This is a genomic window from Pseudomonas nitroreducens (assembly GCF_010994165.1).
GTDB classification, from domain to species: Bacteria; Pseudomonadota; Gammaproteobacteria; order Pseudomonadales; family Pseudomonadaceae; genus Pseudomonas; species Pseudomonas nitroreducens.
In genome coordinates this window covers 168300-398985 of sequence record NZ_WMBX01000007.1, presented here as the reverse complement: position 1 = coordinate 398985, position 230686 = coordinate 168300, and the positions used below count along the sequence as shown (strand labels likewise).

Sequence of the window (230686 nt, the reverse complement as noted above, 5' to 3'; positions counted from 1 at the left end):
AGGTGCCGCGCACCGTGGTCTTCACCGACCTGCCCAAGACCTCGACCGGGAAGATCCAGAAGTTCGTCCTGCGCGACTGGGCCAACGCCCTCTGACCCGACCTTTCGCCTGCCATCGTGCGCTCCCCGCTGCGGGGAGCGCTGGAGTCCGCCATGCCTGAGTACAACGCTCCCCTGCGCGATATGCGCTTCCTGCTCAATGACGTGTTCGATGCCCCAGCTCTCTGGGCACGCCTGCCGGCACTGGCTGAACGTATCGACGCCGACACCGCCGACGCCATCCTCGAGGAGGCGGCGAAGATCACCAGCGGCCTGCTCGCTCCGCTCAACCGCAGTGGTGACGAAGAAGGGGCGCAGTTCGCCGACGGCAACGTGCGCACACCCACCGGCTTCCGCGAGGCCTACGCGACCTACGCCGAAGGCGGCTGGGTCGGGCTGGCGGGCAACCCCGAATACGGCGGCATGGGCATGCCGAAAATGCTCTCGGTGCAGTTCGAGGAAATGATGTACGGTGCCAACGCCAGCTTCAGCCTCTACTCCACCCTCTCCGCCGGCGCCTGCCTGGCGCTGGATGCCCACGCCAACGAAGCCCTCAAGAATACCTACCTGCCGAATATGTACGCTGGCGAATGGGCCGGCTCCATGTGCCTGACCGAACCCCATGCCGGCACCGACCTGGGGCTGATCCGCACCCGCGCCAAACCACAGGCCGACGGCAGCTATCTTGTCAGCGGCACCAAGATCTTCATCACCGGCGGCGAGCAGGACCTCACCGACAACATCATCCACCTGGTGCTGGCCAAGCTGCCCGATGCCCCGGCGGGCTCGCGGGGCATCTCGCTGTTTCTGGTGCCCAAGTTCCTGGTGCAGGCCGATGGCTCGCTGGGCGCGCGCAACGCGGTCTCCTGCGGTTCGATCGAGCACAAGATGGGCATCAAGGCCTCGGCGACCTGCGTGATGAACTTCGATGGCGCCACCGGTTGGCTGGTCGGCGAGCTGAACAAGGGGCTGGCAGCGATGTTCACCATGATGAACTACGAGCGCCTGTCCATCGGCATCCAGGGTATCGGCTGCGCCGAGATGTCCTACCAGAGCGCCGTCGCCTACGCCCGCGAACGTCTGCAAAGCCGCGCCGCCACCGGCCCGGTGGCGAAAGACAAGGCCGCCGACCCGATCATCGTGCACCCCGATGTGCGCCGCATGCTGCTGACCATGAAGGCCCTGACCGAAGGTGGCCGCGCCTTCTCCACCTATGTCGGCCAGCAGCTGGACGTCGCCAAGTATGCCGAAGAGGCTGCCGAACGCGAGTCGGCCCAGTCACTGGTGGCGCTGCTGACTCCTGTCGCCAAGGCCTTCTTCACCGACACCGGACTGGAAAGCTGCATCCATGGCCAGCAGGTGTTCGGCGGCCACGGCTTCATCCGCGAGTGGGGCCAAGAGCAACTGGTGCGCGATGTGCGCATCGCGCAGATCTACGAAGGCACCAACGGCATCCAGGCACTCGACCTGCTGGGCCGCAAGGTGCTTGCCGATGGCGGCCAGGCACTGGCGCTGTTCGCCGGAGAGATCCGCGCTTTCGCCGATGCCGCCGACGGCGCCGCCATGGGCTCCTTCACCGCCCCGCTACTGGATGCCCTGGACCTGCTGGAGTCCGTCACTCGCCAGTTGCGCGAGCGCGCCGCCAGCCGGCCGCAGGAGATCGGCGCGGCCTCGGTGGAATACCTGCACCTGTTCGGCTACACCGCCTACGCCTACCTCTGGGCGCGCATGGCGCAGGCCAGCCTGGGCCAGGGCGACGGATTCCACAGCGGCAAGCTGGCCACCGCGCGTTTCTACTTCGCCCGCTTGCTACCGCGCATCGAGTCTCTCGCCGGATCCATACGCGCGGGCAGCGATAGCCTGTTCGAACTGCGCGCCGAGCACTTCTGAATTTCAGTTGAGCGTGATTGCGTGGCCAGTCGCCAATGTTGGCCACGCTTTTTTGATGGCAGGCTTATCGGGCGATACAGACAGGCTTCACGCGCCGTATCGGTTCAGTATCTGTGGGTCAGCAATGCTGGCGTCCGGAATGGGGCGGTGGCCATCTCATGGTGCGCAAGCTCAACTTGGTCCCATGATTGGAAAGCCCCCGAATACCCTTCACGAGCAAATTCAGCGACGCCTCGGAGCACAGGTAGCGATTTTCGTCCTCGCTCAGACACACCGCACCTTGCTGTAATGAGCGTATCGATGCCGGGTAAGGGCCCGATTTCGGTCACGATCGATCTTGGCCTTGAAGGGCTCAAGGAATCGACTGGTGACTTCGTTCGTATAGGCGTGGTCAGGCGGCTCAATGGACAGAGGCAGACCGAAGCTGAATCCCCAATGTCGATCAGGGATTCTGGTTGCTCGTCGCTCCGACAGAAAATCAAGTATTCGCGCAAATGCTCTCGTTGAATCGGCTACGCAACAACGGCAGCAATCAGCCAGAGATAAATATCAAGCCGGCCTTTGCGAATCACAGCTCCAGGCGAGTTTCCAATCTGCGTCTGGAGCAGTCAGAGTCACCGATTCTGTATACGGCGGTGCGGCCGGCGCGGGAGATGCGCAATATTCGCCAAGCCCGTGGCATTGGACTGGCGAGGCGGCTCTATGAGTGTCCTGGAGAGGCCTGCAAGCCTAGGCGCCGCATCCGCCCGAGGAGCGTCGTTCGGGGAATTCCCAAGCGCTCGGCAGCCAGGGAAAGATTGCCGCACACCTCGCGCAAAGCCTTAGCAATCAGGTTGCGCTCCTGCTCCGCCAGCCGTTCGCGCAAGCTTCCGCTGCCGGACGGGCAAGGCTCGCAAGCGGGCACAGCAGGATGATCGACCTCATCGTCGGCAAAGATGATCTCGTCGAGCTCAGCACCATCCTGGTCGTGCAGCAGCAGGCTGCGGCGAATGACATTCTCCAGCTGACGTACATTGCCCGGCCAGGCGCAGGCCTGCAAGCATGCCAAAGCGGTGGCGCCCAGGCTGGTGACCTTCGGATTGAGGTTTGGTGCATCACGCCGCACGAAGAGTCGGGCCAGAAGTTCGACATCTCCGGGGCGATCACGCAAAGGCGGAATGCTCAGGCAGGCAACGTTCAACCGGTAGTAGAGATCCTCACGCAGGCGCCCCTCGGCAATCGCCTGCCGCGGTGCCTGGTTGCTTGCGGCGATCAGGCGAACATCCGCCCGTTGCGCGGTGAGACCGCCCAAGGGAAGGAAGCTGCCGTCCTGCAAGACCCGGAGCAACTTGCTCTGCATGCCCAGCGGCATCGAGTTGATCTCATCGAGAAACAGCGTGCCGCCCTCCGCCAGGGCGAACATACCCTTGCGGTTCTCGGCCCCCGTGAAGGCGCCACGGGTGGTGCCGAACAATGTGCTCTCCAGCAGGGTTTCCGGGATGGCGGCACAGTTCAGGCTGATCAACGGGCCATTGCGGCGAGGACTGAGGGCATGGGCGCGACGCGCAAAGAGTTCCTTGCCGGTACCGGTCTCGCCATGTACCAGCAACGGTAGGTCGGTCACGGCGAACACTTCCAGGCGTCGCAATTGCTGCAGCATTCCTGGCGCAACGCTGAGGATGGCCGGACCGTCCTCTGCGCCGGCGACCAACGCATCGGCGACCACCTCGCCCACCTCCATCGCGCCGACCAACTCGCCCTGGCGGCCATGCAGCGGAATGGCCCGGTGACGGTACTGCAACATTTCTCCACCTGCGCCGACATAGGCCTGCACGGTATCGATGGAGGGCTGTCCCTCCGCCAGGCAACGCAGCAGCGTGCTCTGCTCCGGCTTCAGCCAGGGCACGCTCTGCAGCACATGCATGCCCAGAACCTGCTGCGGGTCTAACCCGTCCAGCGCACCACTCGCCCGGTTGTAATAGACGTAGTGCCCCGACTGATCGACGACCGTGACCGGTTGTCGCAGTCCATCGAAAATCGGCGCCAGGCAGCGCACGAGCCAGTTCAACTCCTCATTTCGATTGGAAATCGACGACTTTTCGACACTTCCCATGGCCACTCCCTGATTTCCAGCAAGTCGATTATTCGACATCTGTCTCAATCTCGCCGCAAGACGATTCGTCTGTCCTGCTCCCAGTCAACGGAACGCCAGGAAACACGTTGCCCGATCACCCATTTCGCCGCCCACGGCGCCTTCCAGACTGGCGCATGACTTGCACCGTCCTCGGCGTACACCCGCAAGAGGATTCACCATGTTCAAGCACATCATTGCCCGCACGCCTGCACGCTCCCTGGTCGACGGGCTGACCTCCGCCCACCTCGGCAAACCGGACTACGCTGCCGCCCTGGAGCAGCACAATGCCTACATCCGCGCACTGCAGACCTGCGAGGTGGATATCACCCTGCTGCCGCCGGACGAGAGTTTTCCCGACTCGGTATTCGTCGAGGATCCGGTGCTGTGCACCTCACGCTGCGCCATCATCACTCGCCCAGGCGCCGAATCCCGGCGCGGCGAGACGCGGATCATCGAAGAGACCATCCAGCGTTTCTATCCCGGCCGCGTCGAACGCATCGAGGCCCCTGGTACCGTGGAAGCGGGCGACATCATGATGGTCGGCGAGCACTTCTACATTGGCGAGTCGGCGCGGACCAATGCCGAAGGTGCGCGGCAGATGATCGCCATTCTCGAAAAGCATGGCCTCAGCGGCTCGGTGGTCCGCCTGGAGAAGGTCCTGCACCTGAAGACCGGCCTGGCCTATCTGGAGCACGGCAACCTGCTGGCCGCCGGCGAATTCATCAGCAAGCCGGACTTCCAGCACCTCAATATCATCGCGATCCCCGAGGAAGAGGCCTACGCGGCCAACTGCATCTGGGTCAACGAGCGGGTGATCATGCCCGCCGGCTATCCACAGACCCGGCAGAAGATCGCCGACCTCGGCTACCAGGTCATCGAAGTCGATACCTCCGAGTACCGCAAGATCGACGGCGGCGTCAGCTGCATGTCACTGCGCTTCTGAACCGCGCCGTATCGACGGGCCAAACGGCCCGTCGATATCTGCGAGGGCCCCTCCCTTCGCGGCCGTGAGCGTGTCGGCAAGAGTCGCCACGCGACATCGACAGCTGTTTCGGAGGCGCAAGATGTCCAACTCGAATCAAACCAGACTGGGCCTGCCGGCCCTCACCGCCCTGGTGGTGGGCGGCATCATCGGCAGCGGCATCTTCAGCCTGCCGCAGAACATGGCCGAGGGCGCCGGTGCCGGCGCCATCCTCATCGCCTGGGCAATCACCTTCGTCGGGATGCTGACGCTGACCCGCATCTTCCAGTGGCTGTCCAGCACCCGCCCGGATCTGGACGACGGCGTCTATGGCTACGCTCGCGAAGGGTTCGGCGAGTACCTGGGCTTCAATGCCGCCTGGGGCTACTGGATCTCCGCCTGGGTTGGCAACGCCGGATACCTGGTGGTGCTGTTCAGTGCGCTGGGATCGTTCAGCCTGTTTGCCTTCTTCGGTGATGGCACCACCTGGCAGGCGCTGGTCGGCGAACTGGCGGTGCTCTGGCTGGTACACGCCTTCGTGTTGCACGGGGTGCACAATGCTGCCCTCACCAACACCATCGTCACCCTGGCGAAGATCGTGCCCATCGGCCTGTTCATCCTCTGTGCCGCCCTGGCCTTCCGCGTTGACGTATTCCGTATCGACTTCTGGGGCAATCCGGCACTGGGCAGCATCGTCCGCCAGGTCGAGACCACCATGCTGTACACCGTGTGGGTGTTCCTCGGCATCGAGAGCGCAACCGTCTATGCCAGCCATGCCAAACGCATGGCCGACGTCAGCCGCGCCACCCTGATCGGGTTCGTCATTACCCTGCTGTTGCTGGTCTGCGTCTCGGTCCTCTCGCTCGGAGTGGTGCCGCAGCACGAACTGGCGCAGATGAAAAACCCATCGATGGCGCAAGTAATGGCCGCAGCGGTCGGCCCCTGGGGCGCCACCCTGATCAACCTCGGGCTGATCGTCTCGGTGGCCGGCGCACTGCTGGCCTGGACCCTGCTGGCGGTGGAAATGCTCTACCTGGCCAGCCGCGGCACGGGAAACACTGCACCGGCGCTGTTCGGCCGGACCAACGCGGCGGACACCCCGGCACCGGCGCTCTGGCTGACCAATTCGCTGATATCGCTGCTGTTGCTGGTGGCATTCTTCAACGCCTCCGGCTACAACGCACTGATCCAGTTGGCCACCTCGATGGCGCTCATCCCGTATCTGTTATGCGCCGGGTTCTGCCTCAAGCTGGTCTTGCGACAACCTCGGCCGCTGCTGCTGGTAATGGCAGCGCTGGGCACCTTCTACGGTGTATGGCTGATCTATGCCGCCGGCCTGAAGTACCTACTGCTGTCGATGATTCTCTATGCTCCAGGGCTCGGCTTCTTCATCCGCGCCCGCCGCCAGCGTGGGTTGACGCGGTTCGGCAATGCAGGGGAGCGAATCGCCAGCGTGCTGGTTCTGGGCTTGGCAGCCATCGCCCTGTGGATGGTCAGCAGCGGCCGACTTGGTCTCTAGCTTAATGGATGGTCGTATACGGCAGCATCTTTGAAGCGCGCACTACGACCGCTCGACTCGTGCCACTGAATGCCCCGGCGAGATTGATTGGTCGCTCGTGCCAATTGGCGAGGCTGGAGCTCCGCCTCCCGGCGCCAGGCTGACTGACTACCAGACCGGCATCGTCCAGGGCGAGCGTCTCAATCTGTCCATTGGCCAGCGTCAGCCCGCACCCCGTTGGGAATTCGCCCGGTTCTCTGAGTCGGCAGCTACCTGATTGGCAGCAGGTCGGACGCATCCAGGGCCGGCTCCGTCAATGATTGCAGTGCGGCCTCACCTATCTGCAGGGTTTCGCCAGCCTGGCGGTACGCTGTTTCTGAGCGAGTCGGCTTTCGGCCAATGGCTGCACCTCAGAGTACTGAAAAGAATACCCTCACCGTCTGCAATCACCTCAGAGGCCTGTCCTTTACGTGCCTGAGCAACACAGATAATGTAGAGCTATAGACATTTTATGTTGCGAACTCTACATATGAACTGGCTGCTACTGGTACTCGGATTGCCTACAGCGAACGCCACCGAACGCATGCGTGCCTGGCGGGCGTTGAAAGCCTGCGGAGCCGCTGTGCTGCGCGATGGTGTCTACCTGCTGCCTGATCAGAAAGCAGGACGCGCCGCGCTGGAAGCTATCGAACACAACGTGCTGGCCATCAACGGCACTGCGCTTCTGTTTCCTGTCCAGCAGCCAGTTGAGCGCTTTGCAGCACTATTTGATCGTGCCGAGGAGTACGGCAAGCTTCGAGAGGAAATCTCCACCTGCCATGCCGAGCTTTCCCCCGACAATGCTCTGCAAACGGCACGTCAGGTGAGGAAGCTGCGAAAAAGCTTCGGGCAGGTCGCTGCTATCGACTTCTTCCCTGGTGACGCCAGGGAAAAGGTCGACCTGGCGTTGAGAGACCTGGAAACGGCCATCAGCCGTGCCTTGTCACCTGACGAACCGAGCGGCCACGAGATACCCATCGAGCGGTTGGTTCGCGCGGACTTCCAGGGCCGACGCTGGGCAACCCGCCGCCGCCCATGGGTGGATCGTCTGGCCAGCGCCTGGTTGATTCGCCGCTTCATCGATTCGGATGCACGAATCCTCTGGCTGGAATCGCCGGGTGATTGTCCGGAAGATACCCTGGGCTTCGATTTTGATGGCGCCACCTTCAGCCACAACGGGCAACGCGTCACCTTCGAGACGCTGCAGGCGAGCTTCCAGCTCGAGGCCCCCGGTCTCCGACGCCTGGCCGAACTCGTGCACTACCTGGACGTGGGAGGTGCCCAGCCCGCTGAAGCTTCCGGCATCGAGCGTGTACTGGCGGGGTTGCGCGAGAGCATCACCGACGATGACCAGCTCTTCCAGACGGCTGCCGGTGTGTTTGACGGCCTGCTAACCGCGTTCGCCAGCGAGGAGAAGAATCATGGATGAGTTCCATCCAGGCGCCTCTGATTCCGCCGCGAATCACGCCAGGCCGGTTGGACTGTTCTCCGCCTTTCTTTTCTGGCTCAAGCTCGGATTCATCAGCTTCGGCGGACCCGCCGGGCAGATCTCGATCATGCACCAGGAACTCGTCGAACGTCGGCGCTGGATCAGCGAGCGACGCTTCCTGCATGCACTCAACTACTGCATGTTGTTGCCCGGCCCCGAGGCACAGCAGCTGGCCACCTACATCGGCTGGCTGATGCACCGCACCTGGGGCGGAGTGATAGCCGGCGCCCTCTTCGTAGTGCCATCGCTGTTCATCCTGATCGGCCTCTCGTGGTTGTACATCGCCTTCGGCGAAGTACCGGTCGTGGCCGGTCTCTTCTACGGCATCAAGCCAGCGGTGACCGCCATCGTCGTGCACGCCGCGCATCGCATCGGCACGCGCGCACTGAAGAACGGCTGGTTGTGGGCGATCGCTGCGGCCTCCTTCGTCGCGATCTTCGCGCTGAGCCTCCCTTTCCCACTGATCGTTCTGGGAGCTGCCATCATCGGTTACATAGGTGGTCGGCTAGTGCCTGCCAAGTTCGTCATCGGCGGGAGTCATCAGGCAGGCAAAGTCGGCTACGGGCCCGCCCTGATCGATGACGATACCCCCACTCCCGAGCACGCGCGGTTCCGTTGGGCACGCCTGCTACAGCTGCTGCTGGTCGGAGCGGTTCTCTGGCTGCTGCCGATGGGGCTGCTGGCGAGCGCTTTCGGCTGGCAAGGGACACTCACGCAGATGGGCTGGTTCTTCACCAAGGCGGCATTGCTCACCTTTGGTGGCGCCTACGCTGTGTTGCCTTATGTCTATCAGGGTGCAGTCGGTCACTACGGCTGGCTGACTCCAGCCCAGATGATCGATGGCCTGGCCCTGGGCGAAACCACGCCAGGGCCTCTGATCATGGTGGTTGCATTCGTGGGCTTCGTGGGGGGTTACGTCCAGCCGATGTTTGGCGCCGATCATCCCTTCCTCGCAGGTGCTGTCGCGGCAAGCCTCGTCACCTGGTTCACCTTCCTGCCCTCTTTCCTGTTCATCCTCGCCGGCGGCCCGCTGGTGGAGTCGACGCATAACGAACTGAAGTTCACGGCACCGCTCACCGGCATCACCGCTGCGGTGGTGGGCGTGATCCTGAACCTGGCGCTGTTCTTCGGCTACCACGTTCTCTGGCCCGCCGGATTCGAGGGGCACTTCGACTGGCCTTCGGCGCTGATCGCCCTGGCAGCCGCAATCGCCCTGTTCCGCTACAAGGCTGGTGTGATTCAAGCGCTGATAGCCTGCGCCCTGACGGGCCTGGCCGTGCATATGCTCCGGGCCGGGATGTGATTTACTCCTGGGTTCGCTCTCGGTCACTGGCTACCGACAACGATTTTCTCTCCGCTTATTTCAGCGACAGATCCGCGCCATCCTTTCCTGCGTTTGCTGCAGCAGCCTGGCGTGATCGGAATTAATCATGGCGCCGTAGGCTAGTGCCCCAGTACCAGCTGATCCTTACCATCTCCTCATTCTTGGTTTGATCGAAAGACAGGAGATGTCATGGGTAACCGCACTGCATTGATCACCGGAGCGTCCGGCGGCATTGGACTGGAACTGGCTCGCATCCATGCCAGCAAGGGCGGCGATGTCGTCCTGGTTGCCCGTTCGCGCGACAAGCTGGAGGCTCTGAAACGTGAAATTCAGGCGCAGTACGCTGTAAAAGCTTACGTTTTGGCTGACGATCTGGCCGACCCGAACGCCGCGGATCGCATCTTCCATGCCACGCAATCCCTGGGGTTGACCATCGATGTGCTGATCAACAACGCCGGCTTCGGCGGACATGGCAAGTTCGTGGAGCGCGATCTCAGCGCCGACCAGGCCATGATGCAGGTGAACATGGCGGCGCTCACCTCCCTGACCCACTTCTACCTCCGGGGTATGGTGTCCCGCCGGCGGGGGCGCATCCTGAATGTCTCGTCCACCGCAGCGTTCATGCCAGGCCCCCTGCAGGCGGTGTACTACGCCACCAAGGCCTACGTCACATCCTTCACCCAGGCGGTTGCCGAAGAGGTTAGCGAGTACGGGGTAACTGCCACCGCACTATGTCCAGGTGCGGTCGCGACCGGTTTCGTCGCCGCGGGCGATCTGCAGGGCGTGGAAGTCTGGAAGAATGCCAGGACGGCAGAGTCCGTTGCACAATGCGGCTACAAGGCGATGGAGCGGGGCCAACTGGTCGCCTTCAACGAATGCAAGTTGCGGATCATGCTCGACTGGATCGTCCCCCTGCTCCCTCGCAGAATGGTGCTCAAGCTATCGCGCCGGGCGATGGAGAAGGCATCCTGAGCAAGCGCAGCGCGATGCCCTGAAAGGCGGCGTGCCGCCTGATGATCCGCGAGCCTGCAAGCTGATTCAAAGAGACACCGCGCCCATGAAACAAGCCAGGCATTTTGTTGTGCACCCCGGTTGGAAGCTGATCATCGCCGATCTGGGCATCTCTGCCGGAGACCTGCTGGCCCTCGCCGAACTGCCCGCCGACCTGTTCAGCCGCAAGGATGCAACCTTGTCTCCGCCAGAGTATTTCCGGCTCTTTCTGGGCCTGGAGCAATTGGTTGGCGAATCCCACTTGCCGCTACGGCTGGGTGGCGCCATTTCGGTGGAAGCTTTCGATCCGCCGCTATTTGCCTGCCTGTGCAGCCCTGACCTCAACAGCGCCCTTACTCGTCTTGCCGAGTACAAGCGCCTTTGTGGCCCGTTGGCGCTGGAGGTCTTCGTCCACCCAATGCACACGGACGTCTTCATCGACTGCTACGGTTACGACCAGCCATTGCCGCGCAGCCTCTGCGCCCTGGAACTGGTGTTCCTCACCCACCTGGCACGGCTCGCCACCCGACAGACCATCAAACCGCTGGAGGCGGAGCTGGCCGCTCTGCCAAGCCAGACCGCCCCGTGCGAAGGGTTCCTCGGATGTCGCCTGCAAGAAGGCCGGCGCAACCGGATCCGGTTCTCGGCGGAAGATGCCGCGCGCCCCTTCCTGACCGAGAACGTCGCCATGTGGCAGTTCTTCGAACCGGAGCTGCAGCAGCGGCTTTCGATGCTGGAGACCGGCGCCAGCACCCGTGCACGCGTGCGCAGCGCATTGCTCGACATGTTGCCGAGCGGGCGCAGCAGCATTCAGGATGTCTCCGAGCGTCTGGCGATGAGCAAACGCTCCCTGCAACGCCACCTGGCGGACGAGGCACTGAGCTATCAGGAGGTACTCGACGACACCCGAGCGAACCTCGCTCGTCACTACCTCTCTCGCTCCACCTTCTCCGCGGGAGAAATCTCCTTTCTGATCGGCTTCCAGGATGCCAACTCGTTCCTGCGCGCCTTCAAGGCCTGGACGGGCATGACCCCGGGCGAGTACCGCAGCCAGCAGGCTTATTGAAGCCAGCTGCCGAGGTCAGCTACCGGCCACGCGCCCGATCGATAGCGGACGACCATCCGCGCTCGGAATGGCTAGCAGGCAGACGTTCCAGCACTCCTCAGCTGTCGCGCGACCTGTTGGAGCGAACCCGCCACATGCTCTGCCAGACACCGTCGCGATACAGCAGGGCATGAACCAGCGCGGCGCCGGCATGCGCAAGGATCAAGCCGAAGAGACCGTAGGCGATCCAGCCATGGGCGCAGCGCAGCAGACCATAGAGGCCCGCATCGGCATCGACCAGCGGCGGCACGTGCCAGCCGGCCAGGCGCAGCGGATAATCCGCGGCCCCTTGCATGGCCCAGCCGACCAGGGGTTGCAATACCAGCAGAACATACAGCGCAAAGTGCAGCAGTCCCGCCAGGTGACGCTGCCAGGCCTTCACGGGTGCCGGCAGGGCCGGACGCGCCGTGACGCTGCGCACGAGCAGGCGAACGAGCAGAAGCACCAGCAAGGCCAGCCCGAGCTGCTTGTGCCACGCCACCAGTTGAGGCTGGCTGCCGCCGACGCTGGCAACCATCGCAACGCCGATGAACAGCAGGGCAATCACCAACAACGCCATCAGGCCGTGCAGCAGGCGAAGCAGCGGATTGAAGGAATCGACAGGCGCTTTCACGGTTGAGCTCCCGGCTGCTGGCTGGAGGGCTGACCTTCGAAGGTCCGGCGCCGATAGGACTGCGCGTAGGCCGATGAGCGTGCGCGCAGGATGGCATCATCGCTGGGCTCCACGCCATAGGGCAGGATCAGCGGGTCGAAATTGAAGCCGTAGCAGTCGCCTTCCAGCTGCGCGCGCGCCTGCTCAACCACCAGGTTTCCGGCGTCCAACTGCGTGCGCTCGGCAGGCCACGCATGGGTCGGATCGTTCACCGCATCACCGCTGTCCGCCAGGGTGAATCGCCACGTCCAGCGCAGCGGGCCGGTTTTCAGGCGCTGCAGCAGGTCCTGCTGCAAGGCATCGTCAGCCACTCCCTGAGAGCCCAGTGGCGTAGCGGCCAGTTGCGGCACCATCGACCATCGCACCGCATGGCGCTGACCTTGTGCATCGACGAGGACGAAGGCGTTGATGCTGTTGTACGCCGTGCTGGCGAAGCTGTCGCTCGGCCGGTAGGCCGCCGCCCAGGCACGAAACTCGGCGCTTTCGGGGTGTGCATCGAAGAATTGCTTGACCCGCACGGGGTCGTTTTTGCCTGTCCCCGGGTCCGGCCGCATGGCCCCCAGTTGCTCGTAGAAATCCTCCGGCGTGCGTACCGCGAGCACCGGCGGATTGTTCATCGCCATGCGCCACTGCTGGCCATCGGGCTGGCGCAGCAGGAGCGCCATGCTGCGCACAGGTACGCTGGTGTCCGCGGCATGGGGATTGCCCGCGCCTACCGAGAGCCGCCCCAGCACCGGTACCCGCCCTGCTCGCAGCAGCGCTGCCCGCGACAGCGGCGCCACGTCGCCGCTCACTTCGAGATAGCCGCTGAAGCAGATGCCGCGCGGATGGGCGCGGCGGTATCCGGGATGGACCCCGGCATTGGCCTCCATGCGATCGATCAATTGGGCGCTGGTGAGCCGGTCGGCTCCCAGCCAGCCGGCGCTCCAGGCGAACAGGCCGATGGCGGCGCACAGAGCTCCGGCAATGCACGCGCTGCGCAACAGGCGTTGGTTTCGGGTCAGGGAAAGGTCGTAGGGCATGGTGTGGTTATCAGCAGGCTGGGGAGTCATTGCGCGCGGCTGGCGAACTGAACGCGCCGGGCCATTATCTATACAACAACAAGACTATGCACACAATTTCATTCAAACACTGTATGCAAATTGCCTCCCACCCCCCGCACCAACGTGTTGAACATGGCTTTAAAGCGGCCGATACCGGCCATGGATCAGGGACTTCCACTGCGACAGTGATCCTAGAGCAGGCTACAGGCCGCTCATTCATTATCTGTACATTTAATAATTTCTGTACAACTATTGAGGTATGCATTCACAGGCCCACGTCATGCGCGTACCGACCCGTTCCCTGTCTCTCTGTCTGGGGCTCGCTCTGTTCTGCAGTCTGTGGGCCTCGCCGGGCAGCGCCGACTGGCGCAGCGAAATCCCGGGAGCCACGCAGGTTGGTCAGGGCCAGTTCACCTGGCTCGGCTTCGTGGTGTACGAGGCGCATCTCTGGAGCGCCGGCGCACCCTCAGGCTGGGCGCATGCCTTCGCGCTGGAGTTGGTGTATCGGCGCGCGCTGTCGCAGGACACCCTGGTGCAGGCCAGCCTCGACGAAATGCGCCGACTGGGCACCGAGGACGAAGCCTTGCTGGCGGGTTGGGCCCGAGAGATGCGCCAGGGCTTCGTCGATGTGCAGCCCGGGCAACGGATCACCGGGGTCTATCTGCCCGGCGTGGGCTGCCGCTTCTATGTCGACGGCAGGCTTCGCCATGCGGTGAGCGACGCCCGATTCGCCCGGGCGTTCTTTTCCATCTGGCTGGACCCGCGTACGCGCAATCCGGAACTGCGCCGCGACCTGCTTGGCCTGAGCGGAGAGCAACCATGAACCACACAATGCGCCTGTTCCTGATCATCGCCAGCCTGCTGCTGGGCAGCTGCGGCAATGTCGGCGTCGAACACTACGCCAAGGAGCGCCCGAGCCTGGACCTGCCGGTATTCTTCGCCGGCCCGGTGAAAGCCTGGGGCATCTTCCAGAAACCCTCGGGCGAAGTGGTCAAGCGCTTCGCGGTGGACATCACCAGCCGCCGCGAAGGCGAGCGACTGATCCTCGATGAGCGTTTCCTCTACAGCGACGGTACGCGCCAGCAGCGCGTCTGGACCCTGACCCCCGACGGCACCGGACGCTGGCGGGGACGCGCCGCCGACGTGGTGGGCGAAGCCACCGGAGAAGTCGCCGGCAACGCACTGCGCTGGCGCTACCGCCTGAACCTCGAAGTTGACGGCACCACCTGGGAAGTGAGCTTCGACGACTGGATGTACCTCATGGACGACGACACGCTGATCAACCGCTCCAGCATGCGCAAGTTCGGCGTCGAACTCGGGCAGGTGACCTTGTTCTTCCGCCGAGAGGACGCCGCGGATCCCAGCAGAAGCTGAGGCAGGCGCACACCTTTATTCCGACGGCCGTGCCGGCCAGGAGTACTCCATGACGTTGCAGGAATTCGCACAGGCCGCCACGGCCGGGCATATCCAGGCTATCGAAGTGATTTCGCTGGAGGGCGGATTCTATGTGCTGCAGGCGCGCCTGGCCGAGGGTTTGCGGCCGATTCGCGGCGAACGCGAGCAGGTGCTGCAGTTGCGCTCGACCAACGAGGTACGTGCAGTGCTGGCCGAATGGGCGTCACTACCCTGCGAGCTGGTGCAGCATTGCGTCCACGACGAGATCTGCGCTTCACATCCGACAGCCGTTGCGCCGCTTCGTGTGCCACTTTCGCTGGAGCGCCGCGAATGATGGAGAAGCCACGCCGGCTCGGCCTGCTGCTGGGCGATCAGTTGAGCTTCGAGCTGTCGCTGTTCGAGGTGCTGGACCCCGCCCAGGACGCGATCCTGATGGCCGAGGTGAATCAGGAGGCACGCTATGTGCCCCATCATCCGCAGAAGATCGTGCTCATCTTCAGCGCCATGCGCCACTTCGCCCAGGCGCTGCGCGAGCGCGGCTGGCGGGTAATCTACGTGGCGCTGGACGATCCCGAAAACCGCGGCAGCATCGCCGGTGAAGTCGAACGCTGGCATGCCGCTCTGGGTGAACCGCAGGTGCATTTCACCGAATGCGGCGAGTGGCGGCTGGAGCAGGCGCTGCGAGACAGCGCGGTGCCGCTGAGCTGGCACGAAGACCGCCGCTTCCTGTGCAGCCGCGAGGAATTCGCGCGCTGGGCCGGGGCGCGTCGACAATTGCGCATGGAGCACTTCTACCGGGAGATGCGCCGGCGCACCGGCCTGCTGATGGAGCCCGACGGCCACCCCGTGGGCGGCACCTGGAACCTCGACGCAGACAACCGCAAACCCCTGCCGCGAGGGCGGCGCGGCCCCTTTGCGGCACGCTTCGGCCAGGACGCCATCACCCGCGAGGTGATGGCGCTGGTCGGTGCGCGCTTCAGCGACCACTACGGCCGTCTGCAGGGCTTCGACTACCCGGTAACCCACTCCCAGGCACAGGAGCTCTGGCAGCACTTCCTGGAGTTCTCCCTGCCGGCTTTCGGTGACTACCAGGACGCCATGGCCGAAGGCGAGCCCTACCTGTTCCACGCCCGCATCAGCGCCGCGCTGAACATCGGGTTGCTGGAGGTGCGTCAGCTTGGCGAGGATGTGGAGCAGGCCTATCGCCAGGGACGGGTCCCGCTGAACGCGGCCGAGGGCTTCATTCGCCAACTGATCGGCTGGCGCGAGTATGTGCATGGCATCTACTGGCTGCGCATGCCCGAGTACGCCCAGCTCAACGTGCTGGGTAACAGCCGCCCGCTGCCGGAGTTCTACTGGACCGGCAGGACGGACATGCGCTGCATGGCCCAGGCGATCGGTCAGACCCTTGAGCTGGGCTACGCGCACCACATCCAGCGGCTCATGGTCACCGGCAATTTCGCCTTGCTGGCGGGTATCGCGCCCCCGGCCGTCTGTGACTGGTACCTGGCCGTGTACCTGGATGCCTTCGACTGGGTCGAACTGCCCAACACGCTGGGTATGGTGATGCACGCCGACGGCGGCTACCTGGGCTCCAAGCCCTATTGCGCGAGCGGGCGGTACATCCAGCGGATGTCCAACCACTGCGGCTCGTGCCGCTACAGGGTCGACAAGGCGACAGAGGAAGATGCCTGCCCCTTCAATGCCCTGTACTGGCACTTCCTCATGCGCCACCGCGAGCGGCTCGGCAACAATCCGCGGTTGTCGATGCCCTATCGCAACCTGCAACGCATGGACGACGAACGCAGCCTGGCCCTGTGGCTACGCGGCGAGGCCCTGCTCGCGCGCCTGGATGCGGGGCAGGCGCTATGAGGAAGTCGGTGCTGCCGCAAAAGATCTGCGCCGTCTGCAGCCGCCCTTTCACCTGGCGGCGGCGCTGGGCACGTTGTTGGGATGAGGTGCTTTATTGCTCCGAGCGCTGCCGACGCTCACCGGCCAAGCGCGAAGCGCAGCATCAGCGGTAGCGCGGCCGCCCACACCAGCGCCAGCAGCAACGCCGACCACGCGATGCCCAGGGGTAGGCCCACTCCTGCCAGCGGTGCGCCCGCACAATACGCCAACGGCCCGCCCAGAGCGCCCAGGCAGGCGCCGCGCCAGACCGGTCGCGCGGCCCAGGCCAGGCTGTGGCGCAACCCGCTGGCGAACACCAGCCAGAGCAGGACCAGCCAGCCCGGCAGCAAGGCCCCGTGAAAATCGAAAAACCCCAGCCAACCCAGCGTCGCATCCAGCACGCAACCGGCCAGGGCTACGCCGAGAGCAGCTATGCCCTCTTCCACTTTTCGCCGACACAACGCCAGGTGCGCCAGCAGCCCGAGCGCTACCACACCCAACAGCACGGGCCGCTGCGCCCCGAGCACACAACCCCACCAGCCAAGCTGCAGCCAGATCGCGTTGGCCAGCAGAGGCAGGCGCCGGTGCATCAGGCGTCCAGGTGATCCGCCAGGCTCGCCTTGCGCGCCGCAGGCCCGGCCCACAGCAGATGCGCCACGCCGATGGCGCGCTCCTCGAAGCCGCCCTGGCAATAGCACAGGTAGAACTCCCACAGGCGCTGGAAGCTTTCGTCATAGCCCAGTTCCAGCAGTTCGGTGCGCGCTTGCCGGAGGTTATCGCGCCAATGCCGCAGGGTCAGCGCATAGTCCCCGGCAAAATCTTCCAAATGGATGAGGTTGAGCCCCGTGTGCTGCGTCGCGGTCTGCAGCAGCGTGGTGATCGAAGGCAGCGCGCCGCCGGGGAAGATGTAGCGCTGGATGAAGTCCACCGACCGCCGCGCCTGCTCGTAGCGCTGGTCGCGGATGGTGATGGACTGCAGCAGCATCAGCCCGTCGTCCTTGAGCAAGGCAGCGCAGCGACGGAAGTAGTCGGGCAGGTAGCGATGGCCGACCGCTTCGATCATCTCGATGGACACCAGCTTGTCGTAGCTGCCGCGCAACTCGCGGTAATCCTGCATCAGCAGGGTCACGCGATCCTCCAGGCCGCATTCGCGGATGCGGTATTGGGCGCAGGCGTATTGCTGCTCCGACAGCGTCGTGGTCGTCACACGACAGCCATAATGGGCGGCAGCATACAGCGCGAGGCTGCCCCAGCCGGTGCCGATCTCCAGCAGATGATCCTGCGGTTGCAGATCGAGCTTCCGGCAGATGACCTCCAGCTTGTTCAACTGCGCCTGTTCCAGGCTCTGCGTAGGGCTTTGGAACACCGCCGAGGAATACATCAGCGTCGGGTCCAGCAGGCGCTCGAACAGGTCGTTGCCCAGGTCGTAGTGTGCACGGATATTGCGCTGCGAGCCGCGGCGGCTGTTACGGTTGAGCCAGTGCAGCAGACGCAGCGCAGGCTTGGCAAACAGCGCCAGGCCGCCCTCCATCGCATCGAGCACGTCCAGGTTGGCGACGAACAGCCGAGTGACCAGCGCCAGGTCCGGGCTGCTCCAGTATCCCTGGATGTAGGCCTCCCCTGCGCCGATCGAGCCGTTGCACGCCACCATCCCCCATACGGCGTCGTCATGCACGTCGATCACCGCGCGCAAGGGACTGCGCCGATCGCCGAAGTCCAGCAGGCTATCGGCGCGACGCACCTGCAGCCAGCCATGCCGCAGTCGCCGCAGGCGAGCGAGCACCGCCTGACGGAACAGGTTGCCGGCCAAAGGTGCGGCGCCACCGGCTTTATCGGCGCTCAGGGTGGGTTCTGTCATGGTCAGGCTCCTCGACGGCACAGTGGCCGACACTCAGGCGATGGTCGCTCGCCTGGTGGTCGTGCAAAGGGATGCGCTTGAACAGCAGGCGTAACGCCTGCCAGTAGATGGCTGCAACGGTGCGCAGGCTCATCCAGGGAAATGCCAGCAGGTGCCGCCGCAGCGCCGCGCCGTTCAGTTCCTGGCGGTACAGATCGAGATGGGCCTGGAACACCCGGTGGCCAGCGCGCCAGTTCTCCATCTGTACATGCACACGGGACTGATCGATGTGAAAGCGCATCCGGTACTCCATCTCCCTGGGCAGGAACGGCGAGACATGGAAGGCCTTGGCCACCGCGAATTCCTGGGGTGCGCCGGGCTTCACCGGCAGCACGTAGTGGTAGCGCTCACGCCAGGGGGTATTGCGTACCTCGCAGAGGATCGCAGCCAGGCGGCCTTCGCGGTCGTGGCAGAAGTAGAAGCTCACCGGGTTGAACCACAGGCCCCAGCTGCGCAGTTGGGTGAGCAGCTGGATCGGCCCGGCGGGCGACTCGCCCAGTGCCTCGCGCAGAAGGCAGCGTACGCCCTCCTCCAGCGACATCCCGGTCCCCGTCCAAGCGGGCAGGTAGTCACTTTCCCGCCAGCTCAGTGGAGCAAAACGCGAGGCACGCAACAGCGGCGAGAGCCGCATCACAGACGCTGGCTCGGCCAGGTCCAGCAGAATCATGCCCACCGGATAACGGAAAGCATGCACGCGGGGCAGCAGGCGCCGGTGCACCACCCAGCCACGGCAGAGGCTGCTGTTCACAGCCGCTCCCCGAAATGACCGGCGACTTCGAGGGCGCTGACCACACCGTCCTCGTGGAAACCGTTGCCCCAATAGGCACCGCAGAAATAACTGTGCTGCCGACCCTGCAGCAGGCCACGCCGGGCCTGCGCATCGATGCCCGGCAGGCTGAATTGCGGATGGGCGTAGTCGAAGCGCGCCAGCACCTTGGCGGGGTCGATGCGCTCGGTCTGGTTGAGGCTGACGCAGAACGTCACCGGCGCCTCGATTCCTTGAAGCAGGTTCATGTCGTAAGTCAGCGCCGCGGGCGCATCTTCCGGGCCGCCGAGGCGGTAGTTCCAGCTCGCCCAGGCGCGACGACGCCGCGGCAAAAGGCGGGTGTCGGTATGCAGGACGACTTCGTTGCTGGCATAGCCGAGAGCACAGAGCACCGTCTGCTCAGCCGCGCTAGGCGCCTCCAGCAGGGCCAGGGCCTGGTCGCTGTGACAGGCGAACACTACCTTGTCGAATCGTTCGATTCCCGCAGCGCTGTGAATCTCCACGCCCTGCGCATCACGCCGGACGCGGTGCACCGGGCAGCTCAGACGGATCCGCTCGCGATACCCCGCCGTCAAGGGCGCCACGTAACTGCGCGAGCCCCCTTCCACCACACGCCATTGCGGTCGGTTGTTCACCGACAGCAGGCCATGGTTGGCGAAGAAGCGGATGAAGAACTGCAACGGAAAATCCAGCATGCGGGCGCGCGACATCGACCAGATGGCCGAGCCCATCGGCACGATGTAATGCTCGATGAAGCGATCGCCATAGTCGCCAGCGCGCAGATAGTCGCCGAGCGTCAACGTCAGGGGAATGCGCTGCTCGGCGTGGTCTTCGAGCGCTTCGCGGTTGAAGCGCAGGATGTCGTGCAGCATGCCCCAGAAGCCGGGCGAGACCAGATTGCGCCGCTGGGCGAACAGGGTGTTGAGGTCATGGCCGTTGTACTCCAGGCCGGTGGCCGGATCGTGCACGGAAAAGCTCATCTGGGTCGGCCGCGAGGCAACGCCCAGACGATCCAGCAACTGGATGAAGCGCGGGTAGGTCCAGTCGTTGAAGACGATGAAGCCGGTGTCCACGGCGTAGCGCTGGCCCTGCCAGTCCACATCCACGGTGTGGGTGTGGCCACCGATCCAGTCGGAGGCTTCGAAGACGCAGACCTCGTGACTGCGCGCCAGCAGATGGGCGCAGGTGAGGCCGGAGATGCCGCTGCCGATAATCGCGATGCGCATGCTCAGGCCTCCGCCGGACGGCGGACGAGCCGTCGACCGAGCCCCAGGCGCCAGCGCGAGGGCAACGCGCCCAGCAGCCGCAGGATCAGGACGAAGGCACGCGGGAAGGCGATCTCCAACGGACGGGACTCCAGGCGCTGGACGATATGCTCGGCAGCGCGCTCCACCGGCCAGATCATGGGCATGGGGAAATCGTTTTGCCGGGTCAGCGGCGTCTCCACGAAGCCGGGGCTCACCAGGGTCGTATCGATGCCCTCACCCGCCAGGTCGATGCGCAGCGATTCCAGCAGGTAACGCAGCGCGGCCTTGGAGGCCCCATAGGCACCGGCGCGGGGCAAGGCCAGCCAGGTCACCGCGCTGCCGATAACCACCAGGTGCGGTCGCACGCCCTGGCGCAGCAGCGGCAGGCACGCCTGGATGCATTGCGCGGCGCCCAGCACATTGGTCCTCACCACGCGCTCCACCAACGCCGCGTCGAAACGGCCGGGCTCGAGGTATTCGCAGGTCCCGGCATTGAGCACCACGCGATCCAGCGCCCCCCAGGCCTGCTCGATGCGGCGGACGATTTCCCGGACCTGGCCGGCGTCCGTGATGTCGCCGGGCACTACCAGTACGCGCGCTCCGTGACGCTGGGCCAGCGCTTGCAACGGTGCGGCCTGGCGTGCCGTCACGGCCAGGCTGTGGCCCTCAGCGAGCAGCCGTTCGGCCAGCGCCGCGCCGATGCCGCTGCTGGCTCCGGTCAACCACAGGCGGCTCATGCCAGCCTCCGCTTCAGCCAGGCGATGACGCCGCCCATGACGGGCAGGTGCTCATAAAGCAGCGCTCCGGCATCGAAATAGTCCCGATGAAATTCCACGCGCTCGCCCCAGCACAGATGGCTGCAGCCTTCCACGACGATCAACTTGCCGCCCCCCAGCCGCGGATGGCGGAAATGCAGGGTCCAGCGCAGGTAGCCGCGCCCCTCGCCCACTTCATCGAAGCCGTGGAAGTCGTAGCGCAGCTCCTGGACATCGGCGTAGAGCGACTCGAAGTAGCGGCGCAACTCGGCGAGACCATCCACGCGGTGCAGCGGGTCCTGAAAGCTCACGTCCTGGCTGTAGAGGTCGCCGAGCCGGTACAGACTGGATGCGTCCAGCGAGGCAAAGCACTTGGCGAAGGATTCCAGAAACGAGGACATGGTGGGCTCCGGCAAATCCTGTACAACTATTATTTTCTGTACAGGTACAAGCGAAGCCTACGGCATTAATTGTACAAATCAAGTCTACTTGTACAATTTTTACTACAGATCATTGGCGGGGCTTCAGCGCGGCGAGTTGCTCCTTGAGCGCCTCGACCTCGGCCTCCAACTGGCGCACGCGGTCCTGAGCCGCGACTTCGCGGCTGACGTCGCGCTGGATGCCGATGAAGTACGTGAGCTGGTCCGCTTCGTTGCGCACCGGGGTGATCGACAGCTCGTTCCAGAACGGCGTGCCGTCCTTGCGGAAATTGTGCAGCACCTGGCGACAGGGTTGCCCGGCGCGGATCGCCTCGCGCACGGCCTCCAGCCCGGCCTGCTGCCGCTCGCTGCCCTGCAGGAAGCGGCAGTCCTGATAGAGGATGTCGTCGACGGCAAACCCGGTCAGGCGTTCGAAGGCCGCGTTGGCATAGATCAGGATGCTGTCCTCTCCCTCCTGCTCGGCCACCACGATGCCGTCGTTGGAGGCTTCGACCATCAGTTGCAGGAGTTTGGCATTGATCATGGGTTTTCCATCCGGTTCGCTGCGATCCGCCTAGGGTAGTCGGGCGACCGGGTACTGCCTAGCTCGGCCACAAGCCTTGCCGCTGGTTTACAATCCAGGCTCCTTCGCCGCCTGGCCGCGCCATGAACGACCTATCCGATATCGATCCCAGCGATCTGCTGCCCATGCGCGAGGTGGTTCGCCTCACCGGCATCAACCCGGTGACCCTGCGGGCGTGGGAGCGCCGCTACGGCCTGGTCAGCCCGCTGCGCACCGATGGCGGGCATCGCCTGTACACCCCGCAGGATCTGCAGACCATCCAGGACATTCTGCTGTGGACCGGCCGGGGCATGGCGGTAGGCAAGATTGGCGAGTTGCTCGCCCAGCGCCAGCGGCAGGAATCGGCCCAGCCCGGCGACGAGCGCCAGCAGTGGCGCGACGCATTTTCCCGCGCCACGGCGGCGTTCGACCAGAGCGAACTCGACAGGCTCTACGGCCAGGCCTACAGCATCTTTCCCCTCTCGACGCTGCTGGAGGACATACTCCTGCCGCTGTGGCGCTCCCTGCTGACGCTCAACGGCTTCGGCTCCCGCAGCCAGTGGGCGTTCCTCGACGCCTTCTTGCGCGCCCGCGTCCTCCTTCGCCTGCAGATGAGCCGCGCGCCCGGCGCCGGCGTGCTGCTGGCCGATGCCACCGGGACGACACAGGAATTCGAATTGCTGGCCACGGGCTTGCTGCTGGGGGGCGAGGATCTACGCGTCCAGCCCCTGGCGCCGGGTGCGCCGCCGGAAGAACTGCCACTGGTCTGCGCGGCGATGCAGCCGGCCGCGCTGGTGTTGCTCGCCCACGTGGTCTTGTCGGCGGATGCGATCAAACGCCTGGAGCGATTACAGATGGCGATCGATTGCCCGCTGGCCTTGATCGGCGAGGCCGCGCAGGACATTGCCAACGCCGCTACGGGGGTGCCCATAGCGGCCCTGGGTAGTGGTCCGGCACTCGGCGCGCAGCGGCTGCGATTGGTGCTGCGCGGCGCCCTGCAGCTGTAAACGCACGCGATCGACGCCCCGGCAAGCTGTACAACACGCCAAGTTCGTACAGGATGCGGGACGCACGGCTCAACCCCAGCGCCGGAAGAGGACGCTCGCGTTCACCCCGCCGAATCCAAAGCCATTGGACAGTGCGTACTCCAATGGCATGGGCCGGGCGCTGCCGCTGACCAGATTCAGGCCATCGGCCGCGGGATCAGGTACCTCCAGGTTCAGCGTGGCGGGTACCACCTGATCGCGCAGCGCCAGGATCGTGAAGATCGCCTCTATGCCGCCAGCGGCGCCCAACAGATGGCCCGTCGCCGACTTGGTCGAGCTGATGGCGACATTGCTGCCGCTGCCGAACACGGTCCTGATGGCAGCCAGCTCGCCCTTGTCGCCGACCGGAGTCGAGGTGGCGTGGGCATTGAGATGCTGGACCTGGGATGCCTCGACACCCGCCTGCCGCAGCGCTTGCTGCATGGCTCGGCGAGCGCCATCCCCGTCCTCGGGACCCGCGGTCATGTGATAGGCATCGGCACTGGTACCGTAGCCCACCAGCTCCGCCAGCGGCGTTGCGCCACGCGCCAGCGCGTGCTGCAACTCTTCGATGACCAGCAGGCCTGCGCCTTCGCCCATGACGAACCCATCGCGCCCCGTATCGAAGGGCCGGGAGGCGCGCTCCGGGGTGTCGTTGTACTGGCTGGAAAGCGCCCGTGCGGCGGCAAAACCGGCGAGGCTCACCCGGTGAATGGTCGCTTCTGCGCCACCGCAGACGGCGATATCCACCTCGCCCGCGCGGATCATCCGCGCGGCATCCCCGATAGCCTGCACGCCGGCGGCGCAGGCGGTCACCGGCGTACCCAGGGGGCCCTTGAAACCATGGAAAATGGATACATGCCCGGCCGCCATGTTGCTCAGGAACGAGGGAATGGTGAAGGGCGATAAGCGGCGCGGCCCCTTGTTGTCGGTGGTCCGTACCGCCTCGGCAATCGAATGGAACCCACCTACACCCGTCGCAATGATGGTCGCCGTGCGTTCCTGCTCCAGGGACGTGCTGGGAGACCAGCCGGCCTGTGCCAGCGCCTCCTTGGCTGCGGCCAGGGCGAACAGGATGAAACGGTCCATCTTGCGCTGCTCTTTGGCCGCCAGCAGTTGATCCGGATCGAAGCCGGCCTCCGGGTCCTGGGACCGATCCGGCACCTGGCCGCCAATGCTGACCGACAGATCACCGACCAGCTCAGGCGCCAGCCGGCGAATTCCCGACTGGCCGGCCAGAAGGCGTTTCCATATCGGTTCGACTCCGCAGCCGAGCGGGCTGACCGCCCCCATCCCGGTAACGACGATACGCTTGTTCATTTGGGCCCCACTCCTGTTGCAGATTGAGAGATCACACTGCATGGACGTTACTATCATCATGAAAGTAACATGCCGGGCTACTATTTATCCTTTTCAAAAGAAGGCCGACCATGCAGCGCAAGACTTTTGCCGAAGCCGAATGCCCCATCGCACTGAGCCTGGAGCGGGTTGGTGAATGGTGGAGCATGCTGATCATGCGTGACGCGCTGCAGGGCTTGCGGCGCTTCGATGAGTTTTCCCGCAGCCTGGAAATCGCTCCGAACATGCTGACCCGGCGCCTGAAATCACTCGTCGAGGCGGGGTTGCTCGAGCGCCAGGCGTACAGTCAGCGCCCGTTGCGCTACGAATACGTACCCACGCCCCGAGGCGAAGACTTCCGAGTCGTCCTCATGGCACTTGTGGCCTGGGGGAATCGCCATTACGTGCAGGGCGAGGAAAGCGTGCAGTTGGTCGAGCGGGAGAGCGGAAGGCCCGTACACCGGATCATGGCCGAAACCTCCGAGGGCCGCTGCGTGCCGCTGGATCGCTGCACGGTGCAGGCAGGACCGGCGGCCAGCGACTCGATGCGGCGGCGCCTTGGAACCAGCCGGCCCCCGCAGGACGCTTGATCGGCAGGCCCTTCGCGACTCCCCGCTGAGCGCGTCGAGCCGAGCCCCTCACAGCAGGCTCGGCCCCTCACCGCTCACCCCAGATATCTGGCTGCAGGCAAGCTGCGCGACAAGTTGGGCATCAATTTCTGGCGCGCCGATTCATAGTCATCGAGGTCGGCGATTTCCGGTAGCGCCGGAATGGTGACGAACTCGCCCTGGTCGAGCCCGGCGAGTGCCGCATCCACCATGTCATCCGCCTTCATCACGATGGCGTCCGGTAGATGCTCCAGCGGCGTGCCGGCCAGGCCCCAGAAATCGGTGGCGGTCGCACCGGGCAGCACCACCTGTACGCGGACGTTCGTGTCCGCCAGTTCATGGCGCAGGGACTGGCTGAAGGCGAGGACGAACGCCTTTGAGCCGCCGTACACACCGTTCAGCACCTCCGGCGCGATGGCAACGATGGAGGCGATGTTGATCAGCGTGCCGCCACCGCGAGCGACAAAGCCGGGTACGGCGGCGTAGGTCAGGCGCGTCAGCACGTTCACGTTCAGCGTGAGCAGATCCTCCAGCCTGTCGATGTTGGATTCCAGCAAGGGACGGGTGGCGCCGATGCCGGCGTTGTTCACCAGCAAGGAGATGCTCGCGTCCGACCGCAGCAGCTCCTCGACCTGCGCCAGATCGGTTCTGTCGGCCAGATCGGCGACCACCACCTCGATGGCGCGACCGGTTTCATCGCTCAGGCGCTTGGCCAGCGCATTCAGACGACCACGATTGCGGGCGACCAGGATCAGGTCGTAGCCACGGCGGGCCAGGCGTTCTGCATAGATGGCGCCGATGCCGGACGAGGCGCCAGTGATCAGAGCAGTACCAGGATGAGTGTGGGTCATGTCGATGCTCCAGCGAGGGTTGGGGAGGGCTGGAGGTCAGGATGCGACGACTTGGCCGCATCTCAAATGACGTATAAGGTAGTATTTCAGGAAATTCAGGATATCATCATGCATCGCATTGGCTATCTGCTCACCGATGGCTTCCAGGTGCTCTCCCTGGCCACCCAGACGGTCTTCGAGTTCGCCAACCTGGCCGTCGGTAAACCGGTCTACAGCATCGAGCACTTCTCGCCAGCTGGTGGCCTGGTGCGATCCTCGCTGGGCCTGACCATGGAGACCCGTCCTCTGCAAGCGCCACGGCTGGCCGATACCTGGATGGTGGTCGGGGTCAACGACCCGCTGAAGAGCGAGCCAACCCCCGAAGTTCTCGACTTCGTGCGCAAGGCCGGCAGCCAGGCGCGCCGTGCGGTCGGTATCTGCACCGGCGCTTTCATCCTCGCCGAAGCAGGACTGCTCGCCGGGCGGCGAGCGACGACCCATTGGGCCTATGCCCAGGCCCTGCAGAAACGTCATCCGCAAATCATGGTCGAGGAAGACCGTATCTACATCGTCGATGGCCCTTTTTGGACATCGGCAGGCATGACCGCCGGCCTCGACCTGGCCGTCGGCATGGTGGAGAAGGACCTGGGCGCAGAAGTCGCGCGCTCGGTGGCGCACAAGCTGGTAATGCACCAGCACCGCTCCGGCGGCCAATCCCAGCATTCGGAAATGCTCGACCTTGCCCCCAAGTCCGACCGCATCCAGAGCGTCTTGAACTATGCACGCCAGCATCTGAGGCAACCACTGGGCGTCGAGGAGCTGGCCGATATCGCCCACCTCAGCCCCCGCCAGTTCACCCGCGTGTTCACCGCCGAGACAGGGCAATCCCCGGCCAAGGCGATCGAGGCACTGCGCCTGGAAGCCGCGAGGCTGATGATCGAGCAAAGCCGCCACTCGCTCGATGTGGTGGCCCGGGAAACGGGTTTCCGCGATCGCCGGCACATGCGCGAAGTCTTCATGCGCGGGTTCGGGGTGCCCCCACAGGCCGTGCGCCGCGATGCCCGCCGGGTAATGCCGGTATAGCCAGCAGCGACCGACAGCAAGGCGCGCTGATTGCCGAGGCAATCCCGTCCGGAAGGAACTCACGGACACTGGTGTATCCGCAACGAAGGCTTGCGACTGGCGCTCCGGTTTATCCGCGTTGCCCAGCTAACGCCTCGCAGTCCGCCATTGGCGCCTTCCCCGGCGCGACCGAAAGTGCTATTGATGCCGCCTCATTATCAATCCATCGCCGGCCCCATGAGCATCAACTTCGATCTGGACGATCTTCAGGCATTCCGCGCCATTGTTGAGAAGGGCAGCTTCCGCAAGGCCGCCGAGACGGTAAAGATCTCCCAGCCGGCGCTGAGCCGTCGTATCGAGAAGCTGGAATCGGCCTTGAATGTTCGGCTGTTCGACAGGACGACCCGCAAGGTAAGCCTGACGGCGGTGGGTCGTGCATTCGTGCCGGAAGTCGAGCGGGTGCTCGATCAACTGGACAATGCGTTGATGAGCATTGCGGATGTCGCCTCCAGTCGGATGGAGCGCGTCACCATCGCCTGCGTGCCGTCGGCCGCCTACTACTTCATGCCTAACGTCATCAGTGAGTTCCACCGGCTGTATCCGCGTATCAAGATCATGGTGGTGGACGCCAGCGCGCATGAGGTCAACCTCGCCGTCGCGAGCGGGGAAGCCGATTTCGGCGTTACCTTCAGCGGCAATCTCAGCCCGGAAATCACCTTCGAACTGCTGCTCGAAGAACGATACGTAATGGCCTGCCGACGTGATCACCCCCTGGCGGATCGTCCGTCGGTGACCTGGTCCGAGCTCTACGAGCACGACTACATCGCGCTGGACAAGAGCTCCGGCAACCGCCTCATCCTGAGCCAGGCCTTGAAACGTGTGGTCCCGCCCCGCCACAGCATTTGCGAAACGAGACATGTCACCACCGCCATAGGGCTGGTGGAAGCCGGCGTGGGCGTGGCCGCCGTACCATCGATCGCGATGCCACGGACCAGCCACCCCATCCTCAAGGCCGTTCCGCTGGAGGAACCTGCGGTGGTGCGGAACGTGGGGTTGATCAAGCACAGCGGACGCACGCTGACGCCCGCTGCGCTCGAGCTGGAGCGGCTGGTCAAAAGCACGCCGGTGAAATCACCGGGGGACTGAGTCCAGGCCCGAGGCCTGCACGACGGGCTGCGCGGCAGGCGAGGCGAGATACGACAGCAACTCCCTGGCCTTCTCCGGGTGTTTCGCATTGCGTGGGATACCGGCGGAGTAGCGGGTCACCGATTGCAGGCTTTCCGGAATCTTGCCGACGAAGGATACCCCGGCAATGGGCAGCAACTCGGCGACCTGCTGGAAACCGACCTCGTACTGGCCCGAGGCGACGACCGAGGCAACCGGGATCCGTTCGATCATCTTCGCCTTCGGTTCCACCTGCTGCTCCACCCCGAGCTTCCTGAACAGTTTGTTCTGGATGTAGACACCGCTGGCGCTGTCCGAATAAGCGATGGAGCCGGCGTCCAGCAGGCTGTTCCTGAACGCCTCCTCGCTATCGATCCGCGGCTTGGCAGCACCCTTTCGGACCACCATGCCAATACGAGAGTCCGCCAGCTCGACTTTGGAAGCCGGATCCACTACGCCCTGCTTGATGAGCTCATCCAGGGCGTAGCCGACCATGATCACCACATCGGCATTCTCCCCTCTCGCCAGTCGATTGGGGATCGCTTCGCGGGCCTTGCCCATGGACGGGCCGAGGATGGTCTGGATCGTGTCGCCGCTGTTTTGCGCATACTTAGGGCTCAGCCGTTGAAATGCCGCGGTGAAACCACCCGACGTCATGACGTTCAGTTCTTCGGCCTGTGCAGCGCTGTTGAGCGCGCAAAGGCCAAGCGCCAGGGCGGCTAGATGTTGGGTCAGTGCTTTCATTGAGCAAGCTCTCGATCAGGCAGGAAGGGAGTACGCGAGGAGCTTGCGCGGTAAAGCACCAGCGTCGAGCACAGCGCACAGACGGCGGCGAAGGTCATCCAGTAGCCGGGGGCGCCCTTGTCGCCGCTCAAATGAATGAGCCAGGTAGAAATTGCGGGGGTGAAGCCGCCAAACACGGCGGTTGCCAGGCTGTAAGCCAGGGAGAAGCCCGCCACCCGGACTTGCACCGGCATGATTTCGGTGAGAGCGGGAATCATCGCCCCGTTGTAGAGGCCGTAGATGAACGACAGCCAGAGCAGGACCTGCAGCATGTGCGCGAAGCTCGGTGCCTGGGCCAGGAAGGACAGCGCCGGATAGGCCGTGAAAATGGCCAGCACGGTCATCGCGACGAGTATCGGCTTGCGCCCGAATCTATCGCTCAGATGCCCGCCGATGGGCAGCCAGATGAAGTTCGAGATCCCGACTAGCAGAGTCACCAGCAAGGCATCGGTCGTGCTCAGGTTCAGCACCGTCTTGCCGAAGGTGGGGGCGTATACCGTGATCAGATAGAACGCCGTGGTCGTCATCGCCACCATCAGCAGGCCGGCCAGGACCACACGCCAGTTCTCGCCCAGCGTGGCGAATACCTGTTTCATGGTGGGGCGCTCGGAGCGACGGGCAAACTCCTCGGTTTCCTCCAGGCTGCGACGAAGCACGAAGATGAACGGCACGATCAGGCAGCCAATGGCAAAGGGAATTCTCCAGCCCCAATCCGCGATCATTGCCGGTGACATCAGTTGATTGAGCCCGTACCCCAGGGCGGCCGCCACGACGATCGCCACCTGCTGGCTCGCGGATTGCCAACTGGTATAGAACCCCTTACGCCCGGCCGTCGCCATTTCCGCCAGGTAGACCGAAACCCCGCCCAGCTCGGCGCCGGCCGAAAAGCCCTGGAGCAAGCGCCCCACCAGCACCAGCAAGGGGGCCCACAGACCGATGCTGGAATAGCCCGGCACCAGGACGATCAGCAGGGTGCCACTGGCCATGATCGACAAGGTGAGGATCAACCCCTTCCGGCGGCCGACATCATCGATGTAGGCCCCAAGAATCACCGCTCCCAATGGACGCATCAGAAAGCCTGCGCCAAACACGGCGAAGGTCATCATGAGCGAAGCGAACTCGCTGGATGCGGGAAAGAAGACGGCGGCTATCTGCGTGGCGTAAAAGCCGAAGAGGAAGAAATCGAACTGTTCGAGAAAGTTGCCCGAAGTGACGCGAAACACGGCACCCGCCTTGGAGCGGGCGGACGTCGGGCCCTGGGTGGTGGAGGCATGCATAGGGAGTTCTCCAGCGATCTTATTTAGGCTTGTTGGCGCTTTTGGTCGCTGGATTCTGCTTGACACACTTTGAAACGATAAGTGCTATGTTTGCATTCAATGATGCATGAAACCTATCAATAAAGCCTTTCACCCTTTACCGACACCCCTGTGCTGATGCCTCGCGGGGGGCTTGAATCAGAGACTATTTTTGGTAAATTTTCCCTGCCGTGTGGTTTGGAGAGCAGCAACTTCACGGCAAAAGGCCGTATCGATGGGTACGGCCTTTCTTGCTTCCGAGTGGATCTGAAGTCTCTCTGCGGAGGTCATCATGAACACTTTCCCCCTCCCCTCGCTCGTTTGCCGTCTCAACCAGAACATCAATGCCACAAGCGCCGCCATTCGGGAACTCGCCACCTGGGCGGAGGCAAGCGGCTCGTCGGACACCGCCGAAGCCGTCCGACGTCATCTGAAGGTTCTGGAGGCCAACACCACGCCTCTCAGCGAAGCCTTGGCGGCACTGATCGCCTGGCAAGCCGAACGATAAGGATCGGCGCCTGCAGCAGCGGCTGCGCGCCGAGTGGCCGCTGACCATCCGCTCGCCCGTCAGAACACCGACCAGCCAATCCGAGAACTCAACAGTTCCAGCGCCGCCATCCCGGCAAGGGAATTGCCCGCTGCATTCAACTCCGGCGACCACACGCACACGGTGAATTGCCCCGGCACGATGGCCACGATCCCGCCGCCCACGCCGCTCTTGCCCGGCAGCCCCACGCGGTAGGCAAAATTCCCAGCCTCGTCATACAGCCCGCTGGTGGCCATGATCGAGTTCACCTGCTGAGTCTGGCGCCGGGTCAGAATCTGCTCGCCACTGTGCTTGCAGAACCCATCGTTGGCCAGGAAACAGAAGGCTCGTGCCAGATCCAGGCAATTCATGCGCAACGCGCAGTAGCTGAAATAGCTGCGCAGCACAGTCTCCACCTCGTTATGGAAATTGCCGAATGACTGCATCAGGTAAGCCATGGCCGCATTGCGCGCGCGGAACTGATACTCCGAATCGGCCACACGTGCATCCATCGCTATCTGAGGATTGCCCGACAGGCGCCGCACGAAATCGCGCATCGACTGAATGGGTGCGGCGAAGCGCGATTGGTTGATATCGCAGATAACCAACGCACCGGCATTGATGAAGGGATTACGCGGGCGCCCGCGCTCGAACTCCAACTGAACCAGCGAGTTGAACGGCTGGCCCGAAGGCTCGTGACCAAGCCGTTCCCAGATAGCCTCTCCGGAGTGACCAATCGCCTGAACCAGGCTGAAAACCTTGGAAATGCTCTGCACCGAAAACGGCACCAAGGCGTCGCCCGCACAGTGATAGCTGCCATCGTTGCCATAGACCGCTATCCCCAGCTGACTCGCCGGCACGTCGGCCAGTGCGGGAATGTAGTCGGCTACGTTGCCCTTGCCGATCAAGGGACGCACGGCTTCGAGAATGTCGTTCAACAGAGTTTGCATGGAAGTCCCCGTTATCAGACCCCAGACGACTGCACGGGGCAGCACTCTTGACGTAGATCGAGCAGGAGAGATCACACTCACGGGATCAGAGTGGCGGCGATCGGGATTCATGGCGGCACCCGATAGGTGTGCGGGAGCGGCTGCTACCAACGCACGCTACAGGCGAGCGAGAGGTCCTAGCGCCCCTCAGTGGCTGCCGAGCATCTCGCTGGCCAGTTCTGCCAGCGCACGCAGGCGATCCAGGCGCCGCATGTCCTGGTGGTAGCCCATCCAGATATCACGCGGGGGCGGCTCTTCGCTGAGTTCAATACGGGTCAGCGCCGGCAGCTGGTCGCCCAGCGGGCGCGGCAGTACCGCCACCCCCAAGCCTCGAGCGCACATCTGCGCCTGCACGGTGCGGCTGCTGCTGGTGAACACCGTGGGCGCGGCGGGCAGCATGCGCTGGACCCACAGCACGTCGGGGTAATAGGCCTGCGCGGTGTTCATCAGGATCAACTTGCAGTCCGCGCCATCCGGACCGGGCTCGAAGGGCACGGCGGCGCTGGCGTACAGGCCGTAGGGCATGCTCATCAGCCGGCGCTGCACGATGTCCGGCTGGTCAAACGGCACGATACGAAAGGCGATGTCCGCTTCGCGGCGGGTGAGGTCCGATAGACGCTGCCCGGCAATCACCTCGGGTACCACCGCAGGGTGGCGGCGCACCAGTTCGCCAAGCACCGGCGCCAGCACGTACCCGGCAAACCAGTCGGCTGAGGATATGCGCAGGATGCCCTCGGGCTGTTCACTGCCATCGATGCGCCGGGCAATGGCCAGGGCGCTGCTTTCCATATCCTCTGCCAGGCTCAGGATGCCCTCGCCCATCGCGGTCGGTACCAGACCTTCGCTGGTGCGCCGGAAAAAAGCCTGGCCGCAGGCTTGCTCCAGCGCCTGCAAACGCCTGCCCACGGTGGGGTGGCTGACGCCCAGATGCTTGGCAGCGGCGCCCAGGGAGCGGGCACGGGCTATCGCCAGGAAAAAACGCAAGTCGTCCCATTCCACCCCGTCACCCCTTACGAAAATGAACGCGCAATGTGCAGCGATGGCAGTCCCGCCAACGCACCCAGCCTTTCAAACTGCGGCCACATCCAGCCTGGCAGCGTCGCCAGGCCGATCCCACTCCGCTCGCTAGTGTACGTAGCGATGCGCGGGCCCGGCCAGAAGCTGCCGGCCAAATCGTTTCCTGGAGGCGTTGCCATGACCCTTTCCACTCCAGCCACCGCCACGGCATCTCGGCGCTGGCTGGCCTTTGCGGTACTGCTGGCCGGCGCGTTCCTGCCACCACTGGATTTCTTCATCGTCAATGTGGCCCTGCCGTCCATTGCTCAGGGGCTGAGGGCGACGCCGGCGCAGATCGAATGGGTGATCTCGGCCTATGCGGCAACCTATGCAGTTTTTCTCATTACCGGTGGACGCCTGGGCGACCTGTTTGGCCGGCGTCGGGTGTTTCTGGCGGGCATGGCAGGCTTTGGATTGGCATCGCTGATCTGTGGACTGGCGGCCTCGCCGCCGATGCTGATCGTGGGTCGAGTCTTGCAAGGGTTGAGCGCCGCCGCCATGGCTCCCCAGGGCCTGGCGTCCATCCATGCCCTGTTTCCCGAGCAGGAGCGCTCGCGGGCGTTGGCGGTGTATGGAGCGGCGCTTGGATTAGCCGCCGTGGTCGCACAAGTCCTGGGCGGCGTGCTGATCGCGGCCGACGTGCTCGGGCTGCAGTGGCGGATCATCTTTCTGATCAATCTTCCCATCGTGGCCGCCGTTTTCTTCGTCGGCATGCCTTTTCTGCCGGACACCCGCAGCGCCACACCGGCGTCTCTGGATCGCCTCGGCGCGCTGCTCTGCGCCCTGACGCTGGGCCTGCTGGTGGTACCGCTGGTGCAGGGTCCGGAGTTGGACTGGCCGTGGTGGATGTGCCTGATGTTGCTGGGCGCGCCCGTGGTTGCCATGATCTTCTGGCGCCATGAAGCGGCCCTCCTAAGGCGCGGCGGCACTCCGCTGCTCAGCCCCCAACTGGCGCGATCGCCGCGCTTGCTGGCGGGCCTGGTCAGCGCGCTGTTTTTCTACGTCGTATCAGCGTTCTTTCTGACCTTTTCGGTGTACCTGCAAGGCGCGCTCGGCACCACACCGGCGGTCACCGGCCTGATGTTCACACCCTTCGGCGTCGGCTTTCTGGTCGGCCCGCTGACCACCCCCATTGCCATCCGCTGCTTCGGCCGCTGGGTACCGGCCCTGGGAATGCTGCTGGAGACGCTGGGCTGCGTGGTCCTGAGCGCAGCGGTAGGTAACGCTGCCGCGGGTGAACGTCCGGCGCTGGTGCCGCTGATCGTGGGCGTCGGGCTGCTGGGATTTGGCCAGGGCTGGGCATTGCCCACCCTGATCCGAAGCGTGATCGACCGCGCCCCGGCCGCTGGCTCCGGGATGGTTTCCGGCCTGGTCAACTCGGCCTTGCAAATCAGTGCCTCCCTCGGTGTGGCGGTGCTCGGCGGCCTGTTCTATGCCGTCGCCGCGCCGGCCCTCAGCCCGGCCTCGGTAGCCCGAGGCTTTATCGCCGCGCTGCTGGGCATCGCCCTGAGCCTGAGCTTGTCCGCGCTACTGGTGCTTTACGCTTCGGCGCCGCGAACGGGCAGTGGCAAATCCCCGTAAGCAATCCAGGACGCCGGTAAGCATCGACCTTCCGTCGAGGACTGGCCTGCCGCACCTGTCTGTCACCGACCTCGTTCATGGCATCGGCCGAGCCAGTGTGCTCGGCACCGACTGACTAGTCAGGGGTGGTTTCCGCTGCCGATCCCGCTAGAAAATCGATCAACACACGGCACGCCGTCGATAACTGGCGATGGGGGGGATAGATGAGGGAAAAAGGTCGCCGGGCGCCCTCGAGGTCCTCCAGCAGGCGAACCAGGCGCCCTTGGCGCAAGCGTTCGGCAACGATGAATTCGTAGGTCTGGCAGATCCCCACGCCGTGCTCGGCCAGCGAGATGCAGCCCAGCACATCGTCCGCCACCACCGGGTTGCCCTGTGGAACGAACCTCAGCTCTTCCTCGCCCTGGCGGAATTGCCAGATGCCCGGCCGCCCATTGCTGGGCATGACGAACGGCAGACAGTTATGCATGGTGAGATCGGCGACGGATTTCGGCGTGCCGACGCGGGCCAGATAGGCCGGTGCCGCCACCAGGCAAAGCCGTGCCTCCTCCAGCTGGCGCGCCACCAGGCTGCTGTCGGGCAAAGTTCCGAGGCGAATCGCCAGGTCATAACCTTCGGCCACCAGATCGACATTGCGGTTGGCGATGCCGAGCTCCACCTGCACCTTCGGATAGCGCAGGGCAAAGGCCGCCAGCATGGCGGGCAGACGGTAGTGCCCGTAGGTGGTCGGCGCACTCAATCGCACTCGGCCCTGCACCTCCCCTCGCCCGCTCAGTGCCCGCTCCGCACTGACGATCTGCTCGAAGGCGGCACGCGCCTGCTGGACATATTCACGCCCGCTGTCGGTGAGGCTCAGCCGGCGCGTGGTACGGCGCAGCAACTGCACGCCCAGGCGTGCCTCCAGCCGGGAGATGGCCCGGCTGATCACCGAGGGCGTGGTAGCCAAGGCAACCGCCGCCGCACTGATCGAGCCACGCTCCACCACTTCGAGCAGGGCCTCGACATCCCCCAGGTGATCGAACCGTCGCGCCATTTTGTCCTCCAGAGCAAAAATTCTTTCCTAGAGATCCAATTTATCGCCGATGCAAGCATCAATAAAGTTCCACCAACGCGCGCCATCCGGCTCGCGCCCACAGGGGAACCCGCGATGAAAACTTACCAACGACTCGCCCTCGCCGCCGCCATCGGTGGCGCCAGCCTGGGCGCCCACGCAGCAAACGTACTGGTGGTGCTGTCCGACGAGAACCACCTGGATCTGCGCGACGGCAAGGTCTTCGATACCGGCTTTTACCTCAACGAGTTGCTGGAACCGACCAAGGCACTGCTCGACGCCGGCCATCGTGTGACCTTCGCGACGCCCCATGGGCGCGCCCCGACACTGGACCGCAGTTCAGCAGCCATCCAGTACTTCGGCGGCGACCCGAAGCGCCTGGAGCAATACCAGACGCTGCTGGAGAAACTGCAGCTCACCTCGCCGACCCACTCGCCGGTGATCAGCCTAGCGCGCGTGGAGCAGATCGGTTACAGGCAGTTCGACGCAGTCTATGTACCAGGCGGCCATGCGCCGATGCAGGACCTGCTCGCCGCCCCGGCACTGGGGCGCCTGCTGCGTGCGTTCCACGCCGACGGCAAGACCACCGCCCTGGTTTGCCACGGCCCCATCGCCCTGCTCTCGACACTGGACCAACCGCAGAAACTGATCCATGCGCTGGAGTCCGGAGACAAGACTGCAGCCCCCACAGGCTGGATCTACGCCGGCTATCGCATGACGGTCATCAGCAACCAGGAAGAAGAACAAGCCAAGGCGCTGCTGGGAGGTGGGCAAATGAAGTTCTACCCCCAGACTGCCCTGGAGCGAGCCGGCGGACAGTACCAGAGCAACCAGTCACCTTGGACGCCCAACGTGATAATCGATCGCGAGCTGATCACCGGGCAGAACCCGGCATCGGCGGCGCAGGTCGGCCAGGCCCTGCTGCAACGTCTGCAGAAGCATTGATTACGAGGAGCATGTCATGCCGCAACGTACCTTCCTGATCACCGGTGCCAGCAAGGGCATTGGCCGGGCTATCTCCGAGCAACTGGCGGCCGAGGGTCACCAGGTCGTCGGCATAGCCCGCCAGGCTGGCGACGCCAGCTTCCCCGGCGAACTGGTCGCCACGGACCTGACAGACGCTGGCCGCTTCCCGACCCTGCTGACGGAGCTGATGAAATATCACGCCTTCGACGGCCTGGTGAACAATGTCGGCCTGGTTCGTCCACAGGCACTGAGCGAAGTGGACCTGGCAAGTTTCGACGAAGTCATGCAGGTGAATCTGCACCCAGCGCTGCAAGCCACCCAGGCACTGCTACCGGGCATGCGCAAGCGCGGTTGGGGACGGATAGTGAACATCGCCAGCCTCACTGTCCTCGGCACTCGCCAGCGCACCTCCTACGCCGCCGCCAAGGCTGCCCTGGTCAGTTTCACCCGCAGCTGGGCACTGGAACTGGCTCAGACGGGGATCACAGTCAACGCAGTCGCGCCGGGACCGATCGAAACCGAGCTGTTCCGTCGTGGAAATCCGCCAGGCAGCGCGGGCGAAGCCGCCTACATCGCGGCAGTGCCGATGGGCCGGCTCGGGCAACCGCAGGACATCGCGCCGGCGGTGGCCTTCCTGCTCAATGAGCGCAGCGACTTCATCACCGGGCAGACGCTCTACGTTGACGGAGGGGCCTCGATCGGCAGGAGCCCGTTCTAGAGCCCGCCATAACGAGGTTGCCTCAAGCAGGCGATGCTAGCGGCCAGAGGTGGACGCTACCAAGGCTCGACCTTGAGGTCTGGAGCCATCTATGACAACAAGGACGAAACACTCCGCGTTGCGTCGTTGCTACCCACCGCCGAACGATTCAACGCGATTGCGCCCACCTTTCTTGGCCTGATACAGGCATCGATCCGCCCGCTTGAGTGTTGCCTCCGCCAACTCGCCTTCACTGTCACGACTAGCCACACCGATGGAAACCGTGATGAGGCCGATTTGCGGAATCTCGCGAGCCGCGAGGGCGACTCGAATACGCTCTGCGATAGCTAGGGCGGTCGCCAACGATGTGTCCGGTAAGATCAGGGTGAACTCCTCCCCGCCAGCCCGGCATGCCATATCTCCTGCACGGGTATATTCCTGGAGTACTGCCGCTACCTGTTGCAGCGCCACATCTCCCACATCATGGCCGTAGGTGTCATTGACTCGCTTGAAGTGGTCGATATCCAGCGCAAGAACCGAGTACTCCTGGCCCGTTTGTTCCAGCAACTGGAGAAGTGCGTCCATGGCACGACGATTCGCGAGGCCTGTAAGGGAGTCACTTTGTGCCTCATGTCTGAGCCGTCCGAGTTTCTGCTGCAGCAACTGCACGCCGGCCAGCATGGCCTGTCGGATCGCCGAGGCATCGGGATACCAGGCATTTACCGCCTTCAGCCGCTCCGTGGTCTGCGGCGCTGATAATTGCTCGGCGATCGATGCGAGCTCATGAAGCGGGCGGGCAATCAGCGCGGTGCCGTACCAGACCAGGATTAGCCCAACCAGTCCAGCCGGAACCATCTCCAGGATCATGTCGCGCATCAGCCGTCCGAGCGGCGCCAGTGCTATCTCACGGGGCTGCTGAGCGACTACTGCCCAGTTGGCGCTTTCCACATGGGCGTACCCGGCGAGCATCGGGATGCCCAGGTAGTTGGGTACTTCCATGGCTCCGCTTTCGCCTCGCAACGCAGCGTCAACTGTCTTGCTCCAGTCGAGTTTTTCGCCGATGCGATTCTGCTCTGGGTGGAATAACAGACGACGGTTTCCATCGGCGACGAAAGCAAATGTTCCCTCATGATGGAAATGGCTGCTGATCACGGTATGCAGTGCGCTCTGCTTGCGCAGATAGACGGATCCGCCAACGGTTCCGAGGAAGTGTCCCGAGGCATCGAAGATCGGCTGCGAGATGAACACCACCAGGTTACCAGCCACGGAAACATAGGCTGGGCTGATTTGCGGGCGACGCGTCTGCAACGCTTGCTGGATACTTTCCGAGCGCAGAGTTGTGCCAATGATCTGCAATGCATCCGGATAGGCCTGCAACACCTTGCCATTAGAATCGACGATGGCGATGGAGTTGAAGTCGATGTCCTGCGTCTGCATTCGCACCGCCTCCTCTCGCAAGCTTGAGGCGTCGCCCCAATGCTTGCCCAGTTCGCTAGCGCTGAAGCGCAGGTGACTCTGTGTCGAACGCAGGAACTCACTGAGACTCGACGCGACTTTAGATGCATAAGCGCTGTTGGACGCCAGTGCGTGCTCGATCAGCGCGTCGCGCTGGACTCTATAAGCCATGGTCAGGCTGTTGGCCAGCGTGGCCAACACGGACAGTAGGACGAGCCCGAGAATCAGCCAACGTATATCCAGTGGCCAGGCGGTTTGCTGCTTCATCCGAATCACCCTGCTCCAACGCATCGGCAAGACAGCCCGACGTCGCCATACGCATCACACACGTGCCGGACCGGTACGGCCCCGAAGCCAGGAGGACACCTGCTCAGTAATGCCTCCGCCGCGCGATAGGATGCTATCGATGCGGGCATTCTCTTCGCATGTCACAAAGCAAGGGATATGAAAAGCAGTCAGGTTTCGTAGGAAATGGATTACACAAAGATCGGTGTGGCGACACCGGCGCAAACTCCCCGTCTATCGGCCCGAGGCAAGCGTGGGCATGTCCGCTATCGGTCGGCAGCTGCCTCTCGAAGAGAGCCGGGGCCGGGAGCGAACCCGCCCCTATAGCTCGCGCAGAAATGAATGATCCACTTGTTTCATCCAAATCCATTACAGTTCCCATCCAAGGCAAAGCCACCTGGACACTGAATGGACAAGCAACAGATCGAAAAGCTGATCGAAACGGAGTTCGACACTCTGCCTCGAGTGCTGCAGCAAGCAGCAAAATTCGTCATCAGCAACCCCACGGAAGTGGCTCTCGACTCTATGCGGGGTGTGGCACGCAAAGCCGGCGTACAACCTGCTGCGATGTTGCGGCTGGCACGACACCTACGATTCGACAACTACGAAGTCTTTCGCGAGCATTTCCGCAGCTGGCTGGCTGATCGTGATTCGCCACTGACTGATCGAGCCAAGGCGCTTCGCCAAGGGCCGCACGGTGACGCCAATGCAGAGCTGGTGAGCCTGTGGCTCGACGCGGAGTCGCACAACCTCGTCCAGACCCTGGGAGCCGAACGACACCCGTCCATTGCCGAAGCGCTTCTTCTCCTTCAGCAGGCCGGGCGCATCTATGTAATGGGCCTGCGCAGCCTTTTCTCAGCCGCCTTCTACTTCAACTACACCTGCAGCATGTTCATGGATAACGTCACCATGGTGACGAGTATCGGCGGCACCTTTGCCGATGAGCTTCGACGCATAGGAGAGCAGGACGTACTCCTGGTGTTCAGTTATCACCCCTATACCCAGGACTCGCTGAAGGCGATCGCCTTCGCTACGGGGCGTGGTGCAAAGATCATCACCGTCACAGACAGCCCTCTGGCACCCACAGCTCCGGCGGCGAGCTGTGTTCTGCTAGCTCCCAACACCACCCCTTCCCTGCTTCCGTCCGTGTTACCGGCCCTGGCGGTTTCGCAGACTCTGGCCGCGCTGCTGATCGCCAACAGTGCCGACACGAGCATGCAGGAGGTCGCTAACAGCGAGGCCCAGCTCCGCCATTTCAATGTCTACGTGAAAGAGCGCTGAGGCCTCTCGGCGCGCCCCAAAAAGTACTCCGCCGACCGTTTGTAACATTCGTTTCAAAACTCAGTTGACGCTCTGCCGAACGGGCCTTATGCTCGCTCCGAAATGAAACATATGTTTCATTGAAAATAACAAATGAAACACTTGATCTGCCAACAATAACTCCAACGAGGCCCCGGAAATGAGTGATTCCACCCCCTCTGTAGCCCATAAGGGCGAGGCCAAGCTGAGTCGCGCGCTCAAGCAACGCCACGTAACCATGATCTCGCTTGGCGGGATCATCGGCGCAGGCCTGTTCGTAGGCAGCAGCGCCGTCATCACCACCATTGGCCCAGCCGCTGTACTCAGCTACGCGCTGGCCGGCCTGGTCGTCCTGCTGGTCATGCGCATGCTCGGCGAGATGGCTATTGCGATTCCCGGTATCGGTGCATTCACCGAATACAACCGCGTCGGCCTGGGCGACTGGGCAGGCTTCACCTCCGGCTGGCTGTACTGGTACTTCTGGGTGATCGTGGTTGCCGTAGAAGTAGTCGTAGGCGCCGGCATGCTCCATCGCTGGATACCCATGCCCGAATGGATCATCGGCATAGTGCTGCTAAGCACCATGACCGTAGTGAACCTGCTTTCGGTGCGTTCCTATGGTGAATTCGAATACTGGTTCGCCTCGCTCAAGGTCGCCGCGATCATCATCTTCATCGTCGTCGCTGCCTCCTACGCGCTGGGCATCACTTCCCCTGCCCCAACCTTCGGCAACATCGTCGACCACGGTGGCTTCATGCCCTTCGGGTTCCAGGCGGTGATCGCCGGCGTGCCCATGGTGATCTTCGCCATCTGCGGCGCCGAGATCGCCACGATCGCAGCAGCAGAGTCGGACGAGCCGGCCCGAGGTGTGGCCAGCATGACTCGCTCGGTCATCGTGCGCGTACTGACCTTCTATGTCGGTTCGATCCTGCTGATTGTCTGTGTCGTGCCTTGGGACACCTTGAAAGCGGGCCACTCCCCATTCGTGGCGGCCATGGATCTGATGAACATTCCGTACGCAGGCGACATGATGAATGCCGTGGTGCTGATTGCTGTCCTCAGCTGCCTGAACTCGGGGCTGTATGTCGCCTCCCGCGTGCTGTTCAGTCTCGGGCAGCGAGGTGAAGCTCCCGCAGGCATGATCAAACTGTCGGCGAATCGCGTACCGCAACGCGCCATTCTGTTCAGTAGCGTTATCGGCTTCGTGGCAGTGCTCAGCTCCATTGTCTCCTCCGAGGGAGTGTTCCTCTGGCTGGTTAACGCCTCTGGCGCGATCATGCTGTTCATCTACCTGCTCATCGCCGCTGCACAACTGCGTATCCGCTCGCGCTTCGAGCGGGAAGCCCCCCAGGCGCTCAGCTTGCGTATGTGGCTGTTCCCCTGGCTTACCTACGCCGTGATCGCAGCAATCTCCGCAATGCTCATTGCGATGGCGCTACGTCCTGAATTCCAGACCCAGTTCGTCGCCTCCGTCGTTCTGCTTGCCGTCGTGCTGGCCATCTACAAGCTGCGCAAGACCGCGAGCTACGGCTCGGCAGCGCACCTTGACCAGATCCTTCGCGCCCATCGCGCCAACTGACGTCACCGTCATTCTGCGAGCCGCCGGGCGGCGGCTCGCTCACGCTGGAGATACGCATGAACTACCCCGATGACGCCCCCGCCTCTCAACAGATCTATGCGCGTGCCCGTCATGTGCTTCCCGGGGGTAACACCCGTACGACGGTCTACATGAAACCGTTCCCGCTCTATGCAGTTCGTGGTGAAGGTTGCAGGGTCTGGGATGCCGATGGCGCCGAGCGGATCGATTGCATCAACAACTTCACTGCGATGATCCATGGCTACTGCCACCCGAAAGTGGACGAGGCTGTACGCGAGCAACTTGCTCTGGGCACCTGCTTCGGCATGCCCACAGAGAGTGAGATCGAGCTGGCCGAAATCCTCTGTGAGCGCCTCGCTGGCGTAGACCAGGTACGCTTCACCAACTCCGGTACCGAAGCCGTGATGATGGCGCTCAAGGCCGCACGAGCCTTCACCGGCAGAGAGAAGATCGCCAAGGTCGAAGGTGCCTATCACGGCTCTTACGACTACGCCGAGGTGAGCCTGGATTCCGCACCCGCGAATTGGGGCGACTCGGCACCGACCTCAACGCCCTATGCCAAAGGCACTCCCACCGGCGTGCTCGATGACGTGGTGGTGCTACCGTTCAACAATATCGAACTCACCGAGCGTCTTCTCCGCGAGCAAGCCGGCCAACTGGCCGCCGTGCTCGTTGACCCGATGCCCAACCGTGCGGGCCTCGTACCGGCTACTGCCGAGTACATGGCATGCCTGGCTCGCGTAGCTAAGGAAACGGGCACTCTGCTGATCTTCGACGAGGTGATCAGCCTGCGTCTGGGCTACCACGGCGCCCAGGGTATCTGGGGCGTGAAACCCGACCTCACCACTATGGGCAAGATCATCGGTGGCGGTTACCCCATCGGGGCCGTGGGTGGTCGTGAAGAAGTAATGGCCGTGTTCGATCCCTCCTCGGGCAAGCCGGCGCTCCCACACGGCGGCACCTTTTCCGCCAACCCCATCAGCATGCGAGCGGGCATCGCCAGCCTGCGTCTGCTCGACAAGCCTGCCTTCGAGCGCCTTGAAGCTATCGGCAATCGAGTTCGCCAGGGTATCGATGCCGCTTTCGAGCGCCTGGGCATTCCAGGACGCACCACCGGTCGCGGTTCATTGTTGAAGGTTCACTTCACTAACAACGCGGTGGTGGATTACCGCAGCGCCTACCAAAACGCAGATACCGCCAAGCTGCTGGCCACCTTCAATCTTGGCTTGCTCAACCGAGGCGTCCTGGCAGCCAGCTATGGTCTGATGGCCCTCTCGACCAGCATGTCGGACGCTGACATCGATCAGGTGATTGCAGCGGCCGAAGGTGCCTTGCACGACGTCGCACAGAGCCTGGAAACGGCCCAAGCAGTTTGAGAGGTACTTCCAAGATGAATCAACCCATCAACAGCAGCCCGTACTGGTGGGAGGCAGCGCCACTCGCCAGGGACGCTGGAGAGCAGTTGCCGAATTACAGCGACGTGGTGATCGTGGGCGCCGGCATCACGGCCATGTGCGCAGCCATCCCTCTCCTCCGAGCAGGACGCAGCGTGACCATCATCGACGCCGGAGAGATCGGCAGCGGTGCCAGCACTCGTAATGCCGGATACGTATCGCGCTCCTTCAAGCACAGCTTCGGCGACCTTGAACGCAAGCACGGCCAGGACTATGCCATCCAGTTGCACCGGGAGCTGCAGCAGTCCGTGGACTCCGTACGTCACATGGTGCAGAGCGAATCGATCGACTGTGATCTGCAGATGATCGGACGCTTCATGCCAGCCCCAACTGCAGCAGCCTATGAGGCCCTGGCGAATGACCTGGATACCCAGCGTCGGCACCTGGGCTTCGAGTTCGAGATGATTCCCCGTGAGCGAGTCCGTGACGAGCTCGCCACGGACATCTACAAAGGTGGAGCCCTGCTCCCCGACCTGGGTGGACTGCACCCGGGCAAATACCATGCGGGGCTTCTGGCCAGTGCACTGAAATCAGGCGCGACGGTGATCCCCAATACCCACGTCAGCAACCTTCAACCGCAAGGCGATGGGCAGGTACGAGTGGAGACATCGCGTGGCGAAGTCATGGCCAGGGATGTGGTCTTGGCCACCAATGGCTACACAGACAATCTGCTCCCCTGGCTGCGTCGTCGCATCATTCCATTCGACGCATACATGATCTCCACCGAGGCCCTGTCCCCGCAGTTGGTGAAGCGAATCATCCCCAATGGTCGGGTATGCATCGACACCAACCACAACCCGTTCTTCGTGCGCCAATCACCGGATGGCACCCGCCTGCTGTTCGGCGCCCTCACGGGCGAGCAGCCCGATACCCCTGAGCAGAAGGGCGAGCGCTTGCGCGCGTTGCTGTGCCGCCTGCTACCCGACCTGGGCCAGGTAGCCATCGAGCATTCCTGGACTGGCCGCTGCAGCGGAACCTTTGACCTGTACCCGCACCTCGGCACTCATCAGGGCATCCACTACTCGCTGGGCTACTGCTTCGTAGGTGTACCGATGGGCACCTACCTGGGCGGCAAGATCGCCGCCGGCATTCTCGGTCGCGCGGACGCATTCACGGTCTTCCGTGATCGCAGCTTCCCCAGACTTCCCCTCTACAGCGAGAAGCCGTGGTTCCTGCCGGCAGTGTTCGGCTACTACCGCTTCCTCGATCGACGCACACCTGCTGGCGCTCTGGCGTGAGCCCTCTTTTGACCAACGGAGTATTCCAATGACAACCCAATTCCCGCGTGTCACTTACGCCACTCAGGGCGAAGACCTCTCAGCACTGCATGATTTTCTGGACAAGGAAATCCCGGCGTTTCGCGCCAAGTGGCTGGGCCGTCACTGGCCCAATCTGATCGATGGCCAAGCAAGCGAACAAGGCACCAAGTACTCGGCCTTCAGCCCGATCGACAACGAGACACTGCTGGGTACCTTTGTGTCCGCCGACACCATTGCCGTTGACCGCGCTGTCCAGGCCGCTCGCAAGCAGTTCAAGACCTGGGGCCATACACCCTGGCAGGAGCGAGTAAAAGCCCTCCAAGGCTGGGTAGAAGTGCTGCGTCGTCGCAAATACGACATCGCCATCGCCTGCCTGCTGGAGATCGGTAAGTCGCGTATCGAAGCACTGGGCGAAGCCGATGAAGTCCTCGACATGGTCGAGTATTACTGTGGCGAGTACGAGCGTAACAACGGCTACCTGCAGCCCCTGCGCCGCGAATTCCCCACCGAGGAAACCAGCACCCGCCTGCGCCCGATCGGTGTGTTCGGGGTCATCGCGCCGTTCAACTTCCCGTTGGTGCTGTCTGTGAACCTGGTCACCGGCGCCCTGCTAGGCGGCAACACCGTGGTGTTCAAGCCCTCGCCCAACTGCGGTATCACCGCCAACCTGCTGGTCGACACTCTGCGTGAAGCGGGCCTGGGGCATCTGATCCATCTGCTCGCCGGCCACGACGAATGCGGCAAGGCACTGGTCGCCCATCCCGACATCGATGGCATTGCCTTCACCGGCTCCTACGCCACCGGCATGGCGATTCATCGTGAGCTGGCCAAAGCGCCCTACTCCAAGCCGCTGATCGCCGAAATGGGTGGCAAGAATCCCGCCTACGTCTGTGCCAGCGCCAACCTGCAGCACGCGGCCCGAGGCGTCGCACGCTCGGCGTTCGGCCTGCAGGGCCAGAAATGCAGCGCCTGCTCAGTGGTCTACGTCGACAGCAAGGTGAAGGATGAATTCGTCCAGGCGCTGATCGCTGAAGCTGGTCAGGTTTCCATCGGTGATCCGCAGACCCGCGACGCCTGGATGGGCCCGCTCTATGATTCGGCAGCCATCGAGCGCTTCCTCGACGCCGTTCAAACTGCGCGACGCGACGGCGCCGTGCTGTACGGCGGTACCCGTGTCGAGAACGCACCTTACGCCCAAGGCCATTACGTGCTTCCGGCAGTAGTTGAGTTGCCTAAAGACCACCCATTGGTTCGTGTCGAGCTCTTCGCCCCGTTCGTAGCGATCCGTTCGGTGGATGGCCTAGAAGCGGCGCTAGTTGAAGGCAATGCGGTTAACTATGGTCTCGCGGCTGGCGTTTACACCACCGACGAAGCTGAGCTGCAGTACTTCCTAGAACATGCAGAAGCCGGCGCCCTCTACGCCAACCGTCCCAGCGGTGCGACCACGGGCGCCTGGCCTGGCGTACAGAGCTTTTGTGGCTGGAAGGGGTCGGGCATGAGCCACAAAGGCGGCTTGGGCCCGAACTACTTGCCGCAGTACATGCGCGAGCAGAGCCACACGATTCTTCGCTAAGCCCTCCCTTCGCACCCAGGACCGCCCCGGTATATGCCGGGGCGTTTTCATTTCTGGACTGTTTTAGACTTTCGAGCACTGCGCACCACTGCGGCATCGGTATCCGTAGCTGATTCGATACTGCCTCTGACCAACGGCAGCAATCGGCTGTGGATTCAACCGATCGACGCAACAGCCTGGTTAAAACACTCGGCAGGGGTCGAGTACCCCAGGGTCTTTCTGGGTCGTTCGTTCAACCGCCGAGCGACCTTGTCCAGCGCGTCCTGCGAGTACAGCGAGAGATCAGTTCCCTTCGGAAAGTACTGCCGTAGCAGGCCGTTGGTATTCTCATTCGTCCCGCGTTACCAAGGATTCTGTGGATCACAAAAGTAGACTTGGATATCCGTCGCCAGAGTGAAACGCTTGTGAGCAGCCATCTCCTTGCCTCGATCCCAGGTCAGGGATTGGTAGAGCTCCTGAGGCAATCGCCGGGCATTCTCGATCAGTGCATTCACCACTGTCTCGGTGTCCTTTCCATCCACTTTCACCAGCATCACATAGCGGCTGTGGCGCTCAACCAGCGTGACGATCTGACTGTTTTTGCTGCCGCACAACAAATCGCCTTCCCAGTGTCCTGGTACTGCACGATCTTCAACGATGGCCGGCCGCTCGCTGATGGAAGTCGTATCGCTGATACGGCCATGGTTACCGGTTTTCTGGGTGTGATGACGTGACCGGCGCATAGCACGACTACGGCGCAGATACTCCAGTAATTCTTTCCTCAATGCGCCACGGGCCTGGATGAAGAGGCTGCGGTAGATGGTCTCGTGCGACACCTGGTAGGCCACGTCCGGGTAAGTACGCTTCAACCACCCAGCGATCTGCTCGGGCGACCACTGGTTCTGAAGCTTCTCCGCAACAAGCTGCGCCAACTTTGGGGACTGGACAAGCTTGCAAAGCTTTGGGCGACGAGCCCTGTCCCATGCCGCCTGATCAGCCTGGTTGGCGCGGTAGCTTCGGCAACCACCGTTACGATTGATCTCGCGGCTGATGGTGGATGGGGCTCGCTCCAGACACATCGCGATATGCCGAATCGACTGGCCAACGGCAAGTGCTCTCGAAATCTCCTCGCGCTCAACCAGTGTTAGCGCCAATCTGGAACGTCGTCGGGCGATTGGGCGGATGCCCCCTGTCTCCGCAAGAATCCCTTAGATCGAGGAGTGGTTCCGATCGAACAGCTGCGCAATCTGCTGGAGCGAGTCACCTGCCTTCCAGCGATCCCACATCAAGGCCTTCTGGCTTTCGGTGTAGTAGATCCGAGGTCTTTGCTTCATCTGCAACACTCCTCCTTTACACAGGGTTCAGTGTGTTGCGTTCACCGGTTGAATCCACAGTCGGTAGCGGCCGTTATGCGGCCGCCTGCATGCTCAGAAGTGACGCGTCGATCCAGGCTACTCCCGCCTTGATCAACTGCCGAGCATCTCGCTCCGACATCCCATGCTCTCGTCCGATGCGGTTCGCCGGCCACTTTGCTCCGAAGTAGAACCAGACGAAGTCACCCATTTGCGCGTCCCGACTGGTCAACTTTGCGAGGGCTCGGTCGACCAAGCCTGCAGCCTCATCGGTGATGCGGTATTCCTTCACCTTGCCCATGGGGTTGGCCAAGCTCATCACCGCCGCCATCGGCGAGACGTAGCCAGGCACTCCCATTCCATCCATGCGCCACCAGCCCACTGCTCCAGCAGGTACTCGGTATCGCCCAGCGCCTTGCCGACATAAGTTCGCGTCCGCGCCATCTTCAATCCCCTCTGTAGTGCGAGCCTCCCGGCCCTTTCTCGTTGTTCCACTCCGCATCCCGGGTTCTCCGTGTTACTGCTGCAATCTGTGCTTTCTCCGCGAGCTGCCGCTCTGCCTTCGCCATCCGTGCACCGAGAGCTCTGGCTATGTACTCGATCGGCACCTCCATTCCGCCTCGTGCCACCCAGCCCACACCACTGCATGCAATGCAGGGACGGTCATAGAACACCGGTCTGGTTACCCCCTTACCCCTACAGATCTTGCAGCTCTCGACCTGGACCAGCTCTCTTGTGAAGTCAGGCCCGTGCTTCTTGCGCATCTGCCCTCCTCCGGATTTCGGACCGCACCATCTCGGAGTCTCGCCCCAGCGAACGGCCCTCTTCCCGTAGCTGCCGTTGACGATCCTGATTGGGCGTCATCCACCCCGCGGCACACGGTGGCGTAGTAGCCCTGCTGCTCCATGCGGAGCAGGAAAGCGTTCTGCTCTGGAGAGACTCGAGAGTCGTTCGGCGGAGCTGCCTTGAACTCGATAAAGAGGCCGAACCACCCGCCCCGCGCCATAGGCAGGATGATGTCGCTGACGCCCGCCTTCGCGCCTTGGCGCTTCATCTCGGCAGCCACCTTGATATGGCGGTGTCCTCCATTGGGAACGTGGAAGACGAGTCGAAAGGCCTCGGGATGCTTCAACGCCAAGATGGAGAACAGAGCTGCTTGCTCCTTCCCTTCCCAATCGAATTTCCGCTTGCGAAGCGTGCGAGGACTGCGCGGAATTGGTCGGAGTGACTTCACGCCATCACCTCCGGACCATCCAGCCAGGCGAGGAAGCCGGCGGGGACGTCATGCCCCTCTTCCGCTACCAGCTTCGCGCAGCGCGCCAGCAGATCGGCCTGGGGCCCATAGCGTTCTTCGAAGCGAACCTTGAACGGGTGGACGGCGACGCCAGGGAAACCGACAGGCCCGGTGCCCTCCTGATGATGTCCGGCGCATAGCGGCAGGACGTACCAGTGCGCATGTCGCTTCGTGCGTCCGTCGACGTGATGAATGCTGCAGTGGTCGTTGAACTCGCGGTGACCGAAGCGGCAGGCCGCGCAGCCAACCACGCGGACAAGCAGGTCATGCCAGAGCTTCCGCTCGGCAGTTGGGATTCGCCCCTTCACGCCGGCCCCCGCTCGCTTCGATGTCCGCACTGATCGCCGCCAGCACCTGGTCGCGAGTCTGTACGTAGGCAAATGGGATCTTCCCGCCGGGCCGAGTGACAGCGAAGCGCATCAGCACGCGCTCAACCTCGGCGACCGTATAACCGTTCTCGGTCTGCCAGCACTTCGGGATCACCTTGCCGGAGGCGTCACGCTTGGCACGCCACTTCAGGGGTTCCTGGATCATGGTCATTGGGTACCTCGGGATGCGCCTTGCTGCGCGGATGGCTGGCCGGCTTTCGCGGCGCGTTGCTGCTGGAACAAGAGGGCGGCCTGCTGCCGGGAGTACTCCGCCTGGGCGTCTTCGAAGGAAAGTTTGCTGGCTTTCGGCGGAGCCGGCGGCGCCTGGATGGCCCACTGGGTGCGGTATGCCTCGGCCTTGGCGAGCAGCGAGCCCAGGTCGTGGCAGTTCCGGAGTAGATACGTGTCTTCGACGCTGACGAAGTAGGCGGCCACGGCCGGAGCCTCATCGGCGCCGAGTCGCTTCAGCAGGTCGCGGACCTGGGCGTTGACCTTGCCGTTGCGAACAGGGTCGATGCCGTAGCGATTCCGATACGCCGCGGCGTATGCCACCCAGATGGCCCGGCAGCCCTCCTGACGAATCAATTCTTCATCGGGCTGGCCGGAACCGGCCGGCGAAAGGTTCTTTGATGGTTCTACTGAAGGTTCTATTACGGTTCTGGGTGCAGCATCTGCGGGGGTGGGTGCAGCTCCTGCGGGGGGGCATTTCTTTCGGGGGTGCAAATGCTGCGGGGGTTACGGTGAACATCGTAGACCGCCCCTGGCGCGCTTCAATGATCAATGCCTTGCGCTCTTTCAGGACCTTGATGGCCTGCTGCACGGCACGCTCGAACAGGCAGGTGCGCTCGGCAATCTTCGCCACCGAAGGCCAGCACACGCCCTCGTCGTTTGCATTGTCCGCCAAGCTGATCAGCACAGCCTTCTGCGCCGGCGTCAGCCCCTGCAGCGGCCAGCAGGCCGACATGATGATGGTGCTCATTGGCAGAGCCCCCAGGAGGGCGCGCCACGATTCGCCATCGTGGGATTTCGTGGCGCGCTGTTGTTCAATCCAGTCTTCGTGGGCATGCGTCCCGCACTCCCCCCGCAATTGCCGTAGCTTGTTCTCATCGCACGCCGACCTTCGCGCGGGCTGTCTCGATGACGACTTCGATCTTGTTCTGGGCCTCACGCCCCTCCCGCTCGATTCGCTTGAACTCCATCCGGGTGACCTTGCCGTCGGCCAGCGCTTCAATGGCAGCCTTCGTCACGTCCGCCGCTTCGCTCGCCATCGCCAGGGTTGCGTTCGCCAGGCAGTCGGCCGGCTGAACATCGCGGCGCACCAGATGGAAGCCAAAGCCGTGCGCCAGCTCCTGGAGCGGACGGAGGTCGCCGGTGTGCAGCAGGATCTGGTAGAGCTGGTTGATGGTCAGCTTGTGCGAGTCGTTGTCCGGGTTCGCGCGCTGCAGCAGGCTCACATGGGGCAAGCCCATCTTGGCTGCCAGCTCCTTGGCCCCGGCGTCTTCTACTGCGTCGTGGCACGCCCTCAGGAACTCTTGCATTCGTAAATCCTCTGGATTCTTTCCGTGGAGCCCGGACAGGGCTGCTGGCAATCTGTAGCTACAGGTCAGGCGGCGGAGGGAACGCGCTCGTTGTAGAGCCGCTCGATTTCCTTCCCGGTCTCGTACCGGCCCCCCGCGCCCTTGGATGCCCTGTGGATGGTGGGCTGGGTAGTGCCCGCGAGGTCGGCAATGGCTTTCTGAGAAAGCCCCTGCTCGACTAGCGCGGCGATCATTTCCTTGACGGTCATGGAGACCTCCAATTCGCTTTCGTATTGGCGATAATACGCACGCGTATCGATCCGAGCAATACACTCGGGCAATACGTTTTTCTATTGGCGAAACCATGAATATTGGCGAACGGATTGAAGCCGAGATGCAGAAGCTTGAGTGGAGCGAGGGAGAGCTCGCCCGCCGCGCCGGCATCAATCAGCCCACCGTGCACCGCATCATCAAGGGCGAATCGAAGAGCCCCAGGCGCGACAACATCGAGGCCATTGCCAAGGCATTCGGCTGCTCTGTCGAATGGCTATGGACTGGGATCGGGACCGCGCCACTTGGTAGCCGCGCAAACACAACAGCGACGAGCTCTGCCGCCAAGGTTATGGAGATGCTGGAGAAGCACGGCAAGGGCCTCGGCGCCGCTGCTCGCCAGCAGATACTGCAGGCAGCCGCCGAGGATGTGCAGGCAGCCGCCAGCTCGAATGTGATCGTCGCCGACTTCTCCCGGCCAGGCCCGGTGGGCGACGAAATCAGCATTGCGCACTACGACATCCGCGGCGCCATGGGCAACGGCCAAGTGCCGGCCGACTACCCCGAGATGCTGCGCGATGTGAAGGTCAGCCAGGAACAGCTGCGCAAGCTCGGCGTCACCTACGACGATCCGAACCACCTGAAGATGGTGTACGGCTGGGGCCACTCGATGGCGCCCACCATCAAGCACGCCGATCCGATGATCGTGAACATCAACATCCGTGAGTTCGACGGCGACGGGATATTCATCTTCACCTGGCAGGGCCACCTCTACATCAAGCGCCTGCAGGTCCAGGATGCCGAGCACTTCGAGATGATCTCGGACAACAAGCAACACAAGGACAGGGTCATCCGGATGGATGAGACCTATATCCATGCCAGGGTGCTGCTCGTTTGGAATGCGCACTTAGTCTAGAGCTGCCACTGGCAGAGCATGGGGCAGTAGCCGCCCCACGCCCAGATGGGTACAAAAATGGGAATGAACAAATCAACTCAGTTGCTCAAGCACGATCTCAAGGCCATCACCGCGGATCTCAAGTGGGCATCTGTCGATCTGGTGAAGATATCCGAGCGACTGAGCCAGGCAGGTAATGAAACTGACGCCTGGGCCGTGCTCCGAATCGTCGGCATGCTCATCAACGGCGAGGATCGCCTTGGCTCATACGCTAGCGAGGTCAAAAGCGGGCGCATAACGCGAGCTAAGGGTTAAAGGTCAAGGTTGCAGGGGGAAGTCTGCATCCATGCGCGGGTGCTGCTGGTGTGGAACGCGCACCTGGTGTAAGCAAATCGGCTGATGCCTCAGGACGAGGCGAAGGGGCCCTTAATGAATCTGCTTGAAGTCCTCGGCGACCTCTGCTCTGCGCTTAACCTCTGGCCTACCCAGGGCCGCAAGTCAAATCGGGTGTTCAGTCCAGGGTTCGTGGCCATATGCATCATCTTTGCGACTCTTGAACTGGTGTTGCTGCACAGTATATTTGGCGGGGACACGCATGGATGAGAAGTGCACCCAAGCCTGCATGCTGTTGGCTTGAAATACTCATTTCTTGCAGCGTAATGAAGTCACAGCTTTTTCCAAAAAACAAGGATGAAGTATGAAGAAGCCTGATAAGGAAAGAAAAATACATATCCTTCATGCGGCCCACAAAAGGTTTCTGCGAAGCATCAGAACGGATAGCGGCCGCAAAAAAAAAATCGAACAAAAGAAGGTCATGCGACCGCAGCATCCGCCCTGACATAGAGGCGCCTGCGAAGCTGGATCTTTACAGCACAAAAAACCACTTAAACTTTGTTTCATTCCTAGAAAGATTTAGGACCCACGTAAAAAATAATTCAAGCACCACGATAACTTTTAGAAACACAACAAGAATAACAGCCGCAGCGGGCTTGATTCTTGTAGCCGAAACGGATCGCCTGGCCAAAGCCTATCCGGAGAAGAAAATAAGATGCTTCCTTCCTCCTAGCATTTCAGAGGGGCAATATAGAAACTCTAGCAATGCTGTTGAAAGCGCTCTTAATCAAACTGGGTTCTTCAAGGCAATTGGCCAAATAAACCATCGGCATGCAAATCTGAAAAGCATCTCCAGATGGAAACAGCTATCTGGGAACACCGCAGACGGCAGCCTTGCGCGATCTTTGCTCGACTCACTGGGTGACAGAGTTACAGAAATTTCGAAGAAGAAAATATACCGCGGCGCTATTGAAGCCATTGCCAACTGCGTTGAGCATGCTTATCCAGCGAACCGACCAGATGGCTTAGACATTGACGACCGGCGCTGGTGGATGCTTGTTGGACTTGACGATGAAAATCTTTCCGTAATCGTGTGCGACTTAGGGGTAGGCATACCATCTACACTTCCGGCGAAGCATCCTGAAACTCTGCTAGAAACAATCAAACAAAAATTCAGCATATTCGGCACAAATGACAGTGACATGATTATGCTTTCCTCTCACATCAAGCAAACCCGCACGAAATTAAAAAACCGAGGAAAGGGCGGGAAGGACTTCCGAAGCATTATTCGGAACTTCCCTACAGCACTCTTTTCTATAAGAAGCAACAAGGGGGTCTTTTGCATTTCAGGGAAAGATTGCCGACCCATGAAAGCCATATCCGCAAGACGTTTTATTGAGGGGACCAACAAGACTGAGTCTGTTCTCGAGCACACTAAGTCAATCCGTGGTACACTTCTAGAATGGGTTGTCCCTTTAAAGGATCTCGCTCAATGATCACTATATACGTAAAAGATTTCTCAGAGTTCCCAGGGCCGCGCAAAGAAAGTGTCGGCCCAAATTCTGGGGAAAAGTTTCGAGATACTGTACTCCTCAAGGCCCTTCGAGAGCATCCGGACGAAGAAATATCGGTAAATCTAGATGGCACCGCCGGTTACGGATCTTCTTTTCTTGAGGAATCCTTCGGCGGCCTGATAAGAGCTGGAGTTCCTTACCAAAGAGTAATCGGGCTTTGTGAGAACCTCGTTTCAGAGGAAGATGAATCCTTAATCGAGGAAATAAGAGAGTACATCACAGAGGCCCATCAGGAACAAGGCTAACCAATAATGGACAAGGACTCGTTTCAAATAGCATTCTGGATAATAAGCTTGTTATTTGTAGTGTGCGGCATGGCCATTACAATCATTGGCTGGCGAGTTAACAGCAATAACGCCAGAGCACTGGCAATAAAAAAAGACATTCATGACACCATCGAAAAGTCTTTAAATGCACTGAAAGATCTAGAGGACTCCTCATATGACTTCTGGCTTACAGAAGCCTCGGAGACCTTGCCATATCAATTGATTGTATTACACAAACGATTGATCTCTAATCTTGTTCAGATATCCGAGCTGACCGGAAAGCCAATTCCTATCAATGATGTTGCCGCCTTGCGGCGTCATGCAACGCTTGATGCGGAAACATCTCCACGGCCCCTCACCTTCTCGAATGAGCGCGTAAGGCGTCTTTCGAGAGCCGCAACAAACATAATCGAATCAGACCTCCTCAAAAAGACTTGGCAAAGCTGATGTTCCTCCAGCCTTTGGAATCGTTCCTCAAGGCGGGCAGTTTTAAAGCACTGATGTAGTAAGCAGGCCGCCTGAAAAGGCGGCCGGGCCCCCTCGATAAAGCAGAGTCAGAACGCCGCAGGCTGATCGTGCATTCTGCACCTCGAAGTCAGCACATTCCTCTTGCTCCAAAGGTGCATAGCATTCAGCCATCACTGCATGGAGCATCCTCATGGCACGACGCCGACCGCAAACCTTCCTGTACTACGCGCGGGTGGCAGCGATCGAGTACATGGCCGAGCGCCAGATCGAGCGCGCTCAAGCAGCCATGGCGAAGCTCCAGGAGCAGGCAGCTCGCCAGCAACAGCAGCTCCGCCCTACTCCACCAGCTCCTCGCCAAGTAGATCAGTACGACGCGCAGGTCATGAAGGCGGCAGCTGAGTCACAGCGCCAGCACGACGCAGCATGGGGCAAGTTCTACCAAGCACCCCGCGGCTGCGATAACTGGAAGACCGACCAGCAGATGGTCGAGTGCCAGAACCACAAGCTCAGAGCCAAACGTGAGTTCGAGCAGAAATGGTCCTCTGGCCTCCTCCATGAGGATGCTTGATCAGTCCGACTGGGCCGCGCAGAGGTTTTCGCTTCTGCCAGGCTAAACCAGAACCTGTCGGGTGCTGGCGATCAGTTGATTGACCTGGTGCACCACCGAGTCATCAGTAGGGACTTCCGGCCCCCTTCCCTCCGGGCAAGGCATTTTGGGCGTTGTTCCGAATAGTCTGCAGATGAGAGGCCGCTGCTCGTAGGCCTCGCATCCATTTGGACCAAGGTGAACACAGTTCCACTCGGCCAAGGCCGCATCATGTTCGGCCTCGCTCTTGGCTGGCAGTCGGGCCAACTCTACCGAAGACGCAGTGACCGGCCCACAGCAGTCGTGGCAGCCAGGCTTACACTCAAAGCCGGGGATTCTCCGACGCAATTGATCAATCCTGCGGCTCACACTGTTCATCGGCGCATCCTGGTTTGGGGGCGCGGATTATACATACGCGGCCCCCTCACCTTCGGCCAGGAGGTTGTCACCTCAGCGCCAGAGTGCCGGCAGCTCCAACACCCCGTAACTTGAGATAGGTTAAGGCAATCAGCCGCCGGTGCAGCCGATGTAAGCCTCGTTGCCGAACTCCTTGGCAGTTTTCATTTTGACTTCATAGCCCTCGACCATCGGGCGTTTGTATGCCTTCGCGGCGATACCCATGATCACCTTCTTCTGCGCGGCAGGAACGCCCGATTCGTCTAAGGAACGCGCCATTTCAACCATCGTCATCCCCATCTGACGCGCTTGCATGGACACTTCAGCAGCGTCAGCTATTTCTGCACAGGTGTCTCTTTCTGCATGGGCCAGCAGAGCGACCGAGGACAGCACAACAACAGTCAAAATCCGTTTCATAGAAACTCCATTCGAAAGCGGCATTGTGCCACCCTGCTCATACTGTCAGTCAATCAAAATGGCGCTGGCTGATCGTGCAGGTACTGCACCCTGAAGTCGGCCGGTAGCTCCTCCTCTTCTCCCTGGGCGCCCTCGCCCTCCTCCTCGCTCGGCTGCCACTACAGGACGGCTGTCCCGTCCTCGAGCTTGGTCACCGTCAGGCCGTCACTCTCGGCTAACTCGTCCATCACCTGGCTCCACGCTTCATCCGTATCGCCGTCCAGGCGCCAGACCACTGCGCGCCGATCCGCCTGAGCCTTCGGGCTTCCCACCATTGCCGAGATTCGCAGGCGCAGGCGATCCAGCGCGTGGATGCCGCTTCCCTTGGATGCCGAGACCACTTGCTTCGTCATTTCCATAGCTCCTTGCCACAACTGTATGTAAATACAGTATTCAGAAACGAATCGTCCTTCAACGGGTTTCCGACTATCTGATGCTTGGGAATTCCGATACGGAAGCGTAGTGACACAGGCAATACGTGTTCGTATTGTTTATCCAACGCCAACGTATTACGGCGCCAGGCCACCGAGCCGACCGCTCTTTAACAACGCACCCAATGACGAATACAGCACCTGCCGCTACCGGCGACCGGCGCACCCATCCAGAGGCCAACTGAGGGGCTGAAGGATGGAGCGCGGCGAAACGCCAAACCGTGTGAATGACCCGGTAAGCAGGTGTGAAGGTCGGCGCCGCCCTAGTGGCGCCGGCGGAAAGCATCACTGAAGCGCCTTCCCCAGAGGGCGCTTTGGGATGACTACCAGGAGATGACCATGCAAGGAGCCAGCGCCCAGGCCTGGACACAGCCCTTCCCTCACGTCAGCCGGCTCGGCACTCCAGGTGCCCAGCGCTGGGCGACGGTCAGCAGCTACGCCAAGTCGCTGCATGTGATGAGCCGCTGGCAGCCAGGCTGCGGCCTTACCCCTGACACCGACAACTTCGAAAGCCTCGATGCCGCCCAGCGCGCTGGCGAGGAATGGACCAACGGTGCCCGCGCCGTTCCCACGGGTGGATAGCAGGAGGATGCAGCCATGTAACCGACAGCCCTGGTAGTTCGGCAACAAGCCGGGCGAGCCGCGAAACGCTCACCGACATAAGGCGGACGTGAGCACGGAAAGCCCAGGCCCTAACTGGGCTTTCCACTCACCAAGGAGGAATAGCCGGCTTCATCAGCACCTTGCGAGACGACACGGGAAAGACCTCCCCTCCAGAGAAGCTGCCACTTTCAGCGCAGACATTCATTCGGCAGTGGTCGCCCACATCAACAACTCTGATCACTTCGTCCCCACTCCGTACGGCCTGCTCAAGTCTCACCACACACGAGCTCTCAGGGTATCGATGCACGTAGGCGTCTGCTCCGTCCGCAACGGCCTCCCCAAAGGAACGGCACGTATGACCGTTCACGTAAACGCTCTCGAAGTAATAGCGAACTCGGCCAGGCTGAAGGTTCTCGATTACTAGGGTGTTTTGGGCCTGCACTCGGTCGGTTGAACCGTAGCCGCCCATAGGCACTTCCTGGGGCACGGAATACTCTCCCTGAAAATCAAAGGCAGATGCCGCTTGCTGATAGCAGCTAAGCCCGAACGCCACTGTCGCCCAGGCGGACACGCTCACTTTTCTCATGGTGCTCCTTCACCAGATAGGTCACCGCATTCAAGCAGATCCGCGGACATCTCGCGTACTTAAGGTCGCGCGGTGTCGCCTACTACTTCACGTCCCGCATTGATCCCTTTCGAGAGCACTCCTCCGCGGCGCCCACCGGCGCATAGCCGCGCGCTGGAGTGCTGCCCAAAGGAAGCCACCACCCAGACGAGGTGATCGCCATGCAACAGCTGAACACTCACCAGCAGCTCGCCCAGTTGCTGCTTCAGTCCGCCGCCGCCCGCGCAGCCTTCGAGGCACGCCGCACCATCGTGGTGGAGAAGCCGGCCTACCAGATCCGCCCGAGCGGTTGTGGCTTCTTCCACATCGTCGACACCGCCACCGACAAGGTAGCCGGGTTCCGCCGTGATTACCGGGAGGCAATTGCTCGCGCTGAGGAGCTGACCATCCGCAAGCGGGATGACATAGGAGCGGAAGGCTGATGGCCAAGTCTCAGCAAGAACGCTCAGCGGCAGCCGCGGCGAAGCGCCAGCGCTTGGACGAGACAGAGCTGCGCCACCGAGTGCGCCGCGGTACCCGCGCAATGCTGGAGAACCTGATGCGCTGGCATGGCATCGAGGAGCAGGCCGAGGCGATCCAGTTGCTGATTATGCATGCCCATGACCTTGGTCCGGAGGGTTCCGCTTCCCTCCTCGCTATTCCGCGCCACGATTTCACTCCCTCAGATTTCGTGGCGCGCCAGCTCGACAGGCTCGGACGGCAAGAAGCAGCGCGCATCGATCAGCAGGACCAGTAACCCATCACCACGCCATCCGCTGCACTCGCGGCGAGTATTCAGGCCTTCTTCTGACTGAAGCGGAGGTAAAGCATCGTCGCGGCAAGTAGGAGGAGGAACGAAAAGATGGCCTGCCAGATGTAAATGGTGGTGTACATCATCGATAGCTTCGCGCGGAAGTCCCCGCTCAAGCGCTTCGCCTCTTCCAGTGCCTCGCCGCCTGAGTTCCAAGCAGCACTCAGCTTGGCCTGAAATTTGGCGGCCTCAGCTTTGCTGCCGAACACGATGGCCGGAGCCTCCCTCCTGACCTCCTCGGCAACGCCAGAGATCAGGACCACACCGAAGCCGAACAAGCCAAGCAATAGAAACACTTTCAAAAATCGCATCTCCACCATCCCTAAGCAGCGCAAAATATGGCCGAGTCTAGGACAGCGGTGCGGCGGAGCTCTACCAGTTGCAGGATCGGTTATCGATCAGGTCGATCGGCAGCAGGACAGTGTCGAGCGCTGCAGAGAATGGCAGGTCAACGATCATCAACGGGCCTACCACGTCCCATGACTTGAGATCGAGCTGCACGCCGGTGTAAGGGCATGGATCGAACAGGTGCCCCAATGAACTCGCACAGCCATTCGTGCTTAGCACCACAAGGGCAACTGATATCGCCCTGAACCACACCCTCATATGAATCCGCTCCTTCGTTGGAGCGAGAACCCTGACGACCAGCCCCCACCGTCGCAATAGGACGTTTCCTAAGTGCACGCGGCGGCGCTCTACCTGGAGAAACCATGAAGCTCACTTCGATTCCCCGCATCAAGCGGGTGTCGCTGGATCGCCCGCGCCTGCGTCGTCCGCGACCCTCGGCTCGCAAGATCAACTTCCTGCTCCGGGGCGGGCCGCTGAGCATGGCCTGGCTCTGCTGCCCTGGAACCCTCTGCTTCAGCTACCGCGACTGGCGCGGCTACTACGACCAATACAACAAGTGGGTGTCGCTATGAGTACCTTTGCAGTGTTCGGCATGACCCGCGACATGGCGCTGAACGACGCGCGCAACACCATCAAGACCAGCCGCCGCACCCCGCTCGGTGAGCAGCCCATCCCGATGACCGAGTGGCTTGCTCTGTGCGAGAAGGCTGCTGACCAGGTGATGGCTGGGACCAAGACCAAGCAGCTCGGGCCGTTGTTCGATACCCCGCAGTTCGCCGAGCAGTTCATCCAGGTGGCCCGCAAGACGCTGGCGTGCCGAGACCTGCACATCAAGGCGAAGGTCACGCTCACCGATGACAGATCACGGCTTGCTTAGCGCAAGGATCGCCACCCACACACTGCCAATTGAAATAACCATGCTGAAGACGGCAATCAACGTGTTAAGTCCTGGGTTCGAGTTCCAGTAGTCGACGAAGTGCTGCCAGGACGACTTGTCAGCCTCGTCATACCCTTTGACCGTCAAGAAGTACGTCAGGCCATCTCCAGAATTCCGGAGATATCCCCTCGCCTCGAGTTCAAGAATTAAGTCTAAGAGGCGCGGCCGCATCAAGGATTGCTTTTGATCGACCTCTGCAATCTCAGGCATGTACTTCCTGTAGTACTCATGAGCAGTGGTCAGCACCTCAAAGCTCCCCAGGTGCCGAACCCCCTCCCCAAAGTCTTCTATGTATCGGTCGTAGACAACACCCAAGAACTTCTTTGGCATTTTTCTCGAGATTTTCTTCGTAATCATCTGCCGACTCCATTCGGATCAAAGTCGGCAGAACCTACCCCACTCCATGCCATTGCGCCACTACGGCCGCCCGGTCAGGCGCCGCGCAGCCTGAGTAACAACGAGGTGAGCCAGGAGACTGGCGGCTTGTGATTTTTCACTCGCTCACCGGCCGCATACATTTCCTCCTGCAACAGACTGGCTCGATGCTCGAAGTCGGGCTCGGAACCGCTGTGGCTCTCTAGGAATTGCTCGAGCGCTTCGGCCTTCGCCTTGAAGTCCTCAAGCAGGCGTCGGTCATCCTCAAGAAACTGCTGCTGTGCTTTGATCATCACCACTCCTTGGCTCGGCTGATTGCCGGTCTCTTCCGAAGCTAGATCAATCAATCCTAAGGCGCCACTAGGGCGCGAGGACTCGCCATGCCCCGAATTTACCTCGCCGGCCCCATGACCGGCCTGCCGGAGTTCAACTACCCGGCCTTCAACACCGAGGCCGCCCGCCTGCGCCAACTCGGCTACCACGTCGAGAACCCGGCGGAGAACAATGCGCCAGCCGACACCACTTGGTCCGGCTACGTGCGCTTGGCCCTGGCCCAGCTGATCACCTGCGACTCGATCGCCCTGCTGCCCGGCTGGCACAACTCCGAAGGGGCCTGCCTGGAGTACCACGTCGCCAGCAAGCTGGGCATGCAGGTGTTCACCGCCAGCCAGATCACTGAACCAGCAAGGAGCGCAGCATGAATCCACGCATCCTGAAGAAGCTGTGCAAGCGCATAGCGCCGATCCTCCCGAGCATCGGAATTGATACCGAGCAGTTCCCCGCAGTGCGCTGGGACAACTACCACGGGTTCTATGGCGCGTGGGAGCGTAAGGCCCTTCAGCGCCGCAGCGCCCTCTACCCGTTTGAGAAGGACCGCAAGTACATGCCTCGGCACGGGAAGCGCTGGGTAGTGCTCGACTATCCGTGCCACCCACTGAAAGGGACGCCGATGGTTGGCTCCATGCAGGGCTACTACGAGCCGGAGTGGGAAGAGGAATGCACCTGGGCCTCCTTCACCGCCATGGTTTGGAGCACCTTTACCGATTGGGATGGCGGGCCACGGGACGAACACGGGATTCCTGACCCGGTCCCGCCTCGCAAGCGCTTCCGCACCACGAGGGATTACCTGGCGGCAGTGCCGGAGATGATCGCTCGGCAGCGGGAGTGGGAGTGGGAAGCGAAGTATCGCCGGAAGGTTGCAGCATGACCCGCCCCACCTTCTGCCGCGGCACCGGCCAACCCTCCGAGAAATGCGACTGCCTGCGCTGTAGGCCTGCCCTCCAGGAGCGAGCCATACGAACAATTCAGTGGGAAGCCAAATGCCTCCTCGAAACAGGCAGGCCTCTGCGACAGGCTCCATACTCAATCCAAGCGCGCAATCGCAGGCGGAGTGAGGGCAAATGAAGAATCTCACCGCGTTATTCCTGCTCATGGCTCTTTCCATCCAGGCCCAGGCGTCTGACTTCTGTACTGGCGTGGGCCTATTTGCTTACGCGGGGGCCACATACCGCGATCAGGGAGGCACCGAACAGCAAGCAATCGCAGCTGCCGACAGACGCAGCGCTCAGCTCGACCCAGACACTCAGACGATCGTCAGGTACTTCGTACGCTTCGGTTACCGAGGGAATCAAACGCCCGAACAAGCAGACGCCAGTGCCGAGCTGAAATGCCGACAATTCGAAGAGTACGGCCAGCACCGAGACGCAATGAAGTAGATCTGCCCCAGCGCTCTACCCCTCCTCCCCGCACTGAATCTTCCTGCCCTTTTCAACATCGCCGGCCATCGCCGGCGCGACGAGGTATTGCCCATGGAACCCATCGTCTTCCTCACCCATGAGGAGATTTGCCAGCTCACCGGCGCCCGGACGAAGGCCGGCCAGGTGCGCGTCTTGAAGCAGAACGGGATCAAGCACACCATCAAGATGAACGGATGGCCCTGCGTGATCTCTGCCAACCTCCTGCCGACGAAAGGTCGTCAGGCCGAAGAACCTCAGAAATGGACGCCGCGGAAGGCTAGCTGATGGGAAGACGACCGAAGAAGCCCGGCGCGGTAACGCGCCTGCGCGAGCGCACCAAGCCCAGCGGCAAGACCTATTACCACTACGACGCCGGCGGCAAGCCTCGGAAAGAGGTGCCGCTCGGCTCCGACTACGGCCTGGCGATCATGAAGTACGCCGAGCTGGAGCGGGACCGCAACGCCGACAACCTGGCCGAGAAGATCGTCACCCTGCGCTACGTATCGGCCCAGTACTTCCTGGACGTAGTGCCGAAGAAGGCGCCCAGCACCCAGAAAAAGGACGCCCAGTACCTGGTCAAACTGCTGGAATTCTTCGACGCCCCGCCCGGCCCGCTGGACTCGATCGAGCCGCAGCACGTCTACCAGTACATGCGCGCGCCGGTGAGCGCAAACCGCGAGAAGGCCCTGCTAAGCCATATGTGGAACTACGCGCGGAAGATGGGCTACACGAAGCTGGCCAACCCCTGCTCTGGGATCAGCGGCAATCCGGAGACCGGCCGCGACGTCTACATCGAGGACGACCTGTACCGGCTCGTCTACCAGCATGCCGAGATTGGCCTGCAGGAGGCGATGGACCTCGCTTACCTCACTGGCCAGCGGCCTAGGGACGTGCTGGCCATGGATGAACGGGATATCCGGGACGGGATGCTGCACGTCCGCCAGGGCAAGACGAAGGCGAAGCGCCGGATCGTGATTGAAGGTGAGCTCGCCGCCCTACTCGACCGGATCAAGGCCAGGAAGGCCGGAATGAAGGTCAGGCCCACTCGTCTGATTGTTTCCGAGGCCGGATTGGTGATGACCAATACATGCTGCGCGACCGGTTCGACCTGGCGCGGGAAGCCGCCGGCATCGAAAAAGCCGCTTTCCAGCTCCGCGACCTGCGCGCGAAGGCCGGGAGCGACAAGTCGGAATCGACCGGCGACATCCTGAAAGTTCGGGACCAACTTGGGCACACGACCGTCACCATGACCGAGCGCTATATCCGTGATCGGAAAGGCAAAAAGGTCACGCCGACGAAGTAATTGCGGACCGAATCCGGAATTGCGGACCAAAACGATAGGAGGGAGGTGGAGCGCAACGGCCCGGAGACCGTTGATTTAGAAATGGTGCCCGGAGCCGGACTCGAACCGGCACGCCCAAAGGGCGAGAGATTTTAAGTCTCCTGCGTCTACCGATTTCGCCATCCGGGCGGCAGCGCGTTGTAGCGTATCCAGGCATGCGCCCGGAAAGGGCTGGACTATATACAGCCCCAACTCATCTGCGCAAGTTGCCGAACCTGGCAACTCCCGCAGCGGGCAGTTAAAGAAAAAGCCCTGTAAATCTTCGATTTACAGGGCTTTTCTATTGGAGGCTGAGGTCGGAATCGAACCGGCGTTCACGGATTTGCAATCCGGTGCATAACCACTCTGCTACTCAGCCGTAACACGGATGACTCAAGGTGAATCATCTAAAATCTGGAGCGGGAAACGAGACTCGAACTCGCGACCCCGACCTTGGCAAGGTCGTGCTCTACCAACTGAGCTATTCCCGCGTTGTCGTGTTGACGGGCGCCATTCTAACGATTTGGAAATGCCTGTCAACTCCTTGATTCAAAAATACTTATTTCTCTTTTGGGGTAGTGTTCAGGTGCGGCCATGCAGCCAGAAGATAGTGCAGCATCGACCACAGGGTAAGGATGGCGGCAACAATGAGCAGCGCGTAACCCACCAGGACCCAGAAAGTCATCAACGGTGAATTGGCCAGGAGAATGACCAGCGCCAGCATCTGCGCCGCCGTTTTCCATTTGCCCAGGCTGGATACCGCCACGTGCGCCCTAGCCCCGATCTCTGCCATCCATTCGCGCAGCGCGGAAACGACGATCTCGCGACCGATGATGATAACGGCCGGCAGGGTCAGCCACAGATTCGCGTGCTCCTCCACCAACAGCACTAGCGCGGTAGCGACCATCAGCTTGTCTGCCACCGGATCGAGGAAGGCACCGAAGGGCGTGCTCTGCCCCAGCCGTCGCGCCAGGTAGCCGTCCAGCCAGTCGGTGGCGGCAGCAAGGGCAAAGACGGCACTGGCGGCCAGATGGCTGGCCGGGAACGGAAGATAGAACAGCAGGATGAAGATCGGGATGAGCAGAACGCGAAGCAGTGTGAGCAGGTTCGGGATATTCATCGGGTCGGAAGGTCTGCGAGTTGAGCCGGCATTCTACTCGCTGTGCAGTGCTGCATAAATCTGCTCTGCCAGCTTTTTGCTGATGCCGGGGGCTTTGGCAATTTCATCGATACTGGCTCTGCCCAATTCCTGCAACCCGCCGAAATGCTTGAGCAGATCGCGCCGGCGCTTGGGCCCGACGCCAGCGACGTCTTCTAATGTGGAGGTGCGTCGCGCCTTGCCCCGCCGTGCACGGTGACCGGTGATGGCAAAGCGGTGCGCTTCGTCGCGGATCTGCTGGATCAGGTGCAACGCCGGTGAGTCAGCGGGCAAGGTGAATTCGTGCTCGGCATCATTGAGGTAAAGGGTTTCCAGACCAGGCTTGCGAGTGACGCCCTTGGCGACCCCTAGCAGCGTCAGGCCGACTACCGCCAGTTCCTGAAGCACCTCCTGAGCCATCGCCAGCTGCCCCTTGCCGCCGTCCACCAGAAGGATATCGGGCATCTTGCCCTCGCCTTCCTTCAATCGGCTGAAGCGGCGGGTCAGCGCCTGGTGCATGGCGGCGTAATCATCGCCGCCAGTGATGCCCTCGATATTGAAGCGGCGATAGTCCGACTTCAGTGCGCCTTCGGGGCCAAAGACCACACAGGACGCCACCGTCGCCTCGCCACTGGAATGGCTGATATCGAAACACTCGAGCCGCTGCGGTGGCTCGGGGAGGTCTAGCGCCTCTCCCAGCGCATCGAAGCGCGCAGCCATGTGCTGTCGATTGGCGAGGCGTGCCGCCAGCGCCTGCTCGGCGTTGGTCACGGCAAGCTGCTGCCAGCGGGCGCGGGTAGCACGCACGCGGTGACTGATTTCCAGCAGCCGCCCACGTGATGCCTCGATGGCGGAAGCCAGGATGGGGAAGTCTTCGTGCACAGCATTGACGATCAGCTCGTTCGGCAGATCGCGCTCGTGATGACTGAGGTAGTACTGCCCAAGGAAGGCCAGCAGGACATCGCCCACCTCCTCCTCGATCGCCACCTGCGGGAAGAAGTTCTTGCTTCCCAGCACTCGACCGCCCCGCACGCTGATCAGGTGTACGCATGCGCCACCCGGCGTAACGATGGCCGCCACCACATCGACATTACCGGTGCCGAACTCCATGCTCTGCTGGTCCTGCACGCGGCGCAGGATCTGCACCTGATCGCGCAGCTCCGCCGCCTTTTCAAAGTCCAGGCGCATCGCCGCCTCTTCCATGTTGGTGGAGAGCTCCTCGGCCAGCACATTGCTGCGCCCTTCGAGAAACATGATCGAGTGGCGTACGTCTTCGGCGTACTCCTCCTCGCTCACCAGTCCGACACAGGGCGCCTTGCAGCGCTTGATCTGATACTGCAGACACGGGCGCGTGCGGTTGCGGTAGTAGCTGTCCTCACATTGGCGCACGAAGAAGGCCTTCTGCAGCAACGCCAGGCTTTCGCGAATGGCACCAGCGCTCGGATAAGGCCCGAAGTACCGTCCTTTGGCCTTCTTCGCGCCGCGGTGGATGGTCAGACGCGGATACTGATCCTCGCTCGACAGGAAGACGTACGGGTACGATTTATCGTCGCGCAGCAGAATATTGTAGGGCGGCCGCCATTCCTTGATCAGCGTCTGCTCAAGCAGCAGCGCCTCGGTTTCGTTGGCGGTGATGGTGGTCTCGACCTGGGCGATCTTCGCCACCAGAGCGGCCGTCTTTGGCGCCAGGCCAGTCTTGCGGAAGTAGCTGGAGAGACGCTTCTTGAGGTCCTTCGCCTTGCCGACGTAGAGCAACTTTGCGTCGACGTCGAACATGCGATAAACGCCCGGCCGCCCGCTGCAGGTGGCAAGGAAAGCCGCCGAATCGAACGGTTGCACCATGATCAGTTACTGGCGTCTACCATGCCGTGCCGGACAGCCAGCAACGCCAGTTCGACGTCACTGGTGATCGAGAGCTTCTCGAAGATGCGGTAGCGGTAGGTATTCACAGTCTTGGGCGAGAGGCACAGCTTGTCCGAGATGCTCTGCACCTTGTGACAGTTGGCGATCATCAGCGCGATCTGGATTTCACGCTCGGACAGGGTATCGAATGGCGATGCGTTCCTTTCCGGCTCGAAGGACTTCAGCGCGAGGTTCTGGGCGATCTGCGGGCTGATGTAGCGCTGACCGGCAAAAACCTGGCGTATCGCCTGGACCATCTCATCCAGCGCTGCACCCTTGGTGAGATATCCCGCAGCACCAGCCTGCATCAGACGGGTCGGGAACGGGTCTTCCTCGCATACCGTCACCACCACGACGCGTACGTCGGGCTGGCTGCGCAACAGCTTACGGGTGGCTTCGAGACCGCCGATGCCGGGCATCTTCACATCCATCAGGACGACGTCTGGCTTGAGTTCGCGAGCGAGCTGCAGCCCACGCTCACCCGAGTCGGCCTGCCCAACGACCTGCAGGCCATCGATATCAGCCAGCATGCGGGTAATTCCGGTGCGCACCAGATCGTGATCATCGACCACCAGCACCTTAATCACGCAGCACCCCTTGAGCAGAATGGAATGGTGAGACCCGAAAAGGGACTTCGAACAATTGCCGAACCTTAACAGAAAGCAGCCTTACGACCTAGCTTGGAAGTGGTTCGCCAAAATGCAAGCGCCAGAGATACGTGGCGCAGGAGGGGTAAATGCTGACAGATGCTTGGCGAAGCGTCTAGGACGGCCGTACCGGTAACCTATTGAGCTGTAAGAAGCTGGAGCCATCGCCGGAGTTTTCCATCTGATAGACGCTATCGGCTCGACATCCATCGCACGGGATTGCCACGCCATATCGGCAACCGACGGATGCCCCATGGCGTCACCGCGCTCATGCGGCTCAGGCCTCGACGGCATCCAGCAGGGCCCAGGGCTTGTAGCCTGCGGCGCGCGCGGCTTTCTCCGCCTCCAGGATGGCCTCGGTACGGCTCAGCGAACGTGAGCGGTGCTCGAAGCGAAATGCGGGCCCGCTTGCGCCTCGCACACTGAGAACAATCAGGTAACCCTTCATGGGGTTGCTGACTTCCCGAGTGGTTTTCACTTTCTTCGGAGCTACGCCCAGCGCTTCGCGCATCTGCCGCTCGAGATCTTCGACTTGGTTCATTCAGGATTTTCCGAGGAGAGGAACTTTAAGTTTAACTGAGACAATCATCGCCCTACAGAAACATCTACCGGGATGACTGACTTTTCCGACGCTGTCTAACTTGTGCGATGCGTAATCGGAAGGCGAGCCTTTAAAGCAACCCACCGCAGAAACGCGAAAGCCCCGCATTGCGGGGCTTTCAACGTTGTAATAGTGGCGGAAGCGTAGAGATTCGAACTCTAGGACAGTTGCCCGTCGACGGTTTTCAAGACCGTTGCCTTAAACCACTCGGCCACGCTTCCACATGAGCGGGCCGCAATATTACCGGATCGCAACACACTGTCAAACTCTGATGATTCAGCGCGCTTTTCCCTCTGTTATGATAGGCATAACTACGGTCATGGATCCGTATCCCGCTTAACAGGAGTGTCACGACATGCAAGAACGGCAATATCTCGACTCCACAGCCGTGGAGCAGAAAGAGGTCAGCGGCGTCCTGCGCAATACCTACGGCCTGCTGGCCCTGACCCTGGCCTTCAGTGGCCTGGTAGCCTTCGCCTCGCAACAGATGCGCCTGCCGTACCCGAGCTTCTTCGTGGTACTGCTCGGCTTCTATGGCCTGTTCTTCCTCACCGTGAAGCTGCGCAACAGCGCCTGGGGCCTGGTCAGCACCTTTGCCCTGACCGGCTTCATGGGCTACACCCTCGGCCCGATCCTGAACATGTACCTGGGCATGGCCAATGGCGCGAGCATCATTTCCTCCGCCTTCTTCATGACCGCCCTGGTGTTCTTCGGCCTGTCCGCCTACGTGCTGACCACCCGCAAGGACATGAGCTTCCTGTCCGGCTTCATCACCGCAGGCTTCTTCGTCCTGCTGGGCGCCGTGCTGGTCTCGCTGTTCTTCCAGATCAGCGGCCTGCAACTGGCCATCAGCGCCGGCTTCGTGCTGTTCTCCTCGGCGATGATCCTGTTCCAGACCAGCGCGATCATCCACGGTGGCGAGCGCAACTACATCATGGCGACCATCAGCCTGTATGTGTCGATCTACAACCTGTTCATCAGCCTGCTGCAGATCTTCGGCATCATGGGCAGCGACGACTGATCAACACAGCGCCACGGAAAAAGCCCGTTTCGACGGGCTTTTTTCATGTCAGGCGCGGCAAAAAAAGGCGCAGCGCCGTATCATCCTGCGAAAATTCGCCGCCAAGGCCAGCTCCATGAAGTTCGTCATCGCCCTCTTCTCCCCGCCGCACTCGCCAGCCGCCCGGCGCGCCCTGCGCTTCGCCGAAGCTGCGCTGGCCGGCGGCCACGAAATCTCCCGACTGTTCTTCTATCAGGACGGAGTGCACAGTGCCGCGGCCAACACCGTGGCCAGCCAGGATGAACTGGATGTTGCGGCGGCCTGGACGCGCTTCGTTGCCGACAACCAGCTTGACGGCGTTGTCTGCATCGCCGCAGCGCTGCGCCGCGGCGTGCTGAATAGCGAGGAAGCCAGCCGCTACTCCCGTCCCGCCGCCAACTTGCAGGCACCCTGGGATCTTTCCGGCCTCGGCCAGTTGCATGAAGCGGCGCAACAGGCGGACCGCCTGATCTGCTTTGGAGGCAACTGATGGCCAAGTCCCTGCTGATCATCAGCCGCCAGGCTCCCTGGGCCGGCCCCGCTGCCCGCGAGGCGCTGGATATCGCTCTGGCCGGCGGCGCGTTCGACCTGCCGATCTCAATGCTCTTCCTTGATGACGGCGTGTTCCAGCTGGCACCCGACCAGCGCCCTGCCGGTATTGAGCAAAAAGACCTGCAAGCCAATCTGCAGGCCTTGCCGCTTTTTGGCGTCGAGGATCTCTATGCCAGCGCGCACAGCCTCACCGAGCGCGGCCTGGACGCCAGCAGCCTCACGCTGGCCACACAGGTGCTGGATGACAACGCCCTTCGCGGCCTGCTGCAAACCCACGACCAGGTGATCACGATCTGATGGCTACCCTCCACCTGCTCTCGCACTCCCCCTTCAATGACAGTCGGCTCGACAGCTGCCTGCGCCTGCTGGGCGCCGATGACGGCATCATGCTGACCGGTGACGCGGTATACGCGCTCCGCACGGGCACGCAGCCGGCACAGGCGCTGGAGCAACTGCCGGCAAGCAACACCCTGTTTGCCCTGCAGGAAGACCTGCAAGCGCGCGGGCTCGACGCCGTCGCCTCCCGAGTCGACAGCGTGGACTACCCCGGCTTCGTCGAACTCTGCACCCGCTTCGACAAGGTAAACGCCTGGCTATGAGTACCTTATTGGTCAATGGCCAAGCCCTGCCGCTGGACAAGGACGGCTACCTCGCCGACCTGAACGACTGGAGCGACGCCGCCGCCGAAGCCCTGGCGCACAACGAAGGCATCCACCTGACGCCCGAGCATTGGGAAATCCTCCTGCTGCTGCGCGAGTTCTACGGCGAGTTTCAGCTCTCCCCGGCCAACCGCCCGCTGATCAAATACGTAGCCCAGAAGCTGGGCGCGGAAAAGGGCAACAGCCTGCACCTCAACCTCCTGTTCAAGGGCACCCCGGCCAAGCTTGCCGCCAAGCTCGCCGGCCTGCCGAAGCCGACCAATTGCCTATGACCGCCGCCCCGCTCGTCCTGCAGACACCCGCCGAACACCCCTTCGCCCAGTTCGTCCGCATCCTCGGCAAAGGCAAGCGCGGCGCGCGCGGACTGACCCGCGAGGAAGCCCGCGAAGCGCTGGGCCTGATCCTCGACGACAAGGTCGAGGAGGCGCAACTGGGTGCCTTCCTGATGCTGTTGCGGCACAAGGAGGAAAGCGCAGAAGAGCTGGCCGGCTTCACTGAGGCCGTCCGCGAGCGCCTGCAAGCGCCGAAGATCGCCGTGGACCTGGACTGGCCGAGCTACGCCGGCAAGAAGCGTCACCTGCCCTGGTACCTGCTGGCGGTGAAATGCCTGGGCGGCAGCGGCACCCGCATACTTTTGCATGGCGCGGGCGCCCACACCGCGGGCCGCCTCTACACCGAACAACTGCTGGAGCCGTTGGGCCTGCCGCTGTGCCGCGATTGGGCCTCGGTCAGTCAGGCGCTGGATGCCCAGGGTGTCGCCTTCGCCCCGCTGGTGGACTGGATGCCGCGACTGCAGCGAATGATCGACTTGCGCAATACCCTCGGCCTGCGCTCACCCATTCATTCCTCGGTGCGCCTGATCAACCCGCTGGGCGCTACCTGCGTGCTGCAAAGCATCTTCCATCCCGGCTACCAGGCCGTACACCGCGAAGGCAGCCGGCTGCTGGGCGACCACGCCATCGTCATCAAAGGCGAAGGCGGCGAGATCGAAGTGAACCCGGACGCCTCTTCGCACCTGTACGGCTGCCGTGATGGCAATGACTGGGACGAAGAATGGCCCGCGCTATCACCGCTGCGTCACGTCAAGCCGGAAAGCCTCGACCCGCAGCATCTGGCCGCGGTCTGGCGCGGCGACGCAGAGGACGTCTACGGCGATCTGGCCGTCCGCGCAACAATGGCCCTGGCCTTGCGCGCGCTCGGGCTGCAGCGAGACGAAGCCTTCGCAGAGGCCGATAAACGCTGGACTGAGCGCAACAGATCGATTTAGTCGATAGCTGGAATCCTTTTTTTGCGCTAAACAATCGAGCCAGAGTCGATAGACTGGTCCCATCTTCCCGCTTTCTGGAGCACTCAAGATGGGACAGTTGATTGATGGCCGCTGGCAAGATCAGTGGTATGACACCAGCAAGGACGGCCGCTTCCAGCGCGAAAATGCGCAGCGCCGCAATTGGGTCACCGCCGACGGTCAGCCCGGCCCCACCGGCGAAGGCGGCTTCCGCGCCGAGGCCGGCCGCTATCACCTCTACGTATCCCTGGCCTGCCCGTGGGCTCACCGCACGCTGATCTACCGCCAGCTCAAGGGCCTCGAATCGTTGATCGACGTGTCGGTTGTCAGTTGGCTGATGCTGGAAAACGGCTGGACCTTCGACAAGGCGCTCGGCTCCACCGGCGACAAACTCGAAGGCCTAGACTTCCTCCATCAACGCTATACCCGGGACGACCCGCACTACACTGGCCGTGTCACCGTACCAGTGCTGTGGGACAAGCATGAGCAGCGCATCGTCAGCAACGAATCGGCGGAGATCATCCGCATGTTCAACACCGCTTTCGACGGCATCACCGGCAACAAACTGGACCTCTACCCGGAGCCGCTGCGCGCGCAGATCGATGAGCTGAACGAGCGTATCTACCCGGCCGTGAACAACGGTGTTTACCGTGCGGGCTTCGCGACGACGCAGGACGCCTACGAAGAAGCCTTCAAGACATTGTTCAATGAACTGGACTGGCTGGAAGAGCGCCTGGGCGAGCAGCGCTACCTGGCGGGCGAATACCTGACCGAAGCCGATGTGCGCCTGTTCACTACGCTGATCCGCTTCGACGCTGTCTACCACGGCCACTTCAAGTGCAACCTGCGGCGCCTGGCGGACTATCCGAACCTGTCCGGCTGGCTGCGCGAGTTGTATCAACTGGACGGCGTTGCCGGTACGGTGGATTTCCAGCACATCAAGCACCACTACTACGGCAGCCATCGCACCATCAACCCGACCGGCATCGTGCCTCTGGGGCCGCAGCAGGACTTCACCAGTCCGCACGGGCGCGAGCATCTGGCGGGCAAGGGTATTTTCCATAGGGGCTGAGTCAGCCGCGGGAGCGGAATTCGCCATCAGACCTGTGGGAGCGAGCTTGATCACGGACCCAGCGCAAGCCATCAGCGTCAAGCGGCTCGCGAGCAAGCCCGCTCCTACAAGGTCAAGAGCGGATCAGATCGGTTTTTCGATACCGTCGTAGACCTTCTGCAGCGCGCCCAGGCGCTCCTGGTAACGCTGCTTCAGGCAGGCCTTGTTGGCGCCGCAGGCGCGGCGCTGCTCCAGCCAGGCGAGCTGGGAGTCACCCAGGTTGCCCCGCATGCCCATCGCAAACAGGCCGCGCAACAGGCGGTAGGTGGTTGCCACCTGCACGTCCATTTCGGACAGTTGGCGGTCCGCGCAGATGGCTTTCTCGTCGGCCTGCCTGGCCTTCTTGCAATCGAAGCTGGCCGCTGAGGCCGGCGCGGTGAACCCCATGGCACAGCACACGGCGCCCAGGATCACCACATAAGGGGCTTTCACTGCTGCCCCTCGAACCACGCCAGCTTTTCGCGCAGCTGCACCACTTCCCCGACGATCACCAGTGTCGGCGCATGCACTTCGTGCTCGGCAACCAGCTCCGGCAGATTCGCCAGGGTGCCGGTGAACACGCGCTGATGCACCGTGGTGCCCTGCTGTACCAGGGCGGCAGGCGTGTCGGCGGAGCGGCCGTGACGCACCAGTTGCTCGCAGATGACCGGCAAGCCGACGAGGCCCATGTAGAACACCAGGGTCTGGCCCGGAGCGACCAGGTCGTTCCAGGGCAGGTCGGTGGTGCCGTCCTTCAAGTGCCCGGTCACGAAGCGCACGGATTGTGCGTAATCACGGTGTGTCAGCGGAATACCGGCATAGGCCGCGCAGCCGCTTGCCGCGGTAATGCCCGGCACCACCTGGAACGGGATTCCGTTGGCCGCCAGTTCGTCGATTTCCTCGCCGCCACGACCGAAGATGAACGGATCACCGCCCTTCAGGCGCAGCACGCGCTTCCCTTGCTGGGCGAGCTCGACCAATTGGCGGTTGATCTCATCCTGCGGCACGGCGTGGTCCGCGCGGCGCTTGCCGACATACAGGCGGTCCGCATCGCGGCGGCACAGCTCAAGGATGGCCGGCGCAACGAGGCGGTCATAGAGCACCACATCGGCCTGCTGCATCAGGCGCAGGGCGCGGAAGGTCAGCAGGTCCGGATCACCGGGGCCGGCGCCGACCAGATAGACCTCGCCACGGGATTCGGGCTGCGGCGCTTCCAGCTTATCCGCCAGCAAGCGCTCCGCTTCGTTCGGCTGGCCGGCGAGCATGCGCTCGGCGACCGGGCCCTGGAACACCTCTTCCCAGAACTTGCGGCGCTGCTGCAGGTCCGGCAGGCGCTGCTTCACGCGCTCGCGGAAGCGGCTGGCCAGGCCGGCCAGTTGGCCATAGGTGGCGGGAATCCAGGTTTCCAGCTTGGCGCGCAGCAGGCGCGCCAGCACCGGCGCGTCGCCACCGCTGGACACGGCCACCACCAGCGGCGAACGGTCGACGATGGCGGGGAAGATCACGCTGCACAGGGCCGGTGCGTCGACCACGTTGACCGGTACGCCGCGCTCGTTGGCGTCTCGGGACACTTGGGCGTTGAGCGGCTCATCGTCGGTGGCGGCGATGACCAGCACGCAGTCCTGCAGGTCGCCTTCGGCGTAGGGGCGCAGGATCAATTCGCCCGCGCCCTCCTCGACCAACTCTCGCAGCTCGGAGTGCACCTCCGGCGCCACCACACGCAGCACCGCGCCGGCGTCATTCAGCAGGCGCGCCTTGCGCAGTGCGACATCACCGCCGCCGACCAGTAGCGCGCGACGTCCGCGCAGGATGTGGAACAGCGGCAGGAAGTCCATCTCAGCCGATTACCTCGATGCCCGCCATGTACGGCTTGAGCACTTCCGGCACGCGAATCGAACCGTCGGCCTGCTGGTAGTTCTCCAGCACGGCGACCAGGGTGCGGCCCACGGCCAGTCCGGAGCCGTTGAGGGTATGCACCAGCTCGGGCTTGCCGGTTTCCGGGTTACGGTAGCGCGCCTGCATGCGACGGGCCTGGAAGTCGCCACAGTTGGAGCAGGAGGAAATCTCGCGGTACTTGTCCTGACTCGGCACCCAGACTTCCAGATCGTAGGTCTTGGCGGCGCCGAAGCCCATGTCGCCAGTGCACAGCGCCAGGGCGCGGTACGGCAGCTCCAGTGCCTGGAGAACTTTCTCGGCATTGCCGACCAGGCTTTCCAGGGCTTCCCAGGACTTCGACGGCTCGACGATCTGCACCATCTCGACCTTGTCGAACTGGTGCTGGCGGATCATGCCGCGGGTATCACGGCCCGACGCGCCGGCTTCGCTGCGGAAGCACGGGGTGTGGGCGACGAACTTCAGCGGCAGCTCCTTCGCGTCGAGGATCTGGCCGGCCACGATGTTGGTCAGCGAGACTTCGGCAGTCGGGATCAGGTACAGATCGGCCTCGTCTTCACGCTGGATCTTGAACAGGTCTTCTTCGAACTTCGGCAGTTGGCCGGTACCCTGCAGCGCCGGAGCCTGTACCAGGTACGGGGTATAGGCCTCTTCGTAGCCGTGTTCGCGGGTGTGCAGGTCGAGCATGAACTGCGCCAGTGCGCGGTGCAGGCGGGCGATCGGGCCGCGCATCAGGGCGAAGCGGGCGCCGGACAGGCGCGCGGCGGTCTCGAAGTCCAGCCAGCCGTGCTGCTCGCCCAGGGCGACGTGGTCCTTGATCTCGAAGTCGAAGGTGCGCGGGGTGCCCCAGCGACGGACTTCGACGTTCTCTTCTTCATCGGCACCGACCGGCACGGATTCGTGCGGCAGGTTCGGAATGTTCAGCAGCAGGCTGTCCAGCTCGGCCTGGATGGCATCCAGCTCGCGCTTGCCCGACTCCAGCTCCTCGGCCATGCGATTGACTTCGGCCTTCAGCGGCGCGACGTCCTCGCCATTCTTCATGGCCTGGCCGATGGCCTTGGAGCGCGAGTTGCGCTCGGCCTGCAGGGTCTCGGTGCGGGTCTGCACGGCCTTGCGCTGGCTCTCCAGCGCTTCGATGCGCGCCACGTCCAGGGTAAAGCCACGGGTGGCCAGGCGTTCGGCCACTTCCTGCGGCTGGGTACGAACCAGTTTGGAATCGAGCATGGTGTCTTCTCGTGTCTAGTGTCAGGCGGCGCTCAAGGGCGCCACTTCAGGATTTTCTGCGACGGCGGGAACTGGCCTTGTCGAGGCTGGCCAGGTGGCGCAGCTTTTCGCCGATCTTCAGTTCGAGCCCGCGCGGCACGGGTTGGTAATACTGGCGCGGCTCCATGGACTCGGGGAAGTAGTCTTCTCCGGCCGCATAGGCATCCGGCTCATCATGGGCATAGCGATACTCGTCGCCATAGCCCAGGTTCTTCATCAGCTTGGTTGGCGCGTTGCGCAAATGCAGCGGCACTTCCAGCGAACCGCTCTCCGCCACGTCACGGCGCGCCATGTTGTAAGCGTTGTAGACGGCATTGCTCTTCGGCGCACAGGCCAGGTAAACGATAGCCTGTGCAATCGCCAGCTCGCCTTCCGGGCTGCCGAGGCGTTCCTGCACGTCCCAGGCGTGAAGGCACAGGGTCAGCGCGCGCGGATCGGCATTGCCGATGTCCTCGCTGGCCATGCGCACCACTCGGCGGGCGATGTACAGCGGATCGCAGCCACCATCGAGCATGCGCGAATACCAGTACAGCGCGCCATCGGGGCTGGAACCACGCACTGACTTGTGCAGCGCGCTGATCTGGTCATAGAAGGCCTCGCCGCCCTTGTCGAAGCGCCGGCGTGAGTCGCCCAGCAGGTTCTGCAGCAGCTCGGCGCTGATCTCGCTGTTGTCTTCGGCGAGGTCGGAAGCGTTCTCCAGCAGATTGAGCAGGCGCCGCCCATCGCCGTCGGCGGCGGCCATGAGGATCGCGAAACTGTCGTCGGGCAGGCTCAGGTTGCGCTTGCCCAGGCCCTTTTCCTCGGTCAATGCGCGTTCTACCAACCGCCGCAGGGCCGCTTCGTCCAGGCTTTTCAGCACGTAGACGCGGGCGCGGGAGAGCAGCGCGTTGTTCAACTCGAAGGACGGGTTCTCGGTGGTCGCACCGATGAAGATCAGCGTGCCGTCTTCAACGTAAGGCAGGAACGCATCCTGCTGGCTCTTGTTGAAGCGGTGCACTTCATCGACGAAGAGGATGGTGCGACGGCCATACTGCGCAGCATGCTGCTTGGCCACTTCCACCGACTGGCGGATTTCCTTCACGCCCGAGAGCACCGCCGAGAGGGTCTCGAAGTGCGCGTCGGTGACCTGCGCCAGCAGTTTCGCCAGGGTGGTCTTGCCGACTCCGGGCGGGCCCCAGAAGATCATCGAGTGCAGCGCGCCCTGCTCCAGCGCCTCACGCAGCGGCTTGCCACGGGCGAGCAGATGCTCCTGGCCGACGTACTCGTCCAGGCTGGTCGCGCGCAGCCGCGCGGCCAGGGGCTGGGAAACGGGGGCGGAGCGGAACAGGTCCACGGTATTACCTATCGATCAATCCGGCGCGCGGCCGGTCATTCCTGGATGACGTCGACGCCCTTGGGCACGTCGAAGACGAACTGCTTGGTGTCCATCGGCTCGTTCATCTTCACGTCGAAGAACAGGATATTGGTGCGCTGGCCGACGCTGTCGATCAGCTGCATGTCGTTCACCACACCGCTGCGGAAGGAAATCCGCAGGCTGTCGAACAGGGTGTCCTTGGACTTGGGCTTGAGGGTGAAGTCGACCACGTTGCCGCCATCCTTCGCGGTGATATCGAAGCTCTGACCGATCTTCGACACGTCACCGGACAGCAGCAGCGCCGGGGTCTGGGTCAGGCGCTGGTCGAGCTTCTGGATGGTCACCTGCTCCAGGTCCGGGTCGTACAGCCAGATTTTCTCACCGTTGGAGATCAGCAGCTGCTCGTTCGGCGCATCGGTGTGCCAGCGGAACAGGCCAGGGCGCTTGAGGCCCAGGGTGCCGGCGGTTTCCTGCAAGCGGGTGCCGCTGCCGTCCAGGGTCAGCTGGGAGAAGCGCGCGGTCATTGTCTGGGCCTTGGTGAGCATCCCGCTCAGGCGCTGCGCAGCAGCATCGTCGGCATGGGCCTGGGCGCCGGCAAAGGCCAGCGCAGCAACGAACAACAGGCGGATCAGACGCATCGAAATCCTCGAAGTCGAATCAATCACGGATCGGGGCCGGCGCGATCACTTCACGCGAGCCATTGGTATTCATCGCGGTGACCACGCCGGCCATTTCCATGGCCTCGATCATCCGCGCGGCGCGGTTGTAGCCGATCTTCAGCTTGCGCTGCACGGCAGAGATGGAAGCCCGGCGGCTTTCGGTCACGAAGCGCACGGCTTCGTCGTAGAGCGGATCGTCCTCGCTGCCCTCGCTGCCTTCGCCGCCACCGCCACCTTCGAAGGAACCACCACCGCCTTCATCGGCGCCGGCGAGAATGTCCTCGATGTAGTTCGGTGCGCCACGCAGCTTCCACGCCTCAACGACACGGTGCACTTCGTCGTCGGAAACGAAGGCGCCATGAACACGGATTGGCAGGCCAGTGCCCGGCGGCAGGTAGAGCATGTCGCCGTGGCCCAGCAGCTGCTCGGCGCCGCCCTGGTCGAGAATGGTGCGCGAGTCGATCTTGCTGGACACCTGGAAGGCGATGCGGGTGGGGATGTTCGCCTTGATCAGGCCGGTGATCACATCCACCGACGGACGCTGGGTCGCCAGGATCAGGTGGATGCCCGCCGCACGCGCCTTCTGGGCGATACGGGCGATCAGCTCTTCCACCTTCTTGCCGACGATCATCATCATGTCGGCGAATTCGTCCACGACGACCACGATGGTCGGCAGGGTCTGCAGCAGCGGCGCTTCGTCTTCCATGCTCTCGCGACGGTACAGCGGGTCGGTCAGCGGGGTGCCGGCCTCCTCCGCGTCCTTCACCTTGCGGTTGAAGCCAGCCAGGTTACGCACGCCCATGGCCGCCATCAGCTTGTAGCGGCGCTCCATCTCGGCGACGCTCCAGCGCAGCGCGTTGGCGGCCTCCTTCATGTCAGTGACGACCGGGCAGAGCAGGTGCGGAATGCCTTCGTAGATCGACAGCTCCAGCATCTTCGGGTCGATCATGATCAGCCGCGCCTCTTCCGGCGTGGACTTGAACAGGATCGACAGCAGCATGGCGTTCACGCCCACCGACTTACCGGAACCGGTAGTACCGGCCACCAGCAGGTGCGGCATCTTCGCCAGGTCGGTGATGATCGGATGACCGCCGATATCGTGGCCCAGGGCCAGCGGCACGGTGGACTTGTGCTCGTCGTATTCCGGCGTCATCAGCACTTCGGAGAAGCGCACCATCTGCCGGTCTTCGTTGGGAATCTCGATACCCACGGTGGTCTTGCCGGGGATGACTTCCACCACGCGCACGCTGATCACTGCCAGCGAACGTGCCAGGTCCTTGGCCAGGTTGGAGATACGGCTGACCTTCACACCGGCGGCCGGCTGGATTTCGAAACGGGTGATCACCGGGCCCGGATGCACGGACTCGACGATGACTTCGACGCCGAACTCCTTGAGCTTGATCTCCAGCAGGCGCGACATGGCCTCCAGGGATTCGGGCGAATAGCTCTGCTTCTTTTCCGAGGCCGGGTCGAGGATCGACAGCGGCGGCAGCGTGCCTTCCACGGCGGTATCGACGAACAGCGGCGCCTGCTTCTCTTTCAGCACGCGCTTGCTCGGCTCGGCCGGCTTGGTAGGCGGCGGCGGGACGTCGATCTTCGGCGCCACGCGCTTCTCGCGCTCTTGCACGCTCTTGACCAGCGCTTCCTCGCGCTCGATCAGGCGCTCCTTGACCTTGGCCTGCTCGCGGCGATCAGCAACGATGGGCGCGGCAACTTCGGCCACGCGTTCGTCGACTTCACGCAACTGGGCGACGAGCTGCTTGTGCTCGCTGCGGGCGCTCCACCAGCGGTTGGTGGCGTTATGAATGAGCTCGAACAGGTCGAGGGTGATCTTGCCGGTGACGTCCATCACCTTGAACCAGGACAGGTCGGCGAACACCGTCATGCCGAAGAGGAACAGCGCCAGAAACAGCAGCGTGCTGCCCTGCACGTTCAGCGCATTGACGCCCAGCTGGCCGAGGCTTTCCCCCAGGGCGCCGCCCGCGGTAGCCGGCATGTGGGCACCGCTGGTATGGAAATGGATATAGGCCAGGGCGGAACCGGACAACACCAGGAACACCAGGCCGATCAGGCGCCAGGAGAACAGCCAGCCACTCCACTCCCAAGGCAGGTGGCGCTTGCGGAAGACCTGGTAGGTTTTCACCGCCAGCAGCAGCGGGAACAGGTAGGCGAAGTACCCCAGCACCATGAACAGGATATCGGCGCTCAGCGCCCCCAGACGGCCGGCAGCGTTCTGCACCTGCTCGACGTGACTGGAGTGGCTCCAGCCCGGATCGGAGGAATCGTAGGTGAGCAGCGCCATCCAGAGGTAAAGGCAGAGCGCGCCAAGCGCGATCAGGGCCCCTTCCTTCAGACGGTAATGCAATTGCTGGCGCCAGGCGGCGGCATGGCTTGCTGTGGTGTCCTTCAAAACGCTTCTAATCCTGCGCTATACGCGCTTCCGAGAGTCGTTGGGCCGCGAAACGGGCCTATTGTACGGCTTTGGCCGGCCGATGCCAGCGACCCCGGATGTGCCCGACTGCGCTTTTGCCGGCTTTCCGGGGTTCGGTGTAGCATAGCCCAACACCGCTTTTCGGCTGCTCAATTGGAGCATGCATTCTCTTACGTGACAAAGGCTTATGGAGTCTTTTTATGAGTGAAGTCAAGCATTCGCGCCTGATCATCCTGGGCTCCGGCCCCGCGGGCTACACCGCGGCCGTGTATGCCGCGCGCGCCAACCTCAAGCCTCTTGTCATCACCGGCATCCAGCCCGGCGGCCAGCTCACCACCACCACCGAGGTCGACAACTGGCCCGGCGACGTCGAAGGCCTGACCGGTCCCGCCCTGATGCAGCGCATGGAGCAGCACGCCAAGCGTTTCGATACCGAGATCGTCTACGACCACATCCACACCGCCGAGTTGCAGCAGAAGCCCTTCACCCTCAAGGGCGACAGCGGCACCTACACCTGCGACGCATTGATCATCGCCACCGGCGCCTCGGCCCAGTACCTGGGCATGTCCTCGGAAGAGGCCTTCATGGGCAAGGGCGTTTCCGCCTGCGCCACCTGTGACGGCTTCTTCTACCGCAACCAGGTCGTCTGCGTGGTCGGTGGCGGCAACACCGCCGTGGAAGAAGCGCTGTACCTGTCCAACATCGCCAAGGAAGTCCACCTGATCCACCGCCGCGACAAGCTGCGCTCGGAGAAGATCCTTCAGGACAAGCTGTTCGAAAAAGCCAGGAACGGCAACGTGCGCCTGCACTGGAACACCACACTGGACGAAGTCCTGGGCGACGACATGGGCGTGATCGGCGTTCGCCTGAAAGACGCCGAAAGCGGCGAAACCCGCCAACTGGACCTGTCCGGCGTATTTATCGCCATCGGCCACAAGCCCAACACCGACCTGTTCAAGGGCCAGCTGGAGATGCATGACGGTTACCTGAAGATCAAGGGCGGCGCCGAAGGCAACGCGACCCTGACCAGCATCGACGGCGTGTTCGCCGCTGGCGACGTGGCCGACCACGTCTACCGCCAGGCGATCACTTCTGCCGGCGCCGGCTGCATGGCCGCGCTGGACGCTGAAAAGTTCCTCGACGACAACTGATCGGCGCCAGGGGAGGCTCGCCCTCCCCTCCTCCCTATGCTCAAGTGGCTTTCCCGCAGCAATTTCGACTTTCCGCCCCTCGACAAGGCCCTGCGCGAGCCCAACGGCCTGCTCGCGGCCGGCGGCGACCTCAACCCGCAGCGCCTGATCCAGGCCTACCGCCATGGCTGCTTCCCCTGGTTCCAGGACGGGCAACCCATCCTCTGGTGGTCGCCGGACCCACGCACCGTGCTATTCCCCGAAGAACTGCACGTCTCCCGCAGCCTCGCCAAGCTCATCCGCCAGCAGCAGTACCAGGTCACCTTCGACCGGGCGTTCGAGCAGGTCATCCACGGCTGCGCCGGCCCGCGCGATTACGCGGACGGCACCTGGATCACCACACCGATGCAGGATGCCTATTGCCAGCTGCACCGCCTGGGCGTCGCCCATTCGGCCGAAGCCTGGCAAGGCAATGAACTGGTCGGGGGCCTCTACGGCCTGGCCATCGGCCGCCTGTTCTTCGGCGAGTCCATGTTCAGCCGCGCCGACAATGCCTCCAAGGTGGCCTTCGTGACCCTGGTGCAGCGCCTGAAGGCAGCCGGCTTCGTGCTGATCGATTGCCAGATGCCGACGCAGCACTTGCACAGTTTTGGCGCTCGCGCCATTTCCCGCGGCGAATTCGCCAGCTACCTGCACCGTCATCTCGACGAAACACCTTCGCAGGACTGGACTTCGCAAGCGGACCTGCTCAGCCTGTCTTAAACTTGCCTGAGGGACCTCGCAGGGGTTGAAGATGACCGAGCTCGCCCGCCTGAAGTTTTACGCTACACAACCGCATCCATGCAGCTATCTGCCCGAAGAACAGGCCACAACGCTGTTCCTCGACCCCAGCCAGCCCATGGATGCGCAGTTGTACGCCTCGCTGTCAGAGGTTGGCTTCCGGCGCAGCGGCGAACACCTCTACCGGCCGCACTGCCAGCACTGCACCGCCTGCATCCCCGCGCGCATCCCTGCAGCCGGATTCCAGCCGAGCCGCCAGCAGAAGCGCATCATCAAGCGTAACGCCGATCTGGAAGTCATCCGCAAGCGCCCGGCCTTCACCGAGGAGTACTATGCGCTGTACATGCGCTACATCGAGCAGCGCCACGCCGATGGAGACATGTACCCACCCAGCCGCGACCAGTTCGCCACCTTCCTGGTGCGCGACCTGCCGTTCAGCTGTTTCTTCGAGTTCCGCCTGCAGGGCCGCCTGCTCGCCGTCGCCGTGACCGACGTGCTGCCCAACGGTCTTTCAGCCGTCTACACCTTCTACGATCCGGACGAAGAACGTCGCAGCCTGGGACGCTTCGCCATCCTCTGGCAGGTCGGCGAGACCGAGCGACTGGGTCTGCACGCTGTCTATCTCGGGTACTGGATCAAGAACTGCCGCAAGATGAACTACAAGACCCAGTACCGCCCGATCGAACTTTTCGTAAATCAGCGCTGGGTCGCATTGAACTGACCCGAAAACACCCATTGGCGTTGTGGGGCGATTTCAGGCACACTATGTGCCTTTTTTAATGGCCTGAAACACTTCAGGCAATCTTAGATACCGAGGGTTCTACTGCATGTCGAAAGAAGACAGCTTCGAAATGGAAGGCACTGTCGTCGACACCCTGCCCAACACCATGTTCCGCGTGGAGTTGGAAAACGGGCACGTCGTTACCGCGCACATCTCCGGGAAGATGCGCAAGAATTACATCCGCATCCTGACCGGCGACAAAGTTCGCGTTGAACTGACGCCCTACGACCTCTCCAAGGGTCGTATCACCTACCGCGCTCGCTGATAGACGGTAGGTGCCGGTACAAACCGGCACATAGAAAAACGCCCGGCATTGCCGGGCGTTTTTGTTTGGACCTTACTTTTCAACGTCAGGCCGGCTCTGCAGCGATCACCTCGAACTCGAAGGCCAGCTCGCCATCCTTCAGGTCCACATGGGCCACGCCACCGTGCTCGGCCAGCTCGCCGAACAGGATCTCCTCGGCCAATGGCCGCTTGATCTTGTCCTGGATAAGCCGCGCCATCGGGCGAGCACCCATCTGAGGGTCGTAGCCCTTGTCCGCCAGCCAGGCGCGCGCCGAGTCGCTGACCTCGATCTGTACGTGCTTGTCTTCGAGCTGCGCCTGAAGTTCGGTAAGGAACTTGTCGACGATGCTCTTGATGGTCTCGTGACTCAGACGGCCGAACTGGATGATGGTATCCAGGCGGTTGCGGAACTCCGGCGTGAAGCTCTTCTTGATCACTTCCATGGCGTCGCTGGCGTGATCCTGTTGCGTGAAGCCGATGGAGGCCCGCGCCGCGGTTTCCGCGCCTGCGTTGGTGGTCATGATCAGGATGACGTTGCGGAAATCCGCCTTGCGCCCGTTGTTGTCGGTCAGGGTGCCGTGGTCCATCACCTGCAGCAGCAGGTTGAAGACTTCCGGGTGCGCTTTCTCGATCTCATCCAGCAGCAGCACGCAGTGCGGCGTCTTGGTGATTGCCTCGGTCAGCAGGCCGCCCTGGTCGAAACCAACGTAGCCCGGAGGCGCGCCGATCAGGCGGGACACGGTATGCCGCTCCATGTACTCGGACATGTCGAAGCGCACCAGCTCCACACCCAGTGCCTTGGCCAACTGACGAGCCACTTCGGTCTTGCCGACCCCGGTCGGACCGGAGAAGAGGAAGGAGCCGACCGGCTTGTCCGGTGATTTCAGGCCGGCGCGTGAAAGCTTGATTGCCGTGGACAGCGATTCGATCGCCGCCGTCTGGCCGAACACGGTCAGCTTCAGGTCGCGCTCCAGATTACGCAGCAGCTCTTTATCGGAACTGGACACGTGCTTGGGCGGAATCCGCGCGATCTTCGCGACGATATCCTCGACCTGCGGGACTTCGATGCGCTTCACGCGCTTCTCTTCCGGCTGCAGGCGCTGGTAGGCACCCGCCTCGTCGATCACGTCGATGGCCTTGTCCGGCATGTGCCGATCATTGATGTAGCGGGCGGCCAGCTCGGCGGCTGCGCGCAGCGCTTCATCGCTGTACTCGATGTGGTGGTGCTGCTCGAAGCGTGGCTTCAAGCCCTTCAGGATGCCGAAGGTATCCTCGACGGACGGCTCGGTGACGTCGACCTTCTGGAAGCGACGCGCCAGCGCACGATCCTTCTCGAAGATGCCGCGGAATTCCTGGAAGGTGGTGGAGCCGATGCAACGAATCTCACCGGAGGACAGCAGCGGCTTGAGCAGGTTGGAAGCATCCATGACCCCGCCCGACGCCGCACCGGCACCGATGATGGTATGGATCTCGTCGATGAACAACACGGCGTGCGGACGCTTGCGCAGCTCGTTGAGCAGTGCCTTGAAGCGCTTCTCGAAGTCGCCGCGGTACTTGGTGCCCGCCAGTAGCGCGCCCAGGTCCAGGGAGTAGACGACGCTGTCGGACAGAAGGTCCGGCACCTGGCCGTCGACGATGCGCTTGGCCAGGCCTTCGGCGATGGCGGTCTTGCCGACGCCAGCCTCACCCACCAGCAGCGGGTTGTTCTTGCGGCGCCGAGCCAGGATCTGCGCGACGCGCTCGACTTCCGACTCGCGACCGACCAGTGGGTCGATACGCCCCTGGCGCGCCAGGTCGTTCAGGTTGCTGGCATAGGCATCCAGCGGATGACTGGAAGTGGAGGACTCGCCGCCCTCCTCGTCCTGCATCTCCTGCTCGCTGTCCTGATGCTCGGCATGGCCCGGCACCTTGGAGATGCCGTGGGCGATGTAGTTGACCACGTCGATCCGCGCGACGCTCTGCTGCTTGAGCAGGAACACCGCCTGGCTTTCCTGCTCGCTGAAGATGGCGACCAGCACGTTGGCGCCGGTGACTTCGCGCTTGCCGGAACTCTGCACGTGGAATACCGCACGCTGCAGGACGCGCTGGAAGCCCAGGGTTGGCTGGGTTTCGCGATCCTCGTCGTGCTGGGGAATCAGCGGCGTGGTGGAATCGATGAACTCCTGCAGGTCTCGCCGCAGCTTGTCCAGATTCGCACCGCACGCCTTCAGAACCGTCGCGGCAGCTTCATTATCCAGAAGCGCCAACAGCAAGTGCTCAACGGTCATGAACTCATGCCGCTTCGCCCGCGCCTCCTTGAAGGCGAGATTGAGGGTGACTTCGAGCTCTCGATTCAACATGACTTCACCTCGCTCCCAAACATCCGCATCAACCTTCTATCTCAATTTCACACAACAGTGGATGTTGGCTCTCCCTCGCATATTGATTGACCTGCATGGCTTTGGTTTCCGCGACATCGCGGGTAAAGGTCCCGCAGTTCGCCTTGCCCTGGGTATGCACAGTCAACATGACCTTGGTTGCCTGCTCGCGGTTCATGTTGAAGTACAACTCGAGCACCTCAACCACGAAATCCATCGGGGTGTAATCATCGTTGAACATGATGACCCGATACATGGACGGCGCTTTCAGTGCAGGCTTGGCTTCTTCAACCGCCAACCCCGTTCCGTCGTCTTCCAATGGATCCGGGCGGTCCTGATTGAATGTTAGTCGAATCTGGCTACTTGCATGCATGCTGGAATAAAAGCTTTGCGAGTGGGTGAATGAGTGGGCCAGGCGGAGTATGAAACACCTCTCAGGCCCAGACGACGCCGCCTTGACTAACGGCAAAAGGGTGTTACAACCAAAGGATACCCCCCGGAGGGTATCAGGAGTTCCGGACGCCAGTCTTTACAAAAAGGCATAGCGGAATAGTAGTGGATGATACTCCAGCGATGGAGTCCTTTGCAGAGGGATATCAGCATGCTCAGCGGTAAGGTCAAGTGGTTCAACAACGCCAAGGGCTACGGTTTCATCCTGGCTGATGGCCGAGATGAGGACCTGTTTGCTCATTACTCGGCAATCCAGATGGATGGCTACAAGACACTCAAGGCCGGCCAACCCGTCAGTTTCGAGATCCTGCAAGGTCCGAAAGGGTTGCACGCGGTGAACATCCAACCCGTCAACGCCAATGCATCCACCTCATCCGCGCAGACTGCCCCGAGCAGCGAGGTAGAGAACCTCACGGCGGAAGCCTGATTCGTCAAGGATCAGACGAAATGAAAAAGGCCGGCAGCAAGCCGGCCTTTTTCATGGACGGAAACTCACCCGGCTACATCTTGGCGATGATCGCGTCGCCGAACTCGGAGCAGGACAGCAGCTTGGCGCCGTCCATCAGACGCTCGAAGTCGTAGGTGACGGTTTTCGCGGCAATAGCCCCGTTCACGCCGTCGATGATCAGGTCGGCCGCTTCCGGCCAGCCCATGTGGCGCAGCATCATCTCGGCGGAGAGGATCACCGAGCCGGGGTTGACCTTGTCCAGGCCGGCATACTTGGGCGCAGTACCGTGCGTCGCTTCGAACATGGCCACTGAATCGGACAGGTTGGCTCCCGGCGCGATGCCGATACCACCCACTTCCGCCGCCAGGGCGTCGGACAGATAGTCGCCATTCAGGTTGAGGGTGGCGATCACATCGTACTCGGCCGGGCGCAGCAGGATCTGCTGCAGCATGGCGTCGGCGATCACGTCCTTCACCACGATATTCTTGCCGGTAGCGGGATTCTTGAACTGCATCCACGGGCCGCCGTCGAGCAGTTGGGCACCGAACTCGTCGCGGGCAATCTCGTAGCCCCAGTCCTTGAACGCACCCTCGGTGAATTTCATGATGTTGCCCTTGTGGACGATGGTGACCGAGTCACGGTCATTGTCCACGGCGTACTGCAGGGCCTTGCGCACCAGGCGCTTGGTGCCTTCCTGGGAAACCGGCTTGATGCCGATGCCACAGTTCTCGGTGAAGCGGATCTTCTTGACGCCCATTTCCTCGGTGAGGAACTTGATGACCTTCTGGGCTTCGGGGGAGCCGGCCTTCCATTCGACGCCGGCGTAGATGTCTTCGGAGTTCTCACGGAAGATCACCATGTCCACATCGCCGGGCTTCTTCACCGGGCTAGGCACGCCTTCGAACCAACGCACCGGGCGCAGACAGACATAGAGGTCGAGCTGCTGGCGCAGGGCCACGTTCAGGGAGCGGATACCGCCGCCGACCGGCGTGGTCAGTGGGCCCTTGATGGACACGACATAATCGCGAACGGCGTCCAGGGTCTCCTGGGGCAGCCAGGTGTCCTGGTCATAGACCTGGGTGGCTTTCTCGCCAGCGTAGACTTCCATCCATGCGATCTTGCGGTCGCCTTTGTAGGCTTTCTCGACGGCTGCGTCGACGACCTTGATCATGACCGGGCTGATATCCACGCCAATACCATCCCCCTCGATGAAGGGGATGATCGGGTTCTTCGGTACATTCAAGGACATATCGGCGTTGACGGTGATTTTGTCACCGGCCGGCACCTGGATCTTTTGGTATCCCATGCTGAACTCCGCTTTTTGGTTGAAACCCTCTTGCAGCCACTGAGGGTAGCTCACAAGTCGGTAATCGAACCACATCATTCCTTAGTCTAAAAAAGGGACGCGCTTCACCCTGCCTTTAGGGTGGTATACTGGCCGGCATGACTTAATGGTCATCGAGGTCCGAGCAGTCTGGGACCAGACTCTCTCCTCGCAGCGGCGCATGTCCCCACCAGGATTCCGCCGTACAACGCTCTACTGGCGCCCCAATATCCCCGCGGCAAATCTCGAAGGTCGGTCAACCACTTCGTTGAACGCATGCGTGTACCAACGCGATTCGAGACTCTGTGCGCGCCCAGCAAAGAAGAGAGTTAGAACGAGATGTCCATCCGCTCGAAGATCACCTACACCTTCACCGACGAAGCACCCGCCCTTGCCACCTATTCGCTTCTTCCTATCGTAAAAGCCTTTGCCGCTTCCGCCGGCATCGACGTCGAGACCCGCGACATCTCTCTTTCGGGCCGTATCCTGGCCTCCTTCGCTGACAAGCTCGGCGACAAGGCGATCGAAGACGATCTGGCCTACCTGGCCCAACTGGCCACCGACGCCAAAGCCAACATCATCAAGCTGCCGAACATTTCCGCTTCGGTACCGCAGCTCAAGGGCGCCATCGCCGAGCTGCAGAAGCTGGGCTACGCCATTCCGGACTTCCCGGAAGACCCGCAGACCGACGAAGAGAAAGACACCCGCGCTCGCTACGCCAAGGTCCTGGGCAGCGCCGTGAACCCGGTCCTGCGCGAAGGCAACTCCGACCGCCGCGCCCCGGCCGCCGTGAAGGCCTACGCCCGCAAGCACCCCCACAGCATGGGCAAGTGGAGCATGGCTTCGCGCTCCCACGCCGACTACATGCGTGGCGGCGACTTCTTCTCCAGCGAGCAGTCGGTCACCATTCCGAAGGCCGGTGAGGTCCGCATCGAGTTCGTCGGCAAGGACGGCAAGGTCGAGACCAAGAAGACCTTGAAGATGCAGGAAGGCGAAGTCCTCGACAGCATGTTCATGAGCTGCAGCAAACTGCGCGCCTTCTTCGAGAAGACCCTGCAGGACTGCAAGGAAACCGGCGTCATGTGGTCCCTGCACGTCAAGGCCACCATGATGAAGATCTCCCACCCGATCGTCTTCGGCCACGCCGTCACCGTCTACTACAAGGACGTGTTCGAGAAGTACGGCCAGCTGTTCGAAGAGCTGGGCGTGAACCCGAACAACGGCATCTCCAGCGTCTACGACAAGATCAAGTCGCTGCCGGCCTCGCAGCAGGAAGAAATCCTCCACGACATCCACGAGGTGTACAGCCACCGTCCGGAAATGGCGATGGTCGACTCGGTCAAGGGCATCACCAACCTGCACATCCCCAGCGACGTGATCGTCGACGCCTCCATGCCGGCCATGATCCGCAACTCGGGTCAGATGTGGGGCAAGGACGGCAAGCAGAAAGACACCAAAGCGGTGATGCCGGAAAGCACCTACGCCCGTATCTACCAGGAAATGATCAACTTCTGCAAAACCAACGGCGCGTTCGACCCGACCACCATGGGCAGCGTACCGAACGTTGGCCTGATGGCGCAGAAGGCCGAGGAATACGGCTCCCACGACAAGACCTTCGAGCTGGAAGCTGACGGCGTGATGCGCGTCGTCGACGCCGACGGCAAGGTGCTGATGCAGCATGCCGTGCAGGCCGGCGATATCTGGCGCGCCTGCCAGACCAAGGACGCCCCGATCCGCGACTGGGTCAAGCTGGCCGTTACCCGCGCCCGCGCCTCCAACACCCCGGCCATCTTCTGGCTGGACCCGGAGCGCGCCCACGACAACGAGCTGCGCAAGAAGGTCGAGCTGTACCTGAAGGACCATGATCTGACCGGCCTGGACATCAGCATCAAGGGCTACAACGAAGCCATCCGCACCAGCATGGAGCGTCAGCTGCGCGGCCAGGACACCATCTCGGTGACCGGCAACGTCCTGCGCGACTACCTGACCGACCTGTTCCCGATCATGGAACTGGGCACCTCGGCCAAGATGCTCTCCATCGTTCCGCTGATGGCGGGCGGCGGCATGTACGAAACCGGCGCCGGCGGCTCGGCTCCGAAACACGTACAGCAGCTGGTGGAAGAGAACTACCTGCGCTGGGATTCCCTGGGCGAGTTCCTGGCCCTGGCCGTCTCCTTCGAAGAAGAAGGCATCAAGACCGACAACGCCAAGGCCAAGGTACTGGGCAAGACCCTGGACATCGCCACCGGCAAGCTGCTCGACAACAACAAGTCGCCGTCGCGCAAGATCGGTGAGATCGACAACCGCGGCAGCCACTTCTACCTGGCCATGTACTGGGCTCAGGCCCTGGCCGAGCAGAACGACGACGCCGAGCTGAAGGCCCACTTCGCCGGCCTGGCCAAGACCCTGACCGAGAAGGAAGCGGCCATCGTCGCCGAACTGAACGGTGTTCAGGGCAAGCCGGCGGACATCGGCGGCTACTACCGTTCCAACCCGGAGCTGACCAGCCAGGTCATGCGTCCGAGCGCGACCTTCAACGCCGCGATCGACGCACTGGCGTAAGCCACTTCGCGTGACACCAGAACCCCCGGGCCTTCCCGGGGGTTCTGCTTTCTGCGCCCCGCCACGTTAAACTCGCGCCTTTTGAGTATCGAGAACAGACCCATGCGCTGGCTAGCACACGTCACCGTCGCCACTATTGTCGAAGACCAGGGCCGCTTCCTGCTGGTGGAAGAAATGTCCGCTGACAAAAAACAGGTCTTCAACCAGCCGGCCGGCCACCTGGAGGCCAACGAGAGTCTGCTCGAGGCCGCCGTGCGCGAAACCCTTGAGGAGACCGGCTGGGACGTGGAGTTGACCGCCGTCACCGGCATCTACCTGTACACCGCGCCGAGCAACGGCGTGACCTACCAGCGCGTCTGCTTCGCCGCCCGCCCCCTGCGGCATCACTCCGAGCGCGCGCTGGACGACGGCATCCTCGGCGCCCGCTGGCTGACCCGCGACGAACTCGCCGCCCAGCCCGAGCGCTGGCGCAGCCACCTGGTACTGCGCTGCATCGACGATTACCTGGCAGGCGAACGCTTCCCGCTGACCCTGATCCGCACCTGACCCAAGCCCGAGCCTCTGCCGCTCGGCTCTGGTAGAATCCCCGCCTTTACCTGCACCTGTGATGCGCCACCATGTCTGATTCCCTGAAAGCCCCGCAGAACACCCGCGTCATCGTCGGCATGTCCGGCGGCGTGGACTCCTCCGTCTCCGCCCTGCTCCTCAAGGAACAGGGCTACCAGGTGGAAGGCCTGTTCATGAAGAACTGGGAAGAGGACGACGGCACCGAGTACTGCACCGCGATGACCGACCTGGCCGACGCCCAGGCCGTCTGCGACCGCATCGGCATCACGCTGCACACTGCCAACTTCGCCGCGGAATACTGGGACAACGTCTTCGAGCATTTCCTTGAGGAATACAAGGCCGGCCGCACGCCGAACCCGGACATCCTCTGCAACCGCGAGATCAAGTTCAAAGCCTTCCTCGATTACGCCGTCGCCCTGGGCGCCGACCTGATCGCCACCGGCCACTATGTGCGCCGCCGCGACATCGACGGCCGCAGCGAACTGCTCAAGGGCCTGGACCCGAACAAGGACCAGAGCTACTTCCTCCACGCCGTGGGCGGCGAGCAGATCGGCAAGACCCTGTTCCCGGTTGGCGAGCTGGAAAAGCCCGAGGTCCGCGCCATCGCCGAGAAATACGGCCTGGCCACTGCAAAGAAGAAGGACTCCACCGGCATCTGCTTCATTGGCGAACGCCGCTTCAGCGACTTCCTCAAGCAGTACCTGCCGGCCCAGCCGGGCGACATCGAGACCACCGACGGCCAGGTCATCGGCAAGCACGTCGGCCTGATGTACCACACCATCGGCCAGCGCCAGGGCCTGGGCATCGGCGGCCTGAAGAATGCCGATGACAGCCCTTGGTACGTGCTGGAGAAGGACCTGACGCGCAACGTCCTGGTCGTCGGCCAGGGTAACGACCACCCCTGGCTGTTCTCCCGCGCCCTGCACGCCTCGCACATCTATTGGGTCAACCCCGTCGACCTGGACCAGCCCAAGACCCTGCGCGCCAAGGTGCGTTACCGCCAGGCCGACCAGGATTGCGTGCTGGAGCGCACCGAGAGCGGCTATCGCGCCGTCTTCGACGAGCCGCAGCGCGCCGTGACCCCGGGCCAGTCCGTCGTCTTCTATGACGGCGAGATCTGCCTCGGCGGCGGCGTCATCGAATCCGCAGAACCCGCGTTCGCTAAGGACCGTACATGAGCGATCTGCACGACCAGATCATCGCCCTCTCCGGCGTCTTCGAAGCCGCCGCCCTGGTAGACCGCCTCGCCCGCACCGGCCAGGTTCCCGAGGCGCCGCTGGGCTGCATGCTCGGCAGCCTGCTGGTGCGCGACCCGAAGACCACTCTCGACGTTTACGGCGGAGACACCGCCAACCTGCGCGAGGGCTTCCGCGCCCTGGTCAGCGCGCTGGAGCGCGACCCCAACAGCCTGCAGCGCGAACCACTGCGCTACGCCCTGTCGCTGATCGGCCTGGAGCGCCAGCTGAACAAACGCGACGACATGCTCGACATCATGGGCACCCGCCTGGACCAGATCCAGCAGCAGGTGCAGCACTTCGGCCTGGTCCACGAGAACGTCATCGCCTCCTGCGCCGGCCTCTATCAGGACACCCTGAGTACCTTCCGTCAGCGTATCCAGGTGCACGGCGACATGCGCCACCTGCAGATCAATGCCAACGCCGCGCGCATCCGCGCCCTGCTGCTGGCCGGCATCCGTTCCGCGCGCCTGTGGCGACAGCTCGGCGGCAACCGCTGGCAGATGCTGTTTGCCCGAAAGAAAATGCTTAACGAGTTGCGCCCCCTGCTGCGCGGCTGAAGCATGCCCTTCCGGTCGCCGCAAGGGCGACCGGTTCGCGCCATTCGTGTATGATGTGCGCCCTTTTCGTTGACCGACAGCTACGAGAACGCCCCCATGCAGCTTTCCTCCCTTACCGCGGTTTCCCCCGTTGACGGCCGTTACGGCAGCAAAACCAGCGCCCTGCGTCCGATCTTCAGCGAATACGGCCTGATCCGTTTCCGCGTCCTGGTGGAGGTCCGCTGGTTGCAGCGTCTCGCCGCCCATGCCGGCATCCCTGAAGTAGCGCCCTTCTCCGCCGAAGCCAACGCCGTGCTGAACCAGCTCGCCGACGACTTCCAGCTGGAGCACGCACAGCGCATCAAGGACATCGAGCGCACCACCAACCACGACGTCAAGGCCGTGGAATACCTGCTCAAGGAGCAGGCGGCCAAACTGCCGGAACTGGCCAAGGTCAGCGAGTTCATCCACTTCGCCTGCACCTCCGAGGACATCAATAACTTGTCCCACGCCCTGATGCTGCGCGAAGGCCGCGACAGCGTGCTGCTGCCGCTGATGCGCCAGATCGCCGATTCCATCCGTGAGCTGGCGGTAAAATTCGCCGACGTACCGATGCTCTCGCGCACTCACGGCCAGCCGGCCTCCCCGACTACCCTGGGCAAGGAACTGGCCAACGTCGTGTACCGTTTGGAGCGCCAGATCAAACAGGTGGCTTCGGTCGAGCTGCTGGGCAAGATCAACGGCGCCGTGGGCAACTACAACGCCCACCTGTCCGCCTATCCGCAGGTCGACTGGGAAGCCAACGCCCGCGAATTCATCGAGGGCGACCTGGGTCTGAACTGGAACCCCTACACCACCCAGATCGAGCCGCACGACTACATCGCCGAGCTGTTCGATGTCATCGCGCGTTTCAACACCATCCTCATCGACTTCGACCGCGACGTCTGGGGCTACATCTCCCTGGGCTACTTCAAGCAGAAGACCGTCGCCGGCGAGATCGGCTCCTCGACCATGCCGCACAAGGTCAACCCGATCGACTTCGAGAACTCCGAAGGCAACCTGGGCATCGCCAACGCGCTGTTCCAGCACCTGGCCAGCAAGCTGCCGATCTCCCGCTGGCAGCGCGACCTGACCGACTCCACCGTGCTGCGCAACCTGGGCGTCGGTTTCGCCCACAGCGTCATCGCCTACGAAGCCAGCCTGAAAGGCATCGGCAAGCTGGAGCTGAACGCCGCGCGCATCGCCGAAGACCTGGACGCCTGCTGGGAAGTCCTGGCCGAGCCGGTACAGACCGTCATGCGCCGCTACGGCATCGAGAACCCCTACGAGAAGCTCAAGGAGCTGACCCGCGGCAAAGGCATCAGCGCCGAGGCCCTGCAGGTATTCATCGAAGGTCTCGACATGCCGGCCGAAGCCAAGGCCGAGCTGAAGAAACTGACCCCCGCGAACTACATCGGTAACGCTGCCGCCCAGGCCAAGCGCATCTGAGATTCGCCCCGACTTTGCACGCCCGGCTGTGCCGGGCGTTTTTGTTTCAAGGACTTAGACATGAATCCTGCTATTCCTCTTCAGCTTTTGGGCGGCATCAGCGCCGAAGAATTCCTCCGCGACTACTGGCAGAAGAAACCCCTGCTGGTGCGCCAGGCCATCCCGGATTTCAAGAGCCCGCTCGACCCTGACGAACTGGCCGGCCTCGCCCTGGAAGAGATGATCGAGTCGCGCATCGTCGTCGAGCACGGCGACAGCCCCTGGGAACTGCGCCGCGGCCCGTTCCAGGAAGACACCTTCAGCCAGATGCCCGAGCGCGACTGGACCCTGCTGGTGCAGGCTGTCGACCAGTTCATCCCGGAGGTCGCGGAGCTGCTGGAACACTTCAAGTTCCTGCCCAGCTGGCGCATCGACGACGTGATGATCAGCTACGCCGCACCGGGCGGCGGTGTCGGCCCGCACTTCGACAACTACGACGTGTTCCTGCTGCAGGGCCACGGCCACCGCCGCTGGAAAGTCGGCCAGACCTGCGATGCCAGCAGCCCGATGCTGCCGCACGCCGACCTGCGCATCCTCGCCGAATTCGAAGAGAGCGCCGAGTGGGTCCTGGAGCCCGGCGACATGCTCTACCTGCCGCCGCGCATAGCCCACTACGGCATCGCCGAAGACGACTGCATGACCTATTCGGTCGGCTTCCGCGCCCCCAGCGCCGCCGAAGTGCTGACCCACTTCACCGACTTCCTCGCCCAGTTCCTTTCCGACGAAGAGCGTTACAGCGACGCCGGCATGGCCGCGATGAAAGGTGATTTCGACCAGCACCAGATCCAGCGCGACGCCCTCGACCGCCTGAAGAACCTGCTGCAGGAACACATGAGCGACGAGCGCCTGCTGCTCACCTGGTTCGGCCAGTTCATGACCGAACCGCGCTACCCGGAACTGGTGGCCGGCGAGGAGATCGAGGAAGCCGACCTGACCGCCGCCATCGAAGACGGCGAGGTCCTGATTCGCAACCCCAGCGCCCGCATGGCCTGGAGCGAAGTGGACGTCGGCCTGCTGCTGTTCGCCAGCGGCCAGACCGTGGTGCTACCGGAAAAACTGCGCGACCTGCTCAAGCTGGTGTGCTCGGCGGAATCGCTGCACGAAGGGAATCTCGGCCAATGGCTGGCCGACGACGATGGGCGTAAGCTCATCGGAGAACTGATCAAACAGGGCAGTCTGGAGTTTGCCGATGAGTAGCAAGATCAGGGTTCGCGTCGCGGACTGGCAGAAGGATAATGCCGATCTGCGGCGCATTCGCGAGGCGGTGTTCATCGCCGAGCAATCGGTCCCGCCGGAACTCGAATGGGACGCCGAGGATGTCGAAGCCGTGCACTTCCTGGCCTTCGAAGGCGACTACGCCATCGGTACCGCCCGCCTCCTGCCGGACGGGCATATCGGCCGGGTGTCGGTCCTCAAGGACTGGCGCGGACTTAAGGTCGGCGACCTGCTGATGCGCGCCGCCATCGAACAGGCGGAAAGTCAGGGCCTGCAGCGCCAGTTGCTGACGGCACAGGTCTACGCCATTCCCTTCTACGAACGGCTAGGCTTCCAGGTAGCCAGCGGCGAATTCCTCGACGCCGGCCTCCCCCACGTGGACATGGTGCGCGAGAGCGCGTGAGCACCAGCCAGGCAAGCGCCTGAAAGAAGAAAGGAGCGACATGGAAAACGCCCCGGACCAAGACGACCTCCCGGTAGAGTTGCCGGACATCGAGTTTCAGTCACCGGGGCGTTTTGCCGTCCACAACCCGCCCAGCGAAGCGCTGCCGCCCATCGCCCTGGAGCCGGCACCCTTTCGCCTCGGCGAAGGCGATCAGTTGCATCGCTTCAGCAAGCCGGATGCCGCCCGCGCCCACGCCCTGGCGCTGATCCAGCAGGCGCGCCGCACGCTCTATCTCTACACCCCTGACCTGGAGCCCTGGCTGTATCACCACAGCAGCATCCAGGAAGCGTGCACGCAACTGCTGCTGGGCAATCCGCGCAACCGTCTGATGATCCTGGTGCGCGATAGCACCCGCGCCGTGAAGGAAGGCCATCGCCTGCTCAACCTCAGCCGCCGCCTGTCCAGCTACTGCCAGATCCGCCGGATCAATCCCGACTACCCGAGCGAGGAGCACGCCTTCCTCCTCGCCGACAATTGCGGCCTGCTGCTGCGCCCGGAACCAGGCGAGTACGCCGGTTACGCGCACTACAACAACAGCGGTCGCGTCCGCCAATTGATCGCGCAATTCGAACAGACCTGGAACACCAGCGTCCTCGACCCGAACCTGCGGAGTTTCCTGATTTGAGCCTACGCCCAGTTGCCCTGATGCTTGCCTGCGCCTTCAGCCTTAGCGCCATCGCGGCGCCGCGCACCGAAATCATCCCGCTCAACTACCGCACCGCCGAAGACGTGCTGCCGGTGGCACAGCAGGTATTGGGCAACGAAGGCCGGGTCACCGCCTACGGCAACCAACTGGTCGTGAATGCCGAACTGGCGAAGATTCGCGAACTGCAGCAGGTGCTCGAACAGCTGGATACCCGCCCGCACCAACTGCTGATCAGCCTCGACACGGTCGACGGCAGCCAGGGCAGCCAGAGCGGCTACTCGGTGAACGGATCGGTCAGCGCCGGCAATGTGGAGATCCAGTCCGGCCGCGGCGAAGTGAACGGCCGTGACCAGGTGCGCATCATCAACCGCTCCACCAGCAGCCGCGGCGGTGGCACCCAGCAGGTCCGGGCCACCGAAGGCTCACCCGCCTTCATCCAGATCGGCCAGAGCCAGCCGGTGACCAACGCCGGTGTCGGTCCCTACGGCCAGGTCTATAGCCAGACCGAGTACCGCGACGCCAACCAGGGCATGTACGTGACCGCAAGCCTCTCCGGGAACCTCGTGCACATTACCCTGAGCACCCGCAACGACCGCTTCAACGGCAATTATCAGGGATCGATGAACACCAGCGCGGCCGACACCCGCGTCAGCGGCCCAATCGGGCAGTGGATCGAGATCGGCGGCGTCAGCGAAAGTAACCAGAGCACCCAGGGCGGCTATACCCGCCAGTACAGCACCCAGGGGCGCAGCGACAGCAGCCTGCGGGTAAAGGTCGAAGTGCTCGACTAATCCTTCCGTAGGTGACTTGCCGGTCCTCGTTAGACCTTCGTGTAGTAGCCCAAAAAAAACACTACAAAACGTTTGACGAACGCTCGTTTGAAAGGGCATGATGGCCTCGCTCCCGCTAACCAGAGGGCCTCAAAGCCCTTCGGACCAAGCCAGTGGCCCATCCGCCATGCAGGTCCGTGTTGTTAAGCCCACAAGGCGGATCGACGAGGTTGCGACTGGCAAGAGGTTGTCCTGAGGGACGGGGAAGCAAGCCTAAGCAACAGCACGAAGTGACGGATTCAGCCGTCCACCATCGCCCAACGGCTGCCACGAGCCGGCAAGCGATTCTGGATGTCACCGCTGCAGTCACGAGTCTGTACGCCGCGCCACCCCATTCCTCCAGCGTCATTCCTTCTTTCGGTCGCCCCTTCGCCCTCCCGCGGCGAGCAACCCGCAGTCAATTCCGTTTCGATACAGGTTTTGAGTGGGTAAGTCGGTGCTCAACCAAACATATACTTTGAAGGATTGACCATGTCCGCATATCAAAACGACATCAAAGCCGTTGCCGCTCTGAAAGAGAAAGCCGGTAACAGCTGGAGCGCTATCAACCCCGAGTCGGTTGCCCGTATGCGCGCTCAGAACCGCTTCAAGACTGGTCTGGACATCGCCAAGTACACTGCGGCCATCATGCGCAAGGACATGGCCGAGTATGACGCCGACAACTCCGTCTACACCCAGTCCCTGGGCTGCTGGCACGGCTTCATCGGTCAGCAGAAGCTGATCTCGATCAAGAAGCACCTGAAGACCACCAACAAGCGCTACCTCTACCTGTCCGGCTGGATGGTTGCCGCGCTGCGCTCCGACTTCGGCCCGCTGCCCGACCAGTCCATGCACGAAAAAACCGCCGTCTCCGGCCTGATCGAAGAGCTGTACACCTTCCTGCGCCAGGCTGACGCCCGTGAGCTGGACCTGCTCTTCACCGCCCTGGACAGCGCCCGCGCCGCCGGCGACAAAGCCAAGCAGGACGAAATCCAGGCCCAGATCGACGGCTACGAAACCCACGTCGTACCGATCATCGCCGACATCGACGCCGGCTTCGGCAACCCGGAAGCCACCTACCTGCTGGCCAAGAAAATGATCGAAGCGGGTGCCTGCTGCATCCAGATCGAGAACCAGGTTTCCGACGAGAAGCAGTGCGGCCACCAGGACGGCAAAGTGACCGTTCCGCACGAAGACTTCCTCGCCAAGATCAACGCTGTTCGCTACGCATTCCTCGAACTGGGTGTTGACGACGGCGTGATCGTTGCCCGTACCGACTCCCTGGGCGCCGGCCTGACCAAGCAGATCGCCGTGACCAAAGAGCCGGGCGACCTGGGCGACCAGTACAACTCCTTCCTGGATTGCGAAGAAGTTTCCGCTGCCGAACTGCAGAACGGCGACGTGGTGATCAACCGCGGCGGCAAACTGCTGCGTCCGAAGCGCCTGGCTTCCAACCTGTTCCAGTTCCGCAAGGGCACCGGCGAAGACCGCTGCGTCCTCGACTGCATCACCTCGCTGCAGAACGGCGCTGACCTGCTGTGGATCGAAACCGAGAAGCCGCACGTTGGCCAGATCAAGGGCATGGTTGACCGCATCCGCCAAGTCATCCCGAACGCCAAGCTGGTGTACAACAACAGCCCGTCGTTCAACTGGACCCTGAACTTCCGCCAGCAGGTCTTCGACGCGTTCGTTGCCGAAGGCAAGGACGTTTCCGCCTACGACCGCGCCAAGCTGATGAGCGTCGAGTACGACGAGACCGAGCTGGCCCAGGTTGCTGACGAGAAGATCCGCACCTTCCAGCGCGATGGCTCCGCCCACGCCGGCATCTTCCACCACCTGATCACCCTGCCGACCTACCACACCGCCGCTCTGTCGACCGACAACCTGGCCAAAGGCTACTTCGCCGACCAGGGCATGCTGGCCTACGTGAAAGGCGTTCAGCGTCAGGAACTGCGTCAGGGCATCGCCTGCGTCAAGCACCAGAACATGGCCGGCTCGGACATCGGCGACAACCACAAAGAGTACTTCGCTGGCGAAGCCGCTCTGAAAGCCTCGGGTAAAGACAACACCATGAACCAGTTCCACTAAGAACTGGCTCACCGGCCCTTCGGGGCCGGGAGGCACCGCAAAACCCCGGCCCAGGCCGGGGTTTTGCTTTTTACGCTTGGCCGAACCGCCAGCCCCCACTTCCTGCCCGCCAAGGGCAGATCGGCATCCACGTGCCAGCCTCGGGCTTCCTTTGTATGAATGGAAACATCCATGCCCCAGCGCAACCGCCTCGCACTCGCCGCTCATCTCATCCAGCGCCTGCCGCACCAACTTCACGAATCGCTGCTCAGTCGCCTGTTCTGCTCCCAGGTACGCTTCGCCGGCACCGCGGGCATACGCATCCAGAAGCTCTCCAGCGATGAGGTACGGATGAGCCTGGCCAACCACCGCCGCGCCCGCAACCACATCGGCGGCGTACATGCTGCGGCCATGGCACTACTGGCCGAATCCGCCAGCGGCTGCCTGGTCGGCATGAATCTGCCCGATCACAAGCTGCCGCTGATCAAGACCCTCAAGGTGGATTACCTGCGCCGAGCCCGTGGCAGCCTGCGCGCTATCGCCACACTGGCTCCTGAGCAGCGTCGTGCAATGCTGGAGCAAGACAAGGGGGAAGCACTGATCCAGGTGACGCTCCTAGACGACTCCGGTGCAGAGCCGGTGCGCTGCGAGATGCACTGGGCGTGGGTTCGGAAGGGAAATTGAACCACCCCGAATGAGGGGCGCCCAGGGGAATTGCAGGGGGATAATTGAATGCCGAAGATTGAGCGAAATAAAAGCGTCGCCGCTTATATGTAGTAAAGTTACGGATATACGACACAGCAAATGATAATACTTATCATTTGTGGATTGGCAATTTATTGCGGCCAAATACCTCGAAAGTACTATTCGACCAAAGCCCAAGTGCCGCCACACTAAGCGCCCAGAGCCCCGCAAACAGGGCGCTACGGGAAATGCAAAAGGCTTTTGCCCGAATTAGAAGCATCTGTTTGTGTTGGAAAAATTTACTTGCTGAAGGCTTTGGGCATAAAATTGGAAAGATGACCTGAACCCTTAGCTCACTATCCTTGAGTTGTCGGGTTCGCAGTAGTCAGGCGTTGCGCCTGGAACCCAAGACAATCGTTATTTGTAGGAAGGAGTATCGGCATGCCCAATCCAGCTGAACTTGCAGCTCAACACTGGGGACTCGCCGCCTTCCTTTTAGGAGTGCTGGGCCTGCTCGGCTTCATGCTAGGGGTTTCCAGCCTGCTTGGCAGTAAGGCATTTGGTCGCAGCAAGAACGAGCCGTTCGAATCCGGCATCGTCCCCACCGGCAGCGCCCGCCTTCGTCTGTCGGCAAAATTCTATCTGGTCGCGATGCTCTTCGTGATCTTCGACGTCGAAGCCCTCTTCCTTTTCGCCTGGTCAGTGTCCGTCCGTGAAAGCGGCTGGGCCGGTCTGATCGAGGCAACCATTTTCATAGCAATTCTGTTGGCAGGTCTTGTCTACCTGTGGCGTATCGGCGCGCTCGATTGGGCGCCGGCGGCACGCCGCGCACGGCAGGCGAAGCTAAAACAATGAGGCTTTGGCGATGCAATACAAACTTACCCGGATCGATCCGGATGCGCCCAATGATCAATACCCGATCGGCCAGCGCGAAACGGTAGAAGACCCGCTCATCGAAGGGCAGGTCCACAAGAACATCTTCATGGGCAAGCTCGAGGATGTTCTCAACGGTGCGGTGAACTGGGGTCGCAAGAACTCCCTGTGGCCGTACAACTTCGGGCTGTCCTGCTGCTACGTGGAGATGACCACGGCGTTCACCGCGCCGCACGACATCGCCCGTTTCGGCGCCGAAGTGATCCGTGCATCGCCGCGCCAGGCTGACTTCATGGTCATCGCCGGCACCTGCTTCATCAAGATGGCTCCGGTCATCCAGCGCCTGTACGAGCAGATGCTGGAACCCAAGTGGGTGATCTCGATGGGGTCGTGCGCCAACTCCGGCGGCATGTACGACATCTACTCGGTCGTTCAGGGGGTCGACAAGTTCCTCCCCGTGGACGTGTACATCCCCGGCTGCCCGCCCCGTCCGGAGGCGTTCCTGCAAGGCCTGATGCTGCTGCAGGAATCCATCGGCCAGGAGCGTCGTCCGTTGTCCTGGGTTGTAGGCGATCAAGGCGTCTATCGCGCTGACATGCCTGCCCAGAAGGATCTCAAGCGCGAACAGCGCATTGCGGTCACCAACCTGCGCAGCCCCGACGAAGTGTGATCCGGCCCTCCACGAGAGGCCCGTTTTCACTCCACCGTTGACCGAGTGACTTAAAGACTATGAATGCAGACTCCGCTCTGTACATCCCGCCTTACAAGGCAGACGACCAAGACATCGTCGTCGAACTGAATTCCCGCTTTGGCGCCGAGGCCTTCACCGTCCAGGCCACCCGCACCGGCATGCCGGTGCTCTGGGTCGCCCGTGAGCGCCTGATCGACGTCCTCACCTTCCTGCGCAATGTGCCCAAGCCGTACGTCATGCTCTATGACCTGCACGGTGTGGACGAGCGCCTGCGCACCCACCGTCGCGGCCTGCCGGGCGCCGATTTCAGCGTGTTCTACCACCTGATGTCGCTCGAGCGTAACAGTGACGTGATGATCAAGGTGGCCTTGTCCGAAGGCGACCTGAACCTGCCCACCGCCACCCGTATCTGGCCGAACGCCAACTGGTACGAGCGTGAGGTCTGGGACATGTACGGGATCACCTTCACCGGTCACCCGCACCTGACCCGCATGCTGATGCCGCCGACCTGGGAAGGTCACCCGCTGCGCAAGGACTACCCGGCGCGCGCCACCGAGTTCGATCCCTACGCGCTGTCCGCCGCCAAGCAGGACCTCGAGCAGGAAGCCCTGCGCTTCAAGCCCGAAGACTGGGGCATGAAGCGTCACGGCGAGAACGAGGACTTCATGTTCCTCAACCTCGGCCCGAACCACCCGTCCGCGCACGGTGCGTTCCGCATCATCCTGCAACTGGATGGTGAAGAGATCCTCGATTGCGTTCCGGAGATCGGCTACCACCACCGTGGCGCCGAGAAGATGGCCGAGCGCCAGTCCTGGCACAGCTTCATTCCGTACACCGACCGTATCGACTACCTCGGCGGCGTGATGAACAACCTGCCGTACGTGCTCTCGGTCGAGAAGCTCGCCGGCATCAAGGTGCCGCAGCGCGTCGACGTCATCCGCATCATGATGTCGGAGTTCTTCCGCATCCTGAACCACCTCCTCTATCTGGGTACCTACATCCAGGACGTGGGTGCGATGACCCCGGTGTTCTTCACCTTCACCGACCGCCAGCGCGCCTACAAGGTCGTCGAAGCCATCACCGGCTTCCGCCTGCACCCGGCCTGGTACCGCATCGGCGGCGTCGCCCACGACCTGCCGCGCGGCTGGGACAAACTGGTCCGCGAATTCCTCGACTGGATGCCCAAGCGCCTGGACGAGTACGAAACCGCCGCCCTGAAGAACAGCATCCTGCGTGGCCGTACCATCGGCGTTGCCCAGTACAACACCAAGGAAGCGTTGGAATGGGGCACCACCGGCGCCGGCCTGCGCGCCACCGGCTGCGATTTCGACCTGCGCAAGGCCCGCCCCTACTCCGGCTACGAGAACTTCGAGTTCGAAGTGCCGCTGGCGGCCAACGGTGACGCCTACGACCGCTGCATGGTCAAGATGGGCGAGATGCGCCAGAGCCTGCGCATCATCGAGCAGTGCCTGAAGAACATGCCCGAAGGCCCGTACAAAGCCGACCACCCGCTGACCACGCCGCCGCCCAAAGAGCGCACGCTGCAGCACATCGAGACCCTGATCACCCACTTCCTGCAGGTTTCCTGGGGCCCGGTCATGCCGGCCAACGAAGCCTTCCAGATGGTGGAAGCGACCAAGGGCATCAACAGCTACTACCTGACGAGCGATGGCAGCACCATGAGCTACCGGACCCGCATCCGGACGCCCAGCTTCGCGCACCTGCAGCAGATTCCGTCGGTGATCAACGGCAGCATGATCGCTGACCTGATCGCCTATCTGGGCAGTATCGACTTCGTTATGGCCGACGTGGACCGCTGATCATGAGTACCCTTATCCAGACTGATCGTTTCGAACTCAGCGAAACCGAGCGCTCGGCCATCGAGCACGAGATGCATCACTACGAGGACTCCCGCGCGGCGTCCATCGAAGCCCTGAAGATCGTCCAGAAGCAGCGCGGCTGGGTGCCGGACGGCGCCATTCCGGCCATCGCCGACATCCTCGGCATCCCGGACAGCGACGTCGAAGGCGTCGCTACCTTCTATAGCCAGATCTTCCGCCAGCCGGTCGGCCGCCACATCATCCGCGTCTGCGACAGCATGGTCTGCTACATCGGCGGCCACGAGTCCGTCGTTGGCGAAATCCAGAAGCAGCTGGGCATCGGCCTCGGCCAGACCACCGCCGACGGCCGCTTCACCCTGCTGCCGGTGTGCTGCCTGGGCAACTGCGACAAGGCCCCGGCGATGATGATCGACGACGACACCTTCGGCGACCTGCGTCCCGACGGCGTCGCCAAACTGCTGGAGGCCTACGCATGAGTCGCCTCACCTCCTACGGCACGCCCAATCGCACCGCGCGCGCGGCCGAAACCCATCCGCTGACCTGGCGCCTGCGTGACGACGGCGCCCCGGTCTGGCTGGAGGAGTACCAGTCGAAGAATGGCTATGCCGCCGCGCGCAAGGCGCTGGCCGAGATGGCCACCGACGACATCGTCCAGACCGTCAAGGACTCCGGCCTGAAAGGCCGCGGCGGTGCGGGCTTCCCCACCGGCGTGAAGTGGGGCCTGATGCCCAAGGATGAATCCCTCAACATCCGCTACCTGCTGTGCAACGCGGACGAGATGGAACCCAACACCTGGAAAGACCGCATGCTCATGGAGCAGCTGCCGCACCTGCTGGTGGAAGGCATGCTGATCTCCGCGCGCGCCCTCAAGGCCTACCGCGGCTACATCTTCCTGCGCGGCGAGTACGTCGACGCGGCTCGCAACCTGAACCGCGCCATCGAGGAAGCCAAGGCCGCCGGCCTCTTGGGCAAGAACATCCTCGGCAGCGGTTTCGATTTCGAGCTGTTCGTCCACACCGGCGCCGGCCGCTACATCTGTGGCGAAGAGACCGCGCTGATCAACTCGCTGGAAGGCCGCCGCGCCAACCCGCGCTCCAAGCCGCCCTTCCCCGCCGCCGTTGGCGTCTGGGGCAAGCCGACCTGCGTGAACAACGTCGAGACCCTGTGCAACGTGCCGGCGATCGTCGAGCACGGCGTCGACTGGTACAAGGGCCTCGCCCGTCCGGGCAGCGAAGACATGGGCACCAAGCTCATGGGCTTCTCCGGCAAGGTGAAGAACCCCGGCATCTGGGAGCTGCCCTTCGGCCTTCCGGCCCGCGAGCTGTTCGAGGACTACGCCGGCGGCATGCGCGACGGCTACAAGCTCAAGGCCTGGCAGCCGGGCGGCGCCGGTACCGGCTTCCTCCTGCCGGAGCACCTGGACGCCCTGTTCTACGCCGGCGGCGTCGCCAAGGTCGGCACCCGTATGGGCACCGGTCTGGCCATGGCGGTGGACGACAGCGTCAACATGGTGTCCCTGCTGCGCAACATGGAAGAGTTCTTCGCCCGCGAATCCTGCGGCTGGTGCACGCCGTGCCGCGACGGCCTGCCGTGGAGCGTGAAGGTGCTGCGCGCGCTGGAGAAAGGCGAAGGCGCCCAGGGCGACCTGGAAACCCTCGAGCAGCTCGTCAACTTCCTCGGCCCAGGCAAGACCTTCTGTGCCCACGCACCGGGTGCCGTCGAGCCGCTGGGCAGCGCACTGAAGTATTTCCGTCCCGAGTTCGAAGCGGGCATTTCCCGCCAGGCTCAGGCCGTACAAGCACCGCAGACCGTCGGCGCTTGATGCTTTGATCGCCGGGCGCTGCGCCCGGCGTTGTTTCGTTGCAGTGCCGCGGCGTGCCGCCGGCCCGATGAAACCGTGATTTCTATTAGCCACGCCCGCTGACAACGGGCCAACGAAGACTTAGACCCATGGCCACGATCCACGTAGACGGCAAGACGTTAGAAGTCGACGGAGCGGACAACCTGTTGCAGGCCTGCCTCTCCCTCGGTCTCGACATCCCCTACTTCTGCTGGCACCCGGCGCTCGGAAGCGTCGGCGCATGCCGCCAGTGCGCGGTCAAGCAGTACACCGACGAGAACGACAAACGCGGTCGTCTCGTCATGTCCTGCATGACTCCCGCCACCGACAACACCTGGATTTCCATCGAGGACGAAGAGGCCAAGCAGTTCCGCGCCAGCGTCGTCGAATGGCTGATGACCAACCACCCGCACGACTGCCCGGTCTGCGAGGAAGGCGGTCACTGCCACCTGCAGGACATGACGGTGATGACCGGCCACAACCAGCGCCGGTACCGCTTCACCAAGCGCACCCACCAGAACCAGGAGCTCGGCCCGTTCATCGCCCACGAGATGAACCGCTGCATCGCCTGCTACCGCTGCGTCCGTTACTACAAGGACTACGCCGGCGGCACCGACCTGGGCGTCTACGGCGCGCACGACAACGTCTACTTCGGCCGGATCGAGGACGGTGTGCTGGAGAGCGAATTCTCCGGCAACCTGACCGAGGTCTGCCCGACCGGCGTGTTCACCGACAAGACCCACTCCGAGCGCTACAACCGCAAGTGGGACATGCAGTTCGCCCCGAGCATCTGCCATGGCTGCTCCAGCGGCTGCAACATCAGCCCCGGCGAGCGTTACGGTGAAATCCGCCGCATCGAGAACCGCTACAACGGCTCGGTGAACCACTACTTCCTGTGCGACCGCGGCCGCTTCGGCTACGGCTACGTCAACCGCGAAGACCGCCCACGCCAGCCGCAGCTGATGCTGAGCAAGCAGAAGCTCTCGCTGGATGGCGCCCTCGACCAGACCGCTGCCCTGCTCAAGGGCCGCAAGGTCATCGGTATCGGTTCGCCGCGTGCCAGCCTGGAAAGCAACTACGCCCTGGCCGAGCTGGTCGGCGCGCAGAACTTCTACAGCGGCATCTCCGCTGACGAACTGCAGCGTCTGCAACTCGTACTGAAGGTGATGCAGGACGGCCCGCTGCCGGTGCCGACCATCCGTGATATCGAAGACCACGACGCGGTGTTCGTGCTCGGCGAAGACCTGACCCAGACCGCTGCCCGTATCGCCCTGGCCCTGCGCCAGTCGGTGAAGGGCAAGGGCGAGGACATGGCCGCCGCGATGAAGATCCAGCCGTGGCTCGACGCCGCGGTGAAGACCATCGCCCAGCACGAGATGAACCCGCTGTTCATCGCCAGCCTGGATGAAACCCGCCTGGACGACGTTGCTGCCGAGTGCGTGCACGCCGCCACCGAAGACCTGGCTCGCCTGGGCTTCGCCGTCGCCCACGCCATCGACCCGAGCGCTCCGGCCGTTGCCGGCCTCGACGCCGAAGCCGCCGCCCTGGCCCAGCGCATCGCCGATGCCATGGTGGCCGCCAAGCGTCCGCTGGTCATCTCCGGCACCTCGCTGGGCAGCAACGCCCTGATCGAGGCCGCCGCCAACATCGCCAGCGCGCTGAAGAACCGCGAGAAGAACGGCTCGCTTAGCCTGGTCGTCCCGGAAGCCAACAGCCTGGGCCTGGCCCTTTTCGGCGGTGAGTCCGTCGAAGCCGCTCTCGAGCAACTGACCTCCGGCGGCGCCGATGCCGTGGTGATCCTGGAGAACGACCTGTACCGCCGCGCCGACGCCGCCGTTGTCGACGCCGCCCTGGCCGCCGCCAAGATCGTCGTGGTCGCCGACCACCAGCAGACCGCCACCAGCGCCAAGGCCACCGTCCTGCTGCCGGCCGCCAGCTTCGCCGAAGGCGATGGCACCCTGGTCAGCCAGGAAGGCCGCGCCCAGCGTTTCTTCCAGGTCTTTGACCCGACCTACTACAACGCCGACAACCTGGTCCGCGAAGGCTGGCGCTGGCTGCACGCCCTGCACAGCACCCTCGAAGGCAAGCGTGTCGACTGGACCCAGCTGGACCACGTGATCGACGCCGTCGTCGCCGCCAAGCCGCAACTGGCCGGCATCCGCGAAGCCGCGCCGAACGCCGCGTTCCGCATCAAGGGCCTGAAGCTGGCGCGCGAGCCGCACCGCTACTCCGGCCGTACCGCCATGCGCGCCAACATCAATGTCAGCGAGCCGCGTCAGCCGCAGGACATCGACTCCGCCTTCGCCTTCTCCATGGAAGGCTACGCCGGCAGCGCCGAACCGCGTCAGCAGATTCCCTTCGCCTGGTCCCCGGGCTGGAACTCCCCGCAGGCCTGGAACAAGTTCCAGGACGAAGTCGGCGGCCACCTGCGCGCCGGCGATCCGGGCGTGCGCCTGATCGAAGCCAAGGGCGAAGCCCTGTGGTTCAGCGAGATTCCTGCGCCATTCCACACCGCCGCCAGCCAGTTCAAGGTGGTGCCCTTCTATCACCTGTTCGGCAGCGAGGAGAATTCCGCCAAGGCCGCCCCGGTGCAGGAGCGCATCCCGCAGACCTACGTCACCCTGGCCAAGTCCGAGGCTGACCGTCTGGGCGTCAACGAAGGCGCGATCATCCGCCTGACCGTCAAGGGGCAGGAACTGCACCTGCCGCTGCGCGTGAGCGAAGAGCTCGGCGCCGGCCTGGTCGCCCTGCCGATCGGTCTGCAAGGCATTCCCGCCGGTGTCATCGGCGCCGTCGCTGAAGGTCTGCAGGAGGCTGCCCAATGAGCTGGCTGACACCCGCCGTCGTCGACATCCTGATCGAGGTCATCAAGGCCATCGTCATCCTGCTCGCCGTGGTCGTCTGCGGCGCGCTGCTGAGCTGGGTCGAGCGTCGTCTGCTCGGCCTCTGGCAGGACCGCTACGGTCCGAACCGGGTCGGCCCCTTCGGTGCCTTCCAGCTCGGCGCCGACATGCTGAAGATGTTCTTCAAGGAAGACTGGACCCCGCCGTTCGCCGACAAGATGATCTTCACCCTCGCCCCCATGATCGCCATGGGTGCGCTGCTGGTCGCCTTCGTCGTCATCCCGATCACCCCCACCTGGGGTGTGGCGGACCTGAACATCGGCATCCTGTTCTTCTTCGCCATGGCTGGCCTGACCGTGTACGCGGTGCTGTTCGCCGGCTGGTCGAGCAACAACAAGTTCGCCCTCCTCGGCAGCCTGCGCGCCTCGGCCCAGACCATCTCCTACGAGGTGTTCCTGGCCCTGTCGCTGATGGGCATCGTGGCCCAGGTCGGCTCGTTCAGCCTGCGCGACATCGTCGATTACCAGGCCGAGCACATGTGGTTCATCATCCCGCAGTTCTTCGGTTTCATGACCTTCTTTGTCGCCGGCGTCGCCGTGACTCACCGTCACCCGTTCGACCAGCCCGAAGCCGAGCAGGAACTGGCCGACGGTTACCACATCGAGTACGCCGGCATGAAATGGGGCATGTTCTTCGTCGGCGAGTACATCGGCATCGTGCTGGTGTCCGCGCTTCTGGCGACCCTGTTCTTCGGCGGCTGGCACGGGCCCTTCGGCATCCTGCCGCAGATCCCGTTCATCTGGTTCGCCCTGAAAACCGGCTTCTTCATCATGATGTTCATCCTGCTGCGCGCATCCATTCCGCGCCCGCGCTATGACCAGGTGATGGCCTTCAGCTGGAAGTTCTGCCTCCCGCTGACTCTGATCAACCTGCTGGTGACCGGCGCTGTCGTGCTGGCGACCCAGTAAGGAGCAAGACAATGATCAAATACATTTTCGAAGTCGTGCATGGCACCTACACCCAGCTTCGCAGCCTGGTGATGATCTTCGGCCATGCCTTCCGCAAGCGTGACACCCTGCAATACCCCGAAGAAGCCGTGTACCTGCCGCCGCGCTACCGCGGCCGCATCGTCCTCACCCGCGACCCCGATGGCGAGGAGCGCTGCGTAGCGTGCAACCTGTGCTCCGTGGCCTGCCCGGTCGGTTGCATCTCCCTGCAGAAGGCCGAGACCGACGACGGTCGCTGGTACCCCGAGTTCTTCCGCATCAACTTCTCCCGCTGCATCTTCTGCGGCCTGTGCGAAGAAGCCTGCCCGACCACCGCGATCCAGCTGACGCCGGATTTCGAGATGGGCGAGTTCAAGCGCCAGGATCTGGTCTACGAGAAGGAAGACCTGCTGATCTCCGGCCCCGGCAAGAACCCGGACTACAACTTCTACCGCGTTGCCGGCATGGCCATCGCCGGCAAGCCGAAAGGCGCCGCGCAGAACGAAGCCGAACCGATCAACGTCAAGAGCCTGCTGCCGTAAGGAGACGTCGCGTGGAATTCGCTTTCTACTTCGCCGCCGGCGTCGCCGTGCTGGCAACCTTCCGGGTCATCACCAACAGCAACCCGGTGCATGCCCTGCTTTACCTGGTGATCTCGCTGCTGGCCATTTCGATGACCTTCTTCAGCCTCGGCGCCCCGTTCGCCGGCGCCCTGGAAATCATCGTCTATGCCGGCGCGATCATGGTGCTGTTCGTCTTCGTGGTGATGATGCTCAACCTCGGCCCGGCTATCGCCGAGCAGGAGCGCAAGTGGCTCAAGCCTGGCGTCTGGATCGGCCCGGGCGCGCTGGCCGCAGTCCTGCTGGTCGAACTGCTGTGGATGCTCTCGCGCACCCCGAGCGGTGCCGGCATCGGTCACACCACCGTGGACGCCAAGGCCGTGGGCATCAGCCTGTTCGGCCCGTACCTGCTGGTCGTCGAACTGGCCTCGATGCTGCTGCTGGCGGCACTGGTCGCCGCCTACCACCTCGGCCGCCACGAAGCGAAGGACTAACACCATGAATACAATTCCTCTCGAACACGGACTGGCGCTCGCCGGTGTGCTGTTCTGCTTCGGCCTGGTGGGCCTGATGGTGCGACGCAACATCCTGTTCGTACTGATGAGCCTGGAAGTGATGATGAACGCCGCCGCGCTGGCCTTCGTAGTCGCCGGTAGCCGCTGGGCGCAGCCCGACGGCCAGGTGATGTTCATCCTGGTGCTCAGCCTGGCTGCGGCCGAGGCCAGCATCGGCCTGGCGATCCTGCTCCAGCTGTATCGCCGCTTCCATACCCTCGATATCGACGCTGCCAGCGAGATGCGCGGATGAACCTGCTGCCCCTTACTTTCCTGTTCCCCCTGGTCGGCTTCCTGCTGCTCTCGTTCTCCCGTGGCAAGTGGTCGGAAAATCTCTCGGCTCTGGTCGGTGTCGGCTCCGTGGGGCTCGCCGCCCTCTCCGCCTTCTGGGCGATCTGGAGCTTCCACAGCAACCCGCCCGAAGGTGGCGCCTACAGTCTGGTGCTGTGGCAATGGATGAGCGTTGGTGACTTCAAGACCAACTTCACCCTGTATCTGGACGGCCTGTCGGTCACCATGCTCGGCGTGGTCACCGGCGTCGGCTTCCTGATCCACCTGTTCGCCTCCTGGTACATGCGCGGTGAAACCGGTTACTCGCGTTTCTTCGCGTACACCAACCTGTTCATCGCCAGCATGCTGTTCCTGGTGCTGGGCGATAACCTGCTGTTCATGTACTTCGGCTGGGAAGGCGTGGGCCTGTGCTCCTACCTGCTGATCGGTTTCTATTACAACCACGTGCCGAACGGCAACGCAGCGCTGAAGGCCTTCATCGTGACCCGGGTGGGTGACGTGTTCTTCGCCATCGGCATGTTCATCCTGTTCCAGCACCTGGGCACGCTGAACATCCAGGAGCTGCTGGTCCTGGCTCCGCAGCACTTCGCCAAGGGCGATCTGTGGATCAACCTGGCCACCCTGATGCTGCTCGGCGGCGCCGTCGGCAAGTCGGCCCAGCTGCCGCTGCAGACCTGGCTGGCCGACGCGATGGCCGGCCCGACGCCAGTCTCCGCGCTGATCCACGCCGCCACCATGGTGACCGCGGGCGTCTACCTGATCGCCCGCTGCCACGGTCTGTTCGAGCTGGCTCCGAACGTCCTCGAGCTGGTCGGCATCATCGGCGCCGTGACCCTGGTGCTGGCCGGCTTTGCAGCCCTGGTGCAGACCGACATCAAGCGCATCCTCGCCTACTCGACCATGAGCCAGATCGGCTACATGTTCCTGGCCCTGGGCGTGGGTGCCTGGGGTGGCGCGATCTTCCACCTGATGACCCACGCCTTCTTCAAGGCCCTGCTGTTCCTTGCTTCGGGTGCGGTGATCGTTGCCTGCCACCACGAGCAGAACATCTTCAAGATGGGTGGCCTGTGGAAGAAGCTGCCGCTGGCCTATGCGAGCTTCGTGGTCGGTGGTGCGGCACTGTCCGCCCTGCCCTTCCTGACCGCCGGCTTCTACTCCAAGGACGAGATCCTCTGGGAAGCCTTCGCCAGCGGCCACCAGAACCTGCTGATCGCAGGGCTCGTCGGCGCCTTCATGACTTCGCTGTACACCTTCCGCCTGATCTTCATCGCCTTCCACGGCGAAGCGAAGACCGAAGCGCACGCCGGCCATGGCATCAGCCACTGGCTGCCGCTGGGTGTGCTGATCGTGCTCTCCACCTTCATCGGCGCGCTGATCACTCCGCCGCTGGCCGGCGTCCTGCCGGAAAGCGCCGGTCACGCCGGTGGTGAAGCCAAGCACAGCCTGGAAATCGCCTCGGGCGCCATCGCCATTGCCGGTATCCTGCTGGCGGGCCTGCTGTTCCTCGGCAAGCGCCGCTTCGTCAGCGCCGTCGCCCAGAGCGCACCGGGCCGCTTCTTCGGCACCTGGTGGTACCACGCCTGGGGCTTCGACTGGCTGTACGACAAGCTGTTCGTGAAACCCTACCTGCTGATCTGCCGCCTGCTGGCCGCGGACCCGATCGACAAGACCCTGGTCCTGGTCCCGCTCACCGCCCGCGGTGGCAACAAACTCCTCAGCCTCACCGAGAACGGCCGCCTGCGTTGGTACGCCGCTTCCCTGGTGGGTGGCGCCGCGCTGCTCCTCGGCGCGCTGCTGCTGGCTTAATGAATTCACGAAAGAGATTGAGCCCGACATGATTCTGCCCTGGCTAATCCTGATCCCCTTCATCGGCGGCTTCCTTTGCTGGATCGCCGAGTACACCAGCAAGACCCTGCCTCGCTGGGTCGCCCTGGGATCGATGGTCCTCACCCTGGCCCTGAGCCTGTGGGTGTGGCACACCGGTGACTTCCAGCTGGCCCCGGCGCCGGGTGGCGAGCCGCAATGGACCCTGCAGTTCCAGGTACCCTGGATCGAGCGCTTCGGCATCAGCGTGCACCTGGCAATGGACGGCCTGTCCCTGCTGATGGTCGCACTGACCGGCCTGCTCGGCGTGCTGTCCGTCCTCTGCTCGTGGAACGAGATCCAGCGCCGCATCGGATTCTTCCACCTGAACCTGCTGTGGATCCTGGGCGGCGTGATCGGCGTGTTCCTCGCCGTCGACCTGTTCCTGTTCTTCTTCTTCTGGGAAATGATGCTGGTGCCGATGTACTTCCTCATCGCGCTCTGGGGTCATAGTTCGGACGACGGCAAGAAGACCCGCATCTACGCCGCCACCAAGTTCTTCATCTTCACCCAGGCCAGCGGCCTGGTGATGCTGGTGGCGATCCTCGGCCTGGTGTTCGTGCACTACAACAGCACCGGCGTGCTGACCTTCAACTACGCCGACCTGCTGAAAACCCAGCTGCCGCCGCACACCGAGTGGATCCTGATGCTCGGCTTCTTCGTCGCCTTCGCGGTGAAGATGCCGGTCGTGCCGGTGCACTCCTGGCTGCCGGACGCCCACGCCCAGGCACCGACCGCCGGTTCCGTGGACCTCGCCGGCATCCTGCTGAAGACCGCCGCCTACGGCCTGATCCGCTTTGCCCTGCCGCTGTTCCCCAACGCCTCGGCCGAGTTCGCCCCGATCGCCATGACCCTGGGCCTGATCGGCATCTTCTACGGCGCCTTCCTGTCGTTCGCGCAGACCGACATCAAGCGCCTGGTGGCCTACTCCTCCGTGTCGCACATGGGCTTCGTGATGATCGGCATCTACTCCGGCAGCCCCCAAGCGCTGCAGGGCGTAGTGGTGCAGATGATCGCCCACGGCCTCTCCGCCGCCGCGCTGTTCATCCTGTGCGGCCAACTGTACGAGCGCCTGCACACCCGTGACATGCGCAAGATGGGCGGCCTGTGGTCGCGCATCCCGTACCTGCCGGCAGTGGCGCTGTTCTTCGCCACTGCCTCGCTGGGTCTGCCGGGTACCGGCAACTTCGTCGGCGAATTCCTGATCCTGCTGGGCAGCTTCAAGGTGGTTCCGGTGATCACCGTGATCGCCACCTTCGGCCTGGTGTTCGGCTCGGTCTACTCGCTGATCATGATCCACCGCGCGTACTTCGGCCCGTCCAAGTCCGACACCGCCATTGCCGGCCTGAACTTCCGCGAACTCTCCATGGTGCTCGGCCTGGCGGTGTTGCTGATCCTGCTCGGCGTTTACCCGCAGCCGGTTCTCGACACCTCCGCGGCCACCATGCACGGCGTCCAGCAGTGGCTGGGTGCCGCCCTTTCCACCCTGGCAGTACGGTGAGCGCGACATGACCTTCACGATTCAACACTTCATCGCGCTCCTGCCACTGCTCATCACCAGCGCCACCCTGGTGGTGGTGATGCTCGCCGTGGCCTGGAAGCGTAACCACTCGATGACCGCCACCCTCTCGGTGATCGGTCTGAACCTGGCGTTGCTGTCGATCTTCCCGGTGCTGAAAGTCACCCCGATCGAAGTCACCCCGCTGATGCTGGTGGACAACTTCGCCTGCTTCTACATGGCGCTGATCCTGGTCGCCGCCCTCGCCTGCACCACGCTCGCCCATGCGTACATGGAGAGCTTCCCGGGTAACCGAGAAGAGCTCTACCTGCTCCTGCTGCTGTCCACCGCGGGCGGCCTGGTGCTGGTCAGCGCGCAGAACCTGGCCGGTCTGTTCATCGGCCTGGAACTGCTGTCGGTGCCGGTCTACGGCATGGTGGCCTACGCCTTCTTCAACAAGCGCACCCTCGAAGCGGGCATCAAGTACACCGTACTGTCCGCCGCTGGCTCGGCTTTCCTGCTGTTCGGCATGGCCCTGCTCTATGCCGAGTCCGGCAGCCTGAGCTTCGCCGGTATCGGTGCGTCGCTGGCCGAGGGCACCAGCCATGGCCCGCTACTGTCCATCGGCGTCGGCATGATGGTCGTCGGCCTGGGCTTCAAGCTGTCGCTCGCACCGTTCCACCTGTGGACCCCGGACGTCTACGAAGGCGCCCCGGCTCCGGTAGCGACCTTCCTCGCCACCGCCAGCAAGGTCGCCGTGTTCGCCGTGCTGCTGCGCCTGTTCCAGATCGCTCCGGCGGCCCTGAACAACGGCCTGCTGCATGACGCCATCGCGGTCATCGCCATCGCCTCGATCCTGATCGGCAACCTGCTGGCACTGACCCAGAGCAACATCAAGCGCCTGCTCGGCTACTCGTCCATCGCCCACTTCGGCTACCTGCTGATCGCCCTGGTGGCGAGCAAGGGCCTGGCCGTGGAAGCGGTTGGCGTGTACCTGACCACCTACGTCGTCACCACCCTGGGCGCCTTCGGCGTGGTCACCCTGATGTCCACCCCGTACAGCGGCCGCGACGCCGACGCGCTGTTCGAGTACCGCGGCCTGTTCTGGCGCCGCCCGGTGCTGACCGCGGTGCTGACCGTGATGATGCTGTCCCTGGCCGGCATTCCGCTGACCGCCGGCTTCATCGGCAAGTTCTACATCGTCGCCACCGGCGTCGAGTCGCAGCACTGGTGGCTGGTCGGCTCGCTGGTACTGGGCAGCGCCATCGGCCTGTTCTACTACCTGCGCGTAATGGTGACCATGTTCCTGGTCGAGCCGAACATGAAGCGCCACGACGCGCCCCTGGACTGGGCCCAGCGCGCCGGCGGCATCATGCTGGTGGCCATCGCCCTGCTCGCCTTCTTCCTCGGCGTCTACCCGCAACCGCTGCTGGATATCCTCCAGCACAGCGGCCTGGTAGCCATCGCCGGCTGAGATCGACAGGCATGAAAAACCCCGCTTCGGCGGGGTTTTTTATTGGGCGCAATTCATGCGCGGTGCCTTTTTGTAGGAGCGAGGTTGCTCGCAAATACCCTCCGCTGCGAAGCCGGGTTCGCGAGCAAGCTCGCTCCTACAGTTCTGGCGCCCTACTCCGCGCCCTTGGTCACTTCACCTTCACGGCCGGTGAACAGGTCCCACGACGCCATGAACAGCGCCGCGATCAGCGGGCCGATGACGAAGCCGTTGAGGCCGAACAGCGACATGCCACCGAGGGTGGAGATCAGCACTACATAGTCGGGCATCTTGGTGTCCTTGCCGACCAGGATGGGGCGCAGGATGTTGTCCACCAGACCAATCACCACCACGCAGAACAGCGTCAGCACCACGCCTTGCCAGATCGCCCCGGTGAGCAGGAAGTAGGCGGCCACCGGCACCCAGATCAGCCCCGCGCCGATGGCTGGCAGCAGCGAGAGGAAGGCCATCAGCGTGCCCCAGAGCAGCGAGCCCTGGATACCGAGGAACCAGAAGATCAGGCCGCCCAATGCGCCCTGGGTCGCGGCAACGGCGATGTTGCCCTTCACCGTGGCGCGGATCACCGTGGTGAACTTGGTGAACAGGTGCTGCTTGTGCTCCGCGCTCAGCGGCATCGCCTGCTTGATCCGCCGCCCCAGCGCAGGCCCGTCGCGCAGCAGGAAGAACAGCAGGTAAAGCATGATGCCGAAGCTGATGACGAACTCGAAGGTGTTCTGGCCAATGCTGAACGCCTTGGTCGCCACCAGTTGGCTCGCCTGCATCGCGCCCGCGGAGAGTTTCTCCTGCAGGCTGGACAGGTCCGCCAGGTCGAAACGCTCCAGCAACTGGTGCCCCCAGCCAGGCAGCGCGGCAACCGCCTGCTGGTAATAGGTGATGAAGTTCAGATCCCCCGACTTCAACCGCTGGTAAACCATCGCCCCCTCCTGCACCAGCGCACCGGCAATGAAGGTCACCGGCAGGATCACGATGAGGAAGCACACGCCGAGGGAAATCAGCGCGGCGAGGTTGTTGCGTCCGTTGAGTTTCACCCGCAGGCGGCGCTGCAACGGGGCAAAGATGATCGCCAGAATGGTGCCCCAGAAGACGGCCCCGTAGAACGGCAGCAGGATCCAGCCGAAGGCGAGTGTCACCACCAGCAGCAGGGCGAGGAACGTCCGGTATTCCAGTTTCGAGTCGAGCATGAGCGGGTCCATGGGTGGGAAACCTGCTCATTAGTCAGCAGATGGCCTGCCGAGTGCAACTTTACCTGCGCATTTCCCCGTCCCAGGGCCTCACAGCACCATCGCCGCAACCCAGCCGAACGCCAGCAGCGGCAGGTTGTAATGCAGGAAGGTCGGCACCACGGTGTCCCAGATGTGGTTGTGCTGGCCGTCCACGTTCAGGCCGGAGGTCGGGCCAAGGGTGGAGTCCGATGCTGGCGAGCCCGCGTCACCCAGCGCTCCTGCGGTACCGACGATGCTGACGATGGCCAGCGGGCTGAAGCCCAGGTGCACCGCCAGCGGCACGAAGATCGCCGCGATGATCGGCACCGTAGAGAACGACGAGCCGATGCCCATGGTCACCAACAACCCCACCAGCAGCATCATGAAGGCGCCCAGCGCCTTGCTGCTGCCAATCCAGCCGGCGGCGCTGTCCACCAGGCTGGCGACCTGCCCGGTGGCCGTCATCACGGCGGCGAAGCCCTGGGCGGCAATCATGATGAAACCGATCATGGCCATCATCTTCATGCCTTCGGTGAACAGGTCGTCCGCCTCCTTCCAGCGCACCACGCCGGACAGCGAGAACACCAGGAAACCCACCAGCGCGCCGAGGATCATCGAGTCCAGCAGCAGCTGCACGGCGAAGGCTGCAGCGACTGCGACGCCGGCCACGGCGAGGCTCATCTTGCTGTAGGGCGTATCGACCCGCTCAGCCTGTTCGATGCGCTGCAGATCGTAATCACGCTTGCCCCGGTAGCTGAAGCACACCGCGATCAGCAGCCCGCAGACCATGCCCAGCGCCGGGATCAGCATGGCGTGGGTGACGTTGATGCCCTGCACGTCGACGCCCGCGCGCGCCACGTTGGCCAGCAGGATCTGGTTCAGGAAGATGTTGCCGAAACCCACCGGCAGGAACATGTAGGGCGTGATCAGGCCGAAGGTGATGACGCAGGCGATCAGCCGGCGGTCGATCTGCAGGCGCGTCAGGACGTAGAGCAGTGGCGGCACCAGCAGCGGAATAAAGGCGATGTGGATCGGCAGGATGTTCTGCGAGGCGATCGCCACCACCAGCAGCAGGGCAATCATCATCCACTTGAAGGCACTGGAACCGTTCGCCTCGTGCCGGCCGAGCATCGCCAGGGCGCGGTCGGCCAGGGCGTGCGCCATTCCGGAGCGCGCGATGGCCACGGCGAAGGCGCCGAGCATGGCGTAGGACAGCGCCACCGTCGCACCGGCACCCAGGCCCTCGTTGAACGCCTTGAGCGTGCCGTCCATGCCCAGGCCGCCGAGCAGACCACCTGCCACTGCACCGGCGATCAGCGCGACCACCACATGCACGCGACACAGGCTCAACACCAGCATCAGGCCAATGGCGATCAACACCGCATTCATTCCAGCACTCCTTCCAGGGCTCGCCGCGCCAGGGCGCGGGCAAAAGGCGCGCACTCTGCCAAACGCTCGCCGGGGTGTCAAAACTTGAGTCGAATCAAGACGTTTCCGAGTTAGCCTGGCAGGACTTTCACGCAGACGAGCACGCTTCTTGCCTGGCTTTTCGCCGCCCGTCGGCCAGGCACGCCAGAATCGCCTGTTTTCTGGCGTTTCACCCCGTCGCGGGTCAAGAAGATGCGGGAAAGGCCGATATAGCTGGCATCCCGAGGCTTAGTTCAAACAAGGATTCCCCTCCATGCTTCTGCGCCGTCTTTCCATCCAGTGGAAGATCACCTTGCTTGCCGGGCTCTGCCTGCTCGGCGTCGTCTCGCTGCTGTCCGGGCTGTCCGTTTACCGCACCCAGCACAGCACCGCGCTGGTCAAGCAATCGAGCACGCAGATGCTCGACGAAGCAGCCAAGGCCCGCCTGCAATCGCGCGGTGAAGTCCAGGCCATGCGCATCCAGCGCTACATCATGGACGCCTATCAATATGGCAAGGGTTTCTCACGGCAGGTGCTGTTCCTGCGTGACCAGGCGCAGAAGCGCTTCCTCGACGCCTACGACCTGCGCGAGGACCTGACCCGCCAGGTGAAAACCGCGCTGGAAGGCAACCCGGAACTGCTCGGCCTCTACGTCGCCTTCGAACCCGACGCGCTGGATGGCAAGGACAAGCTGTTCGCCGGCCAGGGCGAACTGGGCAGCAATGATGCCGGTCGCTTCTCCATCTACTGGTCCCAGGCCACGCCGGGTCACCTCGAGTCCGAGGCCATGGCCGAATCGCTGCTCAACGACACCAGCCCCGGCCCGAGTGGCAGCGCCTACAACGCCTGGTTCACCTGTCCCAAGACCACCGGCCGACCTTGCGTGCTCGACCCCTACTTCGATGAAGTGGGCAAGAAGAAGATGCTCATGACCAGTATCGCCTTCCCCCTGGAGCTGGACGGCAAGGTCATCGGCGTCATGGGCCTGGATATCAGCATGGAGAAGCTGCAGGAAATCGCCTTAGAAGGCAGCCGGGAACTCTATGATGGCCAGGGCCGCGTCAGCATCGTCAGCGCGGCCGGCCTGCTCGCCGGTCACAGCGCGGATGCCTCGAAGCTGAGCAAGAACCTCAAGGAGGTCTACCCCAACCAGGGCGCCGACCTGTTGCAAGCCATCGCCGCCAACCATGAGCAGGTGTTCCGCCACGACGACCAGTTGCGCGTAGTCGAGCCGTTGCAGCCGATTCCCGGCTCCAAACCCTGGGGCGTACTGCTGGAAGTCCCCCAGAACGTCCTGCTGGGCCCGGCCATCGAACTGCAGAACGAGTTGGATAACCAGCGTGTGCAGGGCACCGTCTCGCAGCTGGGCTTCGGCCTGATCGCCGTGCTGATCGGCCTGTTCGCTATGTGGCTCACCGCCCGCGGTGTGACCCGGCCGATCCTCGGTGTGGCCGCCATGTTGCGCAACATCGCCAGCGGCGAAGGCGACCTGACCAAGCGCCTGGACTACGCCGGCAAGGATGAACTGGGCGAGCTGGCCGGCTGGTTCAACCGCTTCCTCGACAAGCTGCAGCCGATCATCCGCGACGTGAAATCCTCGGTGCACGACGCCCGCGCCACCGCCGACCAGTCCTCGGAAATCGCCAGCCAGACCAGTGCCGGCATGCAGCAGCAGTTCCGCGAAGTCGACCAGGTTGCCACTGCTTCGCAGGAGATGAGCGCCACCGCCCACGACGTCGCCAACAGCGCCGCCATGGCCGCCGATGCCGCCCGTGGCGCCGACGGCGCGACCCGCGACGGCCTCAACGTGATCGACAACACCACCCGCCTGATCGACGAACTGGCCAGCGACATGAGCAGTGCCATGAGCCAGGTGGAAGGCTTGGCCGCCAGCAGCGAGCAGATCGGCTCGGTGCTGGAAGTGATTCGCGGCATCGCCGAGCAGACCAACCTGCTGGCGCTCAACGCCGCCATCGAAGCGGCTCGCGCCGGTGAAGCCGGGCGCGGCTTCGCGGTGGTCGCCGACGAGGTGCGCAACCTTGCCAAGCGCACCCAGGATTCGGTGGAGGAAATCCGCCAGGTCATCGAGGGCCTGCAGAACGGTACCCGCGACGTGGTTGGCGCCATGAGCAACAGCCACCGCCAGGCCCAGGACAGCGTGTCCCAGGTCGAGCAGGCCGTGGCCGCGCTCAAGCGCATCGGCGATGCGGTCAGCGTGATCACCGACATGAACCTGCAGATCGCCAGCGCCGCCGAGGAGCAGAGCGCCGTGGCCGAGGAGATCAATCGCAACGTGGCGGGGATTCGCGACGTGACCGAATCGCTGTCCAGCCAGGCGCAGGAATCGGCGCAGGTGAGCCAGTCGCTGAACAAGCTGGCGAATCATCAGCAGGGGTTGATGGATCAGTTCAGGGTCTGAGGTTTTACACCGGCGCGTGGGCTTCCCCCTCACCCCAGCCCTCTCCCGGCGGGAGAGGGGGCAGTCCGCACGCGCCTGTACGCTCGCCGCTCTTTCTGCGTCATTGATAACCAGCTAACGCTTTACTTCCACAGCACTCCGAACGGTCCCCTCTCCCGCTGGGAGAGGGTTAGGGTGAGGGCCGGCCAAGCACACGCCTATCCCGTAGGCGCGGACTTTGTCCGCGATTCAGCCACATTGCACCGGGTTCGCTAGCAAGCTCGCTCCTACAAAAAGCCCACGCTGCAGCCCCTGTAGGAGCGAGCTTGCTCGCGAACGGCACGGCACGGCACGGCACGGCACGGCACCATCCCAACCCATCCGAACAACGCCAACCAATAAAGTCGCGCCGGCTCTATCACGCCAAGCGGCGGGGCAATTCGACAACCACCCGCAACCCACCCAGCTCACTGCTTTCCAGCTTCAGGCTGCCACCGCAGGCCGCCGCTATATCTCGCGCGATGCCCAGGCCCAGACCATGCCCGGCCACCTGCTCATCCAGCCGAGTGCCACGTTCCAACACGCTGTCTCGCTGGTCCTCGGCAATACCGGGACCATCGTCGTCCACGCTCAGCCGGTATGCGTCTGCGCCCTTCTCCACCGTCAACCGCACCTGGGCATCGGCCCATTTGCAGGCGTTGTCCAGCAGATTACCGAGCATCTCCAGCAGGTCTTCCCGGTCATACGGCAAGCGCGTGGCGGGCGGCGCCTGCCAGTCGATGGCGAGGTGATCGCCATGAATGAGCTTGAGCATGTCGCACAAGCTGGGCAACTCGGCATCACAGTCGAAGTGCGCGCCGGGTAATGCCTCGCCCACCAACCGCGCACGCCCCAGTTCGCGGGCCAGGCGCTGTTCGATCTGCTCCAACTGCTCCTGCAGCACTCGCCGCAGCTCCGGGTGATCACGCAGCTCTTCGCGTTCGGCAAGGCTGATGAGCACCGCCAGCGGGGTCTTCAGGGCATGGCCCAGGTTGCCCAGCGCATTGCGCGAGCGGCGCAGGGTATCCTCGGTGTGCTGCAGCAGGTGGTTGGTCTGTTCCACCAACGGCTCCAGCTCACGGGGCACCTGGCTGTCCAACTGGCTGCGCTGACCTTCCTGCAACTGTGCAATCTGCTGGCGTACCCGCTCCAGCGGGCGCAGGGCACGGCGCACGGTGAAGCCCTGGAACACCAGGATCAGCAGCAACGCCAGGGCTCCGGCGCCCAGGCCGATATTGCGCAGACGATTGAAGCTCTTGAGGACGGGCGTGTAGTCCTGGGCGACGACGATGCTGATTTTCTTGCCATAGCGCTTGTAGTCGCCGCGATAGACCAGCAGCCGCTGGCCTTCGGGGCCTTTCTCCAGCGACTTGGCCAGCCCCTTGTGCGAGGGCAACTGCAGCTCGTTGTCCCACAGCGATCGAGAACGCCAGGTCTGCTCGTCGAAGCGGATGACGAAGTAGCGCCCGGAGAACAGCCGCTCATAGACCGCATCGACACGCTGGCCGTCCAGCTGCAACCCCGCGGGACCACGGGTGATACCCACCAGCAGGCTTTCCGCCTCGTCCTGCAAGCCGTTCACCAGATAGCGGCGCAAGCCCTGGTCGAACAGCCAGAGGCCCGCCTGGGCCAGCACGAGACCGACCACCACCAGTACCACACCCAGCCCAAGACCGAGCCGGCGCTGGATCGATATCAATTAGCGGCTCCGTTGCCGGTGAAGCGATAGCCCTGCCCACGACGGGTCTCGATGATCTCGCGGCCCAGCTTGCGGCGCAGGTGATTGATATGCACCTCGATGACATTGGAGTCGCGCTCGGTCTCGCCGTCATACAGGTGCTCTGCCAGATGCGACTTCGACAGCAGCTGGCCGGGATGCAGCATGAAGTACCGCAGCAGACGGAACTCGGCGGATGTCAGGTCGACTTCCTTGCCGCCCTGCTGCACGCACTGGCGCGATTCATCCAGGCTCAACCCGGCCACTTCCAGCTGGCTCTGGTTCGCCAGCCCGTGGGCACGCCGCAGCAGCGCCTGGATACGCAGCATCAGTTCCTCAGGATGAAACGGCTTGGTCAGATAGTCGTCGGCGCCGGCCTTCAGGCCGTCGATGCGCTCGGCCCAGGAGCCCCGTGCGGTGAGAATCAGCACCGGCGTCGCCAGGCCCATGCCGCGCCACTCCTGCAGCACCTCCAGCCCGGGACGGCCCGGCAGGCCCAGGTCGAGGATCACCAGGTCGTACGGCTCGCTGGCGCCTTGCACCGCAGCGTCGCGACCGTCGGCCAGCCAGTCCACCGCATAGCCCTGGCGCGTGAGGGTCGCCAGTAGCTCATCGGCCAGAGGTACGTGGTCTTCCACCAGCAACAGGCGCATCAGTCGTCTTCCTTATCCTTGAGGATGCGGCCGTCGCGGGCATCCAGTTCCAGTTCGCGCACCACACCGTCGACGGTGAGCAACTCCACTTCGTAAATGTAGTTGCCGTGCTCCCTCTCCAGCTCGGCTTCGAGCAGGCGCGAGCCAGGGTAGCGGCTCAGCGCGGCGGGGAGGATTTCCTCGAAGGGGCGGATCACCCCTTCCTTGCTCAGGCGCAGGGCTTCGTCCTGGCTCAGGTCATGGGCCTGCGCGGCGCCGGCCAGGGCGGTGACACCCAGGCCGAACAGCATCGCGCGCAGCAAAACGGTCTTCATCAGTCGTCCTGGTGATCGGTGAGGACTTCGCCGGTGACCGCATCCAGTTCGACATCCCACTTCACGCCTTGTGCGTCCTTGATATCGACCTTGTAGAGATAGCGGCCATGTTCCAGCTCGAGCTCGCTATCGTACACCGAACCGCCGGCATGCTTGGTCAGCGCGGTGCGGTTGAGCTCCTCGAAATTGCGGATGGTGCCCGCATCGCGCAGGCGCAACGCCTCGTCCGGACCAATGTCATGGGCCGTGGCAACGCCGGCACCCAGCAGCAGTGCGCAGAGCGTGGTCAGGATCAGCAGCCATTTCATGAGCGTACCTCGTCAGAATTTCACTGCTGTCAGATTAAGGTGAAGGACTTAATTCAAGCTGAATCGGCAACGATCATTCACCCCGTGAAGTATCCTTGCTCCACGCGCACAGGCTCTATAATCGCGGCCTGCCATAGCGAGACCCGCATGACCACCATCCAGATCAAGACTTCCTCCCTCACCCTCAAGGCCGGAAGCCGCGCGCTCCAACGCATCCGCGAACAGGGGCTGGCCCCCGCCGATGTAGGAATCCTTCCCGGTGCCGCCGGCGGGCCGAAGGCACTGGGCATTCAGGGCCTGGACCTCGCGCTGTTCGGCGAATGGTTGCCGCGAGCGCCACGTGAGCGCTCGCTGATCGGGGCGTCCATCGGCTCGTGGCGATTCGCCAGCGCCTGCCTGCCCGACCCGGCCGAAGGCATTCGCCGCCTGGGCGAGCTCTATACCCAGCAACGCTTTGCCCGCAACGCGAGCATCAGCGACGTGTCGAGGAGCTGCGCGAAAATGCTCGACGACCTGCTCGACGGCCGCGATACCAGCGTACTGGACAACCCCTGGTACCGCCTCAACGTGGTGGTGGTGAAGAGCCACGGTCGCCTCGCGCAGGACGGCAAGGCCAATCTCGGCCTGGGCCTGGGGGCGGTAATCCGCGACAACCTGGTCGGCCGCCGCCACCTGCACCGGCACTTCGAACGGCTGATCATCCATGACGCCCGCCGGGCACCGCCGCTGGAGCCGCTGTCGGACTTCCCCTCGCGCTACCTGCACCTGGACCTGGCCAACCTGCGCCACGCGCTGCTCGCCTCTGGCTCCATCCCCATGGTCATGGAAGGCGTGCGCGACATTCCCGGCGCCGGCCCCGGCACCTACCGCGACGGCGGCCTGCTGGACTATCACCTGGACCTGCCCTACCAGCCCGAAGGCGTGGTGCTCTACCCGCACTTCACCGACAAGGTCATTCCCGGCTGGTTCGACAAGGGCCTGCCCTGGCGCCGTGGTGACGCCGGACGCCTGCAGGATGTGCTGCTGCTCGCCCCGTCGAAGGAGTACCTGGCGCGCCTGCCGCACAACAAGCTGCCGGACCGCAAGGACTTCCACCGCTACATCGGCGACGACGCGGGCCGCGAGCGCTACTGGCGCAAGGCAATGGATGAAAGCCGGCGGATGGGCGACGAGTTTCTCGAACTGGCGGACAGCGGTCGGCTCGGCGAGCACCTCTTGCCGCTCTAGCCATCTCCCCGCCACCGGCGGTTCGCGAGCAGGCTCGCTCCTGCAAAAACGCACAGCAGCAACCCGCGCGCAGGAGCGGACTCCGTCCGCGATGTCTCTCCGGCCGCCCCGTTGAGAAATCTGCAGCGTGATCAGCAGACCGCAGCGACAGACTCAGCCCGGCTGCCCATCCAGCCGCGGCTTCCAGAACATCGGGCCGTAGTGCCAGGCGAACATCAGGAAAGCCACGACCCAGCAGCCAGCCGCGATGCTCAAGCCTTCCAGCGGCCACCAGATCACCAGCAGGACCCGCGCGACCACGCCAAGGTTGAGCAGAGCGAACGCCCGGGCCATTGCCTTGGGCGGCTGCAGCGGTCGCCCGGTATGGCCCAGGCTGACGCGGGCGATCATTGCCAGGATCAGACCGCCCACCCCACCCACGGTCAGGGCGTGGATCGCCAGGCTGACGTTGAAGGTCGGCGCAAAGTTCCACAGCGCCATCCCCGCCGGGGCCAGCAGCATCCACAGGTAGGCCAGGTGCAGCGACCAGAGCAGCGGCACACCCCAGAAGCCCTTGTCGTACCAACGCCACAAGCGGATCAGGTGCCCCATCGCCAGCGCAGCAAACAGCAAGCCCACCAGCGGGTGCGGGGTCAGGCCGATACCGACTGCGGTCAGCGCCGCCACCAGCAGGGTGCCGCCCAGCAGTGAGTTATCCAGCCAGTTCCAGGCCGGCACCTGAGCGGTGCGGCCCAGCCCGCGCTGGGTGAAGAAGGGAATCACGCGACCGCCGATCAGCCCCATCAGCGCCGCCACCAGCCACAGCGCACCCAACGCGCCACCGCGCTGCCAGCTCTCGTTACCCTCCCAGACGCCAGCCATCACCAGTGCATCGGCAAGCGTCAGCAGGCTCAGCACCATGATGATCGGGTAGTTACGTTTCTGGCGGACCTGCCACAGACTGCGACCGATGAAGAACACCAGTGCCGGCATGAACGCCAACTCCGGCACGGTGACCAGCCATAGCGGCGCCCCGACGAGCCAGCCCACCCGCGCCGCCAGCCAGACCAGCGACAGCACCATCAACGGCGTGCCACTGACGCCGGGGCGCCCGGTCCAGGTCTGCACGGCGGTCAGCAGGAAACCGGCAATGATCGCCGCCGCAAAGCCGAAGAGCATTTCATGGCGATGCCAGCCCAGCCAGCCGCCCAGCGGCTGCCACGTAGGCAGTACGCCAAGCAGCACGGCCGCCCAGGCCGCGATGGCGATCAGCGCGAACACCGCTCCACCGAGGAAGAACGGGCGGAACCCCAGGCGCCATAGTGGCGCGATGGTCAGCAGAGCCTTTCGATCAACCAGCAACACAGCAAGCCTCCCAACCGTCCTTGCGCATCTGATGCTGGGCCACCAGCCGCAGCACGTAGCCCAGCTTCAATAATGTGGGCCCGAGGATGGTGAAGGCATGAGCTGCGACAACGCTTTGCAGGCTCAGATGACCATCGACGAAATAGGCTCCCACGATTCCCAGCAGCAGCATCACGAGGCCGCCGGTCAGCAGCGACCAGGACATCGACAGATTGCGTTGCGGGCAGGCGAAAAGACGTTCCATCACACACCTCCTCGGGTTGCGCCGGCCCATCGGACCGGCGCCAAGGTTCAGGCCTCCAGCGCGCTGGCCGGGCCGAAGAACTCGTAGTGGGACTGTTGCTCAGGTACGCCGATCTCGCGCAGGTGACGCTTAACCTGCGCCATGAACGGCTTGGGCCCGAGGAAATAGGCGTCCAGATCGCGGTCTTCCGGCAGCCAGTCAGCCAACAGCTCCTGGCTGAGGAAGCCTTCGACGTGCGCGGCGTCCTGGGCACGCGGCTCGCTGTAGCAGAAGTAATGCTTGAGCTGCGGATGCGCGTCGGACTGCGCCTCTACCCACTCGCGGAACGCATGCACACCACCGTGGCGAGCGCAGTGGATGAAATGCACTTCGCGACCGGATTCCAGCGCCGGTTTAAGCATCGCCAGCGCCGGGGTGATACCGACCCCGGCCGTGATCAGTGCCAGCGGCTTGTCACCACTGCGCAGGACGAAATCGCCCGCAGGTGGGAACAGGTCCAGTTCATCACCGACGTTCAGGCGGTCGTGCAGGTAGCTCGAAACCTTGCCTTCGGGCTCACGCTTCACACTGATGCGGTACTCACGGCCATTCGGCGCGTCGGACAGCGAGTAGGTGCGGCGCACTTCTTCCCCGCCAATCTCCAGGGACAGTCCGATGTACTGCCCAGGCTGGAAGTCCAGCAGCGGCTCTCCATCCAGCGGCTGGAAGTAGAACGAGGTGATCTCCTCGCTCTCGGCTTCCTTGCGGGCGATGCGGAAGCGCCGGGCGCCACGCCAGCCGCCGCGCTGCTCGGCATTCTGCTGATACACCGACTCCTCGGCGCCGATCAGAATGTCCGCCAGTTGGCCGTAAGCGGCGGCCCAGGCATCGATCACTTCCTGGGTGGCGATCTCCTCGCCCAGCACTTCGCGGATCGCGCGCAGCAGGCAGGCGCCGACAATGGGGTAGTGCTCCGGCTGGATCTGCAGGGCGACGTGCTTGTTGACGATCTTCGCCACCAGCGGGCCGAGCTGCTCCAGTTCATCGATGTGGCGGGCATACATCAGCACGCCATTGGCCAGCGCGCGGGGCTGGTCCCCGGAGGCCTGGTGCGCCTGGTTGAACAGCGGACGAACTTCCGGGTACTCGCTGAGCATCATCTTGTAGAAATGCTGGGTCAGGGTCTCTCCGCCAGTCTCCAGCAGCGGGACAGTGGCCTTGACCAAGGTACGGTGTTCGTTGGACAGCATGTGGATCTCCTCGAGTTGGCCAGACAGCCAGTGGGTCTGCCTGTGCTTTCTGAAAGGTGTGTTTCAGGAAGCGTGCCAAGCTCGCAGCCCTTTATTTCCGGGCCATCCGCTTAAAAATGAGTCATAATGACCCACGTCTTCTGTTGTCAAAAAGACTTCATAGAGGTCAAAATGACTCGAAACCCTCTGCTAGCCACCCTCCTCCCGCTGGTCGCCGATCTGTCCCGCGAATTACCGGACGGCGAACGCTACCGCCGCCTGCTCGAAGCCCTTCGCGGCCTGCTGCCTTGCGATGCTACCGCCCTGCTGCGCCTGGAAGGCGACCAGTTGGTGCCGCTGGCCGTCGATGGACTCAGCCAGGACACCCTCGGCCGCCGCTTCAAGATCAGCGAGCACCCTCGCCTGCGCGCCCTCATCGAACATCCGGGGCCGACACACTTCGCCGCCGACTGCGGCCTGCCTGATCCCTATGACGGCCTGGTGGAGGGACTCCACGGCCACCTGGAAGTCCACGATTGCCTGGGCTGCCCACTGTTCCTCGACGGCCAACCCTGGGGCCTTCTGACCCTGGATGCGCTGGTTCCTGAGCGGTTCTCCACGGGCGACCTGGACAACCTGGAGGCCTTTGCCAGCCTGGCAGCTGCCACGGTCAAGGCCAGCCAGCGCATGCTTGATCTAGCCTTGCGCGCCGACCAGGAGCAGCAGCGCGCGGATGCCTACCAACGCGCTTCTGGCGATCAGCCAAAGGAGCTGATTGGCCAGAGCAAAGCCCACCAGGCGCTGATGGGCGAAATCCAGGTGGTTGCCGCGAGCGATTTGAGCGTATTGATCACCGGGGAGACTGGTGTTGGCAAGGAACTGGTGGCCCAATCGATCCACGCCAACTCGCTGCGTCGTAGCCAGCCGCTGATCAGCCTGAACTGCGCAGCACTGCCGGAAACGCTGGTGGAAAGCGAGTTGTTTGGCCACGTTCGCGGCGCCTTTTCTGGCGCTGTAGGTGAACGACGCGGCAAGTTCGAACTGGCCGATGGCGGCACCCTCTTCCTCGACGAAGTCGGTGAACTACCGCTGGCGATCCAGGCAAAGCTGCTGCGCGTACTGCAGAGCGGCCAACTGCAACGCCTGGGCTCTGATCGAGAGCATCACGTTGATGTGCGCCTGATCGCTGCCACCAACCGTGATCTCGCCGAAGAGGTCCGCGCCGGCCGCTTCCGTGCCGATCTGTACCACCGGCTGAGTGTCTACCCACTGCGCGTGCCGCCGCTGCGTGAAAGAGGAAACGATATCCTGCTGCTGGCGGGCTACTTCCTCGAACAGAATCGGCCGCGCCTCGGGCTGCGCAGCCTTAGACTCACGCGCGAAGCCCAGGCAGCGCTGGTTGGCTATCCGTGGCCGGGAAACGTAAGGGAACTGGAGCACCTGATCGGTCGTGCCTCTCTGAAAGCGCTCGCGAATCACTCACAGCGCTCGCGCATCCTAAGCCTGGGTGTCGAGGATCTGACACTCAACTCCTTGCAAAAGGGTGTCGATGAAAACCTCGCCGCAGAGACTTCGAGCGATTCGGACAGCGTGCCGACCGGCGGGCTACGCCCCGCGGTGGATGCCTTCCAGCGGCGCATGATCAGTCAGAGCCTGGAACGGCACGACGGCAATTGGGCTGCCGTCGCCCGCGACATGGGGCTGGATCGTGCCAACCTCAACCGTCTGGCCAGACGCCTGGCGATCAAATGAACCCTACCGGACCCGCACGACGCTAGGTGGGCGAAATCGTGGGCAGGCCCGGAGGGTACTCTTCCCCGATGAGGCGGCTGATGAGCTGATCAGCCCGGTTGCCTCACAGGGCCATTCTCAGGTATCGGAGCGCTTACCGCGAATCAACAGGTCGACGCGTCGGTTGGGCGCGTTGCAGTTGATTCGATCGTTACGCGAACCGCCATCACACTGCACCACAGGCTCACTACTGCCATAACCTACGGCTCGAATCGCCTCGGTGCCCACGCCCAGTTGCAGCAGGACACTTTTCACCGTTTGCGCACGGGCCTCCGACAGGCGTTGATTGAACTGCGCGCTGCCGATGGGATCGGCATGCCCGCCCACTTCCACGCTTTCCACATGCTGCGACTTGATCGCTTCGGCGATCTTGCGTAGCTCCGCGTGCCCCACGTCGGTAATGTCCGAGTATCCGCTCTTGCCAAAGTGGAACAACACGTCACTGCGCAGACTCAGGTGCGTCTCGGTCTGGCAGGGCACGACCGCACTGGCGCGATTGATGACATGACGCTGCATGCGCAGGTCCTGCAACTGCCGCTCGGCACTCTGCCGAGCCTGAACCACCGGTGTGCTTGATTTCGGGTTTACCGGTACTTCGAGGAAGTAAGTCTTTCCGCCCTCGAAGACTGCCGACGCCCGAGGGTTCAGCTTGCCCTCATACAGCGGTTCATCGCCTATATAGGACTCCAGGGAGTGCTCCCCCGCCGGAATACAGAACACGGTATAGCCTCCAGGCATCAAGGCACCTTGCAGCTCGCGGTCCACATACACATTTGCACCTTGCGTACCCTGGTCGGCACCGCGGAAGAACACGACCTGGGACTGCTCCGCAACGACAGACTCCACCGGGTGGTACGCAGCACCAAAGATTGATTCGTTCTGACTGGCCAGAGCAGAGGCACTGCAACTGATGGCCACACTGAGAATGCTCAGTTGGACCGCTCTGTGCGTAGCACTGTAAATGGCATATTCCATTGAAAGACTCTCCTTCGCCTCGTTGCGAATACAACAAGGCGCGCAATTGAATTGGGGCTAGTGCCGGAGCGCGGGAGACCCGCGCTCCGGTCGACGCTTAGCCGACGAGATGGACCTGAACGTGGTCCTCGATCCACACCTCGCCAGTACCCGAGCTGTACACCTTGTAGGCGTGACCATCGTTACCGGTGGCACTCGACTCGGTCCAGGTGATCCCGGTCTTGACCAGGTCGACGTTGCCGCTGGCGTCACCATTGACCACCAGTTGCTTCTTGCCGTCCTTGAACATCAGGTCGCTTTCACCCATCCGCAGCACGTCGTCCAGCTTGACCGTCAGGCTGTTGCCGCCATGCCCCAGGTCGAACTTCTCGAAGCTGATCACCTTGTTCTTCATGACTGCCAGATTGATGCTCAACCCCTGGCCATCGAACACCAGGGTGTCGGTCCCCGAGCCACCATTCACGCCAAGGAAATCGGTGCTGACGATGTGGATGAAGTCATTGCCCTCACCGCCGTTGGCATAGTCCAAGGTGCCGATGTTGACGATGGTGTCGTTGCCAAACCCACCAACGATGTAGTCATTGACCGGGTTGCCATGGTCGTCCTTGCCATCCGCGACGATGTAATCGTCACCGTTGGTGTACTTCTTGGTGAATGCGTCGGAAGCGGAGTAGTAGACATACATCGCCCCCGAGTCGGTCGCCGTGAAATCAGCGTTATAGGCGCCGGTGGCGATATCCATCATGCCGTCGCCGTTCCAGTCGCCCATCGCCACACCGTTGCCCAATTCGAAGCCGGCGCCCTCGCCGTACAGCGCATAGCCCTTGGTCGGATCGTTGATCACATCCTTGATCGACCAGATGGTCGGCAAGCCGTGCTCGTTGCCGTAGACCACATACACCGCGCCGGAGTTATCGCCATTACCCTTGCCAGGACGGTCGGCATAACGCGCACCGATGATGAAGTCGTTGATGCCGTCACCGTTGATGTCGCCACCCGCGCGGATGCTCACGCCGAACCACTCATCCACGGTGCTCTGCGTCCATTTGCCAGTGACCGAGTTGTAGGTCGCCTTTTCGTTGAGGATCAGCGAGCCGACACTGGAGTCGAACATCGGGTTGGTGTTGAACTGCGACGGCACTCCAACGGTATTGAGTGCATCCAGGTTGATATCGCTGGTGTAACCACCCGCCTTGCCATAGATGATCCACACACGGCCCGGGTCGCCCGGCTCCGAGTAAGGCGCGCTGATGGCGAAGTCGTTGATGCCGTCACCGTTGATATCACCCAGGGCGGTAATAGTGTTGGTGGAATAATCCTGGCGCGCCGAACCCAGCCACTCGTAGTGCTGCGAGTTGATCCGGATGCCTTGATCCAGGGTCATGTTCTTGAGGTCGATTGAAGATCCCAGCCCCCCCGCCTTGCCGTAGACCAGGTAGGCGGTCCCCGCGGAAGCACCGTAACCCTGCGACATGACGTTGTTGGCACGTGGGTCGGCGATCACGAAATCGTCGATACCGTCGCCGTTGACATCGCCGACATTGTTGATCGAGTCACCCAGATCAACCCCGTTCACCTGCGACGAATTGGTAACCGTGCCGGTGAACGAGTTGGTGATCGTGGTGCCATTCACGCCCGCCGGGAAGTGCGCCCACGTCTGGCTGGAACCGGTACCAGTCGCCGGGTTGCTCCAATCCATGACGATGTTCTTGTTGACGTTGGCGCCGCCGTACAGCACGTAGCCAGCGCCACTGTTATTCGGGCCCGCTTCGCGGTTACCGAACAACAGGTCCGTGTAGCCATCGCCGTTGAAGTCGCCACCGCCACCCACGCCGATACCGTTCCAGCTGTCATAGCCCGGCGCGGACGGGTTGTTGGGGTTGACACCCGGGTTACGGATCACGAAGCCATGGGTGTTGTCGCCAGCATCGATGGTCGCAAGGTCCACCGTGCCATTGCCCCAACTATTGTTCGGCCCGCCGAAGATCACATAGATCTTGTCCGGCCAGTGCGAGGAGATGATGACATCCTTGTAACCGTCACCATTGAAGTCTCCCAGCGCGTTGATGCCGGTGCCCATGATGTCTCCGTTGTAGGCACCCGCGAAGAAGATGCCCTGGCTCGGCTTCAGGTTGGTGATGGTGTTCTGGTCCAGCACCGGCAAGCCATTCTCGCTGCCGAACAGGATCCAGGCTCCACCGTTGTTGACCCGACCCAAGGTATCGGAGTTACGTGCGGACACCAGCAGGTCATCAATGCCATCACCATTGAAGTCACCGATGTTGACCACATCCCAGCCGAACTCGAACCCTGCCTGCTTGGCGCCGTAATAGTGCTGCGGCACCGACTGGGTGATGGTCAGGATGTGGTTCTGGTCATCCAGGGAGCCCACATAGCTCGCCGAACCAGTCACGCCGGAAGCAGTGGTCGCCACCGCCTTCAACAGGTAGTCGCCATAGTGCAGCGACCACAGATCGGTACTCCAGGTGCCATCGCTCTTGACCTTGATGCCCTGGCCGTAGATGTCCTCGCCTTCGTCGATCTGGTTGTTCCCGTTCTTGTCCCAGAACAGCGTAATAGTCAGATCTTCGAGCTTGTGACTACCCGACTTCACCGTACCGTTGATCGTTGGCGTCATGATCGAGGTGATGTTATCGGTGTTGGACACGCCGTTGTCGCTGGCAGGATCCAAAGCAAATGTCACCTTGTTCGTGGGTTGCGAGTTGTCGATTACCACCTGCTGAGTCGTGACCTGACCGGCGATACCCGATTCACTGACGACGCGCGCCTCGAAGGTGTAGGTACCATCCGCCAGGGACACCGACCGGTTGTCATAGGTCCAGCGCAAGCGATCATCGCTGAGCGTGGCATCCTTCCAGGTTAATCCTCCGTTCGCAGAGAACTGCACCTTCTGCCCAGACTGAACTTCACTGTTTACCTGACCACTGACCAGCAACGTACGGTCCTGTGTGATGAAATCATGATCGGAGAAGCCGGTGTCGTCAGCGATTCCAGTGATGGTAGCGAGGTTGGTTGGCGTCGTCGTATCCAGTGTGATGCTGTACTTCGCACTCGGAGCAGTGGCGTTACCAGCCGGATCGGACTCTACCGCTGTCAGGTCATTCAGCCCCAAAGCTAGGGCAGTCGCAGGCTGCAGCGTCCAATGCCCGGTCGCGTCCACAATTGCAGTACCGATCCGATGGTTATCGGTGCTGTCCTTGACGTACACGGTGATGGTGTCACCGGCTGTGCCGATACCGCTGATCACCGGACGCGCGTCGTCGGTGACACCGCCATTGCTGACGTTGCCGGTGATATCACCCACGCTGTCCAGCACGCCAGTAATGGCCAGCTTGCTGTAGTCCGGCGGGGTGTAGTCGGTGGTGAGGTTGAAGACATCCGACTTGACGCTGGTGTTGCCGGCCTTGTCGGTCGCATCGACGGTGAAGTTGTGATCTCCCTCGCTGATACCGGTGGTCGGCGTGTAACTCCACGCGCCATTGGCGTCCGCCATCACCGAGCCCAGCACGGAGCCGTTGTCGTAGATGGTGACCTTCGAGTTGGCTTCGGCCTGGCCCGACAGCGTCGGGGTCGGGTCGTCCGTCACGCCATGGTTGGCGATCGGGCCCTGGATCGCACCGACATCGTCCAGTACCTGGTCAATGGTCGGTTTGACCGGCGCCACGGTATCGATGGTGAAGATGAACGCCGTGGTCGGATCGCTGACGTTGCCGGCCTTGTCGGTCGCCTTGGCTGTGATGCTGTGCGCACCCTGCCCCAGGTCAAATGCCGGGGTAAAGCTCCATTTCTCACTTGCATCAACGGTGAGAGAACCCAGCACCGTATTGCCATCGGAGATCGTGACAACACTGCCAGCCTTGCCAGTACCCTGGATTTCCGGGCGAGTATCGTCGGTGAAGCCACCGTTGCTGATGTCGCCGGTGATGCTGCCGACATCGTCGATCACATGAGTAATCGCGACCAGGACCTGGGAGGTATCCACGACTACGTTCAGCGGAGCACTCTGGCCACTGCTATTGCCGGCCTTGTCCAGCACTTCCGTGCTGAATGCATGGTTGCCATCAGGCAACGCGGCGGTCGGCGTGAAGCTCCACTTGCCATCGGCACCTACATCGGCCTCGCCGATTGCCTTGCCGTTGTCGTAGATGATGACCTTGCCATTCGGCTCGGCTCCGCCGCTGAACACCGGACGGTTGTCATCGGTGGTATCACCCGCATGCAGCGGGCCAGTCACCGCACCCACATTGTCAGTCACCGCCAGGCCGGTCACATTAGCCGGTGCCGTGGTGTCGACGCTGAAGTTCCAGATTCCCGTCGGAGCACTGACCTGACCGATAGGATCGGTCGCTGTGGCGGTTACGTTGTGCAGACCATCCGCCAGCGCGCTGGTGATAATGCTCCAGCTGCCATTGGCATCGGTCACCGCACTGCCAATCAGCGTGCTGCCGTCGTACAGCTTGACGGTGGTGCCCGCATCCGAAGTGCCCTTGAAGGTCGGTTGGCTGTCGTCGGTCACATCACCTTTCTGCAGGAAGCCGGTGTACGGCCCTACATCGTCGAAGACGCTTTCGATGGTCGGCACAGCCGGCCCTACCGTTATCACGGTGACGCTGTATTTCGCGCTCGGTGCCGTGGTGTTGCCCGCCGGGTCACGCTCGACTGCAGTCAGCTCGTTGACCCCCGAGATCAAGGGGGCCGTCGGGGTCAGCGACCAGTGGCCGCTGGCATCGACGATGGCACTGCCGACCTGATGGTTGCCAGTGGAGTCCTTGTCGTAGACGAAGATCGTGTCACCGGCCGTGCCGGTACCACTGATCACCGGACGGGTGTCGTCGGTGCTGCCATTGTTGACGACGTTACCGGTCACTTCACCCACGCTATCCAGCACGCCAGTAATGGCCAGCTTGCTGTAGTCCGGCGGGGTGTAGTCGGTGGTGAGGTTGAAGACATCCGACTTAACGCTGGTGTTGCCGGCCTTGTCGGTCGCATCGACGGTGAAGTTGTGATCTCCCTCGCTGATACCGGTGGTCGGCGTGTAACTCCACGCGCCATTGGCGTCCGCCATCACCGAGCCCAGCACGGAGCCGTTGTCGTAGATGGTGACCTTCGAGTTGGCTTCGGCCTGCCCCGACAGCGTCGGGGTCGGATCGTCCGTGACGCCGTGGTTGGCAATCGGGCCCTGGATGGCACCCACGTCATCGGTCACCAGGTCGATGCTCGGTTTGATCGGTGCCACGGTATCGATGGTGAAAATGAACGCCGTGGTCGGATCGCTGACGTTACCCGCCTTATCTGTTGCGGTGGCGGTAATGCTGTGCGCACCCTGCCCCATGTCCGAGACCGGGGTGAAACTCCAGGTGCCATCGGCTTTCACCGTAGTGCTGCCCAGCTCGACAGTCCCATCGGAAACTTTGATAGTGCTGCCAGCCTTGCCAGTACCCTGGATTTCCGGGCGAGTATCGTCGGTATAGCCACCATTGCTGATGTCGCCGGTGATGCTGCCGACATCGTCAATCAGGTGGGTAATCGAGACCAGCACCTTGGAGGTATCCACGATCACGTTCAGCGGGCTGTTCTGACCGCTGCTGTTGCCAGCCTTGTCCAGTACTTCCGTGCTGAATGCATGGTTGCCATCGGACAACGCGGCGGTCGGTGTGAAGCTCCACTTACCGTCGGCACCTACATCGGCTTCGCCGATTTCCTTGCCGTTGTCGTAGATGATGACCTTGCCATTCGGCTCAGCTCCGCCGCTGAACACCGGACGGTTGTCATCGGTGGTATCACCCGCATGCAGCGGGCCAGTTACCGCGCCCACGTTGTCGGTCACCGCCAGGCCGGCCACGTTGGCCGGTGCCGTGGTGTCGACGCTGAAGCTCCAGCCTCCAGACGGATCACTGACCTGACCGATAGGGCTGGTCGCTGTGGCGGTTACGTTGTGCAGACCATCCACCAGCGCGCTGGTGGTAATGCTCCAGCTGCCGTTGGCATCGGTCACCGCACTGCCGATCAAGGTGCTGCCGTCGTACAACTTGACGGTAGTGCCCAGACCAGAACTGCCCTTGAAGGTCGGCTGGCTGTCATCGGTCACGTCGCCCTTCTGCAGGAAGCCGGTGTACGGCCCCACATCATCGAAGACGCTTTCGATGGTCGGCGAAGCTGGCCCGACCGTCACCACGATGAATCTGTATGCCGCGCTCGGTGCCGTGGTGTTGCCCGCCGGGTCACGCTCGACCGCAGTCAGCTCGTTGACCCCCGAGATCAAGGGGGCCGTCGGGGTCAGTGACCAGTGGCCGCTGGCATCGACGATGGCACTGCCGACCTGATGGTTGCCAGTGGTGTCCTTGTCATAGACGAAGATCGTGTCACCAGCCGTGCCGGTACCACTGATCACCGGACGGGTGTCGTCGGTCCTGCCATTGTTGGCGACGTTACCGGTCACTTCACCCACGCTGTCCAGCACGCCAGTAATGGCCAGCTTGCTGTAGTCCGGCGGGGTGTAGTCGGTGGTGAGGTTGAAGACATCCGACTTAACGCTGGTGTTGCCGGCCTTGTCGGTCGCATCGACGGTGAAGTTGTGATCTCCCTCGCTGATACCGGTGGTCGGCGTGTAACTCCACGCGCCATTGGCGTCCGCCATCACCGAGCCCAGCACGGAGCCGTTGTCGTAGATGGTGACCTTCGAGTTGGCTTCGGCCTGCCCCGACAGCGTCGGGGTCGGGTCGTCCGTCACGCCATGGTTGGCGATCGGGCCCTGGATCGCACCGACATCGTCCAGTACCTGGTCAATGGTCGGCTTGAAAGGAGCCACTGTGTCGATGCTGAAAGTGAACGGTATGGTCGGAGCGCTAGTGTTGCCAGCTTTGTCCGTCGCAGTGGCGATGATGCTGTGCGCCCCCTGCCCCATATCCGAAACTGGTGTGAAGCTCCAGGTGCCATCGACTTTAACCGTGGTGCTGCCCAGTTCGACAGCGCCATCGGTGATTTTAATGATGCTACCAACCTTCCCGGTACCCTGGATCTCGGGACGGGTATCGTCAGTGACGCCATTAAAGCTGATGTCGCCGGTGATGCTGCCGACATCGTCAATCAGGTGGGTAATCGAGACCAGCACCTTGGAGGTATCCACAATCACGTTCAGCGGGCTGTTCTGACCGCTGCTGTTGCCGGCCTTGTCCAGCACTTCCGTGCTGAACGCATGGTTGCCATCGGACAGCGCGGCGGTCGGCGTGAAGCTCCACTTGCCATCGGCACCTACATCGGCCTCGCCGATTGCCTTGCCGTTGTCGTAGATGATGACCTTGCCATTCGGCTCGGCTCCGCCGCTGAACACCGGACGGTTGTCATCGGTGGTATCACCCGCATGCAGCGGGCCAGTCACCGCACCCACATTGTCAGTCACCGCCAGGCTGGTCACATTAGCCGGTGCCGTGGTGTCGACGCTGAAGTTCCAGATTCCGGTCGGGCTGCTAACCAGCCCCACGCTATTGGTCGCAGTGGCAATTACATTGTGCGTACCATCAGCCAGGACACTTGTGGTGATTTCCCACTTGCCATTGCTATCTGCCGCCGCACTACCGATCAAGGTATTGCCGTCGTACAGCTTGACGATACTGCCCGCATCCGCCGCCCCCTTGAAGGTCGGCTGGTTGTCGTCGGTCACGTCGCCTTTCTGCAGGAAGCCGGTATACGGCCCCACATCGTCGAAGACGCTTTCGACGGTTGGCACAGTTGGCCCTACCGTCACCAAGGTGACACTGTACTTGTCCCACGGCGCGGTCTTGTTGCCCGCCATATCCATCTCAACAGCGGTCAGGTCGTTGACGCCGGAAACCAGAGGAAGTGATGGGGTCAACTTCCAGGTGCCATCAGAACCTACAGTGGCCCGGCCGATCTCATGGTTGCCGGTGCTGTCCTTGCTGAAGACGATGACAGTATCGCCAGCGGTACCCTTGCCGCTGATCTCCGGACGCGCGTCATCGGTCTCGCCACCGTTTACGATGTTGCCGGTGATCGGGCCGACATGATCTTCAACACCTGTAATCGACAGCTTGGTAAAGTCCGGCGCCGTGTAGTCGGTATCCACCGCGTAATCGTCGGACTTGACGCTGACGTTTCCTGCAGCATCGGTTGCCGTAACCGTAAAGTCATGATGACCTTCGGAAAGCGCAATGACTGGTGTGTAGCTCCAGGCTCCATTGGCATCGGCAACCGCTTCACCCAGCTTCAAGCCGTTATCGTAGATGATGACCTTGGAACCGCGTTCCGCCTCACCGGAAAGGACCGGCTTGGAGTCATCGGTCACACCACCTCTGGCAACAATCCCCTGGATTTCGCCCACATTGTCGTACACCGAATCGATGCTCGGCTTGACGGGGGCACTGTAGTCAGTGGTGATGCTGAAGACGTCCGAGTTGGCGCTGGTATTTCCAGCAGCGTCGGTCGCAGTGACAGTGAAGTCATGCTTGCCTTCGGTGATCGGGGTGGTTGGCGTATAGTTCCATTGACCTGACTTGTCGGCGGTCACTTCACCCAACTTGGCGCCGTTATCGTACACCGCCACCCTGGAGCCAGCTTCGGCTTTCCCCGAGAGGGTCGGGTTCGGGTCGTCACTCACTCCGCCATTGGCGATCGGCCCCTGAACCGCGCCCACATCATCCAGAACCTGGTCGATAGTGGGCTTGCCCGGAGCAGTGGTATCAACGATGAAAGCAAACGTCGCTGGGTCGCTGACGTTGCCTGCCAGATCGGTTGCAGTGGCCTTGATGGTGTGCGCCCCTTCGGACAGAGAGGCCGTTGGCTTGAAGGTCCAGCTACCGTCCGCCGCCACCCCGGCGGTTCCCAGTTTGGTAGAACCGTCATATACGGTGATGATGCTGCCGACCTTGCCTGTACCCTGGATGGTCGGACGAGTATCGTCGGTGTAGCCGCCATTGCTGATGTCGCCAGTGATGCTGCCGACATCGTCGATCATGTGGGTGATCGAGACCAGTACCTTGGACGCATCCACGATCAAGCTCAGTGGAGCGCTCTGGCCACTGCTGTTACCAGCCTGGTCGAGTACCTCCGTGCTGAACGCGTGGTCACCATTTGCCAACGCGGCGGTCGGTGTGAAGCTCCACTTGCCATCGGCACCCACATCGACTTCGCCGATTGCCTTGCCGTTGTCGTAGATGATGACCTTGCCATTTGGCTCGGCACCGCCGCTGAACACCGGGCGGTTATCGTCAGTGGTATCACCAGCGTGCAGCGGGCCAGTCACATCTCCCACGTTATCGGTGATGGCCAAACCCATCACGTTGTCCGGCGCGGTGGTGTCGACGCTGAAGTTCCACCCTCCCGTCGGTTCACTGCTTTGACCTACGCTGTTGGTGGCGGTGGCAATCACCTCATGCGGACCGTCGGCCAGTTTGTCGGTGGTGATACTCCAGTTACCACTGGCATCGGCCATGGCGCTGCCGATCAGAGTGCTACCGTCATAGAGCTTGATGACGCTGCCACCATCAGCGGAGCCCTTGAAGGTCGGTGTGCTGTCGTCAGTGACATCACCTTTCTGCAGGAAGCCCTGATATGGACCGACATCGTCATGGACGCTGATGATAGTCGGTACCGATGGCGCACCGATCACAACGTCAATGCTGTACTTCGCGCTCGGATCGGTCTTGTTGCCCGCTACGTCCATCTCGACAGCGGTCAGGTCATTCGCACCGGAAACCAGCGGAAGTGTGGGGGTCAGCTTCCATGTACCGTCAGCACCTACTGTGGCGCGACCGATCTCATGGTTGCCGGTGCTGTCCTTGCTGAAGACGATAACGGTATCGCCAGCAGTACCCTTACCACTGATCTCAGGATGCGCATCATCGGTTTCGCCGCCATTCGGGATATTACCGGTGATCGGCGCCACATGGTCTTCCACGCCAGTAATCAACAGTTTGGTAATGTCCGGCGGGGTGGTATCGATATCAACCACGATAACGGTCGGTGGACTGGTGTTTCCAGCAGCGTCCGCCGCAGTGACACTGATGTTGTTGTTACCCTCCGGCAGCGGTTTGCTCGGCGTAACCGACCAGTTGCCGTTTTCATCCGCCGTGGCCGTGAGAACCTCTCCGGTGGGCAACGTGACCTTCACATCGGCATGAGGCTCTGTATGGCCGTCGATGGTTGGCTTGGTCTCATTGGTGATGCCGTCGCCCTTGACGCCCGTATCAGAGTCAGGGTCCAGCCAGACCTGGGGGGCATCCGGAGCGATGGTATCCACTACCACCACGAACGGGTCCGAAGACGGACTGACATTACCCGCAACATCGGTCACGGTCACCGTGATGTCATGGGCACCTTCAGACAGTGGCTTATCTTGTGGAGCTTCATAGCTCCACTTGCCATCCTGACCGACGACTGCCTCGGCAATCTTCTTGCCACCATCGTACAGGGTGATGGTCTGATTCGGCTCACCGTTGCCTGAGAAGGTGGGCCGAGTGTCGTTGGTGCTGTCGCCGCTATTGAGCGGGCCAACCTTGGGCTCGACGTTGTCGTAAACCATGTCGAGTGTGCCATCCGGACCGATCACCGGCTTGGGCGGAGTGGTCGTGTCAATGCCGACCACGATCACAGTCGGCTGACTGGCGTTTCCTGCAGCATCCGTCGCGGTGACGCTGATGCTGTTGTCACCCTCCGTAAGAGGCTTGGTCGGAGTCACTGACCAGTTACCGTCGTCGTCTGCCTTGACGTTGATCACCTCGCCGGTTGGCAGCGTCACCTTGACGTCCGCGTTCGGCTCGGTCTTGCCGTCAATGGTCGGCATGGTGTCGCTGGTGATATTGTCACCTTTGATACCGGTGTCGGACGCTGGATCCAGCCAGACCTTGGGCGCATCAGGGGCTGTGGTGTCGATATCCAGAGAAATGACTGTGGGTTGGCTAGGGTTGCCAGCGGGGTCGGTGGCAACAACAGTGATGTCGCCGGCCCCGTCCGGCAATGGCTTCGTCGGGGTGACGGACCAATCGCCATTCGCGTCGGCGGTAACAACTACGGTTTCACCGGTGGGGAATTTCACCGTGACATCTGCGCCCGGCTCAGCGTGACCATCGATGGTCGGCCTGGAGTCATTAGTGATGTTGTCACCCTTGACTCCAGTGTCCGAGTCAGGGTCCAGCCAGACTTTCGGCGCTTCCGGAGCAATGGTGTCGATGATGACCGGAATGACGATTTCGGTCTGGTTGCCCGCTGGGTCCTGCGCGATAACCTTGATGTCGTTATTTCCCTCGGGGAGCGGCTGAGTGGGCGGCGGAGCAACCCAGGTACCGTCGTCCTTTACGTCAACCGTAACGGTTTCGCCTGTCGGGTAAACAACGATGATGCTGTCGCCGGGTTCGCCGGTACCATGGATGGATGGTTCATTGCTGGGCGAGTAAGTCTGGCCATCGTGCTCGACAGCACCGCTTATCTCGGCAGTGGGAGCGGAAGGCGGAACCGTGTCTACGGCAAAGTCGATGACGTGGACAGGAGCACTGGGTTTTTCCCCTTTGCCTTCCTGGACGACATCAATGCTGTGGTTGCCGTCGTTGAGGTCAACATTGGGGGTAAATGTCCAGGTTTGGTCCGACCCGACCGTGGTGCTACCGATTTCCTGGCCATTGTCATAGATGTGGATGACTGCGCCCGCCTCACCCTTGCCGGAAATGACCGGACGCGGATCGTCGGTGGCGTCGCCATTGGCGATCACACCCTGCTTCGGCCCCACATGGTCGGTGATCTGGGTATCAGTGACGGAGGGGCTGGTCTTGGTGTGATGTTTGTCATCATTCTTGGTCGCTGCGGCCACACCACCCACCGCTCCTGCGCCCGCCAGCAGCGGCCATAGCAAGAAGCCACCAGATTCGTCGATCTCGCCATGGACCACCGGCGCGGCGCCCAGCGGTTCACCCCCAAGGGCAATGGGGGTCATCTCGCCATCGGCCAGCAACAGCTGGCTGTAGAAGCCCTCACCATCGGTACGCACATACGCGTACATCTGGCCGTCTTCGGATACGCCATAGAGCTGGCTGTCCATGCCGTCTGCGAAGAAGTCCTGGATGACCAGATCAGGCTTGTCGCTGCCCTGGAAAAACACCAGCAGATCCTTGCCGTCCCGCTTGACCGTGACGTTCTCCGGTGCCACTTCATTATTATCGAGTTTAAGAAGGTACTTGGTACCGACCTTTGCCTTGACCTTGCCGCCATCCTTGAACGTAACCCGCTGGGCTGCATTTTCGGAGACTTCTACCAATTGGACTTTTTCAGCGGACATCTGCATTTTCCTTATCCAGCCACAGAAATAAAACTGCGGTGGCCAGCTTAAGGCGGGAGTCATTGAGTCATTTGTAGGACAATTCGGCAGATCAATGCGGATTCGCCGCAACTACGATCGCAGTGGACTACAGAGCAAACGGACGCCTTGTGGCCGGCTATTGCTGGTGCCGTAGGAGCAAAGGAAATACCGCGAGGCAACAGGCTGGACAGCGCTTCTCCGTCGCATGGACCAGCAGATGCTGAGCTCAATCTCGAATACCGGATCCTGAGGCTGAAAATCGGATGAACCGCTGGCAGGGCCGGCGGCACGATGGTGATAAACTATGCAGCCATTTTCCGGCCGGCCCGCTCTCGGGCCGGCATTCGTCACAGAGTGCACCACGTGGAATTGTTCAAAGAATTCACCTTCGAATCCGCCCACCGCCTACCCCACGTTCCCGCCGGGCATCAGTGCGGCCGCCTGCATGGCCACTCCTTCCGAGCCGCCATCTACATCGAGGGCGAGGTCGATCCGCATACCGGCTGGATTCGTGATTTCGCCGAGATCAAGCAGATCTTCAAGCCGATCTACGATCAGCTCGACCACAACTACCTGAACGACATCCCCGGCCTGGACAACCCCACCAGCGAAAATCTCTGCCGCTGGATCTGGCAACAGCTCAAGCCGCTGCTGCCAGAGCTGTCCAAGGTGCGCGTGCACGAGACCTGCACCAGCGGTTGCGAATACCGCGGCGACTGATCCGCCCGAAGCCATGAACAAGGCCGGCAATCGCCGGCCTTGTTCATATCAGCCCGGGACTCAGAACAGGCCCATCTGCTTGTCGATCAACGCGCCGAAGTCGTCGTCCACGAACGGCAGGATGGCGTCGGCGATCGGCTGCAGCTGGCGGCTGACGTAGTGGTCGTAGTCGATGGGCGAGCTGAGCGTTTCCAGCGGCTCCGGGCCGTTGACGGTGATGACGTAGCTGATCCAGCCACCGCGCTGGTACTGCCGCGGCCGACCCTGGCGCTCGTTGTAGTCGTCGGCGATACGCGCCGCGCGCACGTGAGGCGGCACGTTGCGTTCATAGTCACCGAGCTGGCGGCGCAGGCGCTTGCGGAAAATCAGCAGCTCGTCCTGCTCGCCGGCGAGGGTGCGGTTCACGTAGTCGCGCACGTAATCGCGATACGGCTGACGCTGGAAGATGCGCAGGTAGAGTTCCTGCTGAAACTGCTGGGCCAGCGGCGACCAGTCGGTGCGCACGGTTTCCAGGCCCTTGAAGACCATTTCGTCGCTGCCGTCCTCACGCCGTACCAGGCCGGCATAGCGCTTCTTGCTGCCCTCTTCCGCGCCACGGATGGTCGGCATCAGGAAGCGTCGGAAGTGCCGCTCGAACTGGATCTCCAGCGCGCACTCCAGGCCATATTCCTCGCGCAGGTGCTGCGCCCACCACTGGTTGACGTGGCGCACCAGATCGCGCCCGATCCGTGCTGCCTCTTCTTCGCCATGGGCACGGCCAAGCCAGACGAAGGTGGAGTCTGTGTCGCCATAGATCACCCGATGCCCCTGCCCTTCGATCAGCTCGCGGGTGCGACGCATGATTTCGTGGCCACGCATGGTGATCGATGATGCCAGGCGTGGGTCGAAGAAGCGGCACCCGCTGGAACCGAGCACGCCGTAGAAGGCGTTCATGATGATCTTCAACGCCTGGGACAGCGGCGCGTTGCCGTCGCGCTTGGCGGCGTCGCGGCCCTGCCAGACGCGCTCGACGATGGCCGGCAGGCAATGCTGCGTGCGCGAAAAGCGTCCGCCGCGGAAGCCGGGGATCGATGCCTCGTCGGACGGGTCGCTCAGCCCTTCGACCAGCCCGACGGGGTCAATCAGGAAGGTGCGGATGATCGACGGATACAGGCTCTTGTAATCCAGCACCAGCACCGATTCGTAGAGCCCCGGCCGCGAATCCATGACGAAGCCGCCGGGGCTCGCTTCCGGCGCCTTGCCACCGAGGTTCGGCGCGACGTAGCCCAGCCGGTGCATTGGCGGCAGGTACAGGTGGGTGAAGGCTGCCACCGAGCCACCACTGCGGTCGGCCGGCAGCCCGGTGACACTGGCGCGCTCCAGCAGAAAGTCGAGGATGCGGGTCTTCTCGAAGATGCGCGTGACCAGCTCGCAGTCCTTGAGGTTGTATTTCGCCAGCGCCGGCTTGTCTTCGGCGAAACGGCGGTCGATCTCGGCCATGCGGTCGTAGGGGTTGTCGATGGCCTTGCCCTCGCCCAGCAGAGTCTGCGAGACGCTTTCCAGGCTGAACGAGGAGAAACTCCAGAACGCCGAGCGCAACGCCTCGATGCCGTCGATGATCAGTCGCCCGGCCGCCGCGGCAAAGAAGTGATTGGACGAGGCATGCTGCCGCCAGCCCATCTCGTCGCCGCCACGCCCCAGGCGCAGCGGGACCTCCAGGCGCTTGGCATGCTCCTGCAGGACGCGCAGGTCGAACTGCACTAGGTTCCAGCCGATGATCGCGTCGGGATCGTGCTCGGCCAGCCACTGGTTCAGACGCTCCAGCAACTGCGCGCGGCTCTCGCAGTATTCCAGCTCAAAATCGCGTTCGCCGTCGATGCCATTGGCGGGGCCGAGCATGTACACCTGGCGCCGGCCGCAGCCCTCCAGGGCAATGGAATAGAGGTCGCCACGGATGTTGGTCTCGATGTCCAGCGAGGCCAGCTTCAGCCTTGGTCGATAATCCGGCGCGGGCCGCAGTTGCGCCGTGAGGATACTACCGCCCTCGCCTGGCTCGCCCTGGAAGGTCACTGGAGCGGTGATGAAGCGTTCCATGAGGTAGCGTTCGGGTGGGCGAATGTCTGCCTCGAATACTTCGACGCCCGCTTCGCGCAGCTTTTTCTCGAGGTTCATCAACTGACGGTGCTGCTGGCAGTACAAGCCCAGCACCGGACGCTGCTGGAAGTCACGCAGGCCCAGCGGGCGCAGTTCGGCACCACGCTCGCCGGCCAGCAGTTTCTCGGCGCGGGCGCGCTGCTCGGCCGGCAGGAAGGCCACCGAGGTCTGCGGCGGCAGCAGCACATGCCGGGGCCCTTCATCGGTGGCCAGCCAGAAGCCCACCTCGGTGCCTTCGGGCGTATCCCGCCAATGTCGGGTCAGGACGAAACCCTGCCTTGCCTCCACGCTCTAACCACCCGTCTGTCGAATCAGAACGCCATTCTACCGGTCCGCCCGCGGATTCGTTGCAAGGCGTGTAAATCCGACCGATGCGTTTGACGCACGCCCCGCGTCTGCCCAAGCTAGCGGGCTTTCGTTTGCCTGCCAGGACTCGCCCGTGACCGATTCGTCCCGCCACTGGACCCGCCCTCTCCTCGCCACCCTGTGTTTCGCCACCCTGCTTTCAGGCTGCGGCCTGTTCGGCAAAAAGCCCGAAGAAGCCCAGGCACCCACCTATTCCAAGGTCGCCTGGTCGGACCTGCCCCAGACCGCCGACAGCGACGTACTGCAAGGTTTCAGCGCCTGGCGCTCGGCCTGCGCGGTACGCCTGAAGAAAGATGACATCTGGGCCGCGACCTGCGCCGAAGCGGCGAATGTGCCGGCTTCCGCCCCGGCGATCCGCCAGTTCATGCAGGCCCAGTTGCAGCCCTACCAGCTGCGTTCCGGCGAAGGCAGCAGGAACGGCCTGATCACCGGCTACTACGAGCCCGTCTACCGTGGCAGCCAGCAGCGCGACGCCACGCACACCGTACCGATCTATGGCGTGCCGAAAGACCTGATCACCGTCGCGCTGGACAGCGTCTACCCGGAGCTGAAGGGCAAGCGCCTGCGCGGCAAGCTCGAAGGCAACACCCTCGTACCCTACGCTGACGCCGCCGGTATCCGCCGCGATGGGGTCAATGCGCCCGTGCTGGCCTGGCTGCCCGACCCGATGGACCTGCAGTTCCTGCAGATCCAGGGCTCCGGCCGTGTGCAGCTGGCCTCCGGTCGCCAACTGCGTCTGGGCTACGCCGAGCAGAATGGCCGCCCGTACAAGCCGGTGGGCCGCTGGCTGGTGGAACAGGGCGAGCTGAGCAAGGAAGAAGTCAGCATGGCGCGCATCCGCGACTGGGCCCGCGCCCACCCGCAGCGCGTCGACGAACTGCTGGCGAGCAATCCCAGCTACGTGTTCTTCAGCCAGCGCCCGGACAGCAACGAAGGCCCGCGAGGCTCGCTGAACGTGCCGCTGACGCCCGGCTACAGCGTGGCCATCGATCGCAAGGTGATCCCGTTGGGGAGCCTGATGTGGCTCTCCACCACCCGCCCGGATGGTGCGCCGGTGGTGCGCCCGGTCGCAGCGCAGGACACCGGCGGCGCCATCGTCGGCGAAGTGCGCGCGGACCTGTTCTGGGGCACTGGCGATGCCGCCGGGGAGCTCGCCGGGCACATGAAGCAGGACGGCCAGTTGTGGCTGCTCTGGCCAAAGGACAAGTCACTGCCGGGCGCCTGAGCGAAACGGCGTGTAACGTCGAACCCTGTACGCCCTAAGAGCCTGGAATTTTCAGACAGAGGAAATTCCTACTCATCCTACAGAGCTCCCTGAGTTCCCGACATCACCGCCAACCGGACAATGGTCGGCGAATCCAGGCACTCCCCTGGCTTCGCCGATCCTCAACCCGATCGCGGTGACCGCCATGAAGAAAAGCCAGCCTCCCCTCCATTCCCAGCGCCAGCACCGTGGCTGGCCGCTGGACTACGACGTCCTATGCTGGATAGGCGCTATCGCCCTGGTCTTGCTGTTCTTCGGCGTCGACCAGTTCTTCGTGTCGAAGCTGCCCGGCACCGGTGCCATCGAACACCCGCGCAGCATTCCCCAACGCGTCGACCTGCCCGCCGCCCATGCGCTGGCGTCGCTAGACCGCGACCGCCAATAGGTGGCTCAGTTGCCCTGACGGAATTGCCCCGGCGTCATCCCGCTCCAGCGGCGGAAAGCCTTCGCGAAAGCGCTCTCGTCGGAGAACCCCAGGCGCTCGGCCACCTCGCCCAGTCGCGAGGACTCGCGCAGCAGTTGTTCGGCCATGCCATGCAACACCTGTTCGCGCAGCAGCTTGAAGCTGGTGCCTTCCTCCGCCAGTTTGCGGTTGAGGTGGCGCCCGCTGAGCTCCAGTTGCTCGGCGACCTTCTCCTTGCCCCAGCGTGGGTTCTGCCGCAGCAGCTGCTGCACGCGCGCGGCCAGGCTCTGCGCTCCCAGACGTTCGAGCTGGGCGTCGGCCAGCGCCCGCAGGTGCTCGCGCATCAGGGCGTTGGCCTGGATCAGCGGCACGTCGAGATCAGCCACGGCAAAGCTCAGGGCATTCTCGGCACCCTCGAAGATAACCGGGCATCCCAGCACCTCGACATACCGCGTCGGCTCGCCCCGGGCGGCATGGCTGAGGATCAGTCGCTGCGGATTGACGCGATCGCCGGTGATCCAGCGAGTCAGGTGCACCAGGCTGGCCAGCGCGGCCTCCACTCGCTCCTCGCGGCGCACGGCGTAGCTCGGCCGATAGACCAGGCGTACCTGCGTTGCATCCTGCTCACGCTGGAACTCGCTGCCCTCGGCGATGATCGGGTAATACTCCAGCAAGGCGTCCAGCGCCTCGCCATAGTGGTCACAGCTCATCAGCAGCGCACCGACCATGTCCAGGTGCCCCACTTGCAGCGCACTGCCCAGGCGCAGGCCCAGCAACGGATCGCCCGAAGCGGCACAAATGGCTTCCCAGAAAGCGTCCTGGCGCTGCAACGGAATGCGCGGCTCCAGGCTGGCCGCCTGCAGATCGGCAGGCACCGGCAGCCCCAGGCGCTCGGCGGCCTGCAGGATGCCCTGGGCGTAATGGACAGTAATGGTGTGCGGCATGGTCTCGAATTAACCGGTAAAGGTCCCGATTGAGCCGTTACCGGGCGGTAACGCTGCCCTATGCTTGCCAATTACAACGATAAATACAAACAAGAGTCGCCTTGCATGCCCAATCCCACCGGAGCCGCGCCCGTGCCGCCGGCTGCAGTCCATTCGCCAGTCCCCGCCCTCCCTCTGTGGGAGAACGGCGATGCCTGAAGTCCACCTCGAATTCTCCGGCGGTTCGATGATCGCCTTGAACGCGATCATCGCCCTGATGATGTTCGGCGTATCGCTGGAACTGCGCCGCGACGATTTCGCCCGCATCCTGCGCCAGCCCAAGGCGCCGGTGATCGGCATGCTGGTGCAGTTCCTGCTGCTGCCGGCCGCCACCTGCCTGCTGACCATCGCCCTGCCCATCGACCCGGAACTGGCGCTGGGGATGATCCTGGTCGCCACCTGCCCCAGTGGCACCTTCTCCAACATCATGACCTGGATGGCGCGGGGCAACGTCGCCGTGTCGGCCAGCGTCACGGCGGTTTCCGGCCTCAGCGCGGGTATCTTCACACCGCTGAACTTCGCCCTGTATGCCGGCATCAACCCGGCCACCCGCGACCGCCTCACGCAGATCCACATCGACCCGCTGGAACTGGTCGGTGTGGTGCTATTGGTGCTGATCCTGCCGATGCTGCTGGGCATGGCCCTGGGCAAGCACAAGCCACAGCTCGCGCGGCGCCTGGAGAAGCCCATGCGACAGTTGTCGCTGCTGGTGATGCTGGGCTTCGTCGGCATGGCCTTCGCCAAGAACTTCCAGCAGTTCATGGCCTACTTCCACCTGTTCTTCTGGCTCGTCCTGCTGCTCAACGGCACGGCGCTGCTCCTGGGCTATACCTGCGCGCGGCTGTGGAAGCTGCCGGACGCCGACGTGCGCGCCGTCACCCTGGAGAGCGGCATCCACAATTCGGCGCTGGGCATGGCGCTGATCCTCACCTTCTTCCCGCAGGCCGGCGGCATGCTGCTGATCGCCGCGTTCTGGGGCTGCTGGCAGTTGTTTTCCGGGTTGCTACTGGCGCAATGGTGGGCGCGCCGCGAACCACGAGGCACCGCGGTGAGCGCATCATGAACGCTCCGGCCATCGCCCTTGGCGGTTTCATCCTGCTGGCTTACACACTGGAAGCCATCACCGGCTTCGGCAGCGTGGTGATCGCCCTGTCCCTCGGTGCGCTGCTGATGCCCATCGAAACGCTGCTGCCGATCCTGGTGCCGCTGAACATCGGCATGACCGGCTACCTGTGCTGGCGTCACCGGCGTCTGATCGATACCCGCCTGCTGCTGCGTACCGTGTTGCCGGGCATGCTGGTGGGCATGGTGATCGGCTACCTGTTGCTGCCGCATCTGGACCCGCAACCGCTCAAGCGCGGCCTGGGCGTGCTGATTCTCTGGTTCGCCGGCCGCGAACTGTGGCGCCTGCGCGCCAGTGCACCGGCACGCGGCCACACACCGAGCTGGGTGGTACGCCTGGCGACCGGGACCGCCGGTGTCTGCCACGGCCTGTTCGCATCGGGTGGGCCCTTGCTGGTCTACGCACTGGCCACCCGACCGCTGGATAAAACTCGTCTGCGCGCCACCCTGGTCTGCGTCTGGTTCACCCTCAACGGCCTGCTGACCCTGGCCTTCCTCCTCGATGGCCGCCTGCGCCCGGCGCTGCCGCAGGTGCTCGCCTACGCACCCTTGCTGCTGCTCGGCGTGTGGCTCGGTGAACGCCTACACCAGCGCTTCGAGGAACACCATTTCCGTCTCGCCATCCACTGCCTGCTGCTGGTCAGCGGCATCCTGCTGCTGTCGCCCTGGAGTCTCCTGTGAGCTACGACATCATCATCAAGAACGGCCTCTACTTCGACGGCAGCGACGCCCCCGGCAGCCTGCGCCACGTCGGCATCAAGGATGGGCGCATCGACACCCTGAGCGTCAGCCCGCTCGACGAAGGCGGCTGCCCAGAGGTCATCGACGCCAGCGGCCGCTGGGTCACCCCAGGCTTCCTGGAAATCCACTCGCACTACGACGCCGAAGCCATCGCCGCCCCGGCGCTGAAGGAGTCGGTACGCCACGGTGTGACCACCGTCTCCGTTGGTTCCTGCTCCATCAGCATGGTGCTGGGCGAGGCCGAGGACTGTTCCGACCTGTTCACCCGCGTCGAGGCCGTGCCGCGCGAGCAGGTGCTGCCGATCCTGCGTGACAAGCGCACCTGGAAGGACGCCAAGGGCTATCGCGCCTTCTACGACCAGCAACCACTGGGACCGAACCTCTGCTCCTTCCTCGGCCACTCCGAGCTGCGCGTGACAGTCATGGGGCTTGAGCGCGCCATCAGCGGCGCCAAGCCCACCGAAGCCGAGCTGCAACGCATGGAAGAGCTGCTGGAGCAGGCTCTGGATGCCGGCTGTTTCGGCCTGTCGGTGATGACCACGCGCCTGGACAAGATGGACGGCGACCGCGCCTGGTCCAGCCCGCTGCCCTCCACTTTCGCCAGTTGGAAGGAATTCTCCCGCCTGTTCGCCGTGCTGCGCCGGCGCAACGCGCTGATGCAAGGCGCGCCCAACGCGGTCACCAAGATCAACGTGTTCGCCTTCCTCTACCAAGCCCACGGCTGGTTCCGCCGGCCGCTGAAGTGCTCGATGCTCACCGCGCTGGACCTCAAGTCCCAACCCTTCATGCACCGTATCACCCGTGCCTCCGGCTGGGTCGCCAACCGCCTGCTGCGCGGCCGCTATCGCTGGCAGACCCTGCCAGCGCCCTTCGTGGTGCGCATCGAGGGGCTGAACATGAACGGCTTCGAGGAGTTCGGCGCCGGCGAAGTGCTGCGCGACATCAAGGACCCGGAGGAGCTCTACACGCGCATCCAGGACCCGGCCTTCCGCGAGCGCTTCAAGAAGGACATCAAGGCCACCCTCAGCCTCGGCTTGTGGCACCGCAATCTCTCCGACTGCTGGGTGCGCGAGTGCCCGGACGCCTCGATGGTCGGGCGCAATTTCGAGGACATCGGCCGCGAGCGCGGTCTGGACCCGGTGGATGCCTTCTTCGAGCTGGCCGGCCAATACCGCAACGAACTCAAATGGACCACCTGTTACGGCAACCACCGCCCCGAGATCATGGGCAAGTTGCTGGCCAGCCCGTGGACCCAGCCGGGCTTCGCCGACTCCGGCGCGCACCTGGCCTCCCATGCGCAGTACAACTTCCCGCTGCGCATGCTCAAGTATGTGCGCGACGCCGAGCTGGCCGGGCAGAGCTTCATGGATACCGGCCGCGCGGTGCACCGCCTGACCGGCGAGCTGGCGGACTTCGCCGGGATCGATGCCGGTTACATCCGCGTCGGCGACCGCGCCGACCTGGTGGTAGTCAACCCGGCCGGGCTGACCGACGAGCTGGATGACGTCTGCGAGGCACCGATGGAGGTCATCGGGCTGACGCGGCTGGTGAAGCGCAACGACAATGCGGTGGACGCCACCCTGATCAATGGCCGCGTGGCGTATCGGCGTGAAGGCGGCTTCCCCGAGGCGTTGGGCAAGGAGCGCGTGTTCGGCACCTTCCTGCCGGGGCGCGACGTGCTGACCCGGCCGCAGGAGGTGTCGGCAGGCAGCCCGGTTTACGGTCGGTAAGATCAGTGTCGCTGGTGGTTCGCGAGCAAGCTCGCTCCTACACGGAGCGCGTGCTCTTCGTAGGAGCGAGCTTGCTCGCGAACCCGATTGACGCCAGCCACACCGAATAACCGCGCAGCGGGCCGAGATTGACGCTCTGACGCGCACTCACTAGAGTGCGCGTTTTCCTACATCCTACGCTGCACCCGTATCATGACCCCGTTCTGCCGCTTCGCCGACTCATCGCTCGCCCTCCTCCGGGAGCCTCCGCGCGTGCGCAAGGTCGATGCCGTGCTGAACCTGCGTCGCAGCGTGCTGTTCGCCTTCACCTTCTCTCCTCCCGCCGGCTGCTGAGCCGGACGCTGCGCGCCTTCGCGCCGGTCATTCCGCCTTTCGAATCCGCCCACCGGCGAATCCCGGCGGGCTCGTTTGCATGTGCAGCCCTGCCGCTGGAGCGGCAGGGCAAGAGAAGGTTTCCATGAACACCCCGACCACCCTCAACAAGCCGCTGCTCGCGGTGCTGCTGTTCGCCGTTTCCATCGTCGGCCTGAGCCTGGGTGCCACCCTGCCGCTGGTGGCGCTGCGTCTGCTGGATAACGGCGCCAGCGCCCTGCAGATCGGCATTCTCTCCGCCGTACCCGCCGCCGGCATGATCCTCGCCGCCACCCTGGTCGACCGTGCCTGCCAGCTGATGAGCCGGCGCCGTCTTTATTTACTGTGCTTCGTGCTGTGCACCGCCAGCACCCTCGCCATCGAATTCAGCAGTCATTCCCTGTGGCTGCTGGCCGCCGCGCGCCTGGCGCTGGGGATCGGCATGGGCATCGCGATCATCCTCGGCGAGGCCTGGGTCAACGAGCTGTGCGGCGAGCACAACCGCGGCACCATCGTGGCGCTGTACGCGACCAGCTTCACCGCCTTCCAGTTGCTCGGCCCGACCCTGGTGGCGCTGCTCGGCGCGCAGACGCCCTGGGTCGTGCTGCTGGTCAGCGCCGGGCACCTGATTGCATTGGCCACCGTGGCGCTCGCCATGCCCGAGGACGGTATCCACGAGCACGTCGAGGAGCCGCGCAGCTTCTCCCTCGCCGGCTTCCTGCGGGTGGCACCGGCGCTGTGCATGGGCGTGCTGTTCTTCTCCTTCTTCGACAGCGTGGTGTTGTCGCTCTTCCCCGTGTACGCCTCCAGCCACGGCTACGCGGTGGGCATTGCCGCCTTCATGGCGACGGTGATCCTGCTGGGCGACATGCTCTTCCAGATGCCGCTGGGCTGGCTCTCCGACCGCCTCGACCGCTCCAGCCTGCACCTGCTGTGCGGCGTGGCGGCCATGCTGATCGGCCTCGCCCTGCCCTGGCTGATCGGCCAGCCGGCGTTGCTATGGCCGGCGCTGATGGTGCTCGGCGCGGTGGCCGGTGGCGTCTACACCCTGGCGCTGGTGCTGATCGGCCAGCGCTTCCGCGGCCGCGACCTGGTTACCGCCAACGCCGCCGCCGGCATGCTCTGGGGCGTCGGCAGCCTGCTCGGCCCCCTGCTCAGCGGCAGCCTGATGGACCTCGGCCCGCAAGGCGTGCCGGTGGCACTGGCGCTGGCCGCCGGCCTGTTCGTCGCCACCGCGGCCGCCTCGCTGCGCCGCGCCACCATGCGCACCGCCTGATGCCTCAATAGAAGGCAAGGCGCATCGACTTGGTGCCAGCGTGATCAGGGCTGGCACCTGCCTGCTACTGGGGATTTCAGCTAAGCAATTGAAATCCCCAGTGGTTTTTCCGCTTCACGAAAACTGGCATTTCAATTGCTCAGTCCCCTGCAACGGGATGCATCGCCCACGGCAAGGTAGCCACCGGGTGAGTGAACGCAGCAAGGCACACACTGGAGTTGCACCACAGGCGAACTAGGGTTCCGGTCTCCGTGAGGGGATGTCTGGTCCGAGAGTTTTCCGGCCCTAGGGACAGGGCTACACGGCGGGAGAAAAGCCCGGGAGACGTGATGTCATCCCGTGCCGATTTCCAACCGTTAGGAGCAATGCCATGACCATGCCGCTTTCCCTGCGTTCCCTGCGCAAGACCCTGCTCGGTGCCTGTCTGGTTGCTGCCGCCGGGGTCGTGCCGCTGACTCTGCAAGCCGCCGAGAAGCTCAAGATCGGCACCGTCGTCTGGGCCGGCTACGCGCCCTTCTACGTCGCCGACAAGCTCGACCTCTACAAGCCCCACGGCCTCAAGGTGGAGCTGCAGTTCTTCAACGACCCCGCCCTGATCCCCACCGCCATGACCGGCGGCGCGCTGGATGGCGGCATGCTCACCTACGACCAGGTGGTCGGCGGCGTCGCCAAGGGCCAGCCGTACCGCGTGGTGATGCCCATCGACTTCTCCAACGGCGGCGACGCCATCGTCGCGGACAAGTCGATCAAGTCGGTCGCCGACTTCAAGGGCAAGAAGATCGGCTTCAACCCGCTGTCGCCATCCGACTTCCTGCTCGCCTACGCGCTCAAGAGCCACGGCCTGAGCGACAAGGACGTCAGCCCGGTGAACATGACGCCCGAAGGCATCCCCGGCGCCATGGCCTCGGGCAGCCTGCCGGTGGGCGTGACCTACGAACCCAATGTCTCGCAGATCCTCGGCATGCCGGGCGGCAAGTTCCACGTCGTGTATTCATCGAAGGACGCGCCGGGCCTGATCACCGACGTGCTGGTGTTCAACCAGGCGGTCATCGGCAAACGCCAGAAAGCGATCAGCGCGATGATCCAGGGCTACGCCGACGGCCTGGCCTACATGAAGGCGCACCCGGACGAATCCGCCGAAATCATCGGCAAGGTGCTGGGCGTCAGCGCCGCCGAGGCCAAGGAACAGATGGCCGGGGTCTACAACATCCCGCTGGCGGAGATGGGCAAGAACTTCGAGAAGTCCGACGCCACCAGCTCCTTCTTCGGCAGCGGCGCGGTGATCGCCCAACTGCTCAAGGACAACAGCCAGATCCCGGCGATCCCCGACCTCGCCCAGACCTTCGACGCGCAATTCGTCCAGGCCCTCGCCCAGTAAGGCACCCACCCGACGCTCTCGCCGGGACGGCGGGAGCGCTCACGGAGGTATCCATGTCCGCGTCCCTGTACCGCTACGCCGATGGCCGGCTGCCCAACAGCCTGGCACTGGCCTATGCCTTTGGCGGCTATGCCGCCGGCTTCGCCCTGCTGTTCGCCGATAGCTGGCTGCTCAACGCCGCCGGCACCCTGTTGCTGGGCCACGCGATGATCGTCGCGGCCTACCTGATCCACGAATTCGCCCACGGCACCATCTTCGCCAAGCCGGCGCACAACACCTGGGCCGGCGAGGCCTGCAGCTGGCTCTGCGGCAGTTGCTATGCCGGGTTCCAGGACCTGCGCCGCAAGCACATGCGCCACCACGTCGACCGCGCCGACGTGATCACCTTCGACACCAAGGCCTTCCTCGCCCGCTGCCCGCGCTGGGCGCGCCGCCTGGTACTGGCCGCGGAATGGGCCTACGTGCCGGCGGTGGAGCTGATCATGCATTACTACGTGATCCTGCTGCCCTTCATCACCGACAACCCGCGCCATCGCGCCAACCGCCGCCGGGTGGCGCTGACCCTGCTGGTACGCGGCACACTGTTCGCGCTGATGGCGGCGGTTTCGCTGAAGGCACTGGTGCTGTACTTCGTCGCCTGGACGCTGATGATCATCGTGCTGCGCTTCACCGACGCCTACCAGCACACCTACGACGCCTTCGCGGTACTGGAGGACGGCGGCAAGATCCCCGACGACAAGTCCCGCGACCGCACCTACGAGCAGATGAACACCTACTCCAACGTGGTCTCGGTGCGCTGGCCGGTGCTCGACCTGCTGTTGCTCAACTTCGCCTACCACAATGCCCACCACGAGAAGCCCGTGGCGCCCTGGTACCGCCTGCGCAAACTGCACCACGAGCTGTATGGCGACGGCTACGCCCAGGTCCTGCCGATGCACCTGCTGTTCAAGGGCTTCCATCGGCACCGCTTGCGCCGCGTGGTCGACGATCACTACGGCGCGGTGGCGCCCGAGGGCAAGGACCGCGCCGACGGCTTCTACGGCGCCGTGGGCGTCTCCTTCCTGACGGCGGTCTGAGCATGATCGACTACCGGGGCAAACGCGTGCTGATCACCGGTGCCGGAAGCGGGATCGGCAAGGGATTGGCGCGGGCATTCGCCGAACAAGGCGCCACGCTGGAGCTATTGGACCGTAACGCCACTGCCCTGGCGGCAGTTGTCGACGAGCTGGCAGCGCTGAGCGATGTGCGCAGCCACGCCCTGGACCTGGGCGACAGCGCGGCCATCGCTGGATTTGTCGCACTCCGCGAAGATGCGCCGCTGGACGTGTTGATCAACAACGCCGGCGTCGAGTACGCCACGCCGCTGGACGACCCGGATGGCGAAGCGGACAGCCGCTGGCAGGCGCTGCTGGACAACAACGTCGCCTCGATGCTGCGCCTGACCCGCGCCCTGCTGCCGAGCCTCAAGGCGGGCAGCAGCGTGATCAACCAGGCCTCGATCTGGGGCCTGAAGGGCGTGCCGGGTTTCTCCGCCTATGTCGCCAGCAAACACGCGGTGATCGGCCTGACGCGCTCGCTGGCCTGGGAACTCGGGCCACAGCGCATCCGCGTCAACGCCGTGTGCCCCGGCTGGATTGCCACCGAGGCGGCGATGCGCTCGCTCGCGGTGATGGCCACCTCCAATGGGCGCAGCGAAACCGAGGAACTGGCGCAGATACTCGCCGCCCAGGCGGTGCCTGAGCTGCTGACGCCGGCGGACCTGGCCGGCACCTTCCTGTTCCTCGGCAGCCCGCTGGCCACCGCCCTCACCGGCCAGGCGCTGTCGGTCAGCCATGGCGAGGTCATGCACTGATGAAACCGCTCGAAGGACAGACCGCGCTGATCACCGGCGCCACCCAGGGTATCGGCCGCGCCACGGCCCTGGCGCTGGCGGGAGCCGGGGCGACGGTATGGATCAACCACCTCGACCAACCCGAAGCCGCCACCGCGCTGGTGGCACGCATCGCCGCCTCGGGCGGACGGGCCTACGCGGCTCAGGCTGACGTTTCCGCGCTGCAGCAGGTCGAGGACCTGTTCGCCCGCGTGCTTGCCGAGGGCGACCTGCACATCCTGGTGAACAACGCCGGGATCATCCTGGAGAAACCTTTTCTCGACACCAGCGAGGACGACTGGGCCGCGCTGCTCGGCGTCGACCTCACGGCGGTCTATCGCTGCTGCCGCCACGCCCTGGCGCACATGCAGGCGCGCGGGGATGGCTGCGTGGTCAATATCGCCTCGGAACTTGGCCAGCTCGGCCGCGAGCGTTACGCCGCCTATTGCGCGGCCAAGGCCGGGGTGATCGGCCTGACCAAGGCGCTGGCCCGCGAGTTCGCCCCGCACATCCGCATCAACGGCGTGGCGCCGGGGCCGGTGGACACGCCGATGGTCTCGGTGGAGCACATGAGCGAAGCGATGATCGCCCGCGAAACGGCGATTCCCGCCGGGCGCCTGGGCAAGCCCGAGGAAATCGCGGCTGCGGTGCTGTTCCTGGTTTCGCCTGAGGCCAGTTTCTTCCACGGACAGATACTCGGCGCCAATGGCGGTGCCTGGATGGGCGCCTGATGCGCGCGGAAATCGTCCTGCTGCTGGGCGCCGCCATCTGGGGCCTGGGCTGGATGCCCCTGGCGCACTTCGCCGGCCAGGGCCTGTCCGGCATGCCGGTGGTGCTCTGCACCTACGGGCTGCTCAGCCTCGTCGCCGTTCCGCTGGTACTACGCCAGCGCCGCCAGTGGTGGCCGCAGCGTGGCGCGCTGCTGGCGATCGGCGTGTTCGGTGGCTGGGCCACCGCGGGGCTGGTGGGCGCATTGTCCGAGGGCGATGTGGTGCGGGCGATGCTGCTGTTCTATCTGGCGCCGGTATGGGGTCTGATCGGCGGCCGAGTGCTGTTCGGCGAACGCCTCACCCCGCCACGCCTCGGCGCGCTACTACTGGCCATGGGCGGCATCGCGCTGACCCTGGGCGTCAGCCGCGAAACCTTCCGCCCGCTGGGCGCCAGCGACTGGCTGGCGCTCTCCGCCGGCTTTGCCTTCGCCCTGAACAACCTGGCCACCCGCGCCGCCGAGCAGGTGCCGCTGACCAGCAAGGCGGTGGTCGGCTTCATCGGCAGCGCCGTGCTGGGCGGGTTGTTTTGCTGGCTGCAAGGCACACCTCTACCGGCCGTAGACGCGCAGCAATGGCTGCAACTGGCCGCCTTCGGCCTGTTCTGGCTGGCCGCCATGGGCGCGGCGCAATACGGCTTCAGCCATGTCGAGGCGAGCCGCGCTGCGGTGCTGGTGGTGATCGAACTGCTGGTGGCGGTGCTCACTGCCGCCTGGATCGGCGAGCGCGAGCTGGGCCTGCGCGAATGGCTCGGCGGCTCGCTGATACTGGCCGCGGCACTGATCGCCGCGCGCCCTTCACCCGAACCTTCCCCCACTCTCTGCGAGGCCGAATCATGACTGTCCGGATGGACCAGCTCAGCTGGGTCGAGTACGCGCGCCGGGTGCGCGAGCAATCCCCCGTGGTATTCCTGCCCTGCGGCGCCACCGAGCAGCACGGCCCGCACCTGCCGCTGGGCACCGACGCGCTGCTGGCCAGCGCGCTGTGCGAAGACGTCGCCCGGCAGGTCGACGGGCTGGTCGCGCCCGCGCTCTCCTATGGCTACAAGTCGCAGCCCAAGTGCGGCGGCGGCCAGCATTTCTGCGGCACCACCAGCCTCGACGGGCAGACGCTGATTGCGCTGGTGCGCGACGCCGTGCGCGAGTTCGCCCGCCACGGCGTGACCCGCCTGGTATTGGTGGACGGCCATTACGAGAACCAATGGTTCGTCACCGAAGGCATCCAGCTCGCCCTGCGCGAACTGGGGCCTTCCAGCCCGCTGGAAGTGATGCGCCTGGAGCATTGGGATTTCTGCAGCGAGACCACTCTGAATGACGTCTTCCCCGACGGCTTCCCCGGCTTCGCCCTGGAGCACGCCGCAGTGATCGAAACCTCGCTGATGCTGCACTACCTGCCCAACCTCGTGCGCCTGGACCTGATCCCCGACGACGGCCCCGCCGACTTCCCGCCCTACGACATGTACCCCAGCCGCACCGAGTGGGTGCCGCCGTCGGGCGTGCTCTCCTCGGCGCGCGGCTCCAGCGCCGACAAGGGCCTGCGCATGGCCCGCGACATCGTCGGCGGCATCGCCCAGGCCGTGCGCAAGGAGTTCCGCCTGTGAGCACCGCCCTGATCGTCATCGACATGCAGCGCGACTTCTGCGCCCCCGGCGGCTATGCCGACCAGGCCGGGTTGGACATCGACCGCCTGCGCGCGCCGATTCCGGCCATCTCCCGGCTGCTGGACAGCGCCCGCAGCCTTGGCCTGCTGGTGGTGCACACCCGCGAAGGCCATCGCGCCGACCTCAGCGACCTGCACGCCAGCAAGCGCCACCGCGCCGAATTCGCCGGTGCGCCGATCGGCCACCAGGGCCCGCTGGGCCGCCTGCTGGTGCGCGGCGAGTACGGCCACGACTTGATCGACGAACTGCGCCCGCTGCCCGGCGAACCGGTGGTGGACAAGCCCGGCTACAGCGCCTTTGCCTACACCGACCTGGACCTGCTGCTGCGCAGCCGCGGCATCGGCCACCTGGTGCTGTGCGGGGTGACTACCGAAGTGTGCGTTTCCTCCACCCTGCGCGCCGCGGTGGAACTGGGTTATGCCTGTACTCTGGTGAGCGATGCCTGCGGCTCGCCCAGCGCCGAACTGCATGCCGCCGCCCTGGCGATGGTCGAGGTGGAAGGCGGCCTGTTCGGTCGCGTGCAAGGCAGCCCGGCCGTACTCGCCGAATGGGAGGAGTCCGCATGTCCCGTCTGAAGAGCATTCCCGCGGTGCCACCCGCTTACCTCGGCGTCTGGCAACGCACCCTGCTGACCACCACCGGCGGCACCCACGACACTCGCACCCGTGTCTACTGGCTGCAGACCGGGCGCCTGTTCGCCGACCTGCGCATTCCCCTGCCTGCGCCGCAATCGCCCGGCGAGCTGTCCGCCCAGGCGGGATTTGCCGGCATCACCGAGATCACCGGAGACATTTGCCAATGGCACCGGGCAATCGACTTCCAGCCGCCCAATGGCGGCGAGGACATCGGCCGCATGCACTTCGTAAACAGTGAGAAGGTGCTGGAAGACGGCCTGGATGGCAGTTACCACGAAGTCTGGGAGCGCCTGCCGGAATCCATCGGGCGCAATCGCGGCGTGTGGTTAAGCGCCGCCGATGGCCGCCAGGGTTGCCTGCTGCTGGCCGGCGATTGCTTCCTGTTCGCCGCCGGGCGCCGGGAGGCATTGCCGATGGCCGACTCACTGGCCGCCCTGCTGGACAGCGACCACCCGGAGTTGCTGGATTTCGAGCTGTCGTTCGGGCGCCACTACGGCGGTGAAACGCCCTGGAAGATCGAGCTGTCCACCCTGCCCGCCCGCATCGGCGCCGAGCTGCTGCCCGCCACGGCCGATCCGGACCACCCCGAACTGCTGGCCGACGCCACCTGGCTGAACAGCCTCGGCGCCACGCCGCCCGCCGGTGGCTGGCAACCCTGCGAACTGCCCCTGTTCCCCGAGGAGGTGACGCCATGACCGCCCACCAACCCCTGCCGCGCCCACTGGCGCAACCCGCCCGCCAGCGCTGGTGGGTAATTCGCGGCGACCTGCCGCGCGGCGCCTTCTGGGCATTGGCCAGCGCAGGCCTGCTGTTGCCCGTGGTGCTCTGGTGGGCCTGCGGCGCCCTGGGGCTGACCAATCCGATGTTCTTCCCCAGCCCCGATGCCGTGCTCGCACGCCTGGGCCACTGGTGGAGCGACGAAGGCCTGGTCGGCGATATCGCCATCAGCGTCTACCGGGTCATGGGCGGCTTCCTCGCCTCGGCGGTGATCGCCCTTCCCATTGGCCTTTACATCGGCACCTATCGCCCGGTACAGGCCTTCCTCGAACCGCTCACCGACTTCATCCGCTACATGCCGGCGGTGGCCTTCATTCCGCTGGTGATGCTCTGGGTCGGCATCGACGAAGGCTCCAAGGTGCTGATCATCTTCATCGGCACTTTCTTCCAGATGGTGCTGATGGTCGCCGAGGACGTGCGCCGCGTGCCCATGGCGCAGATCGAGGCGGCGCAGACCATGGGCGCCAACCGCGCGGAAATCATCAAGCTGGTGGTACTGCCCTCGGCGCACCCGGCGCTGCTGGACACCCTGCGCATCACCTGCGGCTGGGCCTGGACCTACCTGGTGGTGGCCGAACTGGTGGCCGCCAATTCGGGCCTCGGCTACGCCATCCTCAAGGCGCAGCGCTACATGCAGACCGACAAGATCTTCGCCGGCATCCTGCTGATCGGCGTCATCGGCCTGCTCACCGACCAGGCGTTCCGCTGGCTCGGCCGGGCAGCCTTCCCCTGGATGAAGAGGTAACCGGCATGAGCCAGAGCAAGATCGCCATCCGCCACGTCGACAAGGTCTTCAGCAGCCAGGGCCGCCAGGTGCAGGCACTGCAGGACATCAACCTGGATATCCGCGCCAACGAGTTCGTTACCTTCGTCGGCGCCTCGGGCTGCGGCAAGTCCACCCTGCTGCGCAGCATCGGCGGATTGGAGCGCCACAGCGGTGGCGAAATCCTGGTCGATGGCCGCGCCGTGGACGGCCCCGGCATCGACCGCGCCATGGTGTTCCAGCACTACAGCCTCTACCCCTGGCTGAAGGTGATGGACAACATCAAGTTCTGCCGCCGGCTCAAGGTGGTGTCCGACACCGTGCGCGGCGATGCCGATGTGGAAGTCGCCAGTGGCCGCGCCGATGCGCTGCTCAACCTGATGGGCCTGTCGGCTTTCGCCCAGGCCTACCCCAGCCAGCTTTCCGGCGGCATGCAGCAGCGCGTGGCGATTGCCCGTGCCTTGATGCCCAAGCCGCAGATTCTGCTGATGGACGAGCCCTTCGGCGCACTGGATGCACAGACCCGCGAGGTCATGCACGACCTGATCCGCCACGTGCACCGGCTGGAGAACAGCACCATCCTGTTCGTCACCCACGACGTCGACGAGGCGATCTACCTCGGCGGCCGTGTAGTGCTGATGGCGCCGCGCCCCGGGCGCATCGACAGCGTCTACGAGGTGCCGCTGCCCGCCGAGCGGAATCAGGACATGAAGATGTCGGCTGAATTCATCGCGCTGAAGAAACAGATCCTCGCGCGTATCCGCGAGACCTCGGGCATGAGTACCGACCTGGAACTGCTGGAGCAACTGACCCGCACCGCGGCGCCGGTCTGATGTTGTGGGAAGGGAATCGGCGGAGCGGGTAGCTCCGCCGTTGTGCCGGGCACGAAGCCCGAAACGAATTGCGCCGAAGGCGCGAGGGGAACGGTCTGCCGGGAGCGGATAGCCCCACCCGAAGGCTGGCAGGCCGGATGGCCGCAGGAGCGGCCGAAAGCTTGCCGCAAGCGCCCGGTGAGGCGCTTGCGGCATCGACCTCAGCCGATGGTCATCAGGCTGGCGTTGCCACCGGCGGCAGCAGTGTTGACGCTCAGCGCGCGTTCGATCAGCAGGCGTTCCAGCGGGATATCGGTTTCCCCGCGGTTCAGCCCGGTCACGCCGACGATGGCGCCCTTGCGCTGCGAAGCCAGTTCGCACACCGCACGCAACTGATCGGAATCGCCGTGGTGCAGGATGGCGTCGAACACCTTGTCGGTCGTGCTCCAGTCGGCGACCAGCTCGATGCGCTGGGCGACTTCCTTCGGCAGTTCCTTCACCACGGCGGCGTTGGACTCGGCAACCAGCGCACGGCTGCCCACCCCGAGCACGGCGGCCAGCTGCGCGAGCAGGTCGGCGCGGTCTTCCGCCAGGCACAGCACGTGCTCGCGCGGCAGCAGGGTGTAGCTGTTGCGCTCACCGGTCGGGCCGGTCAGTACCTGCTGGGTGAAGCTCTGCGAGAGAGCGACATAGCCGGCCAGTTGCGCCGCCAGGGCGGTGTCCTTCTGCGCCCACTGGGCGAGTGCTTCCACGGCCTTCTCGGCATCCTTCGGACGCGGCAGCGCCTGCGCGCCGTCGCCCTTGAGCTGGTTGGCCACGGCCTCCTGCGGGCGGGTCGAGAGCAGGCGGTACAGGTACAGCGGGCCGCCGGCCTTCGGACCGGTGCCGGACAGGCCCTCACCACCGAAGGGCTGCACGCCGACCACGGCGCCAACCACGTTGCGGTTGACGTACAGGTTGCCGACATGGGCGCTGCCCACGACCTGGGCGATGGTCTCGTCGATGCGGGTGTGCACGCCGAGGGTCAGGCCGTAACCGGATTCGTTGATCTGCGCGAGCAGCTGGTCCAGCTCGGCTCGCTCGTAACGCACCACGTGCAGTACCGGGCCGAAGATTTCGCGCTTGAGCTCGCTGAAGCTCTCCAGCTCGATCAGGGTCGGCACGACGAAGGTGCCGCGCTTGATCTCCTCGGCATCCACGCGGGCGCTCTGGAATACCTTGCGGCCTTTGTCGCGCATCACCTGGATGTGCTTGTCGATATTGCCCTTGGCTTCTTCGTCTATCACCGGGCCGATGTCGGTATGCAGGCGCTCCGGCGCACCGACGCGGTACTCGGCCATGGCGCCCTTGAGCATGGCGATCACGCGGTCGGCGGCGTCTTCCTGCACGCACAGCACGCGCAGCGCGGAGCAGCGCTGGCCGGCGCTGTCGAAGGCGGAGTTGACCACGTCCACCACCACCTGCTCGGCCAGCGCCGAGGAGTCGACGATCATGGCGTTGAGGCCACCGGTCTCGGCGATCAGCGGGATGGTGCGGCCCTGGGCGTCGAGACGGCCGGCGATGTTGCGCTGGAGGATGCCGGCCACTTCGGTGGAACCGGTGAACATCACGCCACGCACGCGCTCGTCGCCGACCAGACGGGCACCGACGGTTTCGCCACGGCCCGGCAGCAGCTGCACGGCACCGGCGGGTACGCCGGCTTCGAGCAGGATGCGCACGGCTTGCGCGGCGATCAGCGGCGTCTGCTCGGCGGGCTTGGCCAGCACGGTGTTGCCGGCGGCCAGGGCGGCGGCCACCTGGCCGCTGAAGATCGCCAGCGGGAAGTTCCACGGGCTGATGCAGACCACCGGGCCCAGCGGGCGGTGGCTGTCGTTGGCGAAGTGGGTGCTGGCCTGGGCGCCGTAGTAGCGCAGGAAGTCCACGGCCTCGCGCACTTCGGCGATGGCGTTGGCGAAGGTCTTGCCCGACTCGCGCACCAGCACGCCCATCAGCGACTGGATCTCGGCTTCCATCAGGTCGGCGGCGCGCTGCAGGATGGCGCCGCGCTCGGCCGGCTGGGTCGATTGCCAGATCTGCGCGCTGGACAGCGCGCCGAGGATGGCGTTGTTCACGTCGGCTTCGCTGGCTTCACGCACGTGGCCGACCACGTCGCGCAGGTCGGCCGGGTTGCGCACCGGTTGCGCTTCGCCCGGCGCCGCGTCGGCCAGGCCGAGGATCGGCTCGGCGACGTAGGCGTGGTTGGTGCTCGACAGCAGCGCCGAGGACAGCGAACCCAGGCGGTGTTCGTTGGCCAGGTCGATGCCGGCGGAGTTCAGGCGGGCATCGCCGTAGAGGTCACGCGGCAGCGGAATGCGCGGGTGCGGCAGGCCCAGGGTGCCTTCCTGCGCCGCCATCTGCTCGACCTGCAGCACCGGGTCCAGCACCAGGTCCTTGAGCGAAATGCTGTGGTCGGCGATGCGGTTGACGAAGGAGGTGTTGGCGCCGTTCTCCAGCAGGCGGCGCACCAGGTACGCCAGCAGCGTTTCGTGGCTGCCCACCGGTGCGTAGATGCGGCACGGGCGGTTGAACTTGCCGTCGGCAACCTTGCCCACCACCTGTTCGTACAGCGGCTCGCCCATGCCGTGCAGGCACTGGAACTCGTACTGGCCCGGGTAGTAGTTCTGCCCGGCCAGCTGGTAGATGGCCGACAGCGAGTGGGCGTTGTGGGTGGCGAACTGCGGGTAGATGGCTTCCGGCACGGCCAGCAGCTTGCGCGCGCAGGCCAGGTAGGAAACGTCGGTGTACGGCTTGCGGGTGTAGACCGGGTAGCCTTCCAGGCCGTTGACCTGGGCCAGCTTGATCTCGCTGTCCCAGTAGGCGCCCTTCACCAGGCGGATCATCAGGCGGTGGCGGCTGCGCTTGGCCAGGTCGATGACGTAGTCGATCACGTACGGGCAGCGCTTCTGGTAGGCCTGGATGACGAAGCCGATACCGTTCCAGCCGGCCAGCGACGGCTCGAAGCACAGGCGCTCGAGCAGGTCGAGGGAGATTTCCAGGCGGTCGGCTTCCTCGGCGTCGATGTTGATGCCGATGTCGTAGTCGCGGGCCATCTTCACCAGGCCGAGCACGGTCGGGTACAACTCGTCCATTACGCGGTCGTACTGGGCGCGGCTGTAGCGCGGGTGCAGGGCGGAAAGCTTGATCGAGATGCCCGGACCTTCGTAGATGCCGCGGCCATGGGAAGCCTTGCCGATGGCGTGGATGGCCTGCTCGTAGGAGGCCAGGTAGCGCTTGGCGTCTTCTTCGGTCAGCGCGGCTTCGCCGAGCATGTCGTAGGAGTAGCGGAAGCCGCGGGATTCCATGTTGGCGGCGTTGGCCAGGGCTTCGGCGATGGTCTCGCCGGTGACGAACTGCTCGCCCATCAGGCGCATGGCCATGTCCACGCCTTTGCGGATCAGCGGCTCGCCGGACTTGCCGATGATGCGGTTGAGCGCCGAGGACATGCCGGTCTCGGTATGGGTCGAGACCAGCTTGCCGGTGATCAGCAGGCCCCAGGAAGCGGCGTTGACGAACATCGACGGGCTCTGGCCCAGGTGCTGGCTCCAGTTGCCGTTGCTGATCTTGTCGCGGATCAGCGCGTCACGGGTGGCCTTGTCCGGGATGCGCAGCAGCGCCTCGGCCAGGCACATCAGCGCCACGCCCTCCTGGGAAGACAGGGAGAACTCCTGCAGCAGGCCCTGCACCAGACCCTGGCGGCCACCGGCGTTCTTCTGGTTGCGCAGCTTCTCGGCGATGCCCAGCGCCATCTTGTTGGCGGCGGCGGCCTGCTCCTTCGGCAGCCGCGCCAGGTCCAGCAGCATCGGCAGCACCTCGGTTTCCGGGCGGCGATAGGCGGCGGTGATGGCCGCGCGCAGCACCGACTGCGGCAGGATGCTCTCGGCGAAATCGAGGAAGACCTGCAACCCTTGTTCGTTCAGCGAATCCAGCGACTCATCGCCCGCGGCCGCGGCCAGACCGGACTGTTCGGCCGGCGTGAGGCCGCCTTCCACCTGCTCCAGGTAGGAGAAGATGGCCTGCTTGATCAGCCAGTGCGGGGTACGGTCGAGTTGCTGGGCAGCCAGCTTGAGGCGCTCGCGGGTGGCGTCGTCGAGCTTCACGCCAAGGGTGGTGGTGGCCATGGGGCTTCCTGTTGTTAGAAGGTGTGCCTGAAAACGGCGCAAGGTTATACCGCCGAATTGCAAGGTGCAACCAGGTGCAACCCAATAAAAACAAGCCTTTGGTCGTACGCGCGAATCCGGTGCAACCGGTGACATTTCCCACACCCGGCGCTACCAAACGGAGCATGCCAACGGCCTCGCCCGGCTGCAACCCGCAAGGACCGGCCGGACGGCAGGAAGAAAGCAGTGTTCGTGCCAGGGCTGGAAAAGGTGCAACCCGGAGCATTCCCGGTGCTCAGTTGCAGAAGCGTTCCATCAGGCTACACGGCCTCCCGGGCCGCCGGGCGCGCCTTGAGCCACAGACCGAAGGTCTTCACCACCTCCACCACCGGCCGCAGCCGCGCGCCGTCGGCGCTCAGGCAATACTCGACGCGGGGCGGAACCTCGGGGTAAACGGTGCGGGTCACCAGCCCTGCCTCTTCCAGCGCACGCAGTTCGGCGGTGAGCACCCGTTGGGAAATTTCCGGCATGTCGCGCCGCAACTCGTTGAAGCGCTTGCTGCCATCGAGCAGGTACGACACCAGCAACAGGCGCCAGCGGCCGCCAATCACGCGCATGGCTTCTTCGACCGAGCAGCCCGAAACGTTCTTCTTCATCTGTCCTTCCCGGTAACCTTTTTGTGCCCAGGCCACAAAAAAGTGCGTTCTTACGCGCAGCATCGGGGTCGGGAATACTGGCCGCCCACTTCAAACCAGGGCCCGACCCGATGAAACTCTACTTCGCCCCCAATGCCTGCTCTCTCGCTGCACACATCGTTCTGCGCGAGCTGGGCCTGCCGTTTTCGCTGGTGCGCGTGGACAACCGGACCAAACGCACCGCCGATGGCCAGGACTTCTACCGCATCAATCCGAAGGGCTATGTAGCAGCGCTGCAGCTGGAAGACGGCACTGTGCTGACCGAGGGCGCGGCGATTCTACAGTACCTCGCCGACCTGCAACCCGAGGCGGGCCTCGCCCCCGCCAACGGCGCCCTTGAGCGCACGCACCTGCAGGCGCAGCTGAACTTCATCGGCAGCGAACTGCACGCGGGGATGAGCCCGCTGTTCGACAGCGAGATCCCCGAGCCGGTGAAGGACCTGCTTCGCTCGAAACTGGCCCGGCGCCTGGGTTACCTGGAGCAGGAGCTGGCAGCGAACGGCCAGGTCGCCGGTGACAGCTTCAGCATTGCCGATGCGTACCTGTTCACCGTGCTGGGCTGGTCCGAGCAGCTGAAGGTCGACCTCGGCGCTTATCCGGCGATCCGCCGCTTCCGCCAGGCGGTCGCAACGCGCCCGGCGGTGATCGAGGCGTTGCGCGCCGAAGCAGAGGTGCCGGCTGTCGCCTGAGGTGCCGGACCGTGCAACCGCTCGGCGGAAAATCCGCCGAGCCATCGCGCAAGCTGCGCCTTCCGTGGTCCATCACACTAGCCCGGCCCGTCATGCGCCGGGATTTGTGCATTGAGCCCAGGAGAAACCGGATGAGCGCTGACCCTGAGAGTTTCGCCAACGCCTACCAGAACGCCCTGGTGGCAGTGGCCCTGCCCGCCTTCGCACGTGCCAGCGAATTCGCCCGCCAGCACGGCCTGGAATGCAGCGTGGAATTGCTGGATGGCCGCCGCGACCTGCCGGAGCTGAGCCTGAAGGTGCGCAACTCCTGCCGCGACACCGAATGCATCTGCCGCATCAGCGCCGACCCGCAGACCCAGCGTCTCTGCCATGAGAACCGCTGCGGGGAAACCGACGCCGATGTGAAGCAGGTGATCGGCTCTATCGCCTCACTCAACGAACTGGTGCTGGACACCCGTCTCCTGGAGTTCTTCCAGAGCGCGTTCGCCCTGCACCTGGACTATGCCTCCAGCCGGCACGCCAGCAGTTTCTGGTAGCCCGCTGCGCACTTCTCCCGCCTAGCACCCGCAGGAAATCGCCCGTGCCGTCCAGCCCATGAGGGTTTCGGGGTGCCCGGTGTGCTCGTCCTGCCGCTCCTCCAGCACGACGAAGCCGTGCCGCTGGTAGAAGGCCACGGCACCGGTATTGTTGGAATAGACCGCCAGCTCCAGCATCGGCAGGTGAATCTTGGCGTCGCTCAGCAGGACCGAGCCGATGCCCTTGCCCTGGCATTCCGGGGCGACGAACAAGGCCGCCAGTGCGCCGTCATGCAGGCTGTAGAAACCACAGATGCAGCCATCGTTCTCGACGACCCGCGAGGCAGCGGCCGGCAGGTAGATATCCCGCATGTCCTGCAGGCGTTCGCGCCAGAAGTCGGCGCGAATGAAGTCGTGAGCCTGCTGCGAAGCTCGCAGCCAGATATCCAGCACCCGGTCCATGTCGTCGTCGCGAAAGTCGCGGATCATCATCGGCTGCAATCCCCCGGTTCGTTGAAGTGCTCGTGGCGTGGCGGGCGGCATCCTCGCACAAGGGATCATCGCTGCGCGCCCCCGCGCACTGCCGCCAATCGTCGCACCTGCTCGCACCCGTTTCGCCGTGACCCGATGCCTGCAAGCGCCTCCTGCACTCAAGCACGCCGGGCGCCAACCGTCAGGTTCCACTCATCAGAATCAGTGAACGGCTGGCGAGCGTCGGACTCTTCCGAATGGCTCCGCCAATTGGCAAAAGCGCGAGGTAGCGCGTCCACGGCTCGACGCCTGCGGTGGCGGAAATCAGTCGAGCAGCAACGCGAAGCCGAACGCCCCTTCCGCCCCCATTCCAACCCGAACAGACAAGGAGACACTCCATGGGCAGCTATCGATGGTTCCCCTCCAGCCGCACCAGCGGCGTGCAGGAACTGCAATCACTGGTCGATGACCTGGAAAACCTGCTGGTCAGCGGCCGGGACCTGACGGCCGACCAGCTCCCGGCGTTCAAGGCGAAATTGCGCGATCTGGTGGACGAGAGCCGGGAGACCAGTGAACACCTGATCCACCGCAGTCGCCGGGCCATCCGTGCCGGCAGCGAATATGCCGGCGAACATCCCTGGCAGACGGCGGCAATACTGGCCGCCGCCGCAGGCCTGCTGGCAGCGGCCTGCGCCTTGAGCCGCAATCAGCATTGATGCCCGTGCGGTGGTCAGCGGCCCGCTCGCTCGCCACCGCGCGCCGGTCCCGATGCTCAGCAGCGTGGCGTCCGCTAAGAATCGATAAAGCTGTCGATCAGCTCCAGGCCCAGGCTGCGGACGCGCCCGGCGCTGCTCAACTCGTCGCCATGGATGCCGACCACGGTGACACAGGGCATATCCGCCAACTGGCTGCCGAAGCGGATCGAATAGCGGCCGCCGGCCTCCCGGAAGCAGGAGAAATCGAACAGCGGATAGGCTTCGTGGAGAACCGCTTCCACATCCAGGCGTCGCAACTGCGTCATGGCCACCTCCTCTCCTCTGGCTGAACCCTGCCTGCCCGAGCGCCGGAGAGAAATGCTGGCGATTGGCCCAGGCGCTACTGTTCAACGGCCATGGCGGGCGAAGCGCCAGCCATGGCAAGCGGTACTGGCGGCCGAATGCACACCTGGAATCGAGGCGGGTTTCAGACGGAAGGCGTGCCGCGCAAAAGAGCAAGCGAAGCGCCGCGCCGTGCATTTTCCAGCCCCTTGCTGGTGCGCCCTTGCATCCTGCAAATGACCATTGGCCAGCATCGGTTAGGCATTTGCAGCAATAACAACCTGTTAAGCAGATGAAACAGCTTTCCCCGGTCTGGCATGGCTGATGCGAGGTTCCTGGCTCAGGCCGGCGCTCCGGCCTCTGCCAACCACCGGGAGGGAAAGACATGTCCAGTTGCCGCAATGCCGCCATCGAGCACCTGAGCCACCTGTTCAGCGACTATCGCCCGCAGTTCGCCACCAGGCCCGACGGTACGCTGCTGATCAACCTGCGCAATGCCGCGGGCAAGCGTCTCATCTCTCGGGTCATCCAGCAGGAAGAGCAATCCAGCGCCGTGCTGCTGAACAACCTGGTGGAGCGCATCCGCCGCGACCTGATGACCGTGGAAGGGCCGCTGGAAGAGGACAACGTCGACTGGTTCCTCAAGCGCATCGAGTTGCAGACCTTCGTCCCCGTCAACCCGACCCACCGGCCGCGCAAGGTGGTGGTGGCCGGCGTGCGCCTGCGCGCCCTTGCCGACAAACAGGCCCGGCAAGCGAGGTGAGCATGAAAAACCCGGTGGATATCCCCGACCCCGATCCGCAAGTGAGCCGCGAGGAGTTACTGGAGGAATGGGTGGACATCGAACCGGAGGACAGCCGGCAGGAACCCCACCTGTCCGCCGCCCACCAGGACGGCCTCAAGGATGGGCCCGCCTGAGCGAGCCAGACACAGCAGAAAATAACCGGGCCAGGCCGGCTCGAAGCGCATGCCGGTGCCGCCGTCAGTCCGAGCAGTCGGGCGGCTACCGGCTTTTTCATGCCGGAGCGTTTCAACGCCCCTCCCGCCGGACTGCGGGCAGGAAAGGACGCCGAGGCGCCGGCCTTCAGCGCGCCAGGAACGGCGGCGGTGCGTCGATCACACCGGTCTCGTTGACGTACTGCTTGTAGTGCTCGATCAATGCCTCCAGGCGCGCAGGTTCGCTCTTGGCGAGGTCCCGCGTCTCGCCCGGGTCGCTGGCCAGATCGTAGAGCTGCCAGGTGGCCGGGCCGACCGGAGCCGGCAGGTATACCGCCTTCCAGTCGCCCTGGCGGATGGCGCGCATGCCGAACAGCTCCCAGCCGGTGACGGTCTTCTCGTCGTGGGCCTGTTCGGTCTCGCCGGAGAGCCAGCCCAGCCAGGACTTGCCGCGCACTTCGGCGACCTCGCGGCCGTGCCAGTGCTTGCCCGGATGGCGCACGCCGGCCAGGTCGAGGATGGTCGGGGTGATGTCCATCACGGTGGAGAACGAGTGGCTGACCTCGCCCTGGCGTTTCAGCGCCGGGTAGCGCACCAGTGCCGGCACGCGAATGCCACCCTCGGTGGTGAAGGCCTTGTACAGGCGCGACGGCGCGGTGGCCGCCTGGGCCCAGCGCGGGCCGTACCAGATGTAGGAGTTGGCGCGGCCGATGTTCTCCAGGCTGTTGTCGTAGTGCTGGTCGAGGAAGCTCAGCAGGTCCGGGCCGAAGCGCGGGAAGGCCTCCAGCAGCGCACCTTCGGCGCCGTTATCGGACATGAACAGGACGAAGGTATTGTCCAGCTCACCCTGCTGGCGCAGGTACTCGACGACCCGGCCGACGTTCCAGTCCAGGCGCTCGACCATCGCCGCGTAGACCTCCATGGCCCGCGCCGATTTCGCCTTCTCCTCGTCGCTCAGGCGCGCCCACTCCTTGCTGATCGCCAGTACCGGATGCGCCTGCACGTCGGCGTCGATCAGGCCCAGCTGCTTGAGCCGTTCCAGGCGTTCCAGGCGCAGCGCCTCGGGGCCGGCGTCGTAGCGGCCCCGGTACTTGTCGACCACCTCCTTGGGCGCCTGCAGCGGCCAGTGCGGCGCGGAAAACGGCAAATAGGCGAAGAACGGCCGGCTCTGGTCGCGCTCCTTGAGGTAGTCGATCAGCTTGTCGCCAAAGGCGTCGGAGGAATAGAAGTCCGCCGGCAGCTCGTCGATGAACTGGTCATCCTCGACATACAGGGCCGGCGTGCCCTTGAGGATGCGCGGCGTGGTCTCGTCGTACGGCGGCTCGAAACCATAGTGGTTGGCGGCGCCCGGCAACAACGAGAAGGAACGCTCGAAGCCGCGTGCATGGGGTGCCTGTTCGAGCTTCAGGCCCAGGTGCCATTTGCCGGACAACAGCGTCTGGTAGCCGGCCTCGCGCAGCAGTTCGGGCAGCGCCACGACGCGGTCGTTCAGGTAACCCTCGTAGCCCGGCTTGCCTTCCAGCTCCGGCGTCAACGCCTCGGCCATGGTGCCGATGCCGGCGATGTGGTGGTCGGTGCCGGTGAGCAGCATCGAGCGCGTCGGCGAGCAGGTCGGCGCGGTGTGGAAGTCGGTCAGGCGCAGGCCTTCGAGGGCCAGGGCGTCCAGGTGTGGCGTGGCGATCTCGCCACCGAAGGCGCCGAGGTCGGAGAAACCGAGGTCGTCGGCGACAATGACGAGGAAGTTGGGGCGTTTGCTCATGGCGGGTCTCATGGTTGAGGTCAGTGTTTCCAGAGCACCCTCACCCCAGCCCTCTCCCGGAGGGAGAGGGCTGGGATGAGGGTTTTCGGTCAGCAGGCAAGAAACTCTAACGGCAGGTCTTCCACGCGCTTGGGCTGCGGCGCGACGTAGTCGCCCTCTCCCGTCAGCTCGTGCAGCAGCGCCTCGCGCTGGCGCAGGAAGTCGTAGCCGCCGCGCTCGCGCGGGTGCTCCAGCGGTACTTCGACGATGCGCTTGATCCGCCCCGGCCGCGGCGCCATCACCACCACGCGGTCGGCGAGGAACAGCGCCTCCTCCACGTCGTGGGTCACCAGCACCGTGGTGATGCGTTCGCGCTGGCGGATGCGCTGCAGTTCCTCCTGCAGTTGCTGGCGAGTCAGCGCATCCAGGGCGCCGAAGGGTTCATCCAGCAGCAGGATGCGCGGGCTGGCCACCAGCCCGCGGGCGATGGCCACGCGCTGCGCCATGCCGCCGGAGAGTTGGTGCGGGTAGGCCCGGGCGAAGGCCGTCAGGCCCACCAGCTGGAGATAATCGGCGACCCTGGCAGCCTTGCCGGTCTCGCTCAGCGGTTCGTTGACCAGACCGAGGGCGACGTTCTGCTCCACGGTCAGCCAGGGGAACAGACGATGCTCCTGGAACACGATGCCGCGCTCGCCGCCGATGCCGTCGATGGGCTTGCCGTCGATGCGGATCTCGCCCTGGAACTCGCGATCGAGCCCCACCAGCAGGCGCAGCAAGGTGGACTTGCCGCAACCGCTGGCACCGACGATGGCGATGAACTCGCCGTCGGCGACCTCCAGGTCGAAGCGCTCGATGGCCTGCAGCTCGCGGCCGTCCACGGGGAAACTCTTGGCGACCTGGCGAAAGCTCACCAGGGCCGGGGAAGCGAAAGCATTCATGCGTGTCTCCAGCGCGTCACCCGCGCTTCGATGCGCTGGCCGACGGCAGCCAGCAGAGCTCCAGTCAGGCCCACCAGCAACATGCCGGCGCCGACCAGGTCCATGCGGAAGAGTTGTTGCGCGCCGATCATCAGGCTGCCGATACCGCCGTCCGAGGGCATGAAGTATTCGGCGCCGATGGTGCCGAGCCAGGCGTAGATCAGCGCCAGGCGCACCCCGGCGAACACCGACGGCGCAGCGCCGGGCAGCACCAGCCGGCGCAGCCGTTGCCAGGGCGACAGGCGCAGCGCGATGGCCGCCTCGGTCAGTTGCGCCGGCAGGCTGGCGATGCCGCGCTGGGTCGCCAGCAGCAGCGGAAAGAACGCGGCCAGGCCGACGAACACCACCTTGGCCAGCTCACCCAGGCCAAACCAGGCGGTGAGCAGCGGCACCCAGGCGAAGATCGCCACTTGCCGCAGCGCCGCGAAGGACGGGCCTAGCAGCCGCTCCGCCGGGCGCCACAGGCCAAGCCCGAGGCCGAGCAGGAAGCCCAGCGAGCCGCCCAGCAGCAGGCCGGCGAGTGTACGTTGCAGACTCGCCAGCAGCGCTATGGTCAGGCTGCTGTCCAGCAGGCCATCCCAGAGAGCGACAGCGACTGACGCGGGGCTGGCGAGGATCGCCGGATCGACCCACTGCAGCGCGCTCGCCGCCTGCCAGATGGCCAGCAGGCCCAGTGGCAGAAGCCAGGGCTGCAGGCGCTCCCAGCCCTTGCCCGACGTGCTGCGGCGGAACTCTCCGGCCGCCTGCTGCGGCCAGTGCACCAGGCGCCGGTCCAGCGCCTGGACGCCTCTGTCCATCGCCGCGCCGACCAGGCCGATGACCAGGATGCAGACGAACACGATGTCGAGCATGAACAGCTGCCGCGCCTGCACCATCAGGTAGCCGATGCCTTCGCTGGAAGCCAGCAGCTCCACGGCCAGCAGCGAGGTCCAGCCTTGCGCCAGTGCCAGGCGCACACCGGTAAGGAACGCGGGAAGCGCCGCCGGCAGGATCAACCGCCACAGCAACAGGTGGCGCGGCAGGCGCAGCACGGAGGCGGCCTCGCGCAGGCGCGGCTGGGCATCGCGCACGCCGACGAGGGTGTGCAGCGTCACCGGCACGATGATGGCCTTGATCAGCACCACCAGCTTGAGCAGCTCGCCAATGCCGAAGAACAGCATGAACAACGGAATCCAGGCCAGGGTCGGGACCTGCGCCAGGGCACTGAAGGTGGGCAGCACCAGGCGCTCGGCAAGGCGGCTGAAGCCGAGCCAGGCGCCCAGTGCGAGCCCGCTGAAAATGCCAGCCAGCAGCCCCCAGGCGAGGCGCTTGAGGCTGACGCCCAACTGCTGCCACAGCTCGCCGGCGAGCAGCTCGCGGCCGGCCTGGAGGACCAGTTCCGGTGTCGGCAGAATCTGCGCGGACATCCAGTGGCGATGGCTGGCGATCCACCAGAGCACGCCGATGGTCAACGGCAACAACCACGGCAAGCCGGCCTGCAGCCAGCGCCAGGACGGCCGCGAGAACCCCAGGCGCGGCGGGGGAAGAGCAAGGCGATAGGGCTTCGATATATTCTTCATTGGAATATTAATAGTATTTTCAATGCATTAATGAGCTAACCCACGCCATTTAAGGGAAGCCCCCGGCGCTCATCCAATGCATTCGGCGAATATTTTTTATGCCGCCAGGGCATCTGCCGGTGAAGCCCTGTGGTTGTTCGCTTAGCTCGAAAAATTACTAAAAAATGCATTTTTATTATTTTGTTGATGGAAAGCCCCATGCTTTTAGTGCAGGCGCCGGAGCCACATGCGCTCCCCCACTGCAGGAGGCAGGCGCCATGAAGGCCCTCACTGATCAATTGCTCTCCCTTTTCGCTGCGCCAGTGCTGGCCGGCCTGCTCGGCGCCTATCCGCTGGTGACCCAGGCCGCCGAGCCGGTAAAGGAAATCCGCATCGCCGTACCAGACGTCAGCGCCGGGCAGAAACATTCCGGCGGCGGCGTGGTGGACGTGCTCTACACCCGCCAACTGCTGGAAAAGGAATTCGCCGCCGACGGCATCCAGATCAAGTGGAGCTTCTTCAAGGGCGCGGGCCCGGTAGTCAACGAAGCCTTCGCCAATGGCCAGGTGGACTTCGCCTACCTGGGCGATCTGGCGGCGATCATCGGCAAGTCCAGCGGGCTGGACAGCCGCGTGCTGGCCGCCACCGCGCGCGGCGTCAACCATTACCTGGGCGTGCAGCCGGGTTCGGGGATCAAGACCCTGGCCGACCTCAAGGGTAAGCGCGTGGGGATCTTCCGTGGCACCGCCAGCCAGCTGTCGTTCGACAACGCCCTGGCCAGCGCCGGGCTTTCCGAGAAGGACCTGAAGGTGATCAACCTCGACTTCAGCGCCGCCCTCGCCGCCCTGGCGGCCAAGCAGATCGATGCCACCTGGGGTCTTGCCGGCCTGTTCGCGCTACGCGACAAGGGCCTGGCGGAAATCCCTCTGAGCACCCACGACCTCGGCGGCGCCGGCACCCTGCAAGCGCTGCTGGTGGGCAACGGCGAGTTCGTCGACGCTCATCCGGACATCACCGAACGCCTGCTCAAGGTGCAGCTGCAGGCAGTGCAGTGGGCCAGCACGGAGGGCAACCGTGACGCGTTCATCGACCTGGTATCGCAGCAGGCCGGCTACCCGACGGTGATCTTCAAGAGCGAATTCCAGGGCCGGCCGCTGGCGGACGTACTGTCGCCGAAGTTGGATGCCGATTTCCTCGGCCGCCTGGATGCATCGATCACCGCAGCGAAGAGCTACGGCCTGATCCGCCGTGACTTCAAGGCCGCCGACTGGGCCAGCCCGGCGCTGCAGGACGCCGCCAGCCGCGAGGTGGCGTCGCAGCCGGTGGCAGCACTCCAATAGCCAGCCCCGTGCTCTTCGTAGGAGCGAGCTTGCTCGCGAACCGCACTCTGCCGATATCCCGGCTCGGGCGGAGGAGGTTCGCGAGCACGCTCGCTCCTACAGGGAAGCTCACCAGCGCGCCGCCAGAAACTCCGCCACCCGCCGGTAATACCCGTCGACTTCCGGCACCAGGTTGCCCATCCGCAGGAAGTCATGGGTCATCCCGCAGCAGCGCTCGGCTTCCACCTCCACGCCCTGCGCCACCAGCGCATGGGCGTAGGCCAGGCCTTCGTCCAGCAACGGATCGAATTCCGCGGCCAACAGCAGCGCCGGAGCGCTGCCTTGCAGGGCCGCTCCCGCATGCAACGGCGAGCAACGCCAATCGCGGCGCTGAGAATCGTCGGGCACGTACTGCTCGTAGAACCAGTCCAGGCTGGCGGTTTCCAGCAGATAGCCTTCGGCGAACAGCTCCTGGGATTCGCTGCGCTTGCTGGCATCCGCCGCGGGATAGAACAGCAACTGCGCGCAAGGCTGCTCGACGCCCTCGCCCGCCAGCTCGGCGCAGAGCACGGTGGCCAGGGTAGCGCCGGCGCTGTCGCCGCCCACCGCCAGGCGGCGCGCGTTCAAGCCCAGGCTGGCGGCAGCAGCCAGCAGCCAGTTCCAGGCATCGCGGGCGTCGTGGGTAGCCGCCGGGAAAGGCGCCTCCGGTGCCAGTCGGTAGCCCAGCGAAATCACCGAGCAACCGCAGTGCTTCGCCAGCAGCCGGCACAAGCCATCGTGGGAATCCAGGCTGCCGACCGTGTAGCCGCCGCCGTGGAAATACAGGATCGCCGCGTCGCCCGCCCCGTTTCCGGTGAAAGCGGGCCGATACAACCGTGCGGGCAGTTCACGGCCATCCCGCGCAGGAATCCGCAATGCCTCCACCGGCATCGACGGCGCCCCGGCCTTGAGCGATTCGGACGACGCTTCGAAGTCCTCCCGCGCCTGCCCTACCGGCAGTTCATGCAGTGCCGGACGACCACTGCGGCGGCCCTCGTCGACCATATCGAGAAACGCGGAAATCTCCGGGTGCAGCATGCCGACCTCTGTCATCAATGCGTTCATACCGTGGCCTTTTCCTTGGCGCTTTCGACCTGCGCACAGCAGTAGCCGATCACACCGTCCAGTTCTTCACGCAGCGTCGCCATCAGCGCCTCGATGCGCGACGGGCGGAACACCCGGCGGCTGAACATGCAGCGCAGGGTCAGTTCGCCGTCATAGACCTGGCCGACGATCTCCAGCCAGTTGTTCATCGGCGTGCTGGCGGCGTAGGTGTCGCCGGGCTTCTCCTGCAGCGGCACGAACAGCGCCTGGTCATCGAAGCTCTGGTCGAACTGGCCGAGGTAGTTGAAGGTGACGCGCGGCTCGGCGCGGGCGGCGAGCTGGCGGCGCAGCGCGCTGTCGCCCAGGTAGCGCAAGGCGCCGTAGCCGATGCCCTTGTCCGGTACCGCGCGCAGTTGCTGGCGGATGGTCGGGATGGACTGGGCGTAACCGCCCTGCCCCGGCGTCAGGCGCAGCGGGAACAGGCTGGTGAACCAGCCGAGCGTGCGGCTGTGGTCGACGCTGTCGAGAATGTCCTCGCGGCCATGGCCTTCCAGGCCGATCAGCACCGACTCGCTGTCGCACCACTGGCACAGCGTGCGGCCCAGGGCGGTCAGCAGCAGGTCGTTGATCTGCGTGCGGTAGGCCTCCGGAGCTACCTTCAGCAGGCGCTGGGTCTGCTCGCGGTCCAGGCGCAGGAACGACTGCTCCAGGTGCGCCATGCGCTCGGCGCCGCGCGGGTTGTCGCGCAGCGGCTCGCCCAGGCCGGTGGTGTCGGTCTGCTCCAGCCAGTACGGCAGGTCGGCTTGCGCCAGTTGGCTGTCGGCATACTCGCGCAGGCCTTCGGCCCAGGCGCGATAAGTGCTGGTGCGCTCGAAACGCGGCGCCGGCTCGCCGGTAAGCTGCGCGGCGTAGCGCTGCTGCAACTCCTCCAGCAGGATGCGCCAGGACACGCCGTCCACGCCCAGGTGGTGGATCACCAGCAGCAGGCGCTGGGTGCCATCGGCCATGTCGGTGAGCACGCCGCGCAGCAGACGACCTTCGCTCAGGTCCAGGCTGCGCTGCGCCTGGTTGGCGATCAGCAACGCCTCCTCGGCATTCGCCGCCTGACGCTGCCAGAGCAACGCGCCGGTGATCTCGCTGGCCTCGCAATAGCGCTGGCGCCACACGCCGTCCGCGCCACGGGCGAAGGACAGGCGCAGGCTGCCGTGCTCGGCCAGCAAGCCTTGCAGAGCCGCTTCCAGCGCAGCCGCGTCGAGACGCTGGCGACACTCCAGCAGCACCGCCTGGTTGAAGTGGTTGGGCTCCTCCAGCTGCTGCTCGAACATCCATTGCTGGATCGGCACCAGGCCGAAGGATTCGCCGTCATCGGCGACCGCCACGGCCGCTGTCGGCGCGTCCTCGGCCACGCTCTCGGCGCGCTCCAACAGGCCGGCGATGGTCTGGTACTGCAACAGGTCGCGCAGACGGATTTCCACGCCCTCGCCCAGCGCCTGGCGGGCGCGGGAGACGATCTGCAGGCTGAGGATGGAATCTCCGCCGAGGTCGAAGAAGTTGTCGCGGATGCCGACGCGCTCCACTTGCAGCACATCCTGCCAGATGTCGGCCAGGGCCTGCTCGCGCGCGTTGCGCGGCGCCTCGTAGGCCTCGCCCTGCCAGGTCGGCTCGGGCAGCGCCTTGCGGTCGATCTTGCCGTTGGGCGACAGCGGGAAGCGCGCAAGCTTGAGAATCTGCGCCGGTACCATGTAGTCCGGCACCTGGGCGCGGAGGAAGCTGCGCAACGCGTCGCCTTCCACCTCACCGACCACGTAGCCCACCAGTTGCTTGCCGCTGATACCGTCGCGAGCGACCACCAGCGCCTCACTGACCTGCGGGTGATCCTGCAGGCGCGCCTCGATCTCGCCCAGTTCGATGCGGAAGCCGCGAATCTTCACCTGATGGTCGATCCGGCCCACGTAGTCGATCACGCCATCGGCGCGGCCGCGTACCAGGTCGCCGGAGCGGTACAAGCGCCCGCCGTTCGTATCGAACGGATCGGCGACAAAGCGCTCGGCGGTCAGGCCGGCACGCTCGTGGTAGCCACGCGCCAGGCCGTCGCCGCCGATGTACAGCTCGCCCGCCACGCCCAGTGGAACCTGGCGCAGTTGCTCGTCGAGGATGTACAGCTTGCGCGCGCCGACACCCTTGCCGATGGGGGCATACGCCGCATCGCAGGCCGTGGTGCGGTCGGCTTTCCACAGCAGCGGCGTGACCACGGTTTCCGTGGGGCCGTAGCCATTGATCAGGTGCTCGGCGCGCAGCGCGCGTTTGGCCAGCTCGAAGCTGGCATTGGGCACCGCATCACCACCGAAGCAGTAGATGCGCACCGGCGGCGGGTTGCCGTCACGCAGGGCGTGCTCGGCCAGTTGCTGCAGGTAGACCGGCGGGAAGGCCGCCACGCTCACCTGCTTGTCGTGCAGCACACGGTAGGTCTGCTCCGGCGTCCACAGCTCATCGCCGCGCAGCACCAGGCTGCCGCCGTGCACCAGGGTGGTCAGCCAGCGCTCGTGGGCGCCGTCGAAGGCGAAGGACATGAAGTGCAGCTCGCGGGTCGCCGCGTCCATCCGGTACAGCTCGCCGATGGCCGCGCAGTGCATGGCCAGCGGACCATGACTGACCGCCACGCCCTTGGGCTTGCCGGTGGAGCCGGAGGTGTAGATCAGGTAGGCGAGGTTTTCCGGCTCCAGCGCCACCACCGGCAGGTCGCTGTCTTCGCTAGAAAGATCAAGGCCGTCCAGCTCCAGGCACTGCACCCCTGCCGGCAGCGGCAGGCGTTCGCGCAGGCGGCTATCGGTGATCAGCAGCGCGATGCCGGCGTCACTCATCTGGAATTCCAGGCGCTCGCGCGGGTACTCGGCGTCCAGCGGTACGTAGGCACCGCCGGCCTTGAGCACCGCCAGCAGCACCAACGGAATGCGCACGCTGCGCGGCAGGGCCACGCCGACCCGGATTTCCGGGCCGACGCCCAGCGCCATCAGGCGATGGGCCAGGCGGTTGGAGTCGCGCTCCAGCGCCGCGTAGTCGATCTCCTCGTCGCCACAGATCAGCGCCACCTCATCGCCGCGCAGAGCGGCCTGACGCGCAATCGCCAGATGCACCGGCTCGGCTGGCGGCAGCGACTGGTGCGGGCCACGGCAGGCGGCCAGGGCCGCGCGGTCATCGGCGGACAGGCACTGCAGCTCGCCGACGCGCTTGCCGGCGCCGTGCAGCAGGCTGTCCAGCACCTGTTCCAGGTTGCCGCGCAGGCGCGCCACGGCCGGTGCGCTGAAGTGCGCGCGCAGGTACTGGTACTCGATCTCCAGCCTGTCGCCGACGCGCACCGCGAGGTCCATCGGAATGCTGGTCTCGTCCTTGGATTTCAGCTCGCCGAAACGCGGGCCCTGGGCGCTGCGCAGCACTTCGTCGACCGGGTAGTTCTCGAACACGATGATGCTGTCGAACAGCGCCTGCCCGGCCTGGCCGGCCCAGCGCTGGATGTCGTACAGCGGCGTGTGCTCGAACTCGCGCACGTCCAGGTTGTAGGCCTGCAGCTCACGCAGCCAGTCACCCAGATCGGCCTGTTCGGCCGGCGCCTGGACGATGGGCAGCGTGTTGATGAACAGGCCCAGCAGGCTGTCGGCACCGGCCAGTTGCGCCGGGCGCCCGGCCACGGTGGCGCCGAAGGCCACGCGCTGCTGGCCAGTGTAGCGTTGCAGCAGGAGAATCCACGCCGCCTGCACCAGGGTGTTCAGCGTCACCCGCTGGCTACGGGCGAAGGCTTTCAGGCGTTCGGTGGCCGCCGCGTCGTAGCGGCTGTATTCCAGGCCGTGGCCGCTGCCTTCGGCCGGGCGCGCCAGGCTGTCGGCCAGCACGGTGGGCTGGGCGAAGCCTTGCAGGCGCGCGCCCCAGAAGTCCTGGGCCTGCTGCGGGTCCTGGGCTTGCAGCCAGTGGATGTAGTCGCGGTAGCGGCCCTGCTCGGCGATGCTTTCGCCGTTGTAGCGGCGCAGGGCTTCGGCGAACAGCTGGGCGTTGCTCCAGCCGTCGAGCAGGATGTGGTGGTGGGTGTAGACCAGCTGGTGGCTGTCCTCGGTGCTGCGCACGAGCACCAGGCGCAGCAGCGGCGGACGCTCCAGGTCGAAGCTGCGGCTGCGTTCGGCGGCAGCCAGCTCGTCCAGTGCTGCATCCATGTCCTCGCGGCCACGCCAGTCCAGGACTTCCAGCGGCAGCTCGACACGTTTGTGCACGGCCTGAAGCGGCTTATCGAGGCCCTGCCAGTGCACGCCGGCGCGCAGGTTGTCATGGGCATCCAGCGCAGCCTGCCAGGCGCCGCGGAAGCGCTCGACGTCCAGCCCCTGCACTTCCACGCGCAGCTGGTTGACGTAGACGCCCCCCTCGCTGCCGTCCACGCCGTGGAACAGCATGCCCTGCTGCATGGGCGACAGCGGATAGAGGTCTTCGATCTCGTCGGGGTTCAGACCGAGCGCGGCCAGTTGGGCGGCATTCGGTGCCTCTATCTGAGCCGCGGCAACTGGCACCTCGGCGTGCACCATGTCACCGGCCACACGGGCCAGTGCCTGCAGCGTCTGGTGCTGGAACAGGTCCTTCGGGCTCAGCTGCAACCCGGCGGCACGCGCGCGGCTGACCACCTGGATGGAAACGATGGAGTCGCCGCCCAGTTCGAAGAAGTTGTCGTCCAGGCCGACCCGTTCCAGGCCCAGCACCGCGCACCAGATGGCCGCCAGGGTCTGCTCGCGCTCGCTCTCCGGCGCGCGGTAGCTTTTCTGCAGCAGACTGAAGTCTGGTTCCGGCAGGGCCTTGCGGTCCAGCTTGCCGTTGGGCGTGAGCGGCATGCGCTCCAGCAGGACGATCTGCGCCGGGACCATGTAGTCCGGCAGCTCTTCCAGCAGCGCGGCACGCAGGTCGGTATCGATCTGCCCGGTGACGTAGCCGACCAGTTGCTTGACCTGCCCCGCATCGCGAGCGATCACCACTGCCTCGCGCACGCCGGGTTGGCCGAGCAGGCGCGACTCGATCTCGCCCAGTTCGATACGGAAGCCGCGAATCTTCACCTGGTGGTCGAGGCGGCCGAGGTACTCCAGCACACCATCTGCCCGCCAGCGCGCCAGGTCGCCGGTGCGGTACATGCGCCGGCCTGGCTGGCCGTATAAACCAGCGTAGGGATCAGCGACGAAGCGCTCGGCGGTCAGCTCGGGGCGCCCATGGTAGCCGCGCGCCAGGCCGTCGCCGGCAATGTACAGCTCGCCGGCCACGCCAATGGGCGCCGGCTGCAGTTCGCCGTCGAGGATATACAGCTGGGTGTTGGCGATAGGCTTGCCGAGCAGTGCGCGGGCGCCCTTGTCGATCTTCCAGGCCGCCGACCAGATGGTGGTTTCGGTGGGGCCGTAGAGGTTCCAAAGAGCCTCGGTCTGCGTGGTGAGCTTGTCCGCCAGCTCGGCGGACAACGCCTCGCCGCCGCAGAAGAAGCGGCAACCATTCAGGCGCGGGAAGTCTTCGTGGCCGCTGAGCAGCGTCCAGGTGCTCGGCGTCGCCTGGATCACCGTCACGCCCTGCTCCAGTGCCACGCCCAGCAGGCGCGCCGGGTCGCGGGCGACGTCGCGGTCTACCAGCACCACGCGGCCGCCGACCAGCAGCGGCAGGTACAGCTCCAGCGCGGAAATATCGAAGGACAGCGAGGTGAGCGCGAGCACGCGGTCCCGCGCATCCAGGCCCGGTTCGCTGGCCATGCTGAGCATGAAGTTGACCACCCCGCCGTGGCGCACCGCGACGCCCTTGGGCTTGCCGGTGGAGCCGGAGGTGTAGATGAGGTAGGCGAGATCGTCCGGGCGAGCGAGGTTGTGCAGATCGCTGTCGGCGTAGCCTTCCAGTTGTGCCCAGTCGCGGTCCAGGCAGAACGCGCGGGCGCCGGTCTGCGGCAGCTCGCCGAGCAGGTGCTGCTGGGTCAGCAGCAGGCGCACGTCGCCGTCGTCGAGCATGTGCGCCAGGCGTTCGGCGGGGAATTCCGGGTCCAGCGGCACGTAGGCGCCGCCGGCCTTGAGCACGGCGAGCAAAGCCACCGGCAGTTCGACGGAGCGCTCCAGCGCCACGCCGATGCGGCTGTCCGGGCCGACACCCTGCTCACGCAGCCAGTGCGCGAGGCGATTGGCGCGGCTGTTCAGCTCGGCGTAGCTGAAGCTGCGCTGGCCATCGGTCAGCGCGATGTCGTTCGGCGTGCGCGCCGCCTGCTGCTCGATCAGTTGGTGCAGGCAGGCATCGCGCGGATACTCCACGTCGGTGGCGTTCCAGCCGTAGAGCAATTGTTCACGCTCGCGGCCATCGAGCAACGGCAGGCGCGCGACCGGGCAATGCGGATCGGCGACGATACCGCGCAGCAGGTTGAGGAAATGCCCGCAGAGGCGTGAGAGGGTCGCCTCATCGAACTGGTCGGTGGCGTACATGAACTGCCCGCGCACCTGGCCGTCGCGGCTTTCCTCGGTGTTCAGGGTCAGGTCGAATTTGGCGATGCCGCTGTCCAGCTCCAGGCTTTCCAGCTGCAGGCCGCCGGGCAGCTCGCGCAGGGTATCGCGGCGGCTCGGCTGGTGGTTGCAGGCCACCTGGAACAGCGGGTTGTAGCTCAGGCTGCGCTCGGGCTGCAGCGCATCCACCAGTTGCTCGAAGGGCAGGTCCGGGTTGGACTGGGCGCCGAGCACCGCTTCACGGGTGCGGGCCAGGAAGGCGTTGAAGGATTCGTCGCCATCGATGCGTGCCGTCAGCACCTGGGTGTTGACGAAGAAGCCGATCAGCCGCTCACTCTCGGCACGGCCACGGCCGGCAATGGGCACGCCGACGCGCAGCTCGCGCTGGCCGCTGTAGCGCGACAGCAGCAGCTGGTACGCAGCGAGGATCAACATGAACAACGTGGCGCCCTGCCCTCGCGCCAGGTCGCGCAGCGCTTCGCTCAGCTCGCGAGGCAGCTCGAAGTCGAAAGTGGCGCCGCGATAACTCTGCACCAGCGGACGCGGCCGGTCGCCCGGCAGGGTCAGCAGCAGCGATTCGTCGCCCAACTGCTCCTTCCAGTACGCCAGTTGCCGCTCGCCCTCGCCGGCCGCCAGCCACAGGCGCTGCCAGCGGGCGATGTCGCTGTACTGGATCGGCAGCTCGGCCAGGTCGGCTTTCGCGCCTTGCACCTCGGCGCTGTACAGCACCGCGAACTCGTCAATCAGTACCCCGATGGACCAGCCGTCGGCGATGATGTGATGCAGGTTCACCAGCAGCAGCGCTTCACCCGGCAGTCGCGCCAGGTGCAGGCGCAGCAATGGGCCTTCGGCGAGGTCGAAGGAACGCTGCGCACAATCGTCAAGCCATTGCCGCGCCTCGGCTTCGCTACCGAAATCCTTCGCCTCCAGCTGCGCCGACCCAGGCGGCAGGATGCACTGCATCACCGCGCCATCTGCCGCCATACCCGGCCCACCTTGCGGCGGATGACGCTGCGCGTCATTCGCCCTACCAGAGCGGTCCTCTGCCGAGCGCAGAACCTCGTCATCCGGCTCCCGTAGGGCGCATAACGCGCCAGCGTTATCCGCCGAGGCATGGTGCCCAGGCTGTGCCGTGCGGAACACGGTGCGCAGGCTTTCATGGCGCGCGATCAGCGCGGTGAAGGCACGCTCCAGCGCGCCTTCGTCCAGCGTGCCGCGCAGGCGTACGGCGGCCGGGATGTTGTAGGCGGCGCTGTGCGGCTCCATCTGCCAGAGGAACCACAGGCGCGCCTGGGCCGCCGACAGTGGCGCGTGTTCGCGCCCCTCGCGGAGGATCGGCAGGCGCGACAGGCTCACGCCCTTCTCGCGAAGCTGGCGCAGGAAGACGATCTGTTTGTCCTCGGAGAGCGCGCCAAGGCGCTCCGCGACCTGCTTCAGCTGAGCGTCCATCGGGTGGGTCATTACAGGTTCTCCAGCTCGCCGAGCAGTTCGTCCATCAGGTCCAGTTCCTCTTCCGCACTGGCGGAGCTCGCGCGCTGGGCTTCGATCCAGGCGGCCAGCGCCTCGATATTGCTCAGCTCGAACAGGCGATGCAGCGGCAACTCAAGGCCCAGGCGCTGACGCAGGGTCAGGCCGACCTGGGTGAGCAGCAGCGAATGGCCGCCCAGCTCGAAGAAGTCGTCGTGCAGGCCGACGCGATCCACTTGCAGCACGTGCTGCCAGATACCGGCCAGCTCGACTTCCAGGTCGCTGCGCGGCGCCACGTACTCGCGCTGGCTCGCGCTCAGTTGCGGGTCCGGCAGGGCCTTGCGGTCCAGCTTGCCGTTGGGCGACAGCGGCATGGCGTCGAGGGCGATGATCCGCGACGGCACCATGTAGTCCGGCAGTTCGCCTTGCAGCGCCTGGCGCAGGGCTTCGGGCTCGGCGCTGGCGACGACGTAGGCCAGCAGCACACCGTCCTTCGCCACCACCACCGCTTCGCTGACCTCCGGCTGCGCTTGCAGGCGCGCCTCGATCTCGCCCAGCTCGATGCGCAGGCCGCGAATCTTCACCTGGTGGTCGAGGCGGCCGAGGTACTCGATGGCACCGTCTTCGCGCTGGCGAGCCAAATCGCCGGTGCGGTACAGCCGCTCAGCGCTGCCAAACGGATCGGCAATGAAACGCTCAGCCGTCAGACCGGGGCGCGCGTGGTAACCGCGCGCCAGACCCACGCCGCCAATGTACAGCTCGCCGGCCACGCCCTGCGGCACCGGCTCCAGGCGCTCGTCCAGCAGCACCAGGCGCAGGTTGTCGATAGGCCGGCCGATGGGCACCACGTGCCGCGCGTTGGCATCAATGCAGGCCCAGAAGCTGACGTCGATCGCCGCCTCCGTCGGGCCGTAGAGGTTGTGCAGTTTCGCGCTGCTGCGCTGACGGAACTGCTGTTGCAGCTCGTAGGGCAGCGCCTCGCCGGAGCACATCACCTGCAGCAGCGAGGTGCAGCGCTCCAGTTCGCCGGAAGCGACGAAGGCCTGCAGCATCGACGGCACGAAGTGCAGCGTGGTGACCCTCCCCGCCTCGATCACCCGGCGCAGCGCCGACGGGTCGCGGTGCGCACCGGGCGCGGCGACCACCAGCGCCGCACCGGTCATGAGCGGCCAGAAGAACTCCCACACCGACACGTCGAAGCTGAACGGGGTCTTCTGCAACACGCGGTCGGAGGCATCCAGCGCGTAGGCTTTCTGCATCCAGTGCAAGCGGTTGACCAATGCGCGATGGCTGTTGCCGGCGCCCTTGGGTTTACCGGTGGAACCGGAGGTGTAGATGAGGTACGCGAGGCTCTGCGGGCTACCCTGGATGACGGGGTTCTGCTCGGAAGCCGTGGCGATTTCGCTCCACTGGCTGTCCAGGCACAGGGTTTCCGCAGCCGTCTGCGGCAGGCGTTCCAACAGGTATTGCTGGGTCAGCAGAAGATTGACGCCGCTGTCGCCCAGCATGTGTTGCAGGCGGTCCTGCGGGTAGTCCGGGTCCATCGGCACATAGGCGCCGCCGGCCTTGACGATGCCCAGCAGGGCCACCACCAGCTCCACCGAACGCTCTGCGGCCACACCGACCAGTACGTCCGGGCCGACACCCTGGCCGCGCAGCCAGTGCGCAAGCTGGTTGGCGCGGGCGTTGAGCTGGGCGTAGCTCAGGCGCTGTTCGCCGAATTGCAGGGCCAGCGCATCCGGGGTCGCGGCAACCTGGCGTTCGATCAGCTCCTGCAGCTGCACGTCTGCCGGGAATGTCGCCTCGGTGTCGTTGAAGCGTTGCAGCAGCGCGTTGCGCTCCGCGTCGGCCAGCTGGCTGACGCGACCCAGCGGGCGCTCGGCGTCTTCCACCAGAGCCAGCAGCAGGCGCTCGAAGTGGCCGCGCAGCTGTTCGATCTGGCTCGCGCTGAAGCGGTCGGCACGGTAGGTGTAGCGCACGTCCACCTGCTCGCCGGCACTGGCCACCAGGGCCAGGGCGTAGTTGGTGCCGTCCACCGGGCGATGGCCGAGGATGCGCAGCTCATCGCCAGTGGACGACGACAGTGCCGCATCCATGGGGAAGTTTTCGAACACGATGAGGCTGTCGAACATCGCCTGCCCGCCACGGCCGGCCCAGCGCTGGATGTCGTACAGCGGCGTGTGCTCGAACTCGCGCACGTCGAGGTTGAAGTCCTGCAATTGGCGCAGCCAGTCGCCGACGCGCTGGGCGTCGTCCGGGGTCTGCAGGATCGGCAGTGTGTTGATGAACAACCCGAGGCTCTCCTCCGCCCCCGGCAGGCTGGCCGGTCGCCCGGCCACGGTGGCGCCGAAGGTGACGCTGCGCTGTCCGCAGTAACGTTGCAGCAGCAGCGCCCAGGCACCTTGCACCAGGGTGTTGAGGGTGATTCGCTGGGCCTGGGCGAAGCGTTGCAGCGGCGCCGAGTCGAGACGGCTGTGCAGCTCGCGCAACGGTTCCTCGCGGAAGCTCGCGTTGCAGGCGGTGGCCAGCAGGGTCGGCTCGTCGAAGCCTTTCAGGCGTTCGCGCCAGAAGGTTTCACCGATAGCGCCGTCCTGGGCATGCAACCAGCCGATGTAGTCACCGTACTGCGCGGCGGGCGCCGGCAGCGTCTCACCACGGTAGAGGGCGAGCACTTCGCCGATCAGCCGCGCGCTGCTCCAGCCGTCCAGCAGCAGGTGGTGGCAGGTCCAGATCAGGTGGTAGCGGCACTCACCGAGACGCACCAGCGCCAGGCGTTGCAGCGGCGGCTGGGCCAGGTCGAAGCCGAGGTTGCGCTGGGCGTCGGCGACGCTTTCCAACTGCTGCTCGCTGACCTGCTGGTCGCGCCAGTCAAAGGACTGCACCGGCAACTGCACCTCACGCAGGACGAACTGCAACGGCGCCGAATCCGCGCTGGCGAGGAAGCCAGTGCGCAGGTTGGCGTGACGGGCAATGACCGCGCGCCAGGCGTCGAGGAAGCGGGCTTCATCGAGACCATCCAGATCGACGCGCAGCTGGTTGACGTAGAGCGACGAGCCCGGCACGTCGAGGGCATGGAACAGCATGCCCTGCTGCATCGGCGACAGCGGATAGAGGTCCTCGGAACCTGCCGGCAGCGGCAGTGCATCGAGCTGTGGCTGGTCGAGGCCGAGCAGCGGCAGTTCGCTGGCTTGCAGCGGGAGTGGCGTATTCAGGCAATAAGCGACCAGCGCCTGCAATTCGGCGCGCAGCAGCGCTTGCAGCTCGTCGATGTCGGCAGCGTCGAACATGAAGCGGCTGTAGGTGACTTCCAGGCTCAGCTCACCGCCCAGCACGCGGCCGGCGTAGACCAGTGCATTGCCCAGCGCCGCATTCAGCGGTTGGCTGCGGCCGACGCCTTCGAAGGCCGGCAGGAAGTCGGCGTCGGCAAACGCCTGGTCGAGCTGGCCGAGGTAGTTGAAGGTGACCTGCGGCGCCGGCAGGTCACGCAGGCTGGCTGCGTGCTGGCTGAGGTAGCGCAGTTGGCCGTACCCCATGCCGGCGCGCGGCAGGTTGCGCAGGTGTTCGCGGGTGGCGCGCAGGTCCGCGCCCGGCTCGCCGCCGGCTTGCAGGCGCAGCGGATACAGCGCGGTGAACCAGCCCACGGAGCGGCTCAGGTCCAGCGCTGCCTCATTGTCGAAGGCATCGCGGCCATGGCCTTCCATTTCCACCAGCGCGGAGGACTCGCCGGTCCAGGCGCACAGCGCGCGGGCCAGGGCGGTCAGCAGCAGGTCGTTGATCTGCACGCGCTGCGCTTTCAGCGCCGGGCCGAGCAGTTGGCGGGTGGTTTCGGCGTCGAGGCTGAAGCACGCATTGGCGGCTTCTTTCCAGGTGCCCGGAGCATCGCTGCGAGCACGCTTGAGCGACGGCGCACCGCGCAGTTCGCCTTGCCAGTAAGCCAGCTCGGCAGCGACTTCGGCGCTGTTGGCGGCTGCCTGCTGGCGAGCGCTCCAGGCCTGGTAGCTGTCGCTGCGCGGCAACGCGGCGGGCGTGCGGCCGGCGCGCAGTTCGCGGTAGGCGTACTGCAGGTCTTCCAGCAGGATGCGCCAGGACACGCCATCCACCGCCAGGTGGTGGATCACCAGCAGCAGGCGTTCGCCGCCGCTTTCCAGCGTGACGTGCATGGCGCGCAGCAGCGGGCCGTTGGCGATATCCAGGCTGGCCTGGGCGTCGTCGCACAGGCGCTCCAGGGTGCGAGCGTCGGCGGCGCGGCGCCGCCAGAGCAGGGTCATATCGAGCGGGCCGTGTTCGGCGTAACGCTGGCGGCTGCCGTCGAAGCGCAGGCGCAGTGCGTCGTGCTGGCCGACCAGCCAGTGCAGCGCGCGGGCCAGTGCGTCGCTGTCCAACGCTTCGCGCGGTTGCAGCAGCAGTGCCTGGTTCCAGTGATGCCGTTGGGCGTTCGGCATGCGTTCGAAGAAGCGCGCCTGCACCGGCGACAGGATCACCTCGCCGCTGACGGCAGCCACCGGAGCCGGTGCCGCAACGGCAGCCGGCGCGCGGCTTTCCAGCCATTGTGCGAGCTGGCGGACGCTCTGCCGCTCGAACAGCTGTTTCGGGCTGAGCTTGTAACCCAGCTTACGGATGCGCGCGATGATCTGCAGGCTGAGGATCGAGTCGCCGCCCAGCTCGAAGAAGTTGTCTTCGGCACCGACGCGCTCGACTTTCAGCACGGCCTGCCAGATGTCGGCGATGCGCTGCTCCAGTTCGCTCAGCGGCGCGCTGTCCACTGCCTTGGCGACCGACTCGGCTCGCGGCAGTGCCTTGCGATCCACCTTGCCGTTGGCGTTCAGCGGCAGGCGTTCCAGCAGGATGAGCTGGGCTGGCAACAGGTATTCGGGGACTTCGGCCGCCAGGCTTTCACGCAGGTTTTCAACGCTCTGCCCTTCTGCAACAGCCCAGGCCAGCAGTCTCATCGGGCCGTCGCCCTCACGCTCGGCCAAGGCCACGGCATCACGCACGCCGGGCAGGCGCTTGAGCGCCTGCGCCAGTTCGCCCGGCTCGACGCGGTAGCCACGGATTTTCACCTGGTCATCGACGCGGCCGAGGAATTCCACGGCGCCGTGACGGTTCAGGCGCACACGGTCGCCACTGCGGTACAGGCGCTCCCCCTCGATCTCCACGAAGCGTTCGGCCGTCATTCCCGGCTGGCCGAGGTAGCCCAGTGCCAGGCCGGCACCGCCGATGTACAGCTCGCCCGCTACGCCCGGCAGCAGGTCACGACCATGCTCGTCGAGCACGCGGATGGCGGTGTTGGCCAACGGCGTACCGATGGGCAGGCTGGCCGCCGGCAGATCATCCACCAGCGACCATTCGTGGGTCAGTGCGCCCACGGTGGACTCGCTGGGGCCGTAGTGGTTGACGATGCGCAGCTTGGGCGAGAGCTCGCGCAGCGCTTGCAGCAGCGCGCGGTCGCAGGCTTCACCGCCCACCACCAGCAGGCGGCGCGGTAGCACGGCGGCAGCATTCGGTGCGGCCGCCAGCAAACCGGCGAGATGGCTGGGGACGATCTTCAGCACGTCCACGTCCTGCATGAACGCGGCGAAGCGTTCGGCATCCGCCACCGCCTGGGCATCCGCCAGGTGCAGGCGGCCACCGCCGCACAGCGCGCCGAACAGCGTGGTGTGGCCGAGGTCGGCGGCCACCGAGGAAACCATCGCCATGCCCAGGCCCTGGGCGCGGCCCTGGTCCAGTTGCAGGCGTTCGAGCACAGCTTGCACGTAGTTGGCCAGCGCGCCGTGGCTGACGCGCACGCCCTTGGGTTGGCCGGTGGAGCCGGAGGTGAAGATCACATAGGCGGCCTGCTGCGGGTCGATCCGGCGCGCGGGCGCGGCAGCGCTGCCCTGTTGCGGGCCGCCGAACGGGATCAGCATGGCCGCTTCGCCGAAGGTTTCCAGCAGCGCAGCCTCACTCAGCAACACGCGGCCGATGCCGTTGTCCTGGATCAGATTACGCAGGCGTTCGGCGGGTTGCGCCGGGTCCAGCGGCACGTAGGTGGCGCCAGCCTTGAGCACGCCCAGCAGCAGGAGCACCCACTGCGCGCTGCGCTCCTGGCAGATGGCGACGCACTCGACCGGCTCCACGCCGCTGTCGATCAGCGTATTGGCCAGGCGGTTGCTGCGCGCATCCAGTTCCGCGTAGCTGTAGCGCACGCCCTCATCCTGTACAGCGATGGCGTCCGGTTGCGCGGCGACCTGTGCGGCAAACAGGCCGAGAACATCCCGTTGCGGCCATTGGCGCACCTCGCCACGACGGCGCGACACCACCGGGCGCGGCAATTCACCAAGGGCGCGTTGCGGCTCGGCGCACAACTGGCGCAGCAGCGTTTCGAACTGGCTGGCGATGGCGGCGACGCTGGCATCAAGGAACAGGTCGCGGGCATAGACGAAGCTGCCGCGCAGCTCATCGCCCGGCTGGCCGTTGGCGTCCAGCGCCTCGGCCATGTCCAGGGCCAGGTCGAAGCGCGCGCCGTACTGCTCTTCGCTGAACAGTTCCAGCTTCAGCGCGCCGGCATCGGGCAGGCGGCTGACGTCGAAGCCGAAGTTGAACTTCACCTGCACCAGCGGGTTGTAGGCCAGGCTGCGTTCGGGTTGCAGCGCTTCCACCAGTTGTTCGAACGGCAGGTCCTGGTTCGCTTGCGCGCCCAGCGCCAACGGCTTGAGGCGAGCCAGCAGCACGGCGAAGGATTCGTCGTCGGCGAGTTGGAACGGCATCACCTGGGTGTTGACGAAGAAGCCGATCAGCCCTTCGGTTTCCAACTGCTGGCGGTTGGCGATGGGCACCGCGATGCGCAGGTCGCGCTGGCCGCTGTAGCGCTGCATCAGCACGGCATAGGCGCCGAGCAGCAGCATGAACAGGGTGACGTCCTGCTCGCGGGCCAGTTGCTTGAGACGGCCACCCAGCCCGGCATCCAGGCTGAAGCCGAGGCTGCCGCCGCGGTAGCTCTGCACCGCCGGGCGCGGGTGGTCGGCGGCCAGTTCCAGGACCGGTGTGTCCTGGCTGAGTTGCTCGGTCCACCAGTTCAGCTGACGCCGGCCCTCCTCGCCCGCCAGCAGCTCGCGCTGCCACTGGGCGTAGTCGGCGTACTGCACCGGCAGCGCCGGCAGTTGCAGTGCCTCGCCGGCAGCGAAGGCGCCATAGAGACGGCTGAACTCGTCCACCAGCACGCGGATCGACCAGCCATCGGAGACGATGTGGTGCATCGTCAGCAGCAGCACGTGGTCGGTGTCGGCCACCTCTTTTGGAGACAATCGCATCAGCGTGAGACGCAGCAGCGGGCCGTTGCGCAGGTCGAACGGGCGCTGTGCTTCCACCTCGGCCAATCGACGGGCGGCAGCTTCGGCGTCTTTTTCAGCGGACAGGTCGACCCGCGCCAGCTCCAGCGGCTGGGCCGGCTGGATGCGTTGGAAGGCCTGGCCGTCCACTTCGTCGAAGGTGGTGCGCAGGGTTTCGTGGCGCGCCACCAGGGCATCGAAGGCACGGCGCAGCGCGGACTCATCCAGCTCGCCGCGCAGGCGCAGGGCGCCCGGCACGTTGTAGGCGGCGCTGGCCGGCTCCATCTGCCAGAAGAACCACAGGCGGCTCTGCGCGGCGGACAGCGGCAGGTTGCCGTCGCGGGCCATGGCACGCAGTTGCGGGCGGGCGCTTGGGCTCAGCGCACCGAGCCGGGCGACGAATTCGTCCAGGCGGCTGGCCTCGAACAGATCGCGCAGCGGGACTTCGCAACCCAGGTCGCGGCGCAGGCGGGAGATGACTTGCGTGGCCAGCAGCGAGTGGCCGCCCAGCTCGAAGAAATCATCCTCGCGGCCGATGGCCGGCACGCCGAGCACTTCGGCCCAGACGGCGGCGACACGGCTTTCCAGGCCCTCGCGCGGGGCTTCGGTTGTGCTGGCGGCGTCCTGTGGCTCGGGCAGCGCCTTGCGGTCGATCTTGCCGTTGGCGTTGAGCGGCATTTCGGCAAGGACGAGGATGCGCGACGGCACCATGTACTCCGGCAGTTGCGCACGCAGCGCGGCTTTCAGGATGTCTTCGGCGACGCCTTCGCCCGTCACGTAGCCCAGCAGGCGCTTGCCACGTTCGCTGTCACGGGCGATCACTGCCGCTTCGCGCACGCCGGGCAGCGCGCGCAGGCGGGCTTCGATCTCGCCCGGCTCGATACGGAAGCCACGGATTTTTACCTGCTGGTCGACGCGGCCGAGGTAGTCCAGCGCGCCGTCTTCACGCCAGCGCACGCGGTCGCCGCTGCGGTACAGGCGCAGGCCGTCGGCGTAGGGGTCGGCGACGAAGCGTTCGGCGGTCATGCCGGCGCGCTGGTGGTAGCCGCGGGCGAGGCCGTGGCCGCCGATGTACAGCTCGCCGGCCACGCCACGCGGCAGCGGCTGCAGGCGGTCGTCGAGGATATACAGGCTGCGTTCGCCGACCACTTCGCCGATGGGCGCATACGCCGCGCCGCACGCCGTGCGCGCATCCGCCTTCCAGAGCATCGGGGTGACCACGGTTTCGGTGGGGCCGTAGCCGTTGATCAGGTGTTGCGGTTTCAGCGCCTGGTGCGCCAACTGGTACGCCGCTTCCGGCACCGCGTCGCCGCCGAAGCAGTAGATGCGCATGCTCGGTGCGTGGCCATGCTCTTTATCCAGAGCCGTCGCTTGTTCAGCCAGCTGTTGCAGGTAGGCCGGCGGGAAGGCGGCGACGGTCACTGCATGACGGCGCAGTTGATCGAGCGTCTGCTCGGCGGTCCACAGCGCGTCGTTGCGAATCAACAGGCTGCCGCCGTGGGACAGCGCGGTGAGCCAGCGCTCATGGGCGCCGTCGAAGGCGAAGGACATGAAGATCAGTTCGCGATCGTCGCTGGTCATCGCATAGCGCTGGCCGATGGCGCGGCAGTGCGCGGCGATCTCGCCGTGGGCGACGGCAACGCCCTTGGGTTGGCCAGTGGAGCCGGAGGTGTAGATCAGGTAGGCGAGGTTCTGCGCCTGGATGCGCAGCAGCGGGCGCACTGCCAGGGCGTTGGCGAGGTCGGCTTCTTCCAGCACCAGGCGCTCGACGCCTTCGGGCAACGGCAGGCGTTCGGCCAGCGCGGCGTTGGTCAGCAGCAGGTCCACACCGGCGTCCTGCATCAGCCAGGCCAGGCGCTCCTCGGGATAGTCGACGTCCAGCGGCAGGTAGGCGCCGCCGGCCTTCATCACCGCCAGCAGGGCCAGCGGGATATCCACGCCGCGCGGCAGCGCCACGGCAACCCGGCGTTCCGGGCCGATGCCGCGCTGGATCAGGCGCTGCGCCAGGCGGTTGGAGCGGTCTTCCAGCTCGGCGAAATTCACCTCGCGTTGATCGTCGATCAGCGCGACCTTCGCCGGATGGCGGCGGGCCTGGGCGGCGATGGTCTCGCTCAGCGCCTCGAAGGCCGGCGCATCACCGGCCACGGCGATGCTCCAGTCGCTGGCGGGCAACCAGTCGCGGGCATCAAGCGCGGCGTCGGCATTCATCTGCGGCAAGGCGCGCAACAGGTCGAGGAAGTGCCCGACGAGGCGCTGCATACCAGTGGCGGCGTAGCGCTCCTTCGCGTAGCAGAAGCTCACGCGCAAAGACTGCTCGCCTTCGCGGACGCGCAGCACCAGGTCGAAGGGAGTTTCCAGGTCAAGCTGTTCCAAAGCTTCCACGCTGACGCCCGGCAGGCCGTTGCCGGCGCGCGGCTGCCACTGGTGGTCGAAGGCCACCTGGCACAGCGGATGGCGTCCGTGGCCGCGCTCGGGCTGCAGGGCTTCCACCAGTTGTTCGAACGGCAGGCCCTGGTGCGCCTGGGCTTGCAGCAGGTCGTCGCGCAGTTGGCGGAGCACGCCGCGCAGGCTGGCGCCTTCGGGCAGCTCGCTGCGCAGCACCAGCAGGTTGACGAAGAAGCCGACCAGACGTTCGCTGTCGAGCTGCTCGCGGCCTGCCTGGGTCAGGCCGATTCGCAGGTCGTGCTGGCCGCTGTAGCGTTGCAGCAGCAGGTTGTAGGCGCTGAGCAGCACCATCGGCAGGGTGGCGCCGTGGGCCTGGGCCAGACCGCGCAGTTTTCCGGTCAGTTCGGCGTCCACTTCGCGCTCGATCAGCTCGGCGCTCTGGCCTTTTTCACCGGTCGCGAACGGTAGCTCCAGCGGCGAATGCTGGGCGCCCAGGCGTTCGCTCCACCAGTCCAGCAGGCGCGCGCCCTCACCCGCTTCCAGCTTGTTCTGCTGGGCAGCGGCGAGGTCGAGGTACTGGCGGGGCAGCGCCGGCAGCACCGGCTCACGCTGCTCGACGATGGCGCGGTAGCACTCGGCGAATTCGTCCAGCAGCAGGTTCAGCGACCAGCCGTCGGCGATGATGTGGTGCACGCAGAGCAGCAGCGCCTGGCGGCCACCGCCGAGGTTCTGCAGGCGCAGGCGCAGCAGCGGGCCGGCGGCCAGGTCGAAGGGTTGCGCGGCGAAGGCCTCGGCGTCCTCGCGGGCGGCGATGTCTCGGCGGGCGTTGCCCAGGGAGCTGAAGTCGCTCTCGGTCAGCTCGACCTGGCTGGCGTCGGACAGGCTCAGCGCCACCTCGCCATCGGCTTGCTCGATGAAGCGGCTGCGCAGGGTTTCATGGCGACCCAGCAGCATCGCGAAGGCCTGCTCCACCGCGGGGCGGCGCAGCTCGCCGCGCAGGCTCATGCGCCCGGCGATGTGGTAGACGGCGCTTTCCGGTTCCAGCTTCCAGAGGAACCACAGGCGGCGCTGGGCTGGCGACAGCGGCAGCAAACCGTCACGCGGGACCTGCGCCACGGCCTCGACCTGAGTGGTCGGCAGTGCGGCCAGCGCGGCGACGAAGGAGCCCAGCTCCGGCGCTTCGAACAGCAGGCGCAGTTCCACGGCACGGCCGAGGCGTTCGCGCAGGCGCGCCATCAGTTGAGTGGCCTTGATGGAGTTGCCGCCCAGGGCGAAGAAGTTGTCGTCGCGGCGGATCGCCGGCAGTTCCAGCACTTCGCTCCACAGCGCGGCGATGGCTTGCTCTTCAGCGGACAACGGCGCGACCGGCCTGGTGCTGGCGCCATCGCTGATCGGCTCGCCGGCACGCTGGATGGCATAGGCCTGCAGGCTGCCATCGAGCAGCTGCGCGCGGCACGCCGAGCGCTGCAGCTTGCCGCTGGAGGTCTTGGGCAATGCGCCCGGCTCCAGCAACGCCACCACCAGCGGCGCCTCCTGGAAGGTCTCGGCCACGGCGGCGGAGATGGCTTTCGCCAGCGCCTCGGCGGAGATCAGCTTGCGCACGCTACGGCCGACTTCGGCGGCGATGCCAATGCCATCGCGGCCCTGGTGTTCGATGGCGAAGGCGGAGACGCGACCCTTGCGCACCAGGTCCACCTCTTCTTCCACGCAGCGCTCCAGGTCCTGCGGGTAGAGGTTCTGCCCACGAACGATGAGCATGTCCTTGAGGCGGCCGGTAACGAAGAGTTCGCCGTTGTGCAGGAAGCCCAGGTCGCCGGTACGCAGCCAGGTGCGGCCGTCCTTCTCGACGAAGGTGCGCGCGCTGGCTTCCGGGTTGCGCCAGTAGCCCAGCGCGACGCTGGGGCCACTGCTGCAGATTTCGCCGACGCGATCCGGGCCGAGGGTTTCGCCACTCACTGGGTCGACCAGTTGCACGTCGTGGTCCGGCTGGGTGCGGCCGCAGTTGATCAGCGAAGTACCGCGCCCCGGGCGGGCGACGTTTTCACCCAGGGCGTTGAGGTCGACTTCCAGCTGGGCTATGCCTTCGCCACGCACGCCGCCGGTGACGAACAGGGTCGCTTCGGCAAGGCCGTAGCAGGCGTAGAAGGACGAGGCGTCGAATTGCGCCGGGGCGAACCAGGCGGCGAAGCGTTCCAGGGTGTCCGGGCGGATCGGCTCGGAGCCGGAGAAGGCCACGCGCCATTGGCTCAGGTCGAGGCCTTCCAGCGCGGCCTCGTTGACTCGCTCGCAGCACAGCCGGTAGGCGAAGTCCGGGCCGCCGCTGACGGTGCCGCCGAAGCGGGCGATGGCTTCCAGCCAGCGGCGCGGGCGTTCGAGGAAGTAGCGCGGCGACATCAGCACGCACTCGATGCCGCTGTAGATCGGCTGCAGCAGCCCGCCGATCAGGCCCATGTCGTGGAACAGCGGCAGCCAGCTGACGATCACGTCGTCGTCACCGATGCCGAAACCGTGACGGATCAACCGCTCGTTGGCGACCAGGTTGCCATGGCTGACCTGCACGCCCTTGGGTGTCGAGGTAGAGCCGGAGGTGTACTGCAGGAAGGCGATGTCGTCGTCGGCCAGTTCCGGCATCTGCCATTCGACGGCCAGCGCCGGATCGGCCTGGTCCACCGCCAGCAGCAGCGGGCTGTCGCCGTTCTCGCGTTCGCAGGCCGGGCGCAGGTCTTCGATCAGCGTGGAGTCGGTGAGCACCAGGCTGGGTTCTGCGTCGTCGAGGATCGAGCGCAGGCGCGCCAGGTGCTGCGGGCGCACCGACTCCGGCGGATAGGCCGGCACGGCGATGATCCCCGAGTAGAGGCAGGCGAAGAATGCGGTGACGTATTCAGGACCGCTGGGCAATAGCAGCACGGCGCGGTCGCCCTGCTGGCCGTGGCGCAGCATCCAGGCGGCCATGGCGCGGGCGCGCTCGTCCAGCTCGCGGAAGCTGATGGGCTGTTCGACATTCTCGGCGATGAATCGCAGGGCAGTCTTGCGCGGCATTTCGCAGGCGCGTTGCAGCAGGGCCTCGACCAGGTTTCCTGCGGCTTCGTAACGGTCGTTCATGACATCACCTGTTCTGGCGGCGAATGGTGGGTATTCGCCGGGAAAAAATTTTCGGGAATGAACCTGAGCGCGCGAGCTAGAGCCAGGCGAGGCGGAAGGCAGACAAAAAAGCGCAGTTCACTGCAGTGAATGAGCATTTTTTGTCTGTCTTCCAACGACGCATGGCCGACGCGCAGCCGCTCAGGCCCCGTGACCTTCGGCCATCGCAACGACTACCTTGCGCGGCCCGCTGAACGGCGAGCGCGCATGCGCCGCCAGCATGTTGTCGAGCATCAGCACATCGCCGCTGGTCCAGGGGAAGCTCACCTTGGCCTCCTCCAGCACGCCGCGGACTTCGTCGAGTACCGAGGGTTCGATGGGGCTGCCGTCGCCGTAGTAGACGTTGCGCGGCAGGTCTTGCTCGTCGACGATTTCCAGCAGGCTCTCGCGCACTTCCGGCGGCAGGTTGGAGACGTGGAACAGGTGCGCCTGGTTGAACCAGACCCAGTCGCGGGTGGTCGGGTGCTGCGCCACTGCCTGGCACACCTGGCGAGTGCGCAGCTCGCCGTCTTCCTTCCACTCCCAGCCGATCTTGTGAGCCCTGCAGTAGGCCTCGACCACGGCCGGATCGTCGCTGTTGAACACCTGTTCCCAGGCCACATCCAGGCCGTTGCCGAAGTTGCGGGTGTACATCAGCCCGCGCTCGGTGAAGCGTCGGCGGATGCCTTCGTCTACCTGGCGGTAGATCTCGCGGCTGTCGGCGATGGGAGTCTCGCCGCCGCTCTGTGCGGCCTGCACGCAGTAGAACCAGATCTTCATCGGCCACTCGCGGGTGTAGGCCTGTTCGTTGTGCAGCGGGATGTGCTGGTGCGGCGGGTATGCGGTGGAGGTGTACACGCCGCTGGTGACGTTGCTGCGCGGCGTAGAACCGAATTCGTAGTTGAGCAGCGGATGGCCGAAGCCGGCGGCGAACTCGCGGAAGCGCTCCGCCGCACCGACCTGGAAGCCACGGAAGAGAATGCCGGCGCACACCGGCAGGCGCTCTTCAACCAGCGGGCGCAGTTCGGCCAGGGCATCGAGCAGGTCGATACCCTCGCCGCGCGCCTGCACCAGCAACGGCAGGCCGCCGCGCGCTTCAACCAGGGGAGCGATATCGAACAGAGTGGAGGTAGTCATCTGGATTCTCCGCGAGGGGCACTCAGGCCAGCGCTGCGCTGGACGGGTTCCCCGGTTGCTGCAGGCGGCCGAGCATCAGTTCGAGCAGGCGCGCCTCGTCGGTGTTGATGAAGAAGTGGCCGCCTTCGAGCATCTCCAGGGAGAAACCGGCGCAGGTCTCGTCCTGCCAGGCCGACAGCGACTCGACCGAAAGCCGGTCGCCCTTGCCACCGAACACATGGATCGGGCAGGTCAGCGGCGCGCGTCGGCGGTAGTCGTAGCGGCCGCAGAGGAGGAAGTCGGCGCGCATCACCGGCAGGGTCAGGGCAAGCATCTCGGCATCGGCGAACACCGCCGCCGAGGTGCCGCCCAACCGCTGCATGCGTTCGATCAACTGCGCGTCGCTCTGCTCCTGCGCCAGCTCACGATGGCTGTCGCGGTGTGACGGCGCAGAGGCGGCCGAGGCGAACAGCGCCTGCGGCAGCGGCAGGCCGCGCTCGCGCAGGGCATGGGCCAGTTCGAAGGCCAGCAGACCGCCGAGGCTGTGGCCAAAGATGGCGTAAGGCAGATCCAGGCGTGCGGCGATCTCATCGGCCAGTTGGCTGGCGAGAGCTCGCAGATCGGTCTGCAGGCCTTCGGCGAAGCGCCGACCACGGCCGGGCAACTCCACCGGGCAGACCTCGATCCACTCCGGGAGCTGGCGCTTCCAGCGCGCATAGAGCATGGCGCTGGCGCCGGAGTACGGCAGGCAGAACAGACGCAGCACGGGTCAGTGCCCCGCAGCCTGGCCGTCCATCTTCTGCCGCAGGCTCAGCGGGCGCATGTCAGTCCAGTTGGCTTCGACGAAGGCCAGGCAGTCGGCCTTACTCCCCTGCTTGCCGGCCTCACGCCAGCCGGCCGGGACTTCCTTGTAGACCGGCCACAGCGAGTACTGCTCTTCGCCATTGACCAGCACCTTGTACACCGCGTCTTCGCGATCGAAAGCCATTGCTCTTCTCCTCTCTCCAGATGGGGATGCCGACGCAGAGCGGTTACCCCGTTTTTCCAGCTCTGCCATGAAGACGAGGGAGGCAAAGAAATAGTTAGTGTTCTCGGATGCGATTAATTCTCATAAGATATGCGCCGGCGAAATTTCCTGGCTTGTCCTTCACCTGTAAGTCGAGAGTTCTGACGAATGGATGCGAATGAAAAAACTTCACACTTGTGTGGGAACCCTGTCCCAGAGCGATAGTCAGAGTCTCTCGAATAAATTGATAATAATTATCATTTGATCTAGATTGACCGCCTCAACCCATGTGGACGTCCCCGCCTCCGCCGCCGCATAGGAACACCTTGCATGTCCAAGCCAATGCCCGCCGAGTCGCGCCCCGCTCTCCACGAGCTGTTCGCCACCCACCGGCAGACCTTCATCAATGCGGCCGCACGCATCCTCGGCTGCCGCAGCCATGCCGAAGACGTGGTGCACGATGCGTACATCAAGCTCAATGCGAGCGACCTCACCCCCGGCATCCAGTCGCAGAGCGGCTACCTGATGCGTGTGGTGCGCAACCTGGCCATCGATCTCTATCGCCGTCAGGCGCTGGAGAAGCGCTACTCGGGTAGCGAGGAAGAAGGCATGCACATCGCGACGCCGTCCGCGTCACCGGAAATGGAGCACGAGGACCGGGAGACCCTGGAAGCTATCTCCAGCGCCCTGCAGACGCTGCCCGAGCGCACCCGCTATGCCTTCGAGATGTACCGCCTGCACGGCCGCACGCAGAAGGAAATCGCCGAGGAACTGGGCGTCTCCCCGACCCTGGTGAACTTCATGGTGCGCGACGCGCTGATCCACTGCCGCAAGACCCTCAAGGGCCTGGAAGAAGGCCGCGGCTGATGCTCAGCCTTCCGCCGCCAGAGCGCGGAAGGTCGAGCGATACTGCTCCGGCGTGGTGCCCGACAGCCGCCGGAACATGGCGATGAACGCCGAGGGGCTGCTGTAGCCCAGGTTGAAGGCGATCTGCTGCACCCCCTCCCCCGATGCCAGTGCCTCGATGGCGGCAAGAAACCGCAGGCGCTGGCGCCATTCGCCGAACGACATCCCCAACTCCCGCTGGCAGGCCCGCGCGAGGGTGCGCTCGGTGCTGTGCACGCGCTCGGCCCATTGCGCCAGAGTGCGGTTGTCGCCCGGCTCGGCCTGCAGCGCGGCCAGCACCTCACCCAGCGCGCCGCCGCTGGCATAAGGCAGGTAATCATCATGGGGCTGTGCGGCCTGGAGCTGGTCGATCACCACTTCGGCCAGGCGCTGGTCGGCTGCGCTCTGCGGGATGTTGACCCGGCGTGCGGCGAAGTCGGAGAGGATCGCCTTGAGGATGTCGCTGATCGCCAGAGTGCAGGGATTCTGCGGCAGCTTGCGCGCCAGTTCGGCGGACACGTACAGCGAGCGATAGACGATGGCCTGCCGGTTGTAACAACTGTGTAAACGCCCCGGCGGCACCCATACCGCGTACTGCGGCGGCGAGAGAAAGCGCTGGCCGTCCACTTCCAGCTCCATCACCCCGTGGGAGGCGTAATTGAGCTGGCCCCAGGCGTGGCGGTGGCTGGGCGAGTGAGTCCCGGCGTCGAACTCGTCGTAGCGAAAGTACAGATCGGCGGGCAGGCGGTCGATGTCAGGAAGGGGAAGCGGCAGTACGCGGGTCATGTCCGAAAGCCGGGGTGGATTGTCTTATTTTCATTATACGTCTGGATTCGGACGAGCGGAGAATATGCACCGTTATCCCCGGAAGCGTTTCCCATGAATTACCTGTTCCCCTTGCTGGCCGTGGTCATCTGGTCCGGCAACACCGTCGTCAACAAGCTCGCCGTAGGGCAGATCGCCCCCGCGGAAATCGGCTTCTTCCGCTGGCTGCTGGCCGGCGCGCTGCTGGCGCCCTTCCTGCTGCGCGCCACCCTTGCCCACTGGCCGGTGATCCGCGCCAACCTGGGCAGGATCGTCACCCTCGGCCTGCTCGGCATGGCGGTCTACCAATGCCTGGCGTACTACGCCGCCGCGCTGACCTCGGCGACCAACATGGGGATCATCCTGTCGCTGATGCCGCTGATGTCCCTCGCCCTGGCATCGATCCTGCTGCGCCACAGGATGAGCGCCACCGCGCTGCTCGGCGCGCTGGTGTCGCTGGGCGGCGTGCTGCTGGTGATCACCCAGGGCAACCCACAACAATTGATCAGCCACGGCGTGAACCTGGGCGATGGCATGATGATCGTCGCCACGGCGGCCTATGGGGTGTACGGCGTGCTGCTGAAGAAATGGAACCTGCCGCTGCCGCCGCTGCTGATGCTCTACCTGCAGGTGCTGGTGGCCATCGTTGCGCTGGCCCCGCTGTATATCGCTTCGCCGCACCACGGCCTGACCACGGCCAACCTGCCGCTGGTGCTCTATGCCGGGCTGCTGGCTTCCATCGTCGGTGCGCTGGCCTGGATGCAGGGCGTACAGCGCATGGGGCCGAGCCGAATGGCGCTGTTCTTCAACCTGCTGCCGGTGTTCACCGCCGCCATCGCCGCCGTGGTGCTGGGCGAGCAACTGACCAGCTATCACCTGATCGGTGGCGCGCTGATCCTGAGCGGCGTATTACTGGCCGAGCTGTGGCGGCCGCGGGAGAAACCCGTCACGGCCGCCAGCGCCCGCTGAATCAGGCGTTGTCACGCAACTCGGCCATCAGCGTCGCCACCAGCTGCGCCGCCGGCATCTCCCGTGACAACGGCGCGCCCTGCCCGGCCCATTGCACGGCGAAGTCGGTATTGCCCTTGGCGTTCGCTGCAGCCGTCAGCGCCTTGGCCGCGTCATAGGTGATGGGGTAGTCAGGCAGCGCCGGCGCATCGGCGCTGCCCAGGTCAGTGAACAGCCGATTCACCATCCCGCGAGCGGCGCGGCCGGAAATCGCCGCCGTCACCTCGGTGCGTTCTCCTCGCTCGCCACGCAGTGCTGCCTTGAATGCGGCGTTGGCCGAAGACTCGTCGGCAGCTATGAACGCGGTACCCATCTGCACGGCCTGGGCGCCCAGTTCGAACACCGCGCGCATGCCCTGCCCATCCATGATTCCACCTGCCGCGATCACCGGCAGGCCTGTGCCTTTCACCAGCGTGCGGACCAGCGCGAAGGTGCCGATGCGCGCGTCCTTCTCCGGCTCGAACACGCCCCGGTGGCCACCGGCCTCATAGCCTTGCGCGACGATCGCATCGATGCCCGCTGCCTCGATGGCGCGGCCCTCTTCCAGGCAGGTGGCAGTCGCCAACAGGCGGATGCCGGCGGCCTTCAGGCGATCGATCCAGCTCTGCGGCGGCAGGCCGAAGTGGAAGCTGACCACGGCCGGGCGCGCCTCGATGAGGAACTCCAGCATGTCCGGATCGGCCAGGAAGCTGCGATAGATCTCGGTGATCTGCTGCGGCGGCTGCGCATCGAACTCGGCGAACAGCGGGCTCAGGTGCTCCAGCCAGGCCGCCTCGCGCGCCGGATCGGCCACCGCCGGGCGGTGGCAGAACAGGTTGAGGTTGAGCGGTTTGTCGGTCAGCGCGCGGGTCTGCTCCAGCAGGGCGCGGGCCTGCGTCGCGTTGCTGGCGCCCAGGCCGATGGAACCCAGGCCGCCGGCATTGGAAACCGCCGCGGCCAGCGCCGGGGTGGACACGCCAACCATGGGTGCCTGGATGATGGGGAACTGGATGCCGAGCAGGTCGGTGATGCGCATGACGGGGTCCTCAACGTCAGGGTCGGCGAAGTCGCCGTTTGGCCTGTAATGGCTTGACTTAACATCTCATAAAGAGAATATTCGTCGCAACATATTCTCTATTGAAGATTAATCATGGATCTCTCCAGCCTGGAAATCTTCCGTTGCGTGGCCGAGGAACAGAGCGTCACCCGCGCCGCGGCCCGCCTGCAGCGCGTGCAATCGAACGTCACCACGCGCATCCGCCAGCTCGAGGAAGACCTTGGCGCGGCGCTGTTCCTGCGCGACGGCAAGCGCATGACGCTGACCGACCAGGGCTGCGACTTTCTCCGCTACGCCGAGCAATTGCTCGCCCTCGCCACCGAAGCACGCCAGTCGCTGCACCCGAGCAGCGCCACCGGCAGCCTGCGCCTGGGCAGCATGGAAGCCGCCGCCGCCAGCCGGCTACCGGAAATCCTGGCGCGCTTTCACCGGGCCTATCCCGACGTGGAACTGCACATCACCACCGGCCACAGCCAGAAGCTGATCAATGAAGTGCTGAACCGCCAGCTCGACTGCGCGCTGATCTCCCATCCGGACATCCTCCACGCCGAACCCGGTTTCGAATCGCTGCTGGAGCGCGGCCTGTGCGCCGAACCGGTGTTCCGCGAGGAGTTGCTGCTGGTGCTGCCTGGCGACCATCCACCGGTAACCCGGCCCGAGGATGTGCAGATCCGCACGCTGGTGGGCTTCGCCCGTGGTTGCACCTACCGGCAGTTGCTGGAGCGCTGGTTGAACGGAGCGTCGCTCGCCGTGCAGGAGGTCGGTTCGTACCATGGCATCCTCGCCTGCGTTAACGCCGGCTCCTGTTTTGGCGTGCTGCCTCGTTCAGTGCTGGAGCTGCATCGGGATATGCCGGACCTGCAGGTGGTGCCGCTGCTGGAAGTGGACACCTTGCTGATCTGGCGCGAAGGCTACGCCACCGGCGCCTTCCAGCGCTGGCGGGAAGCCCTCGAGGCACGCCCGTGAGCCGCACCCGCCGCCTGCCCGCGGCGCTGTCGGCAGCACTGATCCTTGCCGTGGGCATGGGCTTTGGCCGGTTTGCCTTTACCGGGCTCTACCCGCTGATGGTGCGCGACGGCGTGCTCAGCGTCAACGGCGGCTCGCTGGCGGCCTCGGCCAATTACGCCGGCTACCTGCTGGGTGCGCTGCTGCTGGCGCGCAGCCACGAACGACATGCTGCACGCATCTGCCTGATCGCCCTGGTCGGCACCTTGGCCGCCCTCGCCGCCATGGCCATTCCGGCACCCGTCTGGTTTGCCGTCGGCGTGCGCCTGCTGGCGGGCGTGCTCACGGCCATGGTGCTGGTCAGCGCGGCGCAATGGTTGTTGCAGAGCATGGGCGAAAGCCATGGCGCTCCGATGATGTTCGCCGGCGTGGGCGTCGGCATCCTGGTCTCGGCGGAACTGATTGCCGCCGGCAACGCCTTCGGCCTGGGCAGCGCCGCGATCTGGTGCGTGTTGGCGCTGGCCGGGCTGGTGCTGTCGCTGCTGGCCACCCCCGCGCTGGGCCGCGCAGCACCGACTTCGCCGCAGCAGACAACGAACGGTACGGGGCCGATGCCCGAGCTGTCCGCGTTGATCATCCTGCTGGTCTACGGCCTGGCCGGCTTCGGCTACATCATCACCGCCACCTACCTGCCATTGCTGATGAAGAGCGGCCTGGGCGCCATCGACCCGCTGCAGGTCTGGGCCGCCTTCGGCCTGGGTGCGGCACCGTCGTGTTTCCTCTGGCATCGGCTGCACCTGAGGCTCGGCGGCGGTCGCGCATTGGCGTTGAACCTGCTGGTGCAGGCCATCGGTGTGATGCTGCCGGCACTGGGCGAGTCGGCTTTCCTTTATCTGGGCAGCGCGGTGCTGGTGGGTGGCAGCTTCATGGGCACCGTGACCATCGCCATGCCGGCGGCCCGCGCGGTGGCCGCGCAGGTGCGCTTCAACATGCTGGCGGCGATGACGGCGCTGTATGGCGTCGGGCAGATCGCCGGGCCACTTGCCGCCAGCGCCCTGCGCGGGTTGACCGGCAGCTTCATTCCGGCCCTGGGCGCCGCCGCCAGCGCCCTGCTGATCGGCGCGCTGTGCTGCCTGCCACTGCGCCGAACTGCCCTTTGCAGAAGCGAGCTTGCTCGCGAACAACCTCAACACCACCGCTGCCTGTAAATCTGTTCGCGAGCAAGGACTGGGCGTCCCCCTCGGTCCGGCAGGCAAGGCACCCGCTCAGGCCGGCGGCGGCTGGCGGAAGGACACGCCCAGGCGGTTCCACACGTTGATGGCGCCGATGGCCACGGTGAGGTCAACCAGTTCGCGCTCGCTGAACTGCTCGCGGGCGAGCTGGAAGACCTCCGGTGGCACCTTCGATTCGGACAGCAGCGTCACCGACTCGCTCCAAGCCAGCGCCGCGCGCTCACGCTCGGTGAAGAACGGCGATTCACACCACACGCTGACGGCGAACAGGCGCCGTTCGGTCTCGCCATTGCGGCGCGCTTCCATGGCGTGCATGTCGGCACAAAAGGCGCAGTTGTTCACCTGCGACACGCGCAGGCGCACCAGTTCCAGCAGTGGCTTCTCCACCGACAGTTCGAAGATGGCGGCTTCCAGCGCCAGCACTGCCTTCAGCGCTTCCGGCGAGGCAGTGTAGTAATCCAGACGCGGCTCCATGACGGGAACTCCAGACGATGACCCGGCCATTGTGCGCCGGCGCCTCGCCCTGAGAGGTGGCCAATCCACGGAAATTGCACCGCGCAACTTCACCACGGCCAATGCCGGCGCTACGCTTGCGCGACCGCCCTGCCCCGGAGTTCGCCCTTGGAGCTGCACCTGATCATCCACGGCCAGAAAGATCTCGCCGGGCAACTCTATCGCCAGCTGCGCGAAGCCATCGACTCCGGCCGCCTCGCCGCCGGCACCCGCCTGCCGCCCAGCCGCCTGCTGGCCGAGCAGTTGGGTATCTCGCGCAAGACCATCTCCGACACCTACGCCCAGCTCACCTATGAAGGCGTGCTGGTGGGCAAGATCGGCAGCGGCACCTTCGTCAACACGCACCTGCCGCGGCATGACCGGCGCCAGGATGGCGTGCGCTTCGCCAGCCAGGAAAACATCGAGCGCTGGTGCAACCTCGACACTCGCCTGCGTCACCCCGGCGCCGCCGGCACGGCGAAGGCCGACTTCATCGGCGGCGCCACCACCCAGTTGCAGTTCCCCCAGGAAGAATGGCGGCGCTGCGTGAACCATGCGCTGCGCCAGATGGCCGGCATGCGCGGGCACTACAGCGCCCCCGAAGGCATCGCGCCGTTGCGCGATGGCATTGCCCGGCACATCTCCTATGCACGCGGGGTGAACTGCCAGCTGGACGACGTGATGGTCTGCAATGGCGCGCAGCAGGCGCTGGACCTGCTTGCCCGCATCATGCTGCGGCCGGGTGACAGAGTCGCGATGGAAGACCCCGGCTATACCCCGGCGCGGCTGATCTTCCAGACCCTGGGTGCCGACGTGGCCAGCGTGCCGGTGGACGCCGAGGGCATCTGCGTTGACCTGATTCCCGAAGGCACGCGGATGATCTACACCACCCCGTCGCACCAGTTCCCGCTGGGCATGCCGATGAGCCCGGCGCGCCGCGAGGCGCTGCTGGCGCGGGCGCTGGAGCTGGGTGCGCTGGTGATCGAGGACGACTACGACAGCGAGTTCCGCTACGAAGGCCGGCCCACCGATGCGCTGCAGAGCCTCGACCGGCACGGCGTGGTGGCCTACATCGGAACGTTCTCCAAGGTGCTGCTGCCGGAGCTGCGCCTGGGCTATCTGATCCCGCCGCCCAGCCTGTTCCCCGCGCTGGTGCGCGCCCGGCAGATCAGCGACTGGCACAGCTCGACCTTGCCGCAATGGGCGCTTTCCAAGTTCATCGCCGAAGGCTATTTGCTCAAACACATCCGCCGTTGCCACGGTATCTACGCCGGGCGCCGCGAACGGATACTCGCGCGGCTGACCGGCGACCTGGCACCCTGGCTGGAGGTGGTGCCCTCGGTGGCCGGCTTTCACCTCACCGCGCTGCTGCGCCAGCCGACCAACGTGGCGCTGCTCACCGAGCTGGCGCGCAAGGTCGAAGTCGGCCTCTACGGCCTGGCGCCCTTCCACCACCAGGTGCCGGTGCGCGACGGCCTGCTGCTGGGCTTCGGCGCCATCGACACGCTGGATATCGACCCGGCGCTGGACAAGGTGCGCGACCTGCTGCAGCAGTTGGGCTGACGCCAAAACCCAATTCCCAGGGAGCGTAGGAGCAACTGTCTTTTCCTGGGGAGTCCGTACCAATGCATCCCCCTCACCCCAGCCCTCTCCCTCAGGGAGAGGGGGCCGCCCGAGCCAGCTGACGCTGAGGTTTCATCCTGCACCGAACGGTCCCCTCTCCCTTTGGGAGAGGGTTAGGGTGAGGGCCGACCCAAGCGCAGAAGCATCTCGTAGGAGCGGACTCTGTCCGCGATCGATTTCCGACCATTCCAGGCCCGCCGGTAGCACATCGCGAACGAAGTCCGCTCCTACGCTCCCGATAGCATCGCAGCGCGCAGCGGAAGGATTGGTCCAACGGTTTTCCCGGGAATTGGCAGTTCATGCGCAGGCGGTGCGGCCGTAACCTTCCAGCGTCGGTTTTGAAAGCCGGTTCCGGCCTTTACCGGATGCCGGCGCCAGGGCCCAATGGCCATCCATTGCAGAAGGAGCCCCGCCATGTCCCCGTCCGCCATTGCCATCGTCCGCGTCCAGGCATTCCCCGGCCAGGCCAGCGCGCTGGGTTCCTACCTGGGCGAGCTGCTCGAACAGGTGCGCCGCCAACCGGGCTGTCAGTCCGGCGAGCTGCAGGCGCTGGCCGCCGACCGCTGGCAGGTATCGACCTGCTGGGCCAGCCAGGCCGAGCTGGAGGCACACCTGTCCGGCCCGAAGGCTCAACAGTGGCTGGGCCAGCTCGGCAGTGGTGAACTGGCGCTGGGGCTGGAGTTCGAGAGCCACAGCGTCGAGTGATTCAGAACGGCGAGCGCACCACGCCGCCGTCCACCCGCAATGCCGCGCCATTGGTGGCCGACGAGGCCTCGGAGCAGACGTAGACCACCAGGTTGGCCACCTCTTCCGGGCGCGCGAAGCGCTGCAGCAGGGAGCTGGGCCGCGCACTGCGGAAGAACTCGGCCTCGAACTCCGCGAACGGCTGGCCGCCGGAGAGTTTCTCGACGAATTCGTTGACGCCCTCCGAGGCGGTCGGCCCCGGCAGCACCGCGTTCACTGTCACGCCGGTGCCCGCGCAGGTCTCCGCCAGCCCGCGGGACAGGCTGAGCTGGGCCGTCTTGGTGACGCCGTAGTGGATCATCTCCACCGGGATCACCATGCCACTCTCGCTGCTGATGAATACCACCCGGCCCCAGTTCTTCTGCTTCATGCCCGGCAGGTAGGCGCGGGACAAACGGACACCGGAGAGCAGGTTGACGTCGAGGAAGCGCACCCAGTCCTCGTCCGGGATGTCCTCGAAGGGCTTGGGGTCGAAGATGCCGAGGTTGTTCACCAGTACATCCACCGCCGGATAGCGCTTCACCAGCGCGGCAACCTGCTGCGGATCGGAAAGATCGCCGGCGAATCCTTCCACCTTGGCGTCCGCCTGAGTGGAGCGGATGCGCCCCAGCGCCTCGTCCACGGAAGCCTGGCTGCGGCCATTGACGATCACCCTCGCCCCTTCGCGGGCCAGGCCCTGGGCAATGGCGAAACCGATGCCCTTGGTCGAACCGCTGACCAGGGCGAGCTTGTCGGACAAATGCAGGTTCATGGGGTGTCTCCGGGGCGGAAGTATGGGGCGGGCGCGACATCGCAACCTGGGCCCGTGGACGGATCAGGATAGATGAAGGCCCGCAAGGCGCAGGCCTCAGTGGTCGGAAGGCGTTTCAGGCTTCGCCGGCGCTGCGTGCCAATGCTCCCTGGGGACCCATTTCGCTTCCTGCGGATCGCCCAGGTAATGCGGCGACATGATCTGCACGCCGTACTCGTTGAACACGTCCTGGATATTCGCGTGCAGTACGCTCAGCAGCAGTGCGCGCGGTCGCGGCTCGCTGGGGATGGCCTGGGCGACCAGGCGGTATTCGGGGTAGAAGTCCGACAGCGCGGTCTGGAATACCTGCGGCGCCGGGGTTTGCAGGATCCCGTCGGTGCGCCGCGCCGCTTCGATCAGCATCGCCTCCACCTGCCGCCACGGGGTGTCATAGCCAATGGTGACCACGGTATCCACTACGTAGCCTTGGCCCTGGACGATGCGCGAATAGTTGCGTGTCACGGAGCCGGTGATCATCGAATTGGGCAGCGTCAGCACCTCGCCCAGGCCGGTGCGGATGGTGGTATTGAAGACACCGACCTCGGTCACAGTGCCTTCGTTGTCGCCAATGCGGACGAACTCGCCCACCCGCAGCGTGCGCGAATAGGTGAGGATCAGTCCCGAGGCAGCCTGGCCTATCACACTGGACGCACCGAGGGAAATCATCAGACCGACCAGCACCGACAGGCCCTTGAAAGCCTCGGTGCCGGAGCCGGGCAGGTATGGGTAGGCCATGACAATGGCGAACAGCCAGATCGCCAGGGAGGTCAGCCGCGTGGTCGGCTGCAGGGTTTCCTCGGTCAGCCAGCGCAGGTTGCCCGGCCTTGCCATGCGTTGCAGCACATGACGGGAGAAGCCGCTGATGGCGCGTGCGATGATCAGGATGCACAAGGCGACTGCCAGCCCCGGCAGCGCATCCAGCATGCCGTTGATCAGGTACCGCGCGAGGTTGACCAGATGCACATTGAGGCTCTCGCCCCAGGGCCGGGTATAGGGGAAGCGCGACAGCACGAAGCTCAGCCACTGGTAGCTGAAGAGGAACACCAGCAGCCAGTAGACCAGCCAGATCAACCGGCCCACCAGGTAATAGAGGTAGCGGCTGCCCAGCAGGGGTGTCTGGCCGACCTTGAGACGGCCGCTGTGCCGGCTCATCACGTCGGGCAGACGATCCAGCAGTTTGCCCCGCACATAACCGACGCCGCGCAGCAGCAACAGGTAGGCCAAGGTGGCCACCGCCGCCAGTCCCAGCGCGCTGAGCAGATAGCGCACGCTGCCCGCTTCGCGATTCTCGGCCACCGCGAGGCGCAGGTTGCCCGCGGCCGCCTCCGCGGCGGCACGCACCGAACTGCCCGGCGGGTCGACATCCTCGGGCGAAACGATAAAGGCTCGGCTATAGCCGAGCAGGACCATGTAGCTGTCCTGGATCGGGTCGAGATTCACCTTCAGCTCATCGCCACCCTGCAGGGCTTCCTCGATGGTCGCCTTGGCGCGGTGCGCACGCACCTGCGGTGACTCGCCGAGCAGCGTGGCGCGGAACACCAGGATGCGGCGATTCTCGACTTTCAGCTCCGCCGCGGCATCGTCGGCAGCGCGGACCGCCGTAGCCGGCATTTCGGCGGCGACGCTGGTCTGCCCCCACACCCCTGCCAGCCATACCAACAGCAGACATCTGCCCAGCATTTTCCCCATCCCCAACCCCCGGCGCTCCGGCGCCCTGTTCCGGTCTCTCATGGTCCGCTCGCTGAAGCGTAGCCAAAGTCGGAATAGGCGTCTGACGGACGGCGAAATGCCACTCTGCCAGACCATTCATCCGGAAGCCGCGTACAGCGTAGGAACCAGCGATGGGCTGTAAGACTCCTGTTACTTACCTGTCGCTTATGTCGCTGTTCTGCTTGCGATAATTCGGAATGGTACTAGCGTCAATTGCGTAAGCAGATATGCGTAGGACTGCTTTTTCTCTCGATATTGATCAGCCGGAATTAGGGAAATGCAGGCCAAGTATCGTTCGAAGCTTTTCCAGCCCGCCACCCACGCGCTCGCGCTGGAGCAACGCATTCTTTTCGATGGTGCCGCTGCGGCCGCCGTCGACCAGCAGCACCACGACTCCAGTACGGGAGCCGAGGCCAAGGACACGGCCAAGCCGGCCACGGCTGTCGAGGCTCGGGCCCAGGCGGCGGCGCCCGCGCAGGCCGCGCCGCGCAACCTGGTGGTCATCGATGCTCGCCTGGAGAACCGTGACCAGCTGGCCGCCAACCTGCCGGTGGGCACCACCGCCCTGGTAGTGGATGCCGGCCAGGACGCCATCGCGGCAATCAGCAGCGCGCTGGCGCAACTGGGCAAAGTCGACTCGATCCAGATCTTCTCCCACGGCGCCACCGGCCAGTTCACCCTCGGCAACCAGACCTTCACCCGCCAGAGCGTCGATCAGCTCGGCGATCGCCTCAGCGCCTGGCGCGGCGAACTCAATGCAGGGGCGGATATCCAGTTGTACGGCTGTGACGTGGGTTCGGGCAGCGCCGGTCAGGCGCTGGTCAACGAACTGGCGCGCTGGACCGGCGCGGATGTCGGCGCCTCCAGCAATGCCACCGGCGCTACCCGCGCCGGCGGCGACTGGAACCTGGAAGTGCGCGCAGGCGATGTCGACAAGACCATCGCCCTGAGCGCCAGCACCCTGACGGACTTCCAGGGGCTGCTGGCCAATGCCAGCCCCACCGTAGCCATGGGCAGTGGCGGCGCGGCGGTGCGCCTGGGCGATACCTTCACCTTCGACGTCATCTTCAGCAACCCCTCCACGCAGGTGGGCTACGCCCCCTACATCGACCTGTTCATGCCGGCCACCGGTCGCGACGGCAATGACGGCGCCACCTTCGTTTCCGCCAGCTACCTGGGCCAGTCCGTGAAGAGTTTCGTCGTCACCTTCGACGGCAGCGGCAACGCCACCCATCCACTGGCCAAGGACGCCAATGGCAACGCCCTGGTGATCAACGCCGCCAGCGTCGGCATGAAGCCGGGCGACCAGATGGTGGTGCTGCAGTTACCCTACGCCAGCGTCACCGTCGGCCAGCCGGCCATCGACATCCAGGTCACCGCGCAGTTGAGCAACCTGGCCGATACCAGCTATTCCGACGGCGCGCCGAACCTCACCATCAACGCCCGCGGCGGCTTCGAATACGGCAACGACTCGCTGAACAACCCCGCGCAGGATCCGACCCTGGTGGAAGCCGCGCTGCACAGCTTCGTGGTCACCCCGACCCTGCTGTCGGTCACCCAGACGGTGGATATGCCCGAGGGCGAAACCGTCACCGGCCCGAACTTCACCCGCACCGAAACGGTCACCGTGACCCCGGCCCCCGGCCAGACCCTGACCAACGTGACGGTCACCCAGACGGTACCCGACCAGGTGCATGTCAGCTCCATCACCCCCGGCGCTGGCGGCACCCTGTCCTCGATCACCCTGCATGACGGCACCGTGCTGACCGACCCGGCGCTGATCGCCGCGGCCCTGAACAATCCCAATGCCTTCGTCGCCAGCTACACCATCCATTACGACACCCTGAGCGCCGCCAGCACCACCTCGGTCGGCTTCTACGTCCCGGAGATCGACGCCGCCGGGCGGCCGGTGCTCGATCCGACAACCGGCAATCCGCGCACCATCACCTTCGGCACCGCGACCGTGAGCGGCGACTGGAATCCGCTGGACCCGCGCGACCGCCCGATCGACCCGGACGGCTACCCCTTTACCGTGACCGGCAACGGCGCGGGTGTCGCCTTCGTCGCCAAGTCCATCACCCTGCTCAAGACGGTGAACCTGCAGACCGATGTCGGCACCCCCGGCATCACCCCCGGCGATACCCTGCGCTACACCATGGATGTGGCCATTTCCGACTTCTACGCCTTCGGCAAGAACATCCTCGGCCAAGGCCGCTTCACCATCACCGACCAACTCAGCGACGGCCAGACCTTCTCCGCCGCCAACGCGCCAAGCATCGTCATCCAGCAACACGGTGGATCGCAGGTGATCCCGGTGATCTACACCGCCACGGTGAACGCCGATGGCAGTACCACGCTGGTCTTCGATATCGGTGCCTCCATTGCCGCCGCCGTGCAGGGGCCGGGGCTCTACGCGCTGTTCGGCGATCTCTGGGACGACGACATCCAGGAAGGCGCCACGCGGTTGTCCGTCGTCTATGACGCGATCATCGACACCACCTACACCTCCGACCACCCGCCCCACGACCAGCTCAACGAGGGCGACAGCGTCAGCAACAATGCGCTGGTGGATGCCACCGTGCTACGCGACGCGCTGAACACCGGCGGCGAGCAGACCGACGGCTCCAGCACCACCAGCACCATCAAGACCTCCAACATCGATATCCAGCTCACCCAGGTCAACGGCGGCGCACCGCCGGGCAACGGTGAGCTGCGCCCTGGCGACGTGGTGACCTTCACCATCACCTATGACCTGCTGGTGGCCGATTACGAGAACTTCACCCTGACCGCCTACCTGCCGCTGCCGCTGCTCGCCTCGCAGGTCACCGACTGGACCCAGGGCACCGGCGTGGGCCAATGGACCTTCGGCGCCGGCAACACCATCGGCGATGTACCGGACAGCGTGCGTACCGGTGCCGGCAATTCGATCATATTCAACTTCGGCAACTACGCTTCCGGCGGCCTGAATGGCGGCCGGGTGCAGGTGCAGTTCACCATGGTCGTGGGCGACCAGCCCTTCGCCGACCAGCGCGAACTGGACGTCCTGGCGCAATCCAGCCAGACCACCACCATCGACAAGACAGTGCTGATTTCCTCGGATGTGGCGGTCATCGAGTCGGTGGCCGAACCGGTGCTGGATATCAAGCACGGCGTGGTTTCCAGCACCAATGGCACGGTCACCGGCACCACCGGCACCTGGGCCCAGCCGGGTACCACGGGAGTACCCTTCAGTGGCAGCGTCACCAGCCTCGCGGCGGTGGACGGCAACGTCAGCGGCATCGACGGCGCCGACACCTTGCGCCTGGCCACCGCGATCAAGAATACCGGCGGCGGCGGCGCTTTCGACGTCGCCACCAGCATCACGCTGCCCGGCGGGCTGGCCTTCGTCGGCGGCAGTCTCGCGACGGCCAACCTGCAGATCCATCGCGGCGACGGCACCCTGCTGGTGCTGGGCGTCGACTACAGCGTCAGTGGCAACAGCATCACCTTCCTAGACGCCAATAACCAGGCCACCCTGCTCGCCGGCCGCGCCGGCACCGCCAACGATGTCTCCGGCGCCAACGTCGTGGTGATCACCTACGACGTTACCGTGGACAACGCCATCCTCGCCTCGCGTACGCTGCAGACCAGCGCCGCGCTGACCAACTATGCCAGCGTGAACGGCGGCCAGGACTTCACCCCGGTGGACATCGTCGAGGTCGCCAACCAGCAGGTGGCGGCGCCGACCATCACCAAGACCTACCAGAACGACGGCCCCCCCAACGACGCCTCCAGCGCTGGCCACACCAGCGGCAGCAACCTGGTGATCGGCGAGAAGATGACCTACGACATCGTCGTCACGCTGCCCGAAGGTGGCACCGCCAACCTGCGTCTTTCCGACCTGATCCCGCCCGGCCTGCGCCTGGATACCACGGCTTTCAACGGAGCGGGCTACCAGATCATCGTCAATAGGACCTCCAGTAATGGAGAACCGGTCAGCCTCGCGCTCACGCAAGATTTCAACGGTAACGTCACTGTCAGTACATCATCCCCACCCCTCGACGGTAGCGATGGTGCCGACTTGCAACTGCTGTTCAGTGCAGCGGGCTCCACCGCGGACAACAACGTCGCCAACAACGCCTTTGTCATCCGCCTGGTGCTGGTGGCGAGCAACGTGCAGGGCAACCAGCAGGGCGTGACCCTGAACAACGGTGCACAGATCACCTACAGCGACCCCGATGGCGATACGCCCAACGGCGCCACGGCGGTGGATCGCACAGTCACCAGCGCGCAGCAGCCCTCGGTGAGCATTGTCGAGCCGACCCTCACGGTGACGCAGAAGGTCAACTCCACCCCCACCTTCGGCGGTTTCGACGAAGGCGACACGGTCACCTTCGACATCACCATCGAAAACACGTCCGGGATCAATGCCTTCGACCTCAGCCTGCTGAACATCCTGCCCACGCAGATGGACAACATAGTGATCACCGGCATCGTCTACAGCGGCGGCGCCACAAACAATACCGGCGTGGACTTCATCATCCAGAACGGCCAGCTGGTTACCGCCAATGGCGCGAACATCGACATCGCCAACGGCGGCAAGATCGTCATCTCCCTGTCAGGCGTGGTGAACGCCACGGCAGCCGGCCAGGCGGTCATTTCAAACAACGTCGTGGTGCGCTGGACCAGCCTGGACGGCCTGAGCAACACCACCGACACCGGCGCCGGCGAACGCGGCGGCGACGATGGACTGCTCAATTCCGGGGTGCTCAACGACTACCGGCAGATCAACACGCTGTTCATTCCCGTCACCAACGGCATCCAGGTCTCCCGCGTCGGCGGCCTCGATGCCACGCCACCGGCCACCAATTCCTCCGGTGCCACTGACACCGCCGGCCTGGAGGAAACCGTGGTGGTCGGCGAGATCATCCGGTACCGCGTGGCAGTCGTGGTACCCACCGGCGACAACCCCAACTACCAGATCCGCATCGAACTGGCTCCCGGACTGGAATTCATTCCCGCCGATCTCAACAATATCCTGATCGCCCTGGGCTCCAGCGCCATCGGCGGGCTTAGCACCGACGCCACCGACCTGATCAGCGGCGGCACCCTGGGCATGGTCGGCAACCAGAACAGCGACGTGTCACTACCGATCCACCCTGACCTGTCCGGCGACAAGCCCACCGGCATATTCAACATCAACAGCGGGCGCCTGCAGATTTCCCCTGATGGCCGGACCATCACCTTCAACCTGGGCAACCTGACCAACACCGAGGTGAACGATGGCGATATCGAAGGCGTGATCCTGGAATTCAACGTCCGGGTCGCCAACATCGCCAGCAACCAGTCCGGAGCCCAGTTGGGCATGAATGTGTTCGAACACGTCGGCGCCGGTGCCGGGGTCGATCGCGGCCACAGCGCCACGATCTTCGAGCATGTGGTGGAGCCGAGCTTCACCGGCATGGATAAGTCGGTCATCGACATCGCCGCCGGCAGTGTGGCGGGCACGACCAACGCCACCGTCTCCGTCAGCTTTACCCAGAACGGCGAAGTACCGGCCTACAACGTCGTGCTGCGCGACCAGTTCCCCAGCGGCAGCGACTACGCGATCCAGAGCATCGTCATCAACGGTACCAGCTACACCACCGGCAACCTGCCGGCGGGCGTCACCGCCAGCGTGGTGGGCGGCCAGGTGGTGCTCAACTTCGACCAGCTGAACGTCAACGACAAGGTGCAAGTGGTCTACAGCGTCACGCTGCCCAACACCATCGTTCCCGACGATGCCAACAGCTCCGCGGTGCTGACCTGGACCAGCCTGCCCACCAGCTTCGAGAACGCCGGCTGGGGCGGCTCGCGGCCACTGACCGCCGGCGGCGTCGATGGCGAACGCACCGGCCAGGACGGCGTCGGCGGGCTGAACAACTACATCCTCAGCGATGGCGCCGGCATGGGCGTGGTGCGGGGCACCCTGTGGGATGACACCCGGTCGGCCACCAACAGCGTGACGCCTGACGGCCCCGGCCTGGGCGGCATCGGCGTGACCCTGACCTGGGCCGGCGACGACGGCGTGTTCGGCAACGCCGACGACCGTACCTTCAGCACCACGACGGCCGCCGACGGCACCTACCAGTTCGCCATCCTGCCCTCGGGCAACTACCTGGTGGCCGTGGCGCAGAACTTCGCCCAGGCCAGCAACAACCGCTTCCACGTTCGCGTGGATACCGACACCGGAACGGCCACCGTCGGCCTGGGCAACATCAACCTGAACCTGGGCGAAGGCGCCATCGGCATCGCCAATGCCGGCTACGTGCATATCAACGAAGCGCCGATCAACACCGTCGCCGACCAGCATGGCCAGGAAGACACCGTACTGCACATCGTCGGCCTGGCCACCAGCGACGTGGACGTCAATGCCGGCAACGCCAACGGCGTCATGACCGTGACCCTCACCGTGATGCACGGGGTGCTCTGGCAGACAGGGACGGTACCGGGCCCCAACGACACGCCGCCCGCGGGCGCCGGTCGCAGCCTCGTGCTCACCGGCACCCTGCAGCAGATCAACGTGCTGCTCAGCCAGATCTACTACAAGGGCGACCAGGACTTCAACACCGGCCGAAACGTCGAAGTCCTGACCATGGCCACCAATGACCAGGGCAATTTCGGCGACGCGGACAACGACGGCATTCCCGGCGAAACAGTCGAAGACGCGCTGGTGGCCATCAACACGATGAACATCGTCATCGACCCGGTGAACGATGCGCCTGTGGCCCACCCCGACCTCGCCATCGCCATCGAAGCCGGCGGCCTGAACAATGCCGACCCGGGCGTCGACCCGACCGGCAACGTGCTGGACAACGACACCGACGTCGACATCGCCACCAACGGCGACGTGCTCAAGGTCACCCGCGTGGAGAACTCCATCGGCGGTTTCGCGACCGTGGCGGCCTCCGGCGTGACCCCCCTTGCCGGCCGCTACGGCACGCTGTACATCACGGCCACGGGTGGCTTCCAGTATGTGGTCGACAACACCAACGCCGCGGTACAGGCCCTGCGTAGCGCCGGCGACGTGCTGCGCGACTCCTTCGGCTACTTCATCACCGATAGTGGCGGCCTCGGCAGCTCGACGTCCCTGACCATCGACATCCACGGCGCCAACGACACCCCGATTGCGCATAACGACGCCGGCACTGCCGTTGAGTCCGGCGGCACCAACAACGGCAGCCCCGGTGCGGATGCCATCGGCAACGTGCTGCTCAACGACACCGACGTGGACTCCACGGTCTACGGCGAGACCAAGGCCGTCAGCCTGGTGCGCTACGACGGCATCGGCGGCGGGCGCATCTTCCCGGTTGCTCCCGGCGCGCCGGCGACGCTGCCGGTCCTCTATGGCAGCCTGACGATGAACGCCGATGGGTCCTACCGCTACGTCGTCGACAACAGCAATCTTGTGGTCAATGCGCTGTCGCCCGGGGAAACCCTCACCGAGGTGTTCACCTATCAGGTCACCGACAAGGGTGGCCTGAGCGCCATCGCCACTCTGACCATCACCATCCAGGGCGCCAACGATGCCCCGGTGGCCGTGGACGACCACAACACCGCCACCGCAGGCGCCAGCGACGGCAGCCCGGCGCCGGTCAACGCCAGTGGCAACGTGATCACCGGCGCTCCGGGCACCGGCGTGGACACCGACGTCGATAACGCGGACAAGCCCAATGCCGACAGGCTCCGGGTTGATGGTGTGCGCTCCGGCCTGGAAACTGCCGGCGGCACGCTGACCACCGTCGCCGGGACGATCAGCATCACCGGCACCGCCGCACGGCTGGCCAACGGCACGATCATCAGCGGCAACTTTGGCCAGCTCACCATCGGCGTCGATGGTACCTACCTCTTCGAGGTGAACAGCGCCGACCCGGCCATCCGCGCGCTCACCGCCAACCAGTCCCTCGACGTGGTGTTCACCTACCGCATCCACGACAGCGGCGGCCTGACCGACCTGGCGCAACTGGTAATCACCGTGACCGGGGTGAACGACCCACCCATCGTGCAACCGGTAGTGATCCACGCCACCGAGGCCGGCGGGCTGCTCAACAACGTTCCGGGCCTGGACCCAACTGGCAGCATTCGTGGCTCGTACACCGATCCGGATGGGGACGTCCTCACCATCACCGCGGTGGTCAGCCCCAGTGGCGCCAACGGTACCGTGGGAGCAGACCTGGCCGGCAATCACGGCACGCTGCTGCTCAATGCCGATGGCAGCTACCGCTTCCTGGTCAACAACCTCGACCCGGCGGTCCAGTCGTTGCGCACCTACAACGACACACTGACCGAGGTGTTCACCTACACCGTCAGCGATGGCCAGGGCAAATCCGTCACCCGAACCTTCACGGTGATCATCCACGGGCAGAACGACACTCCCATCGCCGCCGACGATACCGGCACCGCCATCGAAGCTGGCGGCACGCTCAATACCACCCCTGGCGCTCCCGCTACCGGCAACGTTCTGCCCAACGACCTGGACGTGGACGGTGCCGCCTACGGCGAAACCAAGGTGGTCGATGCCGCACGCACCGGCGCCGAAGCCGCCGGCGGTACGCTCATCGACCTTGCCGCCAGCGGCGGCGTGATTGCCGGCAGCTATGGCACCCTGGTGCTCAATGCCAACGGCACCTACACCTACACGGTGAACGACAGCCTCGCCGCGGTGCAGGCACTCAAACTCGGCGACAGCCTGGTGGAAACCTTCACCTACCGCATGCACGATACGGCGGGCGCCACGTCCATTGCCCAACTGACCATCACCATCGAAGGCCGCTACGACGCTCCGGTGGCCAACGACGACATCAACTACGCCGTGGCCAACCTCGACGGCAGCGGCGGGCGCAATCCTACCGGCAATGTCATCACGGGCTTGGGCGCACTGGGCGTCACGTTCGGCGCCGACACCGATGTCGATGCCGGCGACCACCTGGTGATCACCGGCATCGGAATCGGCGCCGAAAACCGCAATCCTCCGCTGACGCCGGTACCCGCGGGCACCACCGGCGCCAATGGCCATACGATCCAGGGTCTGTTCGGCACCCTGGTGATCGGCGCAGACGGCAGTTACCAGTACTTCGTCGACAGCACCAATCCCACCATCGTCTCGCTCGGACCGCTGGCCTTCGCCATCGAGGCGTTCACCTATCAGGTGACCGATGACGGTGGCCTCAACGACCAGGCAACGCTGTTCATCATCATTCGCGGGCGCAACGACCCACCCGTGACCGAGCCGGACTTCGGAACTGCCGTGGAGGATGGCGGCCTGCACAACAACGTGCAGGGCAGCAACCCGTCCGGCAACGTCCTGGCCAACGACACCGACCCGGACACCATCACCAGCATTCCCCAGGACGTGATGCACGTGGTGGCGTTCTGGACCGGCGACCGCCCGCTGCCGGCCGACGCCAGCGCACCCGGACAGACACTGCGCGGCCAGTACGGCACGCTGACGCTGAACCAGGACGGCAGTTGGAGCTATGAGCTCGACAATACGCTGCCTGAGGTCGAAGCCCTGCGCGCCAGCGGCCAGACCCTGCAGGACAAGTTCACCTACCTCGGCGCGGACATCTGGGGTGGCGCCACGCCCGGCCTGCTGACCATCACCATCGACGGCCGCAACGACACGCCCATCGCCAGTGACGATACCGCCACCGCCGTCGAGGCTGGCGGCGTGAACAATGGCACCCCCGGCGTCGACCCGCGCGGCAACGTGCTGGATAACGACACCGATGTCGATGGCGTGCAGTACGGAGAGACCAAGACCGTGGTCCATTACACCGGCGAGAATGGCAACACCGTCAGCGCCGGCCAGGTGCTCCAGGGGCTCTACGGCAAACTGACGATCAACGCCGACGGCAGCTACCAGTACGTCGTGGACAACGCCAACCCGACGGTGCAAGCCCTGCGCACCGCCGGCGAAACCCTTCGCGAAGTGTTCACCTACCGCATGCGCGACACTGCCGGCGCAACTTCGGACGCCCGCCTGACTGTCACCATCCGGGGCGCCGACGACAACCCGGTAGCCCGCGACGACAGCAATGTTGCCAGCGACGAAACCCCGGCGCCGCAGGCCAGCGGCAACGTGCTGCCCAACGACAGCGACGTGGATGGCGGCGACCAGCTGACCGTCACCGGCATCCGTACCGGCGAGGAAACCGCCAGCGGCACAGCCGGTGTCATCGGCCAGCCCATTGCCGGTCGCTACGGCACGCTCGTATTGAATGCCGACGGCAGCTACACCTACACCATCGACCTGAGTAATCGCGAAGTCCTCGCCGCTGCGGGCCTGGGGCAGATCCTCAAGGACTATTTCACCTACACCATCAGCGACCTGGCCGGCCTTACCGACCAGGCGCAGCTGACCATCACCCTGAACATCGCCACGCCCTACATCCCGCCGGGTCCGCACTTCGACCGCTTCGGCGACGACGGCTACCCGCGTGATCGGATACCCGACGTCGACCCGGCGATCTTCGTGCAGCCGGTGGTCGAGCGCATCGACGAGCGCCTGTCGCTCTCCGGCTGGGGCGCCGACGGCAGCAACGTCGAGTTCTTCGCCACGCCGGAGATCGAAAGCCCGTCGCTGGGTGCGCAACTGGGCCAGGTGAAGGGCCAGTTCGTCGCCCGCGCCGTCGCCGAAAGCCGCCGTGCGGCAGCCCTGGACAACAACTGGGTCGATGGCCGCCACGGCGTCATCAGCCTGAGCGCCGACGGCCTGCTGCCCGATCCATCGCTGTGGGCGCCCTTCCCCGCCGACATGGTGGGCAAGGCGGAAAAACCCGCGCAGACCGCACCGGGCTTCCGTGCCCAGCTGCGTGAGGCCGCCCAGCGCCGGAGCGGTGGCCAATGAGGAACATGCGACCCATTCAGATCGATCAAGGACAGAACATGCCCGCCTATGCACTGAAATGCCTGAGCGCCACCATCACCGTGAGTATTCTGCTCAGCGCCTGTTCGGCGTTCGAGCCCAAGCCTTACACCGAGGAGGAAATGCGCCAGCGGGTGATCGAGGACCAGGCACGGATGTACAAGGAGCAGGAACCGGTCGGCGGGCCGATCACCTTCTACGAAGCCTCCGCGCGCGCGTTGAAGTACAACCTCGACTACCGCCTCAAGCTGCTGGAAAGCGCGCTGGCCTCCGACCTGCGCGACGTCACCAGCCACGAGATGCTGCCGCGGGTGGTCGCCTCCGCCGGCTATGCCGGGCGCAACAACGACTCGGGCGGCACCTCCATCGGCATCGAGGACCGCCAGGTCAGCTTGCGGCCCTCGACGTCCGAGGAGCGCTACCGCCAGCTCTACAGCCTCGGCCTGTCCTGGAGCCTGCTGGACTTCGGCGTCGCCTACTACCGCACCCAGCAGAAGAACGACCAGATGCTGATGGCCGAGGAGCGCCGCGAGAAGGTCGCGCAGAACGTCCTGCAGGACGTGCGCAACGCCTACTGGCGCGCCCTGGGCGCCCAGCGCCTGCTGCCGGAAGTGGACGGCCTGCTGATGCGCACCCACCGCGCCCTGACCTCCGCCCGCGAGGCCGAAGGCAAGGGCCTGCTGCCGCGCCAGGACATCCTCGCCTACCAGCGCGCCCTGCTCGACTCGGTATACATGCTCACCGTTCGCCGCCAGGACCTGGAATTCGCCCGCGCCGAGCTGGCCGCGCTGATGTCGCTGCCGCCGAACACCAAAATGGTCCTGGCCGACGTCGGCGAACAGCCGCTGCCGCTGGTGACCAACAACATCGACCAGCTCGAACGGCTCTCCCTGGAGCGCCGCCCGGAAATCATGGAGGAGTGGTACCGCAAACGCGTCGACATGAACGACCTGAAGATCGCCAAGGCCCAGCTGTGGCCCAACGTGAGCTTCAACTACGGCTACGAGTACGACTCCAACAAGTACCTGTACAACAACGACTGGAACCAGACCGGCATCAACGTCTCGATGAACCTGCTGCGCCTGGCGCAGTACCCGGACATCAAGGCCGCCGAGGCGAGCCAGGAGAAGACCGACGACATGCGCCGCACCGCGCTGTCCATGGCCATCCTCACCCAGGTCCGGGTCGGCCTGCTGCGCTACCAGCTGGCGCGCCAGGAAGTGGAGTTCGCCGACGAGAGCCTGCGCGTCGACCAGAGCCTGCTCAGCTATGCGCAGTCCGCCCGTGGCGCCGCCCTGGGCAGCGAGCTGGAGCTGATCCGCGCCGAGGGTCGCTACCTGCTCTCGCGCTACCAGCGCGAGGCCGCCTACTCCGATGCCCAGGCCGCGTGGGGCCGCCTGTACAACTCGGTGGGCTTCGAGGTGATGCCCAAGGAGATCGAGAACCACGACGTGAAGACACTGGCCCGCGAGATCCAGCGCACCCTCGAACAGCAGACCAGCACCAACCTCCTCGCCAGCAGCACCCCGAGCAGTCAACAAGGAAGCGCCAATGCCGCACCTGTGCAGTAAACCGTCGTACCTGCTTCTCCCGTTGTGCCTGATGTTCCTGCAGCCGGCGCTGGCCGACGATGCCACCAGCGGCCTGCCGCCACTGCCCGACAGCCAGGACCCCGGCGCCATCCGCGTGCTGCTGGTCTCCGCCCTGGAAACCACTCTCTCAGCGCAGATGAACGGCACCCTTGGCGCGCTCAAGGCCAATCTGGGCGACAAGGTCGCCAAGGACACCGAGCTGGCCCAGCTCAACTGCGTCGAAGTCAACGCCCGCGCCAAGGTCGCCGCCGCCGAGCTGAACATGGCCCGCGCCAACCTCGCCGCCAAGCAGAACCTGCGCAAGCTCGACGCGGTGGGCGACCTGGAGGTCGCCATGGCCAATACCGAGCTGCAGAAGGCCGACGGCGCTCTCACCCTGGCGCGGGCGCAGGCCGGTTACTGCCTGGTCGATGCGCCCTTCTCCGGGCGTATCGCCAAGGTCTACGTCAAGCCGTACCAGACGGTTTCCGCCGGCACGCCGCTGTTCGACCTGGTCAGCGATGGCGCGCTGAAAGTGCGCCTCAACGTGCCCTCCTCGATGCTGCCCAACCTGCGCCCGGACATGCCGCTGGAGGTGGACATCCACGAGACCGGCAAGCACTACCCGGCCAAGGTCAGCGTGATCAACGCACGCGTCGACGCCGTGGCGCAGACCGTGGAACTGGAGGCGAAGCTGGATGCCAGCTACCCGGAACTGATCGCTGGCATGAGCGGGGTCGCGCGCTTCCCCGAAAGCCATGAGTGAGCTGCTGCCGCCACCCCAGCTGCTGCTGAGCCTGGCCAATGTACGCGACAGGGCGCTGGCGGCCGACTCCCTCGGCGGCCTGGCCTTCAGCATCGCCAACGACCTGTTCCCGTTGCTGCGCTTCCACCAGGCGCTGGTGTTCGCCTGCCACGACACGCGCAATGAACTGCTGGCGGTGTCCGGCCTGGCCAAGCCCACCGAGGATTCGCCCTACCTGGTCTGGCTGGAACGCGCCAGCCGCTGGGTTGCCACGCAATTGCCCGACGCCACGCCCGCCTGGCTGGCCCGTGACGCCACTGCGCCGCCGGCGGATATCGCCGAAGGCTGGGGCGAATGGTGGCCGGCCGGCCTCTGGTGCGTGCCGCTGCACGACCGTGCGGGCAAACGCCTGGGGCTGGTGCTGTTCCTCCTCGACGAAGCACCGGCGCGCAACCTGCAACCGCTGCTGCAAGGCATCTGGCAGACCTGGGCGCACGCCTGGGCCTCCTTCGGTCCGCGCAGCAAACTGCGCTACTGGCGGCCCAGCAAACGCCAGGTGCTGGTCGCCGTCATCGCGCTGGCCGCGCTGCTGCTAATCCCGGTGCGGCAGACGGCACTGGCACCGGCGGAGGTCGTCTCGCGCAACGCCCAGGTGATCAGCTCGCCGATCGATGGGGTCATCGTCAAGATGCTGGTTCGCCCCAACCAGAGCGTGGAGGTCGGCACTCCGCTCTTCGAGCTGGACGAAACCACCCTGCGCAGCCGCGCCGACGTGCTGAGCAAGGAAGTCGCGGTGGCCGATGCCGAGCTCATGGCCGCCAGCCAGCGGGCCTTCGACAATCCGCAGAGCAAGAGCGAACTCACGGTGCTCGACGGCCGCGCGCGCCAGCGCCGGGCCGAACTGGCCGCCGTGCAGGCGCAGCTCGCACGCACCCGCGTGCTCGCTCCGCGTGCCGGCGTGGCCGTGTACAGCGACCCCAACGACTGGCTGGGCAAACCGGTGGTCACCGGCGAGCGCATCCTGCAGATCGCCGACCCGAAGGCGCCGGGCATGCGCATCCAGCTGCCGGTCGCCGATGCCATAGCACTGGAGCCGGGGGCGAAGGTGGCGCTGTTCCTCACCGCCTACCCGCTCGACCCGCTGCATGGGGAAATCCTCGACACCAGCTACCAGGCCAAGCCCAGTGAAGAAGGCGTGGCCTCCTACCGCCTGCTGGCCAGCGTGCAGGACGCGCCGCCCCACGCCCGTCTTGGCCTGCACGGCACCGCCAAGCTCTATGGTGAACGTGTGGTGCTCGGTTACTACCTGCTGCGGCGGCCCCTGGCTTCGCTGCGCGCCTGGACAGGCTGGTAGCTTCGATGGAGATCGCCGCCGAAGACCTGCCCACCCCGCCCTTGCGTGACGACCTGCGCCTCGACGAAGCCGCACCCGGCCCGGACGGCGAGCCGGTGTGGGTGATTCACGACAGCGTGCTCAACCGCTTCTACCGCATCGGCTGGCTGGAGTTCGAATGCCTGCTGCGCTGGGAGCAGACGCCCCGGCAGATCAGCGAGCAGATCGCCGAGCAGACCGCGCTCAAGCCCGAGGCCGAGCAGGTGCTGGGCTTTCGCCAGTTCCTCGAACAGCACCAGTTGCTCCGCCCCGGCGCCGAAGCCCTGGCCCGGCTCCAGGCTCGCAGCGAGGGCGGCTCCTGGATGAGCTGGAACTGGTGGCTACACCACTACCTGTTCTTCCGCATCCCGCTGATTCGCCCGCAGCGCTTCCTGCGCGCCATCGCCGGCAGCCTCGACTGGCTGTTCAATCGCTATGTGGCGATGCTGGTGCTGCTCCTGAGCCTCGCCGGCATCGTGCTGGTGACGCACCAGTGGGACACCTTCACCCATGACGTGGTGGAGTCCTTCTCCTTCGAGGGGCTGCTCAGCTTTGCCGCCGCCCTGGTGGTGGCCAAGACGCTCCACGAACTGGGCCACGCGCTGGTGGCGACGCGCCTGGGGTTGAAGGTGGCGCACATGGGCATCGCCTTCGTGGTGATGTGGCCGATGCTCTATACCGATACCGGCGAGAGCTGGAAGCTGCGCAGCAACCGCCAGCGCCTGGCGATCGCCAGCGCCGGGATCATCACCGAACTGGGGCTGGCCGGCCTCTCCACACTGGGCTGGGCGCTGGCCGATCCGGGCCCGTTGCGCAATGCGCTGCTGTACCTGGCGACCACCAGCTGGGCGCTGTCGCTGGCCCTGAACGCCAGCCCCTTCATGCGCTTCGACGGCTACTTCATCACCTCCGACCTGCTCGACTTCCCCAACCTGCACGAGCGCGCCGGCGCCCTGGCCCGCACGACACTGCGGCGCAACCTGCTGGGGCTGGACGAGCCCTGGCCGGAGCACTTCCCGACCGGCAAGCGCCGGGCGTTGGTGGCCTTCGCCTTTGGCACCTGGGTCTACCGCCTGCTGCTGTTCCTCGGCATCGCCGTAGCGGTCTATTACTTCTTCTTCAAACTGCTGGGGATCTTCCTGTTCGCCGTGGAAATCAGCTGGTTCATCGTTCAGCCCGTGTGGCGCGAACTCAAGGTCTGGTGGCAGCGCCGCGCGGAAGTGAAGCCGCGCCGCAAGCTGGTCTTTCTGGCCGTGCTCGGCGGCGTGCTGCTCCTGCTCGCCATTCCATGGCGCACCCAGGTGCACGCCATGGGGGTGGCCCGCGCGGCGCAGCAACTGCACGTCTATGCCCCCTTCCCGGCACTGCTGCGCGACCTGCGCCCTGGCGGCGCGGTCGGCCAGGGGGAAACGCTCGCGGTGATGGAAGAGCCCGACATCGCCGCCAAGGTGCGCGGCAGCGAAGCCGGCATCCGTGGCTACCAGGGCCGCCTGGCCGGCATGCTGGCCGACCCGTCCGGCCTCGCCGAGGAAGCCGTCACCCGCCAGCGCCTGGGTGTGGAGTACCAGCAGGCACGGGCCGCCCGCAATGAAATGGCGCGGCTGAACCTCCAGGCGCCCTTTGCCGGCCAGTGGCGGGACGTCAACCCGGACTGGAAACCCGGCCAGTGGATCAATACCCGCGAGCCCATCGGCGTACTGGTGGACCCGCGGCACTGGCTGGTGGATGCCTACGTCAAGCAGGACGAAGTGCAGCGCCTCACCGACGGCGGCCGCGTGCGCTTCTACCCCGAGGGCGTGCCCAGCCCCATCGAAGGCCAGGTGGTGCTGATCGGCACCACGCGCATCAGCCAGCTGGAGCAACCGATGCTCGCTTCGCGCTACGGCGGCCCGCTGAACGTCAACCCGCAGGGCGATACCCTGGTGCCCAACCCGGCGCTGTTCCATGTGCTGGTGAAGCTCGATGGCGCGCCGCCGGGCCTGCACGAGACCCGCGGGAACCTGCAGATCGAGGGCGCCAGGCGCAGCTGGCTGGGCGAAGGTTTCACCCGCCTGCTGGCGGTCGCCCTGCGCGAAAGCGGGTTCTAGCAGCCACCCTGCGGGAACGGGTCACCGCCGTGATCCGTCCGCAGGGACGAGCCCCGCTCCGGCGCCAGCGCGTCAATCCTTCGCCATCCCGAAGCAATGCCGCGCCTGCGGGAACTGCCGCTCGCGCACCTCGCGGGCAAAGCGTTGCGCCGCCGCCGAGATCAGCTCGTCCACCCGCACATACTGCTGCGCGAAGCGCGGAATCTGTTCGCCGGAAAGCCCCAGCATGTCCTCGCTCACCAGCACCTGCCCGGCGCAGGCAGGAGACGCGCCGATACCGACCACCGGGATCTCCAGCCGCTCGCAGACCTGTCGCGCCAAGGGTTCCAGCACGCCTTCGAGCACCACGCTGAACGCCCCGGCGGCTGCCACCGCTTCGGCATCGCGCAGCACCCGAGCCGCACCGGCTTCTTCCTTGCCCTGCACCTTGAAGCCGCCCAGGGCATTGACCTTCTGCGGCATCAGGCCGATATGCGCCATCACCGGAATGCCCCGCTCGACCAGGAACGCAATGGTCTCGGCCATTTCCGCACCGCCCTCCAGCTTCACGGCCTGCGCGCCGCTTTCCGCGAGCACCCGCGCGGCGGCCAGGAAGGCCTGCTGCGGCGAGGCCTGGTAACTGGCGAAAGGCAGGTCCACCACCACGCAGGCGCGCTGGGAGCCACGGGCCACCGCGGCGCCATGGGCGATCATGGTGTCCAGGCTGACGGCCAGCGTGTCCGGCAGGCCGTAGAGCACCATGCCCAGCGAATCGCCCACCAGCAGTACGTCGACGTGCGGGTCGAGCAAACGCGCCATGGGTGCCGAGTAAGCCGTCAGCACGACCAGGCTGCCGGGCTCGCGGCGCTGGCGAATCTCCAGGGTGGACAGGCGTTGTTGCGGGCGATGGCTGCTCATGCGGTTTCCTCTTCACGGGCTGATATTGATCGGGGAAGACGCTACCATCGGCATCAAGTGGCCCACTTCCGTGAGAGAGACAAGCTATGCCGTCGACGGGACAGGTTCCTCTGGCGCTTCCCGGCTTCGCCGCCCTGCCCCGGCCGGTCTGGCTGCGCGCCTTCGACATGCCGGCCGGCCACAGCGTGGAGCCGCATACCCATCCCTGGGGACAGCTGATGTACGCCGCCAGCGGAGTGCTGGAGGCCAGCACCGAGCAGCATGCCTGCCTCATCCCGCCCCGGCGCGCCATGTGGCTGCCAGCGGGGGTCACGCACAGCGTGCGGGCACGCACCGCCGTGGTGTTCCGCAGTTTCTACCTGGCCCCGGAGATCGCCGCCGGGCTGGGGCCGTGCCGCGTCGTGGAGATTTCGCCACTGCTGGACAACCTCATCCAGCGCGCCAGCGAATTCGCCAGCGACTACCCCGACGAAGGGCCGGAAGCCCGGCTGATGCAGGTGCTGGTGGATGAGCTGCACAATGCGCCGGACTCCGGCCTGGACCTGCCGCTGCCGCGCGATGCCCGCCTGCGGCGGGTCACCGATCACCTGCAGGAACACCCCGGCGAGCGGCTGGGCATCGAAGACTGGGCACAGCGCGTCGGCGCCTCGCGGCGCACCCTGGCGCGGCTGTTCCGCGACGAGACTGGGCTGTCGTTCCGCGAGTGGCGCGAGCGGGTACGGCTGCTCGCGGCGCTGCCGAGGCTGGAACGCGGCGAGTCGGTCACGCTGATCGCGGGCGAGTTGGGCTATGAATCCACCTCGGCCTTCATCGAACTGTTCCAACGCCAGCTCAGGACCTCGCCAGGAGCCCTGGCGCGGCAGATGCGTGCGGGAAGCTGACACGAACCAACATGAGTAAATCTTATGTTCATCACGAGAACATTGAGTTTGTCTCATGAAGGCGCGCCACGGAGAATTTCCCCATCGTTGATTCAATGGAGAGATTCACATGGCGTTCGCACACAACCTCGGCTTCCCCCGCATCGGCCGCGACCGCGAGCTGAAGAAGGCGCAGGAAGCCTTCTGGAAAGGCGAACTGGATGAAGCCGGCCTGCGCGCCGTCGGCCGCGAACTTCGCGCCGCCCACTGGCAGGTGCAGAAGAACGCCGGCATCGAATTGCTGCCGGTGGGCGACTTCGCCTGGTACGACCAGGTCCTGGCCCACTCGCTGACCTTCGGCGTGATCCCCGAGCGTTTCCGCGACCGGGGCGATGCCAAACCGACGCTGCAGACCCTGTTCGCCATGGCGCGCGGCGCCGTGGCGACGGACTGCAGCACCGGCTGCTGTGGTGCCCACGCCCAGCCCCTTCTCGCACAAGAGCTAACCAAGTGGTTCGACACCAACTATCACTACCTCGTCCCGGAATTCAGCGCTGAACAGCAGTTCGCACTGAGCTGGGAGCAACTGTTCGAGGAAGTGGACGAAGCCCACGCCCTCGGCCACACGGTGAAACCTGTGGTGATCGGCCCGCTGACCTACCTCTGGCTGGGCAAGACCAAGGGCAGCGACTTCGACAAGCTCGACCTCGTCGAGCGCCTGCTGCCGCTCTACGGCCAGATCTTCCGCCGCCTCGCCGCGCAAGGCGTGGAGTGGGTGCAGATCGACGAGCCAATCCTCGCCCTCGACCTGCCGCAAGCCTGGAAGAACGCCTTCGAGCGCACCTACAACCTGCTGCAGAGCGAGCCGCTGAAGAAGCTGGTGGCCACCTACTTCGGCGGCCTGGACGACAACCTGGGACTGGCCGCCGGCTTGCCGGTGGATGGCCTGCACCTCGATCTGGTGCGCGCTCCCGAGCAGTTCCCGAGCATCCTCGACCGCCTGCCGGCCTACAAGATTCTCTCCCTCGGCGTGGTCAACGGCCGCAATGTCTGGCGCTGCGACCTGGAGAAAACCCTGGAAGTACTGCGCTACGCCCATGACCGTGTCGGCGAACGCCTGTGGGTCGCCCCCTCCTGCTCGCTGCTGCACAGCCCGGTGGACCTGGAGCGCGAGGACAAACTGGATACCGAGCTGAAGAGCTGGCTGGCGTTTGCCGTGCAGAAGTGCGCCGAAGTTGCCCTGCTCGCCCGCGCCGTCAATGAACCGCAGGCGCCGGATGTCCTTGCCGCCCTGGAGCAGAGCCGCGCCGTGCAAGCCAGCCGGGCCGCCTCGCCGCGCATCCACAAGCCGCAGGTGAAGGCCCGCCTGGCCGCCGTGAATGCCGCCGACAGCCAGCGCCAATCGCCCTTTGCCCAGCGCATCGTCAAGCAGCGCGCCCGCCTGGACCTGCCGGACTTCCCCACCACCACCATC

At 64.4% G+C, this 230686-nt stretch carries 195 protein-coding genes, 4 tRNA genes, 3 pseudogenes and 1 riboswitch (2 of these 203 only partly in view); of the genes and pseudogenes, 118 read left to right on the top strand and 84 right to left on the bottom strand.

Features of this window, described 5'->3' with window-relative positions:
• Both GJV37_RS27750 and GJV37_RS27745 read left to right on the top strand, forming a co-directional pair.
• Positions 1–95: the 3' portion of an acyl-CoA synthetase gene (locus tag GJV37_RS27750; RefSeq protein WP_024766877.1), read on the top strand. Its footprint begins 1528 nt before the window's first position; only the last 95 of its 1623 coding nucleotides appear in the window; its start codon lies beyond the left edge, outside the window; the stop codon is at positions 93–95.
• Between the two features lie 57 nt (positions 96–152).
• Positions 153–1928: an acyl-CoA dehydrogenase C-terminal domain-containing protein gene (locus tag GJV37_RS27745; RefSeq protein ID WP_193453180.1), complete on the top strand. Its 1776-nt coding sequence runs from the start codon at positions 153–155 to the stop codon at positions 1926–1928.
• A gap of 700 nt (positions 1929–2628) precedes the next feature.
• Here the strand turns inward: GJV37_RS27745 and GJV37_RS27740 are convergent.
• Positions 2629–4020, bottom strand: a complete 1392-nt coding sequence (locus GJV37_RS27740) for a sigma-54 interaction domain-containing protein (RefSeq protein ID WP_193453179.1) — start codon at positions 4018–4020, stop codon at positions 2629–2631.
• A gap of 199 nt (positions 4021–4219) precedes the next feature.
• Here GJV37_RS27740 and ddaH point away from each other — a divergent pair, with 199 nt between their 5' ends.
• From ddaH to GJV37_RS27710, 6 genes are all read left to right on the top strand, one after another.
• Positions 4220–4984, top strand: coding sequence for a dimethylargininase (gene ddaH, locus GJV37_RS27735; protein WP_024766875.1), 765 nt, complete (start codon positions 4220–4222; stop codon positions 4982–4984).
• A 121-nt stretch (positions 4985–5105) separates the two neighbouring features.
• The gene (locus GJV37_RS27730; RefSeq protein WP_170860141.1) at positions 5106–6521 is read left to right on the top strand and encodes a basic amino acid/polyamine antiporter; all 1416 of its coding nucleotides are present in this window, start codon (positions 5106–5108) and stop codon (positions 6519–6521) included.
• Between the two features lie 508 nt (positions 6522–7029).
• Positions 7030–7968: a chromate resistance protein ChrB domain-containing protein gene (locus GJV37_RS27725; RefSeq protein ID WP_193453178.1), complete on the top strand. Its 939-nt coding sequence runs from the start codon at positions 7030–7032 to the stop codon at positions 7966–7968.
• The gene (chrA, locus tag GJV37_RS27720) at positions 7961–9331 is read left to right on the top strand and encodes a chromate efflux transporter (RefSeq protein ID WP_037009034.1); all 1371 of its coding nucleotides are present in this window, start codon (positions 7961–7963) and stop codon (positions 9329–9331) included. Before GJV37_RS27725 ends, chrA begins: the two co-directional genes overlap by 8 nt.
• Positions 9332–9541: 210 nt before the next feature.
• A complete protein-coding gene (locus GJV37_RS27715; RefSeq protein WP_170860142.1) occupies positions 9542–10324 on the top strand; it encodes an SDR family NAD(P)-dependent oxidoreductase in 783 nt (260 codons plus the stop codon).
• Positions 10325–10355: 31 nt separating this feature from the next.
• Complete coding sequence (locus GJV37_RS27710) at positions 10356–11408, top strand: AraC family transcriptional regulator (RefSeq protein WP_223121871.1); 1053 nt, start codon at positions 10356–10358, stop codon at positions 11406–11408.
• Positions 11409–11505: 97 nt separating this feature from the next.
• Here GJV37_RS27710 and GJV37_RS27705 read toward each other — a convergent pair whose 3' ends face one another.
• Together GJV37_RS27705 and GJV37_RS27700 are read right to left on the bottom strand one after the other, a co-directional pair.
• Positions 11506–12060, bottom strand: coding sequence for a cytochrome b (locus GJV37_RS27705; protein WP_170860144.1), 555 nt, complete (start codon positions 12058–12060; stop codon positions 11506–11508).
• Entirely contained in the window at positions 12057–13121 is a 1065-nt protein-coding gene (locus GJV37_RS27700; protein WP_170860145.1) for a catalase family peroxidase, read from the bottom strand. The genes GJV37_RS27705 and GJV37_RS27700 overlap by 4 nt, the downstream gene beginning before the upstream one ends.
• A gap of 301 nt (positions 13122–13422) precedes the next feature.
• Here GJV37_RS27700 and GJV37_RS27695 point away from each other — a divergent pair, with 301 nt between their 5' ends.
• Genes GJV37_RS27695 through GJV37_RS29725 form a run of 5 tightly spaced genes read left to right on the top strand, consistent with a single transcriptional unit; the run spans position 13423 to position 16561 of the window.
• Positions 13423–13965: a chalcone isomerase family protein gene (locus tag GJV37_RS27695; protein ID WP_024766867.1), complete on the top strand. Its 543-nt coding sequence runs from the start codon at positions 13423–13425 to the stop codon at positions 13963–13965.
• On the top strand, positions 13962–14516 hold the full coding sequence (locus GJV37_RS27690; protein ID WP_246228453.1) for a DUF3833 domain-containing protein: 555 nt from the start codon (positions 13962–13964) through the stop codon (positions 14514–14516). The genes GJV37_RS27695 and GJV37_RS27690 overlap by 4 nt, the downstream gene beginning before the upstream one ends.
• Before the next feature lie 49 nt (positions 14517–14565).
• Complete coding sequence (locus GJV37_RS27685; protein ID WP_170860146.1) at positions 14566–14871, top strand: DUF6482 family protein; 306 nt, start codon at positions 14566–14568, stop codon at positions 14869–14871.
• Positions 14868–16409, top strand: coding sequence for a cryptochrome/photolyase family protein (locus GJV37_RS27680; protein ID WP_170860147.1), 1542 nt, complete (start codon positions 14868–14870; stop codon positions 16407–16409). The genes GJV37_RS27685 and GJV37_RS27680 overlap by 4 nt, the downstream gene beginning before the upstream one ends.
• The gene (locus tag GJV37_RS29725; RefSeq protein WP_081754091.1) at positions 16406–16561 is read left to right on the top strand and encodes a DUF2256 domain-containing protein; all 156 of its coding nucleotides are present in this window, start codon (positions 16406–16408) and stop codon (positions 16559–16561) included. Before GJV37_RS27680 ends, GJV37_RS29725 begins: the two co-directional genes overlap by 4 nt.
• Here GJV37_RS29725 and GJV37_RS27670 read toward each other — a convergent pair.
• From GJV37_RS27670 to GJV37_RS27640, 7 genes are all read right to left on the bottom strand, one after another.
• Positions 16526–17017 carry a DUF2878 domain-containing protein gene (locus GJV37_RS27670; RefSeq protein WP_037009046.1) on the bottom strand — a complete coding sequence of 164 codons (492 nt, stop codon included), beginning with the start codon at positions 17015–17017 and terminating at the stop codon, positions 16526–16528. The genes GJV37_RS29725 and GJV37_RS27670 overlap by 36 nt on opposite strands.
• Positions 17017–18285, bottom strand: coding sequence for an SAM-dependent methyltransferase (locus GJV37_RS27665; protein WP_170860148.1), 1269 nt, complete (start codon positions 18283–18285; stop codon positions 17017–17019). Before GJV37_RS27665 ends, GJV37_RS27670 begins: the two co-directional genes overlap by 1 nt.
• Positions 18257–19072 (bottom strand): DUF1365 domain-containing protein, encoded by an 816-nt coding sequence (locus GJV37_RS27660; RefSeq protein WP_193453177.1) that lies wholly within the window; start codon positions 19070–19072, stop codon positions 18257–18259. Before GJV37_RS27660 ends, GJV37_RS27665 begins: the two co-directional genes overlap by 29 nt.
• A complete protein-coding gene (locus GJV37_RS27655) occupies positions 19069–20316 on the bottom strand; it encodes an NAD(P)/FAD-dependent oxidoreductase (RefSeq protein ID WP_024763454.1) in 1248 nt (415 codons plus the stop codon). Before GJV37_RS27655 ends, GJV37_RS27660 begins: the two co-directional genes overlap by 4 nt.
• Positions 20317–20318: 2 nt before the next feature.
• On the bottom strand, positions 20319–21074 hold the full coding sequence (locus tag GJV37_RS27650) for an SDR family NAD(P)-dependent oxidoreductase (protein WP_193453176.1): 756 nt from the start codon (positions 21072–21074) through the stop codon (positions 20319–20321).
• Positions 21071–21493: a nuclear transport factor 2 family protein gene (locus tag GJV37_RS27645; RefSeq protein WP_065327813.1), complete on the bottom strand. Its 423-nt coding sequence runs from the start codon at positions 21491–21493 to the stop codon at positions 21071–21073. Before GJV37_RS27645 ends, GJV37_RS27650 begins: the two co-directional genes overlap by 4 nt.
• Before the next feature lie 109 nt (positions 21494–21602).
• Positions 21603–22055 carry a PAS domain-containing protein gene (locus GJV37_RS27640; RefSeq protein WP_065327812.1) on the bottom strand — a complete coding sequence of 151 codons (453 nt, stop codon included), beginning with the start codon at positions 22053–22055 and terminating at the stop codon, positions 21603–21605.
• A 122-nt stretch (positions 22056–22177) separates the two neighbouring features.
• Here GJV37_RS27640 and GJV37_RS27635 point away from each other — a divergent pair, with 122 nt between their 5' ends.
• Positions 22178–23080, top strand: coding sequence for a MerR family transcriptional regulator (locus GJV37_RS27635; RefSeq protein WP_193453175.1), 903 nt, complete (start codon positions 22178–22180; stop codon positions 23078–23080).
• 69 nt (positions 23081–23149) lie between these two features.
• Here GJV37_RS27635 and fabF read toward each other — a convergent pair whose 3' ends face one another.
• On the bottom strand, positions 23150–24418 hold the full coding sequence (gene fabF / locus GJV37_RS27630) for a beta-ketoacyl-ACP synthase II (RefSeq protein ID WP_193453174.1): 1269 nt from the start codon (positions 24416–24418) through the stop codon (positions 23150–23152).
• Positions 24419–24528: 110 nt separating this feature from the next.
• Between fabF and GJV37_RS27625 the strand changes: the two genes are divergently transcribed.
• The gene (locus GJV37_RS27625) at positions 24529–25026 is read left to right on the top strand and encodes a winged helix-turn-helix transcriptional regulator (RefSeq protein ID WP_193453173.1); all 498 of its coding nucleotides are present in this window, start codon (positions 24529–24531) and stop codon (positions 25024–25026) included.
• A gap of 74 nt (positions 25027–25100) precedes the next feature.
• Here the strand turns inward: GJV37_RS27625 and GJV37_RS27620 are convergent, their stop codons facing one another.
• Entirely contained in the window at positions 25101–25895 is a 795-nt protein-coding gene (locus GJV37_RS27620; RefSeq protein ID WP_193453172.1) for an SDR family NAD(P)-dependent oxidoreductase, read from the bottom strand.
• A gap of 108 nt (positions 25896–26003) precedes the next feature.
• On the opposite strand from GJV37_RS27620, the gene GJV37_RS27615 reads away from it, so the two are divergent.
• Together GJV37_RS27615 and GJV37_RS27610 are read left to right on the top strand one after the other, a co-directional pair.
• Entirely contained in the window at positions 26004–26957 is a 954-nt protein-coding gene (locus tag GJV37_RS27615) for a GlxA family transcriptional regulator (protein WP_193453171.1), read from the top strand.
• Between the two features lie 216 nt (positions 26958–27173).
• On the top strand, positions 27174–28082 hold the full coding sequence (locus GJV37_RS27610) for a LysR family transcriptional regulator (protein ID WP_024763463.1): 909 nt from the start codon (positions 27174–27176) through the stop codon (positions 28080–28082).
• Here the strand turns inward: GJV37_RS27610 and GJV37_RS27605 are convergent.
• Entirely contained in the window at positions 28068–28844 is a 777-nt protein-coding gene (locus tag GJV37_RS27605) for a substrate-binding domain-containing protein (RefSeq protein ID WP_038803528.1), read from the bottom strand. The two genes, GJV37_RS27610 and GJV37_RS27605, sit on opposite strands and share 15 nt — an antisense overlap.
• The gene (gene tcuC, locus GJV37_RS27600) at positions 28841–30160 is read right to left on the bottom strand and encodes an MFS transporter (protein WP_193453170.1); all 1320 of its coding nucleotides are present in this window, start codon (positions 30158–30160) and stop codon (positions 28841–28843) included. Before tcuC ends, GJV37_RS27605 begins: the two co-directional genes overlap by 4 nt.
• Before the next feature lie 310 nt (positions 30161–30470).
• On the opposite strand from tcuC, the gene GJV37_RS27595 reads away from it, so the two are divergent.
• Positions 30471–30686, top strand: coding sequence for a hypothetical protein (locus tag GJV37_RS27595; protein ID WP_084357261.1), 216 nt, complete (start codon positions 30471–30473; stop codon positions 30684–30686).
• A gap of 59 nt (positions 30687–30745) precedes the next feature.
• On the opposite strand, the gene glsB is transcribed toward GJV37_RS27595, so the two are convergent.
• Together glsB and GJV37_RS27585 are read right to left on the bottom strand one after the other, a co-directional pair.
• Complete coding sequence (glsB, locus tag GJV37_RS27590) at positions 30746–31654, bottom strand: glutaminase B (RefSeq protein WP_024763466.1); 909 nt, start codon at positions 31652–31654, stop codon at positions 30746–30748.
• A gap of 186 nt (positions 31655–31840) precedes the next feature.
• On the bottom strand, positions 31841–32692 hold the full coding sequence (locus GJV37_RS27585; RefSeq protein WP_024763467.1) for a LysR family transcriptional regulator: 852 nt from the start codon (positions 32690–32692) through the stop codon (positions 31841–31843).
• Between the two features lie 195 nt (positions 32693–32887).
• On the opposite strand from GJV37_RS27585, the gene GJV37_RS27580 reads away from it, so the two are divergent.
• A complete protein-coding gene (locus tag GJV37_RS27580; protein ID WP_193453169.1) occupies positions 32888–34330 on the top strand; it encodes an MFS transporter in 1443 nt (480 codons plus the stop codon).
• Positions 34331–34445: 115 nt separating this feature from the next.
• Here the strand turns inward: GJV37_RS27580 and GJV37_RS27575 are convergent, their stop codons facing one another.
• On the bottom strand, positions 34446–35360 hold the full coding sequence (locus tag GJV37_RS27575; RefSeq protein WP_193453168.1) for a LysR family transcriptional regulator: 915 nt from the start codon (positions 35358–35360) through the stop codon (positions 34446–34448).
• Positions 35361–35474: 114 nt separating this feature from the next.
• On the opposite strand from GJV37_RS27575, the gene GJV37_RS27570 reads away from it, so the two are divergent.
• Together GJV37_RS27570 and GJV37_RS27565 are read left to right on the top strand one after the other, a co-directional pair.
• The gene (locus tag GJV37_RS27570; protein ID WP_024763470.1) at positions 35475–36323 is read left to right on the top strand and encodes a type 1 glutamine amidotransferase domain-containing protein; all 849 of its coding nucleotides are present in this window, start codon (positions 35475–35477) and stop codon (positions 36321–36323) included.
• A 16-nt stretch (positions 36324–36339) separates the two neighbouring features.
• Complete coding sequence (locus GJV37_RS27565; RefSeq protein ID WP_193453167.1) at positions 36340–37062, top strand: SDR family oxidoreductase; 723 nt, start codon at positions 36340–36342, stop codon at positions 37060–37062.
• A gap of 129 nt (positions 37063–37191) precedes the next feature.
• Here GJV37_RS27565 and GJV37_RS27560 read toward each other — a convergent pair whose 3' ends face one another.
• Positions 37192–38763, bottom strand: a complete 1572-nt coding sequence (locus GJV37_RS27560) for a sensor domain-containing diguanylate cyclase (protein WP_024763471.1) — start codon at positions 38761–38763, stop codon at positions 37192–37194.
• 426 nt (positions 38764–39189) lie between these two features.
• Here GJV37_RS27560 and GJV37_RS27555 point away from each other — a divergent pair, with 426 nt between their 5' ends.
• The 5 genes from GJV37_RS27555 to GJV37_RS27535 all read left to right on the top strand — a co-directional run bounded on the left by GJV37_RS27555 (position 39190) and on the right by GJV37_RS27535 (position 45963).
• Positions 39190–40062, top strand: a complete 873-nt coding sequence (locus GJV37_RS27555) for a MurR/RpiR family transcriptional regulator (RefSeq protein WP_037009068.1) — start codon at positions 39190–39192, stop codon at positions 40060–40062.
• A 178-nt stretch (positions 40063–40240) separates the two neighbouring features.
• Positions 40241–41659 carry an amino acid permease gene (locus GJV37_RS27550; protein ID WP_037009070.1) on the top strand — a complete coding sequence of 473 codons (1419 nt, stop codon included), beginning with the start codon at positions 40241–40243 and terminating at the stop codon, positions 41657–41659.
• Between the two features lie 56 nt (positions 41660–41715).
• Positions 41716–43053, top strand: a complete 1338-nt coding sequence (locus tag GJV37_RS27545) for an aspartate aminotransferase family protein (protein ID WP_065327800.1) — start codon at positions 41716–41718, stop codon at positions 43051–43053.
• 14 nt (positions 43054–43067) lie between these two features.
• Positions 43068–44369, top strand: coding sequence for an NAD(P)/FAD-dependent oxidoreductase (locus GJV37_RS27540; protein ID WP_193453166.1), 1302 nt, complete (start codon positions 43068–43070; stop codon positions 44367–44369).
• 28 nt (positions 44370–44397) lie between these two features.
• Complete coding sequence (locus GJV37_RS27535) at positions 44398–45963, top strand: aldehyde dehydrogenase family protein (RefSeq protein ID WP_170860160.1); 1566 nt, start codon at positions 44398–44400, stop codon at positions 45961–45963.
• Between the two features lie 155 nt (positions 45964–46118).
• On the opposite strand, the pseudogene GJV37_RS27530 reads toward GJV37_RS27535, so the two are convergent.
• From GJV37_RS27530 to GJV37_RS27490, 10 genes and pseudogenes are all read right to left on the bottom strand, one after another.
• A pseudogene (locus tag GJV37_RS27530) lies at positions 46119–47276 on the bottom strand (IS30 family transposase).
• A gap of 73 nt (positions 47277–47349) precedes the next feature.
• Positions 47350–47738 (bottom strand): annotated as a pseudogene (locus tag GJV37_RS27525) (antiterminator Q family protein).
• A 2-nt stretch (positions 47739–47740) separates the two neighbouring features.
• On the bottom strand, positions 47741–48058 hold the full coding sequence (locus GJV37_RS27520) for a hypothetical protein (RefSeq protein ID WP_170860135.1): 318 nt from the start codon (positions 48056–48058) through the stop codon (positions 47741–47743).
• Positions 47977–48528: a VRR-NUC domain-containing protein gene (locus GJV37_RS27515; RefSeq protein ID WP_170860161.1), complete on the bottom strand. Its 552-nt coding sequence runs from the start codon at positions 48526–48528 to the stop codon at positions 47977–47979. Before GJV37_RS27515 ends, GJV37_RS27520 begins: the two co-directional genes overlap by 82 nt.
• Positions 48525–48896 (bottom strand): Ref family recombination enhancement nuclease, encoded by a 372-nt coding sequence (locus tag GJV37_RS27510; RefSeq protein WP_170860162.1) that lies wholly within the window; start codon positions 48894–48896, stop codon positions 48525–48527. The genes GJV37_RS27515 and GJV37_RS27510 overlap by 4 nt, the downstream gene beginning before the upstream one ends.
• Positions 48853–49128 (bottom strand): hypothetical protein, encoded by a 276-nt coding sequence (locus GJV37_RS27505; protein ID WP_240967365.1) that lies wholly within the window; start codon positions 49126–49128, stop codon positions 48853–48855. The genes GJV37_RS27510 and GJV37_RS27505 overlap by 44 nt, the downstream gene beginning before the upstream one ends.
• A complete protein-coding gene (locus tag GJV37_RS29615) occupies positions 49125–49541 on the bottom strand; it encodes a hypothetical protein (protein ID WP_246228452.1) in 417 nt (138 codons plus the stop codon). The genes GJV37_RS27505 and GJV37_RS29615 overlap by 4 nt, the downstream gene beginning before the upstream one ends.
• A 4-nt stretch (positions 49542–49545) precedes the next feature.
• Positions 49546–49935: a helix-turn-helix domain-containing protein gene (locus tag GJV37_RS29610; RefSeq protein ID WP_246228451.1), complete on the bottom strand. Its 390-nt coding sequence runs from the start codon at positions 49933–49935 to the stop codon at positions 49546–49548.
• 124 nt (positions 49936–50059) lie between these two features.
• Entirely contained in the window at positions 50060–50494 is a 435-nt protein-coding gene (locus tag GJV37_RS27495; protein ID WP_170860070.1) for a phage regulatory CII family protein, read from the bottom strand.
• 65 nt (positions 50495–50559) lie between these two features.
• Positions 50560–50742, bottom strand: a complete 183-nt coding sequence (locus GJV37_RS27490) for a helix-turn-helix domain-containing protein (protein WP_170860071.1) — start codon at positions 50740–50742, stop codon at positions 50560–50562.
• Positions 50743–50837: 95 nt separating this feature from the next.
• Here GJV37_RS27490 and GJV37_RS27485 point away from each other — a divergent pair, with 95 nt between their 5' ends.
• From GJV37_RS27485 to GJV37_RS27460, 6 genes are all read left to right on the top strand, one after another.
• Positions 50838–51659 carry an XRE family transcriptional regulator gene (locus GJV37_RS27485; RefSeq protein ID WP_223121870.1) on the top strand — a complete coding sequence of 274 codons (822 nt, stop codon included), beginning with the start codon at positions 50838–50840 and terminating at the stop codon, positions 51657–51659.
• A gap of 57 nt (positions 51660–51716) precedes the next feature.
• Positions 51717–51953: a hypothetical protein gene (locus GJV37_RS27480; protein WP_170860072.1), complete on the top strand. Its 237-nt coding sequence runs from the start codon at positions 51717–51719 to the stop codon at positions 51951–51953.
• A 422-nt stretch (positions 51954–52375) separates the two neighbouring features.
• Positions 52376–53467 carry an ATP-binding protein gene (locus tag GJV37_RS27475; RefSeq protein ID WP_193453165.1) on the top strand — a complete coding sequence of 364 codons (1092 nt, stop codon included), beginning with the start codon at positions 52376–52378 and terminating at the stop codon, positions 53465–53467.
• Positions 53464–53790 carry an STAS-like domain-containing protein gene (locus GJV37_RS27470; RefSeq protein WP_193453164.1) on the top strand — a complete coding sequence of 109 codons (327 nt, stop codon included), beginning with the start codon at positions 53464–53466 and terminating at the stop codon, positions 53788–53790. The genes GJV37_RS27475 and GJV37_RS27470 overlap by 4 nt, the downstream gene beginning before the upstream one ends.
• Before the next feature lie 69 nt (positions 53791–53859).
• Complete coding sequence (locus GJV37_RS27465) at positions 53860–54258, top strand: hypothetical protein (RefSeq protein WP_170860075.1); 399 nt, start codon at positions 53860–53862, stop codon at positions 54256–54258.
• Positions 54259–54469: 211 nt separating this feature from the next.
• Complete coding sequence (locus GJV37_RS27460) at positions 54470–54847, top strand: hypothetical protein (RefSeq protein ID WP_170860076.1); 378 nt, start codon at positions 54470–54472, stop codon at positions 54845–54847.
• 42 nt (positions 54848–54889) lie between these two features.
• Here GJV37_RS27460 and GJV37_RS27455 read toward each other — a convergent pair whose 3' ends face one another.
• From GJV37_RS27455 to GJV37_RS27445, 3 genes are all read right to left on the bottom strand, one after another.
• Positions 54890–55243: a YkgJ family cysteine cluster protein gene (locus GJV37_RS27455; protein ID WP_193453163.1), complete on the bottom strand. Its 354-nt coding sequence runs from the start codon at positions 55241–55243 to the stop codon at positions 54890–54892.
• A 129-nt stretch (positions 55244–55372) separates the two neighbouring features.
• Positions 55373–55678 carry a hypothetical protein gene (locus tag GJV37_RS27450; protein WP_170860078.1) on the bottom strand — a complete coding sequence of 102 codons (306 nt, stop codon included), beginning with the start codon at positions 55676–55678 and terminating at the stop codon, positions 55373–55375.
• A gap of 158 nt (positions 55679–55836) precedes the next feature.
• Positions 55837–56070, bottom strand: coding sequence for a DUF1654 domain-containing protein (locus GJV37_RS27445; RefSeq protein ID WP_170860079.1), 234 nt, complete (start codon positions 56068–56070; stop codon positions 55837–55839).
• 417 nt (positions 56071–56487) lie between these two features.
• Between GJV37_RS27445 and GJV37_RS27440 the strand changes: the two genes are divergently transcribed.
• The 3 genes from GJV37_RS27440 (at position 56488) to GJV37_RS27430 (ending at position 58112) form a co-directional block, all read left to right on the top strand.
• Positions 56488–56730 (top strand): hypothetical protein, encoded by a 243-nt coding sequence (locus GJV37_RS27440; protein WP_170860080.1) that lies wholly within the window; start codon positions 56488–56490, stop codon positions 56728–56730.
• A gap of 807 nt (positions 56731–57537) precedes the next feature.
• Positions 57538–57798 (top strand): hypothetical protein, encoded by a 261-nt coding sequence (locus GJV37_RS27435; RefSeq protein ID WP_170860068.1) that lies wholly within the window; start codon positions 57538–57540, stop codon positions 57796–57798.
• On the top strand, positions 57798–58112 hold the full coding sequence (locus tag GJV37_RS27430) for a hypothetical protein (protein WP_170860081.1): 315 nt from the start codon (positions 57798–57800) through the stop codon (positions 58110–58112). The genes GJV37_RS27435 and GJV37_RS27430 overlap by 1 nt, the downstream gene beginning before the upstream one ends.
• Before the next feature lie 38 nt (positions 58113–58150).
• Here GJV37_RS27430 and GJV37_RS27425 read toward each other — a convergent pair whose 3' ends face one another.
• Positions 58151–58477, bottom strand: coding sequence for a hypothetical protein (locus GJV37_RS27425; RefSeq protein WP_170860082.1), 327 nt, complete (start codon positions 58475–58477; stop codon positions 58151–58153).
• A gap of 61 nt (positions 58478–58538) precedes the next feature.
• Positions 58539–58772 carry a YceK/YidQ family lipoprotein gene (locus tag GJV37_RS29930; protein ID WP_170860083.1) on the bottom strand — a complete coding sequence of 78 codons (234 nt, stop codon included), beginning with the start codon at positions 58770–58772 and terminating at the stop codon, positions 58539–58541.
• A 104-nt stretch (positions 58773–58876) separates the two neighbouring features.
• Between GJV37_RS29930 and GJV37_RS27415 the strand changes: the two genes are divergently transcribed.
• Both GJV37_RS27415 and GJV37_RS27410 read left to right on the top strand, forming a co-directional pair.
• Positions 58877–59086 (top strand): hypothetical protein, encoded by a 210-nt coding sequence (locus tag GJV37_RS27415; protein WP_170860084.1) that lies wholly within the window; start codon positions 58877–58879, stop codon positions 59084–59086.
• On the top strand, positions 59083–59391 hold the full coding sequence (locus GJV37_RS27410; RefSeq protein ID WP_170860085.1) for a hypothetical protein: 309 nt from the start codon (positions 59083–59085) through the stop codon (positions 59389–59391). The genes GJV37_RS27415 and GJV37_RS27410 overlap by 4 nt, the downstream gene beginning before the upstream one ends.
• On the opposite strand, the gene GJV37_RS27405 is transcribed toward GJV37_RS27410, so the two are convergent.
• Entirely contained in the window at positions 59377–59808 is a 432-nt protein-coding gene (locus GJV37_RS27405) for a hypothetical protein (RefSeq protein ID WP_193453162.1), read from the bottom strand. The genes GJV37_RS27410 and GJV37_RS27405 overlap by 15 nt on opposite strands.
• Before the next feature lie 74 nt (positions 59809–59882).
• On the bottom strand, positions 59883–60119 hold the full coding sequence (locus GJV37_RS27400; protein ID WP_170860087.1) for a hypothetical protein: 237 nt from the start codon (positions 60117–60119) through the stop codon (positions 59883–59885).
• Positions 60120–60206: 87 nt separating this feature from the next.
• Here GJV37_RS27400 and GJV37_RS27395 point away from each other — a divergent pair, with 87 nt between their 5' ends.
• The 5 genes and pseudogenes from GJV37_RS27395 (at position 60207) to GJV37_RS27375 (ending at position 62865) form a co-directional block, all read left to right on the top strand.
• A complete protein-coding gene (locus GJV37_RS27395) occupies positions 60207–60527 on the top strand; it encodes a DUF4406 domain-containing protein (RefSeq protein WP_170860088.1) in 321 nt (106 codons plus the stop codon).
• Positions 60524–61033: a hypothetical protein gene (locus GJV37_RS27390; protein WP_170860089.1), complete on the top strand. Its 510-nt coding sequence runs from the start codon at positions 60524–60526 to the stop codon at positions 61031–61033. The genes GJV37_RS27395 and GJV37_RS27390 overlap by 4 nt, the downstream gene beginning before the upstream one ends.
• A gap of 193 nt (positions 61034–61226) precedes the next feature.
• Positions 61227–61541, top strand: a complete 315-nt coding sequence (locus GJV37_RS27385) for a hypothetical protein (RefSeq protein ID WP_170860090.1) — start codon at positions 61227–61229, stop codon at positions 61539–61541.
• Between the two features lie 93 nt (positions 61542–61634).
• On the top strand, positions 61635–61847 hold the full coding sequence (locus GJV37_RS27380) for a DUF4224 domain-containing protein (RefSeq protein ID WP_170860091.1): 213 nt from the start codon (positions 61635–61637) through the stop codon (positions 61845–61847).
• A pseudogene (locus GJV37_RS27375) lies at positions 61847–62865 on the top strand (tyrosine-type recombinase/integrase). The gene GJV37_RS27380 and the pseudogene GJV37_RS27375 overlap by 1 nt, the downstream one beginning before the upstream one ends.
• Positions 62866–62947: 82 nt before the next feature.
• Here the strand turns inward: GJV37_RS27375 and GJV37_RS27370 are convergent.
• The 8 genes from GJV37_RS27370 to GJV37_RS27335 form a co-directional block, all read right to left on the bottom strand.
• Positions 62948–63033 (bottom strand) — tRNA-Leu (locus GJV37_RS27370).
• A 155-nt stretch (positions 63034–63188) separates the two neighbouring features.
• Positions 63189–63262 (bottom strand) — tRNA-Cys (locus GJV37_RS27365).
• Positions 63263–63298: 36 nt separating this feature from the next.
• Positions 63299–63374 (bottom strand) — tRNA-Gly (locus GJV37_RS27360).
• A gap of 68 nt (positions 63375–63442) precedes the next feature.
• Positions 63443–64003, bottom strand: coding sequence for a CDP-diacylglycerol--glycerol-3-phosphate 3-phosphatidyltransferase (gene pgsA / locus GJV37_RS27355; RefSeq protein WP_170860092.1), 561 nt, complete (start codon positions 64001–64003; stop codon positions 63443–63445).
• 33 nt (positions 64004–64036) lie between these two features.
• A complete protein-coding gene (gene uvrC, locus GJV37_RS27350; protein WP_065085203.1) occupies positions 64037–65863 on the bottom strand; it encodes an excinuclease ABC subunit UvrC in 1827 nt (608 codons plus the stop codon).
• 2 nt (positions 65864–65865) lie between these two features.
• Positions 65866–66510 (bottom strand): response regulator transcription factor GacA, encoded by a 645-nt coding sequence (gene gacA, locus GJV37_RS27345; protein WP_017517075.1) that lies wholly within the window; start codon positions 66508–66510, stop codon positions 65866–65868.
• A gap of 337 nt (positions 66511–66847) precedes the next feature.
• A complete protein-coding gene (locus GJV37_RS27340) occupies positions 66848–67111 on the bottom strand; it encodes a hypothetical protein (RefSeq protein ID WP_240967362.1) in 264 nt (87 codons plus the stop codon).
• A 193-nt stretch (positions 67112–67304) separates the two neighbouring features.
• Positions 67305–67392: transfer RNA gene (locus tag GJV37_RS27335), tRNA-Ser, on the bottom strand.
• A 134-nt stretch (positions 67393–67526) separates the two neighbouring features.
• Here GJV37_RS27335 and GJV37_RS27330 point away from each other — a divergent pair.
• The 7 genes from GJV37_RS27330 (at position 67527) to GJV37_RS27300 (ending at position 71778) form a co-directional block, all read left to right on the top strand.
• On the top strand, positions 67527–68192 hold the full coding sequence (locus GJV37_RS27330; protein ID WP_024765156.1) for a Bax inhibitor-1/YccA family protein: 666 nt from the start codon (positions 67527–67529) through the stop codon (positions 68190–68192).
• 115 nt (positions 68193–68307) lie between these two features.
• Positions 68308–68700, top strand: coding sequence for a sulfurtransferase complex subunit TusD (gene tusD / locus GJV37_RS27325; RefSeq protein WP_024765155.1), 393 nt, complete (start codon positions 68308–68310; stop codon positions 68698–68700).
• Entirely contained in the window at positions 68700–69059 is a 360-nt protein-coding gene (gene tusC / locus GJV37_RS27320; protein WP_193453161.1) for a sulfurtransferase complex subunit TusC, read from the top strand. The genes tusD and tusC overlap by 1 nt, the downstream gene beginning before the upstream one ends.
• Positions 69059–69361, top strand: coding sequence for a sulfurtransferase complex subunit TusB (gene tusB / locus GJV37_RS27315; RefSeq protein WP_170860094.1), 303 nt, complete (start codon positions 69059–69061; stop codon positions 69359–69361). Before tusC ends, tusB begins: the two co-directional genes overlap by 1 nt.
• Positions 69358–69693 (top strand): TusE/DsrC/DsvC family sulfur relay protein, encoded by a 336-nt coding sequence (locus tag GJV37_RS27310; RefSeq protein WP_170860095.1) that lies wholly within the window; start codon positions 69358–69360, stop codon positions 69691–69693. The genes tusB and GJV37_RS27310 overlap by 4 nt, the downstream gene beginning before the upstream one ends.
• Positions 69690–70688: a glycosyl transferase family protein gene (locus GJV37_RS27305; RefSeq protein ID WP_193453160.1), complete on the top strand. Its 999-nt coding sequence runs from the start codon at positions 69690–69692 to the stop codon at positions 70686–70688. Before GJV37_RS27310 ends, GJV37_RS27305 begins: the two co-directional genes overlap by 4 nt.
• A gap of 88 nt (positions 70689–70776) precedes the next feature.
• The gene (locus GJV37_RS27300; protein WP_169887176.1) at positions 70777–71778 is read left to right on the top strand and encodes a glutathione S-transferase family protein; all 1002 of its coding nucleotides are present in this window, start codon (positions 70777–70779) and stop codon (positions 71776–71778) included.
• Positions 71779–71901: 123 nt separating this feature from the next.
• On the opposite strand, the gene GJV37_RS27295 is transcribed toward GJV37_RS27300, so the two are convergent.
• From GJV37_RS27295 to ftsK, 6 genes are read right to left on the bottom strand one after another with little or no spacing between them, the layout of a single operon-like run.
• Entirely contained in the window at positions 71902–72204 is a 303-nt protein-coding gene (locus GJV37_RS27295; protein WP_037007284.1) for a lysozyme inhibitor LprI family protein, read from the bottom strand.
• A 41-nt stretch (positions 72205–72245) separates the two neighbouring features.
• Complete coding sequence (cysG, locus tag GJV37_RS27290; protein WP_193453159.1) at positions 72246–73631, bottom strand: siroheme synthase CysG; 1386 nt, start codon at positions 73629–73631, stop codon at positions 72246–72248.
• A gap of 1 nt (position 73632) precedes the next feature.
• A complete protein-coding gene (serS, locus tag GJV37_RS27285) occupies positions 73633–74913 on the bottom strand; it encodes a serine--tRNA ligase (RefSeq protein ID WP_065085195.1) in 1281 nt (426 codons plus the stop codon).
• A 46-nt stretch (positions 74914–74959) separates the two neighbouring features.
• Positions 74960–76285, bottom strand: a complete 1326-nt coding sequence (locus GJV37_RS27280) for a replication-associated recombination protein A (protein ID WP_193453158.1) — start codon at positions 76283–76285, stop codon at positions 74960–74962.
• A gap of 35 nt (positions 76286–76320) precedes the next feature.
• Complete coding sequence (gene lolA / locus GJV37_RS27275) at positions 76321–76944, bottom strand: outer membrane lipoprotein periplasmic chaperone LolA (RefSeq protein ID WP_024765146.1); 624 nt, start codon at positions 76942–76944, stop codon at positions 76321–76323.
• 19 nt (positions 76945–76963) lie between these two features.
• Positions 76964–79375, bottom strand: coding sequence for a DNA translocase FtsK (ftsK, locus tag GJV37_RS27270; protein WP_054909432.1), 2412 nt, complete (start codon positions 79373–79375; stop codon positions 76964–76966).
• 221 nt (positions 79376–79596) lie between these two features.
• On the opposite strand from ftsK, the gene trxB reads away from it, so the two are divergent.
• From trxB to infA, 4 genes are all read left to right on the top strand, one after another.
• Complete coding sequence (trxB, locus tag GJV37_RS27265; RefSeq protein WP_084359203.1) at positions 79597–80547, top strand: thioredoxin-disulfide reductase; 951 nt, start codon at positions 79597–79599, stop codon at positions 80545–80547.
• Positions 80548–80583: 36 nt separating this feature from the next.
• Positions 80584–81288, top strand: a complete 705-nt coding sequence (gene aat / locus GJV37_RS27260) for a leucyl/phenylalanyl-tRNA--protein transferase (protein ID WP_193453157.1) — start codon at positions 80584–80586, stop codon at positions 81286–81288.
• Positions 81289–81319: 31 nt separating this feature from the next.
• Positions 81320–82027, top strand: coding sequence for an arginyltransferase (locus tag GJV37_RS27255; protein WP_024765142.1), 708 nt, complete (start codon positions 81320–81322; stop codon positions 82025–82027).
• 106 nt (positions 82028–82133) lie between these two features.
• On the top strand, positions 82134–82352 hold the full coding sequence (gene infA, locus GJV37_RS27250; protein WP_002553999.1) for a translation initiation factor IF-1: 219 nt from the start codon (positions 82134–82136) through the stop codon (positions 82350–82352).
• 85 nt (positions 82353–82437) lie between these two features.
• On the opposite strand, the gene clpA is transcribed toward infA, so the two are convergent.
• A complete protein-coding gene (gene clpA, locus GJV37_RS27245; RefSeq protein ID WP_038803607.1) occupies positions 82438–84711 on the bottom strand; it encodes an ATP-dependent Clp protease ATP-binding subunit ClpA in 2274 nt (757 codons plus the stop codon).
• A gap of 28 nt (positions 84712–84739) precedes the next feature.
• Positions 84740–85102, bottom strand: coding sequence for an ATP-dependent Clp protease adapter ClpS (gene clpS, locus GJV37_RS27240; protein ID WP_037012443.1), 363 nt, complete (start codon positions 85100–85102; stop codon positions 84740–84742).
• Between the two features lie 228 nt (positions 85103–85330).
• On the opposite strand from clpS, the gene cspD reads away from it, so the two are divergent.
• On the top strand, positions 85331–85606 hold the full coding sequence (cspD, locus tag GJV37_RS27235; RefSeq protein ID WP_024765140.1) for a cold shock domain-containing protein CspD: 276 nt from the start codon (positions 85331–85333) through the stop codon (positions 85604–85606).
• 73 nt (positions 85607–85679) lie between these two features.
• Here cspD and icd read toward each other — a convergent pair whose 3' ends face one another.
• A complete protein-coding gene (gene icd, locus GJV37_RS27230) occupies positions 85680–86933 on the bottom strand; it encodes an NADP-dependent isocitrate dehydrogenase (RefSeq protein WP_024765139.1) in 1254 nt (417 codons plus the stop codon).
• A 357-nt stretch (positions 86934–87290) separates the two neighbouring features.
• Between icd and GJV37_RS27225 the strand changes: the two genes are divergently transcribed.
• From GJV37_RS27225 to nuoN, 24 genes are all read left to right on the top strand, one after another.
• A complete protein-coding gene (locus GJV37_RS27225; protein WP_024765138.1) occupies positions 87291–89513 on the top strand; it encodes an NADP-dependent isocitrate dehydrogenase in 2223 nt (740 codons plus the stop codon).
• 102 nt (positions 89514–89615) lie between these two features.
• Positions 89616–90059 carry an NUDIX hydrolase gene (locus GJV37_RS27220; protein ID WP_024765137.1) on the top strand — a complete coding sequence of 148 codons (444 nt, stop codon included), beginning with the start codon at positions 89616–89618 and terminating at the stop codon, positions 90057–90059.
• Between the two features lie 71 nt (positions 90060–90130).
• Positions 90131–91258: a tRNA 2-thiouridine(34) synthase MnmA gene (gene mnmA, locus GJV37_RS27215; protein ID WP_170860100.1), complete on the top strand. Its 1128-nt coding sequence runs from the start codon at positions 90131–90133 to the stop codon at positions 91256–91258.
• Positions 91255–91875 (top strand): high frequency lysogenization protein HflD, encoded by a 621-nt coding sequence (gene hflD, locus GJV37_RS27210; protein ID WP_024765136.1) that lies wholly within the window; start codon positions 91255–91257, stop codon positions 91873–91875. The genes mnmA and hflD overlap by 4 nt, the downstream gene beginning before the upstream one ends.
• Positions 91876–91971: 96 nt before the next feature.
• A complete protein-coding gene (gene purB / locus GJV37_RS27205) occupies positions 91972–93342 on the top strand; it encodes an adenylosuccinate lyase (protein ID WP_170860101.1) in 1371 nt (456 codons plus the stop codon).
• A gap of 60 nt (positions 93343–93402) precedes the next feature.
• Entirely contained in the window at positions 93403–94578 is a 1176-nt protein-coding gene (locus GJV37_RS27200) for a ribosomal protein uL16 3-hydroxylase (protein ID WP_037012450.1), read from the top strand.
• Positions 94571–94999 carry a GNAT family N-acetyltransferase gene (locus GJV37_RS27195; RefSeq protein ID WP_017517103.1) on the top strand — a complete coding sequence of 143 codons (429 nt, stop codon included), beginning with the start codon at positions 94571–94573 and terminating at the stop codon, positions 94997–94999. The genes GJV37_RS27200 and GJV37_RS27195 overlap by 8 nt, the downstream gene beginning before the upstream one ends.
• 40 nt (positions 95000–95039) lie before the next feature.
• Positions 95040–95666: a DUF7931 domain-containing protein gene (locus tag GJV37_RS27190; RefSeq protein ID WP_065085191.1), complete on the top strand. Its 627-nt coding sequence runs from the start codon at positions 95040–95042 to the stop codon at positions 95664–95666.
• 20 nt (positions 95667–95686) lie between these two features.
• Entirely contained in the window at positions 95687–96478 is a 792-nt protein-coding gene (locus tag GJV37_RS27185; RefSeq protein WP_083196162.1) for a secretin N-terminal domain-containing protein, read from the top strand.
• 510 nt (positions 96479–96988) lie between these two features.
• The gene (locus GJV37_RS27180; protein ID WP_024765130.1) at positions 96989–98584 is read left to right on the top strand and encodes an isocitrate lyase; all 1596 of its coding nucleotides are present in this window, start codon (positions 96989–96991) and stop codon (positions 98582–98584) included.
• Positions 98585–98755: 171 nt separating this feature from the next.
• Positions 98756–99247: a DUF4442 domain-containing protein gene (locus GJV37_RS27175; RefSeq protein ID WP_024765129.1), complete on the top strand. Its 492-nt coding sequence runs from the start codon at positions 98756–98758 to the stop codon at positions 99245–99247.
• A gap of 441 nt (positions 99248–99688) precedes the next feature.
• Positions 99689–100102, top strand: a complete 414-nt coding sequence (ndhC, locus tag GJV37_RS27170; protein WP_015477476.1) for an NADH-quinone oxidoreductase subunit A — start codon at positions 99689–99691, stop codon at positions 100100–100102.
• Between the two features lie 10 nt (positions 100103–100112).
• The gene (locus GJV37_RS27165; protein ID WP_017517109.1) at positions 100113–100790 is read left to right on the top strand and encodes a NuoB/complex I 20 kDa subunit family protein; all 678 of its coding nucleotides are present in this window, start codon (positions 100113–100115) and stop codon (positions 100788–100790) included.
• 59 nt (positions 100791–100849) lie between these two features.
• Positions 100850–102631, top strand: a complete 1782-nt coding sequence (gene nuoC / locus GJV37_RS27160; protein ID WP_084359190.1) for an NADH-quinone oxidoreductase subunit C/D — start codon at positions 100850–100852, stop codon at positions 102629–102631.
• Complete coding sequence (gene nuoE, locus GJV37_RS27155) at positions 102628–103128, top strand: NADH-quinone oxidoreductase subunit NuoE (RefSeq protein WP_169887231.1); 501 nt, start codon at positions 102628–102630, stop codon at positions 103126–103128. The genes nuoC and nuoE overlap by 4 nt, the downstream gene beginning before the upstream one ends.
• Positions 103125–104474 carry an NADH-quinone oxidoreductase subunit NuoF gene (gene nuoF, locus GJV37_RS27150; protein ID WP_169938593.1) on the top strand — a complete coding sequence of 450 codons (1350 nt, stop codon included), beginning with the start codon at positions 103125–103127 and terminating at the stop codon, positions 104472–104474. Before nuoE ends, nuoF begins: the two co-directional genes overlap by 4 nt.
• 128 nt (positions 104475–104602) lie before the next feature.
• Positions 104603–107317, top strand: a complete 2715-nt coding sequence (gene nuoG / locus GJV37_RS27145) for an NADH-quinone oxidoreductase subunit NuoG (RefSeq protein WP_193453156.1) — start codon at positions 104603–104605, stop codon at positions 107315–107317.
• A complete protein-coding gene (nuoH, locus tag GJV37_RS27140; protein WP_024765124.1) occupies positions 107314–108303 on the top strand; it encodes an NADH-quinone oxidoreductase subunit NuoH in 990 nt (329 codons plus the stop codon). Before nuoG ends, nuoH begins: the two co-directional genes overlap by 4 nt.
• Before the next feature lie 11 nt (positions 108304–108314).
• Positions 108315–108863 carry an NADH-quinone oxidoreductase subunit NuoI gene (gene nuoI / locus GJV37_RS27135; protein ID WP_193453155.1) on the top strand — a complete coding sequence of 183 codons (549 nt, stop codon included), beginning with the start codon at positions 108315–108317 and terminating at the stop codon, positions 108861–108863.
• Positions 108864–108874: 11 nt separating this feature from the next.
• Positions 108875–109375, top strand: coding sequence for an NADH-quinone oxidoreductase subunit J (gene nuoJ, locus GJV37_RS27130; protein WP_024765122.1), 501 nt, complete (start codon positions 108875–108877; stop codon positions 109373–109375).
• Between the two features lie 4 nt (positions 109376–109379).
• Entirely contained in the window at positions 109380–109688 is a 309-nt protein-coding gene (gene nuoK / locus GJV37_RS27125) for an NADH-quinone oxidoreductase subunit NuoK (RefSeq protein WP_024765121.1), read from the top strand.
• On the top strand, positions 109685–111532 hold the full coding sequence (nuoL, locus tag GJV37_RS27120) for an NADH-quinone oxidoreductase subunit L (RefSeq protein WP_054909447.1): 1848 nt from the start codon (positions 109685–109687) through the stop codon (positions 111530–111532). The genes nuoK and nuoL overlap by 4 nt, the downstream gene beginning before the upstream one ends.
• A gap of 28 nt (positions 111533–111560) precedes the next feature.
• A complete protein-coding gene (gene nuoM / locus GJV37_RS27115) occupies positions 111561–113090 on the top strand; it encodes an NADH-quinone oxidoreductase subunit M (RefSeq protein WP_037012466.1) in 1530 nt (509 codons plus the stop codon).
• Between the two features lie 7 nt (positions 113091–113097).
• Positions 113098–114561: an NADH-quinone oxidoreductase subunit NuoN gene (gene nuoN / locus GJV37_RS27110; protein ID WP_170860103.1), complete on the top strand. Its 1464-nt coding sequence runs from the start codon at positions 113098–113100 to the stop codon at positions 114559–114561.
• 152 nt (positions 114562–114713) lie between these two features.
• Here the strand turns inward: nuoN and GJV37_RS27105 are convergent, their stop codons facing one another.
• Positions 114714–115781, bottom strand: coding sequence for an AI-2E family transporter (locus GJV37_RS27105; protein ID WP_065085300.1), 1068 nt, complete (start codon positions 115779–115781; stop codon positions 114714–114716).
• A 90-nt stretch (positions 115782–115871) separates the two neighbouring features.
• Positions 115872–117191 (bottom strand): Na+/H+ antiporter family protein, encoded by a 1320-nt coding sequence (locus GJV37_RS27100; RefSeq protein WP_193453154.1) that lies wholly within the window; start codon positions 117189–117191, stop codon positions 115872–115874.
• 292 nt (positions 117192–117483) lie between these two features.
• On the opposite strand from GJV37_RS27100, the gene GJV37_RS29945 reads away from it, so the two are divergent.
• Positions 117484–119628: a methyl-accepting chemotaxis protein gene (locus tag GJV37_RS29945; RefSeq protein WP_089285772.1), complete on the top strand. Its 2145-nt coding sequence runs from the start codon at positions 117484–117486 to the stop codon at positions 119626–119628.
• A gap of 397 nt (positions 119629–120025) precedes the next feature.
• On the opposite strand, the gene GJV37_RS27090 is transcribed toward GJV37_RS29945, so the two are convergent.
• Genes GJV37_RS27090 through GJV37_RS27075 form a run of 4 tightly spaced genes read right to left on the bottom strand, consistent with a single transcriptional unit; the run spans position 120026 to position 122638 of the window.
• Positions 120026–121345 carry an ATP-binding protein gene (locus tag GJV37_RS27090; protein ID WP_038803611.1) on the bottom strand — a complete coding sequence of 440 codons (1320 nt, stop codon included), beginning with the start codon at positions 121343–121345 and terminating at the stop codon, positions 120026–120028.
• Positions 121342–122016 (bottom strand): response regulator transcription factor, encoded by a 675-nt coding sequence (locus GJV37_RS27085; RefSeq protein ID WP_037014490.1) that lies wholly within the window; start codon positions 122014–122016, stop codon positions 121342–121344. Before GJV37_RS27085 ends, GJV37_RS27090 begins: the two co-directional genes overlap by 4 nt.
• Positions 122016–122306, bottom strand: a complete 291-nt coding sequence (locus GJV37_RS27080; RefSeq protein ID WP_051445723.1) for a PepSY domain-containing protein — start codon at positions 122304–122306, stop codon at positions 122016–122018. The genes GJV37_RS27085 and GJV37_RS27080 overlap by 1 nt, the downstream gene beginning before the upstream one ends.
• Positions 122307–122329: 23 nt before the next feature.
• The gene (locus tag GJV37_RS27075) at positions 122330–122638 is read right to left on the bottom strand and encodes a PepSY domain-containing protein (protein ID WP_024767207.1); all 309 of its coding nucleotides are present in this window, start codon (positions 122636–122638) and stop codon (positions 122330–122332) included.
• Between the two features lie 147 nt (positions 122639–122785).
• Between GJV37_RS27075 and GJV37_RS27070 the strand changes: the two genes are divergently transcribed.
• On the top strand, positions 122786–123865 hold the full coding sequence (locus tag GJV37_RS27070) for a patatin-like phospholipase family protein (RefSeq protein ID WP_170860215.1): 1080 nt from the start codon (positions 122786–122788) through the stop codon (positions 123863–123865).
• Between the two features lie 153 nt (positions 123866–124018).
• On the opposite strand, the gene GJV37_RS27065 is transcribed toward GJV37_RS27070, so the two are convergent.
• The 3 genes from GJV37_RS27065 to hmpA are packed head-to-tail and all read right to left on the bottom strand — an operon-like array spanning position 124019 to position 126682.
• A complete protein-coding gene (locus tag GJV37_RS27065; RefSeq protein ID WP_170860214.1) occupies positions 124019–125209 on the bottom strand; it encodes an NnrS family protein in 1191 nt (396 codons plus the stop codon).
• Positions 125196–125453 carry a hypothetical protein gene (locus GJV37_RS27060; protein WP_037014496.1) on the bottom strand — a complete coding sequence of 86 codons (258 nt, stop codon included), beginning with the start codon at positions 125451–125453 and terminating at the stop codon, positions 125196–125198. The genes GJV37_RS27065 and GJV37_RS27060 overlap by 14 nt, the downstream gene beginning before the upstream one ends.
• A 47-nt stretch (positions 125454–125500) precedes the next feature.
• Positions 125501–126682: an NO-inducible flavohemoprotein gene (gene hmpA / locus GJV37_RS27055; RefSeq protein ID WP_170860213.1), complete on the bottom strand. Its 1182-nt coding sequence runs from the start codon at positions 126680–126682 to the stop codon at positions 125501–125503.
• A 171-nt stretch (positions 126683–126853) separates the two neighbouring features.
• Between hmpA and norR the strand changes: the two genes are divergently transcribed.
• Entirely contained in the window at positions 126854–128413 is a 1560-nt protein-coding gene (norR, locus tag GJV37_RS27050; RefSeq protein WP_170860212.1) for a nitric oxide reductase transcriptional regulator NorR, read from the top strand.
• A gap of 117 nt (positions 128414–128530) precedes the next feature.
• Here the strand turns inward: norR and GJV37_RS27045 are convergent, their stop codons facing one another.
• Together GJV37_RS27045 and GJV37_RS27040 are read right to left on the bottom strand one after the other, a co-directional pair.
• Positions 128531–129427: an OmpA family protein gene (locus GJV37_RS27045; protein WP_065085133.1), complete on the bottom strand. Its 897-nt coding sequence runs from the start codon at positions 129425–129427 to the stop codon at positions 128531–128533.
• Between the two features lie 97 nt (positions 129428–129524).
• Entirely contained in the window at positions 129525–141731 is a 12207-nt protein-coding gene (locus GJV37_RS27040) for an Ig-like domain-containing protein (protein WP_193453153.1), read from the bottom strand.
• A 384-nt stretch (positions 141732–142115) separates the two neighbouring features.
• Between GJV37_RS27040 and queD the strand changes: the two genes are divergently transcribed.
• Positions 142116–142472: a 6-carboxytetrahydropterin synthase QueD gene (gene queD / locus GJV37_RS27035; RefSeq protein ID WP_089285886.1), complete on the top strand. Its 357-nt coding sequence runs from the start codon at positions 142116–142118 to the stop codon at positions 142470–142472.
• Between the two features lie 60 nt (positions 142473–142532).
• Here queD and GJV37_RS27030 read toward each other — a convergent pair whose 3' ends face one another.
• Complete coding sequence (locus GJV37_RS27030; protein ID WP_193453152.1) at positions 142533–144893, bottom strand: DNA polymerase II; 2361 nt, start codon at positions 144891–144893, stop codon at positions 142533–142535.
• Positions 144894–145044: 151 nt separating this feature from the next.
• On the opposite strand from GJV37_RS27030, the gene mltA reads away from it, so the two are divergent.
• Together mltA and GJV37_RS27020 are read left to right on the top strand one after the other, a co-directional pair.
• Positions 145045–146196: a murein transglycosylase A gene (gene mltA / locus GJV37_RS27025; protein ID WP_193453151.1), complete on the top strand. Its 1152-nt coding sequence runs from the start codon at positions 145045–145047 to the stop codon at positions 146194–146196.
• A gap of 184 nt (positions 146197–146380) precedes the next feature.
• Positions 146381–146620 carry a hypothetical protein gene (locus tag GJV37_RS27020; RefSeq protein ID WP_024764748.1) on the top strand — a complete coding sequence of 80 codons (240 nt, stop codon included), beginning with the start codon at positions 146381–146383 and terminating at the stop codon, positions 146618–146620.
• A 5-nt stretch (positions 146621–146625) separates the two neighbouring features.
• Here the strand turns inward: GJV37_RS27020 and qhpR are convergent, their stop codons facing one another.
• Complete coding sequence (gene qhpR, locus GJV37_RS27015; RefSeq protein WP_024764747.1) at positions 146626–147582, bottom strand: AraC-like transcriptional regulator QhpR; 957 nt, start codon at positions 147580–147582, stop codon at positions 146626–146628.
• Positions 147583–147772: 190 nt separating this feature from the next.
• On the opposite strand from qhpR, the gene GJV37_RS27010 reads away from it, so the two are divergent.
• The 15 genes from GJV37_RS27010 to GJV37_RS26940 all read left to right on the top strand — a co-directional run bounded on the left by GJV37_RS27010 (position 147773) and on the right by GJV37_RS26940 (position 161524).
• Positions 147773–148684, top strand: coding sequence for a bile acid:sodium symporter family protein (locus GJV37_RS27010; RefSeq protein WP_024764746.1), 912 nt, complete (start codon positions 147773–147775; stop codon positions 148682–148684).
• On the top strand, positions 148681–149424 hold the full coding sequence (locus GJV37_RS27005; protein WP_170859475.1) for a sulfite exporter TauE/SafE family protein: 744 nt from the start codon (positions 148681–148683) through the stop codon (positions 149422–149424). Before GJV37_RS27010 ends, GJV37_RS27005 begins: the two co-directional genes overlap by 4 nt.
• Positions 149421–151214 carry an N-acyl-D-amino-acid deacylase family protein gene (locus GJV37_RS27000; RefSeq protein ID WP_193453150.1) on the top strand — a complete coding sequence of 598 codons (1794 nt, stop codon included), beginning with the start codon at positions 149421–149423 and terminating at the stop codon, positions 151212–151214. Before GJV37_RS27005 ends, GJV37_RS27000 begins: the two co-directional genes overlap by 4 nt.
• Positions 151215–151406: 192 nt before the next feature.
• The gene (locus GJV37_RS26995) at positions 151407–151547 is read left to right on the top strand and encodes a hypothetical protein (RefSeq protein ID WP_157837661.1); all 141 of its coding nucleotides are present in this window, start codon (positions 151407–151409) and stop codon (positions 151545–151547) included.
• Positions 151548–151671: 124 nt separating this feature from the next.
• Positions 151672–152841, top strand: a complete 1170-nt coding sequence (locus GJV37_RS26990; RefSeq protein ID WP_193453149.1) for an MFS transporter — start codon at positions 151672–151674, stop codon at positions 152839–152841.
• 223 nt (positions 152842–153064) lie between these two features.
• A riboswitch (guanidine-I (ykkC/yxkD leader) is annotated at positions 153065–153167 on the top strand.
• A gap of 44 nt (positions 153168–153211) precedes the next feature.
• Positions 153212–154219 carry an ABC transporter substrate-binding protein gene (locus tag GJV37_RS26985; RefSeq protein ID WP_226045102.1) on the top strand — a complete coding sequence of 336 codons (1008 nt, stop codon included), beginning with the start codon at positions 153212–153214 and terminating at the stop codon, positions 154217–154219.
• Between the two features lie 53 nt (positions 154220–154272).
• The gene (locus GJV37_RS26980; RefSeq protein WP_193453148.1) at positions 154273–155295 is read left to right on the top strand and encodes a fatty acid desaturase family protein; all 1023 of its coding nucleotides are present in this window, start codon (positions 154273–154275) and stop codon (positions 155293–155295) included.
• A gap of 2 nt (positions 155296–155297) precedes the next feature.
• Positions 155298–156071 carry an SDR family NAD(P)-dependent oxidoreductase gene (locus GJV37_RS26975; RefSeq protein WP_193453147.1) on the top strand — a complete coding sequence of 258 codons (774 nt, stop codon included), beginning with the start codon at positions 155298–155300 and terminating at the stop codon, positions 156069–156071.
• Positions 156071–156820: an SDR family NAD(P)-dependent oxidoreductase gene (locus GJV37_RS26970; protein WP_193453146.1), complete on the top strand. Its 750-nt coding sequence runs from the start codon at positions 156071–156073 to the stop codon at positions 156818–156820. Before GJV37_RS26975 ends, GJV37_RS26970 begins: the two co-directional genes overlap by 1 nt.
• Positions 156820–157695 (top strand): DMT family transporter, encoded by an 876-nt coding sequence (locus GJV37_RS26965; protein ID WP_170859472.1) that lies wholly within the window; start codon positions 156820–156822, stop codon positions 157693–157695. The genes GJV37_RS26970 and GJV37_RS26965 overlap by 1 nt, the downstream gene beginning before the upstream one ends.
• Positions 157692–158456: a creatininase gene (locus tag GJV37_RS26960; RefSeq protein WP_024764738.1), complete on the top strand. Its 765-nt coding sequence runs from the start codon at positions 157692–157694 to the stop codon at positions 158454–158456. The genes GJV37_RS26965 and GJV37_RS26960 overlap by 4 nt, the downstream gene beginning before the upstream one ends.
• Complete coding sequence (locus tag GJV37_RS26955) at positions 158453–159091, top strand: cysteine hydrolase family protein (RefSeq protein WP_226045106.1); 639 nt, start codon at positions 158453–158455, stop codon at positions 159089–159091. The genes GJV37_RS26960 and GJV37_RS26955 overlap by 4 nt, the downstream gene beginning before the upstream one ends.
• Entirely contained in the window at positions 159079–159846 is a 768-nt protein-coding gene (locus GJV37_RS26950) for a hypothetical protein (RefSeq protein ID WP_037007157.1), read from the top strand. The genes GJV37_RS26955 and GJV37_RS26950 overlap by 13 nt, the downstream gene beginning before the upstream one ends.
• The gene (locus tag GJV37_RS26945; RefSeq protein WP_169887159.1) at positions 159843–160673 is read left to right on the top strand and encodes an ABC transporter permease; all 831 of its coding nucleotides are present in this window, start codon (positions 159843–159845) and stop codon (positions 160671–160673) included. Before GJV37_RS26950 ends, GJV37_RS26945 begins: the two co-directional genes overlap by 4 nt.
• A gap of 5 nt (positions 160674–160678) precedes the next feature.
• Positions 160679–161524 carry an ABC transporter ATP-binding protein gene (locus GJV37_RS26940; protein ID WP_169887158.1) on the top strand — a complete coding sequence of 282 codons (846 nt, stop codon included), beginning with the start codon at positions 160679–160681 and terminating at the stop codon, positions 161522–161524.
• A gap of 200 nt (positions 161525–161724) precedes the next feature.
• Here the strand turns inward: GJV37_RS26940 and putA are convergent, their stop codons facing one another.
• Together putA and GJV37_RS26930 are read right to left on the bottom strand one after the other, a co-directional pair.
• Positions 161725–165660, bottom strand: a complete 3936-nt coding sequence (gene putA / locus GJV37_RS26935; protein ID WP_193453145.1) for a trifunctional transcriptional regulator/proline dehydrogenase/L-glutamate gamma-semialdehyde dehydrogenase — start codon at positions 165658–165660, stop codon at positions 161725–161727.
• Positions 165661–165959: 299 nt separating this feature from the next.
• Entirely contained in the window at positions 165960–166295 is a 336-nt protein-coding gene (locus GJV37_RS26930; RefSeq protein ID WP_024764732.1) for a winged helix-turn-helix transcriptional regulator, read from the bottom strand.
• Between the two features lie 110 nt (positions 166296–166405).
• On the opposite strand from GJV37_RS26930, the gene gstA reads away from it, so the two are divergent.
• Both gstA and GJV37_RS26920 read left to right on the top strand, forming a co-directional pair.
• Positions 166406–167023: a glutathione transferase GstA gene (gstA, locus tag GJV37_RS26925; RefSeq protein WP_024764731.1), complete on the top strand. Its 618-nt coding sequence runs from the start codon at positions 166406–166408 to the stop codon at positions 167021–167023.
• 131 nt (positions 167024–167154) lie between these two features.
• Entirely contained in the window at positions 167155–167559 is a 405-nt protein-coding gene (locus GJV37_RS26920; RefSeq protein WP_024764730.1) for a hypothetical protein, read from the top strand.
• A gap of 21 nt (positions 167560–167580) precedes the next feature.
• On the opposite strand, the gene GJV37_RS26915 is transcribed toward GJV37_RS26920, so the two are convergent.
• Positions 167581–168027: an N-acetyltransferase gene (locus tag GJV37_RS26915; protein WP_024764729.1), complete on the bottom strand. Its 447-nt coding sequence runs from the start codon at positions 168025–168027 to the stop codon at positions 167581–167583.
• 380 nt (positions 168028–168407) lie between these two features.
• Between GJV37_RS26915 and GJV37_RS26910 the strand changes: the two genes are divergently transcribed.
• Positions 168408–168725, top strand: a complete 318-nt coding sequence (locus GJV37_RS26910) for an ElaB/YgaM/YqjD family protein (RefSeq protein WP_024764728.1) — start codon at positions 168408–168410, stop codon at positions 168723–168725.
• A 74-nt stretch (positions 168726–168799) separates the two neighbouring features.
• On the opposite strand, the gene GJV37_RS26905 is transcribed toward GJV37_RS26910, so the two are convergent.
• Positions 168800–169030: a hypothetical protein gene (locus tag GJV37_RS26905; RefSeq protein WP_024764727.1), complete on the bottom strand. Its 231-nt coding sequence runs from the start codon at positions 169028–169030 to the stop codon at positions 168800–168802.
• A 401-nt stretch (positions 169031–169431) separates the two neighbouring features.
• Here GJV37_RS26905 and GJV37_RS26900 point away from each other — a divergent pair, with 401 nt between their 5' ends.
• A complete protein-coding gene (locus GJV37_RS26900; protein WP_054907067.1) occupies positions 169432–169809 on the top strand; it encodes a DUF3509 domain-containing protein in 378 nt (125 codons plus the stop codon).
• Between the two features lie 2 nt (positions 169810–169811).
• Entirely contained in the window at positions 169812–169964 is a 153-nt protein-coding gene (locus GJV37_RS26895; RefSeq protein ID WP_176707224.1) for a hypothetical protein, read from the top strand.
• Positions 169965–170130: 166 nt separating this feature from the next.
• On the opposite strand, the gene GJV37_RS26890 is transcribed toward GJV37_RS26895, so the two are convergent.
• The 3 genes from GJV37_RS26890 to GJV37_RS26880 form a co-directional block, all read right to left on the bottom strand.
• Positions 170131–171741, bottom strand: coding sequence for an arylsulfatase (locus GJV37_RS26890; protein WP_193453144.1), 1611 nt, complete (start codon positions 171739–171741; stop codon positions 170131–170133).
• Positions 171742–171830: 89 nt separating this feature from the next.
• Positions 171831–172658: an ABC transporter ATP-binding protein gene (locus GJV37_RS26885; RefSeq protein ID WP_024764724.1), complete on the bottom strand. Its 828-nt coding sequence runs from the start codon at positions 172656–172658 to the stop codon at positions 171831–171833.
• The gene (locus tag GJV37_RS26880; RefSeq protein WP_246228450.1) at positions 172655–174256 is read right to left on the bottom strand and encodes an ABC transporter permease; all 1602 of its coding nucleotides are present in this window, start codon (positions 174254–174256) and stop codon (positions 172655–172657) included. Before GJV37_RS26880 ends, GJV37_RS26885 begins: the two co-directional genes overlap by 4 nt.
• A 257-nt stretch (positions 174257–174513) precedes the next feature.
• Between GJV37_RS26880 and GJV37_RS26875 the strand changes: the two genes are divergently transcribed.
• The gene (locus tag GJV37_RS26875; protein ID WP_170859464.1) at positions 174514–175575 is read left to right on the top strand and encodes an ABC transporter substrate-binding protein; all 1062 of its coding nucleotides are present in this window, start codon (positions 174514–174516) and stop codon (positions 175573–175575) included.
• A 108-nt stretch (positions 175576–175683) separates the two neighbouring features.
• On the opposite strand, the gene GJV37_RS26870 is transcribed toward GJV37_RS26875, so the two are convergent.
• From GJV37_RS26870 to GJV37_RS26845, 6 genes are all read right to left on the bottom strand, one after another.
• A complete protein-coding gene (locus GJV37_RS26870) occupies positions 175684–176658 on the bottom strand; it encodes an alpha/beta hydrolase (RefSeq protein WP_193453143.1) in 975 nt (324 codons plus the stop codon).
• A complete protein-coding gene (locus GJV37_RS26865) occupies positions 176655–184586 on the bottom strand; it encodes a non-ribosomal peptide synthetase (RefSeq protein ID WP_246228449.1) in 7932 nt (2643 codons plus the stop codon). The genes GJV37_RS26870 and GJV37_RS26865 overlap by 4 nt, the downstream gene beginning before the upstream one ends.
• Complete coding sequence (locus GJV37_RS26860; RefSeq protein WP_193453142.1) at positions 184586–197386, bottom strand: non-ribosomal peptide synthase/polyketide synthase; 12801 nt, start codon at positions 197384–197386, stop codon at positions 184586–184588. Before GJV37_RS26860 ends, GJV37_RS26865 begins: the two co-directional genes overlap by 1 nt.
• A 180-nt stretch (positions 197387–197566) precedes the next feature.
• Positions 197567–198541, bottom strand: coding sequence for a TauD/TfdA family dioxygenase (locus GJV37_RS26855; RefSeq protein WP_193453141.1), 975 nt, complete (start codon positions 198539–198541; stop codon positions 197567–197569).
• Positions 198542–198563: 22 nt separating this feature from the next.
• Positions 198564–199286 (bottom strand): thioesterase II family protein, encoded by a 723-nt coding sequence (locus GJV37_RS26850; RefSeq protein ID WP_193453140.1) that lies wholly within the window; start codon positions 199284–199286, stop codon positions 198564–198566.
• A gap of 3 nt (positions 199287–199289) precedes the next feature.
• Positions 199290–199508: an MbtH family protein gene (locus GJV37_RS26845; protein ID WP_024764718.1), complete on the bottom strand. Its 219-nt coding sequence runs from the start codon at positions 199506–199508 to the stop codon at positions 199290–199292.
• A gap of 348 nt (positions 199509–199856) precedes the next feature.
• Here GJV37_RS26845 and GJV37_RS26840 point away from each other — a divergent pair, with 348 nt between their 5' ends.
• Positions 199857–200393, top strand: coding sequence for an RNA polymerase factor sigma-70 (locus GJV37_RS26840; protein WP_065084377.1), 537 nt, complete (start codon positions 199857–199859; stop codon positions 200391–200393).
• A gap of 3 nt (positions 200394–200396) precedes the next feature.
• Here the strand turns inward: GJV37_RS26840 and GJV37_RS26835 are convergent, their stop codons facing one another.
• The gene (locus GJV37_RS26835) at positions 200397–201197 is read right to left on the bottom strand and encodes an AraC family transcriptional regulator (RefSeq protein WP_024764716.1); all 801 of its coding nucleotides are present in this window, start codon (positions 201195–201197) and stop codon (positions 200397–200399) included.
• A 93-nt stretch (positions 201198–201290) separates the two neighbouring features.
• Between GJV37_RS26835 and GJV37_RS26830 the strand changes: the two genes are divergently transcribed.
• Positions 201291–202184 (top strand): DMT family transporter, encoded by an 894-nt coding sequence (locus GJV37_RS26830; protein ID WP_193453139.1) that lies wholly within the window; start codon positions 201291–201293, stop codon positions 202182–202184.
• Between the two features lies 1 nt (position 202185).
• Here the strand turns inward: GJV37_RS26830 and GJV37_RS26825 are convergent, their stop codons facing one another.
• Positions 202186–203238: an NAD(P)H-dependent flavin oxidoreductase gene (locus GJV37_RS26825; protein ID WP_193453138.1), complete on the bottom strand. Its 1053-nt coding sequence runs from the start codon at positions 203236–203238 to the stop codon at positions 202186–202188.
• Positions 203239–203352: 114 nt separating this feature from the next.
• Between GJV37_RS26825 and GJV37_RS26820 the strand changes: the two genes are divergently transcribed.
• Together GJV37_RS26820 and GJV37_RS26815 are read left to right on the top strand one after the other, a co-directional pair.
• Positions 203353–204225 carry a LysR substrate-binding domain-containing protein gene (locus GJV37_RS26820; RefSeq protein WP_193453137.1) on the top strand — a complete coding sequence of 291 codons (873 nt, stop codon included), beginning with the start codon at positions 203353–203355 and terminating at the stop codon, positions 204223–204225.
• Positions 204222–205412 carry a YbfB/YjiJ family MFS transporter gene (locus tag GJV37_RS26815; protein WP_193453136.1) on the top strand — a complete coding sequence of 397 codons (1191 nt, stop codon included), beginning with the start codon at positions 204222–204224 and terminating at the stop codon, positions 205410–205412. Before GJV37_RS26820 ends, GJV37_RS26815 begins: the two co-directional genes overlap by 4 nt.
• 57 nt (positions 205413–205469) lie before the next feature.
• Here GJV37_RS26815 and GJV37_RS26810 read toward each other — a convergent pair whose 3' ends face one another.
• The gene (locus GJV37_RS26810) at positions 205470–205910 is read right to left on the bottom strand and encodes a carboxymuconolactone decarboxylase family protein (protein WP_193453135.1); all 441 of its coding nucleotides are present in this window, start codon (positions 205908–205910) and stop codon (positions 205470–205472) included.
• 147 nt (positions 205911–206057) lie between these two features.
• Here GJV37_RS26810 and pdxR point away from each other — a divergent pair, with 147 nt between their 5' ends.
• Together pdxR and GJV37_RS26800 are read left to right on the top strand one after the other, a co-directional pair.
• Positions 206058–207491, top strand: a complete 1434-nt coding sequence (gene pdxR, locus GJV37_RS26805) for a MocR-like pyridoxine biosynthesis transcription factor PdxR (protein WP_024764712.1) — start codon at positions 206058–206060, stop codon at positions 207489–207491.
• Positions 207492–207965: 474 nt separating this feature from the next.
• A complete protein-coding gene (locus GJV37_RS26800) occupies positions 207966–208256 on the top strand; it encodes a putative quinol monooxygenase (RefSeq protein WP_024764711.1) in 291 nt (96 codons plus the stop codon).
• A gap of 1 nt (position 208257) precedes the next feature.
• On the opposite strand, the gene GJV37_RS26795 is transcribed toward GJV37_RS26800, so the two are convergent.
• Positions 208258–209046 carry an SDR family NAD(P)-dependent oxidoreductase gene (locus GJV37_RS26795; protein ID WP_024764710.1) on the bottom strand — a complete coding sequence of 263 codons (789 nt, stop codon included), beginning with the start codon at positions 209044–209046 and terminating at the stop codon, positions 208258–208260.
• A gap of 96 nt (positions 209047–209142) precedes the next feature.
• Entirely contained in the window at positions 209143–210696 is a 1554-nt protein-coding gene (locus GJV37_RS26790; RefSeq protein ID WP_052239104.1) for a mechanosensitive ion channel family protein, read from the bottom strand.
• 376 nt (positions 210697–211072) lie between these two features.
• On the opposite strand from GJV37_RS26790, the gene GJV37_RS26785 reads away from it, so the two are divergent.
• Genes GJV37_RS26785 through GJV37_RS26765 form a run of 5 tightly spaced genes read left to right on the top strand, consistent with a single transcriptional unit; the run spans position 211073 to position 227455 of the window.
• Entirely contained in the window at positions 211073–221662 is a 10590-nt protein-coding gene (locus tag GJV37_RS26785; protein ID WP_193453134.1) for a VCBS domain-containing protein, read from the top strand.
• A gap of 38 nt (positions 221663–221700) precedes the next feature.
• Positions 221701–223251 carry a TolC family protein gene (locus GJV37_RS26780; protein WP_170859457.1) on the top strand — a complete coding sequence of 517 codons (1551 nt, stop codon included), beginning with the start codon at positions 221701–221703 and terminating at the stop codon, positions 223249–223251.
• Positions 223232–224017, top strand: coding sequence for an efflux RND transporter periplasmic adaptor subunit (locus GJV37_RS26775; protein ID WP_170859456.1), 786 nt, complete (start codon positions 223232–223234; stop codon positions 224015–224017). Before GJV37_RS26780 ends, GJV37_RS26775 begins: the two co-directional genes overlap by 20 nt.
• Complete coding sequence (locus tag GJV37_RS26770; protein ID WP_065084371.1) at positions 224010–225350, top strand: efflux RND transporter periplasmic adaptor subunit; 1341 nt, start codon at positions 224010–224012, stop codon at positions 225348–225350. Before GJV37_RS26775 ends, GJV37_RS26770 begins: the two co-directional genes overlap by 8 nt.
• Positions 225351–225355: 5 nt before the next feature.
• Positions 225356–227455 (top strand): site-2 protease family protein, encoded by a 2100-nt coding sequence (locus tag GJV37_RS26765; RefSeq protein WP_170859455.1) that lies wholly within the window; start codon positions 225356–225358, stop codon positions 227453–227455.
• 72 nt (positions 227456–227527) lie between these two features.
• On the opposite strand, the gene panB is transcribed toward GJV37_RS26765, so the two are convergent.
• The gene (gene panB / locus GJV37_RS26760; RefSeq protein WP_037010603.1) at positions 227528–228352 is read right to left on the bottom strand and encodes a 3-methyl-2-oxobutanoate hydroxymethyltransferase; all 825 of its coding nucleotides are present in this window, start codon (positions 228350–228352) and stop codon (positions 227528–227530) included.
• A gap of 86 nt (positions 228353–228438) precedes the next feature.
• On the opposite strand from panB, the gene GJV37_RS26755 reads away from it, so the two are divergent.
• Positions 228439–229233, top strand: a complete 795-nt coding sequence (locus GJV37_RS26755) for an AraC family transcriptional regulator (RefSeq protein ID WP_024767246.1) — start codon at positions 228439–228441, stop codon at positions 229231–229233.
• 109 nt (positions 229234–229342) lie between these two features.
• Positions 229343–230686: the 5' portion of a 5-methyltetrahydropteroyltriglutamate--homocysteine S-methyltransferase gene (metE, locus tag GJV37_RS26750; protein ID WP_037010597.1), read on the top strand. The gene runs 984 nt beyond the window's last position; 1344 of the gene's 2328 nt are visible here — the first part of the coding sequence; it begins with the start codon at positions 229343–229345; its stop codon lies beyond the right edge, outside the window.

What these genes read in the sequence shown, in the direction of transcription:
- uvrC (WP_065085203.1), bottom strand. Translation starts at nt 65,863, where the DNA reads ATGGTGCAACCGTTCGATTCGGCGGCTTTCCTTGCCACCTGCAGCGGG.
- infA (WP_002553999.1), top strand. Translation starts at nt 82,134, where the DNA reads ATGTCGAAAGAAGACAGCTTCGAAATGGAAGGCACTGTCGTCGACACC.
- GJV37_RS27075 (WP_024767207.1), bottom strand. Translation starts at nt 122,638, where the DNA reads ATGAAATGGCTGCTGATCCTGACCACGCTCTGCGCACTGCTGCTGGGT.
- GJV37_RS27410 (WP_170860085.1), top strand. Translation starts at nt 59,083, where the DNA reads ATGAGTACCTTTGCAGTGTTCGGCATGACCCGCGACATGGCGCTGAAC.
- aat (WP_193453157.1), top strand. Translation starts at nt 80,584, where the DNA reads ATGCTCAAGTGGCTTTCCCGCAGCAATTTCGACTTTCCGCCCCTCGAC.
- nuoC (WP_084359190.1), top strand. Translation starts at nt 100,850, where the DNA reads ATGAATGCAGACTCCGCTCTGTACATCCCGCCTTACAAGGCAGACGAC.
- GJV37_RS27505 (WP_240967365.1), bottom strand. Translation starts at nt 49,128, where the DNA reads ATGACCATGATCCAGGAACCCCTGAAGTGGCGTGCCAAGCGTGACGCC.
- norR (WP_170860212.1), top strand. Translation starts at nt 126,854, where the DNA reads ATGACTCGAAACCCTCTGCTAGCCACCCTCCTCCCGCTGGTCGCCGAT.
- GJV37_RS27400 (WP_170860087.1), bottom strand. Translation starts at nt 60,119, where the DNA reads ATGATCAAAGCACAGCAGCAGTTTCTTGAGGATGACCGACGCCTGCTT.
- GJV37_RS27690 (WP_246228453.1), top strand. Translation starts at nt 13,962, where the DNA reads ATGAACCACACAATGCGCCTGTTCCTGATCATCGCCAGCCTGCTGCTG.
- GJV37_RS27645 (WP_065327813.1), bottom strand. Translation starts at nt 21,493, where the DNA reads ATGTCCTCGTTTCTGGAATCCTTCGCCAAGTGCTTTGCCTCGCTGGAC.
- GJV37_RS27460 (WP_170860076.1), top strand. Translation starts at nt 54,470, where the DNA reads ATGGCACGACGCCGACCGCAAACCTTCCTGTACTACGCGCGGGTGGCA.
- GJV37_RS26775 (WP_170859456.1), top strand. Translation starts at nt 223,232, where the DNA reads ATGCCGCACCTGTGCAGTAAACCGTCGTACCTGCTTCTCCCGTTGTGC.
- GJV37_RS27080 (WP_051445723.1), bottom strand. Translation starts at nt 122,306, where the DNA reads ATGCTGTTCGGCCTGGGTGTCACCGCCCTGGCCGGCGCCGCGCAGGCC.
- trxB (WP_084359203.1), top strand. Translation starts at nt 79,597, where the DNA reads ATGAGTGAAGTCAAGCATTCGCGCCTGATCATCCTGGGCTCCGGCCCC.
- ndhC (WP_015477476.1), top strand. Translation starts at nt 99,689, where the DNA reads ATGCCCAATCCAGCTGAACTTGCAGCTCAACACTGGGGACTCGCCGCC.
- GJV37_RS27010 (WP_024764746.1), top strand. Translation starts at nt 147,773, where the DNA reads ATGCCTGAAGTCCACCTCGAATTCTCCGGCGGTTCGATGATCGCCTTG.
- GJV37_RS26770 (WP_065084371.1), top strand. Translation starts at nt 224,010, where the DNA reads ATGAGTGAGCTGCTGCCGCCACCCCAGCTGCTGCTGAGCCTGGCCAAT.
- GJV37_RS27540 (WP_193453166.1), top strand. Translation starts at nt 43,068, where the DNA reads ATGAATCAACCCATCAACAGCAGCCCGTACTGGTGGGAGGCAGCGCCA.
- GJV37_RS26965 (WP_170859472.1), top strand. Translation starts at nt 156,820, where the DNA reads ATGCGCGCGGAAATCGTCCTGCTGCTGGGCGCCGCCATCTGGGGCCTG.
- GJV37_RS29725 (WP_081754091.1), top strand. Translation starts at nt 16,406, where the DNA reads ATGAGGAAGTCGGTGCTGCCGCAAAAGATCTGCGCCGTCTGCAGCCGC.
- GJV37_RS27650 (WP_193453176.1), bottom strand. Translation starts at nt 21,074, where the DNA reads ATGAGCCGCCTGTGGTTGACCGGAGCCAGCAGCGGCATCGGCGCGGCG.
- GJV37_RS26910 (WP_024764728.1), top strand. Translation starts at nt 168,408, where the DNA reads ATGGGCAGCTATCGATGGTTCCCCTCCAGCCGCACCAGCGGCGTGCAG.
- ddaH (WP_024766875.1), top strand. Translation starts at nt 4,220, where the DNA reads ATGTTCAAGCACATCATTGCCCGCACGCCTGCACGCTCCCTGGTCGAC.
- GJV37_RS26790 (WP_052239104.1), bottom strand. Translation starts at nt 210,696, where the DNA reads ATGCCGGCTACGGCGGTCCGCGCTGCCGACGATGCCGCGGCGGAGCTG.
- cspD (WP_024765140.1), top strand. Translation starts at nt 85,331, where the DNA reads ATGCTCAGCGGTAAGGTCAAGTGGTTCAACAACGCCAAGGGCTACGGT.
- pgsA (WP_170860092.1), bottom strand. Translation starts at nt 64,003, where the DNA reads ATGAATATCCCGAACCTGCTCACACTGCTTCGCGTTCTGCTCATCCCG.
- GJV37_RS27045 (WP_065085133.1), bottom strand. Translation starts at nt 129,427, where the DNA reads ATGGAATATGCCATTTACAGTGCTACGCACAGAGCGGTCCAACTGAGC.
- nuoG (WP_193453156.1), top strand. Translation starts at nt 104,603, where the DNA reads ATGGCCACGATCCACGTAGACGGCAAGACGTTAGAAGTCGACGGAGCG.
- GJV37_RS27595 (WP_084357261.1), top strand. Translation starts at nt 30,471, where the DNA reads ATGAACACTTTCCCCCTCCCCTCGCTCGTTTGCCGTCTCAACCAGAAC.
- GJV37_RS26865 (WP_246228449.1), bottom strand. Translation starts at nt 184,586, where the DNA reads ATGACCCACCCGATGGACGCTCAGCTGAAGCAGGTCGCGGAGCGCCTT.
- GJV37_RS26990 (WP_193453149.1), top strand. Translation starts at nt 151,672, where the DNA reads ATGAACACCCCGACCACCCTCAACAAGCCGCTGCTCGCGGTGCTGCTG.
- GJV37_RS27200 (WP_037012450.1), top strand. Translation starts at nt 93,403, where the DNA reads ATGAATCCTGCTATTCCTCTTCAGCTTTTGGGCGGCATCAGCGCCGAA.
- GJV37_RS27185 (WP_083196162.1), top strand. Translation starts at nt 95,687, where the DNA reads ATGCTTGCCTGCGCCTTCAGCCTTAGCGCCATCGCGGCGCCGCGCACC.
- GJV37_RS27520 (WP_170860135.1), bottom strand. Translation starts at nt 48,058, where the DNA reads ATGCGCAAGAAGCACGGGCCTGACTTCACAAGAGAGCTGGTCCAGGTC.
- qhpR (WP_024764747.1), bottom strand. Translation starts at nt 147,582, where the DNA reads ATGCCGCACACCATTACTGTCCATTACGCCCAGGGCATCCTGCAGGCC.
- GJV37_RS26825 (WP_193453138.1), bottom strand. Translation starts at nt 203,238, where the DNA reads ATGCGCATCACCGACCTGCTCGGCATCCAGTTCCCCATCATCCAGGCA.
- GJV37_RS27040 (WP_193453153.1), bottom strand. Translation starts at nt 141,731, where the DNA reads ATGTCCGCTGAAAAAGTCCAATTGGTAGAAGTCTCCGAAAATGCAGCC.
- GJV37_RS27730 (WP_170860141.1), top strand. Translation starts at nt 5,106, where the DNA reads ATGTCCAACTCGAATCAAACCAGACTGGGCCTGCCGGCCCTCACCGCC.
- GJV37_RS26840 (WP_065084377.1), top strand. Translation starts at nt 199,857, where the DNA reads ATGTCCAAGCCAATGCCCGCCGAGTCGCGCCCCGCTCTCCACGAGCTG.
- GJV37_RS27560 (WP_024763471.1), bottom strand. Translation starts at nt 38,763, where the DNA reads ATGAAGCAGCAAACCGCCTGGCCACTGGATATACGTTGGCTGATTCTC.
- GJV37_RS27390 (WP_170860089.1), top strand. Translation starts at nt 60,524, where the DNA reads ATGAATCCACGCATCCTGAAGAAGCTGTGCAAGCGCATAGCGCCGATC.
- GJV37_RS26985 (WP_226045102.1), top strand. Translation starts at nt 153,212, where the DNA reads ATGACCATGCCGCTTTCCCTGCGTTCCCTGCGCAAGACCCTGCTCGGT.
- GJV37_RS29945 (WP_089285772.1), top strand. Translation starts at nt 117,484, where the DNA reads ATGCTTCTGCGCCGTCTTTCCATCCAGTGGAAGATCACCTTGCTTGCC.
- GJV37_RS27445 (WP_170860079.1), bottom strand. Translation starts at nt 56,070, where the DNA reads ATGACGAAGCAAGTGGTCTCGGCATCCAAGGGAAGCGGCATCCACGCG.
- GJV37_RS27620 (WP_193453172.1), bottom strand. Translation starts at nt 25,895, where the DNA reads ATGACCCACACTCATCCTGGTACTGCTCTGATCACTGGCGCCTCGTCC.
- GJV37_RS27175 (WP_024765129.1), top strand. Translation starts at nt 98,756, where the DNA reads ATGCCCCAGCGCAACCGCCTCGCACTCGCCGCTCATCTCATCCAGCGC.
- GJV37_RS27430 (WP_170860081.1), top strand. Translation starts at nt 57,798, where the DNA reads ATGGCCAAGTCTCAGCAAGAACGCTCAGCGGCAGCCGCGGCGAAGCGC.
- GJV37_RS26890 (WP_193453144.1), bottom strand. Translation starts at nt 171,741, where the DNA reads ATGAGCAAACGCCCCAACTTCCTCGTCATTGTCGCCGACGACCTCGGT.
- GJV37_RS27635 (WP_193453175.1), top strand. Translation starts at nt 22,178, where the DNA reads ATGAACGACCTATCCGATATCGATCCCAGCGATCTGCTGCCCATGCGC.
- GJV37_RS26970 (WP_193453146.1), top strand. Translation starts at nt 156,071, where the DNA reads ATGAAACCGCTCGAAGGACAGACCGCGCTGATCACCGGCGCCACCCAG.
- GJV37_RS26900 (WP_054907067.1), top strand. Translation starts at nt 169,432, where the DNA reads ATGTCCAGTTGCCGCAATGCCGCCATCGAGCACCTGAGCCACCTGTTC.
- panB (WP_037010603.1), bottom strand. Translation starts at nt 228,352, where the DNA reads ATGAGCAGCCATCGCCCGCAACAACGCCTGTCCACCCTGGAGATTCGC.
- GJV37_RS27665 (WP_170860148.1), bottom strand. Translation starts at nt 18,285, where the DNA reads ATGACAGAACCCACCCTGAGCGCCGATAAAGCCGGTGGCGCCGCACCT.
- tcuC (WP_193453170.1), bottom strand. Translation starts at nt 30,160, where the DNA reads ATGCATGCCTCCACCACCCAGGGCCCGACGTCCGCCCGCTCCAAGGCG.
- gstA (WP_024764731.1), top strand. Translation starts at nt 166,406, where the DNA reads ATGAAACTCTACTTCGCCCCCAATGCCTGCTCTCTCGCTGCACACATC.
- tusB (WP_170860094.1), top strand. Translation starts at nt 69,059, where the DNA reads ATGGCTACCCTCCACCTGCTCTCGCACTCCCCCTTCAATGACAGTCGG.
- clpS (WP_037012443.1), bottom strand. Translation starts at nt 85,102, where the DNA reads ATGCATGCAAGTAGCCAGATTCGACTAACATTCAATCAGGACCGCCCG.
- GJV37_RS26795 (WP_024764710.1), bottom strand. Translation starts at nt 209,046, where the DNA reads ATGAACCTGCATTTGTCCGACAAGCTCGCCCTGGTCAGCGGTTCGACC.
- GJV37_RS26915 (WP_024764729.1), bottom strand. Translation starts at nt 168,027, where the DNA reads ATGATCCGCGACTTTCGCGACGACGACATGGACCGGGTGCTGGATATC.
- GJV37_RS26820 (WP_193453137.1), top strand. Translation starts at nt 203,353, where the DNA reads ATGGATCTCTCCAGCCTGGAAATCTTCCGTTGCGTGGCCGAGGAACAG.
- cysG (WP_193453159.1), bottom strand. Translation starts at nt 73,631, where the DNA reads ATGGACTTCCTGCCGCTGTTCCACATCCTGCGCGGACGTCGCGCGCTA.
- GJV37_RS27435 (WP_170860068.1), top strand. Translation starts at nt 57,538, where the DNA reads ATGCAACAGCTGAACACTCACCAGCAGCTCGCCCAGTTGCTGCTTCAG.
- GJV37_RS26845 (WP_024764718.1), bottom strand. Translation starts at nt 199,508, where the DNA reads ATGGCTTTCGATCGCGAAGACGCGGTGTACAAGGTGCTGGTCAATGGC.
- GJV37_RS27310 (WP_170860095.1), top strand. Translation starts at nt 69,358, where the DNA reads ATGAGTACCTTATTGGTCAATGGCCAAGCCCTGCCGCTGGACAAGGAC.
- GJV37_RS27625 (WP_193453173.1), top strand. Translation starts at nt 24,529, where the DNA reads ATGCAGCGCAAGACTTTTGCCGAAGCCGAATGCCCCATCGCACTGAGC.
- GJV37_RS26930 (WP_024764732.1), bottom strand. Translation starts at nt 166,295, where the DNA reads ATGAAGAAGAACGTTTCGGGCTGCTCGGTCGAAGAAGCCATGCGCGTG.
- GJV37_RS27440 (WP_170860080.1), top strand. Translation starts at nt 56,488, where the DNA reads ATGCAAGGAGCCAGCGCCCAGGCCTGGACACAGCCCTTCCCTCACGTC.
- GJV37_RS27610 (WP_024763463.1), top strand. Translation starts at nt 27,174, where the DNA reads ATGAGCATCAACTTCGATCTGGACGATCTTCAGGCATTCCGCGCCATT.
- GJV37_RS27465 (WP_170860075.1), top strand. Translation starts at nt 53,860, where the DNA reads ATGGCCATTACAATCATTGGCTGGCGAGTTAACAGCAATAACGCCAGA.
- GJV37_RS27725 (WP_193453178.1), top strand. Translation starts at nt 7,030, where the DNA reads ATGAACTGGCTGCTACTGGTACTCGGATTGCCTACAGCGAACGCCACC.
- GJV37_RS27340 (WP_240967362.1), bottom strand. Translation starts at nt 67,111, where the DNA reads ATGAACCAAGTCGAAGATCTCGAGCGGCAGATGCGCGAAGCGCTGGGC.
- GJV37_RS27480 (WP_170860072.1), top strand. Translation starts at nt 51,717, where the DNA reads ATGGGAATGAACAAATCAACTCAGTTGCTCAAGCACGATCTCAAGGCC.
- GJV37_RS26860 (WP_193453142.1), bottom strand. Translation starts at nt 197,386, where the DNA reads ATGAACGACCGTTACGAAGCCGCAGGAAACCTGGTCGAGGCCCTGCTG.
- GJV37_RS27555 (WP_037009068.1), top strand. Translation starts at nt 39,190, where the DNA reads ATGGACAAGCAACAGATCGAAAAGCTGATCGAAACGGAGTTCGACACT.
- GJV37_RS27715 (WP_170860142.1), top strand. Translation starts at nt 9,542, where the DNA reads ATGGGTAACCGCACTGCATTGATCACCGGAGCGTCCGGCGGCATTGGA.
- GJV37_RS27190 (WP_065085191.1), top strand. Translation starts at nt 95,040, where the DNA reads ATGGAAAACGCCCCGGACCAAGACGACCTCCCGGTAGAGTTGCCGGAC.
- icd (WP_024765139.1), bottom strand. Translation starts at nt 86,933, where the DNA reads ATGGGATACCAAAAGATCCAGGTGCCGGCCGGTGACAAAATCACCGTC.
- clpA (WP_038803607.1), bottom strand. Translation starts at nt 84,711, where the DNA reads ATGTTGAATCGAGAGCTCGAAGTCACCCTCAATCTCGCCTTCAAGGAG.
- GJV37_RS26880 (WP_246228450.1), bottom strand. Translation starts at nt 174,256, where the DNA reads ATGAAGAATATATCGAAGCCCTATCGCCTTGCTCTTCCCCCGCCGCGC.
- mnmA (WP_170860100.1), top strand. Translation starts at nt 90,131, where the DNA reads ATGTCTGATTCCCTGAAAGCCCCGCAGAACACCCGCGTCATCGTCGGC.
- GJV37_RS27670 (WP_037009046.1), bottom strand. Translation starts at nt 17,017, where the DNA reads ATGCACCGGCGCCTGCCTCTGCTGGCCAACGCGATCTGGCTGCAGCTT.
- GJV37_RS29610 (WP_246228451.1), bottom strand. Translation starts at nt 49,935, where the DNA reads ATGAGCACCATCATCATGTCGGCCTGCTGGCCGCTGCAGGGGCTGACG.
- GJV37_RS27450 (WP_170860078.1), bottom strand. Translation starts at nt 55,678, where the DNA reads ATGAAACGGATTTTGACTGTTGTTGTGCTGTCCTCGGTCGCTCTGCTG.
- GJV37_RS27495 (WP_170860070.1), bottom strand. Translation starts at nt 50,494, where the DNA reads ATGCAAGAGTTCCTGAGGGCGTGCCACGACGCAGTAGAAGACGCCGGG.
- GJV37_RS27485 (WP_223121870.1), top strand. Translation starts at nt 50,838, where the DNA reads ATGAATATTGGCGAACGGATTGAAGCCGAGATGCAGAAGCTTGAGTGG.
- nuoN (WP_170860103.1), top strand. Translation starts at nt 113,098, where the DNA reads ATGACCTTCACGATTCAACACTTCATCGCGCTCCTGCCACTGCTCATC.
- GJV37_RS26755 (WP_024767246.1), top strand. Translation starts at nt 228,439, where the DNA reads ATGCCGTCGACGGGACAGGTTCCTCTGGCGCTTCCCGGCTTCGCCGCC.
- GJV37_RS26765 (WP_170859455.1), top strand. Translation starts at nt 225,356, where the DNA reads ATGGAGATCGCCGCCGAAGACCTGCCCACCCCGCCCTTGCGTGACGAC.
- GJV37_RS27545 (WP_065327800.1), top strand. Translation starts at nt 41,716, where the DNA reads ATGAACTACCCCGATGACGCCCCCGCCTCTCAACAGATCTATGCGCGT.
- GJV37_RS26980 (WP_193453148.1), top strand. Translation starts at nt 154,273, where the DNA reads ATGTCCGCGTCCCTGTACCGCTACGCCGATGGCCGGCTGCCCAACAGC.
- GJV37_RS26780 (WP_170859457.1), top strand. Translation starts at nt 221,701, where the DNA reads ATGCCCGCCTATGCACTGAAATGCCTGAGCGCCACCATCACCGTGAGT.
- GJV37_RS26905 (WP_024764727.1), bottom strand. Translation starts at nt 169,030, where the DNA reads ATGACGCAGTTGCGACGCCTGGATGTGGAAGCGGTTCTCCACGAAGCC.
- GJV37_RS27255 (WP_024765142.1), top strand. Translation starts at nt 81,320, where the DNA reads ATGACCGAGCTCGCCCGCCTGAAGTTTTACGCTACACAACCGCATCCA.
- GJV37_RS27220 (WP_024765137.1), top strand. Translation starts at nt 89,616, where the DNA reads ATGCGCTGGCTAGCACACGTCACCGTCGCCACTATTGTCGAAGACCAG.
- GJV37_RS26940 (WP_169887158.1), top strand. Translation starts at nt 160,679, where the DNA reads ATGAGCCAGAGCAAGATCGCCATCCGCCACGTCGACAAGGTCTTCAGC.
- GJV37_RS27695 (WP_024766867.1), top strand. Translation starts at nt 13,423, where the DNA reads ATGCGCGTACCGACCCGTTCCCTGTCTCTCTGTCTGGGGCTCGCTCTG.
- nuoF (WP_169938593.1), top strand. Translation starts at nt 103,125, where the DNA reads ATGAGTCGCCTCACCTCCTACGGCACGCCCAATCGCACCGCGCGCGCG.
- GJV37_RS26945 (WP_169887159.1), top strand. Translation starts at nt 159,843, where the DNA reads ATGACCGCCCACCAACCCCTGCCGCGCCCACTGGCGCAACCCGCCCGC.
- GJV37_RS27475 (WP_193453165.1), top strand. Translation starts at nt 52,376, where the DNA reads ATGCGGCCCACAAAAGGTTTCTGCGAAGCATCAGAACGGATAGCGGCC.
- serS (WP_065085195.1), bottom strand. Translation starts at nt 74,913, where the DNA reads ATGCTCGATTCCAAACTGGTTCGTACCCAGCCGCAGGAAGTGGCCGAA.
- tusC (WP_193453161.1), top strand. Translation starts at nt 68,700, where the DNA reads ATGGCCAAGTCCCTGCTGATCATCAGCCGCCAGGCTCCCTGGGCCGGC.
- GJV37_RS27005 (WP_170859475.1), top strand. Translation starts at nt 148,681, where the DNA reads ATGAACGCTCCGGCCATCGCCCTTGGCGGTTTCATCCTGCTGGCTTAC.
- nuoL (WP_054909447.1), top strand. Translation starts at nt 109,685, where the DNA reads ATGAACCTGCTGCCCCTTACTTTCCTGTTCCCCCTGGTCGGCTTCCTG.
- GJV37_RS26975 (WP_193453147.1), top strand. Translation starts at nt 155,298, where the DNA reads ATGATCGACTACCGGGGCAAACGCGTGCTGATCACCGGTGCCGGAAGC.
- GJV37_RS27565 (WP_193453167.1), top strand. Translation starts at nt 36,340, where the DNA reads ATGCCGCAACGTACCTTCCTGATCACCGGTGCCAGCAAGGGCATTGGC.
- tusD (WP_024765155.1), top strand. Translation starts at nt 68,308, where the DNA reads ATGAAGTTCGTCATCGCCCTCTTCTCCCCGCCGCACTCGCCAGCCGCC.
- GJV37_RS26855 (WP_193453141.1), bottom strand. Translation starts at nt 198,541, where the DNA reads ATGACTACCTCCACTCTGTTCGATATCGCTCCCCTGGTTGAAGCGCGC.
- GJV37_RS27100 (WP_193453154.1), bottom strand. Translation starts at nt 117,191, where the DNA reads ATGAATGCGGTGTTGATCGCCATTGGCCTGATGCTGGTGTTGAGCCTG.
- GJV37_RS27570 (WP_024763470.1), top strand. Translation starts at nt 35,475, where the DNA reads ATGAAAACTTACCAACGACTCGCCCTCGCCGCCGCCATCGGTGGCGCC.
- GJV37_RS26810 (WP_193453135.1), bottom strand. Translation starts at nt 205,910, where the DNA reads ATGGAGCCGCGTCTGGATTACTACACTGCCTCGCCGGAAGCGCTGAAG.
- purB (WP_170860101.1), top strand. Translation starts at nt 91,972, where the DNA reads ATGCAGCTTTCCTCCCTTACCGCGGTTTCCCCCGTTGACGGCCGTTAC.
- GJV37_RS27070 (WP_170860215.1), top strand. Translation starts at nt 122,786, where the DNA reads ATGACCACCATCCAGATCAAGACTTCCTCCCTCACCCTCAAGGCCGGA.
- GJV37_RS27300 (WP_169887176.1), top strand. Translation starts at nt 70,777, where the DNA reads ATGGGACAGTTGATTGATGGCCGCTGGCAAGATCAGTGGTATGACACC.
- GJV37_RS27535 (WP_170860160.1), top strand. Translation starts at nt 44,398, where the DNA reads ATGACAACCCAATTCCCGCGTGTCACTTACGCCACTCAGGGCGAAGAC.
- nuoM (WP_037012466.1), top strand. Translation starts at nt 111,561, where the DNA reads ATGATTCTGCCCTGGCTAATCCTGATCCCCTTCATCGGCGGCTTCCTT.
- GJV37_RS26875 (WP_170859464.1), top strand. Translation starts at nt 174,514, where the DNA reads ATGAAGGCCCTCACTGATCAATTGCTCTCCCTTTTCGCTGCGCCAGTG.
- nuoK (WP_024765121.1), top strand. Translation starts at nt 109,380, where the DNA reads ATGAATACAATTCCTCTCGAACACGGACTGGCGCTCGCCGGTGTGCTG.
- GJV37_RS27740 (WP_193453179.1), bottom strand. Translation starts at nt 4,020, where the DNA reads ATGGGAAGTGTCGAAAAGTCGTCGATTTCCAATCGAAATGAGGAGTTG.
- GJV37_RS27425 (WP_170860082.1), bottom strand. Translation starts at nt 58,477, where the DNA reads ATGCGATTTTTGAAAGTGTTTCTATTGCTTGGCTTGTTCGGCTTCGGT.
- GJV37_RS27455 (WP_193453163.1), bottom strand. Translation starts at nt 55,243, where the DNA reads ATGAACAGTGTGAGCCGCAGGATTGATCAATTGCGTCGGAGAATCCCC.
- GJV37_RS27165 (WP_017517109.1), top strand. Translation starts at nt 100,113, where the DNA reads ATGCAATACAAACTTACCCGGATCGATCCGGATGCGCCCAATGATCAA.
- GJV37_RS27105 (WP_065085300.1), bottom strand. Translation starts at nt 115,781, where the DNA reads ATGCTCGACTCGAAACTGGAATACCGGACGTTCCTCGCCCTGCTGCTG.
- GJV37_RS26920 (WP_024764730.1), top strand. Translation starts at nt 167,155, where the DNA reads ATGAGCGCTGACCCTGAGAGTTTCGCCAACGCCTACCAGAACGCCCTG.
- GJV37_RS26995 (WP_157837661.1), top strand. Translation starts at nt 151,407, where the DNA reads ATGACCCCGTTCTGCCGCTTCGCCGACTCATCGCTCGCCCTCCTCCGG.
- GJV37_RS26830 (WP_193453139.1), top strand. Translation starts at nt 201,291, where the DNA reads ATGAATTACCTGTTCCCCTTGCTGGCCGTGGTCATCTGGTCCGGCAAC.
- nuoH (WP_024765124.1), top strand. Translation starts at nt 107,314, where the DNA reads ATGAGCTGGCTGACACCCGCCGTCGTCGACATCCTGATCGAGGTCATC.
- GJV37_RS27380 (WP_170860091.1), top strand. Translation starts at nt 61,635, where the DNA reads ATGGAACCCATCGTCTTCCTCACCCATGAGGAGATTTGCCAGCTCACC.
- GJV37_RS27020 (WP_024764748.1), top strand. Translation starts at nt 146,381, where the DNA reads ATGAAGAAAAGCCAGCCTCCCCTCCATTCCCAGCGCCAGCACCGTGGC.
- GJV37_RS27615 (WP_193453171.1), top strand. Translation starts at nt 26,004, where the DNA reads ATGCATCGCATTGGCTATCTGCTCACCGATGGCTTCCAGGTGCTCTCC.
- GJV37_RS27680 (WP_170860147.1), top strand. Translation starts at nt 14,868, where the DNA reads ATGATGGAGAAGCCACGCCGGCTCGGCCTGCTGCTGGGCGATCAGTTG.
- nuoI (WP_193453155.1), top strand. Translation starts at nt 108,315, where the DNA reads ATGATCAAATACATTTTCGAAGTCGTGCATGGCACCTACACCCAGCTT.
- fabF (WP_193453174.1), bottom strand. Translation starts at nt 24,418, where the DNA reads ATGAACAAGCGTATCGTCGTTACCGGGATGGGGGCGGTCAGCCCGCTC.
- GJV37_RS27700 (WP_170860145.1), bottom strand. Translation starts at nt 13,121, where the DNA reads ATGCCCTACGACCTTTCCCTGACCCGAAACCAACGCCTGTTGCGCAGC.
- GJV37_RS27085 (WP_037014490.1), bottom strand. Translation starts at nt 122,016, where the DNA reads ATGCGCCTGTTGCTGGTGGAAGACCACGTACCTCTGGCCGATGAGCTA.
- GJV37_RS26885 (WP_024764724.1), bottom strand. Translation starts at nt 172,658, where the DNA reads ATGAATGCTTTCGCTTCCCCGGCCCTGGTGAGCTTTCGCCAGGTCGCC.
- GJV37_RS27470 (WP_193453164.1), top strand. Translation starts at nt 53,464, where the DNA reads ATGATCACTATATACGTAAAAGATTTCTCAGAGTTCCCAGGGCCGCGC.
- GJV37_RS27575 (WP_193453168.1), bottom strand. Translation starts at nt 35,360, where the DNA reads ATGGCGCGACGGTTCGATCACCTGGGGGATGTCGAGGCCCTGCTCGAA.
- GJV37_RS27580 (WP_193453169.1), top strand. Translation starts at nt 32,888, where the DNA reads ATGACCCTTTCCACTCCAGCCACCGCCACGGCATCTCGGCGCTGGCTG.
- GJV37_RS26895 (WP_176707224.1), top strand. Translation starts at nt 169,812, where the DNA reads ATGAAAAACCCGGTGGATATCCCCGACCCCGATCCGCAAGTGAGCCGC.
- hflD (WP_024765136.1), top strand. Translation starts at nt 91,255, where the DNA reads ATGAGCGATCTGCACGACCAGATCATCGCCCTCTCCGGCGTCTTCGAA.
- GJV37_RS27655 (WP_024763454.1), bottom strand. Translation starts at nt 20,316, where the DNA reads ATGCGCATCGCGATTATCGGCAGCGGCATCTCCGGCCTCACCTGCGCC.
- chrA (WP_037009034.1), top strand. Translation starts at nt 7,961, where the DNA reads ATGGATGAGTTCCATCCAGGCGCCTCTGATTCCGCCGCGAATCACGCC.
- GJV37_RS27640 (WP_065327812.1), bottom strand. Translation starts at nt 22,055, where the DNA reads ATGATCAATGCCAAACTCCTGCAACTGATGGTCGAAGCCTCCAACGAC.
- GJV37_RS26835 (WP_024764716.1), bottom strand. Translation starts at nt 201,197, where the DNA reads ATGACCCGCGTACTGCCGCTTCCCCTTCCTGACATCGACCGCCTGCCC.
- putA (WP_193453145.1), bottom strand. Translation starts at nt 165,660, where the DNA reads ATGGCCACCACCACCCTTGGCGTGAAGCTCGACGACGCCACCCGCGAG.
- hmpA (WP_170860213.1), bottom strand. Translation starts at nt 126,682, where the DNA reads ATGCTGTCCAACGAACACCGTACCTTGGTCAAGGCCACTGTCCCGCTG.
- GJV37_RS27405 (WP_193453162.1), bottom strand. Translation starts at nt 59,808, where the DNA reads ATGATTACGAAGAAAATCTCGAGAAAAATGCCAAAGAAGTTCTTGGGT.
- GJV37_RS27685 (WP_170860146.1), top strand. Translation starts at nt 14,566, where the DNA reads ATGACGTTGCAGGAATTCGCACAGGCCGCCACGGCCGGGCATATCCAG.
- GJV37_RS27180 (WP_024765130.1), top strand. Translation starts at nt 96,989, where the DNA reads ATGTCCGCATATCAAAACGACATCAAAGCCGTTGCCGCTCTGAAAGAG.
- GJV37_RS27745 (WP_193453180.1), top strand. Translation starts at nt 153, where the DNA reads ATGCCTGAGTACAACGCTCCCCTGCGCGATATGCGCTTCCTGCTCAAT.
- GJV37_RS27550 (WP_037009070.1), top strand. Translation starts at nt 40,241, where the DNA reads ATGAGTGATTCCACCCCCTCTGTAGCCCATAAGGGCGAGGCCAAGCTG.
- GJV37_RS26870 (WP_193453143.1), bottom strand. Translation starts at nt 176,658, where the DNA reads ATGAACGCATTGATGACAGAGGTCGGCATGCTGCACCCGGAGATTTCC.
- GJV37_RS26950 (WP_037007157.1), top strand. Translation starts at nt 159,079, where the DNA reads ATGTCCCGTCTGAAGAGCATTCCCGCGGTGCCACCCGCTTACCTCGGC.
- GJV37_RS27060 (WP_037014496.1), bottom strand. Translation starts at nt 125,453, where the DNA reads ATGGAACGTCTTTTCGCCTGCCCGCAACGCAATCTGTCGATGTCCTGG.
- GJV37_RS27385 (WP_170860090.1), top strand. Translation starts at nt 61,227, where the DNA reads ATGAAGAATCTCACCGCGTTATTCCTGCTCATGGCTCTTTCCATCCAG.
- GJV37_RS26785 (WP_193453134.1), top strand. Translation starts at nt 211,073, where the DNA reads ATGCAGGCCAAGTATCGTTCGAAGCTTTTCCAGCCCGCCACCCACGCG.
- GJV37_RS27395 (WP_170860088.1), top strand. Translation starts at nt 60,207, where the DNA reads ATGCCCCGAATTTACCTCGCCGGCCCCATGACCGGCCTGCCGGAGTTC.
- GJV37_RS27490 (WP_170860071.1), bottom strand. Translation starts at nt 50,742, where the DNA reads ATGACCGTCAAGGAAATGATCGCCGCGCTAGTCGAGCAGGGGCTTTCT.
- GJV37_RS27195 (WP_017517103.1), top strand. Translation starts at nt 94,571, where the DNA reads ATGAGTAGCAAGATCAGGGTTCGCGTCGCGGACTGGCAGAAGGATAAT.
- GJV37_RS26960 (WP_024764738.1), top strand. Translation starts at nt 157,692, where the DNA reads ATGACTGTCCGGATGGACCAGCTCAGCTGGGTCGAGTACGCGCGCCGG.
- GJV37_RS27225 (WP_024765138.1), top strand. Translation starts at nt 87,291, where the DNA reads ATGTCCATCCGCTCGAAGATCACCTACACCTTCACCGACGAAGCACCC.
- GJV37_RS29930 (WP_170860083.1), bottom strand. Translation starts at nt 58,772, where the DNA reads ATGAGGGTGTGGTTCAGGGCGATATCAGTTGCCCTTGTGGTGCTAAGC.
- lolA (WP_024765146.1), bottom strand. Translation starts at nt 76,944, where the DNA reads ATGCGTCTGATCCGCCTGTTGTTCGTTGCTGCGCTGGCCTTTGCCGGC.
- GJV37_RS27605 (WP_038803528.1), bottom strand. Translation starts at nt 28,844, where the DNA reads ATGAAAGCACTGACCCAACATCTAGCCGCCCTGGCGCTTGGCCTTTGC.
- GJV37_RS26800 (WP_024764711.1), top strand. Translation starts at nt 207,966, where the DNA reads ATGTCCCCGTCCGCCATTGCCATCGTCCGCGTCCAGGCATTCCCCGGC.
- glsB (WP_024763466.1), bottom strand. Translation starts at nt 31,654, where the DNA reads ATGCAAACTCTGTTGAACGACATTCTCGAAGCCGTGCGTCCCTTGATC.
- GJV37_RS27295 (WP_037007284.1), bottom strand. Translation starts at nt 72,204, where the DNA reads ATGGGGTTCACCGCGCCGGCCTCAGCGGCCAGCTTCGATTGCAAGAAG.
- GJV37_RS27330 (WP_024765156.1), top strand. Translation starts at nt 67,527, where the DNA reads ATGCAAGAACGGCAATATCTCGACTCCACAGCCGTGGAGCAGAAAGAG.
- GJV37_RS27305 (WP_193453160.1), top strand. Translation starts at nt 69,690, where the DNA reads ATGACCGCCGCCCCGCTCGTCCTGCAGACACCCGCCGAACACCCCTTC.
- GJV37_RS27415 (WP_170860084.1), top strand. Translation starts at nt 58,877, where the DNA reads ATGAAGCTCACTTCGATTCCCCGCATCAAGCGGGTGTCGCTGGATCGC.